The sequence below is a fragment of the Streptomyces sp. NPDC017936 genome, assembly GCF_044328485.1.
GTDB lineage: Bacteria > Actinomycetota > Actinomycetes > Streptomycetales > Streptomycetaceae > Streptomyces.
This window is the reverse complement of sequence record NZ_JBIRHK010000007.1, coordinates 265,015-454,836: the sequence shown is the minus strand read 5'-3', so window position 1 is coordinate 454,836 and position 189,822 is coordinate 265,015. Positions and strand designations below refer to the sequence as shown.

Sequence of the window (189,822 nt, the reverse complement as noted above, 5' to 3'; positions counted from 1 at the left end):
TTGACGTGGGCCATCTCGGTGGCGTGATAGCCGGTGGGGAAGATGTCGGCGAGCATCACGTAGTCGGTCTGCCGCCCGGCGGCGTCCTCGCCCAGACGCAGCGCGTTGAAGTCGCCGTAGGGCACGCGCAGCAGTTCCGCCTGGCCGCCCTGGTAGGGGCCCATCTCGGCGAATCCGTAGGCGGCTCCGGCGAGGTCCGGTTCCGGCTGCATGGTCAGGCAGTAGTTGGTCAGGCCCTGCTCGCACTGCTTGCAGAAGCCGCAGGCGATGTTGAAGGGCAGGACCACGTACTCGCCGACCTGGACCTTGCGGACGGCTGAGCCGACCTCCACGACCTGGCCCAGGTTCTCGTGTCCCAGGGTGCGGCCGGACTCGAACGAGGTGCGGCCCTCATACATGTGCAGGTCCGAACCGCAGATGTTGGTGGAGGTGATCTTGACGATGATGTCGCAGGGGTGTTCGATCTTCGCGTCCGGTACGTCCTTCACCGTGACCGTTCGCGGTCCTTCATATACCGCTGCTTTCATGATGACTTCCCTCGGTGTCACGGCATGACCGCGGCACGGCGATGATGAGACGGCGCACAGAGCCCGGCTCTCGGAAGTGCTACGACGGAGTCCGTGGCTCCGGCACGCCTCTGCGGGCCGCTCACCCGGATCAGGTGGAACGGTGGTTTGGGCCGTCGGCCCGCCAGGCGGAGCTCGGCGCTCCGCCGGCATACGGTGCGGGTCCCCGTCGGCCTCCCACGCGAAACAACCCTTCACCGATCGATCAGCCGACTTTCCGTACCGGACGGCCACCGGTCAAGGACACATCTCCGGGTCTGGTCACCAGCTAGTCACCGTCGTCCTCGATCATGCGGCGACGTTCCTGTTCGCGCTTGGAATAGGCGGCTGCCCGGATCGCCTCGTCGCTCTCCAAGCCCGATCCCAGCGCGCCGCCCACCGTGGCGATCGAGGCGACGAACCAGGACAGCGTCCAGTACTCCGCGGCATGCAGCGGGGTTCGTGTCATGGAGGCGAAGACTTTGTCGTTGAGGATGAAGAGTGCCCACACCAGGTTGATGACCAGCAAACCCGCGTAGCAGACGACCACCCCGATGCCCAGGGTCGCGACCGTGGACGCGTTGTAGAGAGCGGTCCTCTTCCTCTCCTCCGGCGAGTCATCCGCTGATCGACGCCACAGGTGCGCGTCCACGATCAGCCAGCCGATCATGAGCACGACGGACCCGACCATGGCGATCACAAGGCGCGGCGTGCTCAGCGCCTCGGACAGACTCCAGAGGGTGGAGTTCACGGTGGCGATGGCGCCCGTGGCGAGGGCGGCCGCCAGGGCCTTGGACAGACCCGGCACCAACCGCCACGGCTGGTTGGCGCGGACCATACCGCCGAGCACTCTCAGGTAACCGCCCGGCCCGCTGACGACGTACCGCAGATCGGCGGTCTCCTCCTCACCGATCGGGCCCGGGTGAATCGGCGCAAGACGACTGACGAAGCGTCCCATCGACTGACGCCGGCGAGGTTCCCCGGACCCAGTGGCGTGATGACTCGCCAAGCTGAGCACGGCCTCCTCCACCGCCCGCAGGGCCCTTCTGCGAAACCGCAGACCCCCCAGCGACGGAAGGGACAGCAGTGCCAAGCCGTGCTCATGACTCAGATCCACCACGAGCTTGCGCCCGTGCGCGTGCAGCGGAAGATCGGTGAGGGCGACGACGATGTCCCAATGCTCCGCACGCCTGCGGTCCATGATCCGGTGCGTCAACGTGGACAGGTCCTCGGTCCCCGCGGTGAACGGCTCACTGGCCACCTCGACGTCGAACCGTCGCCCCTCGCCCGACTTGTCGGCGAGACGAGCAGGAAGTACCCGTGCCATGTGCTGCGCGATCTCTGTGGGCGCGTCCGGATCCGCCAGGAGAGCCACGACCGTAACGCCCTGCGACGACTCCCGCATGACCGGACCCTCCTCGTCGGCTGCCCCGGCGCTCACCAGTGCTCCCAGGATGCCTCTGAGGCGACAACGGCGCCCCCTGACACGCTGCCCCCGTCGGCGGGCAAACCGGGACCGGCTCCGCCACGGCGGTTGATCACCGAACAACGGAAGGGCCGGCCGAGACGGGCCGTCTCAGTTCCCGTCTCGTTCAGCACCGTGCAGGGCCGTTCAGGCGGGACTGCTCACCGCCTCAGAGGTGGTGGCCAACCGCCCATGGACCCAGGTGAACACGCCTGCACGACACCCTGTGAGGCGCCGACAGACTTGGAAGGCGTGCACCCCGACACCTGATGGGCCCCGAGTGCGCGATGCTTGGGCATGGCCCTTGAACCCAGCCTTGCTCCGTCGGTGACGACCCATGTCAGTACGGTGGCCGATGGGATCACCAGAGCCTTCACGTGGGAGGAAGGCGCACGTATCGAGGTCCGCAACCTGGGCGGAGAGATCGTGATCGAGGCCAACGCTGCGGGGTTGAAGACTCTGGCCAGCCACCTGCTCACACTTGCCCAGGACGGCACACCGGACGGGACTCATCTCCACCTGGAGGAGAACAACGGACTCGAAGAGGGGTCCGTGAGCCTGGTCCTGGAGAGATGCGACGACGAATGACTCGTGCCGGACGCGTGCCGGATTCTGCGGAGACTTACGGGAAACAGCGGGGACTCGGCCACGGGTCCGGAGAGGCTGAAGTACCGTCCGGCCGCAGGTCAGTGGGGTGGTTGCCCCCCCCCAGAAGACCCAAGCTTCCCAAGCAGAGAGCGCGAGTTCGGTTCTCGTCACCTGCTCCACGAAGAAGGCCCAGGTCTCGGACCTGGGCCTTCTTCGTCGCCGAGGGCTCTCCCTGCCCACGCGGGTGCTTCCACGGCTTCTGGAACGCGTCGAAGAGCTGTCCGTGCCGGGCGGGCTGGAGCGGCGGCCGGCTCAGGCCACGGTGTACTCCGCGTCCCCGAGGTCCGCGACCACGCGCAGCCGGCCTCCGAGTGCTTCCCCATGGGCCCGGAGCGTGGCCACCTCGGCCCGGTCCAGCTCGCCGTGCTCGATCGCGGAGACACGAGGTGCCGAGACTCCCATGGATGCGGCGACCTGGCGCTGGGTCAACGCCTGTTCGCGTCGGACCTCCGCGAGTTTGTGGGCGCGCACCTCCGCGGTCAGCCTGTCCATGGCCGCCTGCTTCTCCTGAGCCGAACGCACCGGCAGCCCGGCGGCCTCGCGTCGCTCGCGCGCCTTGCGCTCGGTCTCCTCCCAGCCGACCGTGCTCATTCGTACTCCCCGGTCTCGAGATCGGTCACATGCGCCCGGTAGCGCTCCTCGGCGATCAGGATGGTGACGTCGTACCGACGCTGCCGGTTTCCGGCCTTGTCGCCGGCCACCGGCCGGCCGCGTCACCCACCTGTCCGGACAGCACATCCAGCCATGCTGCTCGGCTCCACCGCTGTTGTGGTGGAAGATCCGCTCTTGGTCGCTGCTCGGTGCATGCGGGCGCGCGCACCTCGCCCCCGTGCCGTCCTCACCGCCCGCGCTCCCCCGCGCTCCGCTCGACGCAGAACTCGTTGCCCTCCGGGTCCGTGAGGACCGCCCAGCCCGTTCCGTCGGGGTTGCGGCGGTCGTCGACCAGGGTCGCGCCGAGGGCGAGGAGGCGTTCGACCTCCTCGTCGCGGGTGCGGTCCTGCGGCTGGAGGTCGAAGTGGAGGCGGTTCTTGCTGGTCTTTCCCTCCGGGACGGTGACGAAGAGCAGGCCCGCGCCCTCGATCAGCGCCTCCTCGTCACCCGGCTCGTCGTCCTCGTGGAGGGGCTGTCCGAGGACCTCGGCCCAGAAGCCGGCGAGGGCGTAGGCGTCGGAACAGTCGATCGTCACGTGGCGGATCGTGGAAGTCATGCCGGGGATTCTCGTGGACGGCCGCACACCGGGCAACGAGGTTGTACCGGACGCGCAAGCCCGTTCCGGTCCCGCCCCCGTCCGGTCACCCGTCCGCCGCGACGGCGCCGCACTCGCCGGCCTCCGAGCTCCCGACGTCCACGGCGTCCCCCGGCAGGCGCACCCGGACCACGGTCCCGTCCGGCCAGCGGACGTGGACCGCGTCCGGCCCCTCCACCCGCACGGACACGCTCTCCTCGAGGGGGACGGGGTCCGGTTCGACGGTGAGCCGGGCGAGGGCGACGAACAGGCCGCCGCCGTCGCCGGTCGCCCCCGTGAGGGCGTCGTCCAGACCGAAGGCGGGCACCGCCTCGGCCCGTGCGCTCTCCGTCGCCGCCCACCCGGTCACCCGCACCGGCGTTCCCGGCCGTGTCCCCGTCACCCGGTGGATCCGCACCTCCGCCGCCCCGCGCGCCAGCACCACGCTGGTCACCCGCGCTCCCCCGCCCGCCGTGTGCCGGGACGCCGCCCAGCCGTCCCCTGCCCCCAGCGGTTCGATGCCGGTACGGCCCGGGTCGCCCCCGACGATCACGCTGTTGTCGTACGACGGCGAGGGCGCCGTCACCGTCGAGTACGCGAGCCGCGTGTAGTACGGGTCGTAGCGGACGTCCTCGCTGCCGTGGTTGTGGAGGCGGACCAGGCCGTCGGAGCGCGTGGACTGCAGCAGCCAGTTGGGGGCGGCGAGCGGGGTGACCGCGTCCGCGCGCTCCGCGGGGCCCGGCTCCTCCCGCGCCGTCCAGACCTCGTGCCCGGGCGGCAGCAGCAGGCCGAGGAAGCCCTTGCTCGCCCAGTACGGGGACGCCGGGCCCGAGTACCCCTGGAGGACGGCCGGGTCGGGGCCGTGCCAGCCCAGGGTCAGCAGGCCGCGCGCGTCGACCGCGCCCCGCTCCAGGAAGTACTTCAGGGCCCCGGAGGCCAGCCGGCGGGTCTCGCCGGGCGGCAGCGGGGTGTGGCCGGTCAGCGCGCCGAGCCACAGGGGGGCCGTCGTCGCGAACCGGTAGGTGAGGGAGCGGCCCTGGTGCAGGGGGGCTCCGTCGCCGCCGAACAGGCGGGCGTAGTCGGCGAGATGGGCGCGCAGCCGGCCGCCGTAGACGGTCAGCAGCCGGCTGTCGTCCGCGAGCCAGGCGTGCAGGACCGGATAGAGGTGCAGGGCCCAGCCGTTGTAGTAGTCGAAGGCGCGGCCCTCGCCGTCCGTGTACCAGCCGTCGCCGGCGTACCACTGCTCGACGCGTTCCAGGCCCCGGTCGACCGCCCTGCGGGAGGCCTCCGGCTCGTGGCCGACGGACCGGAGGAAGCCGCCGACGGTGACGGGGAACAACTCCCAGTTGCAGGGCCAGGGTTCGGCGGTCAGCGCGTCGCCGAGCCAGGCCGCCGCCCGCTGCCGCACCCCGTCGTCCAGCCGGTCCCACAGCAGCGGGCGGGTCAGGCGCAGCGCCAGGGCGATGGACGCGGCCTCGACCAGGGGCTGGCCGCGGTCCTCGATGCGGGGCCAGACCCCGGACACGCCGGCCGCCAGGCCGTCCGCGTAGCGTCCGAGGGCCGTCTCGTCGCGGCGGAAGGCGGCGAGGAGGAGGGTGCGGGCGTAGCCCTCGAGTCCGTCGGAGAGGCGCCCCGACCAGCTCTCGCGGTCGCCGGGGAGGTGGTAGAGGGCGCGGTCCTCGGTGGCGTACGGCTCCACGGCGGCGAGCAGGGCGTCGGCGGCGGCCTCCCAGTGGGCGCGGGTGTAGCCGGTGCGCGGGCTGAGGTCGGGGTCGGGCGGGGGCAGGTGCATCGGCGTTCCCTCCGTCGGGGCCGGGGCCCGGGCGCGTCCCGTCCCGGGACCGGGGGCGGGCGCGCGGCCGGGCGTCGGGACCGGCGCCCGGGGGCGCCGGTCCCGGTCGGGCGGGGACCTGGGGGCGTCCCGGTTCCGGTCGGGGCGCCCCCAGGGGCTCATCCCACCCGCACCGCGCCCCTGGGCACCAGACGCAGGGCGACGAGTTCGTCACGGACCAGGCCCGCGTACACCGTGGCGCCGTACACCGAGGTGTGGGTGTTGTCCCGCTTCTCGTTGTAGAGGTACAGCGCCTTGGAGCCCTCCACGCCCAGCGACTCCACCAGCGCCTTCGTCTTCGCGGTGAGGTCGATCAGCGGGACGTCCTGCGCCGCGGCGACCGCGCGGACGACCGCCGGGTGGTCGACGCCGAGACCGTTGACCAGCAGGGCCGTGCCGTTGTTCAGCGTGCCGTCGGCGTTGAACCAGCGGCGCACGATCGGGGTGACGAGCACCGGCGTGCCGCCCTTCTCGCGCACGCCCGCCACCAGCGTCTCCAGGTTCGCCCGGTAGGTCGCCTCGTCGGTGGTCTTGTCGTTGTGGGCGAGCTGGATCAGCACCGGGTCGCCGCGGCGGATCCGCGGCTGGACGGTGGCCCACAGCTGCGGGTTCCCCAGGTAGGTGACCGTGCTCTCCCCGGAGTCCGCGTGGTTGGCGACCGAGACGCCCTTGCGCAGGTACTGCGGCAGCTGCTGGCCCCAGCCGGAGTAGGGGTCGCCCGGCTGGTCGCAGACGGTGGAGTCGCCGACCAGGAAGATCTGGCGGGCGTGCCCCGCCGGGGTGACGCGGATGCCGGCGAGGGCGGGGGCCGTACCGCCGAGGACGAGGTCCAGGCCGGGGGTTCCGGCGGCGCCGGTCGGCTCGCCCTCGGGGGTGCGGACGTCCACCGTGAAGCCGCGGGCGACGCGTTCACCGGCCGGGACGGCGGTCTCGGGCAGCAGGGCGCGGCGGGTCTCGCCGCTGATCGCGGTGCTCGACGCCGCCTCGCCGCCGAGGACGACCTGCACGTCGTAGGTGCCGGGCGGGACGTCGAAGTGGCAGACGCCGGCGGTGCAGTGGTCGAGGCCGGGGGCCGGACGGCCGGTGCGGGCCTCGGCGGCGGGTACGGCCGTCAGGGCGGCGGTCAGGGTCAGCGCCGCCAGCACGGCTGGGGTGAAACGTCTCACTGCGGCTCCTCCGTCAGGGCGACCAGTCCTTGCGGCGGGACCGTACCGCCTCCGGCAAGCGCTTTCTAGGTGTCGGACCCATTCCGCGAGATTGCCAACTCCCCACGAGTGAAAGCCCTTTCGCGAAATCGATTCAACTGTCACCCTCTCCCTCACCCGCACACCTCCCAAAGGAGGCACCCCCCATGTCCGGATCCGACAGCCACCGGCCGGTCCGACGCCGCGCCTTCGTGCTCGGCGCCGCCGGCATCACGGCCGCCGCCGGCTCGGCCGCCCTCGCCGGCCCCCTCGCCACCCCCGCGTCCGCCGCGGCCTTCGGCTGGACCGACGACGGCTCGCACTACGTCGTCGACACCGGCGCCCACCTCGTCTTCAAGGTCAGCAAGACCAACGGCGACCTGACCTCACTGGTCTACCGGGGCGTCGAGTACCAGGGCTACGGCGGCATGAACTCGCACATCGAGTCCGGCCTCGGCGCCTCCACCGTCACCCTCCGGCAGTCCGGCTCGACGATCCTGATCTCGGTCGCCTACGGCACGCTCAAGCACTACTACGCGGCCCGCAGCGGCGAGAACAACATCTACCTGTGGACGAACAAGGCCGACGCGTCCGTCTCCGCGACGCGCTACATCGTCCGCGTGAAGAAGGGCCTGTTCCTCAACGACGAGCCCGACTCCTACACGTACACGACCTCCACGATCGAGGCCTCGGACGTCTTCGCGAAGTCCGACGGCCAGACCCGCTCGAAGCACTACGCGAAGCTGCGGGTGACGGACTACACCCACATCGGCTGGACGACCGGGAGCGTCGGCCTGTGGATCGTGCGCAGCAACCACGAGAAGGCCTCCGGCGGACCCTTCTACCGCTCCCTGCTGCGCCACCAGAGCGCGGACGGCGGCGGCCTGTACGAGATCCTGTACTACGGCCAGAACCAGACCGAGGACCAGCGCTTCGGTCTCCAGGGCCCGTACGTCATCGCCTTCACGGACGGCGGCGCGCCCTCCTCGTCGCTGTTCCCGGGCACGCTGACCACGCCCTGGGCGGACTCGCTCGGCATCTCCGGCTACGTAGGCGCGGGCGGGCGGGGCCGGGTCGCCGGTGTCGGCATCAGCGGGCGGAACACCGCGTACCCGTACACGGTGGGGCTCGCCAACTCGGCCGCGCAGTACTGGGGCGCGGCCCGGGCCTCCGACGGCTACTACTCGATCGGCGGGGTGCTGCCGGGGACGTACACGCTGACCGTCTACAAGAGCGAGTTGGCTGTATACAGTACGCAGGTCACCGTCTCCGCGGGATCGACGACCACCCTCAACTCGATCGCCGTCCCGTCCTCCAACGACCCGGACAACGCGAGCGCGATCTGGCGGATCAACGACTGGACCGGCACCCCGAGCGGCTTCAAGAACGCGGACCTGATGACGTACGCGCACCCGTCGGACGTGCGGGCCGCCGCCTGGACCGGCAACGTCGTCATCGGCAGCGGCAGCGAGACCTCCGCCTTCCCCTGCTACCTCTGGAAGGACGTCAACAGCGGTCTGCTCGTCCACTTCCGGCTGACCGCGGCCCAGGCGGCCGCCGCGCACACCCTGCGCATCGGCGTGACGACGGCGTACGCCAACGGCCGGCCCCAGGTCGTCGTCAACGACACCTGGACCTCCGCCGCCCCCTCCCCGCCCGCGCAGCCGGGCACGCGGTCGCTGACCAACGGCTCCTACCGGGGCAACAACCACACGTTCACCTACAGCGTCCCGGCGAGCGCGTGGCTCACGGACACCAGCAAGTACAACGTGCTGAAGATCAACGTGGTGAGCGGTTCCGGGTCGACCGGCTTCCTCAGCGCGGGGACCGCGATCGACGCGATCGACCTGCTGGTCTGACCCCTCGCCCCGGCCGTGCGGTCCGGCCGGGGCGCCGGCCCGTTGCCCGACGGAGCGTCAGCTGCCGCACGTCCACTGCTGGTTCGTCCCGCCGTTGCACGGGTACGTGATGACGGCGGCGGAGTTGGCGGTGGACGCGCCGCTGACGTCGAGGCACTCGCCGGTGGCGCGGGACCTGACGTCGACGTAGCCGCCGGTCGTGGTGAGCGACCACTGCTGGCCGGTGGCCGCGGAGTCGCAGTCCTCCTGGGTGACCGTGCTCGCGTTCTCCTGCACGCACAGCGAGCTGTTGCGGACCACCAGTTGGTGGTGACCGCCGCCGACGGACTTGAACCAGTACTTCTGGTGGGCGCCGCCGTTGCAGTCGTACTGCTTGACCTGCGCGCCCTGCCAGAGGGACTGGCCGGTGACGTCGGCGCACCTGCCGGAGTGCCGGGCGACCAGGGTGGTGTACGCGGCGCTCGTGCCGGTGACGGTGCCGGCGGCGGTGTCGACGGTGATCTCCGGCGACCAGGACAGGGACATCGAGGTCGCGCTCGGGAAGGCCAGCGGCAGCCACACGTACCGCGAGTCGTTGACGGTGCCGCCGAAGGAGTTGCCCCAGCGGTCGCCCAGGTACAGGTACGAGGTGCCCGAGGATCCCTGCACCGGCAGAACGTACGCGGTCTGCGATCCGTACGCCGTCGCGTCACCGACGTTCGTCATCGCGGTCCACGGGCCGGCGAGGCTGGTGGCGGTGGCGTACTGCTGCTGGTTGGGGCTCCAGCCGGTGGCGCCCGAGGTCAGCATGAAGTAGACGCCGCCCCGCTTGAACAGCGCCGGGGCCTCGCGGTGGCCGCCGTGCCAGGGGTCGGCGACCAGGCTCGCGACGCCGGTGTGGTCGGCGGTGAGCCGGTAGATGTGCAGGTCGTAGTTCTCGCGGGCGGCGGAGACCAGGTAGCCGGCGCCGTCGGTGTCGACGAAGACGGTGAGGTCACGGGACATGTGCCGGCCGAGCGGCCGGAAACTGCCCTGCCAGGTGTAGGCGCCGTCGACGGTGTCGGACACGGCGACGGCGGCGCGCGCCTCGCTGTAGTCGGTGCCGTTCTCCTTGTGCATCCACATGACGAACTTGCCGGTGGAGGCGTTGTACATGACCTTCGGGCGCTCGATGTTGGCGGTGGCCAGCTCGGGGGCGCTCGCCTGGGTCAGGACGTGGTTGCGGAACTCCCAGTTCTTCAGGTCGGTGGAGCGGTAGGCGTCCACGTACCGGAAGGTGTTGTCGGCGTTGCGGTGCTCACCGAACCAGTAGTAGGAGGTGCCGACCTTGAGGACTCCGCCGCCGTGGGCGTGCACGGGGTTGCCCGAGGTGTCGGTGAACTGGGTGCCGCCGGCGATCGTCCGGGGCACGGCCCGGGCCGGTCCCGCGGTGGCGAGGGCGCCCGTCAGCGCCAGACAGAGGGCGAGCAGGATCGCGTACGGACGTCTCATGTCACGCGCTTCCCTTCACGGTGTCGGCGACGGGGACGCCGAGGTCGGGGTGTCGTCCGGGGACCGGCCGGAGGTCCGGAGCCGGGTGGGGCGGTGGGGGTCGTCCAGGGGGTCGCCGTCGCGCTCCTCGGGGTGGCTCGGGGCGCGGACGGGGGCCGTCCTCGCCGGAGGTTGTTCGAGATCTCGGACGGCAGGGGGAATGGCGAACGCCGAAAAGGTAAGGGCGTGTCAGGGGCAGGTCAACGGAGGGGGCGGGACTTCGTGAAAGCCCTTTCTCCGGTTGGCCGGCCGAGGCCGGCCCGCTGTCGCCCCGCTCGGTGCGCGGGCGGATCCGGCCCCGGCCCCCGTGGTCGGCTAGCGTCGGGGGCATGACCAGCGACGCCCGTCCCCCGCAGGTCCCGGTTCTGGCCGAGGCGCTCGCCTCGCGGGCCGTCGTCCTCGACGGCGGCCTGTCCAACCAGCTCGAGTCCGCCGGGCACGACCTGAGCGACGCCCTGTGGTCGGCGCGGCTCCTCGCCGAACGGCCCGAGGCGGTCACCGAGGCGCACCTCGCCTACTTCGAGGCGGGCGCCGACGTGGCGATCACCTCCAGCTACCAGGCCACCTTCGAGGGCTTCGCCCGGCGCGGGATCGGCCGCGGGGAGGCGGAGCGGCTGCTCGCGCTGAGCGTGGAGCTGGCCCGGGACGCGGCCCGGCGGGCCCGGGCCGGGGGCGTCACCCGGCCGCTGTGGGTGGCGGCCTCGGCGGGACCGTACGGGGCGATGCTCGCGGACGGCTCCGAGTACCGCGGCCGCTACGGGCTCGGCGTGCGGGAGCTGGAACGCTTCCACCGGCCCCGCCTGGAAGTGCTGGCGGCCGCCGCTCCCGACGTGCTCGCGCTGGAGACCGTCCCCGACGCCGACGAGGCCGAGGCGCTGCTGCGGGCGGTGCGCGGGCTCGGGGTGCCGGCCTGGCTGTCGTACAGCGTCGCCGGCGACCGGACGCGGGCGGGTCAGCCGCTGGAGGAGGCGTTCGCCCTGGCCGCCGACGCGGACGAGGTGATCGCGGTCGGCGTGAACTGCTGCGCCCCCGAGGACGTGGCGGGCGCGGTGGCGAGCGCGGCGCGGGTGACCGGCAAGCCGGTCGTGGCCTACCCCAACAGCGGCGAGGCCTGGGACGCGCGGGCGCGCGCCTGGGACGGCCGCCCCACGTTCGCCCCCGGACAGGTCCTCGGCTGGCGGGACTCGGGCGCCCGGCTGATCGGCGGCTGCTGCCGGGTGGGTCCGGACACGGTGGCGTCGATCGCCCGGACGCTGGCGGCGGCGTGAGGTGACGCCCGGCCGGGACACGTCGGGCGCCGCGGGCGCGTCGAGTCTCCGGTGGCGGCCCTCAGCGGCGGTGGGCTCCGCCGACGCGGCGCAGGCGGCGGACCGCCGCCCGCAGTTCGGTGCCCCGCGGAGGGCGGGCCATGAGCGGGTCCGGGGAGACGGGGACCGCGGGGGCCGTCGGGGCCGGGCCGGCCGGGTCGGCGGTCCTCCACAGCGCCAGCTCGGCATCCCGCGGACCGTATGCCGTGTACGACATCCCGTCGACGTCAGCGTCAGTGTCGCCGAAGACGCGCACCGGATGCGACGCGTTCCACGCCTCCCACCCCGGATCACCGGTCTCCGCGAACCGCACCCACGCCCCGTGCATCGCGTCCGCCAGTTCCTGCGGGGCGCCCTCGCCGGCGAGCTTCGCGGACTCCGGCACGTCCCCGTTGTCGAAGACGAAGCCCAGCTCCAGGGCGTGACACGAGCCGAGGCCGGGCCGCAGCGAAGGCCAGGCGAACTCGTACGCGTACGACGGGCCGGGACGGGTGTCGGCCAGGCGGTGCAGGGGCAGCCGCAGCAGGTGGTCGGTGATCATCTGGCCGACGGTCTCGGCGGTGCCGGCCTCCGGGTGCAGGGCCCGGTAGCCGCGCGGCACCTCGTGGCCGCAGCGGCAGCGGGCCATCGCGCCGGCCAGGGCGACCGCGCCGAGGCGGTCGACGCGTTCCAGCAGGCCGCCCGGCACCAGCCACAGCCGGTGCTCCTCGCGGGTCCAGCCCAGCAGCAGGTCGGCGTCGCGGGCCGCGTCGCCGTCGGCGAGCGCCTCCAGCGGGTCGCGCGGGACGAGGTCCCCGTCGATGACGATGCCGAAGGCGGGCCCGCCCAGCACCGGGCTGCTCAGCCGGCCGATCTCGGCCTGGGTGCGCAGCAGCAGGTCGCGGTCGACGGCCGCGAACGCCTCCGCGGTGGCCGGGATCTTCAGCCGGTTCGCCATCCGGCGGACCATGCGCCGCACCTTGTCCCGTTCGAAGGCCTCCGGTGCTCCGCTCTGCAGGACCGCGCGCCGGAACAGTCCCTGCGCCTGCGGGGCGGCGATGAGGGTGCCGACGCTGATGGCGCCCGCGGACTGCCCGGCCAGGGTGATCCGCGCGGGATCACCGCCGAAGGCGGCGATCGACTCGTGCACCCACCGCAGCGCGGCGAGCTGGTCGCGCAGCCCGGGGTTGGCGGGGGCGTCGGGGAACAGACCGTACCCTTCCACGCCCAGCCGGTGGTTGATCGAGACGAACACGATCCCGTCGCGCGCGAAGTGCCGCCCGTCGTACACGGGCACCGCGGAGGATCCCCTGGTCAGAGCCCCGCCGTGGAACCACACCACGACGGGCAGCCGACCGTCCGGACCGGGCTCGGGCGTCCAGACGTTGAGGTTGAGGCAGTCGTCCCCCGGCACCACCGGGTCGGACAGGTACTGCGCGAAGGCCTCGGAGTACGGCGGTTTCGGCGCCGTCGGCCCGAAGGCGCCCGCGTCACGCACCCCCTCCCAGGGTTCGGGCGGCGCCGGCGGCCGGAACCGGCGCGGTCCGAAGGGGGGCGCCGCGTAGGGGATCCCCCGGAAGACGGCGACGCCGTGCTCGAACCGGCCGCGCACGGCCCCGTACGGCGTGGTGACCACCGGGTCGGCCGCGGGCCGCGTCACGGGGTTCGTCCGGTCCGCCGTCATCTGCCCACCAGCCCTTCACCGCGCTCGTGCACCGGTAACACCAGAGCACCACGGCTACGCCCCGTATTCCGGTGCACGGGCTTCGTACAGGGCCGTTCGGCGTACCTGACGGTGCCGGAACCGGGCCGGCAGCGGAGGCGGAGCCGCGAGCCCCGCCGCCCTCGCCGGCGGCGCAGGGGCCGCCCGGGCGAGCCGCCCCGGTCGTCGAGGCGCGCGTTGCCCCCGCCTCCGCGCCGCGCCTACGGTGAGGAGCGGTCACAGAAAGCGTTTCCGTCGCGCCTCAGGAGGGTCATGCCCAGCGCCCAGCGGCCCAGGGCCGTGTTCGCCATGGATCCGGTGCACCTGCCCCTGCTGTTCCCCGAGCCGCTCCTCCACCGGTTGCGCCGGACGGCCGAGATCGACCCGGCGCTCGTCGTGCGGGACTTCGCCGACCCCGCCGCCGCCACCGCGCTGGCCGGGGCGGACGTCCTGGTCACCGGCTGGGGCTGTCCCCGTCTGGAGGCGGACGTGCTGGCCGCGGCGCCCCGGCTGCGCACGGTGCTGCACGCCGCCGGTTCCGTGCGCTCCCTGATCGGCGAGGCGCTGTGGGACCACGGGGTGACCGTCTCCAGCGCGGCCGCCGCCAACGCCGTCCCCGTCGCGGAGTACACCCTGGCGATGATCCTGCTCGCCGGGAAGGACGTCTTCACCCACCGGGAACGCTTCCGCCGCACCCACACCGGTCCGGCCCACGCCGAGACCGCGTCCACCGGCAATCTCGGCCGCCGCGTCGGCGTCATCGGCGCCTCGCGCGTCGGCCGCCGGCTGCTCGGACTGCTGCGGCCGCACGACTTCGAGGTCCTGCTGCACGATCCGTACGTCGACGCCGCCGAGGCCGCCGGGCTGGGCGCCCGTCCGCTGTCCCTGGAGGACCTGCTGCGGCGCAGCGACATCGTCACCCTGCACGCGCCCGACGTCCCCGGAACCCGCCACATGCTCGACCGCGCCCGGCTCGCCCTGATCCGCGACGGCGGTGTCCTGATCAACACCGCGCGCGGCGCCCTGGTCGACCACGCCGCCCTCACCGACGAGCTGGTATCCGGCCGGCTGCACGCCGTGCTCGACGTCACCGAGCCCGAGCCGCTGCCCGCCGGCTCCCCGCTCCACCGGCTCCCGAACGTCTTCCTCACGCCGCACGTCGCCGGCTCCCTCGGCAACGAGCTGGAGCGGCTCGGCCGCGTGGTCGTCGAGGAACTGGAACGGCTGGCCGCCGGCCTGCCGCCGGCCCACGAGGTGCGCCACGCCGACCTGACCCGGGTGGCCTGACGCGGGTCCCCGGAGCGGCCCCGGCCGCTGTCCGCAGGCCGTCCGGGGTGCCGTCCGCGGTCGGCGCGCGGCCGTGCGCCGCAAGATCCCGCCACTGCCGGTGTCTTCCCGTCACGCTGAGGCACACCTAGGATAGCAAGCGCTTTCTGCGAGCCGTCGGTCAGGGTCGGCTCCGGTGGGGCGGTGGTCGAACTTTCGCTGGCCCTCGGGCGGGCCGGAGAGGTGGTTCCCGATGGTCCGCACGGGGAGTGCGAGCGTGACGGCCGGACCGACGCTGGCGGTCGTGGCCCGTGAGGCGGGGGTGTCCGTGCCGACCGCCTCCAAGGTGGTCAACGGACGCGAGGACGTGGCTCCGGAGACCCGGCGCCGGGTCACGGAGGCACTGGACCGGCTCGGTTACGTGCGCAGACCGCGCTTCGACGCGGCGAGGCCGCCCCGGCTGGTGGACCTCGTCGTGCACTCGCTGGACAGTTCCTGGTCGGGCGCGGTGCTGCGCGGTGTGGAGGAGGCGGCGCACGACGCGGGCCTGGACGTGGTCGTCTCCGCGTCGCTGCCCCGCCACCGGGCGGGCCGTCCGCAGCGCGGCTGGCTGGACAAGCTGACGGCGCGCGGCTCGGCCGGGGTGCTGTTCGACCTGGCGGAGCTGACGGATTCCCAGTACTTGTGGCTGGAGCAGCACCGCATCCCGTTCGTGATGATCGATCCGGCGGTCGAGCCGCCGTCGGGCGTGGTGTCGGTGGGTGCGGCGAACTGGCAGGGCGGGGTGACGGCGACCGAGCACCTGCTGGCCCTGGGGCACGAGCGGATCGCGGTGATCGCCGGCCCGCGGCGCAGGATGTGCAGCACCGCGCGGGTGGCCGGCTACCGTTCGGCGCTGGCCTCGGCGGGCCTCGGTCACCTCCCCGAGTACGTCCGGCACGGCGGCTTCGACGAGTCCGTCGCCCGCCACCGGATGCGTGAGCTCCTGGACCTGCCCGAGCCGCCGACGGCCGTCTTCGTCTGCTCCGACCGCATGGCCCTCGGCGTCTACCAGGCCTTGGCGGAACGGGGGTTGCGGGTGCCGGACGACGTCAGCGTGGTCGGCTTCGACGACCTCCCGGAGTCCCGCTGGACCAGCCCCGCGCTGACCACCGTCCGCCAGCCGCTGGCGGAGATGGCGGCGACGGCCCTGCGGCTGCTGGTGCGGATGATGGACGGGGAGCGCCCGGAGGGAACGCGGACGGAACTGTCGACGCGGCTGGTGGAACGGGCCAGCACGGCGGCCCCCAAGACGTGACCGGCCTTCCCCCGTCCCCTTCCTCCCCCGTCCCCTCCCCCCTTCACCGCTCCCGGTCGCCCGTCCCGGTCGCCCAGTCGATCCCGCCGCGCAGGTGGGCCAGGAAGCCGGGGTCGCGCCAGGCCTCGGCCGTGTGGCCGAGGGCCGTGTAGAAGACGCGGCCCGCTCCCTGCGCGCGGCACCAGGCGAGGGGGTGGTCGGGGCCCATGCCGCCGCCGTCGTACGAGGACTCGTCGGCGGTGACGAGGACGTGGACCCGGTCGCGCGGGTTGGTGCGGAAGTCGTACCACTCGTCGGTGACGTCCCAGACGGCGGGCAGAGGGCGGGTGGCGGGGTGGTCGCGGTCCTCGACGACCGCCTTGCCGGGCTGGATCGCGGGGTGGCGGGCGAAGCGGGCGCCGAGGAGTTCGCCGTAGTACGGCCAGTTCTCCTCGGTGCAGGCCGCCGCGTGCACGCCGACGAAGCCGCCGCCCGACTCGACGTACCCGGCGAGCCGGTCCCGTCCGGCCGGGGTGAGCACGTCGCCGCTGGTGGAGAGGAAGACCACGGCCGCGTACCCGTCGAGCGGGGCTTCCAGGGCGGCCGGGTCCTCGGTGTGCTCGACGGCGTACTCCCCCGTTCCCCGCAGGGCGGCGACGGCGTCCGGGATGGAGTCGTGGCGGTAGTCGGCGGTGCGGGTGTACACGAGCAGGCGAACGGTCATACGGCCCGACCCTACGGGGGCGGGAGTCGCGGGCCCAGGGACCGGATCGGGGCGAAACTTTCGGGTGGCGCCCGGCGGGACCGCCGGAAGGAGGTGCCTCGTACGGGTCACGCGGCCGTCCCCCCGCACGGGTGTTCCCCGGACGCGCCCGTTCCGGCGGCGGGACGCGTAGTCTCGGGCGGGATGAGCACCATCCCCCCGCGGCTCGACCACTTCGTCCTCGCCACCCCCGATCTGGCGGCGACGGTCGCCGAGTTCACCCGGCGCACGGGGGTGACCCCGGCCCCCGGAGGGGTGCACGTGGGGCTCGGCACCCGCAACCACCTGGTGGGACTGGGCGACCGCGCCTACCTGGAGATCATCGGTCCGGACCCGCGGCAGCCGGAGCCGGCCGGTCCGCGCCCCTTCGGCGTCGACGGGCTCGCCGGCCCGCGGACCCTCACCTGGGCGATCAGCCCGCCCGACCTGGACCGTGCGGTCGCGACGGCCCGGGCGCACGGCTACGACCCCGGCGACGTGCGGGGGATGAGCCGGCGCCGCCCCGACGGCACGCTGCTCGAGTGGCGGCTGACCGACGGCGGCGATCCGCACCCGTCCGGTCTGGTCCCCTTCCTCATCGACTGGGGCGACACGGCCCATCCCACCGCCTCGGGCCTGCCCGTCACCGCGCTGCTGGAGGTGTCGGCCACCGCGCCCGACCCCGACGAGATCCGTCCCCTGCTGACCGCGCTCGGCACCGAGCTGCCCCTGTCGCGGGGGCCGGTGGGCCTCTCGTTCACGGTGGACACGCCGAACGGGCCGGTGACCTTCACCTGACGGGCCCTGCGGTGGGCGGCGGGCCCCCGCGGGACGTCGTCCGGCTCCCTCGCCGCACGCCCGGCGCGCGGAAGCCGAACGGTGCCCGGCGAGCGGGGGCGGAACCCTTGCCGGCGCGGGGGTGCGGCCCGGTGTCCGATTCCTGCAAGACCCGTCCCCCGCTCCCTCCCTACGGTGATCCCATGACTCCACGATTCGATGCCGTCGGCCTGGTCGTCTCCGACATGGCCGCCTCCGTCGGCTTCTACCGCCGCCTCGGGTTCGCGTTCCCCGAGGGCGCCGAGCGGGAACCGCACGCGGAGGCCGCGCTGCCCGGCGGGCTGCGGCTGTTGCTGGACACCGAGGACACCGTCCGGTCCTTCCACCCCGCCTGGCGGGCGCCGTCACGGGGCGGCCGTTCCTCGCTGGCGCTGCGCTGTGCGGGGCCGGCCGAGGTGGACGCCGTGTACGGGGAACTGGTGGGCGCCGGGTGCCACGGCGAGCTCGAGCCGTGGGACGCGTTCTGGGGTCAGCGGTACGCCGTCGTGCACGACCCCGACGGCAACGGCGTCGACCTGTTCGCGCCGCTGGCGGAACCCGCGCAGTAGCTCCGTCAGCGTGGTCCCGGCCAGCTCCCGCACGTCGCGGGCGAGATGGGCCTGGTCGGCGTACCCGGTGCGGGCGGCCGTGTCCGCGTACGGCACGCCCGCCCGGGCCAGCGCGAGGGCGCGCTGGAGGCGCAGGATCCGGGCCAGGGTCTTGGGGCCGTAGCCGAAGGCGTGCAGCGAGCGGCGGTGCAGCTGACGGGCGCCGACGCCGAGTGCGTCGGCGGTGGCGGCGACCGGGCGGCCCGCGGCGAGGGCGGTGACCAGCCGGCGCAGCTCGGCGTCGGGCGGGGCGACGCGTTCGAGCGCCAGTTCCTCCAGTGCCGTCGCCGGGCGGGCGGCGGCTTCGACGCGGGACCGCAGCCGCCGCACCTCGCCGGCCGGCCACAGCTCGGTCAGCTCGACGCGCCGGTCGCGCAGTTCGTGGGCGGGCACGCCGAGGAGGGCGGGCGCGGTGCCGGGATAGAGGCGCAGGCCCGCCCAGGGCGTGGGCGGCCCGCCGGGGACGTGGGCGTGGGTGTCGGGACCGGCGACCAGCAGCCTGCCCTCGTTCCACAGCAGGTCCATGCAGCCGTCGGGCAGGACGGGACGTGCGCCGGCGCCCGCCGGGGTGTTCGTCCAGACCACCGCGCCGGCCAAGCGGGAGGGCCGTTCCTGGTACACGTGCGCCAGGCTACGCGGCGCGGGCGCGGTGTCGCCGCGGGCCGGTGCCGCGGCCCCGTTCGAAGGCGCCGGAGAGGGCCTGCCCGACGGGCGGTGCCTTGCTCGCAGGCGACGACCCGCGCACCCGTCGGAGACCCGCTCACCCGGCGGGAGGCCCGCGCGTCGGGTGCGGGCTTTCTCAGTGGCCGGGGTGTGCCTTGTCGGCGGGCGGGGGCAGCTCCCCGTTCGCGTTCCCCTTCGGGGAGGTCTTGGCGTGGGTCCGCAGCCGTCCCGTCACGTCCTCCGGCGGCAGGAAGCGGGACCACCGCTCGGGGAACTCGGACGGCATGTCGGGGTCGTCGGGGTCCTCGTGGGTGTGGGCGGCGGCCATGCGGGCGACGTACTCCGCGACCTCCTCCTGCCGCAGGCGTTCGTTGGCCTCGCGCGCCGCGGCCGTCGCGGCGGCCGGCCAGACGCGGTCGATCGCGGCGTTCACGGCGGCGCCGACGAGCACGGCGAAGGCGGACACGCCGATCCACAGCAGGACGGCGACCGCGGCGGCGAGCGAGCCGTAGATGGTGGCGCCCTCGATGGTGCTCTGCAGGTAGATGCGCAGGAGGAAGCTGCCGAGCACCCACATCGCGAGGGCCACGAGGGCGCCGGGCACGTCCTCGATCCACGGGGAGCGCACCGGCACGGACACGTGGTAGAGGGTCGTCAGGAAGACGATGGACAGGACGGTCACGACGGGCCAGTACAGGACCTGGACCACCGTCGTCGACCAGGGCACGACCCGTACGACCGCGTCGGGCCCGGCGACCATCAGCGGCAGGGCGACCGAGCCGATCAGCAGGGCCGCGACGAACAGCAGGAACGCCACGAGGCGGGTCTTGACGATGCCGCGGACGCCGTCGAGGCCGTACATGACGGTGATGGTGTCGATGAAGACGTTGACGGCGCGGGAGCCGGACCACAGGGCGAACAGGAAACCTATGGAGATGACGTCGGGGCGGCCGCCCTTCATGACGTCGTCGAGGATGGGCTGGGCGATCTGTGTGACGCCCTTGTCGGACAGGACCGTGCGGGAGGCGTCGAGGAGGTTGGTCTCCAGGCTGCTGATGGTGTCGGTGCCGGTCCAGTCGTCGACGTAGCCGAGCAGGCCGATGAGGCTGAGCAGCAGCGGCGGCACGGACAGGAGGGTGAAGAAGGCGGCCTCGGCGGCGAGGCCGAGGATGCGGTACTCGATGCAGGAGTCGACGGTGTCCTTGAGCAGCAGCCAGGCCGTCCTGCGCTTGGAGACGTTGCGGTAGAGGGCACGGGCGCGGTGGAGACGCCCGGTGGGTGCCTCGAGTCCCTCGGATGACTGACTTGCTGGCTGCACGCCCTAAAGGTATCCGCCGGACGGGACTGCACTCATCCCCGGTGGGCGCCGTCGACGTCGCCCGCCGGGCCCCGGGGGAGCGCGGCGGGGCCGTCCCGTGTCCGGCGGCCATGACCGGCGCGCCCGGGGGTACGTTCGCGGTATGGCAGGCAGTACGCACACCGTGACGAACCAGCCCCCGCCCCTGCTCGGGTACGACGTGTACGGCGCCGACCGGGCCCTGGTGGCCGCCGTGGAGCGGCACCTGGATCCGGAGCTGCTCGACGAGGCGCGCGGCGAGCTGTCCGCGCTGGGACGGGCGGCCGGGTCGGCACAGCTGCAGGAGTGGGCGATCCAGGCCGACGAGAACCCGCCGACGCTGCGCACGCACGACCGCTACGGGCACCGTGTCGACGAGGTGGAGTTCCATCCGGCGTGGCACCGGCTGCTGGGCAAGGGGGTGGGGGCGCACCTGACGGCGGCGTGGGCGCGGCCGGGCGGGCACGTGCGGCGGGCGGCGGGGTTCGTGGTGTGGACGCAGGTGGAGGCCGGCAACTGCTGCCCGCTGTCGATGACCCACGCGGCCGTGCCGGCGCTGCGGACCGATCCGGAGCTGGCGGCCGAGTGGGAGCCGCGGCTGACGTCGACGGTCTACGACCGTGAGACGCGGCCCGCCCGCCTGAAGGCGGGGGCGCTGTTCGGGATGGCGATGACGGAGAAGCAGGGCGGCAGCGACGTCCGGGCGAACACGTCGTCGGCACGGCCGCTCGCGCAGGACGGGACGTACGAGCTGACCGGGCACAAGTGGTTCTGTTCGGCGCCGATGTCGGACGCCTTCCTGGTGCTGGCGCGGGCGCCGGAGGGGCTGACGTGTTTCCTGGTGCCGCGGGTCCTGGACGACGGCACCCGCAATCCGTTCCTGTTGCAGCGGCTCAAGGACAAGCTGGGCAACCGGTCGAACGCGTCGGCCGAGGTGGAGTTCGACGGGACGTGGGCGCGCCGGGTGGGCGAGGAGGGCCGGGGGGTCCAGACGATCATGGGGATGGTCGCGGCGACCCGGCTGGACTGTGTGCTGGGGTCGGCGGGGCTGATGCGGGCGGCCGTCGCGCAGGCGGTCCACCATTGCGCGTACCGGGAGGCGTTCGGCGGGAAGCTGCTGGACAAGCCGCTGATGCGCAACGTCCTGGCGGATCTCGCGCTGGAGACGGAGGCGGCGACGACGCTGGGGCTGCGGCTGGCGGCGGCGTACGACGACGGGGGCGAGCAGGAGCGGGCGCTGCTGCGGATCGCGGTGCCGGCGGCGAAGTACTGGGTGACGAAGCGGTGTACGCCGGTGACGGTGGAGGCGGCGGAGTGCCTGGGGGGCAACGGCTACGTGGAGGAGTCGGGGATGCCCCGGCTGGTGCGCGAGTCGCCGTTGAACTCGGTGTGGGAGGGCGCGGGCAACGTGCAGGCGCTGGACGTGCTGCGGGTGCTGCGGCGGGAGCCGCAGGCGCTGAACGCGTACCTGCACGAGGTGGGGCAGGCGCGTGGCGCCGATCACCGGCTGGACGCGGCGATCAAGGACCTGCTGACCGACCTGGCCGATCTGGAGGGCGCCGAGGCGCGGGCGCGGCGGCTGGCGGAGCGGTTCGCACTGGTGCTCCAGGGCGCGTTGCTCGTTCGGTTCGCGCCGCCGGAGGTCGCCGACGCGTTCTGCGCGGGACGGCTGGGCGGCGACGCGGGGTCGGCCTTCGGGACGCTGCCGCACGGCGCGGATCTCGGGGCGCTGGTGGAGCGGGCCCGTCCGCTGTCCTGACCTGCGGGACGCGGGTGCGGGGGTGGTGCTGCGCCGACACGGCACCACCCCCGCCGCGATGGCCTTGCGAGGCCGGCGACGCCGCTCGGGACGGCGTGCCACAAGTTTCAAGCATCGGGTGGGTGTTGGCCAGGGTTGCAGGGGGTTGCAACGGGAGGGGACGCGGTGTCCGGACTGTGCCCCTCCGTCGCGGGGGGACGGCAAGATGGGTCCTCGAGTGAGACCGGAAACAGTCGGCGCGGGCGCCTGACGCCCGGTCCTGTGCCTGTGTGCTCCCCGGGAGGCCCTCTGTGGCGAAGTCGCCGATGAACGTGGAGCGGCTCGCGGCCGTCGACGCCGCGCGGGCGGCGCGGGTGCTCAGCGAGGTGCGGGAGGCCAGGCTGGCCGGGCGGCGGGCGCGGATCGCGCCGCGTCCGGTGATCGAGCAGTCGTGGGAGCGGATGCTGCGCAGCGGTGTGGACCCGGAGCACGACTTCCGAGCGGGTCTGCTGAGCGCCGAGGAGGTGCGCCGGCGGCGGGAGGAGTCGCCGCTGCGGGAGGTGCTGCCGGTGCTGCGCGAGGGACTGCTGTCGGTGGCGGACGCGGCCCGGCACATCATGGTGGTCGCCGACGAGGAGGGCCGGGTGCTGTGGCGGGAGGGGTGCCCCCCGGTGCTGCGCAAGGCCGACGGCCTGGGTTTCGAGCTGGGTGCGGACTGGCGGGAGGAGGTCGTCGGCACCAACGGTGTGGGCACGCCGACGGTGGTGCGCCGGCCGGTGCAGGTGTTCGCGGCCGAGCACTTCGTGCGCTCGCACACGGCGTGGACCTGCGCCGGGGCCCCGATCACGGACCCGCGCAACGGGCGGTTGCTGGGCGTGGTGGACGTCAGCGGGCCGCTGGAGACGATGCACCCGGCCACGCTGGCCTGGGTCGACTCGGTGGCCAAGCTCGCCGAGGCCCGGTTGCGCGAGGCGCACGTGGGGTCGCTGGAGCGGCTGCGCGCGGTGGCGGCGCCGGTGCTGGCGCGGCTGGCCGGCCGGGCGGCGGTGGTGGACGGGGACGGCTGGACGGCGGCCGTGACGGGGATGCCGTACACGGACCGGATCGCGTTGCCCAGGGCGTTGTCGGCGGGCCGGCGGTGGCTGCCGGTGCTGGGGCCGTGCGCGGTGGAGCCGCTGGCGGAGGGCTGGCTGGTGCGGGCGCTGGACCGGACCGCGGAGCCGCTGCCGCCCGGTGCGACCCGGATCGTGCTGGACGTGACGCGGTCGCGCCGCTGGTCGGTGACGGTCACGGGTGGGGCCGGCGCCTGGTCGCACGAACTCAGTCCGCGGCACGCCGAGTTGCTGTACCTGCTGGCGGCGCACCGGGGCGGGCGCAGTGCGGCGGGGCTGGCCGCGGACGTGTTCGGCGATCCGGGGCGGACGGTGACGGTGCGGGCCGAGATGTCGCGGGTGCGCAGGTACCTCGGGGAACTGCTGGAGCACCGCCCGTACCGCTTCCGCGAGGACGTGGAGGTGGAGGTGCTCCTGCCGGACGACCCGAAGGACCTCCTTCCGCACTCCGCCGCTCCCGCGGTGGCCGGGGCACGGATGACGGAATCCGTTCGGTGACGACGGATTTCGTACCGTAAGGCCGCCCGTCCGCCTCCTTCGCACCGTACATCGCCTTACGTCACGGCATCTTCCGCACATGTACGCGCTCTTCGTCCCGGACGGACGCCGACTGCCGTAGCATCCCCTACGGGTCACCCCACCTGCTCCTCGGTCAACGTAAGGATCATCAGGCGCAGTTGGCCCGCCTCGGGAGGACGAATGAGACATCGCGGCCGACACCGCCGACGCAGACGAGGCAGGGCCCTGCGCGCGTTCCTGACCGGAACCGCGCTCGCGCTCACCGCCGCCGCCACCATGATCAGCGCTTCCCAGGCCACGGTCACGGACGGTCCCGGGGCCCTGAAGCCGCTCACCGCGTCCGCCGACACGGACGCGCTGCGGCTGACGGAGCACCCGGTGCCCCAGTCCTCGCTGGACCGGCTCGCCGCGGAGATGGGCCCGCCGGTCGGGGTCGGCGCGGTGCTCGGCGACGCCGACCGCACCCTGCGCGACGCGGTGGACTGCACGGGCGCGGAGCGGCGGGCGCTGCCCGTCACCCCCGCCGCCACGCGCGCGTACTGCTGGAACACCGACGACACGCGGGGCTGGCGGCCCGGCGCGGTCACCACCTCCGGCGACGCGGACGACGACGGGCTGTGGGGCGCCCGCCGGGTGATCCTGTCGGGCTGGTCGCGCAGCGCCGGCCCGGCGGCCGACCGGGGTCTGGCCCGGGTCGCCTTCGTCGACGCGGGCCGCCCGAACCGCCTCGCCTACACCTGGGCGCTGCTCGCCGTCCCGGTCGACGGCGGGCGCGACTACCGGGGGCTGGTCTCCCACGTCTCGGGCATGGTCTGGTCCCAGGACAAGCTGCTGGTGACCGCCGACGACGGGGACCGCGCCGCGCTGTACGTCTACGACGTGAACCGCATCCAGCGCGCCACCGTCACCGGTGAGGCCGTCGGCCGGGTGCCCGGCGGCTGGTCCGCGCACGGCCACCGGTACGTCCTGCCGGCCGTCGCCTCCTACCGGCTCGGCGGCGGCGCCGACGCCCCGCACCCGGCGACCGTGTCCCTCGACCGCAGCACCACCCCCGACTCCCTGGTCGCCGGGGAGTGGACCCTGGACGACGGCGACCGGGGCGCCCGGCTGTGGCGGTACGCCCTCGACACGGCCCCCGGCCGCGCGGGGCTCCTCGCCGCCGACGGCACCGGGAGCGTGCGGGCCACCGAGGCGTACCGGACGGAGCTGAACGGGGTGCGGGGGGTGCTCGCGCACGGGTCCTCCTGGTACGTGACCCGCGCGGCCGCCGGCGACGAGCGGCGGGGCACGCTGTGGCGGCAGGACGCGGACGGCGCCGGTGTCGCGACGTGCGGGAGCGGCGACCGCCACGACTGCTGGAGCACCGGCACCGAGTCCCTCTCCTACTGGGCGGCGACCGGCGAGGTCTGGACCCAGTCGGGCCGGGTGCTGTTCTCCCTGCCCCTGGCGTCGATCGACAGGACGGCCCCGAGGCGGGCGGAACAGTAGCGGCGCCGGCGTGCGGAGGCATGCCGGCGGGGCTGGGAGCGCACGGCGGCCGACGGCGCGCGTGAGCGCGCCTCCGCACGCCGTGGCAGCCGGCACGGCGGGTGACCGGCTCGCGGGCACGAGCGGCGCGCGGGCGTGCCCGGCGCGGTGGCGGACGGCACGGTGGCCGTCGGCGGGGCAGGGGGCGATCGACAGACCGGCGGAACGGATGATTCCCTGACCGGCATGACGAACATCCCCGTGACCACCTGGTCCCTGGAGCAGACCGCGCCGAGCGACCTGCTGCCGGCCGCCGCGCCCGAGGGCGACGTCCGCATCGTCCGCGCCGAGGTGCCCTCGCCGGAGTTCAGCCGCTTCCTGTACGCCTCCGTCGGCGGGGACATCCGCTGGATCGACCGGCTGGGCTGGACGTACGCCCGCTGGGAGGAGCACCTGGGGCGCCCGGGCGTCGAGACGTGGGTGGCGTACGACCGGGGCACGCCCGCCGGGTACGTGGAACTGGAGCCGCAGGACGACGGGGTCGTGGAGATCGTCTACTTCGGATTGATCCCGGCCTTCCGCGGCCGGCGCATCGGCGGACACCTGCTGTCGTACGGCGCCGCCCGGGCGTGGGACCTCGCGGACCGCTGGCCGGGGCTGTCGCCGACCAAGCGGGTGTGGCTGCACACCTGCAGCAAGGACGGCGAGCACGCCATGGACAACTACCGGCGCCGCGGCTTCACGCTGTTCGACACCAAGGTCGAAGAGGAGACCGAGGTGGCGACGCCGGGCCCCTGGCCGGGCGCATACCGGGTCTGACCTGCACGGACAAGACCGCGCGCGCAGCATGTGACCGACGACACCCTGGTCTCGCATATCGAGACCAGGGTGTCCGCATGACGGACGAAGCTGGACTGTGTCCAGATCGCCGTGCCACGCTTCCGTCATGTTCGGAACTGGAATTGCCTTGGTGAGTCGGCGGCACGTCGACCTCGGCCGCATGTCCAGCGCCATCTGTCCGGCGAGCTGACGCCCCACCCGCCCGTGGCCCCGGCCACGCAACGGCACGCCGACAGTCCCCTCGAGCATCCCGCCCGCGCAATGACGCGCACGCATGCCCATGCGCCCGCACGCGCAGGTCAGAGCCTCCCCCGTCGCTGTCCCGAAGGACGTATCCACCATGGCCGCCACCCCCCAGAACCCTGCCGCCTCCGCGCCCCGCCGCAAGGTGAGCCGTCACCGCGGCGAGGGTCAGTGGGCCGCGGGTCACTTCACCCCGCTCAACGGCAACGAGCAGTTCAAGAAGGACGACGACGGTCTCAATGTGCGGACACGCATTGAGACGATCTACTCACAGCGCGGCTTCGACTCGATCGACCCCAACGACCTGCGCGGCCGGATGCGCTGGTGGGGCCTGTACACGCAGCGCAAGCCCGGGATCGACGGCGGCAAGACCGCGGTCCTGGAGCCGGAGGAGCTGGACGACGAGTACTTCATGCTGCGCGTCCGCATCGACGGCGGGGCGCTGACGACGCAGCAGCTGCGGGTCATCGGCGAGATCTCGCAGGAGTTCGCGCGCGGCACCGCCGACATCACCGACCGGCAGAACGTCCAGTACCACTGGATCCGGATCGAGGACGTGCCCGAGATCTGGCAGCGGCTGGAGGGCGTCGGCCTGTCGACGGTCACGGCCTGCGGCGACACCCCGCGCGTGATGATCGGCTCGCCCGTCGCCGGCATCGCCGAGGACGAGATCATCGACGCCACCCCCGCGCTGGAGGAGATGAAGCGCCGGGTCCTGAACAACAAGGCGTACTCGAACCTCCCCCGGAAGTTCAAGACGGCCATCTCGGGCTCGCCGCTGCTCGACGTGGTGCACGAGATCAACGACGTCGCGTTCGTCGGCGTGCGCCACCCCGAGCACGGCCCGGGCTTCGACGTGTGGGTGGGCGGCGGTCTGTCCACCAACCCCAAGCTGGGCGTGCGGCTCGGCGCCTGGGTGCCGGTCGACGAGGTGCCCGACGTCTACGAGGGCGTCATCTCGATCTTCCGCGACTACGGCTACCGCCGGCTGCGCAACCGCGCCCGGCTGAAGTTCCTCGTCGCCGACTGGGGCCCGGAGAAGTTCCGGCAGGTGCTGGAGGACGAGTACCTGGGCGGACGCAGGCTGATCGACGGGCCCGCCCCCGAGCAGCCGGTCCAGCAGTGGCGCGACCACATCGGTGTGCACCGGCAGAAGGACGGCCGCTTCTACGTCGGCTTCGCCCCGCGCGTGGGACGCGTCGACGGCGCCACCCTCACCAAGATCGCCGACCTGGCGGAGGCCCACGGCTCGGGCCGGGTGCGCACCACCGTCGAGCAGAAGATGATCGTCCTCGACGTCGAGGAGGGCCAGGTCGACTCGCTCGTCGAGGGCCTGGAGTCGCTGGACCTCACCGCCCGGCCGTCCTCCTTCCGGCGCGGCACCATGGCCTGCACCGGCATCGAGTTCTGCAAGCTCGCCATCGTCGAGACCAAGCAGCGCGGCGCACAGCTGATCGACGAACTGGAGCGCCGTCTCCCGGACTTCGACGAGCCGCTCACCATCAACCTCAACGGCTGCCCGAACGCCTGCGCCCGCATCCAGGTCGCGGACATCGGCCTCAAGGGCCAGCTCGTCCTCGACGACCAGGGCGAGCAGGTCGAGGGCTACCAGGTGCACCTGGGCGGCGCGCTCGGCCTGGAGGCCGGTTTCGGCCGCAAGGTCCGTGGCCTGAAGGTGACCTCCGCGGAGCTGCCGGACTACATCGAGCGCGTCCTGAAGCGGTTCCAGGCGGAGCGCGAGGAAGGCGAGCGGTTCGCCACCTGGGCGGCCCGGGCGAGCGAGGAGGCCCTCTCATGAGCGAGCGGGCCGCGCCCTTCTACTGCCCGTACTGCGGCGACGAGGACCTCCGGCCGAACGAAGAGGGTCACGGCGCCTGGGAATGCGCGGCGTGCAACCGCGCATTCCAGCTGAAGTTCCTCGGGCTGCTCGCCCGGGGCGTTCAGCGCACCGACACGGGAGGGGACCGGACATGACGACGACTCAGGAAGACCGCGGCACCGAAGAACTGAAGGCCCTCGCCGAGCAGGCGGGACGCGACCTGGAGGACGCCACCGCGCTGGAGATCCTCCAGTGGGCGGTGGACACCTTCGGCAAGGAGTTCTGCGTCACCTCGTCCATGGAGGACGCGGTGGTCGCGCACCTGGCGTCGCGCGTGCTGAAGGGCGTGGACGTGGTGTTCCTCGACACCGGCTACCACTTCCCCGAGACCATCGGCACCCGGGACGCGGTCGAGGCCGTGATGGACGTCGACGTCATCACGCTCACCCCGCGGCAGACGGTCGCCGAACAGGACGCCGAGTACGGGCCGAGGCTGCACGACCGCGACCCCGACCTGTGCTGCAGGCTGCGCAAGGTGCAGCCGCTGGAGGAGGGCCTGAAGGGCTACCGGGCGTGGGCCACCGGGCTGCGCCGCGACGAGTCCCCGACCCGGGCGAACACCCCGGTCGTCGGCTGGGACGAGAAGCGGCGCAAGGTCAAGATCTCCCCGATCGCCCGCTGGACCCAGGACGACGTGGACGCGTACGTCGCCGAGCACGGCGTGCTGACCAACCCCCTGCTGATGGACGGCTACGCCTCCGTCGGCTGCGCCCCCTGCACCCGGCGGGTGCTGGAGGGCGAGGACGCGCGCGCCGGCCGCTGGGCGGGCCGGGCGAAGACCGAGTGCGGGCTGCACGGATGACGGGGACCGCCGGCGCCCACACGACGTCCACAGCTTCGGCTGTTACTGCTTTTACCGATGCGAACACTGCGACCCAGGAGAACCACGTGACGACCGGAGCCACTGTCTGGCTCACGGGTCTGCCGAGTGCCGGCAAGACCACCATCGCGTACGAGCTGGCCGGCCGGCTGCGCGAGGAGGGCCACCTCGTCGAGGTGCTCGACGGCGACGAGATCCGCGAGTTCATCTCCGCGGGCCTCGGCTTCAGCCGCGAGGACCGGCACACCAACGTGCAGCGCATCGGCTTCCTCGCCGACCTTCTCGCCCGCAACGGCGTCAAGGCGCTGGTCCCGGTGATCGCGCCGTACGCCGACAGCCGCGACGCGGTGCGGGGGCGCCACGAGGCGAGCGGGACGGCGTACCTGGAGGTGCACGTGGCGACCCCGGTCGACGTCTGCAGCGAGCGGGACGTCAAGGGCCTGTACGCCAAGCAGGCGGCGGGCGAGCTGACCGGCCTCACCGGCGTCGACGACCCGTACGAGGCGCCCGAGTCACCGGATCTGCGGATCGAGTCGCAGAACCAGACCGTGCAGGAGTCCGCGGCGTCGGTGTACGCCCTGCTCAGCGAGAGGGGACTGGTGTGACGACCGTCGCACGGACCGAGGAGGGCACGGCCAGCCCGTACGCCCTCAGCCACCTCGACTCCCTGGAGTCGGAGGCGGTGCACATCTTCCGCGAGGTGGCGGGCGAGTTCGAGAACCCGGTGATCCTGTTCTCCGGCGGCAAGGACTCGATCGTCATGCTGCACCTGGCGCTGAAGGCGTTCGCGCCGGCGCCGGTGCCGTTCTCGCTGCTGCACGTCGACACCGGGCACAACTTCCCGGAGGTCATCGAGTACCGCGACCGCACGGTGGACCGGCACAAGCTGCGGCTGCACGTCGCCTCGGTGCAGGACTACATCGACCGGGGTGTGCTGAAGGAGCGTCCGGACGGCACCCGCAACCCGCTGCAGACGCTGCCGCTCACCGAGAAGATCCAGTCGGAGAAGTTCGACGCGGTCTTCGGCGGCGGCCGCCGGGACGAGGAGAAGGCGCGGGCGAAGGAGCGGGTGTTCTCGCTGCGGGACGAGTTCTCCCAGTGGGACCCGCGCCGCCAGCGCCCCGAGCTGTGGAACCTGTACAACGGGCGGCACGCGCCCGGCGAGCACGTCCGGGTGTTCCCGCTGTCCAACTGGACCGAGCTGGACGTGTGGCAGTACATCGCCCGCGAGGACATCGAGCTGCCGCAGATCTACTTCGCGCACGAGCGTGACGTGTTCCAGCGGTCCGGGATGTGGCTGACGGCCGGCGAGTGGGGCGGCCCGAAGGACGGCGAGACCGTCGAGAAGCGGCTCGTGCGCTACCGGACCGTCGGCGACATGTCCTGCACCGGCGCCGTCGACTCCGACGCGACCACGCTGGAGGCCGTCATCGCCGAGATCGCCGCGTCCCGGCTGACCGAGCGCGGGGCCACCCGCGCCGACGACAAGCTCTCCGAGGCCGCGATGGAAGACCGCAAGCGCGAGGGGTACTTCTAGACATGAGCACGACCACGACCGAGGAACTCTCGGCCACGACCCTGCTGCGGTTCGCCACCGCCGGCTCCGTCGACGACGGCAAGTCCACCCTCGTCGGACGGCTGCTGCACGACTCCAAGTCGATCCTCAGCGACCAGCTGGAGGCCGTCGAGCGCGCCTCGGCGAGCCGGGGCGCCGAGGGACCGGACCTCGCGCTGCTCACCGACGGCCTGCGGGCCGAGCGCGAGCAGGGCATCACCATCGACGTGGCCTACCGCTACTTCGCCACGCCCCGGCGCCGGTTCATCCTCGCCGACACGCCCGGCCACGTGCAGTACACCCGCAACATGGTCACGGGCGCCTCGACGGCCGAGCTGACGGTGATCCTCGTCGACGCGCGCAACGGCGTCGTCGAGCAGACCCGCCGGCACGCGGCCATCGCGGCCCTGCTGCGCGTCCCGCACGTCGTGCTCGCCGTCAACAAGATGGACCTGGTCGACTACAAGGAGTCCGTGTTCGCCGCGATCGCCGAGGAGTTCACGGCGTACGCGACCGACCTGGGCGTCCCGGAGGTCACCGCCATCCCGATCTCGGCGCTCGCCGGGGACAACGTGGTGGAGCCGTCCGCCACCATGGACTGGTACGGCGGCCCGACCGTCCTGGAGCACCTGGAGACCGTCCCGGTCAGCCACGACCTGGCGCACTGCCACGCCCGGCTGCCCGTGCAGTACGTGATCCGGCCGCAGACCGCCGAGCACCCCGACTACCGCGGCTACGCGGGCCAGATAGCCGCCGGCTCCTTCCGCGTCGGCGAGGCGGTCACCGTCCTGCCCTCGGGCAGGACGACGACCATCGCCGGGATCGACCTGCTGGGCGAGCCGGTGGACGTGGCGTGGACGACGCAGTCGGTGACCGTGCTGCTCGCGGACGACATCGACGTCTCGCGCGGCGACCTGATCGTGCCGAGCGAGGACGCGCCGGCCACCACGCAGGACGTCGAGGCCACCGTGTGCCACGTCGCCGACCAGCCGCTGACCGTCGGGCACCGCGTGCTGCTCAAGCACGGCACCCGCACCGTCAAGGCGATCGTCAAGGACATCCCGTCCCGGCTGACGCTCGACGACCTGTCCCTGCACCCGCACCCGGGGCAGCTCGTCGCCAACGACATCGGCCGGGTGAAGATCCGCACCGCGGAGCCCCTGCCGGTCGACTCCTACGCCGACTCGCGCCGCACGGGCTCGTTCATCCTGATCGACCCGAGCGACGGCACCACGCTCACCGCGGGCATGGTCGGCGAGTCGTTCGCCGCCCCGGACCCGGTCAAGGACCGCTCCGAGGACGACGGGTGGGACTTCTGAGGTGAGCTCCACCGACTACTACTCGACGTTCGCCAAGGAGGGCGGCCGCGTCGGCAGCGGCGCCCTCGGCAGCGGACAGGGCGGAGTGGCGCGATGTGCGGCATGACGTACGCGCACTGCCTGCGCGCCCCGTCCCCCCACCCGACGTCCCGGAAGCGACGAAGACCCTTTGCCGATTTCCCGGCCACGACCTGAGAGACCGTGACCGCCGGGCCAACGAGAGGAACCCCTCCCGTGCCTGCCTTCCGCTCCACCCTTCTTCGCCGCGGCATCACCGCCGTAGCCGCTCTTCCCCTGCTCACCCTCGCCGCCTGCGGCTACGGCTCCGAGGCCAAGGACGACTCCTCGGCCCAGAAGGTCGCCGCCGGCGCGGAGAAGATCGACGGGCTCGACTCCGTCAAGATCGGCTACTTCGGCAACCTGACCCACGGGACCGCCCTCGTCGGCGTGAACAAGGGCTACTTCCAGAAGGCCCTCGGCGCCACCAAGGCGTCGTACCAGATCTTCAACGCCGGGCCCTCCGAGATCGAGGCCCTCAACTCCGGTTCCATCGACATCGGTTGGATCGGCCCCTCCCCCGCGATCAACGGCTACACCAAGTCCGCGGGCAAGAACCTGCGCATCATCGGCGGTTCGGCGTCCGGCGGGGTGAAGCTCGTGGTCAACCCGGACAAGATCAAGAGCCTGAAGGACGTCAAGGGCAAGAAGATCGCCACGCCGCAGCTCGGCAACACGCAGGACGTGGCGCTCCTCAACTGGATCGCCGAGCAGGGCTGGAAGGTCGACGCGCAGAGCGGCAAGGGTGACGTGTCCGTCGTCCGCACCGACAACAAGGTCACCCCGGACGCCTACAAGGCCGGTTCCGTCGACGGCGCGTGGGTGCCGGAGCCGACCGCGTCCAAGCTGGTCGCCGAGGGCGCGAAGGTGCTGCTGGACGAGGCCGACCTGTGGCCGGACAAGAAGTTCGTGATCACGAACATCATCGTGTCGCAGAAGTTCCTCGAGGAGCACCCCGAGGCCGTCGAGGCGGTGCTGAAGGCGTCGGTCGAGACGAACGAGTACATCAACGCCAACCCCGACGAGGCGAAGGCCGCTGCCAACGCGCAGCTGAAGGCGGACTCCGGCAAGGAGCTGCCCGCCGAGGTCCTCGACCCGGCGTGGAAGTCGATCCAGTTCACCAACGACCCGCTGGCCTCCACCCTCAACGCGGAGGCGCAGCACGCGGTCCAGGCCGGACTGCTCGAGGACCCGCTGCTGAAGGGCATCTACGACCTGGCGCCCCTGAACAAGGTCCTCCAGGCCGCGGGTGAGAGCACCGTCGCCGACGCCGGTCTCGGCGTCCAGTAAGCACCACGTCGGTTGAGTCCCAGGAGGTGACGACCATGGCCACGACCCTCGCCAAGGCGGAAAGCGCCGAGTCGGTGGAGTACGCCGCCCGCATCGAGCACGTCTCGAAGTCCTTCGCCGGGCCCGCCGGGCAGCAGCTCGTCCTGGACGACATCACGCTCGATGTCGCTCCGGGCGAGTTCGTCACCCTCCTGGGAGCCTCCGGCTGCGGCAAGTCCACCCTGCTGAACCTGGTGGCGGGCCTCGACCGGCCCACCGCCGGCAGCATCAGCACCGACGGGCGTCCGGCGCTGATGTTCCAGGAGCACGCCCTGTTCCCGTGGCTGACCGCGGGCAAGAACATCGAACTCGCCCTGAAGCTGGGCGGGGTCGCGAAGAACGAGCGGCGCGGCCGCGCCGAGGAACTGCTCGAGCTGGTGCGGCTGAAGGGCTCGTACGGCAAGCGGGTGCACGAGCTGTCCGGCGGCATGCGGCAGCGGGTCGCGCTGGCGCGCGCGCTCGCCCAGGACGCCCGGCTGCTGCTGATGGACGAGCCGTTCGCGGCGCTCGACGCGATCACGCGCGACGTGCTGCACGACGAGCTGACCCGGATCTGGGAGGAGACCGGGCTGTCCGTCCTGTTCGTCACGCACAACGTGCGGGAGGCGGTGCGGCTCGCGCAGCGCGTCATCCTGCTCTCCTCCCGCCCGGGCCGGGTGGCCCGCGAGTGGACGGTCGGCATCCCGCAGCCGCGCCGCATCGAGGACGCCCCCGTCGCCGAACTGTCGCTCGAGATCACCGAAGTCCTGCGTGGGGAGATCCGCCGTCATGGCCAGCACTGAGACGAAGACGACGGACGCCCGCGCCGGGGGCGACCAGCAGACCGCCTCGGTGGAGGCGGGCCTGGACGCCCTGGAGACCGGCGTCGTCGGCCGGGTCTCGTTCCGGCAGACCTTCGTCAGCAAGATCCTGCCGCCGATCGTCGCGATCGTGCTGGTCCTGGTGGTCTGGCAGGCGCTGATCAGCTTCAAGGTCGTCGACGATCCGAGCAAGCTGCCCTCGCCCGCCGACGTGGGCGGCGAGTTCGAGGACGCCTGGCTGGAGGGCCGGCTCCTCGACTACATCTGGACCAGCGTCTCGCGCGGTCTGCTCGGCTTCCTGATGGCGCTCGCCATCGGCACCCCGCTGGGACTGCTGGTGGCCCGGGTGAAGTTCGTGCGCGCGGCGATCGGTCCGGTCCTGTCCGGGCTGCAGTCGCTGCCGTCGGTGGCGTGGGTGCCGCCGGCCGTGATCTGGCTGGGCCTGAACAACTCGATGATGTACGCGGTGATCCTGCTCGGCGCGGTCCCGTCCATCGCCAACGGCCTCGTGTCCGGCATCGACCAGGTGCCGCCGCTGTTCCTGCGGGCGGGCCGCACGATGGGCGCGACCGGTCTCAAGGGCGCCTGGCACATCGTCCTGCCCGCCTCGCTGCCCGGCTACCTGGGCGGCCTGAAGCAGGGCTGGGCGTTCTCCTGGCGCTCGCTGATGGCGGCGGAGATCATCGCCTCCTCGCCCGACCTGGGCATCGGCCTCGGCGCGCTGCTGGAGAACGGCCGCAACGCCAGCTCGATGTCCATGGTGTTCGAGGCGATCATCCTGATCCTGTTCGTCGGCATCGCCATCGACCTGCTGATCTTCAGCCCGCTGGAGCGGCGGGTGCTGCGCAGCCGGGGCCTGCTGGTGAAGGGCTGATCCCCGTGCGCACCAGGCCGGTCCTGCTCGTCATCGCCCACGGCAGCCGCGACCCGCGGCACGCGGCGACCGTCGACGCCCTCGTGCGCCGGGTGCGGTCGCTGCGGCCGGGGCTGCGGGTGGAGACCGGCTTCCTCGACTTCACCCTCCCGTCGGTGCACGGGGTGCTGGAGTCGCTGGCGGCGGAGGGCGTGCGTGACGTCGTGGCGCTCCCGCTGCTGCTGACGCGCGCCTTCCACGCGAAGGCGGACATCCCGGCGGTCCTGCGGGACGCGCCGCCGCGGCTGCGCATCCGTCAGGCGGAGGTGCTGGGCCCGTCCCCGCTGCTGCTGTCCGCCCTGGAGAGGCGGCTGTACGAGGCGGGGCTGACGCCCGCCGACAAGTCCTCGACCGGGGTCGTGCTGGCCTCGGCGGGGTCCACCGACCCGGAGGCGATCGCGGTGATCGCCGACATCGCGCGGGAGTGGTGGCACACCGGTTGGTGCGCCGTGCGACCCGCGTTCGCCTCCGCGTCCCTTCCGACCACCGAGGAGGCGGTGCGCGAGCTGCGCGCGCAGGGCTGTGCCACGGTGGCGGTCGCCCCGTACGTGCTGGCCCCCGGCTTCCTCCCGGACCGCATCGCGCGCGGCGCGGCCGGGGCGGACGTGCTGGCCGAGGTGCTCGGCCCGGCGCCGGAGGTGGCACGGCTGCTGCTGGAGCGCTACGACGGGGCGCGGGCGCCCCGGCTGACGGCGGTCGGCGCCTAGCCGCCCGTCCGGCGGGCCGGCCGCAGCCCCGGGGCCCGGGACGCCCCGTTCCCCTCCCGGCCCGGCCTCCGCTCCCGGCTTCGCCGGAGCGCGGCGCCCCCGTCGTCTTCCGCTCCCCCGCGCCGACAAGGCGCGGCTGCCCTCCTCTCCCGCGACGTGGTCCACCGGACAGGACCCGGCGACCGCCCCGCGGGGACGTCCCGGGCGGCCGCGGGGGCGTCGGGCGCTGCCGGCACGGCGCGTCCGTGGACGTCGGCCCCTAACGGCACAGTTCGTCGCCGAGCCGGGTCCGGGCGTACCGGACGGTGCGGCCGCCGCGGGTGCGGGTGAGCAGGCCCGCGTCGTAGAGGACGGCGAGGTGCTGGCTGACGGCTCCCGGCGTGACGTCCAGGCGGTGGGCCAGTTCGGTGGTGGTGGCCGGTTCGGCCAGCAGCAGGAGCAGCCGGGCGCGGGGACGGCCCAGGAGGCGGACCAGCGCGTCGCGGGTGACCGGGGGCGGCGTCTCGGAGAGGGTGGCGCGGCCGCGCGCCGGATAGATGAGCACCGGGGGCCGTGAGGGGTCGATCAGGGGCTGGGCGCCGCGGGCGAACAGCGTCGGCAGCAGCACCATGCCCCGTCCGGCGACACTGACGCCGGCCCACGGCACGGGCACCGTGAAGTGCCGGGCGGACACCCGCAGATGGCTGCCCGTCCAGGTGAGCCGGTCGTCGAGCCCCGGCAGCAGCGCGCCCGCGCCCCGCTCCGCCAGTACCCGTCCCCGGTACGCCAGGTCCGCCTCCAGGATGCTCTGCACGCGCGGCCACCAGTCGGTGGCGAGGCAGGTGTGCCAGTAGGCGTCGAGGGCGTCGGCGATCCGGGCGAGGAGGGCGGCGGGATCGGCGAGGCCCCGGGCGACGACGGGAGGCAGCGCGTCCTCGGTCCGGTAGGTGGCGCGCAGGTCGGCGGCGACGACGCCGGGCGGGGTGGCGCGGACCCGGTCGAGTTCGCCGGCGAAGGCGGGGCGGGCCCGGTCGGGGCGGGGGGTGAGGAAGTCGGGGACCCACAGCCAGGGGGCGACCAGGGCGGTGAGCAGCTCGCGGTCGAGGGAGTCCAGACGCGGGCGGATGCGGCGCAGCCACGGCCGGTGGTGCGGGTAGCGGGCCGGGTCGTGCAGGCAGCGCAGCGAGAACACGGCCTCCTGGAGCGGGGAGTACGCGAAGGAGGTGGTGGCGAGGTCGTCGACGGCGAAACGGATCTCGATCATTGAGCGCCACGCTAAATCAATGCCGGGCCCGGGGGGCCTCCGGGTTGGCTTTCCGCATGACCACGACACCAGCCTCCTCGGCTTCCGGCCAGGGCGGTCCCCCGCGCTCCACGGCGACGGGGCCCGCCACCCGACTCTCCGGTCTCCTCCCCGTCGACCCCGTGCTGCGCCGCGCCTCGCTGCTGACGCTCGTCAACTCCCTCGGCAACGGCCTCTACTTCCCGCTCGGCGTCCTGTACTTCACCCGGATCGTCGGCCTGGACACGACGGCCGTCGGGCTCGGGATGACGGGCGCGGGGCTGGTCGGCGTGGCGGCCGGGGTGCCCGCGGGGCGGGCGGCGGACCGGTGGGGAGCCCGGCGGGTGGCCGCGCTGCTGTGGGCCGGCACGGGGGTGGCGACGGCCGCGTACGTGCTGGTGCACTCGTACGCGGGCTTCCTGCTCGCCGTGGTCTGCGCGACCGGGCTGCAGATGGCCTCGCGCGGGGTGCAGGGCGCGCTGTACGCGGACGTGCTGCCGGCGGCGACGCGGGTGGAGGCGCGGGCGTACCTGCGGATGGTGACGAACGTCGGCATGGGCGTCGGCGGCGCGTTCGGCGCGATCGCGCTCCAGCTCGACACCCGTGGCGCGTACGTGACGGTGATCGCGCTGAACGCGCTGTCATTCGCGGGGCCCGCGCTGCTGATCCCCGGCCTGCCCCTGGCGCCGCACGCCGTGGAGCGCGCGCCGCTCGCCGCGGACGCGCCGGCCGCCGACCGCTGGCGCGCGGTGCGCGACCTGCCGTTCCTGGCGGTGACCGTGCTGAACGCCGTCCTCGTCGTGCAGTACACGCTGTCGGAGGTGGGCCTGCCGTTGTGGATCGTGGAGCGGACCGACGCGCCGCGCTGGACGGCGGCCCTGCTGATGATCGTGAACTGCGTGCTGGTGGCCCTGCTCCAGGTGCCGGTCGCCCGCCGCTTCTCCCGGGTCCCCGACGCGGTGCGGGCGATGGGCCGGTCGGGCCTGCTGCTGGCCGCCGCCTGCGCGGTCTACGCCGTCTCGGCGGGCCTGGACCCCGTGTGGGCCGTCCTCGCCCTCACCGCCGGCGCCGTCGTCCACGTCCTCGCCGAGGTGCTCTCCGCGGCCGGCGGCTGGACCCTCGGCTACGCGCTGGCCGACTCCCGCGCGCACGGCGTCTACCAGGGCGTCTTCGGCGCGGGCATGTCCGCCGGGATGATGGCGGGCCCGGCCCTGGTCACCGTCACCGCGATCCGGCACGGCTCGGCCGGCTGGGCGGCGCTGGGCGTGCTGTTCGCGGCGGCGGGACTGGCGATGGGGCCGGCGGTGCGGTGGGCGGCGCGGGACGGGTGGCGGGGGGAGACGGACTGACGGGGCGTGAGACGACCTGCGATCCTGTGGTCCGGGGGACCGCGCCGGACCGGAGGAGCGCGGCCTGCGCCACGGCGTCGCGCCCTGGTGGCCGCACGGCGTCCTGGACTACCTGCGCCACCCCTCCGTGTCCGGGACCGTCCTCGCCGTGTGACGGGTCCCGCGCCCGGCGTCTGTCAGCGGTGGTCCGGTGCGCCCTGTCGCGGGTCGCGTCCGCTCGCCGCCAGGGCCCGCTCGAAGGCCGGCGCGTCGTCCGGTACCGGTACCGGGGCGGCGAAGCCGTCGTACTGGCGGTACAGGTCCCCGTGGCGTTCGACGACGTCGAGGACCAGCCGGGCCGCGCCGTCGGAGACGTGGAACGCCTGGCCGGTGGACACGGCCACGTCCCAGCCGTGCACGGCGATCTCCTTGAGGATCATCGAGGCCAGCTCGGCGGCGGGCAGCGCGGCGAGCCCGAGGTCGACCTCGCCCTCCCACACGGCCGGGTCGGACCAGGCGGCCACCGCGCGGTCCAGCTGGGCGGCGTACGCCCCGGCCCAGTCCGGTTCGGCGGTGAAGTCGCGGGCGACGAGGTCCGCGGGGAGCTCCTTGCGCAGGGCGCGGTGCTCCAGGCCGTGGGAGGTGTAGAGGACCCAGTGGTTGACCAGGGCGCGCAGGTCCCAGTCGGTGCAGTGGGTGGGTTCGGTCAGCCGGGCCGCCGGGACGCCGCGCGCGACGCGCGCCGCCTCGGCGGCACATTCGGACAGGTACTGGTGCGTCTCGTCGTGCTTCATGCCCCTCACGCTAGGGAGCGCGCCGTCAGGACTCTTGAACAAACGCGACAGCCTCGTCGGCCAGCCGCAGCAGGTCCGGCAGCGGCAGCGAACCGGGGGCCCGGCGCTCGCGCGCGAAGCGGTTCGCGAGGCGCTGCAGCAGCTCGTTGAGCGGTGCCGGCACGCCGTGCAGGCGGCCGAGGAGGACGATCTCGCCGTTGAGGTGGTCGGCCTCGATGCTGCCGGTGCCCCGGCTGAGGGACTGCCACGAGGAGCCGCCGCCGCGCCGGACGCCGTCCAGCGGCACCAGGGTGACCTTGTCGCCCCGGGCGGCCGCCTGCTCCTCGGCGCCTGCGTACGCGATCCCGGCGGCCCGCAGGACGGCCTCCCCCTCGGCCCGCACCCTCCCGTACAGCGCGACGGCGTCGTCGCCGTCGACGGGGCCGCTCACCGCCTCCAGGGCGTTGCCCAGGTTGGACAGCAGCTTGGCGTACTGCCAGCGCGCCACGTCCGGCACGACCGGCGCCTCGAAGCGCGCCTTCTCCAGGCCGGCGGCGATCCGGCGGGCGGTGTCGTCGGTGCCGTGCGGGTACCGGCCGAGGTGGAGAACGCCGGTGAGGGGGCTGCCGGCGGCGGAGACGACGCCGGGTTCGACGTGGGTGGCGGGCAGCCAGACGCAGACGCCGTAGACGCGCCGGAAGCGGCGCAGGGCCAGCCGCTGGCTCTCCACGCCGTTCTGCGCGCAGACCAGCGGCAGCCGTTCGGCCGCCGTGCCGCCGCCCTCGACGGGTGCGGGAGCCCAGGCCTGGAGGGCGGCCTCGCTGTCCTGCGTCTTGACCGCGAGGACGAGGACGTCGTCGGCGCGCAGGGTGCCGAGCGCGCCGGGTCCGTCGACGACGGGCAGCCGGTACGTCAGGTCGCCGCCGGGCACCCTCAGCCGCAGCCCGCCCTCCCGCAGTGCCGCGCGGTGCGCACCGCGTGCGACCAGCACGACCTCCTGCCCGGACTCCGCGAGCCGCCCGCCGACGGTCCCGCCGACCGCCCCTGCCCCGATGATGACGTAGCGCATGGGCCGAGCCTCGCACAGCCGGGCGCCGACGTGCGCCCGGATCCGCGGACGCCGGGCCGCCGGCGACGTCCCCGTGGACGCCCCGGGCCGGCCTTGACCTTGCCCCTGGGGGAAGGCCGAGGGTCCGGGCATGGACGACTTCTTCCTGAGGCAGACGCCGTACAGCGATCCCGGCGGCCTCGACGTCTCCGGCCTGCCCCGTGATCCGGGCGGACTCACGTTTCTGGTGCGAGGTCTGATGCTGCATCGGCTGGAGGTCGAGCGCGTCGGGTGCGCCGTTCCCGGGCGGTGGGTGCGCGAGGACGCCGAGGCCCGGTACGTGACGGAGATGCTGCGGATCCTGCGCGAGCGCCAGGACGGACCGCTCACCGGACCCCGCCCCTACGAGCGGCGGTTCGTCGGCACGTGCCGGGACTTCGCGCTGCTGCTGTGCTCGCTGCTGCGGGCGACCGGCACGCCGGCCCGCGTCCGGGGCGGGTACGCGACGTACTTCGTCGACGGCTTCCACGACGACCACTGGGTCACCGAGTACCGGCTCCCGGACGGGACCTGGCGGTTGGCGGACGCCCAGGTGTCCGCCGGTCCCTACGACGTGCCCTTCGACCCGCTGGACGTGCCCCGGGACCGGTTCCTGGTGGCGGGGCGGGCGTGGCGGGCCTGCCGGGCCGGGGAGGCGGACCCGGGGACGTTCGGGGTGTGGGCCGACCCCCGGCTGCGCGGCGGGTGGCTCGTCCTCAACAGCGTCGTCCTGGACCTCGCCGCCCGCGGCGGAACGGAGCCGCTGCCCTGGGACGGCTGGGGGCTGTCCCCCGTCGGCCGCCACGCCGCTCTCCTCGAGGAGCCCGGCGGCCCGGCCGGCGTGCTGGGCGCGGACGACCTCGCCCTGGTCGACGCCGCCGCGGCGGCCCGCACGGACGAGGAGGTCCGCCGGCTCTCCTCGGACCCCCGGCTCGCCGTGCCGCGCGAGATCCTTTCCCTGGCCCCCTTCCACGGCCTGCGGAAGGTCACCCTCGCGCCGTCGCCCGCGTAGTCCCTCCGCGGTCGCTCACCCGGCCGCCTCCGTCGCGCCGCGCGTCATCTCGACCAGCTTGAGCACGGTGTTCCAGTTGCGGGTGGTGGCGATCAGCCCCTCGGTCACGCGGGGCCTGGACAGCTGGTCGGCGAGCCGGGAGCGGCCCAGGCCGTCGGGGGCGTACAGGTACAGGGCGCGGTCGCCGAGCCGGAACTCCTCGGGGAGGTGCGCGGCGCCGTCGATCCCCGCGAAGCGGTCGGGGGCGACGGGGGCGGAGAAGTAGGTGACGTGGAGCTGCCTGGCCTCCAGACCGGCGGCCGGGAACGGGCAGGCCCCGGCGACCGCCTCCAGATAGGCGTGGTCGCGGACGATCACGTCGACCCCGAAGCCGAAGTGCCGCTCGATCGCCCGCGCGACCTCCCCGGCGATGTCCTCCTCGTCGCCGTGGCCGCGGGAGAAGACGGCCTGGCCGCTCTGGAGGTGGGTGCGCACGTCGCCGTACCCGAGGCCCTCGAGGAGGGTGCGCAGGGCGGCCATCGGGACCTTCCTGGCGCCGCCCACGTTGATGCCGCGCAACAGCGCCGCGTACGTCGTCGTCATCCGCCCACGATAGAGCGGCCGTCGTGGCCCGTGGGGCGGGCACGACGGCCGCCGGGCGGGGGCGCGCGCCCCTCCGGCCGATCGCCGGAGCCCTGATCACCGCCCCGGAGTTCCTCCGAGTAGATGTAAGGGGCCACATCCTCCCCAGCGGTGAGAGGCCGGGGTCCGGGGGGAGGAGCCGGGGTGCGGGGACTTCACCGGACAGCACGACGAGATGGCTTTATCCGGCCCCTACCTTCGAAAGCGAAAGGTGGCGGCAGGGGGCTGCCACCGCACCTCAAGGGGGAAAGCCCGTCATGGGGAAGGAAGAATCGCGGGTGCGGGGCATCGCCGCGCGGGCCGGCGGATGGAGCGCCCGGCACCGCTGGGCGGCCGTGGGCATCTGGGTGCTGTTCGTCGTCCTGGCCATGGGGCTCGGGTCGGCGGCGGGCCGGGTCGACGTCAAGGACAGCGACCAGCTCAAGGGAGAGACGCACACCGCCGCCAAGATCATCGAGGATGCCGGGATCGAGGAGCCCGCGAGCGAGACGGTCCTCCTCCAGGCGAAGGACGGCGGCCTGAAGGCCACCGACGCCGAGTTCCGCCAGGCCGTCGAGGCCGTCGTCAAGGCCGTCCAGGGCACCGGCAAGGTCACCGGCGTCACCTCGCCGTACGACACGCGGACGATCTCCGAGGACGGCCACAGCGCGCTGGTGCAGTTCGACATCACCGGCGACTCCGACACCGCGGGCGAGCGGGTGGAGCCGGTCCTGAAGGCCGTCGAGGGCGTGCAGAAGGAGCACGGGTCGCTGCGGATCGAGGAGATCGGCGGCGCCAGCATGATGAAGACGTTCGACGACGCGTTCGGGGACGACTTCCAGAAGGCCGAGTACTCCGCGGTGCCGGTGGCCCTCGGCATTCTGCTCATCGCCTTCGGCGCGCTGGTCGCGGCGCTGCTGCCGGTGCTGCTGGCGATCACCGCGATCATGGCGACGATGGGCCTGATGGGCGTCGTCAGCCATGTCATGCCGATGAGCGACACCGCCAACTCCGTGATGCTGCTGGTGGGTCTGGCGGTCGGTGTCGACTACTGCCTGTTCTACCTGCGCCGGGAGCGGGAGGAGCGGGCCGCCGGGCGGGACGCGCAGACGGCCCTGCGGGTCGCCGCCGCGACCAGTGGCCGCGCGATCGTCGTCTCCGGTGTCACGGTGTGCGTGGCGATGGCGGGCATGCTGTTCACGGGGATCTCCGAGTTCGAGGCGATGGGCCTGGCCTCGCTGATCGTCGTCGCCGTGGCCATGGTCGGTTCGGTGACCGTCCTGCCCGCGCTCCTGTCCCTGCTGGGCGAGCGGGTCGAGAAGGGCCGCATCCCGTTCCTCAAGCGCCGCGGCACCGCCGGCAACGGCGGCAGCCGGTTCTGGTCGGCCGTCCTGAAGGGCGTGCTCGCCAAGCCCGTCGTCTCCGTGGTCGTCGCGGCCGGCGCGCTGCTCGCCATCGCGTCCCCCGCGCTCGGCATGAAGACGCAGCAGCTCACCCTGGACCAGGAGTTCGGCGACTCGCTGCCCATCGTCCAGACGTACAACCGGCTCAACGAGGCCTTCCCCGGCGGTTCGGATCCGGCCGAGGTCGTCGTCAGGGCCGAGGACATCAACGCGCCCGAGGTGAAGTCCGCGCTCGCCGACTTCCGTGAGCGGGCGATCAGTTCTGGTGCCTCGCGCGGCCCGGTCGAGATCAAGCTGCACGACGCGCAGAACATCGCCTTCGTCTACGTCCCGCTGGTCGGCGGCTCCGACCTGGACAAGGCGGGCGCGAGCCTGGACAAGCTGCGCGACGACGTGCGGCCCGCCACGCTCGGCAAGGTCGACGGCGTCGAGGCGCCGATCACCGGGCAGGTGGCCGGTTCGAAGGACTTCAACGACCAGCTGGCCGGAGCCGTCGTCCCGGTCTTCGCCTTCGTCGTGGTCTTCGCCTTCGGGCTGATGCTGCTGTCGTTCCGCTCGCTGACGATCGCGCTCACCTCGATCGTGCTGAACCTGCTGTCGGTGGGCGCGGCCTACGGCATCCTCGTGGCGGTCTTCCAGCACGGCTGGGGCGCGTCGGTGGTGGGCGCGGAGGGCGTCGGCGCCATCATCAGCTGGCTGCCGCTGTTCCTCTTCGTGATCCTGTTCGGCCTGTCGATGGACTACCACGTGTTCGTGGTCTCCCGGATCCGTGAGGCGCGGCTGCGGGGCCGGACCACGAAGGACGCGATCACCCACGGTGTCGTCACCACGGCGGGTGTCGTGACCAGCGCCGCCGTCATCATGGTCGCCGTGTTCGCGATCTTCGGCACGCTGTCCATGCAGTCCATGAAGCAGATGGGCGTGGGCCTCGCGGCGGCGGTCCTGATCGACGCGACGATCATCCGGGGCGTGCTGCTCCCGGCGGTGATGGCCCTGCTGGGCGAGCGCAACTGGTACCTGCCCCGGTGGCTGCACCGGCTGCCCGACCTCACCCACGACGAGTCCCCGGAGGCGGTCGCGCGGACGACGCGGGACGACGAGGGTGAGCCGGTGAGGGTCTGACACCTTCCGGCGAGCGGGGGCCCGTTGACCACCGGGGAGTCAACGGGCCCTCGTTCACGTGTGCTCGCTCTCGCCCGCTGCCGGGCCGGCGGCTACGGCAGCTCGGCCTCGATGAGGTCGGCCGCCCTGCGGGTGCCGCCCTCCTCGGCCATGCCGGCCCGGATCTCCTTCAGCCGGCGGGCGACCTCGGGGTCGTCGACCAGGGCCAGGGCGGTGGCCCGCAGCGTCTTCGCGGTCACCTCCTGAACCGGCACGTGCCGGGCGACCCCGAGCGACTGGAGCACGTCGGCGTTCCCGAACTGGTCCGCGGCCTGCGGTACGGCGATCATCGGGGTCGCCGTGGCCAGCCCCTCCTGGCTGCCGCCGGCGCCGGCGTGGGTGACGAACAGGTCGGCCTGCTTCAGGATCGCCAACTGCGGCACCCAGGAGCGCACTTCGACGTTCGCGGGTACGTCGCCCAGCTCGGCCGGGTCGACGTGCCTGCCGATCTGGAGCACGAGGTGCCAGCCGGGCAGGCCGGCGAACGCCTCCACGCACGTCCGGTAGAAGTCCGGCCGCTTGGTGAAGGCCGAGCCGAGCGAGACGAGGACGACCTTCTCGGCGCCGGCGGGCCGCGTCCAGCCGCCCTCGGCGGCACGGTCGCCCTGGCAGGCGCCGACGAACGTGTACACGCTCTCGTCGACCCGGTCGGCGTTCGGCTGGAGCGCCCTGGGGATGAGGACCAGGGAACGGGCGGGCCGGCCGGCGAAGTGGTCGGGGTGGAGGGTGATCCCGTTCTCCTCCAGCCAGGCCTGGAAGCGGGCGTAGTACGCCCGGCCCCGCTCGGTCCTCCTGGGCTCCGCCCACATCGGTTCGGCGACCTCCTCCTCGTAGCCCTCCCAGGCGACGAGGGCGGGCGAGAGGGAGATCGCGGGCACGCCCCAGCGGTGGGCGAGGACGCGGGCGGGGTAGGCGGCGATGTCGTGCAGGACGAGGTCGGGCTCGTCCCCGGCGTAGGCCTCGATCAGCTGGGGCAGGGCCTGGATCGCGTCGTTCAGGAAGGGCTCGACGTTGTCGAGGAGGGTGGTGCCCCAGGCCGACGGGTCGGCGTCGGGCGACGGCAGGGTGGAGTGCCACGGCTTCACCTCGGCGCCGGTCGCGGCGACCTTGTCGGCGAAGAAGGGCGGGACGGCGTAGGTGACCCGGTGGCCGCGCGCGACGAGTTCGCGGATCACCTCCAGGCTGGGGTTCACATGGCCGTGGGCGGCGATGGAGAACATGGCGATGTGCGCGGGAGCGGTCATGTCGTCGACCGTAGACGAGACGATACGTCTCGTGCAACCGCAATACGGTCCGGCCGGCCGCCGTCGAGCACCGGGGCGACGGTGCTCCGGCCGCCGGCGGCCGTCGGCGGCACCGGCCGTCGGCGGTCAGCGCTGGTAGCGCGCCAGGACGAGGTTCCCGTCCTTCTCCAGGCGCTTCCGCAGCTCCGCCAGGCCGATCGCGCCGCTGTAGTACTCCTGGAAGGCGGGTGTGGCGACCTTGTCCTTCCACTCCGGGTAGCCGCGGACGGACTGCGCGGGGGCCGGGCGCAGGTGGGCGGCCAGTGCGGTGCCGACGGCCCAGTCGTCCTTCGTGGTGCGCAGGGCCGGGTCGGCGAGCGCCCGGGTGCCCGTGGGCAGCATCCAGTCGCCCAGGGCCAGCCGGACCATGTTCGGCGGCCGCAACAGGAAGTCGATGAAGGCGGCGGCCTCCTCCTTGTGCGGGCTGTCCTCGGCGATGGACAGCGTCTGCGGGCTGACGCCCTGGGTGAGCCCCTCGGCTCCCGCCGGGGCGGGCAGCACCTGCCAGTCGAAGCCCTTCGGCGCCTGCTGGACGATCTGCTGGCGGTAGGAGAAGCCGAGCGGGACCATCGCGTACTTGCCGGCGAAGAAGCCGGGCAGGGTGTCCGAGCCGCCGCTGCCCAGCAGCGACCCCGGTGCGCTGCCGTCCTCGCCGACCTGGTCGTGGACGGTGCGCGGCACGACCTCGTCCCCCGCCTCGAAACGGACCGTGACCTTGCCGTCCGGGTCCCGGTGGAACAGCTGCCCGCCCGCCGACAGGGAGAGGTTGAGGGTGGCGGAGACGGGGTCCTTCAGCGGCCACGCCACGCCGTACCTGCCGTCGCCGGAGAGCCGCTCGGTGATCGCGCGGAACTCGGCCCAGCTCCACGGCCGTTCGGGGGTGGGGATCCGCACGCCCGACTCCTTCAGCCGGGTCGCGTTCGCGATGAGGACACGCGGCTCCTGGAGGAAGGGGACGCCGTAGACGCCGTCGCCGAAGGTCACCGTCTCCCAGCTGCGCCGCGGGATGTCCGACCTGAGCCGCTCGGGCAGCAGGCCGGACAGGTCGGCGAGGTGGCCGCCGTGGGCGAAGTCCGCGAGGTCGTCGGAGGCGTCGTGGATGACGTCCGGCGCCTCGCCGCCCTCGAAGGAGGTGAGGAGCTGGTCGTGGACGCTGTCCCAGCTGCCCTGGACGTACTCCACCCGGACGTCCGGATGGCTCGCGTTCCACTCCCGCACGAGTTCCTTGTTGACCTCGACGGACTCCTCCTGCCAGGCCAGTGACCGAAAGCGCAGGGTGACCGGGCCGTCGCCCGCGTCGCCCCGGTCCGTGCAGCCGGCGAGCAGCAGGAGCAGGGCGAGGAGGCCCGCGGCCGTCGTGCGCATCAGCTCTTCACCGCCCCGGCGAGCATGCCGCTGGTGATCCGCCGTTGGACGACCGCGAAGACGACCAGCGAGGGAAGGGTGGCGAGGAAGGCGGCGGCCGCCAGCGGGCCGAGGTCGGCGACGCCCTCCGCGCCGATGAAGTGGGTGAGGACGACCGGCAGGGTCTGCTTCTGCGGGGACTTCAGCAGCACGAGCGCGAAGAAGAACTCGTTCCACGCCGTGATGAACGCGAACAGTCCCGTCGCCACGATCCCCGGCGCGAGCAGCGGCGCGGTCACCGACACCAGCGTCCTGAGCCGCCCGGCCCCGTCCACGGCCGCCGCCTCCTCCAGTTCCACGGGCACCGCTCGGACGTGTCCGACCAGCATCCACAGGGCGAACGGCAGGGCCCACACCACGTACACCATGACCAGACCGGGCAGGGAATCGATCAGCCGCAGGTTCTTCAGCACCAGGAAGAGCGGGATGATCACCAGCACCAGCGGGAACGTCTGGCTGACCACCACCCAGCCGGTCGCGGCCCGTGCGAGCAGGGTGCGGCGCCGGGCGATGACGTAGGCGAGCGGTGTCGCGACCAGTACGGCGATCAGCGCGGCCCCGGTGGCGGCCAGCAGGGAGTTGCCCGCGGCGCGCAGCAGCGGCTGTTCGTCGAAGGCCTGCCGGAAGTTGGCGAGGGTGGGGTCGTCGGGGATCCAGGCGGGGTGCAGAGCGCCCAGTTCCCGCGGCGACTTGAAGGCGGTGGAGACCAGCCAGAGGAAGGGGAAGGCGAGGAAGACGAGATACCCGAGGAGGGCGAGGTACTGCCCGGCGCGGCCCGCGGCACTGGTCCTCATGCCTCGTCACCGCCCTTCAGCCGGCCCACCAGGAAGAGGGCGAGGAGCACCGAGATCACCGCGACCATCACGCATCCCATCGCCGCCGCGTAGCCGAACTGTCCGTAGCGGAAGGCCTCTTCGTAGGCGAAGAGCATGGGCAGCCGGGTGCGGCCGCCGGGGCCGCCGCTGGTCAGGACGTAGACCAGGGCGAAGGAGTTGACGTTCCAGATGAAGTTCAGGGCGGTGATCGCGAGGGCGATCGGGCGCAGGGCGGGCCAGGTGACCGTGCGGAAGCGGCGCCAGGCGCCCGCGCCGTCGACCGCGGCCGCCTCGTGGAGTTCGCGCGGGGTGTTCTGGAGTCCGGCGAGCAGGGCGACGGTCGTCTGCGGCATGCCCGCCCAGACGCCGACGACGATCACCGCGGGCAGGGCGGTCGCGAGGCCGCCCAGCCAGTCCCGTCCGTCGCCGAGGCCCAGGTCGCGCAGTGTCTCGTTGAGGACACCGGCGTCGGGGCTGTAGACGAGCCGCCACATGATGCCGACGACGACCTCGGGCATGGCCCAGGGCACGATCGCGAGGGCGCGGGCCAGCCAGCGCAGCCGTAACCGCTCGTCGAGCAGCAGCGCCAGACCGAGGGCGAGCAGGAACTGGGGGACGGTCACCCCGACCGCCCAGACCAGCCCGATGCGGAACGACTCCCGGAACAGGGTGTCGTGCCGCAGGTCCCGGAAGTTGAGTCCGCCGATCCACTCGGTGGGCTCGGTCCGGCCCGACTGGGCGTCGGTGAAGGCCAGCAGGATCCCGTAGAGCAGCGGGCCGACGCTCAGCACCAGGACGGGGATCAGCGCGGGCAGGACCAGGAACCAGGCGCCGCGGCCCCTGCCGGGCCGGGCCGGCGCGGCGGTGCCGGGCGCGCGGGGCAGCGTGCGGCTCTCCTCGGTCGTCGACGGCACGAGGCGGTCCCCCTTCCCGTGGTGGTGACGGGCCCCGCCATGGTCGTGAAGCCGGTGTGCGCCGTCAAGGCACCGCGCACACGGTCCGACCTGTGGGAATGCGAGACTGGCCGGGGGATGGCCGGAACCCGGCGCCGGCCCCGGGCCGGGGCTCGCCGGCACACGACGACACGGAGGCGGACGATGGACGAGGCACACGCGCGGGACGTCCTGGCCACGGCGGGGGTGCTGCCCGGCCCGGTCCGGGACGCGCGGCTCCTCGCTCTGGGCGAGAACGCGGTGTTCGCCGCCGGGGACCTGGTGGTGAAGGTGGGCCGCGACGCCGGACTCCTCGACCGGGCCCGGCGCGAGCTGGCCGTCGCGGCCTGGCTCGCCGAGGCGGACGTCCCGGCGGTGCGGGCGGCCGGGCCCGAGGCCCTGCTGGTCGAGGGGCACCCGGTGACGGTGTGGCACCGGCTGCCCGACCCGGTGCGGCCCGCCGAACCGCGGGATCTGGCCGAACTGCTGCGCATCGTGCACGCCCTGCCCTCCCCCTCCTTCGCCCTGCCGCCGCGCGACCTGCTGTCCGGCGTGGAGCGCTGGCTGCGGCTCGCGGGCGACGCGATCGACCCGGCGGACGCGGCGTATCTGCGCGAGCGCCGGGACGGCTTCGCGGCGGCCGCCGCCGCGCTCACCCCGCACCTGCCGCCCGGCCCCGTCCACGGCGACGCCCTGCCGCGCAACGTGCACGCCGGACCGGACGGTCCGGTCCTGGTCGACCTGGAGACCTTCTCCGCCGATCTGCGCGAGCACGACCTGGTCGTGATGGCCCTCTCCCACGACCGCTACGGCCTGCCCGCCGAGGCCTACGACTCCTTCACCGAGGCCTACGGCTGGGACGTGCGGGAGTGGGAGGGCTGTGCGGTGCTGCGGGGCGCCCGGGAGACGGCGAGCTGCGCCTGGGTCGCCCAGCACGCGCCGGCCAACCCGAAAGCGCTGGCCGAGTTCCGGCGCCGGGTGGCGTCGCTGCGGGACGGGGACGCGACGGTGCGCTGGTACCCGTTCTGACCGGCGCCGGGACCGGGGCCGGGACGGCTCAGGCGGAGCGGCTGTCCGCCGGCTCCCGCAACGGCCAGGTGCCCTCCACCACGGCCTGCGCGTCGCCCTTGCGGCGCAGGAAGTCCTGGAAGTCCGCCGCCCACTCGGCGTACCACTCGATCTGGCGGCGGTGCAGGTCCGCCGGGCCGAGGGCCGCGACCTTGGGGTGGCGCTCGGCTATCGCGCAGGCCAGCCGAGCCGCGGCGAGGGCGTCGGCGCAGGCGTCGTGCGCGGCGTCGAGCGGGACGCCGTACTCGGCGCAGACCGCTTCGAGGTTGCGCTTGCCGCGGCGGTAGCGGTCGGCCCAGCGGTCGATGGTGTACGGGTCGACGACCGGGGCCGGGTCGAGACCGCCGAGGCGGTCGCGCAGGGACGGCAGTCCGTGCCGCCGCAGCTCGGCGGTGAGCAGCGTCAGGTCGAAGGCGGCGTTGTACGCGACGACCGGGACGCCCGTCCTCCAGTGCGTCACGAGGGCGTCGGCGATGGCGTCCGCGACCTGGTCGGCGGGGTGGCCCTCGGCGGCCGCCCGCTCGTTGCTGATCCCGTGGACCGCCACCGCGTCCGCCGGGATCTCCACGCCCGGGTCCGCCAGCCACTCCCGGCGCTCCAGGACCTGCCCGCCCCTGACCTCGATCACGGCTCCCGTGACGATGCGCGCCTCGCGCGGATCCGTACCGGTCGTCTCCAGGTCGAAGCCGATGAGCAGCTCGTGGTGCCAGGCCATGGTGGCCCCCCTTCTTGGTGGTGCTTCCCCCAGTGGTCTCCACCTTCCCATGCGCCACTGACAATCGGAGGATCGCATTCCGCTCACCTCCCGGGGGAATCGGGAGATACCGGGCAGCTTAGGACACCGGACGCGAATCCGCCCAGGCCAGTTCGAACTCCTCGCGGTAGGCGGCGAAGAGTCCGCCCTCGTCGACCTCGCCCGACTTGACCACCCGGCTGCCGTTGCGCAGGACCAGCACCGGCGCCTCCATGCCGCGCATGCGCCGCAGGTAGGACTGGACGACCGCGACGCCGTCGGAGCCGTCGCCGTCGACGAGGTAGGCGGTGAAGCGGGGGGTCTCGTCGTACACCTGGATCTGGAAGGCGCCCGGGTCGCGCAGCCGGGAGCGCACCCTGCGCATGTGCAGGATGTTCATCTCCACCGACCGGCTCAGCTCTCCGCGCTTCATGCCGAGTTCGCGTTCGCGGCGCTTGACCGCGCTGGAGGCCGGGTTGAGGAAGAGCAGCCGGACCCGGGCGCCCGCCTCGGCGAGGCGGACCAGCCGGCGGCCGGAGAAGTTCTGCACCAGCAGGTTGAGGCCGATGCCGATGGCGTCGAGGCGGCGGGCGCCGTCGAAGATGTCCTCGGCGGGGAACCGGCGCAGCAGCCGCACCCGGTCGGTGTGGACGGCGACGACGTCCGCGTACCGGTCGCCCACCAGGTCCTCGACGGCGTCGACGGGCAGCCGGCGCGCGGACGGCACGTCGCCGCCGGTGCCGAGCATCTCCAGCAGCCGCGCGGAGGCCCGCTCGGCCTGGTTCAGCACGGCCTCGGACAGCGCCCGGTTGCGGGAGACGACGTTGCGGGTCACCTCCAGCTCGTCCAGGGCGAGTTCGACGTCCCGGCGGTCGTCGAAGTACGGCTCGAAGCAGGGCCAGTGCTGCACCATCAGCTCGCGCAGCTGGGGCAGCGTGAGGAAGGAGATCACGTTGTCGTCGGCCGGGTCGAGCAGGTAGCCCTTGCGGCGGCTGACCTCGCGGACGGCGACCGCGCGCTGCACCCATTCCTGTCCGGCGGGGCCGGCCGCGGCGACCACCCAGTCGTCGCCGTGGACGGGTTCGTAGATGGGCCGCAGGACGGCGGCCACCACGGAGCGCAGCCGTTGTTCGACGAGGTTCAGCCAGATGTAGGCCCGGCCGGCCCGCTGGGCGCGGGTGCGCACCTCGTGCCAGGCGTCGGCGTCCCAGTCCAGCTCCGGCCCGATGGCGCCCTCCATCGGCCGGGCCAGGGACACCGTGCCGGGCGGGACGTCCGTGGAGGATCCTCCCTCGTGACCCTCGTCACCAGGGGGCAGCTCCAGCCCTCCCGAGCCCACCCAAGCACCGCCTTCCGCTCCCCCGAGCACTCCCCGTCCCAACGATCAAGGAAGGGTACTCCGGGAGCGGCCGGCGGTGCAGCCGGATGGACAGGTCGTTTCTCAACTTCCGTCGTCGGGGCGCCCGTTCTCGCCCGCGAGGGCGGGCGGAGTGAGCGGGCTCATAGCGGTGACGTCCCGCGGCGCGATGGAGAAACCCTGCCAGTGGACCGGCATGGGCTGCTGGTCCTCGTCCCGGGCGACGTGGTGGAAACCGACGTTGACCCAGGTCACCGGATGGGTGAGCGTCTGGCCGTCCACCCACTTGTCGACGGAGTGGCCGTGCCGGGGACTGCCGCAGTTGAGCAGGTTGTTGCTGGCGTACTGCTCGCACTTGTTGTACTGCGTGAAGTAGACGTCGTGCCGGGTGAAGGCCCGTCCGGGGTACTTGGAGGTCGCGCCGGGGACGATCTCGTACGAGCGCGGGTGGCCGTCCTTGTTCTTGCCGGTCGCGCTGACGACCCGCCACCAGCGCATGTTCGCGGCGTCGCCCGCGAGTTCCTTGGTGACGGCGGTGCGGGTGGTCCTGGTGGTCGGGCCCTGGCCGCCGGCCGCGGGCGGGCTGACCACCGAGTCGTACTGCTCGACCTTGGTCTTGGAGGAGCCGTCGAGGCCGAAGTCGAGCCGCCAGAAGACGTTGTGGTTGTGACTGGTGGCGTAGGCCTTGGCGCCCTTGCCCAGGGGCCAGCCGCGGCCGTCGCCGGCGTCGTAGTCGAAGGGCGACAGGCTGCCGGTGGCGCCGACGTTCATGGTGACGGTGCCGTCGTCGGAGAAGCGCCACTCGGTGATGTACTCGTACCAGCTCACCTTGTTGACGGTGTAGACGAGCAGGTCCTTGCCCTGGGCCTGGTAGACCTTGCCCGAGTCGGTCTGCATGCGGTAGGCGTGGCCGCGCGCGCGGGTCGTCGTGCACAGGCCTTTGACGTTCGGGTTCTCGGAGTTGTACGCCTCGGGGACCTTCACCGTCTTGATGGTGCCGCCGGGGCACTCGCCGGGGGCCATGTTCACCAGGCCCGAGCCGAAGTTGTAGTCGGTGATGTCGTTGTACTCGTTCTTGCCGTCGTCGTACGGCACATGGATCTGGGCGAGCTTGGCGCTGTTGAGGACCTGGATCGGGCGGGTCTCGCCGGGCGGCTGGTAGGAGATCTTCTCCAGGACGAGGCCGGACTTGGCCTCGAAGCGCCAGCACATGCGCCAGGTCGTGCCGTTGGAGAGCTTCTGCTGGATACGGTAGGCGGCGCTGCAGTCGGCGGCCGCCGCCGGGGCCGCCTTCGGCCGGGCGGCGGCGGGGCCGGTGCCGGCGGTCGTCGCGCCGGCGGCCAGCGCGGCCACGGACAGGCCGAGGGCCGCTCCCTTGCGGGCACGGCTGTTTCTGATCACGCGCATGAGGACAGGACTCCCTCTGCATCCCTACGACGGGAGATGACGGTCGGAAAACTGGACGGAGTGGTCAGCCGGCGAGCCCGGCCACCTTGCGGGCGCTGAGGTCGATGACGAAGGACCGGGTGTCGATCCACGGTCCGTTCCTGACCTTCGTCAGCAGCCGGACGCAGCGGTGGACGCCGCACTGGTCGAGGACGGCGGGCTGGGCGCCCGGCGAGGCGCGGTACACCATGCCGGCGAGCACCAGTTGGTCCGGCGAGGTGAGCTCCTTGCCGGTGGCGTCCTTGTAGTCCGCCTTCAGGCCCGCGCCCAGCGGGTCGCCGATCAGCAGTCGGGCCGCCTCGTCCTGCTCGGCGGCGCTCAGCGGCGGCTGGACGCCCCGCTGCGTGCCGGTGCTCTCGACCTTGCCGGTGTCGAGGTTGACGGTCCTGGTGACGAGGGTGTCGTTCTTGTAGTCGTAGAGGGTCACCTCGGCGCGCCGGGGCGCGTCCGGGTCGTCGACCTCGTCCGCCGCGGGATCGGCGAGATCCACGCTCAGGCGCTGCGGGCCGCGGTCGCCGTCGACGTCCTCGCCGGCGTCGAGGAGCCGCCGGTCGACCGCGAGGCCCTGGACCCGCGCGATCTCGTCGTCGGTGAGGGGGTCGCGGCCCTGGCCCTTCTCGCCCTCGGCCGGCGCCTCCTCGACGACTCCGGGCTCGACCGCGGCCGAGCCGCCCTGCTGCCCCGCGCCCTGTCCGGCCCGCTGCTGTCCGGCCGACCGGCCCGCGGCCTGTCCGGTTCCCCCTCCGGTTCCCTCCGCCCCCGCCGTGCCCGGCAGGGTGACCGCGATCATCGCTGCCGTAGCGGCCACCGCGACGGCCGTTCCCGCCACCACCTTGCCCAGGTGGCGGCGCACTGTCGTGCGCACATCTTCCCCCTGCTCCCCCATTGCCCCGGGAGTACGTGATTGCCCCATCTGGTCGGCACACGCCCGGTCGCGGCGTATGCACTGGTCGACGGGTAAGAGGGGCGTAAGTCACAGGTGGTTCCCTCACTTTCCTGGAGACTCGATGCCAAGGCACCCCCAGCGGGTCGGCACACCTGAAAGAGTCGTATCCATGCAGGTCTGGCCTGGAGAGGCATATCCCCTCGGCGCCACGTACGACGGCGCCGGTACGAACTTCGCGGTCTTCACGGAGGCCGCGGACCGAGTAGAGCTGTGTCTGCTGCACGACGACGGCTCCGAGACGGCGGTGGAACTTCGGGAGAGCGACGCGTTCGTGCGGCACGCGTACGTGCCGGGCATCATGCCGGGGCAGCGCTACGGCTTCCGGGTGCACGGCCCCTACGCACCCGAGCGGGGGCTGCGCTGCAACTCGGCGAAGCTGCTGCTCGACCCGTACGCGAAGGCGATCAGCGGCGCGGTCCGCTGGGGCGAGGAGGTGTACGGCTACCATTTCGGCGCCCCCGACCGGCGCAACGACCTGGACTCGGCGCCGCACACGATGACGTCGGTGGTGGTCAACCCGTACTTCGACTGGGGCGACGACCGGCGCCCGCGCACCGAGTACCACCACACGGTGATCTACGAGGCCCATGTGAAGGGCCTCACGATGCGTCATCCGGGACTGCCGGAGGAGCTGCGCGGCACCTACGCGGCGCTCGCCCACCCGGCGATCATCGAACACCTCACCGAACTGGGCGTCACGGCACTGGAGCTGATGCCCGTACACCAGTTCGTCAACGACCACCGGCTGGTCGACATGGGCCTGAACAACTACTGGGGCTACAACACCATCGGCTTCTTCGCCCCGCACAACGCCTACGCCTCCTGGGGCGACCGCGGGCAGCAGGTCCTGGAGTTCAAGTCGGCGGTGCGGGCGCTGCACGAGGCCGGGATCGAGGTCATCCTCGACGTGGTCTACAACCACACCGCCGAGGGCAACCACCTGGGACCGACGCTGTCCTTCCGGGGCCTGGACAATCCGTCGTACTACCGCCTGACGGACGACCCGCGGTACTACATGGACACCACCGGGACCGGGAACTCCCTGCTCATGCGGTCCCCGCACGTGCTCCAGCTGATCATGGACTCGCTGCGGTACTGGGTCACCGAGATGCACGTCGACGGGTTCCGCTTCGACCTCGCGGCGACCCTGGCCCGCCAGTTCCACGAGGTCGACCGGCTGTCGTCGTTCTTCGACCTGGTGCAGCAGGACCCGGTCGTCTCCCAGGTGAAGCTGATCGCCGAGCCGTGGGACGTCGGCGAGGGCGGCTACCAGGTCGGCAACTTCCCGCCGCTGTGGACCGAGTGGAACGGCAAGTACCGCGACACCGTCCGGGACCTGTGGCGGGGCGAGCCGCGCACGCTCGCGGAGTTCGCCTCCCGGCTGACCGGCTCGTCCGACCTCTACCAGGACGACGGCCGGCGCCCGCTGGCCTCGATCAACTTCGTCACCTGCCACGACGGTTTCACCCTGCACGACCTGGTGTCCTACGACCACAAGCACAACGAGGCCAACGGCGAGGACAACCGGGACGGCGAGAGCCACAACCGGTCCTGGAACTGCGGGGCGGAGGGCGACACCGACGATCCGGCGGTGCTGGAGCTGCGCGCCCGGCAGATGCGCAACTTCCTCGCCACCCTGATGCTGTCCCAGGGCGTGCCGATGATCAGTCACGGCGACGAGGTGGCGCGCACCCAGCGCGGCAACAACAACGCCTACTGCCAGGACAGCGAGCTGTCGTGGGTGGAGTGGCCCGAACCCGGGCAGGACGGCAGCGACCTGCTCGCGTTCACCCGCGCGCTGGTGCGGCTGCGCAGGGAGCACCCGGTCTTCCGCCGGCGCCGCTTCTTCCACGGACGGCCCGTGGAGGGCACCCACGACGAGCTGTCGGACATCGCCTGGTTCACCCCCGAGGGCAAGGAGATGACCCAGCGGGACTGGAACTCGGCGCAGGTCTCGGCGCTGGCGGTGTTCCTCAACGGCAACGCGATCTCCGAGCCCGGCGCGCGCGGGGAGCGGATCACCGACGACTCCTTCCTGCTGATGTTCAACGCCTCGCCCCGGCCGCTGGAGTTCGTGGTGCCGGTCGACCACGGGCGGCAGTGGCAGGTGGTCGTGGACACGGCCGACCCGGAGACGGTGGCGCGGGGGGCGGGCCCCAAGGTCGCGGCCGGTGACCGGCTGACCCTGGTGGACCGGAGCATGACGGTGCTGCAGCGGCCGGCCTGACCCGGGGGGTCCGTCCACCTGGCGGGCCCGATGACACGAAAGGGGGCAGGGCGGGTACGTAGGTCTCCATGACCTCTGCGCGCCCCGCCCCCGTCGTGCCCACGGCCACCTACCGGCTCCAGCTGCAGCCCGCGTTCCCGTTCGCCGCCGCGGCGGCGGTCGTGCCGTACCTGGCCTCGCTCGGCGTGTCGCATCTGCACCTGTCCCCCGTCCTGGAGGCCGTGCCGGGCTCCCCGCACGGGTACGACGTGGTGGACCACGCGCGCGTGCGCGAGGAACTGGGCGGCGAGGAGGGGCTGCGGGCGCTGGCCCGCACCGCGCGGGAGCACGGGCTCGGGCTGGTCGTGGACATCGTGCCGAACCACATGGCGGCCGTCCCGCGGCACAACCGCGCCCTGTGGGAGGTGCTGCGGGAGGGCCCGGCGTCGGCGTACGCGCGCTGGTTCGACATCGACTGGGAGGCGCAAGGAGGCCAGGTGCTGCTGCCGGTGCTCGGCGGGCCGCTGGGCGAGGTGTCGGAGGACCTGCGCGTCGACGGGGACGTCCTGCGCTACCACGACCACGTCCTGCCGCTGCGCGAGGGCACCGGGGACCTGCCGCTGCCCCGGCTGCTGGACGCGCAGTGGTACCGGCCGGTGTGGTGGCGGCTGGCCCGTACCGAGCTGAACTACCGGCGGTTCTTCAGCATCTCGGAGCTGATCGGGGTGCGGGTGGAGGACCCCGAGGTGTTCGAGGCCACGCACGCGAAGATCCTCCAGCTGCTGCACGAGGGCGTGGTGGACGGCCTGCGCGTCGACCACCCCGACGGCCTCGCCGACCCCGGCGCCTACCTGGAACGGCTGCACGAGGCGAGCGGGGGCCGCTGGACGGTCGTCGAGAAGATCCTGGCGGACGGGGAGCGCCTGCCGGACGCCTGGCCGGTGGCCGGCACCACCGGCTACGACGCCCTGCGCCACGTCGACGGCCTCTTCCTCGACCCGGAGGGCGCGGGCCGGCTGCGGGAGCTGTACGGGCGTTTCGCGGCCCCGCAGGCGGACCGGGGCGGGGACTGGGCGGCGACCGCGCGGCGGGCGGCGTACGGAGTGCTCTCGCACGAGCTGGCCACCGAGCTCGACCGGCTGACCCGGGCGGCGGTCCGGGTGTGCGCCGCCTCGCCGGACCCGGCGCTGCGCGACCGGGCGCCCTGGGCGCTGCGCACGGCGCTGGAGGAGCTGCTGGTGCGGATGGAGGTGTACCGGCCGTACACCGCGGACGACGCGGCCGCCGTCGTCACCGCGGAGGCGGCCGGGGAGGCGCGGCAGGCCTTCGCCGTCCCGCAGGAGGCGGGGGCGGTCGACGTGGTGCGCGCTCTGGTGCTGGGGCGGGACCCGGGGCCGGCGGCCGTGGAGTTCCGCACGCGGTTCGCGCAGACGGCGTCCGCGCTGCGGGCCAAGGCGGTGGAGGACACGGCGTTCTACCGGTACGTGCCGCTGCTGTCGGCGAACGAGGTGGGCGGCGATCCGGGCCGGCCGGGGGTGTCCCCGGACGCGTTCCACGCCTACTGCGCGCGCGTGCAGCGGGACTGGCCGGTGAGCGGGACGGTCGTGTCGACGCACGACACCAAGCGCAGCGCCGACGTGCGGGCCGCGCTGGCCGTGCTGTCGGAGTGCCCGGGGCGCTGGGCGGAGGTGCTGGCGCAGGTGTCGCGGGCCGGGGAGGCCGTGCCGGACGGGCAGACGGCGTGGGCGGCCTGGCAGACCGTGTTCGGGCTCGGGCCGGCGGCCCCGGAGCGGGTGCGGGAGGCGCTGCTCAAGCATGTGCGCGAGGCGGGGCTGTTCACGAGCTGGACGGAGCAGGAGCCGCCGTACGAGGAGGCGGTGGCCGCGTTCCTCGCGGCGGGGCCGTGCGGGACGCCCGGCGAGCGGGTGGCCGCGCTGCGGGACGCGCTGGAGCCGCACGTCCGGGCCAACGTGCTGGGCACGGCGCTGGTCCACCTGACGATGCCGGGCGTGCCGGACGTCTACCAGGGCACGGAGGGCGAGTACCGGGCCCTGGTCGACCCGGACAACCGGCGGCCGGTGCGGTTCCCGCCGGTGGACCCCGGCGCGAAGGGCGAGGTGACGGCGGCGGCGCTGCGGCTGCGCCGGCGGCGGCCGGACGTCTTCGGGGCGGCGGCCGCGTACGAGCCGCTGGCCGCCGAGGGGCCGGCCGCCGGCCACTGTCTGGCGTTCGCGCGCTCCGGCGAGGTCGTCACGGCGGTGACACGGCTGTCGCTGCGGCTGGCGGAGGCGGGCGGCTGGCGGGAGACCCTGCTGGCGCTGCCGCCGGGGAGGTGGGCCGACGTCCTGGACGGGGAGCGGGAGTTCACCGGGCACGTGCGCGTGGCGGAACTGTTCGGACGGCTGCCGGTGGCGCTGCTGGAGCGGGTGGGTCCGGTGCGCTGACCGCGCCCCCGGCTCCGGGCGTGCCCCCGGGTGCCCCCGGAAGGCTCCCCGGTCGCGTTCTTGACAGGGCGTGGCGTCCGTGGGGTACTGCGGATTGCGAAGGCCGGGCGGACGTGACGGGGGTGAGTCTCCTGCCGGAGCAGCGCTACCCCTCGGTGACCGAACTGACGCTCTCCGCCCGGGCGCTGGTCGCGCTCCAGCCCGCCCTGTGCGCGCTGCGGCAGGTGGGGCTGTCCCGTGCGGGACGGCCCCTGCACCTGCTCTCGGTGGGCCGTGCCCGGCGGGCCGTGCTGGTGGTCGCCGGGGCCCACGCGAACGAGCCGACCGGCGGGCCGACGCTCCTCGCCCTGGCCGAACGGGTGCTGCACGAGCGGGAGCTGCGGGACGGGACGTCCTGGCACTTCCTGCTGTGCGCGGACCCCGACGGGGCGAGTCTGCACACGGCCCCGGCGCCGCGCAGCCTGCTCGAGTACCACCTCGGCTTCTTCCGGCCGGCCGGCCCGGAGCAGCCGGAGTGGTCGCCCGCCGTCCTGCCCCCGGACCGGCTGCCGCCCGAGACGCGTGCGCTGACCCGGGTCATCGACGAGCTGCGGCCCTACCTCCAGGTGACGCTGCACGGCACCGAGCTGGGCGGCAGCTGGGTGCAGCTGACGAGGGACGTCCCGGGTCTCGCCGAACCGTTCGCCAAGTCGGCCGCCCAGCTGCACATCCCGGTGGAGACGGGCGCCTCCGACGCGGCGGGCTGGCCGGCCTCGGGACCGGGCGTGCACGTGATGCCGGGGCCGGGGGTGAGGGCGGCGTACCCGAGCATGCCGGACGACGCGCGGCACAGCACCTGGTACCACGCCCACCGCTACGGCGGCCTGACCGCGGTCGTCGAGGTGCCGATGTGGGCGAGCGACATGGTGGACGATCCCGCCCCGCACCCCGCTCCGGCCGCGGCGATCCGGCGGCTGGCGCGCCGGCTGCTGCGGGACACGGGGGAGGTGGAGCGGGTGCTGGCGGAGGCGCTGCCGCGGCTGGAGGGGGCCGACGGGCCGCTGCTGAGAGCGGCCCGGTGGGGGCTGGAGCTGGTGCCGGGCCTGGCCGCGGACCTGACCCACATCCCGCCGGCCGACACCACGAGGGCGTACGTCGGCAGCGTGGACGCCTTCGCCCGGCGGCTGCCGCTGCGGGCGGCGTCGATGCTGCGGCGGGTCCTCCAGGACCACGACGACCGTGCGGCCCCCCGGCTGGAGCGGCTCGTCGAGACCTGGAGCGAGGCCTTCGCCGAACGCTTCCGCGCCCGCTGGGTGCCCGTGGAGCACCAGGTGGAGCACCAGTCCCGCACGGTCGTGGCGGCGGCGCTGCACGCACGCGAGGGGACGGCGTAGGCCCCGCGCCGCCGGTGTCAGCGCCCGGGCGGGACGGTCCGGACCGGCGGCTCCGGGCGCTCCGGCCCTCGCACGTCGTCCAGGGCGAAGACGGCGCCCGTCCGGGCGCGCATCACGCAGGCGTTGGCGAAGGTCTCGGTGTAGGCGACGGGGCGGCCGTTCCACCGGCCGGCGGCCTGTGCGGTCACCGGGGCGTACACGAGGGCGCAGATGCCGTCCTGCGGGGGGACGGCGCGGATGTCGCCGTCCGCCGCCGCGAGGTCCGCGCAGGCCTCCGCGGCGTGGGGGTGGCCGCCCTGCGGCGGGTCGCACAGCAGCAGGGTGGCGCGGGCGCCGCCGGCCGGGGAGTCGCCCGCGGTGAGCGAGAGCCGGAGCCAGTCGCCGGGGGCGGGGAGGTGCGGCGCGGCGGCCCGCGCGGGTACGACGGCGGCGAGGAGGAGCGCGGCCGCGGCCGGGAGGGCGACGAGGAGGCGGGGGGTGGGGAATCGCGTCATGCCCGGTGCATCGGCACGGCCGGCCGCGTTCCCCAGTCCGGCTCACCCGATCGTGCGCCGGGGCGGGGCGCCCGGCCGGTTCGGACGCGGCGGGCACGCCTCGCGCCGGGTGCTCCGCCCGGCGGACGGCCGGGGCGCCGGCGAGGCCGGGGCGGAGCAGGAGGCGGTCGGCGGCGGGGCGGACGGGCGGGCCGTGCCGGGGCCGCCGGGGAGCCGGCGCCGCACGCGCGCGAGGAGGCGTTCCAGGACGCGGGCGGTGCGCCATCGCGCAGGGGCACGTCGACACCGCCCCGGGACGGCGGACTCGACCGGCGATCAGTTGGCGGAGAGCCGGAAGGCCATCCTCCCGAAGGCGACCTGGTCGCCCTCGCGGACGACGGCCGCGCCGATGACCCGGCGCCCGTTGACGGTCGTGCCGTTGGTCGAGCCGAGGTCGCGCAGCACCCACGTGCCGCCCTGGCGGCGGAGTTCCGCGTGCACGCGCGAGACGCTCTCGTGGGTCAGCCTGAGGCCGTTGGCGGGGTCCCGGCCGATGCGCAGGGGGTGGTCGGTGCCGGGGTGCGGCAGCAGCAGCTTGGGCAGCCGTTCGGCCTGCCAGGCCCGACGCAGCCGGACGGTGAAGCCGGAGACCGCCTCGACGGTGCCGAAGACGGCACGGGAGAAGCGGTTCTCCTGGGGCAGGTCGGCGGTGAGCGCGGCGAGTTCGTCGGAGCGGCGGGCGGCGAGCGCCAGCTCCATGCGCCGGATGAACGTGTCGTGCGACAGGCGGCCCATGGCGACGCCGTCGTGGAGCACCTTCAGCGCCCGGTCGCGTTCCGCGTCGGACAACCGCGCGGGGTACGTGTGGAACTCGAAAGACGACGTCACGCTGGTGATTGTCGGTCAGTGAACCGTGAGTGTCCAGAAAACGGGAAATCCGTGCTCGTCACGCGCGTGCCCGGGTGTTCCCCGGCGGATCGGTCCCGTTTGGAGCACGATGGGACGGACTACCTCACGGTGAGCAGACGAAGGGGAACCGTCCGTGCAGTTCGAGGTGTGGGCACCGCAGGCCGAACGAGTGTCGCTCCGGTGCGACGGCGTCACGCGCGCGTTGGAACGTGATCCCGGGCGAGCGGGGTGGTGGACCGGGGAGGCGGAGGCCGCCGACGGGTCGCGGTACGGCTTCGCGGTGGACGACGGCCCGGTCCTGCCCGACCCGCGCTCGCGCCGCCAGCCGGACGGCCCCGACGGCCTGAGCGCGGTCGTCGACCAGGCCCGGTACGCGTGGCGTGCGCCGTGGCCCGGGCGGCCGCTGCAGGGCGCGGTCCTGTACGAGCTGCACGTGGGCACGTACACGCCCGGGGGCACGCTGGACGCGGCCGCCGAGCGGCTCGGTCACCTCGCCGAACTGGGGATCACCCACGTCGAGTTGATGCCGCTGTGCCCGTTTCCCGGCCGGCACGGCTGGGGGTACGAGGGCGTCTCGCTGTGGGCGGTGCACGAGCCGTACGGCGGTCCCGAGGCGCTGAAGCGGTTCGTCGACCGGGCCCACGAGCTGGGACTCGGCGTCGTCCTGGACGTCGTGCACAACCATCTCGGCCCGTCCGGCAACCATCTGCCCGCGTTCGGCCCGTACTTCACGGACACGCACCACACGCCGTGGGGGTCCGCCGTCAACCTGGACGCGCCCGGCTCGGACGAGGTGCGCGCGTACCTGCTGGGCAGCGCGCTGGCCTGGCTGCGCGACTACCGGCTGGACGGGCTGCGCCTGGACGCGGTGCACGCGCTGGCCGACACGCGCGCGTACCCGTTCCTGGAGGAGCTGTCCGCGGCCGTGGACGCGCTCGCCGCGGAGACGGGCCGGCCTCTGTTCCTGATCGCCGAGTCCGACCTGAACGACCCGCGGCTCGTCACGCCCCGCCGGGAGGGCGGCCTGGGGCTGCACGGGCAGTGGAACGACGACTTCCACCACGCCCTGCACACCGCCCTCACCGGTGAGTCCCAGGGCTACTACGCCGACTTCGCGCGCGACCCGTTCGCCGCCCTGGCCAAGACCCTGACCGGCGGCTTCTTCCACGACGGCACGTACTCCAGCTTCCGGGGCCGCCGCCACGGACGCCCGCTGGACCGCGCGCGGCTGCCCGCGCACCGGCTCCTCGGCTACAGCCAGACCCACGACCAGGTCGGCAACCGCGCGCAGGGCGACCGCCTGGCCGCCGCCCTCTCCCCCGGCCTGCTGGCCTGCGCGGCCACCCTGACGCTGACCTCCCCGTTCACGCCGATGCTGTTCATGGGCGAGGAGTGGGCCGCCGGCACCCCCTGGCAGTTCTTCACCGACCACACCGACCCCGAGCTCGCGGAGGCGGTACGGCGCGGCAGGCGGCGCGAGTTCGCCGCGCACGGCTGGGCGGAGGAGGACGTGCCCGATCCGCAGGACCCGGCGACGCGCGAACGCTCCTGCCTGGACTGGTCCGAGCCGCGGCGCGAGCCCCACGCGCGCGTGCTGGACTGGTACCGCCGGCTGATCGCGCTGCGGCACGACCGGGCCGACCTCACCGACCCCGACCTCGCCGACCTCAGGGTCGCCCACGACGCACAGGCCCGCTGGCTGGCCTTCCGGCGCGGCGACGTCCGGGTGGCCGTCAACCTCGGCAAGGCAGCGGCGGCGATCCCCCTCGGCCCGCGGCCGGCGCGCGTGCTGGCCGCCTGGGAGCCGGTTCAGGCCCCCGGGCCGGACGGACTCCTGCACCTGCCCGGGGAGGCGTGCGTCGTCCTGGAACAGGAGTGAGCGGGGCCGTCCCGCGCCGGCGCGGGACGGCACTCGGCGCGCCTACCCGTCCGCCCCGTCCTCCCGGAACTCCGTGACCCGTTCCAGCAGGATCGTCTCCCAGGCCCGTCGCAGCCGGGTGCGCAGGAGGGTCAGGGGGTCGGCGCCGCGGCCGTCCAGGCGGTCGGCGAGGCGGACGACGGTGTCGCAGCGGGCGAGCCAGAGGCCGCGCAGGCAGGGGCGGGCGCCGTAGCCGGCGAGGGTGGCGGCGCGGACGGCGGCGCCGGAGCCCACGGCGAGCGCGAGGCCGGCGATGTCCTCGGCGGGATCGCCGACGACCGCCCCGGTCCAGTCGAGGACACCGCGCACCCGGCCGTCGGCGCTGAGAACGAGGTGCTCGCCCCGCAGGGCGTGGTGGACGAGGACGGCGGGGACGGGCCGCGCGGCGAGCTGGGCCGCGCCGGGCGGGGTGAGCTGGTGCAGGCGGGCCGGGTCGAACTCGTCGGCGGCGGCGAGGCGTTCGGCGGCGGCCACGGCCATGCGGCGCAGCGCCTCCAGGGAGCGGGGCGCGGCGCGCGGCACGCCGAGGGTCTCGGCCCGGCGGACCGGCACCTCGCGCAGTCCGCCGAGCAGTCCGGCCAGGTCGGCCTCGCCGAGGGCGGACACGTCGTGCTCCTCGCCGGTACCGCCCGGCACCCGGGTGTCCAGGGTGTAGCCCAGGCCCGGCGACCACTCGCCGTGCGCGACGCTCGTCGGCACCGCGACCGGGACGTGCAGGCGGACGAGGTCGCGCAGCCGCAGTTCCCGGCGCTGCCGGAGGGTCGCCTCCCGGTCGGGGGCGAGCCGCAGCACGTGGCGGGCGCCGACCCACCACGTGCACCGCCCGGCGTCGTCCTCGCGGACGGGCCGTACGTCGGATCCGGCGCCGCCCCCGGTGCCGTCCTCGCCCTCCTCGAGGAGCGCACGGACCAGTCTGCGGACGGTGTCCGCGGTGGGGGTGGGTGCCTGGGTCATGGTCGCGCCGTTGCCGTTCGGGAGGGGTGCCGGGGACTCCACGGAATGCCTCAGTCCACTATGACCATCTCGCGGGTGGTGTCGTTGAGGCGTCGGCCGCCGTCCTGGGTCACCGTGACGATGTCCTCGATGCGCACGCCGAAACGACCGGGCAGGTAGACGCCGGGCTCCACGGAGAAGCACATGCCGGGCACGAGGGGCTGCTCCTCGCCCTCGATCATGTACGGCGGCTCGTGCGTGGTGACGCCGATGCCGTGGCCGGTGCGGTGCACGAAGTACTCGCCGTAGCCGGCGCCGGCGATGACCGCGCGGGCCGCCCGGTCGACCTCCTGGCAGGCGACGCCGGGCCGCACGGCCCGGAAGCCGGCCTCCTGGGCCTCGCGCACCAGGTCGTGGACCCGGCGCTCCTCGTCGGTGGGTTCGCCGACGTGGACGGTGCGGGAGGTGTCGGAGCCGTAGCCGTCCTTCAGGCCGCCGAAGTCGAGGACCACCATGTCGCCCCGCTCGATGACGCGGTCGCCGACCTCGTGGTGCGGGTCGGCGCCGTTGGGTCCGGAGGCGACGATGGTGAAGTCGACCTGCGAGTGGCCGAAGCGCCGCAGCAGACCGGCGAGGTCGGCGCCCACCTCGGACTCCCGGCGGCCGGCGAAGGGCACCTTCCGGATCTCCTCGAACGTCCGGTCCGCGGCCGCCCCCGCGGCGGCCATCAGCTCCAGCTCCGCCGCGTCCTTGACGGCCCGCAGCATCGGCAGGGCCTCGGTGAGGGAGGCGTAGGAGCTGCCGGGCACGGCCTTCTGCAGGCCCAGCAGGTGCATCGCCCAGGCGTTGTCGCTGACGCCGAACCGCCCGCCCGCCTCCAGGAGGCCCGCCGCGACGGCGTACGGGTCCTTGCCGTCGGTCCAGTCCCGCAGGGTCAGCACCGGGGCGCCGGCCGCCTTCGCGGCGTCGGGGGCCTCCAGGGTGGGGACGACCAGGACGGGTTCCCGGCCGGGGGCGAGGACGAGCAGGGTGAGCCGTTCGGTGACGGCGGGGGGCGCGTAGCCGGTGAGCCACACGAGGTCCGGGCCGGGTGCCACCAGGAGGCCGGCCAGTCCCGCGTCGCCGGCCTCCCGCGCGGCCCGTTCCATGCGGGCCCGGTAGTCCTCCGCGGTGAAGGGCGCGGGCGTGCTGCCGGTCATCCGGTCCTCCCTGACGGGCGTCTGCGGGACGTGATGGCTACGGGCAGCATCCTGCCCGGACTGCGGGGGCGGCGCGAGCCGATTGACGGGTGTTAATGGTCGGGGATCTTCGGACCGTTAGGTCTGACGTCCGTGTCCGGTGACGGCGTCAGCCACCTCGCCGGAAGGCACACCGCCGCGCTCGTCCTCGCCCGCATCGGCGATCCGCCCGTGGACGGCGGCGCCAGGGCCACCGAGCGCGCCGAACGGGTGCGCGACCGCCTCGGGAGCGGGGACGGACCACGTCCGGCGGGACGGGAGAAGCGGCCCCCGCGGTCTCCCGTCCCCTGGGCCCGGCACCCCGGCGGGGGCGGGCGGCCCGGCCCCGGTGAGGCGTCAGCCCGCCCGCAGGGCGGCGGTGCCCGGCGCCGCGGGAACGCCCGGCGGCACCGGCCCGCCGGGCGGCTTCGGGACGCCTGCCGGCGCCGGGCTCGCCGACAGCGTCGGGGCGGCCGGCGGGCGGTCCGGGAGGAAGCCGTGGGCGCGGCGGGCCAGGTGGGCGGGCTTGTAGCGGTCCACCCGGCGGTGCCAGTTCAGGATGCCCGCCAGCCAGTTCCGGAGGTCGGCGACGTATCCGCGCATGGCCTCGCGGCCCTCGGCCGACAGGTCGAAGTCGTCGTAGAGAACGGGCAGTTCGTGCGCGACGACATGCTCGAACTGCTGCATGCGCCGGGTCATCAGGTCGTGGACGACGCCCAGCGCGGTCGGGTAGTCGCAGCCGAAGAAGTGCTGCACGACGAGGATCGCGTTGTGCATCTCGCCCTCGTACTCGATCTCCTTCTGGTACGAGAAGACGTCGTTGACCAGGCACGCGTAGTCCATGGCCGCGTTCTCCAGGGAGCGGACCGGGCCGCTGCGGTGGATCTCCGGCGGGACGGCGGGGCCGTGGCCCATGCGGCACAGGCTCAGGGTGAGGTCGGAGCCGAAGGTGGCGCGCCGCATCTCCAGGTAGTCGACCGGGTCGGGGATGCGGTTCTGGAGCTGGTTGGACAGCTCCCACACCCAGCTCTCGGTCATCACGTCGACCGCGTCGCGCAGGGTGCGCCGCTGGCCGGGGGTCATGGGGGCGGTGGTCCGCCGCCACAGGTCGACGAGGCCGCGTTCCATGGCGTCGGCGGGGGCGGGCGGCTCCTCCCCGTCGACGGGCATGCAGGCCGACAGGCGGGCCGTGGTCAGGCGGGCGGCGGCGAGGTCGCGCCGGTGGCCGAAGACGAGGGGGTAGTAGTCGTCGCCGTAGGTGCCCCAGGCGAGCCACTGGGAGCTGAGGTCGAGTTGCTCCGGGGTGGCGTCCGGGTCGAGGCCGGCCGCGCACAACGGGAGGTCGGCCGCCGCGAGCCGGTCCTCGTCCCAGACGCCCTCCCGCAGGATGCCCATCCGGTGGGCCCAGTCGGTGAGGCGTCCCCGGGCGCCGTCCAGGTGCGGGCACAGCTCCACCTGGAAGGGCATGAGGAAGTCGGGCAGCAGGGAGGGGCCGACCTTCCGGTAGGGCACGTGCGTGTGGGCGCGCAGGCGTTCGGCGGCGGCCGCGGCGAGCAGCGCGCCCACGTCGGAGGCGGAGGTGCCGGGGCCGGCCGGTTTCCGCCAGGGCGCCACGGAGACGGCGCCCTGGTTCATGTACCGGCTGGAGCGCAGGTGCCATTCGTGGCCGCCGGACTGCCAGTCCTGGAGTCCCTTGGTGTAGGCGGCGACGGCGGCCACCTCGTCGGGCCGCAGTCCCTTCTCCAGGGCGAGCGCGGGCACTTCGGTGAGGGCCGTGTGCTCGAACTGGTGCAGGCGCGAGGTGAGGATGTCGTTGACGGTGTCGGCGGCCTCCTGGGTGGTGCAGCCGAAGAAGGTCTCCAGGACCAGCACGCCGTTGCTGTTCTCGCCCTCGTCCTCGACCTCGCGCTGGTAGGAGAAGAGGTCGTTGCGCAGGTGGACGGCGTCCGAGAAGGTCTCCGTCAGCACCCGCAGCGGCCTCGAACCGGCCACGGACGCGGGGACTTCGGCGGTGGCGTACTCCACGAGCCCGGCCGACCAGGGGGCGCCGCCCACCTTGCGGCGCATCTCGATGTACTCGACGGGGTTGGCGATCCGCCCGGAGTCGATGTTGGACAGCTCCCACATCGACTCGTTGAGCAGGTGCTCGGTGGCGACGGCGAAGCGGCGGCGCCAGTCGGCGGACATCGCCGGCACGGTGCGCGCCCACAGGTCGGCGAGGCCCGCCTCGACCGGGTTCCGCGGCTCGGGCACGGGAGTCGACGGGTCCAGCGGCATGAACAGCGGCAGCCGGTCCAGGTGCGCCTTGCCGGCGGAGCGGTCCGGGACGCGCTTGAACATGTCGAGGAAGTGGTCGTCGAAGAAGAACACCCACACGTACCAGTCGGTGATCAGCGAGAGGGCCGGGCCGTCGCAGTCGGGGTGGGTGTAGGCGCACAGCAGTCCGTAGTCGTGCGCCTCCAGGTCGGACCGGTCCCAGATCCCGGACCCCTCCAGCATGCCCATCTCGCGCGCCCACGCGGTCGAGTGGGCGCGGGCCTCCTCGACGTGCGGGTTCAGCCGCGCGGGATACGGCATGTAGAAGTGCGGGAGTTCGAACGGCTGCGTCATGGCCGGGCCCTACCCGGGGCCGCCGGCGGCCATCCACCGGGCGGCCCGTGATCACACCATCGCGTGAACCGGGCGGGAACCGTACGATGCGCGCGCCCTTGCCGGGTCGTCGGTCACCGGCCACCGTGGTCGCATGACCTCCTTCGTGCTCCCTCATGAGCTGCACGGCGACGGCGCCCACAAGGTGTTCGCGGTGCACGGCTGGTTCGCGGACCGGTCCGCGTTCGCACCGGTGCTGCCCGACCTCGACCGCACGGCGTTCCAGTACGCGCCGGTCGACCTGCGCGGCTACGGCGCCGCCCGGGACGCCGACGGCCCGTACGGCACGGCTCAGGCCGCCCGGGACCTCGTCGCGCTGGCCGACCGGCTCGGCTGGGAGCGGTTCTCCGTCGTCGGGCACTCGATGGGCGGCGCGGTGGGCCAGCGGCTGCTCGCGGACGCCCCGCACCGGTTGCGCCGGCTGGTCGGCGTCTCCCCCGTGCCCGCCTCGGGGCTGGCGCTGCCGCCGGAGCAGTGGGAGCTGTTCGCGGACGCGGCGCACCGGCCGGAGAACCGGCGCGTCATCCTCGACGTCACGACGGGCGGCCGCCGTCCGGCCGCCTGGCTGGACCGGATGGTCGCCCGCTCCCTGGAGGTCAGCGACCCCAAGGCGTTCCGTGCCTGGCTGGACTCCTGGGCCGGGGAGGACTTCCACGAGCGGGCGGAGGGGGCGACGGTGCCCGCCCTCGCCGTGACCGGGGCCCTCGACCCGGCGCTGCCGGCGGACCTCCTGCGCGGGACGTGGCTGCGCTGGTACCCGCGCGCCGAGCTCCACGAGTTGCCGGCCGCCGGGCACTACGCGATGGACGAGACGCCGCTCGAGCTGATCCGGGTGGTGGAGGACTTCCTCCGGGAGGACGGCGGACCGTCCTGACCGTGTCCGGGGCAGCGCCCGTCCGTGCCCTCGGCGGTACGCCGGCGTCGGTGCCGTGACCCGCCGGGCGCGGACGTCACCTCCTCACCTGGATCAGCGCGTGCGTGCCGCTCGTCCGCCAGCGCTGCCCCTCGGCGGCGGCCAGCGCGGCCTCGGTGTCCGCCGTCAAGCCGGTGACGACGTCCGACTTCAGGGTGCGCAGGGCGGCGACCGGGCCGGGGAAGTACGCGGTGACGTCGCTGAAGGGGGTCGTCGGCGGCCAGGGCCGGTCGCCCACGAGACGACGGTAGTTGAGGTCGCCCTTCACGATCGTGAGGGTGGCCGCGGCGAACTCGGCGCGCAGGTCGTCCGGCATGTCCGCGTACGGCAGCGGTGCGGCGGCGAAGGGGTGGGCGCGGACCGTGAGGGTGCCGTCGGCCATCGCCGCCCAGAGCCGCCGGCCGTACGCGGCGGCCTCGCCCGGCGCGGCCGTCAGCCGGCGCAGGGCGTCGACGACGTCGGCCGTCGTGGCGTCGGAGACGTAGTACGGGCAGGGCTTGACGTGCAGGACGACCCGGCCGGTCCGGCCGTGGGCGAGGAGGTGGGCGGCCAGCAGGAGGTCGGGGATCAGCTCGCGGCCCGCGTTGTCGGCGACCAGGCACAGGGTGCCGGTGGCGGACCGCGTGTCCGGCAGCAGCGACCAGAGGGCGTCGGTGTCGTCGGCGACCAGTCCCGGTACGGCGGCCCGGCCCTCCGCCGTGGCGTCGGACAGCCGGAAGCCGAGGTCCGCGCGGTTGCCCCACAGCGAGCCGTGCAGCAGGGCGTGGGCCCGTTCCCCGGCGGGGCGGGCGGCGAGGTCGTCGAGGGCGGCGAGTTCCTCGTCGGTCGCGGGGGCGTCGAGTTCGGCGAGCTTGAAGGGGCGGAAGGGGTCGATGCCCTGCCAGGGGCCGGGCGCGAAGTAGCCGACGGCGTGCAGGAGACGGCGGTAGAAGTAGCTCTCCGCCCACAGCCACGGCACCTCGGACCAGGGCCGGCCCGCGTGGTCGTCGAGGCCCCAGGCCCGCCACCGGTCCCGGTCGTGGGCGTCGGCCGGGAGCGCCTCGATCACCCCCCGGGTGCAGCTCGTCAGCAGCTCGTCCAGGGCGCGGTGGATGTCGGGTCCGTACGGGAAGGCGTCCCGCACCTGCCGGATGATCGCGGGGTGCCGCTCGGCCAGGACGGCGTGCGGGAAGGAGCCGGGCCGGTCGCCGACGAGCACGGGCGGGGCGGGGGTGTCGGGCATGCGGCTCACCGTATCGCGGGGGTGCGGGGCGGCTCCGGCAGGCGGCGCACGCCGGCTCCCCCGGTTTCCCGGCCGCGCTCCCCGTCTCACACCACCGCCATGACCTCCCGTTCCAGCCGGGCCGCGAGGCTCAGGTAGCGCGGCCGGCGGGGCACCGGGACCAGTCCGCGGATCAGGACGTGCCACATCTCGGCCATGCGGCGCGGCAGGCGCGCGTGCGGCTCGCGGGAGCGGCCCACCACGCGGGTGCCGACGAAGAAGCAGACCAGGGAGTGGGCGACCGCGTCGACGTCGACGTCCGGATGGATGTCGGACTCCTTGACCGCGGCCGTCAGCCGCCGGGACACCAGGTCCAGCCACTCGGTGAAGGGGTGCGGGACGGGTGTCCGCGGCGGGGCCGCGCCGGTGGCGAGCCGCAGCCCCGCGCGGGCGATGGGCCCCTCGACGGACAGCCGGGTGATGCCGAAGGTGAGGCGCATCAGGGCTTCGAGGGAGGGGTAGCCCCGGTCCTCGATCTCGCCGGCCACCCGCCGGGAGGCTTCGGACTGCAACTCCATGATCGCGTGGGCCAGGTCCTCCTTGGCCGCGAAGTGGAAGTAGAGGGCGCCCTTGGTGACATGGGCGTGCTCGACGATGTCGCTGAGACTGGTCGACTCGTAACCGTGCCGGTCGAACAGGTCGGCCGCAGCCGTGATGATCGTCGCGCGGGTCTGTTCGGCGCGTAACTGCCTCGCCATCGACTGGACTCTCCCGGGCCGCCGGTAAAGAACGGGTCGTGCCGTTTGTTTCTGACCCCTCGTACACCATAGCTCACCGTCGGGCGGTATCCACCAGGCACTCGAAGACTGCCGACTCCCCTTGAACTCCCCGCACCCGTACATCGGTTCCGTGGCCGTCCTGCGCCTCGAACCAGACGGGTTCGTCCAGTTCGGCGTACCGGTGGAAGTGCGCGCGGTACGCGACCGGCGCCCGTCCGCCGCCCGTCCGCAGCCGTGCCGCCTGGCGGGCGCCCTCCAGCAGGAGCATGCCGGGCACGTGGTCGAGCGGGTGGTCGAAGAAAACGGGGTGTGCGGTATCTACTCTCAGCTGCCAGCGGGCGGGGCGGTCGGTGGCGGCGAGGACGACGTCGGAGGCGAGGGCGCGGTCGACGGAGGCGGCGGGCAGGCCGGGCGGGACGGGCACGGCGGTCACCGTGTCCGGGGTGCGGCCGCCGCGCAGCCTGCGGTAGACGGGCCCGCTGACGCAGGTGAAGGCGACGTCCGCGGTCGCCACGCGGTCGCCCTCGCGCAGGACGTGCGCGGTGTAGCGGGCGGCGGCCGGACGGCGGCCGCGGTACTGGAGGTCGGTGAAGACCAGGTCGACCTCCGGCTCGGCCGGCAGCGGGCCGACGCCCAGCCGCCCCAAGGCCGTGCGGACGTGGAACTCCTGGAGCACGAACTGGTGGTCCAGGGGCACGTCGTACTCTGCGTGGGTGATCAGGGTGCCGCTCTGCCGGATCGTCTCGACGACGAGCAGCGGGTCGTACGAGGACCAGTCCTGCGACACGTGTAAACCGTGCGCCCGGGGCCACTGGGCGGAGACCGTGAAGCGGTCGGTCCCGGTGCGCCGCCAGCCGGTGAGGAGGGTTTCGGCGACGGCGGCGCGGTGGACGAGCTGGCGTGGCACGGTTGCCGTCAGGGTCGGAGCATCGGCAAGCTGCCGCGGTCGAGTCATCTCTCTCCCTACGGTCCCCCGAAGGCCACGGCAGACGGAGAACCGTCCGCTCCGGTGAGCGTTAGAGTACGAGGCGACCGGTTTGTTTTCAATGAGATCAGTCGACGGCATCCTATGATCGGGCCGCACCCGCTCACGATCGCGGGTACGGGCCGACTCGGTGCCGTGAAGGGGCTCTTATGGCGAAACAGGAGCGCGCGATCAGGACGCGCAGGGCGATCCTGGAGGCGGCCGGCGCGGTCTTCGACGAGCACGGCTACACGTCCACCACCATCGCCATGGTTCTGGAGCGCGCCGAGGTCACCAAAGGCGCCCTGTACTTCCACTTCCCGTCGAAGGAGTCCCTCGCGCAGGCGGTGCTCAACGAGCAGGTGCCCTTCGGGGCGGTCCCGCCGCAGCCGTGCAAGCTCCAGGAGATCGTCGACATGACGTTCGTGGTGGGCCAGCGGCTGCTGAGCAACGCGCTGCTGCGGGGCAGCGTGCGGCTGGCGGTGGACCAGGAGACGCCGTCCGGCGTCGATCACGGCGAGCCGTTCCGGCAGTGGGCGCAGCGGCTCACGGAGCTGCTGGAGGCGGCCCGCGAGCGGGGCGAGTTGCTGCCGACGGTGAAGCCGTCGGAGACGGTGGAGCTGCTGGTGGGCGCCTTCGCCGGGATCCAGTTGATGTCACGGGCGCTGACCGGCCGGGGGGACCTCGCCGACCGGCTGTCGGTCATGTGGGCGCACGTCCTGCCCAGCGTCGCCGTCCCGGGCCTGCTGCCCGGCCTCGACGCCCGGGCCGACCGCGGGGAGCGCGTCCTGGCGTCGCTGGAGCGCGCCGCCTCCTAGGACACCGGCGACGATGCGCGCCCTGACCGCGTCCTCGGCGGGGGCGACGGCCCACGCGCTTCGGCCCGCTCCTGCGGCGTCCCGCTCGCGAAGCCGTCTCCGCCGCACGCGCGGCGGGCCGGCCGGTGTCCATCCGCACCGGCCGGCCCGCCCGTTCGCACGGGAGTCCCGGCTCCCTCAGGCGTACGGCTCCGTCAGCCGTTCGCGCTCGCTCAGAAGGTCGGCTTCCAGCGGTTGAGCCGGCCCGTGTCCTGGACGGCCACGTCCTGGACGCGCAGCTTCCAGGTGCCGTTGGCGACCTCGCCGGAGGCGTTCACCGTGTAGGTGGTGTTGACGTCGTCCGCGGAGTCCGAGGTGCTGGAGGACTTCAGGCGGTACGTCGAACCGTCCGGCGCGACCAGGTCGATGACCAGGTCGCCGCGGTAGGTGTGGGTGATGTCCACGCCGGCCTGGAGGGCCGGGGGCGCGTTGCCGGTGCGGCCGGTCACCGCGAGGGAGGACTCGATCGCCGAGCCGTCGTCCGGGACGGACACGACGGTGGTGCTGGTGAAGGTGGCGCCCCCCGTGGAGCCGCCGGAGCCCGCGGTCACCGCCCGCACCGTCCTCGCCGCGTCCGCCGGACCCGCGCCGCAGCCGCCGGAGCAGGCGCCGGGCGGGGCGGAGCGGCGGTCGATTCGCTTCGTCGTCGAAGCGGCGGGGGGTGAATCGAGGAGCAACGCGAGGGCCGGCCAGGCGCGGTGCCGACCCCTGGGGTCACCTGTGGGTCAGCCGTGGTGGAACGACAGGCAGAGGAACAGCCGTGCGAATACAGGGGAAACCCTCGGTCCGGCCGGAAACCCACCCTTGACGGCGGGCGTTCGCCGGCGATCGTCCCGCTTTGCTCATGTGACGCCGGGTGCGGGAGACGACTGAACGCGCCGGGCCGGCGGTCCGTACTGGACGGAAGACCGTTCCCGCGCCGGCCGAGGAGACGTCCCCGATGCCCCGCACCACCGCACGCTCCGCCCCCGCACGCCGCACCACCGCCCTGGCGGCCACCGCGGCCGCGGCCCTCGCCCCGCTCCTGCTGGGCCTGTGGGCCGCGGGACCCGCCGAGGCGCACGGCGCGCCCACGGATCCGGTCAGCCGGGTGTACGCCTGCTCCCCCGACGGCGGCGCGCCGTCCCGGTCCGCGGCCTGCCGGGCCGCCGTGGCGGCCAACGGCGGCGCCTTCACCGCCTGGGACAATCTGCGCGTCGCGAACGTGAACGGCCGCGACCGGCAGGTCGTTCCCGACGGGCAGCTGTGCAGCGGCGGCCTGCCCGCCTACCGGGGCCTCGACCTCGCCCGCGCCGACTGGCCCTCGACCCGGCTGGCGCCGGGCGGGACGCTGCGGATGCGGTACGTCTCGACGATCCCGCACACCGGCACGTTCAAGCTGTACCTGACGAAGCAGGGCTACGACCCCTCGCGGCCGCTGACCTGGTCCGACCTGCCCGCGCGCCCCTTCGCCGAGATCAGGGACCCGGTGCTGACCGACGGCGCCTACCGCATCACGGCGAGACTGCCCGCGGACCGGACCGGGCGGCAGGTGCTGTACACGATCTGGCAGAACAGCAGTACGCCGGACACCTATTACTCGTGCTCGGACGTGGTGTTCCCGAAGGCGCCGGCGAAGGCGTCCGCGCCGTCGGCGGCCGCGGCGACCACGACGCCGCAACCGCCGACGGGCGGCGCCCCGGTCACGGCCACGTCCGCCGCGCCCGGTACGCCCACGACGGCCGGGGCGGCCGCGGCGGCCGCCTCACCCGCCCCGGCCGCCCCGGCCACGCCCGTGAGCAGCCCGGTGGCGTCCACGGCCGGAGCCGGCGCCGGGCCGTCCGCGCCCGTGGTGGCGGGCGGCGCCGCCGCGGTCCTGGTGCTGACCGGCGGCGCCGCCCTGGTGCTGCGCCTGCGACGGCGCTGATCGGTGTCGTCCTTTCGCTCAGTTGACCGTGACGGGCAGTCCGCCGCTGGTCACCGGGGCGTACTTGGCGCTGAAGTAGGCGTTGGCGAAGCAGAGCGACGAGCCGGACAGCTTGGTGAACGGCTGGTTGGCGAAGGCGATGCTGTTGTCGGCGTTGCTCGTCGTACCGGCCAGGGCGGGACCCTCGTAGATGCAGTTGACGCTGCCCAGCAGCGTGCGCAGGACGACCGTCGTGCGGATCTTGGAGCCGGCGGGCGGCGACACGGTGATGCCGGCGCCGGAGGTGACGGCCGCCGCGTACGGGAGGTTGTTGACCGTGATGCTGGTGACGCCGAGCACGCCGAGGACGTTGGAGGTGCAGTTGGCGAAGGTCTGCGCGGTGAGCGACTCGGTGGCGGTGCCGGGCGCGGCGGGGTTGGCGGTGACGGTGGCCGAGAAGCTGGACGACGCGCACGAGACGCCGCTGGTGCCGGTGGCGCTGGAGTAGAACGTGGCGGCGGTGCCGCCGGCCAGGGACGCGACGAGCTGGTCCCCGACGGCGACGTCGCCGTTCGCCGTGGTGAGGACCGCGGGGCCGGCCGCGGAGGCCGGGGTGACGGCCGCCAGCGAGAGGGCGGTGACGGTGCCGGCGGCGGCGAGGAGTGAACGGATGCGCATGCGGGTGCCTCTTTCCTGAAGTGGGGGGAACTGCTGGGGAGTCGTGCTTCATGTGGGGAGACCAGCGGGGTGCGTCCCGATGTCGCCGGCGCCGGCCCGTGACGCCTTCTCCGTACGTGACGGACCGGCAGCGGAAGCGGCGTCGTGCCGAACGGCAGGGGCATGCGGTCCTGGACGGCGCCGTGGAGAAACGCGAACTCGGGCGCAGGACGGCCCGTGCTGGATGCCCGGGCAGGTGTACCCGTACTGGCGGGGGTCCGGCCGCCGACTGGCGACGGCCGGACCGGGTCCGGGAGCGCGGACAACGGTCACCGCGCGGCGGATCCGGCGCCACGGATCCGGGCTGAACCACGAGATTTGTAGACCCGTGTATCAGTCAACGTCAAGGAGCTGTAAGGAAGTTGATGCGGCAACAGATAAATGCGACGGGCCGGTGAACCGGCCGGGGCGCAGGCCGCACACCATGGACACCGTTTTTCCACACCTCCCTTGACCCCCCGGTGTAACCATCGGTAACTTCCTCGTTGGCTACTGCCGCGTAACGTGAAAGCCCTTCCGGCTTCCGGGAGCCGTGAGGAGGCGTACGCGGCAGCCGCTGTCCGCGCCAGGACAACGCGCCGCTGAAGCCCAACCCGCATGACTATGCCCCTGGGAGCAGACATGGCCTCGTCCTCGGACGTCTCGTCGTCCGCCGAGAACACCCCCGAGAACCCGGAAAGCGGTTCCGTGGAAAGACGCGGCCGGGTCCGGCTGCGCCGGGCCGCCGTGATGGCGGTCCCCGCGACCCTCGCCGCCGCGGGACTCGCGGTCCTCACCGCCCAGGGAGCGCTGGGCGTGCAGTTCGCGATCTCCGGAATGCCGTTCGTGGTCACCGCCGACAAGCTCGAGGGCGACGGCTTCGCACAGTTCGGCTCCCTGGACCACATGATCGAGGACAGCCCCAACCAGGGCGACACCGGCGGTCAGGTGCTGGTCGTCACCTCGGTGGTGAAGTCCGGGAAGCTCACCAACCTCTGCCAGAGCGTCGACCTCGGCGGCATCCAGCTCGTCCTCACCGCCGGCAACAAGGGCACCAAGGTGGGCGTCGAGAACCTCGCCATCGACTCCGACGAGATCACCGGCAACGCCGACTTCAACAACATCGAGATCGGCCGTGACGCCAGCACCTTCGACAAGGTCGGCACGCGGGGCCTGCCGGGCGTCTACGGACAGCAGGCCGACAAGGTCGTCATCACCGACCTGTACCAGCACAACTACGCCGCCACCGCGGCCGTCTTCAAGCTGCCCGACCTGCGCATGAGCTTCGACAGCAAGGGCTGCTCGAAGTGAACGGCTTCCGCCGGTGGAGCGCGCGCCGCCCCTTCCCGGGCGGCCTGCTGCTCGTCCTCGGCGGGACGGAGATCCTGGTGACCATGAAGGCGCCGCTGCCGGTCATCCTGCACATCGGCATGCAGGGCCTGGCCGGTTACCTCCTGCCGACCCTGATGGTGCTGATCGGGCTGCTGATCCTGTTCAACCCGTCGCAGCGCCTGTTCTACTCGATCATCGGCGTCCTGCTCTCGCTGGGCACCTGGCTCACCTCGAACCTCGGGGGCTTCCTCATCGGGCTGCTCCTCGGGACCGTGGGCAGCTGCCTCGCCTTCGGCTGGCTCCCCGATCAGGATCCGCGGCGAAGCCGCCGCCGGCGGCGCAAGGAGGCACGGGCGGCCGCGGAGCCGCTGTCCCTGTCGAAGGCGGAGAAGCCCGCCTGAGCGCGACCGCGCGCCGGACCGAGTCCGGTGCCGGGGCCGGGACGACCACGGACGACGGGTCGTGCCCGGCCCCGACGCCGCGGGCACGCACCCCCTGACACGCGGTCCCGCGCGGGGCGGAAGCCGGTCAGGCGCGGAAGGACGGCCGACGCGGTGCGGCACGGGAGCCGGCCCAGGACCGGCGGAACCACGGAACAGCGGCGTCCGGATGACGTTCCCTCACCTCACCAGCACCGACGGCCTGCTCCGGTCCGCCGCTGAAGGCCAACATCACAATGCGGCAGCAGCACCTCACCCCAAGTGGTTGTTCACTTGACTACCAGCGGTCACACAAGGTTGGCTCCGAGCCAGCGACGCCGCAGCCGGTGCACACCCCTCGTGCCGACGGCGCTCGCCCCGTCCTCCTGCTCTGCCGCACATCGAGGTGCCGCCCTCCGTGAACACTCCCCTCCCCGCTCACCCGTCCCCCGGTTCCCTGAGATCCGCCCGCCTGACCGCCCTGGCCGCCGTCTGCTGCCTCCTCGTCGCCGGCTGCTCGGGCGCCGAGGCGTCCGGCCCGGACACGGACGAGGCGGGCCGGGCGGACGGCCGGCTCAGGATCGCCCTGGTCACCCACGGCGGGGAGGGCGACGCGTTCTGGGAACTGGTGCGCAAGGGCGCCGAGGCCGCCGCCGCCAAGGACGGGGTCGACCTGACCTACGCGAGCGACGCCGACGCCGCCGGGCAGGCCGAGCTGGTGCGGGACGCGATCCGCGACCGGGTCGACGGGATCGCGGTGACCCTGGCCAAGCCGCAGGCCATGAAGGGTCCGGTGGCCGCGGCCAAGGCGGCCGGCATCCCCGTCGTCGGCCTCAACTCCGGCATCGACGCCTGGCGGTCGACGGGCCTCCTGGAGTACTTCGGCCAGGACGAGAGCGTCGCGGGCCGCGCCGTCGGCGACAAGCTCGACGGCCTCGGCGCGCGGCACGCCCTGTGCGTCATCCACGAGCGGGGCAACGTGGCCCTGGAGGCACGCTGCGCGGGCGTGAAGAAGACCTTCGCCGGCGAGACCGAGATGCTCTACGTCGACGGCACCGACATGGACGCGACGACCGACGCCGTGCGGGCGCGCCTCCAGCAGGAACCCGGCATCGACGAGGTCGTCACCAACGGCGCGCAGTTCGCGAAGGCCGCGGTGGAGGCGGTCGGAAAGGCGGGCAGCGACGCCGAGGTCGCCACCTTCGACCTCGACGGGGAACTGGTCGGCGCCGTCCGCGACGGCAGCGTGCAGTTCGCGGTGGACCAGCAGCCGTACCTCCAGGGCTACCTCGCCGTGGACGCGCTCTGGCTCTACGAGACCAACGGCAACCTCAGCGGCGGAGGCGTGGCCCCCGTCCTGACCGGCCCGGCCTTCGTCACGAAGACCAACGTCGCCGAGGTCGCCCGGTTCGCCGCCGACGGCACGCGCTGACCGCGCGGCTCCCCGCCGGCCGGCTCCCCCTCGCGCCCCGGCCCGCCGCTCGCCCCCGCCCCGCCTCCCCGCTGATCGCCCTAGGACGACGATGTCTTCACGGACAGGTGCCCGACACCGCTCCCTCGGCTCCCTCCGTCTCTCCCTGATCCTCCTGGCGCTGGTCCCCGGCGTCACCCTCACCGCCATGTGGGGCGTGACGACGATCCAGATGTTCTCGGAGGGGCTGCGCCTGCGCGCGCAGACCGAACTGAGCCGGTCGACCGGCGCCATGGGCACCGAGACGACCCTCGCGCTGCAACGGGAGCGCAGCCTGTCGGCCGTGTGGCTGGCGACGCCCGGCGGTTCCCGCGCCCCGCTGGAGGCACAGCGCGGGAAGACGGACGCGGCGGTCGCCCGGCTGGTCGCCCGGGCCGACGACATCCAGCAGGCGCCCGCCCGCGTCCGGGAGCGGCTGTACTCCGTCGTCGCCTCGGTGGGCAGTCTGGAGTACTACCGCGGCCAGGTGGACGACCCCACCGACATCACCGCCGCGCAGGCGCTGGACCAGTACACCTCGGTCATCGACGACCAGATCCACGCCTTCCGCGAGCTGTCCCAGGTCGACGACGGCGACCTCACCTCGCGGGCCGGCCCGCTGGTCGCGCTGGAGCACGCGGCAGAACTGGTCTCCGAGGAGGACCTGTACCTCACCCTGGCCTGGCCCGGGCGGCGGCTGGACGAGAAGGAGTGGGCCGCGTTCACGCAGAGGGTGAACACGCGCCGCTGGCTCGTGCAGGACCAGATCCTGCCCGCGCTCACCGGCTCGGCGAAGACGCGGACCGAAAGGATTCTGCAGAGCGAGGAGTGGCGGACCCTGGAGTCGGTCGAGGACAAGGTGCTCGCGGCCCGGGCGAAGCGGAGCGAGCACGGCGCCGTCCCGCTGCCCGACATGCGGGAGCAGTGGCGGACCGCGCTCGTGGAGGTCTCGGACGCGTACTCGGTGCTGATCCGGCAGCAGACCGCGGAGCTGCTGGAGGACAGCGCGGAGGAAGCACGCGGGTTGCTGGTCAAGGCCGCCCTGCTGAGCGCGGGGGGCCTCGTCGCCCTGCTGCTGTGCGTCGTCATGTCCTGGCGGATCACCCGCTCGCTGTCCCGGCGGCTGCGCGGACTGCGGATGGCCACGCTGAGTCTGGCGCACGAACGGCTCCCGGAGGTGGTCAGCCGGCTGGACCGGGGAGAGACTGTCGACGTGGACTCGGCGACTCCGCCGCTGGACTACGGCGACGACGAACTCGGCCAGGTGGCCGAGGCGTTCAACACGGCGCAGCGCACCGCCGTGCACACCGCGGTCGAACTCGCCGACACCCGGCGCGGTTTCCAGAAGGTCATCCTGGGCATCGCCCGGCAGAGCCAGAACCTGGTCAACCTCCAGCTGAGCAAGCTCGACGCGCTGGAGCGCGCGCACCAGGACCCGGACGTCCTCAAGGGCCTGTACGAACTGGACTCGACCGCCAGCCAGTTGCGCCGGTACGAGGAGAACCTCGTCATCATCAGCGGCGGCCGGCCCGGGCGCAGCTGGTCGCGGCCGGTGGCGCTGATCGACATCCTGCACGGCGCCGTGGGCGAGGTCGCCGAGTACCGGCGGGTGGAGGTGCACACCGAGGAGGAGGTGTCCATCGCGCCTCCCGCCGTGGCGGACGTGATCCACCTGCTGGCCGAACTCCTCGACAACGCGACCTCGTACTCGCCGGCGCCGAGCCCGGTCGCCGTGCGGGCGGCCATGGTGGTCAAGGGCCTGGCGATCGAGGTCGAGGACCGCGGCCTCGGCCTGTCCGAGGAGGACTACGCCTCGTTCAACGCGCAGTTGGCGGCGCCTCCGCAGTTCGACGTGGTGGCGCTCGCCGGCGACCTGCGGCTGGGCATGTTCGTGATCGCCCGGCTGGCCACCCGGCACGGCATCGCCGTGACCCTGCGGCCCTCGCCGTACGGCGGCACGACGGCGATCGTGCTGCTCCCGCACGACATCGTGGTCCGCGAGGCGCCCGACTCCCTCTCCCCGGAGGCCGGGACCTTCCGGGCGCAGCCGAGCGCCGGTTCCGCCGAGCCGCAGGCACGGCTCGCGCCGGCCGGGCGGGCCGGGTCCCGGACGCCGCCGGAGGCGTCCGGCGCCGGGCAGGTCGCGGCCCTCCCGAAGCGGAAGACGTCCCTCGCGGCGCGGGACACCGCCGATCCGGCGCACGACGCGTCCCCCGCCGAGGACGGCGCTCACGGTGCCCGCCCCGACGACTCCGCGGCCCCCGCCCGCCCCGGCGGCCTCGTTCCCCTGCCCCGCAGGATCCCGCAGACCAGCCTCGCCACCGAACTGCGCGAGGATCCGGCGTCCGTCGCGGAGGACGCCTTCCCCGGCGACTTCACCGCGGAGCGGGCGGCCTCCTCCCTCGCCGGCTTCCAGCGCGGCACGCTGCGCGCACGCCACGACGACGGAGCACCGCCGTCCGGCTCCGGGGACGACACGGACGCCGTGCCGGCCCCCGGTCCGCCGCCCGCCACCCCGACCACCACCCCGCCCGCCGACCGCTCGTGAAGGACACCGCCATGACGCACTCGATCCCCGCCACCGACACCCAGCTCGACCAGTTGCTCTCCGGCCTCGTGGACCGGGTCGCCGACGTGAACCAGGCCGTCGTGCTCTCCGAGGACGGGCTGGTGGTCAGCAAGTCGATCGGGTTCCTGCGGGAGGACGCCGAGCGGCTGGCGGCGACCGCGGCCGGCCTGATGAGCCTCAGCAAGGGCGTCAGCATGGACTTCCGCGGCGGGCCGGTGCGCCAGGCGCTCATCGAGATGGCCCACAGCTACCTGATCCTCAGCTCGGCCGGCCCGGGCGCCCACCTCGTCGTGCTGACCGGTCCGAACGCGGACGTCGGCGTGGTGGCGTACCAGATGAACATGCTGGTGAAGAAGATCGGCGAGCACCTCAGCGCGGCGCCGAGGACCGGGGTCGGTCCCGCCGCGCGCACCCACGGGGGGTGAGGTGAGCGGAGGCGACGAAGCGGGCCGGCTCGTGCGGCCGTTCACCCTCACCGGTGGGCGGACCCGGCCCGGCCGCGCCGACTTCACGCTCATCACGACGGTGACCGCGGTGGAGCCGCCGCCCGGGCGGGCCGTGCGGCCGCAGCCGGAACACACCCGGATCCTGCGGCTGTGCGCCCGGCCGCTCGCCGTGGCGGAGCTCGCGGCCCGGCTCGACCTGCCGGTGAGCGTGGTCGTCATCATGCTCTGCGACCTGCTGGACGCGGGCCTGATCACGGCCCGGCCGCCGCGTTCCGTCGCCGGCGCCCCGGACCTGGAGCTGCTGCAGAAAGTGAGGGACGGCCTTGGCCGGATCTGATCCCACCGCCACGCCGGCCGCGGGGCCCGACACGGTGAAGATCCTCGTCGCCGGCGGCTTCGGCGTCGGCAAGACCACCATGGTCGGCTCGGTCAGCGAGATCGCGCCGCTGCGCACGGAGGAGCCGCTGACCGTCGCCGGGCTGGGCGTCGACGACCTGCGGGGCATCGAGGAGAAACGGGCCACCACCGTGGCCCTCGACTTCGGGCGGATCACCGTCAGCGACGATCTGGTGCTGTACCTCTTCGGCACCCCCGGCCAGCAGCGGTTCTGGTTCATGTGGAACGACCTGGCCCTCGGGGCGCTGGGGGCGGTGGTGCTGCTCGACGTGCGCCGGCCGGAGACCAGTTTCGCCGCGATCGACTTCTTCGAGCGCCGGGGCATCCCGTTCGTGGTCGCGGTCAACGGCTTCCACGGACATCACCCCTATCCACCGGAGGAGATCAGGGAGTCGCTGGCGCTGCCGGAGGACGTACCGGTGCTGCTGTGCGACGCGCGGGAGCGGGAGTCGTGCCGGGACGTCCTGATCGCGTTGATCGACCGGCTGATCGCCCGGGTCGCCGGCTGACGGGCTGACGGGCTGACGGCCGGATCAGCGGGCTCCCGCGGCCCGCAGCACGGCGGCCGTCCGCGGGTGCGGTCCCGCCGCCGCCCACTGGAGCGGTGTCCACCCGGTGCCGTGGTCCTCCCGGAGAGCGGGGTCGGCGCCGTGGGCGAGGAGCACGCGGACCGTCTCGACGTGGCCCCAGCAGGCGGCCGCGCACAGGGGTGTCCCCTCGGCGCCGGGGCCGGCGCTCTCGGCGTCGGGCGGGGCGCCGGCCGCGAGCAGCTTGCGGGCGATGCCGTCGGCGCCCTGGACGCAGGCCGCGTACAAGGGAGTCGTGCCGTCGGCGTCGGGGGCCGCCGGGTCGGCTCCGGCCCGCAGCAGCCGGTCGACCAGGCGGTCCTCTTCGCACATCGCCGCCGCGACGAGGCTCTTCGCCAGCTTCTTGCGCCGTCTTCTGTTCACGGTCGCCGAGCCTAGGGCCTGTCCGGCGTGTGATCGCCGTGTTTTCCCGTGGCCGGCGCACGGCTGGACGGCGGGAAACCGCCAAGCGTGTCCCAGTGATTGACCTGTTCCCGTCACACCCCTACGGTCTGACCGATTCATCGAACCTCGTTCGGGATATCGAATCCCGGATGTCCGTCCGCACCCCGCCGTGCGCCCAACGGCCCCCGCACCCCGTGGAGAGCACATGACCCCCACCCCGTCCCGCCGCCTCTTCCTCGGCGCGGCAGCATCCGTCCCCCTGGCGCTGACCCTCGGCGCCCCGGCCGCCCGCGCGGCCGACTCGGCGTACGTGATGGCGTACTTCACCGAGTCGACCAGCCTGGGGCTCGGCACCGACTACGGCCTCCATCTCGCCGTCAGCACGGACGGGCTGGAGTGGATGCCGCTGAACCAGAACAACCCGGTGGTCACGCCCACCCAGGGGGCCGGCGGTCTGCGCGACCCGTTCGTCCTGCGCAAGCAGGACGGCACCTTCGTGGTGCTGGCCACCGACCTCAAGGGCACCGACTGGAGCTACAACAGCCAGTACATCCACGTCTGGAACTCGGCCGACCTGCGCACCTTCACCGGCTACCACCGCCTGAAGCTGCACGACATGGTCACCCACAGCTGGGCCCCGGAGGCGTTCTGGGACGCGGGGCGCGGCCAGTACGGGATCCTCTACTCGTCGGTGAACTCCAGCGGCCACAACGTGATCATGGTGAACTACACCACCGACTTCGTCACCGTCTCCGCGCCCCAGGTCTTCTTCGACCCCGGCTACGACGTCATCGACGGCAATCTGACGGTCGGGGTCAACGGGGTCAACTACCTGTACTTCAAGAGGGACCAGGGTCTGGTCGGCGCCCGTTCCACCTCCCTCGCCCCGGGCAGCTTCACCCCCTTCAGCACGCCGGCCGCGCACGGCGGCACCGAGGCGCCGACCGTGGTGAAGTCCCTGACGTCCACCACCTGGTACCTGTGGGGGGACACCTACACCCCCAACGGCGTCTTCTACGCCTGGCAGAGCACCGACCTGGCGTCCGGCACCTGGACGGCGCTCGACCAGCGCCGGTACACCCAGCCGGTCAACTCCAAGCACTGCGGCATCCAGCCGATCACCTCGACGGTGTACGACAACCTGGTCGCGAAGTGGGGCGCGCCGGCCTGGAACCGGCTCAAGTCGTACAACTACCCGGCGCGGTACGTCCGCCACGCGAACTACGTGGGCCGCATCGACGCCTACCCCTTCGACCTGTACACCGACGCGCAGTGGAAGCTGGTGCCGGGCCTGGCGGACGCCTCCGGCGTCTCCTTCCAGTCGGTGAACTTCCCGACCCGCTACCTGCGCCACTACGACTACGAGCTGCGGCTGGACGCCAACGACGGCACGTCGGCGTTCGCCGCGGACGCCACCTTCCACCGCACGGCGGGACTGGCGGACGCGAGCTGGTCGTCGTTCCGGTCGTACAACAACCCGACCCGCTACCTCCGGCACGCGAACTACGTGCTGCGCATCGACCCCGTCTCGACGGCGACCGAGCGGCAGGACGCCACGTTCCACGTCGGCTACTGAGCCGGGGTCCGCCCGGTCACAGCTCGGCGAGCACCGGCAACAGGCCGGCGGCGGCCGCCACGTCCCCCGTCAGCGGGCGGTCGTCGACACCGCCCGGCAGGGCGGCGTCCGCCACGGTGAAGGCGGCCACCCGCGGCGCCGCGGGGTGCAGGCGCAGCGCCCGTACGGCGGTGACGAGTTCGCAGGCCAGGACGGTCGTGTAGGCGTCCGTGGCGCGCAGGGTCTGGCGGGCCGCCTGGCCGGCGAAGCTGGCGGCCTCCTCCAGGCCGTGCGAGAGGACGGCGTGCCCGCAGGAGGCGGGGGCCGCGCCGGCGCGCAGTTCCGCGAGCGCGGAGTGGGCGGTGTACTCCAGGATCATCGTGCCGGAGCTGCTCGCGGGGCCCGCGGCGAGGAAGGCGGGCAGGCCGGTCAGCCCGGGGTCGCCGAGCGCGGCCAGCCGGGCGGTGGAGAGCTGGGCGGTCTGGAGCAGGGCGAGGTTCGCGGCTTCCAGGGCGTGGCCGAGGGGCGCGGCGAAGAAGCCGCCGTGGTGGTAGGCCTCGGTGCCGCCGGGCAGCACGACGGGGTTCTCCGAGGGGCAGTTGATCTCCACCTCGACGACCTCGCGCAGCCGCTCGGCGGCGTCGAGGGCACAGCCGTGGACCTGGGGGAAGGCCCGGAAGCCGTAGGGGTCCTGGATGCGGCGGCCGGGGGCGGACGGCCGGTCGGGCAGTCCGAGCAGCCGCCGCACCTCACCGGCCGCGCGGGCCGCGCCGGGGTAGGGCCGCAGGGCGTGCACCGGCGCGGCGTACGCCTCCGGCGAGCCGGAGACCGCGGCGAGGGACAGCGCGGCCACCGCGTGCGTGGCCCGCAGCAGCACGTCGAGCGCGGACCGGCCCAGCGCGGCCTGCGCGAGCGCGAGGGCGTTGCTGCTGAGCAGGGCGAGGGCGTCACCGGGCCGCAGGACGACGGGCGCGGGGAGGCGGCCGGACCGGACGCGGACGGCCGGGCCGGCGTCCCCGCGGCCGCCGTCCGCCCGGTTGTCCAGCCAGTCGTACAGCCCGGCGGTCCCCCGGCCGTCCACGAGACCGTCCCCGCCGGGACGCACGGCCGGCGGGGCTCCGGACCGGGGCGCCGCCCCGCCGGCCGGACCGGCGTCGGCGCCCGGTCCGTCCGCGGTGCGGCCGCCCTCGCCCCCGGCGGGCCCGGGGTGCGGGCCCGGGTCGCGCCCGCCGGGGCGTGCCGCGGCCGGGCGGTCGTCGAGCCAGGGGCGTTCGCCGATCAGGGTCAGGCCGGTCTGGGCGAGGGCGGTCAGGTCGCCGGTGCCGAGGCCTCCGTACTCGTTGACGGCGGGGTGGACGCCCAGGCGGAGGGCCTCGGTGAGGGCGTCGACGAAGTCGGGATGGATGCCGGAGCCGCCGGCCAGGAGCTGGTTGGCGCGGATCGCGAGCATCGCGCGGACCTGGCGGGCGGGCAGGAGGGCGCCCGCGCCGCCGGCGTGGCTGCGCAGCAGCCGCAGGCCGTGGGCGGTCTCGTCGTCGCGGTCGACGGTCACCGCGCGGTGGGCGCCGACGCCGGTGCCGCGGCCGTACAGCCGGCCGCCCGCGGCCAGGCGCCGGGCGGTTCGCCAGGAGCGTACGGCCCGTTCGCGGGCCTCGGGGTCCACGGCGGGCACGGCGACGCCGTCGGCGAGCGCGATCAGCTCGCCGACGGTGAGGGTGGTGCCGTTCAGGACGATCCGGGTGGCCTCCGGGGCGGGAGGCACCTGGGCCGGTCCGGGTGCTGTCGTGTCCAACCCGGGAACGTCAGCCGAGGCCGACCGACTTCAGCCACGCCTTGGCGACGTCCAGCGGGTCCTTGCTCTCCAGCTGCACCTGGTAGTCCAGGTCCAGGAGCGTCTTCGTGTCGAGCTTGGCGGAGACCGCGTTGAGCGCGTCGACGCCCTCCTGGGGGAGCCCGCTCTTGTAGACCAGCGGGGTCACGTTGGCGAAGCCGAAGAGGTTCTGCGGGTCGTTCAGGACGACGAACTTCTCCTTGGTGATGGTCGGGTCGGTGGTGAAGATGTCCGCCGCCTGCACGGTGTTCTTCTTCAGCGCCGCCTGGGTCAGCGGGCCGCCGGCGTCGAGGGCCTTGAAGGACTTGAACTTCACGCCGTAGACCTTCTCCAGGCCGACCATGCCCTGCTGGCGGGTCTGGAACTCGGGCGAACCGCCGAGGACCAGCTCCGGGGCGACGTCCTTGAGGTCGGCGAGGGTCGACTCGGCCGTGAGGCCGTACTTCTTCGCGGTCTCCTGGTTGACGGCGACGGAGTCCTTGTCCTCGGCGGGCGAGGACTCCAGCAGCGTCAGCTTGGCGTCGAGCTTGGCCTTCGCGGCCGCGTTGACCGCCTCGGCGGACTTCTGCTCGGCCTTGGGGTCGAGGTAGGCGAGCAACGAGCCGTTGTACTCCGGCAGGACGGTGAGGGAACCGTTCTTGAGCAGGCCGTACGTGGTCTCGCGGCTGCCGATGTTCGGCTTGTAGGACACCTTGATGCCCTTGGCCTTGAGGGCCTCGCCGTAGATGTCGGCGAGCAGGATGCTCTCGGCGAAGTTGTTGGAGCCGACGACGACCGTGCCGCCGTCCGCCTTGTCCCCGGCGAGCGGGTCGGACGCGTCGTCGGAGGAGGAACATCCCGCCAGCAGGGCCGTCGTGGCGGCGAGCACGACGGCCGCCGCACCGGGGTGGTTCCTGAGGGACCTGCTGCTGTGGGCGTTGGAAGTCACGGTTCCCGTTCCGGGCTCTGGAGGTCGATGAGGGAGGAGCAGAGGGAGGGGGCGGCAACCGGAGCCGAGAACCCCCGACCTGATCCAATCCACCCTCTTCTCGATGCGTCAAGTGCCACCGGGTCACCGATTGGCTTCTATTCGTGACCGGTTGTGTTCTGATGGGGCTGCGCTTCGTAATGGATTCTTGACGTGGGGCCACGCCCATCACCGCACAAAGAAGCGATATCGTCACGGCAGTTGACGTCGGTCACACAGCGCGCACGCTGCAACACCCCGATGAAGGAGGCCCGGTGTCCACGAACCCGGTGGACGCGCCCGCCCGCCCGGCAGCCGCGTCCGCCCGCCGGGGACTGCGGGGCTTCGCCGACCGGTGGCCTTTCCAGCGCAAGCTCAACGTTCTCGTCGGCGTCCCGCTGACGGTGATCGCCCTGCTCCTGACGTACCTCATCGTCGACCTGGTGCAGGAGTCGAACCGCGCGGAGTCGGCCGCCCGGCTGGTGCGGGACAGCGCCCACGTCGCCGAACTGGTCGCGGCGGTGCAGGCCGAACACCAGCAGGCCATCCTGCTGTCGGTGCGGCACGAGGCGTCCTTCGACGGCGGCACGCCCTCCTCCTCCACGTACCGGGTGGCCCAGCTCGACGTCGACAGCCGGGTCCAGAAGGTGCGCGACGCCTTCGGCGACCGGCTGCCGGCCGGTGAGGCGCAGGCCCTGCGCGAGGTCGAGGGTCTCGCCGGCCTGCGCAGCACCATCGAGCAGGGCTACCTCCCCGCCGACAACATCGACCCGGCGTACGCCGGCGTCGCCGAGGGCCTGATCGACGGACTCGGGCTGGACCACAACTCCGCGCTCGCCACCACCTTCACCGGCAACCTGCTCGACTCGCTGCTGCGCGCCGACGCCGCCCACGGTGCCTTCGAGACCGGGGTGTTCTCCGCCCGGACCGGCGACAGCAACGCGCTCATCGAGTTCATGGGCGCGATCGGCTCCCGGAAGGTGTACACCTACCAGTCGGAGCGCTTCACCCGGTTCGCGACCGAGGCGCAGGGCGAGGAGCTCGGCGGCGTCGAGCACAACTCCGCGATGGCGACGATCGGCCAGCACTACGCCGAACTCGCCGTCGACTCCAGCATCCTCCAGTCCGGGTCCCCGGCGCAGATCCGCACGACGTTCCGCGCGGCGCTCGACTCGTACCACCTCTACAACGAGCAGGCGGAGACCCGGCTGGAGATCACCGGGTCGCTCATCGGCCAGATCGCCGACCGGGCCGACGAGGCCGCGTCCAGCGCCGAGTGGCGGGCGAGCCTGCTGCTGAACGTGGCACTGCTCGGCTTCGCCTTCTGGATCGCCTTCGCCGTGCTGGTGCGCCGCTCCGTCGTCCGCCCGGTGCTGGCCCTGACCGGCGCCGCGCAGGAGGTCGCCGACGTCGCCGGGCGCGAGCTGGCCCGCGTGGCCGACGACGACGCCGAGGAGAGCGGGCCGCCGCGGCTGCGCGAGCTGCCGGTCACCGCCGACGACGAGATCGGTGAGCTCGCCGAGGCCTTCAACAACGTCCAGACCACGGCGGTCGCGCTGCTGAAGCGCCAGGTGCTGAGCCGGCGCAACGTCGCCGAGATGTTCGGCAACGTCGGGCGCCGCGTGAGCAACCTGACGAGCCGCCAGCTCTCGCTGATCGACGCCGTGGAGCGCGGCGAGACCGACCCGGCGCTGCTCGAACGCCTCTACTCCATCGACCACATCGCGGTCCGGCTGCGCCGCAACGCCGACAGCCTGATGCTGCTGGCCGGCATCCGCGAGACCGTCCTGGACTCCGGACCGACCGCGCTGACCAACGTGGTGCGCGCCGCGCTCGGCCAGATCGAGGGCTTCCAGCGGGTACGGCTGCACGCCGGGACCGAGGTCATGGTGGAGCCCGACATCATCGGCGACCTCACGCTGATGTTCGCCGAACTCCTGGAGAACGCGGTGTCGTTCTCGCCCGAGGACAGCCCCGTCGAGGTCGGGGTCGACGCCGGCGACGACGGAGCGACGGTCACCGTCGCCGACCACGGCCTGGGCATGAGCGCCGAGCGCCTCGCCGAGGAGAACGCCCGCCTGGTCCGCCGTGAACGCCTCGACCTCGTTCCGACGAAGGTGCTCGGCCTGTTCGTGGTCGGCGCGCTGGCCCGCCGCTGGGACGTCGACGTCACCCTGTCCCGTACGCCGGGCGGCGGTGTGACGGCGGAGGTGTCGATCCCGTCGGCGCTGCTGCTGACGCCGAGCGGGATGGGCGTGCCCGGCGCCGGTGCGGGGTCGGGGACCTCGCCGGCCCGCGACGCGCTGCCGTCCCCGGCGGCGCCGGACGCGCGGTCCGCCGCCGGCACCGCCTCCGCCGGCCCGTCGCCGTCGGTCTCCGTACCGTCCTGGGCGGTGGACGCCCGGGAACCGGGACCGCTCCCCCGCCGGGTCCCCCGGCGCGAGCCGGCCCCGGCCGAGGAGACGGGTGCGCCGCGCATCCCGGGACAGCGCACGGAGGAGCCGCCGGCCCACGCCCGGAGCGAGACGGACGCCGGGCAGCCCGGTTCCCCGGCCCGTACCCGGACGGAACCGTCGCTCGGCACCGGCGCCGACGCGGGAGCCCCCGCGACCGACCACGCCGGGACCACCGCGTCCGGAGAGGCCGTCGAGCCCGCCGGGACGCACACCGAACGACCGGCCGACCGAGACGGGACGGACGCGGGAGCGCCCGCGCCGCACGACCGCACCGCCGCGGGCGACCCGGGCACCGGAGCGCCCGGCGGCCGGGGCGAGGCGGACGCCGGAGAGCCCGCACCGGACGACCGCCCCGCCGCGGGCACCCCGGGCAGCCCCGGCATCCGGCCGGCCGCCGCCGTCCACGCCGAGACGGGCCCCGAAGCGCCCGCGCCGCACCACCGCACCGCCGCGGGCGACCCGGGTGCCGGAGCGCCCGGCACCCGGCCGGCCGCCGGCGGCCGGGGCGAGGCGGACGCCGGGGAAGCCGCGCCGCGCTCCCGCCCCACCGCGGGCGCCCCCGACGCCCGGCCGACCGCCGAGCGCCCCGTGGCCGGCGCCGGAGAGCCCGTGCGCGACGCCCACGGCACGGCCGTGCCCGGCGCCGCCGCCCCGGCCGACGGGGGGTCCCGGCCGCTGCGGCGCCGCGTCCGGGGAGCCACCCTGCGGACGACGGCCGACGCGGCCGCGCAGCAGGCCGCGCGCCGCGCCGTGCGCCCCGCCGACGCGGACGCCGTGCGCAGCGCGCTGGAGGAGTTCGAGGCGGCCGTGGAACGCGCCCACCGCGACACCGGCGGCGGCACGGGGGAGCATCCCCGTCCCTCCGCCCCCCGCACCACCGAGCAGGACGACCGGAACGACCACCGGCCCACGCAGTGCCAGAACCATCTCCCGGAAGGAGCCGAGCAGTGAGCACGTCGACAGGTGAGACTTCCCCGGGAGACACCACGCCGACCGACCTGCGGGCCGCCGCAGCCGACTTCACCTGGCTGCTCAACCGCTTCGCCACCGAGACCGCGGGGGTCGTGGACGCCATCGCGGTGTCCTCCGACGGCCTGCTGATCGCCGTGTCGGAGCTGCGCGAGCACGCCGACTCCGAGCGGCTGGCCGCGATCGTCTCCGGCATCACCAGCCTGGCGGCCGGCGCCTCCGGCAACTACGGCCTGGGCGGCCTGAACAAGGTCATCATCGATCTGGAGGGCGGTCACGTCCTGGTCTCCGCGATCGGCAGCGGCGCCGTGCTCGGCGTGGTCACCGACAAGGAGGCCAAGCTGGGCAACATCGCCTACGAGATGACCGTGTTCGCCAACCGCGCGGGCGCCGCGCTCAGCCCGCAGCTGGTACTGGAGCTGAAGAACAGCGTCGGCGCCACCAGATCGCGCTGACCCCCGGCGCCGTGGAGACCGACGGTCCAGAGAGGAAGCGAGCCACCGATGGCGGACGGCCGCACCCCGCACGGCCCCGGCGAGGACGGCGCCGTACCGGCCGGCCCGGCGTCCGCCGTCCGGCCCTTCCTGGTCACCGCCGGCCGGGTGGCGGGCGCGGGTGAGACCGCGTCCGGCCGGACGATGCCCGTCGAGACCCAGCTGGTGGCCACCGCCGCCGGGCTCGACGCGCTCGACCGGCTCTCCTTCGAGCAGCACGACATCGTCGCCGCCTGCCGGCAGCCGCAGTCCATCGCGGAGATCGCGGCCCGGCTGCGGCTGCACCTGAACGTGGTGCGGGTCCTCGCCGAGGACCTGCGCACCGCGGGGCACCTGTCGGTGCACGTGCCCGACACCGGCGCCACCCACGACGCGTCCGTGCTGCGCAGGCTCATCGATGGCCTCCGCGCCATCCCCGACTCCCGGGGGGTACTCCGTGACTCCGACTGAACCGCTCGTCCGGCCCGCCGGCGGGCAGCCCTCCGTACCGCCGCCGCTGCCGGTGAAGCTGGTGATCGCGGGCGGCTTCGGCGTGGGCAAGACCACCGCCGTCGGCGCGATATCCGAGATCGAGCCGCTGACCACCGAGGCCGCCATCACCGAGGTCGCGGCGGGGGTGGACGACCTGAGCCACACCCCGCGCAAGACGACCACCACGGTCGCGATGGACTTCGGCTGCATCACCATCGACCCGACCCTGAAGCTGTACCTGTTCGGCACGCCCGGCCAGGAGCGGTTCGGGTTCATGTGGGACGACATCGTGGAGGGCGCGGTCGGCGGGCTCGTCATCGTCGACACCCGCCGCCTCGACGACTGCTACGCCGCCGTCGACTACTTCGAGCACAGGCGGATCCCGTTCGCGGTCGCCGTGAACGCCTTCGACGGCCGTGTCGAGCACACGCTGGAGGAGGTCCGCTGGGCCCTCGACGTCTCCGAGGGCGTCCCGGTCCTGGTGTTCGACGCCCGGGAACGCGGCTCGGTCCGCGACGCCCTGCTGGTCGTGCTGGAGCAGGCGCTGGCCCGTACCGAGGGGTGAGGGGCTCCGTGCGCGGACCGGTGGACGCGGGGAACAGCCTCGGTCCGCGGGCCGGTGGGCACTGACACGCGTCGCGACGAGCGCACGATCACCGACCCGTCCGCCCCGCACGACCCCACGCCCTCCGGCTGCAGCCACACCCTCCCCGCACCCGGCGAACTCGTCCTCATCTCCGGGGTGGGACTCGGCCTCGAACACGTCGTCCGGCTGGGCTCGTTCGTCGTCGACCACGACCCCGGCAGGCCGGCGGCCCCCGGCAAGGCCGTGCACGCCCGGTCGGGCGAGCGTCTGCCGGCGCGGACGCTGAGCGGGGTGGACGCCGTGGCGGTCCGGCCGGCCTGATCCGAACGACAGACCCTAGTTGCTCCTGCGCACCCCCGCCGACACCGCGACCCGTCCGGCCGCCCAGAACAGCGCGAGCGTCACGAGGGCCAGCGCGGCGACCAGGGTGGCGCCGCCCACGACCTTCTCGTAGTCGCGCTGGTAGAGGCCGTCGACGATGTAGCGGCCGAGGCCGCCGAGGCTGACGTAGGCGGCGATGGTCGCCGTGGAGACGATCTGGATGGCGCCGGAGCGCAGGCCGCTGAGGACCAGCGGGAGCGCGGCGGGGAGTTCGACCCGGAAGAGGATGCCGGCCTCGCTCATGCCCATGCCCCGCGCGGCGTCCACCGGCGCCGGGTCGACGGAGCGCATCGCCTCGTAGGTGGTGACCAGGATCGGCGGGACGGCGAGGACGACCAGCGGGGTCATCACGTTCACCAGGCCGAACCCCAGCAGCAGGGTCATCAGCACCAGCAGGCCGAAGGTGGGCAGCGCCCGCCCGGCGACGGCGATCAGGGCGAGGGCGTTGCCGCCGCGCCCGTAGTGACCGGTGACGAGGCCGACCGGCAGGGCGATCGCGGCGGCGACGGCGAGCGCCTCCAGGGTGTACCGGACGTGCTCCCCCACGCGCGTGGGGATGCCGTCGTAGCCGTGCCAGTGGGCGCCGTCGCCGAAGAAGGCGCTGATGAAGTGGAGCAGGTTCACCGGGCTGCGTCCTTAAGGGCTGCGGCGGCCGGCTCGGGCCGGCCGGCCTTCGGTGTCTTGCCCGCCCGGCGCGGCATCCACGGCGTCAGGAGCACGCGGACGACGACCAGCAGGCCGTCGGCGAGGATCGCCAGGGCGGCCATGCTGAGCACGGCGTTCACCGCGAGTTCGGGCCGGTTGTAGATGTTCGCGTCGTTGATCAGGTTGCCGAGGGCGCCCTGGTTGCCGATGAGGGCGCCGATGCTGACCAGGCTGATGCTGGAGACGGTCGCCACCCGCAGCCCCGCGATGATGGCGGGCACCGAGATCGGCAACTGGACCTGGACGTACCGGCGTACGGGTCCGAAGCCCATGGCCGTCGCGGCGGCGAGGGTCTCCTGCGGGACCGAGCGGACGGCGTCGACGATCGCGGGGACCAGGACGACGAGGCTGTAGACGGTGAGCGGGATCATCACCGTGAGCTCGGTCTGGCCGGTGTAGTCGATGAGGAGGACGAAGAACGCCAGCGAGGGGACGGCGTACAGCACGGTCGTCACCCACAGCACCGGCGGGTACAGCCAGCGGAAGCGCACGCACAGCTGGGCGAGGGGCAGCGAGATCACCAGCCCGGCCAGCACCGGCAGCAGGGCCTCGCGCAGATGCAGCCCGACCAGGCCGAGCCAGCTGTGCTGGAGGTCGCTGGGGATGTCGAAGAAGCCGTCGAGGAAGCCGCTCATCCGAGGGCCTTCGTGGGCTCGCCGGGCCGGCTTCCCGCGGCGTGGGCGCCGCGGATCGCCTCGCCGATGGTCTGCTGGGAGACCACGCCGGTCACCCGCCCGCCGTCGTCGACGGCGACGGCCCAGCCGGTCGGCGACAGCACGGCGCAGTCGAGCGCGGACCGCAGCGAGTCGGCGCCGGCCACGAACGGCCGTCCGTACGGCAGCAGCCGGCCGGCGTCGATGCGGCCGGCGGTCAGGTCTGCCGGCTCGCCCCAGCCGAGGGGCTTGCCGTCGACGTCGGTGATGAGGAGGCAGGGGGCGTTCGCGGCGGCCCCGCGGGCGGCGATCTGCTCGGCGCTCGCGTCGATCGCGACGATCGGCGCGGTGAGCAGGTCCAGGCCGGCGGAGGAGAAGAAGGACAGTCTCCGGATGCCGCGGTCGGCGCCGAGGAAGTCCTCGACGAACGCGTCGGCGGGGTCGGACAGCAGCTCGGCGGGCGGCGCGAACTGGGCGAGCCGGCCGCCGGTGCGCAGGACGGCGACCATCGTGCCGAGCTTGACGGCCTCGTCGATGTCATGGGTGACGAAGACGATGGTCTTGCCCAGTTCGCCCTGGATGCGCAGGAGTTCGTCCTGCAGTCCCTTGCGGACGACGGGGTCGACCGCGGAGAACGGCTCGTCCATCAGCAGCACGGGCGGGTCGGCGGCGAGCGCCCGCGCGACGCCGACGCGCTGCTGCTGCCCGCCGGAGAGCTGGTAGGGGTAGCGCTGGGCGAGGGAGTCGTCGAGACCGACCCGCTTCATCAGCTCACGGGCCCGCGCGCGGGAGCGGTCCTTGCCCCAGCCGAGCAGGCGCGGCACGGTGGCGATGTTGTCGAGGATCGTGCGGTGCTGGAAGAGACCGGCGTTCTGGATGACGTATCCCATGGACCGGCGCAGGGTGTTGACCGGCTGCCGCTGGATGTCCGCGCCGTCGAGGAGGATCCGGCCCTCGCTGGGCTCGACCATCCGGTTGATCATGCGCAGGGTCGTCGTCTTGCCGCATCCCGAGGGGCCGACGAGGACGGTGATCGAACGGTCCGGGATCTCGAGGGAGAGCCGGTCGACCGCCACCGTGCCGTCCGGGTACCGCTTGGTGACTGAATCTATCCGTATCAAAACGCCGAATACCCTTCGGGTCTGGCAAGTTCTGCCCGCTCTGGGCCATGCACGTTCGGGCCGTTGCGGTTCGGGTCGTTGCGGGGAGAGTCTAGACCGCTTGTGTTGCGGGGGTCTTGACGGCCGAGGGCGGCGCGGACGTCCTCCGCCCGGCGTTCACCACGCGGTGCTCACCACCCGGTGTTCACCAGATCAGCAGCCCCCCGCCGAGCCGTCGGGCGTGACGCGCGCTCGCCTCGATGCGGTCCAGGCGTCCCGCGATGTGGTCGGCGTGCTGCTCGACCGTCCGGTCGGGGCGGCGGGTCTCCCGGGCGAGCTCCGTCAGGTGGGCCCGCACCAGGGCGACTTCGGCCAGGAAGGCGGGGATCTCGTCGGGGGCGACCACATCGCCGTGGTGGACGCTGACCAGGGCCGGGAGGAACCGGGCGCCGATCCGGCGGATCGACCGCGAACCCCACACCGCGGTCCGCCACGACTCGGGCCCGGCCAGGTCCATCCCGTCGGGCCGGCCGTCCCTCTCCCCGGTCAGGACGTCGATCTCGCCGTCCTCCCGCAGGAGGAAGACTTCACTGCTCAGGCTCATCGACGCAGTCGACCACACCCGCCCGCTCCCGGTCGACGCGCATGCGCCGGTGGACGTCCTGCGGGTCCGGCGGGTCGGGGGACCCGTGGGATCAGTCGCCCCCGCCGCCGCCCCCGCAGGACGAGCCGCCTCCGCAGGAGGAGCCCCCTCCGCAGCCGTACCCGCCGCCGTCCCCCCAGCCGCCCCGGCGCCGGCGCCGTGACCGCCTCCTGCTTCCGCACAGCGGCCCGACCACGAAGATCACGACGAGCGCGAACCCCACGATCATCAGGAATTCCATCTCTCCTGCCCCCGTTCCTCACGATGCGGATCCATGTGGCGGGGGAATGCCCCGCGGGGACGACGCGCCAATCACGACTTGAGGAACTCGAGAGCTTGGGCGCGGATCACGCCGCCGCGCCCTCCCCGGCGGCCGGGAAGCCCGGCGTGCGCAGCACGCCGCCGCCGGCGACCACCGCGAACACCTCGCAGCCCTCCCGGGACGCCGCCCACTCCGCGCCCTGGGCGCCCAGGGCGAAGGCGGCCGTGGCGACGGTGTCGGCCAGGGTGAGGGTCGGGGCGACGACGGTGAGGCTGTCGAGGCCGGTGGCGGGCAGCCCGGTGCGGCCGTCGAGGATGTGGTCGCCGCGCTCGTAGCGCGCGGAGGTGGCGACCGCCGCGTCGGTGAGCGAGAGGACGGCGCACAGCTTGTCGGCGGCGTGGGGGTGCCGTACGCCGACCCGCCAGGGCCCGCCCGCGACGACCACGTCACCGCCGGCGTTGAGGCAGAACCGGGTCAGGCCGGCCCCGGTCAGCAGTTCCGCCGCCCGCTGCACCGACCAGCCCTTGACCACCGCGCAGGGGTCGAGGCCGCGGCCGGGCAGCCGTACGTCGAAGGCGCCGCCGGTGGCGACGCGGTACTCCTCGCACAGGCCGAGCACCTCGGCGAGGTCGGCGCTCACCTCGTCGGCGGCCAGCTCGCCCCGGTCCAGCCGGGACACCTCGCTGCCCTCCTTGAAGGGGCTGAACCGCTCGTCGGTCTCGCGCAGCCAGGCGAAGACGGCGTCCGCGACGCCCTCCGGCACCCGCTCGTCGTCGACGCGCAGCGAGACCGGGAAGCCCATGACGTGCTCGACCCGGTGCACGTCAGGCGCCCTTCGCGTCGATCGCGGCCTGGAGCGACTCCCGGTAGCCGTCGCTCGTGACGGTCGCCCCGGACACCGTGTCGACGTCCGCGCTCTGCTCCTGGAGCGTCTGCGCGATCAGTTTCGGCACCGCCGCCGCCGTCTGCGGGTGGTCCGGCTGCTTCAGCATCTCGACGGCCGTGATCCTGTCGCCGTCGTAGGTGATCCGGACCTGGACGTCGCCCTTCTCGGTGGTCACGGTCGTCCCGGTGGACGTGGACGTCCCCGGGGAGGAGGCGGACGCGGACGGCGCCGGGGCGGCGACGGAGGTGGTGGTCGAGGCGCCGGTGGACGGCTCGTAGCGCCAGACGGGGATCAGCCCCGCCACGCTCAGCACCAGGACGGGTACGGCTCGCTTCACGATGTCTTCCTCATCCCGCCAGGCTGAAGCGTTCGAAGTGGATCTGGTGCTTGGGCACGTCCAGCTCGCGCAGGGTGTCCAGCACCGCCTTCATCATCGCCGGCGGACCGCACAGGAAGACGTCCCGGTCGGCGATGTCCGGGACGAGCGCGGCGAGTTCGCGCGGCGCCAGCCGGTCCGGCACCGGCGGCCCGGTGACCAGGTGCAGTTCGGCGCCCTTGGCGACGGCCAGGTCGCGCAGCTCGTCGTGGAGGACGGCGTCGCGCTCGCCGCCCACCCGGTGGATGACGACCGCGTGCCCGTCGATCTCCTCCAGCAGCGCCCGGATCGGCGTGACGCCGACGCCGCCGGCGATGAGGAGGGAGTCGGGGCGGGTGCGGTGCATCGCGGTGAAGGCGCCGTAGGGGCCCTCGGCGAAGACGCGGGTGCCGGGCTCGAGGTGCCTCAGGCCGGCGGAGCCGTCGCCGGCCGCCTTGGCGGTCAGGCGCAGCCGGGTGCCGTCGGGCGCGGCCGACAGGGAGAAGGGGTTCGCCTGCCACCAGCGGTCCCTGGTCAGGAACCGCCACAGGAAGAACTGGCCGGCCCGGGCGGGCAGCCGGTCCAGGTCGCGGCCGGTGATGTAGACGGACACGACGTCGTCCGACTCGGGGACGACCTTCTCGACGCGCAGCCGGTGGCGCCGGTTGCGCCACAGCGGCAGGACCGCCCGGCCCAGGACCAGCGAGCCGAGGGCGACGCCCCACAGGCCGTACCAGTACGCCGTGGCGGCCGGGGACGCGGTGAACGTCGTGCCGACGGCGACCTGGTGGGTGAAGGCCAGGACCACGGCGACGTAGGTGTAGAGGTGGAGGAAGTGCCAGGTCTCGTAGGCGAGCCGGCGGCGGGCCCAGCGGGCGGAGACACCGCCGACGACCAGCACGAGGCCGAACGCGACCACCGCGCGCAGCACGCCCTCGACGGTCCCCGCGAGGTCGACGAGCTGATCGACCGGGCCCGTCGAGGAGGACTCGGCGTAGCCGAAGGTGAGGAAAACCACGTGGCCGACCAGCGTCCACAGCAGGCCGAAGCCGGTCCAGCGGTGCCAGTTCGTCAGCCGGTCCATGCCGATCCGGCGGTCCAGCCAGGGCAGCCGGGCGACCAGCAGCAGCTGGAAGGCCATCAGCAGGGCGGCGTAGAGGCCGGCGAACCGGCCCAGCACGACCAGGGCGTTGGAGGCGAAGCCCGCCTGGACGGCGAGGAGGGTCACGACGGCCGCGTTCGCGGCCAGCACGGCGTACAGCCCGGTGCGGGCCACTGTTCGGGGACGTGTCGCCGTGGGGGGCGTGGGGGGCGGTTGGACGGTCGTCACGGACGGAAACTCCTCGATCGGGTCCTCAGGACACCGAGCTTCGCTGTCCGGAGCTGTCGAAATCCTGTCGTACAACTTTCAAGAGCGTATCGATCCGTCCGCGTGCGGGACCGGGGCCTTCCGCCGGGGGCCGGGTGCCGCAGTATGAGCGGGTGGAAAAAGTACGACTCCTCGTGGTGGACGACGACCCGCCGATCGCCGATCTCGTGGCGACGGTCGCCCGCTACGAGGGCTGGGAGGCGGTCACCGCGAACTCGGGTGAGGAGGCGCTGCGCCGCGCCGCCGAGTTCCGGCCGGACATCGTGGTGCTCGACCTGATGCTGCCCGACGTCGACGGCTTCGGCGTCCTGGACCGGCTGCGCCGCTCCGGGACGATGGTGCCGGTGGTGTTCCTCACGGCCCGCGACGGGGTCGCCGACCGGGTCGCGGGACTGACCCGGGGCGGCGACGACTACCTGGTGAAGCCGTTCGCCGTGGAGGAGCTGATGGCCCGGCTGCGGACCGTGCTGCGGCGCAGCACGGGCCCCGCCTTCCAGCGGTCGGTGCTGCGGACCGGGGACCTGACGATGGACGAGGACACCCGCGAGGTGCGGCGCGGCGAGAAGCTGCTCACCCTCACCCCCACCGAGTACGAGGTGCTGCGCTACCTGATGCGCAAGTCGCCGACCGTGCTGACCAAGGCGCAGATCCTCGACCACGTCTGGGAGTACGGCTTCGGCGGGCGTTCCAACGTCGTCGAGCTCGTCGTCAGCCGGCTGCGCCGCAAGCTGGACGCGGCGGGCGAGCCGCTGATCCACACCGTGCGCGGGTTCGGGTACGTGATACGGCAGGCGCCGGAGTGATCCGGCGGGCCGGACGGGCGTACCGCGGCATGCGGCTCGGCACCCGGCTGGCGCTGGGCCTCGGGGCGCTGGCGCTGGTCGTGTTCGCCGTCGTCGGCACCGCGCTGACGACGTCCATGCGCGACTACCTGTCGGCGCAGCTCGACACGCAGCTGGCGCAGGGCCAGATCGCCCAGTCCAAGAGCATCGCGGACCACGGCACGCTGTCGGGCAAGAAGTACTACAGCTGGTTCTACGCCGTGTACGACGTGTCGGACGGCACGCCCGTGCTGCGCGAGCCCGAGGACCCGGCCGACCTGCCGGAGGACGTCGACGACTTCACCGCCGTGGCCAGGGCCCGGACCGTCGCGGACACGGAGGTCGTGCGGACCGGGCACCTGACGGGAAAGGGCGCGTACCGGCTGCGCGCCTGTGAGGTGGAGCCGGGCGTCGTGCTGGTCAGCGCCGCGCCCATGGACGACATCGAGGACACCCTGGGCCGGCTGATCACGGTCCAGGTGGTCACCTTCGTCCTCGCGCTGCTGGCCCTGGTGGTGTTCGGCCGGGCCCTGCTGCGCCGCGGACTGAAGCCCCTGAGCGACATGGCGCACACCGCGCACGGCATCGCCTCGCACGACCTGACGGAGACGGCGGCGCGGCTGCCGCTGCGCGCCCCCCGGTCCGGCGGCGCCCCGGAGGTGGAGGAGCTGCGCACCGCGTTCAACACGATGCTGGAGCACATCGACGACTCCCTCGCCGTCCGCGCGGAGGCCGAGCAGCGGCTGCGCCGCTTCGTCGCGGACGCCTCGCACGAGCTGCGCACCCCGCTGATGTCGGTGCGCGGCTACGCGGACCTGTTCCAGTACGCGGCCGCCAACGCACCCGAGGAGCGCGACAGGCACCTGGCCCGGCTGCGGGCCGAGGCCGCGCGCATGGGCGTCCTCCTCGACGACCTCCTGCTGCTCGCCCGCCTGGACGCGGCGGAGGTCGAGACACCGCTGCGCAGGGAGGACACCGACCTGGTGGAGCTGGTCGAGCAGGCCGCCGACGCCTTCCGGGCGAGCCACCCCGGCCATCCGCTGGCGGTGGCGCCGGGGCCGTCGTCGGTCCGGCTGCGGCTCGACCCGCAGCGCGTCCGGCAGGTCCTGGACAACCTGCTCACCAACGCGGCCGTGCACACCCCGGCCGGCACGCCGGTGTCCGTCGCGGTGTCGGTCACCGCGGACACGGCGTGCGTCCGTGTCGCCGACCGGGGCCCCGGCATCCCGCCCGGCGACCGGGAGCGGGTCTTCGACCGTTTCTACCGCGTCGACAAGGCCCGCAGCCGCGACCGCGGGGGCAGCGGTCTGGGCCTGGCGGTGGCCCGCTCCCTCGTCGAGGCGCACGGCGGGACCCTCGCCCTGGACACCGCCGCCCCGGACGCCGCCCCGGCCCCGACGGTCTTCGTCCTGACCCTCCCACGGGAACCGGCCGTACGCGGATGACCGGCCGTACGCGGATGACCGGCCGTACGCGGATGACCGGCCGTACGCGGATGACCGGCCGTACGCGGATGACCGGCCGGGCCCCTCGGGCCGGCCGGGCTCACCACGGCGTCGCCCCGGCGGGATGAGCGGCGGGGGGCCGGGGCAGACATGTCACAGCGCCACCGCACCGCAGTCGCCCCTCCGCCCCCACACCGTCGGCCGCCGGACACCGCACCGTCACACCGGAGGGGAAGCTCTCCCCCTGTTCCTCCCCTGCCCAGGGCCGATCCGTCACCCCGCCGCCCGGCGGAGGCGACGCGAAAGGACGACGTGCGCCGTGCCCCCGCTGCCGCTCGACGGTCCCGCCGCCCCGCTCCCCCGCGCGGACGACCACCACCGGACCTCTCCCGCCCCCGCCGCCCCTGCCACGCCGGGCGCCCGCGCCGCTCCGGGCACCTCCCGCACCCCCCTGGCCTCCCCCACGGCCCGCCGTGCGCTGGTCCTGCTCCCGTTCCTGCTGCTCGGGATCTGGGCGGCGTTCGACTGGCGCGCCGTGCGCGACGGCACCGCCCGCCTCGCCACCGCGGACCCCTGGTGGCTGCTGGCCGGGCTGGTCTTCACCTGCCTCGGCTGGGTCGCCGCCGCCTGCGTCCGCCAGGGCGCGCTCCCCGACCGGCTGCCCAAGGGCCTGCTGCTGGCCTCGCAGATCGCCGCGGGCGCCGCGAACCACCTGCTGCCCGCGAGCATCGGCGCCCACGCGGTCACCGTCCGCTTCCTTCGCCGCCAGGGCGTCCCGCTTCCCCGGGCCACGGCCTCGATCGCCCTGTACTCCCTGGTCAGAGCACTGGCGAAGACACCTCTGCTGCTCGTCTTCCTGCTGGCCACCCCGACCGCCGTACCGCCCGTCGGCCTGCTGCCGCAGGGGCGGACACTGGCCCTGGCCGTCGCCGGCCTCCTGCTCGTCCCCGCGGCGGCCGCGGCCCTCCTCACCCTGGTCCGCCCGCTCCGGCGCCCCGCCCTGGACTTCGTCCGCACGGCCCTCACCGACGCACGGGACCTGCACACCCGCCCCAGCCGCTTCCTGCCCCTGTGGGGCGGCGCGGCCGCTGCCCCGCTGCTCCAGGCCTGTGTCGTCGCCTCGGTCGGCACGGCGCTCGGCGTCCCGCTCTCCTGGCCGCAACTCGTCTTCGCGTTCCTCGCCGCGAGCACCGCGGCGGGCGCCGTCCCCGCGCCCGGCGGCATCGGTCCGATCGACGCGGCCCTGGTGCTCACCCTGGCCGGCTACGGCACCCCCCTCGCCCTGGCCACGGCCACGGTCATCGGCTACCGCGCCCTGACGGTCTGGCTGCCGCTGCTGCCGGGGATGCTGGTGCTGTCGGCGCTGGTGCACCGCGAAGCCCTCTGAGCACACGGCCCCGGACGGGGAACGCACCCGGCGGGACCACCGCGTCCCGGGACGGCCGGCCGCCGGCGTACGGGCCGGTCGCGCGCGGGCCGGCCCTCCGCGGGCCGCCGGGTCCCCGCCACAGCGGCCTCGGGCCGCCGCGCCCGTCCGTCCGGCACCGGGCGCGGGCGCGGGCGGGACCACCGGCGCAGGCCGGTCCGGCTCCCGGCCGGAAGCCGGGAGCCGGACCGGCGCGCCTGATGCGGCGTCAGCCCTCGGCGGGCGTCAGCCGCAGCGAGATGCTGTTGATGCAGTACCGCTGGTCGGTGGGGGTCGGATACCCCTCACCCTCGAACACGTGCCCGAGGTGCGAGCCGCAGCGCGCACACCGCACCTCCGTGCGCACCATCCCGTGCGAGCGGTCCTCGATCAGCTCCACCGCGTCGCTGTCCTTCGGGTCGAAGAAGGACGGCCAGCCGCAGTGCGACTCGAACTTGGTGTCGGAGGTGAACAGTTCGGCGCCGCAGGCCCGGCAGGAGTACACGCCCTTCGCCTTGGTGTCGGTGTACTCACCGGTGAAGGCGGGCTCCGTCGCGGCCTGCCGCAGCACGGCGTACTCGGCCGGGGACAGCTCCGCCCGCCACTGCTCGTCGGGCTTTTCGACGTCGTACGACATGAAGGCCAACCCCTTACTCGGATCACGGCCGTGCGAGACGGCTACTGCTGGGCGAGACGGTCCAGGATGCGCGGACCGAGGTCGGTGACATCGCCCGCGCCCATGGTGAGAACGAGATCACCGGGCCGGGCCATTCCCGCGATCACGGACGGCACCTCGTCCTTGTCGTGCACGGGCGTCACCTGCGCGCCCGCCGCCCGGGCCGCGTCGATGACCAGCTCGCTGGTGACGCCCGGGACCGGGTCCTCGCGGGCCGGGTAGATGTCGAGGACGACGGAGGCGTCGGCGAGGGCCAGCGACTGCCCCATCTCCGTGCCCAGCTCCTGCGTCCGGGAGAACAGGTGGGGCTGGAAGACGACCAGGATGCGGGCGTCACCGGCCGCCGCGCGCATCGCCTCCAGGTCCGCCGTCATCTCCGTCGGGTGGTGCGCGTAGGAGTCGATGACCTGGACGCCGGCCTGCTCGCCCTTCAGCTGGAGACGCCGCTTGACGCCGGTGTAGGCGGCCAGGGCGGGCGCCAGCTCGTCGGCCGGGATGCCGAGGGCCACACCCGCCGCCAGCGCGGCGACCGCGTTGTGCGCGTAGTGCCGGCCGGGCACGGAGACCGTGAAGGTGAGCTCCCGGCCCTCCAGCAGCACGGTCACCCGGCTCTTCAGCCCCTGCGCCTCCACGGCCAGCACCCGCACGCCGGCGTCCTCGGCCTCGCCGTACGTCACCACCCGCACGCCCTCGACGCGCCGCGTCAGCTCCCGCGCGCCCTCGTGGTCGGCGGAGATCACCAGCGTGCCGCCGGGCACGATCTTCCCGGCGAACGTCTCGAAGGACTCGTAGATCTCGTCCATGGACGCGTAGTTGGCGTGGTGGTCCAGCTCCACGTTGAGGACGATGGCGACCTCGGGCGCGTACTTGTGGAAGCTGCGGTCCGACTCGTCCGCCTCGGCGACGAAGATCTCGCCCGTGCCGTGCAGCGCGTTGGAGCCGGGCGCGTCCAGGTCGCCGCCGATCGCGTACGAGGGGTTCAGCCCCAGCTCGCCCAGCGACACCGCGAGCATGGACGTCGTGGTGGTCTTGCCGTGCGTGCCGGCGACCGCGATCGGCCGCAGTCCGTCCATCAGCCGGGCGAGGGCGTCCGACCGGTGGACGACGGGGATCCCGAGCTCGGCCGCGCGGGCCAGCTCCGGGTTGTCCGCCCGGATCGCCGAGGACACCACGACGCAGCTCGCGTCGTCGGCCAGGTGCTCGGCGGCGTGGCCGATGTGCACGGTCGCCCCGAGGGCCCGCAGCGCCTGGGCGGTCTCGGACTCCTTGGCGTCGCTGCCCGCCACCTTGGCCCCGCGCTGGGCGAGGATCTTCGCGATCCCCGACATCCCGGCGCCGCCGATGCCGATGAAGTGCGGTCGGTCCATGGCGGTAGGGAGGCCGGGTGCCATGCGTGTTCTCCAGGGTGCGTACGACAGGGGATGAGCGCCCCCACCTTATTGCGCGGGGCCCGCCGGACCCAGCCAGGGGCACCGGACCGTACCGGTGTGCGGCTCCGCCGCGCGGGCGCGGCCTGCGCCGGCGCGCCCGCGCCGGGGGACGCGCCGCCCCCTCACGCCTTGCTGTGCGAGAACAGCTTCAGCACCGGCACCCCCACCTTGTGCCGCGCCCGGGACGCCCAGTCGCGGTGGAAGAACTCCTCCACGTAGTGCGGGTCGGTCAGCACGATCACCTCGTCCGCGCCCACCTCCTCGACGACGCCTCTGAGCGCGTCCAGCGGATGGTCCTCCACCAGCCGCCCCTGAGCCGCGCTCCCCGCGGAGCGCAGCGCGGTGAGGGACACCTCGAGCGCTCTCTCCCCCACGCTCTTGGCCTCCTCGCCCTCGGGCGTCTCCCCCTCGCGGACGGCCTCGTCGAGCTCGCCGAGGGCGATGTCGTCGATGGCCCGCAGCAACCGGTCCGCCTGGTCGCCGCGCGGCTGGAGCAGCACGTGGAAGGCGACCGGCTCGTCCCCGTGCAACGTGGTGACGAACTCCACGTCGGCGGACGTCAGGGCTTTCTCGATCATCAAAACACTGGTGAACACCGGCGCCCCATTCTCCTTCGAGGGCCCCCTGGCCCCCGGTCCTCCGTGGGCCGTGCCCGGCCCCGCGGTAACCGTCATCTTCCGCCGCACGGGGTGCGGCGGTCCTGATCTGCGCACCCCGAGCTAACCGGAACTACAGATTCCACCGTCGTCGGGACACGGGGTGTCGAGCCCGGATGCCCCCGATCCGGCGGATCACACGCGCCGTTCTTCCCCTCGGTCCCCGCCGTGCCTGCTGTACCTGCCATAGAGGAACCCGTCCTCCTCCAGCAAGGACACCAGGGTGAACCGGTGCGGAACGGTGACCGACGGGCCGCCCGCGATGCGCTGCGCGTCCCCCGCGGTGAGCAGCGGCGAGACGGTCAGGCACAGCTCGTCGAGCACCTCGGCGGCCACCAGCTGCCCGAGCAGCCGCGGGCCGCCCTCGGTCAGCAGCCGGGTGTGCCCGAGCCCGGCGAGGGCCCGTACGGCCCGCGCGGGCTCCACCCCCGCGCCGTCACCGGCGACCACCACCCGGGCGCCGGCCTTCTCCGCGGCCGCGATCCGGTCGGGGGCGGCCGAGGCGCCGGTCAGCAGCAGGGTCGGGACCAGCGGCGAGGTGAACAGCGGGAGCGAGAGGTCCAGGTCCAGGCTCGCCGTGACGATCGCGATCGCCGGGGCGGGCGCCTGTCCGGCCGCCCGTCGCCGCTCGGCGAACTCCGCACGCGCGCGTGCGGGCCGGTACCCCTCCTGCCGTACCGTTTCCGCACCGACGAGCACCACATCGGCGAGTCCGCGCAGGGTGCCGAAGATCCGCATGTCGGCGGCGTTGGAGATGGGCTGGGAGCGTCCGTCGTGCTGGGCGGCCCCGTCGAGCGTGGAGACCATGTTGGCCCGCAGCCAGGGGCGGACCCCGCCGGGCCCCGGGGCCGGATAGGCGTAGGCGTCGGCGATCTCGTCGAGGCTCCACTCACGAGCCTCCCGCTCCGCACGGATCCTCGGGGCCCCGTCGTCCCCGTCCGGGGTCCGGGCCGCTGTCTGGTCGGTCACAGGGAACAGGCGTCGCATGTCAGGCAGTCTGGCACGGCGCTTAGCATGGGGAACCGTGTCGTCCTCCTCCCCCGCCCCCGGCCTCGGCCCGACAGCCGACGCGGCCCCGCTGTCCCTGTGCGCCCGTGAGCCGTACGTCCCCGCGGACCGGCTGGTCGCCGAGATGGTGCCGCCGCCGCGCTTCGACTCGGTCCGCTTCAGCACGTACCTCCCGGATCCGAACCAGCCCAGCCAGACCGAGGCGGTCGGCGTCCTGGAGGGCTTCGCGACGGGGCTGGGCGGGGCGCACTCCGCCGGCGCCGCCAAGCGGGGGTTCCTCGGCTTCGGCAGGGCGAGGGCGCCCAAGGCCCCGGCCGGCCCGCGCGGCGTGTACCTCGACGGCGGTTACGGCGTCGGCAAGACCCACCTGCTGGCCTCCCTGTGGCACGCCACCCCGGCGGAACCCGCGCTCAAGGCGTTCGGCACCTTCGTGGAACTGACCAACCTGGTCGGCGCCCTCGGCTTCCAGCAGACGGTCCGGACCCTGTCCGGTCACCGTCTGCTGTGCATCGACGAGTTCGAGCTGGACGACCCCGGCGACACCGTCCTCGTCTCCACGCTGCTCGGCAAGCTGGTCGAGGCGGGCGTGGCGCTCGCCGCCACCTCCAACACGCTGCCGGGCAAGCTCGGCGAGGGCCGGTTCGCGGCGGCCGACTTCCTGCGCGAGATCCAGGGCCTGTCCGCGCACTTCCGCACCCTGCGCATCGACGGCGAGGACTACCGCCACCGCGGCCTGCCCGAGGCGCCGGCGCCGTACTCCGACGAACAGGTCACGAAGGCCGCGCACGCCACCGGGGGCGCCTCGCTCGACGACTTCCCGCACCTGCTGGAGCACCTCGCCAAGGTGCACCCCAGCCGCTACGGCGCCCTGACCGACGGCGTGCGGGCGGTCTGCCTCACCGACGTGCGGCCGGTCCCCGACCAGTCGACGGCGCTGCGGCTGGTCGTCCTCGCCGACCGGCTCTACGACCGCGAGGTCCCGGTGCTGGCCTCCGGACTCCCCTTCGACCGGCTGTTCAGCGAGGAGATGCTGAACGGCGGCTACCGCAAGAAGTACTTCCGGGCGATATCCCGCCTCACCGCGCTGGCCCGCGACGGCCGGCGCCTCGCCGAGCCCCGGTAGACGGCCCCTCCGGCCCGGGCCGGAGGACCGGATCGCGCCACGCACCCCTCGCTTTTGAGGCGCGCTTCGACTCGCCACGCCGAGTTGACCCTGCGGACGACTTCGCAGGGTTAACGTGTTTCTTGACCAGCCGTTGACCAACCGTTGGTCAGAACCAGAGGTACGTGTGGCGCGGAGGGGGGCGCATGTTCCGAGGCACGACAGTCCGGAGCCTGGTGTCGCTCCTCGCCGCCGTCCTGCTGGCCCTCCCGTTCCTCGCGTCCTCGCCCTCCTTCGCCCACGTGCCCACGGTCCGCCACACGGAGGCCGATACCCGGCCCGGGATCACGTCTTCCGGCAAGCCCCCGCAGGGCGAGACGGTCACCTCCCGCTCGTGCGGCCGGTCCGGGGCGCCCGGCGATCCCCTGCGCACCCGCGACCGCCACCGCGCCACCACGGCGGCCGGTTCCACGCCCCAGGAGCGCGTCCCGGCGGCACAGGATCCCGCGCCGGCCCACCGGCCGGGCGGCCCCGCCGCGCCGTACCACCACTCGTCGAGACACGTGGCGAGCCACTCTCCGGCGGCACTCCAGGTCTTCCGCTGCTGAGGGAGCGGAGCAGAACAGCGGTTCCCCCACCTGTCCTGTTTTCCTGCACGCCCGACGCGCCCCCCACGGCGCGCCAGGAGGAGTCACCACTCATGCAGCCCCTCATCGACAACGCCCGTGCCTTCGGACAGCGCCCTGAGGAGTTCGCCGGGCTCGCCGACGGCCAGTCCCCACAGGTCCTCTTCGTCACCTGCTCCGACTCGCGGGTCGTTCCCGCCCTGATCACGGGCGCCCGTCCCGGCGAGCTCTTCGAGCTGCGCACCGCGGGCAACATCGTGCCCCCCTACGGCTCCGAGCGCCCCACCGGCGAGGCCGCGACCATCGAGTACGCCGTCGAGGTGCTCGGCGTCCAGGACGTCGTCGTCTGCGGCCACTCGCACTGCGGCGCCGTCGGCGCGCTGGTGCGCGGCGACGACCTCGACGCCGTGCCCGCCGTCCGGGACTGGCTCGCGCACGCCGCGGACGAGCCCGCGGCCGCCGACCCCGACGACCCGACCGTGATGCGGGCGGTGCAGAACCACGTCCTCGCCCAGCTGCTGCGCCTGCGCTCCTACCCGTGCGTGGAGAAGCGGCTGGCGGACGGCCGGCTGCGGGTGCGCGGCTGGTACTACGAGGTGCACACCGGCGCCGTACGCGAACACCGGGTGGACACCGACACGTTCGAGGCGCTGTGAGCGCCGCGACGACCCGGGACCCGCAGCGGATATCCCGGTTCCCCCACCTCCGGCAGGACTTCGCCGCCTCGCTCGTCGTCTTCCTGGTCGCGCTCCCGCTGTGCGTGGGCGTGGCCGTGGCCTCCGGCGTGCCGGCCGAGCTCGGGCTCGTCACCGGCATCGTCGGCGGTGTCGTCACCGGCCTGATGCGGGGCAGCAGCCTTCAGGTGTCCGGCCCCGCGGCCGGGCTGACGGTGCTGGTCTTCGAGGCGGTGCGGGAGTTCGGGCTGCCCGTGCTCGGCGTGATCGTGCTCGTCACCGGCGTGCTCCAGATCACGATGGGCGTCCTGCGGCTGGGGCGTTGGTTCCGGGCCATCTCGATCTCCGTCGTCGAGGGCATGCTGGCCGGGATCGGTCTGGTGCTGATCGCCGGACAGCTGTACTCGGTCGTCGGCGCGAAGGCGCCGGACTCGGGCCCCGCGAAGCTGGCCGGGCTGCCGGGGGCGCTCGTGGACGCGCTCGGCGACACCGGAGCGCTGGCCTCCCTCGGGCTCGGGGCCGGCACCGTCGCGGTGCTGGTGCTGTGGAAGCGGATGCCGGCGAAGGTGCGCGCGGTGCCCGGCCCGCTGGCGGCGGTCGGGCTGGCGACGGCGGCCGCCTTCGTCCTCTCGCTGCCCGTGGCCACCGTCGAGGTGCGGGGGCTGCTCGGCTCGATCCAGCCGCCCTCCCTGGACGCCTTCGGTGAACTGGCGGGGTTCGGCCTGCTGGGCACGGTCGCCGCCTTCACGCTGATCGCGTCCGCCGAGTCGCTGTTCAGCGCGGCGGCGGTGGACCGGATGCACGACGGGCCGCGCACCGAGTACGACAGGGAACTGGTCGCGCAGGGCGCGGGCAACGCCGTCTGCGGCGCGCTCGGCGCGCTGCCGATGACCGCGGTCATCGTGCGCAGCTCGGCCAACGTCCAGGCGGGCGCCCGCACCAAGGCGTCCCGGGTGCTGCACGGCGTCTGGCTGCTGCTGTTCGCGGCCCTGCTGCCGAACGTGCTGGCGTACGTGCCCCTGCCGGCCCTCGCGGGCGTCCTCGTGCACGCCGGCGCCAAGCTCGTGCCGCTCCGCGCGCTCGCGGCGCTGTGGCGCGAGCACCGCGGCGAGGCGCTGATCCTGGTGGTCACGGCCGTGTCGATCGTCGCGGTGAGCATGTTCGAGGGCGTCCTCATCGGTCTGGCCCTCGCCGTCGTCAAGACGGCCTGGGAGGCCTCGCACGTCAGGCTGGAGGTCGTCGACAAGGGCGCCGGCCCCGTCCGGGCGTACCTGTCGGGCAACGCGACCTTCCTCAGGCTGCCGAAGATCCTCGACAGCCTGGAGGCCCTGCCGCAGGACCGCCCGGTCGAACTGGACCTGCGCGGCCTGCACCACCTCGACCACGCCTGCCGCACGGCGCTGGAGACGTGGGCCGAGCGGCACAGCGCGGCCGGCACCGAGCCGGTGAGGATGACGACGGCCGCCTGAACGGGGCGAGGCGCACTCCCGCCTCCGCGGTTCCGGTCCGTTGCCGGGTCCGGGCATGGCCCCGGACCCGGCAACGGACATATCGTTACAGCAGCAGACATTCCTGGCTCCTCATGCCTCGTGGAGGAGGTCGTCATGCTCGAGGAACTGCTGACGGCGGCCGTGGCGGTCGGCGTCGCGGGATTCGCGTACTTCGTGGCGGGCGCACGGGTGGTCAAGCAGTACGAGCGCGGGGTCGTCTTCCGGCTGGGCCGGGTGATCGGCGACGTCCGTCCGCCCGGCTTCACCATGGTGGTGCCTGCCGTCGACCGGATGCGCAAGGTCAACATGCAGATCGTGACGATGCCGGTGCCCGCCCAGGAGGGGATCACCCACGACAACGTGACCGTGCGCGTGGACGCGGTCGTCTACTTCCGGGTGGTGGACCCGACGGCGGCCGTCGTCAACGTCGAGGACTACCGGTTCGCGGTCTCGCAGATGGCGCAGACCTCGCTGCGGTCCATCATCGGCAAGAGCGAACTGGACGACCTGCTGTCGAACCGGGAGAAGCTCAACGAGGGCCTGGAGCTGATGATCGACAGCCCGGCGGTCGGCTGGGGCGTGCAGATCGACCGGGTCGAGATCAAGGACGTGTCGCTGCCCGACACGATGAAGCGCTCGATGGCCCGCCAGGCCGAGGCCGACCGTGAGCGGCGGGCCCGGATCATCAACGCGGACGCCGAGTTCCAGGCGTCGAAGAAGCTGGCCGAGGCGGCGCAGCAGATGGCCGACACCCCCTCCGCGCTGCAGTTGCGGCTGCTCCAGACGGTGATGGCGGTGGCGGCGGAGAAGAACTCCACGCTGGTGCTGCCGATCCCGGTGGAGCTGCTGCGCTTCCTGGAGAGGGCCCAGCAGCCCCAGCCCGTCCCGGGCCCGGCCCAGCAGACCGGACGGCACCCGTCACAGCCGCGGCCGCTCGACCAGCAACCGCCCCCGTCACCGCCGCGACCGCTCGACCAGAAGCCGTCCCCGTCGCAGTCGCCGCCGCGGGCCGTCACCCGGTGACGCGCGCTACGCGCGTTGTTCCCGAGGCGCGCGGCAAGTGGTAGACACAGCGGGACCACAGTTCCTGTCCGCCAGCAGGAAGGTTTCGCCATGTCGGAAATCCGTCAAGCGGCAACCCGCCGTCAGATCCTCGCCCGCACCGGCGCCGTCGGTGCGGGCATCGTGTTCTCCGGGGCCCTGTCCGAGCTCTTCACGGAGTCGGCCGCCGCCCGCGCCCTCGGCCACACCGGCTACGGCCCCCTCGTCCCCGATCCGCACGGCCTGCTCGACCTTCCGGAGGGCTTCCGCTACCGGGTCCTCTCCCGCGAGGGCGAGCGGCTGCGGTCCGGCGAGGGCCCGGTCCCCTCGAACCACGACGGCATGACGGCCCTCCCCGGCCGCCGGGGCCGCGTCCACCTGGTCCGCAACCACGAGAACCGCCACACCGCCGCGCACGGCGTGCCGACCGTCGAGGGCCTGACGTACGACCCGGCCGGCAAGGGCGGCTGTACGGCCCTGACGCTCGCCCCGGACAACGGGGTGCTCGACGAACGGGTGGCGATCGCCGGTACGGCCGTCAACTGCGCGGGCGGCCCCACCCCCTGGCACACCTGGCTGACCTGCGAGGAGACCGAGGACCGGGCCGGCACCAACGGGTACACCAAGGACCACGGCTTCATCTTCGAGGTCGACCCGTCCGACCCGCACCGCACCGGCGCCGTCCCGCTCACCGCGATGGGGCGCTTCCAGCACGAGGCGATCGCCGTCGACCCGCGGCGCGGGGTCGTCTACGAGACGGAGGACGCGTTCGAGAAGCCCTTCGGCCTGTTCTACCGCTTCCTGCCCGAGAAGCCGCTGGGCGGGGTGGGCTCGCTGCGGGCGGGCGGCCGGCTGCAGGCGATGCGCGTGCCGGGCGTCGCGGACCTGTCGTCGATCCGGGAGACGGGCGCGGCCTTCGACGGCGTCGAGTGGGTGGACGTGCCCGACCCGCTGGCCGCGCGGACCGCGATCCGCTTCCAGGACTTCGGCCCGAAGGGCATCACGCACGCGCAGAAGCTGGAGGGCTGCTACTGGGGCGGGCGGTGCGTCTACTTCGTGTCCTCGTTCGCGCGCGGCTCGGACGGCTCCGCCGCCGACCACTACGGCCAGATCTGGCGCTACGACCCGGAGCGCCGCCGGCTGACCCTGGTGATCGTCTTCGGCCCGGACACGGACGTGCGACTGCCCGGCGAGTCCCCGGACAACATCTGCCTCGCTCCCGGCGGCGGCCTGATGGTCTGCGAGGACGGCAACGGCGCCCAGCACGTCTTCGGCGTGACCCGGGGCGGCGAGGTGTACGCGATGGCCCGCGGCCGCCAGAACATCGGCACGCCCGAGGAACCGGAGTGGGGCGAGTTCGCCGGCGTGACCTTCTCCCCCGACGGCCGGACCATGTACGTCAACTGCTACACCCCCGGCACGACGTTCGCGGTGACGGGCCCCTGGCGCCGCTGATCCCCCCGCGACCGCCGGTCCGTCCGGCGGCGACGAGCCGCGGCCCGCCCGTCCCCCCGGCCGGGGGCCGGGCGGGTGACAGCGGATCGGACGCGCCTCCATATCCACAGACAAGCTGTTTTACGCCTCCTACCTTCATACGGTGATCGCTTCCGTACGCCGCCTCGCCGCCGTCTGCCTCCTCGGTGCCGCGCTCGCCGCCTGCGGCACGGACCAGCCACCCCGGCCCGCCCGCCCGGCGCCCGCGCCGCCCTCGCCCGCGGCGCCCCGGCCGCACACGCCGGCCCCCGGCCCGGACGGTCCGGCGCCCGTCTTCTCGCACGCCCTCCGCACCCGCGACCGGACCGTCGCCCTCACCTTCGACGCCGACATGACCGCCGACCAGGGACCGCGCGCGGCGGCGGGCGAGCGGTTCGACAACCCCGAGCTGATCGCGACGCTGCGGGCGCTGAAGGTCCCGGCCACCGTGTTCATGACGGGCCGGTGGGCCGAGGAGTACCCGCTCCAGGCCCGCGCCATCGGCCGTGACCCGCTGTTCGAGATCGCCAACCACTCCTACAGCCACTACGCCTTCACGGACGACTGCTACGGCCTGCCGACCCTGCCCGAGGACCGGATGCGGGCGGACGTGGAACGCGCGTACACGGCCTTCCGCGAGGCCGGCGTGCCGGACGCCAGGCCGTACTTCCGCTTCCCCGGCGGCTGTCACGACCGGCGCGCGCTGCGGGCGGTGAGCGGCGCCGGAGTGACCGTCGTGCAGTGGGACGTGGTGAGCGGGGACGCCTTCGCGACGGACGCGGACGCCGTGGCCCGGGACGTGCTGGAGGGCGTGCGGCCGGGCTCGGTGGTGGTCATGCACTGCACGCGCAGCGCCGCCCCGGCCACCGAGCGGGCGGTGCGCGCGATCGTGCCCGAGCTGCGCCGACGGGGCTACCGCTTGGTGAAGGTGTCCGAGCTGATCGCCGGCCGCGCGCGGCCGGCGGTGAGCGCGGCGCCCTCTCGTACGCTGGAACCATGAGCGACGACGCGGGCGACACCGACTCCTGCCTGACCGACGCGACCCGGCCGCCGAGGGCCGACGGGCCGCCGTACGCGGACTGCGTGCTGTGCCGGGAGCCCACGGAGTACCCGGAGTCGTACAAGGGGATCACGCTGTGCCCGGTGTGCGAGTGGCAGGAGGCGCAGCGCACCGCCTGCTCGGGGTGACGGGAGGGGGAGGTCCTCGCCCGTCCGGCGGTCGCGGGAGGTCCTCGCCGTTCGCGGGTCGAGTACCCTGCGCCACGTGAGTGAGAGTCCCTTCCAGACCGAGCCGAACCCCCGTGACCGGGCTCCGCAGTTCGTCCTGCCCCTCGTCGTCCGGATCGAGAAAGCCGACCCCCCGGCCCGTACCGACGCGCTGGAGACCGCCGCCCGGGCCGTGCTCGTGCTGCTGAGCGACGAGCGGTCCGCCGGGGACGGGGAGTGGGCGCGGGCCGTGCGGGACTGGCAGGACGCCCGGATCCGGAAGGTCGTGCGGCGGGCCCGGGGCGCCGAGTGGCGGCGGGCCGGGGCGCTGCCCGGGATCACGGTGACCGGGAAGGCCGCCGAGGTGCGGGTGTTCCCGCCGGTGCCGCTGGACGGCTGGCCGAAGGACCTGGCGAAGCTCCAGGTGTCGGGGACCGATCTCGACGATCCGCAGGGGCCGGCGGAGCCGGACCCGGGGCTGCCGGTGCTGTGGATGAGCCCGCAGGTCGAGATGTCGGCGGGCAAGGCGATGGCCCAGGCCGGGCACGGCGCGCAGCTCGCCTGGTGGGAGCTGTCGGACCAGGAGCGGGCGGCCTGGCGTGCCACGGGGTTCGCGCTCGCCGTGCGGACGGCGGAGCCGGACCGGTGGCGTGAGCTGACCGCGAGCGGGCTGCCGCTGGTGCGGGACGCGGGGTTCACCGAGATCGCGCCGGGGAGCTGCACGGTCGTCGCCGACCACCCGGCCCTGCGCCGGGCGTAGCCCGTCGGCCCGGAACCTCAAATGTTGCTCTGAAGGAGGGCGGCGGACGGTTCGCGCCGGAGCGGCGGGGTCATATCCCCGTCACCACGGAGGGGGCACGGAGGAGGGGGCCATGACACGACTCGGGACGGGAATCGGCTGGCGGCCGGAGATCGCGGACGCCGTGGAACGGATGCCGGGCATCGACTGGGTCGAGGTCGTGGCCGAGAACGTCTGCCCCGGCCACCTCCCCGACTCCCTGCTGCGGCTGCGCGAGCGCGGGGTCACGGTCGTCCCGCACGGCGTCTCGCTCGGGCTCGGCGGCGCGGACCGGCCCGACGAGGGACGGCTGACGGCGCTCGCCGAGCGGGCGCAGGCCCTGGGCTCCCCGCTGGTCACCGAGCACATCGCGTTCGTCCGGGCGGGCGGACCGCTGACCGCCTCCCCGCACCTGGAGGCCGGGCACCTGCTGCCGGTGCCGCGCACCCGCGACGCCCTCGACGTGCTGTGCGAGAACGTGCGCATCGCGCAGGCGGCGCTGCCCGTGCCGCTCGCCGTGGAGAACATCGCCGCGCTGTTCGCCTGGCCCGGCGAGGAGATGACCGAGGGCCAGTTCCTGTACGAACTGGCCGACCGCACCGGCGTGCGCCTGCTCATCGACGTCGCCAACCTGCACACCAACCACGTCAACCGGGGCGAGGACCCGGCCGAGGCGCTCGCCGAACTGCCGCTGGAGGCCCTCGCGTACGTCCATGTCGCGGGCGGCTTCGAACGGGACGGCGTCTGGCACGACAGCCACGCCCACCCGGTCCCGCGCCCGGTCCTCGACGTCCTGACCGACCTCGCGTCCCGGGTGTCGCCGCCCGGCGTGCTGCTGGAGCGCGACGAGAACTTCCCCGAACCGGCCGAGCTGGAGCGGGAGTTGACCTCGATCCGGCAGGCCGTGGCGGAGGGCGCGCGGACCCGGACCGCCCCGGTGGCCGCCGTGGCCGAGCCCGCGCGGCCGCAGAGCCCGGTCGCCGTGCCGGACGCGGCCCGTCAGCGCCTCGGCCTCGCCCAGGCCGCGCTGCTGTCCGCCCTGGTCGCCGGGACGCCCGCCCCCGAGGGCTTCGACCGGGTACGGCTCGGCGTCCAGGCGCGGGCCCTCGCGGCCAAGCGGGCGGACGTGGTGGCGAAGGTCGCCCCGGAACTGCCGCTGATCCTCGGCGGCGGGTACCGGTCCGCGTTCCTCGCGTACGCCCAGGGGCATCCGATGCGCGGCGGCTACCGGCAGGACGCCCTGGACTTCGCCGAGCAGGTGCTGCTCGGCGGGCGGCTGGCGGAGGAGCGGGCGGGGCGGGAGCTGCGCACGTGGTGGCTGGACCGGTCCGGGCCGGCGCCGCGGCCGCGGTCGCGGTGGGCCCGGATGGGGCGGTCGCTGATCGGCCGGTGAGGCCCGGGGGCGGGCGCAGGCCTTGCGGTCCCTCGCCTCGGCCGGGCCGGCGCGGCGCGATGCCCCTCTCCCCTGTGCTTCCCGCCCTGCGCCCTCCACCCGGACCTTCCCGTTCACCCGGAATACCCCTTACGCAACCCTTCGGTCCCGTAAGGCAGTCGGCGTGGCGGCCGCAGTAACATGCCAGTCCCGCACCCGATCCACACCGGCGTGCGGTGCCGTGAGCAGGAGGCACCATGCGACCGCGACCCCCGGTCAAGGGCAGAGGCATCTTCAGTGGCACCGGGCTCATCATCACGGGCCTGGCGGCGACCTTCGTGGCGCTGGCGTACCCGATCTGGTCGTACGAGGAGGAGCAGCCGCCGGCGAGCGCGGACGTCCTGAACGCGCAGACCGTGGCGACGCAGTACGGCCCGCTGTCCGGCCTCGACCGGGACTTCGTCACCAAGGTGCGGCTGGCCGGCCTGTGGGAGCTGCCGGCCGGCCGGTTGGCGCAGCGCAAGGGCACCACCGAGGCCGTGCGGACGGCGGGGCGGCACCTCGTCGAGGGGCACACCTTCCTGGACGAGCGGACACGGTCGGTCGCCGCACAGCTCGGGCTCGCGCTGCCGAACGAACCCGACGACCAGCAGAAGGGCTGGCTGGAGGAGCTGGACGCGGCACAGGGCGTGGAGTTCGACCGGAAGTTCGCCAACATCCTGCGGCTGGCGCACGGCCGGGTGTTCCCCGTCGTCGCCCAGGTGCGGGCGAGCACCGGCAACGCGCTGGTGCGCAACCTCGCCGACGACGCCAACACCACCGTGCTGGACCACATCACGGTCCTGGAGGCGACCGGGTACGTCGACTTCGACGCGATCGCCCGGGAGCTGGCGTCCACGGGCACCCCGTCGCCGGCCGGCTCCCCCGTCCCGGTGCGGCCGGCGGCCGGCCCCGGCGAGGTCGTGCCGGTCACCCCGTCGCCGCCCCCGGCCCCCTCCCTCCCGCCCGCCGTGTCGGGACCGCCGCCGCAGGACGGCACCTGACGGCGCCGCGCCGGAACGAAGACCACCGGAACGTCACATATCCACAACGCTCCGTCCGGATAGTGAACGAGGTATGGCGTTTCCCTGTGCGCCCGCATAGAAAAACGGCATGTTCTGGGTCCTCCTCCTGCTGCCGGCCTGGGCCGTCGCCGGCGTGGCGTGCACACGGCTGTGCCTGGCGGCCGTCCGTGCCGCGGCCGTGGACGCGGACGCGGGCCGGGGACACGACCTCACGCTCTACGAGGCGGCGTTCCTCTCCGGCGGCCCGCGCCGGGTCGCCGATCTGACCCTGGTGTCCATGGCGCGGCAGCGGCGGCTGCTGCTCGCCCACACCGGCTGGGCCACCGTCGTGGACCCGCGCGGGCGGGACGAGATCGAGCGGTCGGTCATCGGCGCCATCGGACCGGAGGGACAGTCCCGCATCGCACCGGTACGGGCCGCCGCGGCCGCGGCGGACGCGGTGCGCGGCCTCGCCGACCGGCTGGTCGGCGCCGGCCTCGCGGTGCCCGACGGGGCCCGCACCACGGTCGCGGCGGGGGTGCGGCAGGTGCGGGGCGCCGCCGTCGCCGTGCTCGTGCTGGGCGCCGTCGCGCTGCTGATGCCCACCCCCTCGGACATGCCGCGCACCCTGATGGCCCTCTGGTTCGCGCTGCCCCTCGCGCTCACCCTGAGCTGCCTGGCCATCGCCCGCGTCGAGGTGCACCCGTACGCGCGCTGGGCCTCCCCGGCCGGGCAGCGGCTGCTCGGCGCACTGATCCGGCACGCCGGCGGCGACGGCGACCGGGACGACCGCGCCTACCTGACGTCCGTCGCCGTGCACGGGATCCGGGCCGTCGGCGAGCCGGAGCTGCGGGCGGCCTTCGCGCACCGCGAGCCGTACGTCCGCGGCTGAGGAACCGCCGCGGACGCTTCCCGGTTCGGGGCGAGCCGCCTCCCGCGCGCGTCGCGGCCGGAGAACGCGTCCCGGTTCCCGGGGCGCGTCCAGGTTCCGAGGGGCGCACACGGGGCATTGGCGCCGACACCCTCGGGCGGTGCTTGCCTTCCTCGACGGCCACACCAAACATCCCTTTTGTCGCCGCCGCGCACCGAAGGGACACCCGATGAGAGCCGCCGCCCTCTACCCGGCCGCCGGAGCCCTGCTCCTGACCACCCTCTCCGCCCCCGCGGACGCCGCCCCGGGCTCCGGCGTCGCGCTCGCCGCCGCGCGCGCCGCGGAGCAGGGCATCGTCTTCGGCAAGTGCGCCGGCGCGCGGGGCCTGCCGGACGGGGTGCAGTGCGGCACGGTCTCCGTCCCACTCGACTACGCGCGGCCCAGGGGCAAGCAGATCCGGCTGACCGTCAGCCGGGTCCGCGCCACCCAGCGCGACCCGCGCAACAGCAAGCGCCGGGTGCCCCGGCAGGGCGCGCTGGTCTTCAACCCGGGCGGACCGGGCGCCTCCGGCCTGTACTTCCCGCAGGTCGGGCAGCTGCCCGAGTGGAAGCGCCTCGGGGCCGCGTACGACCTGGTCGGCTACGACCCGCGGGGCGTCGGCCGTTCGGCGCCGCTGTCCTGCCAGGACGCCGGGCACGTCAACACGGCGCCCTCGGCGGCGCCGACGCACCCCTCGGAGGCGTACAAGCGGGAGCGGATCACGCAGGCGAAGGCGTACGCGCGCGGCTGCGGCCGGCGGGCGGGCAGCGCCCTGCGGCACTACAACTCCCTCAACAACGCCCGCGACCTGGACGTCCTGCGGGCCGCGCTCGGGGAGGACCGGCTGACGTTCGTGGGCGCGTCGTACGGCACCTACATCGGGGCGGTGTACGCGACGCTGTTCCCCTCGCACGTGCGGCGGATGGTGTTCGACTCGGCCGTGAACCCGGACCCCGCGCAGATCTGGTACCGCAACAACCTGGCCCAGTCGGCGGCGTTCGAGGGCCGCTGGGCGGACTTCCGGGAATGGGTCGCCCGGCACGACCACGTGTACGAACTGGGCGACACCGCGGAGCGGGTGCTGCGCAGCTACGAGCGGGCGCGGACACGGCTGGCCACCGAGCCGGCCGGCGGGACCGTGGGACCCGGACAGCTGCAGGCCGCGTTCCTCCAGGCCGGGTACTACGACGACTACTGGCCGTCCCGGGCGCGGGCCCTGTCGGCCTACCTCCAGGGCGACCCGAAACCGCTCGTCGCGCTCGCCGCCCCGGACCGCGCGGCGGCGGCGGACGCGGAGAACGCGAGCGCCGTCTACACGGCCGTCGAGTGCAACGACGCGCCCTGGCCGACGGACTTCACGGTCTGGGACCGGGACAACACGCGGCTCGCGCGCGTCGCGCCGTTCGAGACGTGGGACAACGTGTGGACGAACCTGCCGTGCGCGTACTGGCCGGCGCCGCGGCAGAAGCCGCTGGACGTGCGGACCGGGCCGGGCGAACTGCCGCCGACGCTGGTCCTGGCCGCCGAGCGGGACGCGGCCGCACCGTACGCCGGGGCCCTGGAGATGCACCGGCGGCTGACGGGTTCGGTCCTGGTGACGGAGCGGGACGCCGGCACCCACGGCATCGCGGGCGGGCCGAACCGCTGCGTCAACGGCCACCTGGAGGCGTACCTGCTGGAAGGGCGGCTGCCGGCGCGGCGCGCCGCCTGCGCGCCGCGCCCGGAGCCGAGGCCGGCGGACCGCCCCGAGAAGGCGGCGGTCCGGGCGAAGGGCTGATCAGGCGAGGCCGGCGACCAGGTCGGCCACCGACTTGCGGCGCCCCGTGAAGAACGGGACCTCCTCGCGGACGTGCCGGCGGGCCTCGGAGCCGCGCAGGTGGCGCATGAGGTCGACGATGCGGTACAGCTCGTCGGCCTCGAACGCCAGGATCCACTCGTAGTCGCCCAGCGAGAACGAGGCGACCGTGTTGGCGCGGACGTCCGGGAAGCCGCGGGCCATCTTGCCGTGGTCGGCGAGCATGCGGCGGCGGTCCTCGTCGTCCAGCAGGTACCAGTCGTAGGACCGCACGAACGGGTACACGCTGACGTAGTCGCGGGGGGTCTCGTCGGCGAGGAACGCCGGGATGTGCGAGCGGTTGAACTCGGCGGGGCGGTGCAGCGCCATGTTCGACCAGACCGGCTCCAGCGCGCGGCCCAGCCTCGTGCGGCGGAAGAGGTTGTACGCCTCCTGGAGCTGGTCGCTGGTCTCGGCGTGCCACCAGATCATGACGTCGGCGTCGGCGCGCAGCCCGGACACGTCGTAGGTGCCGCGGACCGTCACGTCCTTCGCGGCGAGCTGGTCGAACAGCTCCTGGACCTCGTCGGCGTATCCGCCGCGCTCCTCGGGCAGCACGTCCTTCAGCTTGAAGACGGACCACAGCGTGTAGCGGATGACCTCGTTGAGGTCCTTGGCCAGCTTGCCCTTGTTCGGGATCCTGCCGGGCTCGGTGGTGGGGGCGTCGTCACTCATGGCTCTCATTCTCCCGCTCCGCCGTGCAGGCTCTGCACCGGGTGGGCGGTGAGCTCCTGCACAGCCCGCAGGTCGCCGCCGATCTGGTCGGCCGCCGCGTACGCGCTCGCGATGCAGGCGGGGATGCCGACCCCGTCGTACGCGGCGCCGCACACGGCGAGCCCGGGGAGCCCGGCGACGTGCTCGCGGATGCGGGCCACGCGCGCGTGGTGGCCGACCGGGTACTGGGGCAGGCCGTCCGTCCACCGGGTGACGAGGGTGTCCAGCGGCGTGGCGTCGAGGCCGGTGGCCGCCTTCAGGTCCCGCCGGGAGACGTCGACGAGGTGGGCGTCGTCACGCTGGAAGATCTCCGTCTCGCCGTACCGTCCGACGGAGGTGCGCACCACGAGCACGTCGGGGTTCTCCTCGGCGCTCCAGCGCCACTTCCGGGAGGAGAACGTGGACGCCTTGATGGTGCGGCCGTCGACGGGCGGGACGAGGAAGCCGCTGCCCTCGGGGAGGGAGGCGTCGGCGCGGCGGTAGGCGAGGGTGACCAGGGCCATCGAGGCGTACTCGACGGTGCGCAGTTCGGCGGCGGCCGCGGGGGACTCGGCGGCCAGCAGGTCGGCGGCCGCGGGCGCGGGAACGGCGACGACCACGGCGTCGGCGCGCAGGGCGAGGTCGCCGGCCGTCACGCGCCAGCCGCCGTGGGCGTCCCGGCGCAGCTCCGTCGCCGCACGGCCGTACAGGATCTCGCCGCCGTGCGCGGTGACGGAGTCGGCGACCGCCCGGGGCAGGGTGCCGACGCCGCCCTCGATGCCCGTGAACACGGGCCCGGTCCGCGGGTTCGCGGCGGCCTCGGCCTGGATGCCGCGGACGGCCTCGGTCAGCGAGTCGTGCCTGCGGGCGGCCTCGAAGAGCTGCGGGACCGCCGAACGCATCGAGATGCGGTAGGCGTCGCCGGCGTAGACGCCGCCGAGCAGGGGCTCGACGAGCCGGTCGACGACCTCGCGGCCGAGGCGCGCCGCCACGTACTCCCCGACCGCCACGTCCTCGCCGGTCTCCGTGCGGGGCAGGCCGGCGTCGCGTTCGATGCGGGCGAGGCCCTCGTCGGAGAGGACTCCGGCGACGGCGGCGGCGGTGCCGGGCACGCCCATCACGTGCCCCTTCGGCATGGGACGCAGGGCGCCGCGGGTCCAGATCGAGGCGGTGGCGGTGGCGGGCGGCTGGAGCCGGTCGGCGAGTCCCACCTCGCGCGCGAGGGCGACCGCCTCGGGACGGCGGGCCAGCATCGACTCGGCGCCCAGGTCGATCCGGACGCCCTCGACGCTGCCGACCCGCAGTTTGCCGCCGGCCCTGTCGGCCGCCTCCAGCACGGTGACGCGCGCCCCGCGCCGCACCAGCCGGTGGGCCGCGGCCAGTCCCGCGATGCCGGCCCCGACGACGACTACGTGGCCGGCGCGGTCCGGGCCCTCGTGTGATCCGCTCATGGCTCCACCCTCTCAGACACCGCAGGCAGCCGTGCCAGGGCCGTGTGGCCCTGCCGAGTCCCGACCGTGACCGCTTCGGAACCGGATCCGTCCAACGCCGCGGCCGGTCCCGGCGTCGAAGGAGCGACAGCCGTTCCACGACCCTCGGGGGGTACGCCCACATGCGCACACGACGTCCCGTACGGCCGCTGCACGCCCTGGCCGGGATCCTGCTCGCCGCCACCGTCGCGCTCACCGGATGCAGCGGCGCGGACGACGCGGCGGGCAGCGGTTCCGCCGCGAACGACAAGGCCGCCGCCGCGGACGCCGGCGCGGCCGGGCCCGCCCGGGAGGGCGCGGCCGCGAGCGGCGCGCAGCCGAGCGCGGCGCCGACGCCGCCCGTGAACCGCATCATCCGCACCGCGACCCTGACCGTGCAGGTCGAGGACGTGCCGAAGGCCCTCGACGAGGCCCGTGCCACCACCGAGAACGCGGGCGGCTACGTCGGCGACGAGACCACCACCCGCGACGAGGACGGCGCCGAGCACACCCGGGTCGTCCTGCGCGTGCCGGTGGAGAAGTACGACGACGTCCTCACCGGCCTCCAGGGCGCGGGCCGGCTGCTGGAGCGCACGGCGAAGGCGCAGGACGTCACCGACCAGGTCGTCGACGTCGAGAGCCGTATCGCGTCGCAGCGCGCCAGCGTCGCCCGGATCCGCGCGCTGATGGAGCAGGCCACCGAGCTGGACGACGTCGTCACCCTGGAGGGCGAGCTGAGCCGGCGGCAGGCCGACCTGGAGGCGCTGCTCGCCCGGCAGGCGTCCCTGAAGGACCGCACCAGCATGGCCACCGTCACGCTGACCCTGGCCGAGGAGCCGGTCGGGAAGAAGGCGGAGGAGGACGACGGGCCCGGGTTCCTGGACGCGCTCGCGGGCGGCTGGGACGCGTTCGTGGCGATGCTGCGCTGGATCGCCGTCGTGTTCGGCGCGGTGCTGCCGTTCGCCGCGGTGGCCCTCGTGCTCGTGCTGGTGTGGCTGCGGCTGCGGCGCGGCCGGCGCCGGACGGCGCCCGACGGGGCCGGGCAGGACCGAAGTGCCGCCCGCCCGTAGCGTGTTCGCATGAGCATGAGCGAGAGCGCGCGCCGGGGGAACGCCGGGCGGGAACGGCTGGTCGTGATCGGCGGGGACGCCGCGGGCATGTCCGCGGCATCCCAGGCCCGCAGGCTGAGGGGGACCGGGGAGCTGGAGATCGTGGCCTTCGAACGCGGCCACTTCACGTCCTACTCGGCCTGCGGCATCCCGTACTGGGTGGGCGGTGACGTCACCGACCGGGACGCGCTGGTCGCCCGCACCCCCGAGGAGCACCGCGCGCGCGGGATCGACCTGCGCCTGCGCACCGAGGTCACCGAGATCGACGTGGCGCGGCAGAGGGTGCGCACGCGTGACGTCGACTCGGGAGCGGAGTCCTGGACGCCGTACGACAAGCTCGTCGTCGCGACCGGGGCCCGTCCGATCCGGCCGGACATGCCGGGGGCCGACGCCGAGGGCGTGCACGGGGTGCAGACGCTGGACGACGGGCAGGAGCTCCTCGACACGCTCACGCGCGCGCGTGGACGGCGCGCCGTGGTGGTCGGCGCGGGCTACATCGGTGTGGAGATGGCCGAGGCGCTCATCAACCGGGGCTTCTCGGTGACGGTCGTCAACCGGGGCAGCGAGCCGATGTCGACCCTCGACCCGGACATGGGGCGCCTGGTGCACGGGGCCATGGAGGGCCTGGGCATCACCATGGTGAACGACGCCGAGGTCACCGAGCTGCTCACCCACGACGACGGCCGGGTCCGGGCGGTCCGCACCCGGGACGCCGACCACCCGGCGGACGTGGTGGTCCTCGGCATCGGCGTCCGCCCGGAGACCGCGCTCGCCGGGGCCGCCGGACTGCCCCTCGGCGCGCACGGCGGCCTGCTCACCGACCTGGCGATGCGGGTGCGCGGCCACGAGAACGTCTGGGCGGGCGGCGACTGCGTCGAGGTGCTCGACCTGGTCTCCGGCCAGCAGCGCCACATCCCCCTCGGCACCCACGCCAACAAGCACGGCCAGGTCATCGGCACCAACGTCGGCGGCGGCTACGCCACGTTCCCCGGTGTCGTCGGCACGGCCGTCAGCAAGGTCTGCGATCTCGAGATCGCCCGCACGGGCCTGCGCGAGAAGGACGCGCGCAGGGCGGGCCTGCAGTACGAGACGGTCACCGTCGAGTCCACCAGCCGCGCCGGCTACTACCCCGGCGCCTCCCCGATGACGGTCAAGATGCTCGCCGAGCGCCGGACGGGCCGGCTGCTGGGCGTGCAGATCGTGGGCAGGGAGGGCGCGGGCAAGCGGGTCGACATCGCGGCGGTCGCCCTGACCGCCGGCATGACGGTGGAACAGATGACGGCCCTGGACCTGGGGTACGCGCCGCCGTTCAGCCCGGTGTGGGATCCGGTGCTGGTGGCGGCCCGCAAGGCCGCGGCGAGGATACGGAACGCGTAGGGCGGCCGGCCCGGACCCGAAGGGGCGCGGGTCCGTGGCGACGGGCGGCTCCGCCGCGCGGGGCGCGACCCGTGCCCCGCGCCCCGTGGCGCCGCGGCCGGTCTACGCCGTCCCGCTGAGCCTCGGCAGCGTCGACACCGGAGCCGCGGCCGGTGTCTCCGTGGGCTTGGCGTGCGCGGCGGCCGCGGGCCGCGACCGCAGCCGGTGGCTGACGGCCTCGTCCAGCGTCACCGGCCGCTTCATCTGCGAGGCGAGCCGCCCGGCCTCCTGGCCGAGCCGTGCCACGTCCTCCCAGGGCAGCCGGACGACGAGGGAGAGTTCCGCCTCGCCGTCGGGCGTGGCGTGCATCGCAGCAGTGACCCGCTCGTTCATCGTCCGTCCCTCACGTCGTCCCCGCGGCCCGCCTTCCCCGGACCGCGGGTGGTTGCCGGTTCATACGCACCGGCGGCGGGGCGCGTTCACCGGTTCGCCCGGCGGATCGGGGGCAGTACTCCCTTGTGGTCATCCCCGTGCATGACGTGAACCCCGCGCGCCGTACCCCGGTGGTGACGTACGCGCTGATCGCCGCGAACGTCTTCGTGTTCCTCTTCATGCCCGGCCTGTCCGGTTCCGTGGCCGGCGACAGCGGCCTGGCGCAGACGTGCCACCTGCACGCGTTCCTGGAGCACTACGCGGCCGTGCCGCGGGAACTGATCCACGATCAGCTGCCCCGGCTGGTGCCCACGGGCGAGGTGCGGGACGGCGGCTGTCTGCTGGGCCCGCCCGGCTACGACAAGTCCCCGGCGCTGAGCGTGTTCACCGCGATGTTCCTGCACGGCGGCTGGCTGCACCTGCTGGGCAACATGCTGTTCCTGCTGATCTTCGGCAACAACATCGAGGACCGCATGGGCCACGTCCGCTTCGCGCTGTTCTACGTCGCCTGCGGCTACGCGGCGTCCTACGGCTTCGCGCTGGTGAACGCCGAGTCGACGGACCCCCTGATCGGCGCCTCGGGGGCGATAGCGGGGGTGCTCGGCGCCTACCTGGTGCTGTATCCGAAGGCCCGGGTGTGGGTCCTCGTGCCGTTCCTGGTCTTCCTGCCGCTGCGGCTGCCGGCCTGGCTGGTGCTGGGCTTCTGGTTCGTGCTCCAGGCGGTGTACTCCTCCGGCGAGGGCGTCTCCGCCGCGGGCACCGTCGCGTACGCGGCGCACGTCGTGGGCTTCCTCGCCGGCATGCTGCTCGCCTGGCCGCTCAAGCCGGGCACTCCCCCGCCGCCGGAGCCGGGCGGCCTGCTCTTCGGCAGGCGGGCCCGGCCCCGGCACACGTGGTGAGCGTCGCGGAGGGCTTCTAGCGGGCCGTCCGCGTGTGGACGTACTCCACGAGGCGGGTGAGCGCGTCCGGGTCGGTGGCGGGCATGACGCCGTGGCCGAGGTTGAAGACGTGGCCCTCCAGACCGGCGGCCGCGTCGAGCACCTCGCGGGTCCTGGCCTCGACGGCCTCGCGGGTGGAGAACAGCACGGTCGGGTCGAGGTTGCCCTGGAGCGCCCTGCCGGGGCCGACGCGGCGGGCGGCCTCGTCGAGCGGGACGCGCCAGTCGACGCCGACGACGTCCGCGCCGGCCTCGCCCATGAGCCCCAGCAGCTCGCCGGTGCCGACGCCGAAGTGGATGCGCGGGACGCCGTACCCGGCGACCGCGTCGAAGACCTTCGCGGAGGCGGGCATCACCGAGCGGCGGTAGTCGGCCGGGGCGAGGGCGCCGGCCCAGGAGTCGAAGAGCTGGACGGCGCTCGCGCCCGCCTCGATCTGCACCTTCAGGAAGGCGGCCGTGATGTCCGCGAGCCGGTCCAGCAGGTCGGCCCAGAGCTCGGGGTCGCCGTACATCATCGCCTTGGCGTTCTCGTACGTGCGCGACGGTCCGCCCTCGACGAGGTAGCTCGCGAGGGTGAACGGCGCACCCGCGAAGCCGATCAGGGGGGTGGAGCCGAGCTCGCCGGTCAGCAGGCCGATCGCCTCGGTGACGTAGGAGACGTCCTCGGGGGTGAGGTCGCGCAGCCGGGCGAGGTCGGCGCGGGTGCGGATCGGCTGTTCGACGACCGGGCCGACGCCCGGCTTGATGTCGAGGTCGAGGCCGATCGCCTTGAGCGGGACGACGATGTCGCTGAAGTAGATCGCCGCGTCCACGCCGTGCCGGCGCACCGGCTGGAGCGTGATCTCGGTGACCAGCTCGGGCCGCATGCAGGACTCGAGCATCGGGACGCCCTCGCGGACCTTGCGGTACTCCGGCAGGGAGCGTCCGGCCTGCCGCATGAACCAGACCGGCGTGTGGGGCACGGGCTCACGCCTGCACGCCTTCAGGAAGGGGCTGTCGTACGTCGCTGTCGGCGGCCGGCCCGCCGGGCTCTCGTTCACGCTCACGACGGCAAGTCTCGCACGCCGCCGCGGACGGTCGAGCCGCCCCCTGCCGGGCCCCGGCCCGTGCGCGTGTTCGCCCAGCGCGCACCCGCCGGGGCCCCGGCCACGGGTGTCTTGCCCTGCGCGAGGCCGCCGTTCCCTTTAATCTTCCCCGCATGGCTGCGGCTCAGGGACGACTGTCGGACGGCACGGGCGGAATGGACGACGAGGACGGGGAGGACCGGGGTGGGAACAGGTCGGCTCCGCTGCCCTTCCGGGCCGCCGTCGACGCGCTGAGGACCGCCCGGCTGCGACCACAGATCGAGGTGGAGCCGACACCGGCCCCGCAGCGGCTCGCCCCGTTCGCGTACGCCCTGGAGGCGGCGGTGGTGGACGGCGACGAGGACCTGGCGGACGGCCGGCTGGTGCTGCTGCACGACCCGGACGGGCACGAGGCCTGGCGGGGCGCCTTCCGGCTGGTGACCCTCATCCGGGCCGAGCTGGAGTCCGAGATGGCCGTCGACCCGCTGCTGCCGGAGGTGTGCTGGTCCTGGCTGACGGGCGCGCTCCAGGCGCGCGGGCTGACGTACGGCGAGCCGAGCGGGACCGTCACGCGCGCGAGTTCGCACTACTTCGGCGGGCTGTCGGAACGGCCCGCCGCCTCGCAGATCGAGATCCGGGCCTCCTGGACGCCCCGCGAGGGCCTGGGCGGGGTGCCGGACACGGCCGCGCACCTGGCGGCCTGGAGCGATCTGCTGGCCCAGGTCGCGGGACTGCCGCCGGCCGGGCCCGGCGACGCCTCGGTGGTGACGCTGCCGCAGCGGCGGGGGCCGCAGACCCGCTGATCTCCGTCCTCGGGGCGCCCGTGACCGTCACCGGTCACGGGCGCCTCCCTCGTTCGGCCCCCTCCATGACCGTCTCTTTGTCGATACGGCCACTTCCGGTCTCATACATCCCCCACTCAAACCGACTTGATCTTCGGGCGATCGCTCGCGTGTCCGAATTGCGCAGATTTTTACTCACTAGATCGTGATCATTTTCTAAAGGACCCCGGGTTCGCTGCCGAAGACGGATGTGACCTTGAAAGCACGGTTCGTCCCGGCTTCATCCCCACAAGCCGGCCCCGTCCCCCGACCCAGGAGGCCTGGTGTCCGTTCTCCTCGAGCAGCCCGCAAGCCTGGTCGCCTACCGCCCGAACAAGCCCACCGCCATGGTGGTCGTGGCCGATCCGCGCGTCCGTTCCACCGTCACCCGCCACCTGTGGGCGCTCGGTGTGCGCGACGTCATCGAGGCCTCGTCCATCGCGGAGGCTCGTCCCCGCATCGGCAACCCCCGCGACATCTGCGTCGCCGACGTCCATCTGCCCGACGGCTCGGGTCTCACCCTGCTGTCGGAAACCCGTGCCGCGGGCTGGCCCAACGGGCTCGCCCTGTCCGCCGCCGACGACATCGGCGCCGTGCGCAACGCCCTCGCGGGCGGCGTCAAGGGCTATGTCGTCACCGGCACCCGCACCAACGTCGGGCTCCCCACCCGGCCCGGTGCCGCCCCCATCGGCGCGGCCGCCGCCCGTCTCCACCGCCGCCCCCCGGGTGCCCCGAGCCACCCGGGCGGCTACCGCGAGCTGTCCGGTCGCGAGGTGGAGGTGCTGCGGCTGGTCGCCGAGGGCCAGTCGAACAAGGCGATCGGCGTCTCGATGGGCCTGTCCGCACTGACCGTCAAGAGCCACCTGGCCCGCATCGCCCGCAAGCTGGGCACGGGCGACCGGGCCGGCATGGTCGCGGTCGCCCTGCGGACCGGCATCATCCACTGACCCCCACCCGCACACCCGCCACGGGCCCGCCCGTCTCCCCGGACGCGGACCCGCACCCATCCCCGCACACGGACCCACGCCCACCCGTACCCCCGACCCGCCCGCACACCCCCTCACCCCACCCCGCCCGTACCTCTCCCACCGAACCGCCCGAACCGTGGCACCGGCCCACGGAGGGCGCGCCGGGACCGCACGCCCCGGCCCTCCCCCCGCCTGACTGGTTCACGACCCCGCGCTACCCGCCGACGGAACGTTCCGTCGGCGGGCGCCGTCCGCACACGGATACCCTTGACCGGTGACCGACGCCCAAGAAACCGCAGCAGCCAGTTCACTGCGAACCACCGGAGGCGCCCCTCCGGACGATGGCGGATCCACTGCTTCCGGGGCGCCGACACCTCTGCTCGAACCGCGCGAGGGCATTCCCCCCGTGATCGCCGACGAGGACTCGCTCGCCCGGGTGATCGCGGCGTTCGCCGCCGGCTCCGGCCCCGTCGCCGTCGACGCCGAGCGGGCCTCCGGCTACCGCTACGGCCAGCGCGCCTACCTGGTGCAGCTGCGCCGCCAGGGCGCGGGCAGCGCGCTGATCGACCCCGTGGCCTGCCCCGACCTCTCCGCCCTGGGCGACGCCCTGTCCGGCGTGGAGTGGGTGCTGCACGCCGCCACCCAGGACCTGCCCTGCCTGCGCGAGATAGGCATGGTGCCGACGCGGTTGTTCGACACCGAGCTGGCCGGACGGCTGGCCGGGTTCCCGCGGGTCGGTCTGGGCGCGATGGTCGAGGGCGTCCTCGGCTTCGTCCTGGAGAAGGGACACTCCGCCGTCGACTGGTCCACCCGGCCGCTGCCCGAGCCGTGGCTGCGCTACGCCGCCCTGGACGTCGAGCTGCTGGTCGATCTGCGCGACGCGCTGGAGAAGGAGCTGGACCGGCAGGGCAAGCTGGAGTGGGCCCGCCAGGAGTTCGACGCGATCGCCTCGGCCCCGCCGCCGGAGCCCCGCAAGGACCCCTGGCGCCGCACGTCCGGGATGCACAAGGTGCGCCGGCGGCGGCAGCTCGGCGTGGTGCGGGAACTGTGGCAGACGCGGGACCGGATCGCGCAGCGACGGGACGTGTCGCCGGGCAAGGTCCTGTCCGACGCGGCCATCGTGGAGGCCGCGCTCGCCCTCCCGGCCAACGTGCACGCGCTGGCCGCGCTGAACGGCTTCGGCCACCGGATGGGGCGGCGGCAGCTGGAGCAGTGGCAGGCGGCGGTCGACCGGGTGAAGGCGCTGAGCGAGTCCCAGCTGCCGCAGCCCGGGCAGCCGGTCGCCGGGCCCCCGCCGCCGCGGGCATGGGCCGACAAGGACCCGGTGGCGGCCGCACGGCTCAGTGCGGCGAGGGCCGCCGTCTCGGCGCTGGCCGAGGAGCTGGCCATGCCGCAGGAGAACCTCATCGCGCCGGACACGGTGCGGCGCGTGTGCTGGGAGCCGCCCGGCACCGTCGACGAGGAGTCCGTCGCGGCCCTGCTCGCGGGGTACGGGGCACGGCCCTGGCAGGTGGAACAGGTGACACCGGTCCTGGTGGCGGCGCTCTCGGCGAAGGGCGCCCCGTAGGGCTTCGCCGGGTTCCGGCTCCGTGGACCCGCGGGCTCGCCGGCACACGGCCGGGGCCCGCGAAACTCGCCGGCTCGCCGGCACGTGGCCGGGTCCCTCGAAAAGGGACCCGGCCGGCCGCCGGAACGGTCGCCCGGTCCGCGCGGGCAGACCCCACGTGTCCTGCCGGCGCGAGGGGAGCGCAGTGGGCGCACCGGACGCCCTTGCGCACGTCCCTTTCGTGCTCGACGGCACCCGGCTCCGCGGAAGTGTCACGGAGCCCTCCCGGCTCCCGCCCGCGAGCGGCCCGGATACAACCCTCGCGGCCCGTCGCGAGTCGGAGACGCCGTAATGAGGTGGGGGTCTTCGCACAACCGGGCCGCAGGAACGGCATGCGACGCGCGCGGCCCTCCTGAAGATCACGCAACAGGATGTGCACGTCATGCCAATCCGTGTCCCCTATCGTTCCCTTCGCGGCATGTCCGCCGTCGCCGCCCTGCTCGCGATCGGCGCGGTGGGATGCTCGGACGTCTCCGACGCCGTCGACAGCGCCAAGGAGGGCGCGAAGGAGGTGGCTCGCCAGCGCCCGGTGTCCTCGCTGGACATCGGCGATTGCTACAACCCGAACGGCAAGGCCGAGGGGACGGCGTACGCCGTCGAGATCGTGCCCTGCGACGAGGCGCACCAGGGCCAGGTCGTCGGCGAGTTCGCGATCGACGAGGGCGAGGAGTACCCCGGCGAGGACGGGATCTCGTCGATCGCCGACACCCGCTGCCCGGTCGAGGCACAGAAGTACACCCCGGACACCTGGGCGCTCCCCAAGGGCGTCGCCCTCTTCTACTACACCCCGACCAAGGAGAGCTGGGCGACGGGTGACCGCGCGGTGAGCTGCACCTACACCGCGGAGAAGGGCACGTTCAGCGGCTCGCTGAACACGGCGAAGTCCCTCAAGCCCGAGCAGACCACGTACCTCGAGGGTTCGAACGCGGTCTACGAGGCCCTGTGGGCGAACCAGCCCGAGAAGGACGCCGTCGAGGACGACCTGGCCGGCTACAAGGCGCAGGCCAAGGCCGTCGCGACCGCCCTCGACGCACACGTCGAGGGCCTGGACGGCATCGAGGGCACCGAGGTCGGCAAGCTCCGCGCGGCGCTGGCGGAGGCGGCCGGGAACTGGAGGAAGGCCGCGAACGCCGCCGACGCCGACGCGTTCTACATCGCCTACGACCCGGCGTTCACCGGCATCGACCCGAACAAGTCGGTCGCCGCCCGCAAGGAACTGGGTCTGGCCACCGCCGTCCCGGCCGACGAGGCCGAGGCCTGGGCGGCCTGACGCTCCGTCGGGTGCGCGGGGCCGTGTCCGTCGAGGGCCCGGCCCCGCTTCCCGGGATCCGTCCGGCCCCGACGCGCCGCCCGGGACACGGCCCCGCGACAGCCCGGGGCCGGTCGAGGTGCGAGGCGGTCCGGGCGGTGCGGATGACCACGCCGGCGTCGGTCCGGTCCCGCAGCCGCGCGATCTCCCCGGCCGGGCGGCGCAGCATGCCGTCGGTGACGGAGCCGGGGTCGTGGTGGACGCGCCCCGGCGCCGCCCCGGGCGAAGCGCCGCCCGGGGCCGGTCCCGCCCGCCCGGCCGCCGGCACGGCGCCCGCGGACGCCGCCGTCCCGCCGTGGCCGCGGGCCGGACGTCGGCCCACGGCGGCCGCGAACCGGGCGTCCGTCAGGGGCTCACCTGGACGCCCCCCGCATGAAGCCGTTGTAGACGTACTTCTGCAGGGCCAGGAAGACGATCAGGGTCGGCAGGATCACCAGGACCGCCCCCGCCGAGATCGTCTCCCAGTGGGCCGCGTAGGGGCCCTTGAAGCGGAACAGGGACGTCGAGATCACGCCGAGGTCCTGCGAGGGCATGTAGAGGAAGGGGATGTAGAAGTCGTTGTAGACGGCGACCCCCTTCACGATCACGACCGTCGCGATCGCCGGTTTCAGCAGCGGAAAGATGATCTTGCGGTAGACGGTGAAGGCGTTGGCCCCGTCGAGGCGGGCGGCCTCGTCCAGGGAGACCGGGATCGACCGGACGAACTGCAGGAAGATGTAGATCGACACGATGTCCGTGCCCATGTAGAGGGCGATCGGGGCCCAGCGGGTGTCGAACATGCCGAGGCTGTGGACGATCTGGAAGGTGGCCACCTGGGTGGTCACGCCGGGGACGAGGGCCGCGACCAGGAAGAGCGCAAGCACCAGTTTCCGGAAGCGGAACGTGAAGCGGTCGATGGCGTACGCCGTCATCGAGCCGATGAGGACCGTGCCGCCGATGGAGACCACCAGGATGAAGGCGGTGTTGCCGAACGCCGCCAGCATCTGCCCGTCCTGGAACGCGGTCACGTAGTTGTGCAGGTTGAACGGGTCGTGCGGGAGCGTGAGCGCCCCGCCGCCCCGCGCCGTCTCCTCCGGGGTCTTGAGCGAGGTCAGGAAGACGACGCCGAGCGGGAGCAGGACGACCACCGACGCGAGGACCAGCGACAGGTACACGAGGGTGCGGGCAACGGCTCGGCGTGTCATACCAGGTCCACCCTGTCGTCGGGGACGAGGCGTCGCTGCACCCAGGTCACCGCCAGGATGATCAGCAACAGCACCACCGCTGCCGCCGACGCGAGGCCCGTCTTGTTGAACTGGAAGGCCAGCTTCACGGTCTGGATCACGAAGGTCTCGGTGCCGGTCGCCCCGCCGGTCATGATGTACGGGATCTCGAAGGCGGAGAGCGAGCCGGAGACGGAGAGGATCACCGTCAGCGTCAGCACCGGTTTGATGCCGGGCGCGATGATGTGGCGGAACTGGTGCCAGCGGTTGGCCCCGTCCAGTTCGGCCGCCTCGTAGACCTCGCCGGGGACGGACTGGATCGCGCCGAGGAACAGGACGAAGTTCATGCCCAGGTGGCGCCAGACGGAGACGCTCGCGAGGGAGACGTTCGCGGAGACCGGGGTGCCCAGCCAGGCGTGGTCCGTGGGGTGGCCGAACAGGCCGAGCACCGTGTCGAGGGTGCCGCCGTCCTGGAAGAAGTAGAGGAAGACGAAGGCGATCGCGACGCTGTTGATCAGGGACGGGAAGAAGAGCACGCCCTTGAAGAAGTTCCGGAAGCGGACGCTGAAGCTGAGGACCGTCGCGAAGTAGAGCGCGACGGCGATCTGGACGGCGGAGGCGGCCAGGTAGTAGCCGCTGACGAAGAACACCTGGAAGAGGTCTTCCCTGGTGAAGATCTCGGCGTAGTTCTCGCCGCCCGTGTAGTGCAGTCCGGGGCTCACGCCGTCCCAGTCGGTGAAGCTGTACGCGACCATGTTGGCGATCGGCGCGTAGGTGAAGGTGACCAGCAGGGCGAGCGGGGCGAGCAGGAACAGCCAGGGGGTGAGCAGGCGCCACGCGCGCGCACGGCGCGGGGCCGGGGCGGGAACGGCCGCCCCCGTGGCCGGCACGGCCTCGGGGGTCGCCTTCTCGGTGGTGTCCGTCATCGGTCGCCCACGGTCTTCTGCGTCTCGGTCCACTTCTTGCCGAGGCCGGCGAGGAAGTCGTCCAGGCTGCCCTTCCTGGCGCCGCGCGCGAGGTCGACGAGGTCCTGGCGGTACTCGGGCTTGTTGATGCCGACCTCGGACTCGTCGTCGATCAGCTTGACCTCGGCGCCCGCCGAGTCGTCCAGTTCGATCAGCTTCACGCCCGCCTCCTCGTACGGCTTGAGGACGTCGGGCATGGGGGCGTCCTTGAGCGGGGAGATGGCGAGGTTGTCCTTGTCGTAGCCGGACTTGTCGGTGAACCAGTCGATCCAGGCGCGGGCCGCCTCCTTGTGTTTCGAGTGGACGTTGACGGCCTGGTGGTAGTCGGGGCCGATGGTCGAGCAGTACTTCCCGTCCGTCTGGGCCGGGAAGGGCATGAAGCCGATGTCGTCCGGGTTCACGCCGGCCTTCCTCGCCGCGTCCTGGAACTGGACGATGGCCCAGGTGCCGAGCCACTGCGTGGCGATCTCGCCCTTGGCCGTGCGGGGCTTGGACTCCTCCCAGTTGCTGGTCGTGGGGTCCTTCTCGGCAAGGCCCTGCTTGACGATGTCGTGCAGCAGCGTGTCGCCGACCCGCAGGTCGGAGCCCTCGGCCCACGGGTCGCCCTCGGCGAGCTTGGTGGTGGCCTGCGGGTCGCAGTGGACCGAGCCGTTGACGAAGGTCCAGGAGGTCAGCGGCCACTGGGCGGCGAAGTTGGTGTAGTAGGGGATCGCGTCGGTCTTCGCCTTGATCGCCTTGAGGTCGGCGAGGAACTCGGCCGGGGAGGTCGGCCACTCGGTGACCCCGGCCTCCTTCCAGATCCTCTTGTTGTAGACGAAGCCGGGCATCACGCCGACCGGGCTCTGCCCGTAGACCTTGCCGTCGACGGCTGTGAAGTCGGTGAAGCGGTACTTCTTGCCGCGTTCGGCCTCGGTGCCGAGGGAGGCGAAGAACTTCGGGTAGTCGCTCTTCTTGATGACCCCGGGGATCAGCAGGACGTCTCCGTAGTCCTCCGTGTTCATCCGGATCTTGATCTCGGCCTCGTAGTTGGTGAGGGCCTGGAACTCGACCTTCACCTCGGGGTACGTCTTGTTGAACTCGGCGGCGTACTTTTTCATCGTGCCGTCCTGCACCAGGTCGGTCCGCACGGTGAGGACCGTGATGTCGCCGCTCACCTTCGTCGGGTCGTCGGGCGCCTCGGCGTCCGCTCCCTCGGAGGTGCCTGCTGTACCGGTGCAGCCGGGGAGCAGCAGGGCGGCTCCCGCGATCAGGGCGAGGACTGTACGGCGGTTCATGTGCATCAGCTCCGTTCACGGGACGGACGAGCACTTGCGGGGTGGTCGAGCACGTACGGGTCGGTCGAGCCGTTCGGGTTGGCTGGTTCGGCACTCTGACAGCGCTTTCTCAACCGGTAAAGTCCCATTCCCGCCAAGGATGACGTGATGGCGCTCGACACTCGGGTGTACCGGTTTAGGGAGTGCGCATGCTGGAGGCGACACCGCTCACCGACGGATGGATCCTGCGGCACGAACAGGAGGCGCTGCCGGCGGCGGTGCCGGGCTGCGTGCACACCGACCTGCTCGCGGCGGGGGTGATCGCGGACCCGTTCCTCGGCCGGAACGAGACCGGGGCCGCGTGGGTGGGGCGGCGGGAGTGGACGTACGAGACCCGGCTGCCCGAGGGAGCCCTCGGGCACGAGCAGACCGACCTGGTCTTCGACGGGCTGGACACGGCCGCCGAGATCCTCGTGGGGGACCAACTCCTCGGCCGAGTGCGGAACATGCACCGTACGCACCGCTTCGACGTGACCGGGATGAACGGACCCCTGACCGTCCGGTTCCGGTCCGCCTACGCCGAGGCGGAGGCCGTGCGCGGACGGCTCGGCGAGCGGCCGGCCGCCTACGCCGAGCCGTACCAGTACATCCGCAAGATGGCCTGCTCCTTCGGCTGGGACTGGGGACCGACCCTGGTGACGGCCGGGATCTGGCGGCCGGTGCGGCTGGAGCGCTGGTCGACGGCGCGGATCGCCCGGGTGCGCCCGGTCGTCACCGTCGAGGAGGGCGCCGGCGTCGTGGAGCTGCACGTCGACGTGGAGCGGACCCGGGTGGAGGCCGCGCTCGCCCTGGAGGCCCGGGTGGGCGGCCGGCGGGTGCGGGCCGAGGTGTCGGGGACGTCCGGGGCCGTACGGGTGGAGGTGCCGGGGGCCGCGCTGTGGTGGCCGCGCGGGTACGGCGAACAGCCGCTGTACGAGGTCGAACTGACGCTGCGTCACGCGGACGTCCCGCTGGACGTCTGGCGGCGGCGGATCGGCTTCCGGACGGTGGAACTGGACACCTCGCCCGACGCGCACGGCACCGGCTTCACCCTCGTCGTCAACGGGGAGCGGCTGTTCGCGCGGGGCGTGAACTGGATCCCGGACGACGTGTTCCCGTCGCGGGTGACCCGCGAGCGCTACCGGACGCGGCTGCGGCAGGCGGCCGGCGCCGGGGTGGACCTGGTGCGGGTGTGGGGCGGCGGGATCTACGAGAGCGAGGACTTCTACGACGCCTGCGACGAGCTGGGCCTGCTGGTGTGGCAGGACTTCCCCTTCGCGTGCGCGGCCTACCCCGAGGAGCAGCCGCTGCGGGGCGAGGTGGAGGCGGAGGCCCGGGAGAACGTCGTACGGCTGATGCCGCATCCCTCGCTGGTGCTGTGGAACGGGAACAACGAGAACCTGTGGGGGTTCCGGGACTGGGGCTGGGAGGAGCGGCTCGCCGGGGACTCCTGGGGGGAGGGGTACTACCTGGGTCTGCTGCCGCGGGTGGTGGCCGAGCTGGACCCGACGCGGCCGTACACGGCGGGCAGTCCCTGGTCCGGGTCGTGGCGGCGGCATCCGAACGATCCGGCGCACGGGACGCACCACTCGTGGGAGGTGTGGAACCGGCAGGACTACGCCGACTACCGGCTCCACGTGCCGCGGTTCGTGGCCGAGTTCGGCTGGCAGGCGCCGCCCGCCCACGCCACGCTGCGGCGGGCGCTGCCCGGGGAGGAGCTCGCGGCCGACTCCCCCGGCATGCTGCACCACCAGAAGGCCGAGGACGGCAACGGCAAGCTCCGGCGGGGCCTGGAGCGGCACTTCGCCTTCCCCGAGGGGGACTTCGACCGCTGGCACTACCTCACCCAGGTCAACCAGGCGCGCGCGGTGGCCGCGGGGATCGAGCACTGGCGCTCGCACTGGCCGGTGTGCGCGGGCACGGTCGTCTGGCAGCTCAACGACTGCTGGCCGGTGACCTCCTGGGCGGCGATCGACGGCGACGGCCGGGAGAAGCCGCTGTACCACGAGCTGCGGCGGCTGTACGCCGACCGGTTGCTCACGCTGCGACGGCGCGACGGCCGCCTGGTGCTGGCGGCCGTCAACCAGTCCGCCGAGCGGTGGGCCGGGACCCTGTCGCTGCGGCGGATGTCCGTCGAGGGGGAGGTGCTCGCGGCGGCGGAGGCCGAACTCGCCGCCGGGGCCCGGGCGGTGGCCGAGGTGCGGGTGCCGGCGGAGCTGGAACCGGACGGGGCGAAGGAGTTCCTGGTGGCCGACGCGGCGGGGTCCGCGGAGGCGTCCCCCGGTCCGGGCGGGGCCGGGAGCGGGGAAGGGCTGCGGGCCGTGCACTTCCCGGTGCCCGACCGGGAGATCCCCTACCCCCGGCCGGAGTTCGACGTGACCGTCGTACCGGGGGGCGTCGAGGTGCGGGCCCGGACCCTCGTACGGGATCTGCTCCTGCAGGCCGACCGGCTGGATCCGCGGGCGCGGGCCGACCGCGGGCTCGTCACCCTGCTTCCCGGGGAACGGGTGACCATCGGCGTCGAGGGCTGGCAGACTCCGGATGCCGACGCCGCCCGTGCCGCGCTGTACTGCCAGGAGCCCGCTCGATGACAGCCTCCCCGTCGCCGTCCCCCCTCCCGCCCCCCTCGCCCCGCGTCACCATCAAGGACGTCGCCGCACGCGCCGGCGTCTCCAAGGGGGCGGTGTCGCTGGCGTTCAACCACAAGCCGGGGCTGGCGGAGGCGACCCGGGACCGCATCTTCGCGGCGGCCCGGGAGCTGGGCTGGGAACCGAACCTGACCGCGCGCTCGCTGTCGAGCTCGCGCGTGGACGTGGTGGGGCTCGCGATCTGCCGGCCGGCGCGGATGCTGGGCCTGGAGCCGTTCTACATGGAGTTCGTCTCCGGGGTGGAGAGCGTGCTGACCGAGCACTCCTGCTCGCTGCTGCTGCGGCTGGTGCGGAACCTGGACGAGGAGGTCGGGCTGCAGGAGTCGTGGTGGCGGGGGCGGCAGATCGGCGGTTCGATCCTGGTGGACTTCCGGGCCGACGATCCCCGGGTGGCGGCGGCCGAGCGGCTGGGCATGCCGGTGGTGGCCGTGGGGCACCCGTCGCTGACCGGGAGCCTGACGTCGGTGTGGACCGACGACGCCACCGCCGTGACGGAGGCCGTGCGGTACCTCGCCGCGCTGGGGCACCGCCGGATCGCCCGGGTCGGAGGCGCGGCGGCCCTCGGACACACCACGATGCGCACCGCCGCCTTCGACCAGGCGGCGCGGTCCCTGGGGCTCACCGGAGCGTGGCAGGTGGCGACGGACTACTCGGGCGAGGCGGGGGCGCGGGCGACCCGCACGATGCTGGCCGCCGCCCCGCCGGACCGGCCGACGGCCATCGTCTACGACAACGACATCATGGCCGTGGCGGGGCTGTCGGTGGCGGCCGAGATGGGCCTGTCGGTCCCCCGCGACGTGTCCCTGCTGGCCTGGGACGACTCCCAGCTGTGCCGGCTGACCCATCCCACCCTCTCCGCGATGAGCCACGACGTGTACGGCTTCGGCGCGGAGGCGGCCCGTACCCTGTTCGGAGTGATCACGGGGACGAACCCGGGCTCCCACCCGGTCCCCACCCCGGTCCTGACCCCGCGCGGCTCGACGGCGCCGCCGGGAGGGTGAGGACGGGGCCGTCGGGATGGGCCGTTCGGGGTGTGACATTCGCCGCTCCCCCCGGCAGGGGTGTGCAGCTACGTTACCCATAAGTAGCATGGGCCTGAGCGCGCGCTCAGCGCATCGCAGCAGTGCCATCCCGCACCCTGGAGGAGAGCCATCGTGCCTCGTACCGTCAGGGACGTCGTCTTCGTCGACGGCGTCCGCACCCCGTTCGGCAAGGCGGGCCCGAAGGGCATCTACCACGAGACTCGCGCCGACGACCTCGTCGTGAAGGCGATCCGGGAGCTGCTGCGCCGCAACCCCGGCCTCGACCCGAAGAAGATCGACGAGGTCGCCATCGCCGCGACCACGCAGATCGGCGACCAGGGCCTGACCATCGGCCGCACCGCCGGCATCCTGGCCGGTCTGCCGACCTCCGTGCCCGGTTACTCCATCGACCGCATGTGCGCCGGCGCGCTGACCGCCGTCACCACGGTCGCCGGTTCCGTGGCCTTCGGCGCCTACGACATCGCCGTCGCCGGCGGTGTCGAGCACATGGGCCGCCACCCCATGGGCGAGGGCGTGGACCCGAACCCGCGCTTCGTCTCCGAGAAGCTGGTCGACGAGTCCGCCCTGTTCATGGGCATGACCGCGGAGAACCTGCACGACCGCTACCCGCAGATCACCAAGCTGCGCGCGGACGAGTACGCGGTGCGCTCCCAGGAGAAGGCCGCCAAGGCGTACGCCAACGGCAAGATCCAGGCCGACCTGGTGCCGATCTCGGTGCGCCGGACGAACGCCGAGGCCGGTGAGACGGGCTGGGGCCTGGTCACCGCCGACGAGCCGATGCGCCCGGGCACGACCCTGGAGAACCTCTCCGGGCTGAAGACGCCGTTCCGCGTCCACGGCCGGGTCACCGCGGGCAACGCGGCCGGCCTGAACGACGGCGCCACCGCCTCCCTCATCGCCTCCGAGGACTTCGCCCGCGCGAACGGCCTCCCGGTGAAGATGCGCCTCGTCTCCTACGCCTTCGCCGGCGTGGAGCCCGAGGTCATGGGCTACGGCCCGATCCCGGCCACGGAGAAGGCCCTCGCGCAGGCGGGCCTGTCCATCTCCGACATCGGCCTGTTCGAGATCAACGAGGCGTTCGCCGTCCAGGTCCTGGCCTTCCTGGACCACTACGGCATCGCCGACGACGACGAGCGCGTCAACCAGTACGGCGGCGCGATCGCCTTCGGTCACCCGCTCGCCTCCTCCGGCGTCCGTCTGATGACGCAGCTGGCCCGCCAGTTCGAGGAGCAGCCGCACGTCCGCTACGGCCTGACCACCATGTGCGTCGGCTTCGGCATGGGCGCGACGGTCATCTGGGAGAACCCGCACTTCGAGGGGGACAAGTGAGCACCACCGCTGAACTGCTGAAGGGTGCGGCCGAGCTGTTCCCGGACGAGGTCGTCACGTCGGCGCACGTCCGCCACTTCGACCTTCCCCTGGGTGCGGGCCGCTTCGCCCTGATCACCCTGGACAACGGCCTGGACCACACCAAGCCGACCACCTTCGGCCCGCAGTCCCTCGCGAACCTCAACACCGCGATCGACCAGGTCGAGAAGGAGGCGGCGGCCGGCGAGATCGTCGCCGCGGGCGTCACCGGCAAGCCGTTCATCTTCGCGGTCGGCGCCGACCTCAAGGGCGTCGAGCTGCTGAAGGAGCACGAGCACGCGCTCGCCATCGGCAAGGGCGGCCACGAGGTCTTCAAGCGCCTCTCCGGCCTGGCCGTGCCGACCTTCGCGTACTACAACGGCGCGGCCATGGGCGGCGGCGTCGAGGTCGGCCTGCACTGCACCTACCGCACGGTGTCCGCGGCCCTGCCCGCCTTCTCGCTCCCCGAGGTCTTCCTCGGCCTGGTCCCCGGCTGGGGCGGCTGCACCCTGCTGCCGAACCTGATCGGCGCCGACAAGGCCGTCTCGGTGATCATCGAGAACAGCCTCAACCAGAACAAGCAACTCAAGGGCGCCCAGGTCTACGAACTGGGCATCGCCGACGCCCTGTTCGAGGGTGCGGACTTCCTGGAGCAGTCGCTGATCTGGACGGCGTCCGTCCTCAAGGGCGAGATCGTCGTCGACCGTCCGGTGATCGACCGCGGCGAGGCCTGGGACCAGGCCGTCGCCCGCGGCCGCTTCATCGCGGACAGCAAGGTGCACGGCGCGGCCCCGGCCGCCTACCGCGCCCTCGACATCATCGCCGCCGCCAAGAACGGCGACCTCCAGCAGGGCTACGACGCCGAGGACCAGGCGCTCGCCGACCTGATCATGGGTGGCGAACTGCGCGCCGGCATCTACGCCTTCAACCTGGTGCAGAAGCGCGGCAAGCGCCCGGCCGGCGCGCCGGACAAGAGCCTGGCCCGTCCGGTCACCAAGGTCGGTGTCGTGGGCGCCGGCCTGATGGCCAGCCAGCTCGCCCTGCTGTTCCTGCGCCGCCTGGAGGTGCCGGTCGTGCTGACCGACATCGACCAGGAGCGCGTCGACAAGGGCGTGGGCTACGTCCACGCCGAGATCGACAAGCTGCTCGGCAAGGGCCGGATCAACCAGGACAAGGCCAACCGCCTCAAGGCGCTGGTCTCCGGCGTCCTGGACAAGGCCGAGGGCTTCGCGGACGCGGACTTCGTCATCGAGGCCGTGTTCGAGGAGATCGGGGTCAAGCAGCAGGTGTTCGCGGAGGTCGAGGCGGTCGCCCCGGCGCACGCGATCCTGGCCACCAACACCTCGTCCCTCTCGGTCAGCGAGATGGCGTCGAAGCTCAAGCACCCCGAGCGGGTCGTGGGCTTCCACTTCTTCAACCCGGTCGCGGTCCTGCCGCTGCTGGAGATCGTCCGCGGTGAGAAGACCGACGACGCCTCCCTGGCCACGGCGTTCGCCGTCGCCAAGAAGCTGAAGAAGACGGCGGTGCTGACGAAGGACGCCCCGGCGTTCGTCGTGAACCGCATCCTGACCCGCTTCATGGGCGAGGTCCAGAACGTCATCGACGAGGGCACCCCGGTCGAGGTCGCCGAGAAGGCGGTCGAGCCGCTGGGCCTGCCGATGTCCCCGCTGGTCCTGCTGGAGCTGGTCGGCCCGGCCATCGGCCTGCACGTCTCCGAGACGCTCAACCGGGCGTTCCCGGACCGCTTCACGGTCTCCCCGAACCTCAAGGCGGTCGTCGAGGCGGGCAAGCGCGGCTTCTACGTCTACGACAGCGGCAAGCCCGAGCTGGACCCGGAGGTCGCCGCGCTGCTGAAGCAGGGCGACTCCGTCCTCACCGAGGAGCAGGTGCGGGCGCGCGTCCTGGACGCGGTGGCGCAGGAGATCGGGCTCATGCTCGACGAGGGCGTCGTCGCCGAGGCGCAGGACATCGACCTCTGCCTGATCACCGGTGCCGGCTGGCCCTTCCACCTGGGCGGCATCACGCCGTACCTGGACCGCGAGGGTGTGTCGGAGCGGGTGAACGGCAAGCGGTTCCTGGCTCCGGGCGTGGCGTCGGTACCGGCGTAACCCCCGTGAAGCAGTGAAGAGGGCCTCCGCGGCACGCGGGGGCCCTCTTTTCCGTCCGGCCCGCCGTGTCCCCGTGCCCGGGTCGGACACCGGGCGCCGGGCGGTCGGCAGGGGTGGCGTGGGCGCACGGCGGCCGCGCCGCCGCCTCACACCTCCTGCCACGCCCTCAGCGCCAGCCCCGGCTCGTCCTTGCGGCGGGTGACGAGGAGCCGGCCGGTCGACGGCGACAGGCTGGCCGCGACCACACGGTCCTCGTGGTCCTTGGTGAGCGCCACCACGGCGTCGTCCGGCAGCGGGGGCCCGGACTCGGTCCACCAGGCGCCCGCCGCCTCCTCCTCGGTGGGGTAGGCGGCGAAGGCGACGCGTCCGTTCGAGGAGCGCTGGGCGAGCAGGGTGCAGTCGTGGCCGTCGAGTTCGCAGCGCACGGCGGCCACCGGGCCGGGGCCGGCGGCGGCGAGCAGCGCGACGGGCTTGGCGCCGGGGCGCCACGCGCACACGTCGCCGGAGTCGTCGTCGGTGAAGAAGAGGGTGGTGTGCTCGGGGGAGGTGGCCAGGGCCCGCAGGGTGCCGGGGCGGACCGCCGCCTCCAGCGGCTCCTGGCGCACCGGAACGGTGCCCGGCTCCGTCTGCCGCCAGTACAGGACCGCGCCCTGGACGGCGGCGTACGCCTCGACGCAGCCGGACTCCCCCGTCACCGCGACCGGCGGGCCCTGCACGCCCTGCCCCTTCAGGTCGCGCCAGGGGTCCCAGCCGCCCTTCTCCTTCTGGGCGACCATGCTGATCCCGGTGCCGACGTTGCGCACGAAGACGTGCGCCCGCCCCCGGGAGTCCACGGCCACGGCGGGCGTGCCCGTGCGGTCGCCCTTCTTGTTGGGGTGGCCGATGGGCGTCCAGTCCAGGGCGGCGAGCAGGGGCCGGAAGTGCGCGGAGTGCATCAGGACCGCCTCCCCCGCCGCGGTCGGCCGCCAGGAGGCGAGGTGGGCGTACTCGTCGGCGCCCTGTCCCACGGCACTGTCCGGCCGCACCTTCTGGTCGCCGCCCACCGCCCGGGGCGGGCCCCAGGGACCGCCCCGGGTGCGCTCCGCCCGGCACAGGACGGTGTCGACCGACGTCAGGTAGACACTGAGCCGCCCGTCGCGGCCTCGTATGAGCCATTCGCCGTTCACCCGCTCACTGTATGTCGGCCGTCACGCGGCCATGTCGCTCGGGGCACGCACGGACCGGGGCCGTGCGACGCTGGCCCCATGGACCACGACTCCCCCCTGCTGGTGATCGTCGACGCGGCGAACGTCGTCGGATCGGTGCCGGACGGCTGGTGGCGCGACCGGCGCGGCGCGGCGGAACGGCTGCGCGACCGGCTGGCCGCGGAGGGGCTTCCGGGACGTTCCGGCGCCGAGGAGATCGTGCTCGTCGTGGAGGGCGCCGCACGCGGTGTCGCGTCGGTGCCCGGCGTCCGCGTGGAGTCGGCCCCCGGCAGCGGCGACGACCACATCGTCGGCCTGGTCGCCGCCGCCGGCGGCCGCTCCCGCCTGGTCGTGACGGCCGACCGCGAACTCCGCGCCCGGGTGACGGAACTGGGCGCGGAGGTCACCGGACCGCGGGCGGTGCGCGGGTGAGCCGCGTGCGCGGATGAGCGCGGCACCCGGGTGAGGGCGGCGGGGCCGGGCGGGCGGGGCGGTCAGTCGGTGCCCGGTTCCCCCCTGGCCACCTGGTCGGCCGTGGTCTCGTGGTGGCGGCCCAGCCGGCTGTGGGTGCGGCCGTAGAAGAAGTACACGACGATGCCGATCAGCATCCAGACGGCGAAACGGATCCACGTCTCGGTGGGCAGGTTGAGCATGAGCCAGAGGGAGGCGAGCACCGACAGGACCGGCAGGAACGGCACCCACGGGGTGCGGAAGGCGCGGTGCAGGTCGGGGCGGGTGCGGCGGAGGATGATCACGCCGATGGCGACGACCACGAAGGCGAAGAGCGTGCCGATGTTCACCAGCTCGGCGAGCTCGCTCAGGGGGGTGAAGCCGGCGACGACCGCGATGACCACACCGAGCAGGATGGTCGGCCGGTGCGGCGTCCTGAACCGCGGATGGACGTGCGAGAAGAAGCGCGGCAGCAGTCCGTCGCGGCTCATCGCGAAGAACACCCGGGTCTGGCCGAGCAGCAGGATCATGCAGACCGTGGTGAGGCCGACGGCGGCGCCGAAGCTGATGAAGCCCGCGAACCAGGGGTGTCCGGTGGCCTTGAAGGCGTCGGCGAGCGGGGCTTTGACGGACAGCTTGCTGTAGTGCTCCATGCCGGTCACGACGATCGACACCAGTACGTACAGCAGGGTGCAGATGAAGAGCGAGCCGAGGATGCCGCGGGGCATGTCCCGCTGCGGGTTCCTGGTCTCCTCCGCCGCCGTCGCGACGACGTCGAAACCGATGAAGGCGAAGAAGACGACCGAGGCGGCCGTGAAGATGCCCATCACGCCGAAGTTGGACGGCGCCCAGCCGAACATCAGCTGGACGAGCGGGGACTGGAGGCTGTCGCCCGCCGGCACCGGCTGCGACTTCGGGACGAACGGTTCGTAGTTCTTCCCGTCGATGAGGAAGGCGCCCGCGACGATCACCGTGAGGACGACGGTCACCTTGATGGCGACGACGATCGACGTGACGCGCGCCGAGAGCTTCGTGCCGAGCACCAGGATGCCGGTGAGCACCAGGACCAGCGCCGCGGCGAGGACGTCGAAGCCGAAGCCCTCGGCCCCGTCCCGGGTGCCGAGCACGGCCGGCAGGTGGACGCCCACGTTGTCCAGCAGCGAGTGGATGTACCCGGACCAGCCGACGGCGACCACCGCCGTGCCGAGCGCGAACTCCAGGACCAGGTCCCAGCCGATGATCCAGGCGGGCAGTTCCCCGAGGGAGGCGTACGAGAAGGTGTACGCGGAGCCCGCCACCGGAACGGTGGAGGCGAACTCGGCGTAGCAGAGCGCCGCGAGCGCGCAGACGACACCGGACACCACGAAGGCCAGGGCCACGGCCGGGCCCGCGTTGTTCTTGGCCACGGTGCCGGTCAGGACGAAGATCCCGGTGCCGATGATGACGCCGACGCCGAAGACCGTCAGGTCCAGCGCGGACAGGGATTTCTTGAGCGCGTGCTCTGGCTCCTCGGTGTCGAGGATGGACTGCTCGACCTTCTTCGTCCGGAAGAGGGTGCTGCTCACGGCCTTACCTCCACGCTTGTCGTCCTCGACATCCCGGCATGATCGAGAGGGCGCGTAGTGCGTATGCCCTGCGTGGGGCTGCCACGCGAAGGGGCCGGTCGCACCACTCCTCACAGTGGCACAACCGGCCCGTTCGGGCGCGTCAGCGTCGGCTAGTCGCGGGCGGGCTCCGCGGAGTCCACCGCCGTGCTGTCGTACCGTCCGTCCAGACGGGAGACCAGACCGGTGACCTGGCGGGCGATGTCGGGGGCGGTCAGGCCGATCTCGGCCAGGACCTCGGCGCGCGAGGCGTGGTCGAGGAACCGCGGCGGGATGCCGAAGTCGCGCAGCGGGACGTCGACGCCGGCGTCCCGCAGGGCCTGCGCGATCGCGGAGCCGACACCGCCGACGCGGGAGTTGTCCTCGACGGTGACGACCACGCGGTGCCGCTCGGCGAGCGGGGCCATGGCCTCGTCGACGGGCTTGACCCAGCGCGGGTCGACGACGGTGGTGGAGATGCCCTGCCGGTCGAGGAGCGCGGCGATCTCCAGGCACATCGGCGCCAGGGCGCCCACGGAGACGAGGAGGACGTCCGGCCGGTCCGTCCCGGGCTCCCGCAGCACGTCCATGCCGCCCACCCGGCCCACGGCCGGCACGGCGGGGCCGACGGCGCCCTTGGAGAAGCGGACGACGGTCGGCGCGTCGTCGACCTCGACGGCCTCCCGCAGCTGCGCGCGCACCTGGTCGGCGTCGCGCGGCGCGGCCAGCCTGAGGCCGGGGACGACCTGGAGGATCGACATGTCCCACATGCCGTTGTGGGAGGCGCCGTCGGTGCCGGTGACGCCGGCCCGGTCCAGGACGAAGGTCACCCCGCACTTGTGCAGGGCCACGTCCATCAGGACCTGGTCGAAGGCCCGGTTGAGGAAGGTGGCGTAGACGGCGAAGACGGGGTGCACGCCCGCGTGCGCCAGGCCCGCCGCGGAGACCGCGCCGTGCTGCTCGGCGATGCCGACGTCGTAGACCCGCTCGGGGAAGGCCTTGGCGAACCTGTCCAGGCCCACCGGCTGGAGCATGGCGGCCGTGATGGCGACGATGTCCTCGCGCTCCTCGCCGAGCCGGACCATCTCGTCGCCGAAGACGGAGGTCCAGTCGGCGCCGGAGGTGGAGATCGGCAGACCGGTGTCGGGGTGGATCTTTCCGACGGCGTGGAAGCGGTCCGCCTCGTCCTGGAGGGCGGGCTGGTAGCCGCGGCCCTTCTCGGTGAGGCAGTGCACGATCACCGGGCCGCCGAACCGCTTGGCGCGGGCCAGCGCCGACTCCAGGGCCTCGATGTCGTGTCCGTCGATCGGCCCGACGTACTTCAGCCCGAGGTCCTCGAACATGCCCTGCGGGGCGACCAAGTCCTTCAGGCCCTTCTTGGCGCCGTGCAGCGTCTCGTAGAGGGGCCGTCCGACGACCGGCGTGCGGTCGAGGATCTCCTTGGTCCGGGTGAGGAAGCGCTCGTAGCCGTCGGTCGTGCGCAGCGTCGCCAGGTGGTTGGCGAGACCGCCGATGGTCGGCGCGTACGACCGCTCGTTGTCGTTGACGACGATGACGAGCGGGCGGTCCTTGGCCTCGGCGATGTTGTTCAGCGCCTCCCAGGCCATACCGCCGGTCAGGGCGCCGTCACCGATGACGGCCACGACGTGGCTGTCGCGTTTCAGCAGCTGGTTGGCCTTGGCGATGCCGTCGGCCCAGCCCAGCACCGTGGAGGCGTGACTGTTCTCGATGACGTCGTGCTCGGACTCGGCCTGCGAGGGGTAGCCGGACAGGCCGCCCTTCATCTTCAGCTTCGAGAAGTCCTGCCGGCCGGTGAGCAGCTTGTGCACGTAGGACTGGTGGCCCGTGTCCCACAGCACCTTGTCCTTCGGCGACTCGAAGACCCGGTGCAGGGCGATCGTGAGCTCGACCACGCCGAGGTTGGGGCCGAGGTGGCCGCCGGTCTTGGAGACGGCGTCGACGAGGAAGGTCCGGATCTCCTCCGCCAGCCGGCCCAGCTCCTCCGGGCTGAGCCGGTCCAGATCGCGCGGTCCCCTGATGCGGGTCAGCAGCGGCACCCGTGCCTCCTTGCAGTAAAAGCTGTTCGAGCTGTTGCCGGGCTCGACGAGTCTAATGTTCCGCCGGGGCGGCCCCACTCCGCCCCTTGCGCAATGGTCATGCGTCGGCCGTACCCAGGACGGCGGTCACCTATGACACGGCTGTGCCCGGCACCGAGGAGGGTGCCGGGCACGAGGGGGCACTGCGGCGGGCCCGAAGGGGCGCGGGCGGTGTCGATGTGCGGCTCCGCCGCGTGGCCGCGACCGGCCACGACGGCGAGTCGGCCGCACGTCCCACCGCGCCCCGGACGGCGCTCCCGCGAACCGTCAGCCGCGACCCGCGGCCTTCTGGCTCTTGCGCGAGACGGAGTCGATGACGACCGCGCCGAGCAGAACACCACCGGTGATCATGTACTGGATCGAGGTGTTCATGTTCAGCAGGTCCAGGCCGGTCTGGATGGACTGGATGACCAGCATGCCCAGGAGGGCCGACCACACGGTGCCACGGCCGCCGAAGAGGCTCGTACCACCGATGACGGCCGCCGCGATGGCGAGCATCAGCGTGTTGCCGCCGCCCGCGGAGAGCGTGGCGCTGGCGGTCTGACCGGCGAAGAACATACCGCCGACCGCCGCGAAGCCGCCGGAGATGGCGAACACGGTGATACGGATCAGCGGCACGTTGATGCCGGCACGGCGGGCCGCCTCGATGCCGCCGCCGACCGCGAACACCTTGCGGCCGTAGGTGGTGCGGCGGAGCACGAAGTCCACGATCACCAGCGCGGCCAGGAAGATCACCAGCGCGTTGGAGACACCGGCCGCGTCGTTGAGGACGGCCGCGGCGACGAAGGACGCGACGGCGAGCGCGCCCACGCGCAGCAGGATCTCGCTGGTCTGCCGGAACGGCACACCCGCGGCCTTGCGGCGGCGCTGCTCGTTGAAGTTGCCGACGAGGGTCAGCACGACGCCGAGGCCGGCCAGCAGGTACGCGCCGATGATGGCCTGGTCCATGAAGAAGGAGCTCTGGCCGAGCAGGTGGACCGGACCCGATTCGGACGGGATGTTGATCGTGCCGCTGTCGCCCAGCAGCCACAGCATCAGGCCGTTCCAGCCGAGGAAGCCGGCCAGGGTGACGACGAACGCCGGTACGCCGATCTTGGCGAAGAACCATCCGTGCAGCGCGCCGATGGCGATGCCGGTGAGGATCGCCAGCACCAGCGCCAGCCACGAGTTCATGCCCTTGTTCACCGCCAGCACGGCGAACAGGGTGGAGGCCAGACCGCTGACCGAACCGACCGACAGGTCGATCTCGCCGAGCAGCAGCACGAACACCAGGCCGATGGCGAGCATGCCGGTGGCCGACAGGTAGTAGCTGATGTTCGAGAGGTTGTCGGCGCTCAGGAAGCGGTCGTTCTGCAGCTGGAAGATCGTCCAGATGACGATCAGTCCGATGACCACCGGCAGCGAGCCCAGCTCGCCGCCCTTCACCTTGCGCTTGAACTCGGTGAGGTAGCCCTTGAAGCCCTCTTCGCGGACCAGCAGGCGCGGGTCGACGACGGCGACGGGGGCGGCCGTGGGGTCGTCGGCGGGGGCGACGGTGGACTGCTCCTCGACCACGCCCTCGGTCTTCTCGACCTTGGTGGCCGTGGCGGCCGGCTCGGTCTTCTCGGTCTTCTCGGTCTTCTCGGTGTCGCTCACTTGGCCGCCTCCGCGGTGCGCCGCTCCGCGCGACGGGTCACGGCGTTGTCCGTGGCGCCCGTGATCGCGGCGATGATCTCTTCGTGGCTGGTGTCCTTCACGGAGAAGGAGCCGTTGTTCTTGCCCAGGCGCAGCACGGCGACGGTGTCCGCGACCGCCTTGACGTCGGCCATGTTGTGGCTGATGAGGATGACGCCGAGGTCACGCTCGCGCAGCCGCTCGACCAGGTCGAGGACCTGCGCGGTCTGCTCGACGCCCAGGGCGGCCGTGGGCTCGTCGAGGATGACGATCTTCGGGTCGCCGATCAGGGCGCGGGCGATGGCGACGACCTGGCGCTGACCGCCGGAGAGGCTCGCGATCGGGATGCGCACGCTCGGGATCCGGATGGAGAGCGTGGACAGCAGCTCGCGGGCGTTCTTCTCCATCGTCACCTCGTCGATGACGCCCCGGTGCAGCAGCTCGCGGCCGAGGTAGAGGTTGCCCACCACGTCGAGGTTGTCGCAGAGCGCGAGGTCCTGATAGACCGTCGCGACGCCGAGTCCCTGGGCGTCGTGCGGCTTGCTGATGCTGACCGGCTTGCCCTCCCACTCGATGACGCCCTCATCGATGGGGTGGACACCCGCGATCGTCTTGACCAGGGTCGACTTACCTGCGCCGTTGTCGCCCACCAGGGCGACCACTTCTCCGGCGTGGACCTCCAGATCGACATCGGTGAGTGCCTGGACCGCACCGAATCGCTTGGAGACTCCGCGCAACGCCAGCACGGGCGTAGCGGACACGTGAACCATCTCCTTCGCCGCCTGACCGGCGGGGATGCCGCGCTCGAAGGTGCGCGGAGGGACGTGCGGACGCGGCGGAAGGCCGCGCGGCGCACGAGGTTTACAGGATGAACATGCGCGAACCCGGTGCGCTTGGCAACGGTTCCGTCCGACGCCCGCCCCGGCAGCGGGGTGTGAAGGTGGGGCAGGCGTCGGCGGGGCTTCGCGGGACCGCTCGGCGGTCCGGTGCCCGAGCCCCGGTGCGGGGCTCGAGCCGGATCACACGGTGTGCGTGCGACTACTGGAGACCGGCGGCCTTGCAGGCGGCGGCGTACTCGGCGGTGCAGATGTCCTGGACCGACCACAGGCCGTCCTTGACGACCGTGTCCTTGATGTTGGCCTTGGTGACCGACACCGGGGTCAGCAGGCTCGCGGGCACCTTGTCACCGGAACCGCTGGTGACCTCGGCGGTGGCGAGGGACTTGATGTCCTTGCCCTGCAGCAGGTTGACCGCGAGCTCGGCGGCCGTGTCGGCCTCCGGCTTGTAGGCCTTGTAGACCGTGGCGGCCTGGGTGCCGGCGACGATCCGCTGGATGGCGGCGAGTTCGGCGTCCTGACCGGTCAGCGGGATGTTGCTGATCTTCGCGCCCTTGAGGGTGTTGGCGATGCCGCCGGCCATGCCGTCGTTGGCGGCGTAGACGCCGGCGATGTTCTTGGCGCCGAGCTGCGTGATCGCCGCGGACATCTTCTGGGCGGCGACGGTGTCCTTCCACAGGCCGGACTGCTCGTAGGCGATGTCGACCTTGCCGTCGAGGACCTTGTGGGCGCCTTCCTTGAACTGGCCGGCGTTCGGGTCGGCGTCGTCACCGTTGATCATGACGACCTTGGACTTGGCGGTCGCCTTGGCGCCGAGGGCGTCGAGCAGGGCCTGGCCCTGGAGCTCGCCGACCTTCACGTTGTCGAAGGAGACGTAGGCCGAGACCGGGCCCTGGGCGAGGCGGTCGTACGCGACGACCTTGACGCCCTTGTCGACCGCGGACTTGATCGAGGACTTGATCGCGGCGGAGTCCTGGGCGGAGACCACGATGACCTTGACACCCTTGGTCACCATGCTGCTCATCTGCTGGGCCTGCTTGGCCGGGTCCGCCGCCGCGTTCGCGTACTGGACGTCGCAGTCGGAGCAGAGCTCCTTGACCTTGGCCTCGAAGTACGGCTTGTCGAACTTCTCGTAGCGCGCGGTGACGGTGTCGGGGAGCAGCAGGCCGATGGACTTGCTGTCCGAGCCGCTGCCGGAGTCGCTGTCCTTGTCGTCGCCGGCCTTGCCGCACGCGGCAATCGACAGCGCCATGGACACGGCGGTGGCGCCGATCACGACTCTACGCATCGTTGCGTTCATTTGGGGTGTGCCTCCCTGACAGGGCCGCAACGCTGCGGCCGAGGTGGCAGGAAGTCAACTCGGCCACGCGTGCGACGTCAAGAAGTAAATACTTAACGAGATGGCAACGGGGTCATTCGTTCTCTAAGTGAAGGCGGGCGCGGCGGACGCGAGGGTGCCGTCCAAAAGGGTCGAATCCCCCATCTCGCTGAGCGCGAGGGCGAGCGCCCCGAGCACCTCCGCGCGGCCTCCAAGTGCCCCGGGAAGGACGGAGAGTTGGCGCGCCGCACTGGGGATGGCGTAGCGGCCGACGGACTCCCTGATGGGCCCCAGCACGAGTTCTCCGGCCTCGGCGAGGTCACCGCCGAGGACCACCCGGCTCGGGTTCAGCAGGTTGCAGAGATTGGCGACCCCGCTGCCGATGTGACGGCCGACGTCGGCGATCACCCGCCGGCAGCCCGGGTCTCCGTCCCGGGCCAGCCGCACCACGCCCTCCATCGTCAGGTCGGTGCCGTGACTGGGCTGCAGGAGCGGCAGCACGTAGCGCGCGGCCGTGAACGTCTCCAGGCAGCCGCGGTTTCCGCAGCGGCAGACCGGACCGGATTCGTCGAGCGTGATGTGCCCGATCTCCCCCGCCGTCCCGCCGGGACCGCGGTAGATCTTCCCCTCGATCACGAGGCCGGCTCCGACACCGCTCGCGACCTTGATGTAAGCAAGATCACGCACGCCTCTGCCGCTGCCCCAGACCATCTCGCCGAGGGCGCCGAGGTTGGCGTCGTTGTCCACGTGGACGGCCACTCCCAGGCGGCCGCGCAGCTCCTCGGCGGGGCGGGTGCCGATCCAGCCGGGCAGGATCGCGGAGGAGCCGAGCGTGCCGGACTCCAGGTCGATGGGGCCGGGCACGCCGAGCCCCACTCCGGCGATCTTCGACCGGTCCACCCCGGTGGCCTCGATCAGCCGGTTGACCAGTTGTTCCGCCCGGTCGAAGCCCTGGGAGGAGGAGGCGTCCACGTCCAGTGGCTCGGACTCCTCCGCGAGGACCTGGTGGGCGAGGTTGCCGACGGCGACGCGCAGGTGGGTGTGGCCGAAGTCGACCCCGATGACGATGCCGGCGTCGCCGCTGAGACTGACGCTCCGGGCCCTTCGCCCGCCCGCCGACGTGGGCGTGACCTCGACCGTTCCCCCGTCCTTCAGCTCACGCACGATGTTGGATACGGTCGCCGCGGACAGGCCTGTCGTCCGGGCGATCTCCGCCTGCGTGAGGGACCCGGCCAGACGCACGGCCCGAACGACTCGCTCCAGGTTGGCTCGGTGCAGCGACGACTGCGACCCCGGAGTCTCCACGACGACCTCCTGCGCGCGGGACCGCATCGATGAGGCCCCGTCCATGTCCAACTAGTGAACTCTAAGCTGAGCTGTTCGGGTCGCCTCCCGTCAAGAGGTTGAACGCCATCCGCAGGGTCGAACAAGGGATCGCCCTTCCCGGCGCTCCGGCGTCGCGGCGCGTGCCGGGGCGGTTGCGGAGGGTCGAGCCGGGGCTTCACGGGTTGTGGCGACGCCCCGCCGGAAGGGACGCCTCCGCGCGGGCCGACGGCCGGTGAGCGGGGGATTCGCGCGACGCCGACGACGGAGGCAGTCGGCTGACGGCCCGTCAACTCACCTGTCGTCGGGCCGGATGCGGAATACCGGGGGGTCCGGGGCCGCTGTGGCTGCCGGTGACGCCGGGGCACGGGGTACGGCCGCCGGCGGCGTACGGGACGCCGCCGCAAGCGTCATGAGCGGAAGGAGCGGCCCGGGGCCCCACGATCCGGACCCCCGCCGAGGACCGGCCGCCCGGACCGGCGCGCTCGCCGGCGGTCTGTGAGCAAGGTCGCGGCGGCGGCCCGCGGCGCACGGGAGGGGGCGCGGCTCACACCGCGGCGTGCGCCCGCACTTCCCGCAGATATTCGGCGATGGCGTCCCGGTTGCGGGTGAGGCAGGCGACGCGCTGGTTCATGCGGTCGAGCTCGGCCTCCAGCGTGGCGATCATCTCCGGCGTGGCCTCGGAGAAGACGATGTTCCGGGGTTTGTCGAGGCAGGGCAGGATCTGCTTGATGACGCGGGTCGGCAACCCGGCGTCGAGCAGTCCGCGGATCTGCAGGACGCGGTCCACGAACCGTTCGTCGTACGCGCGGTAGCCGTTCGCACAGCGCTCCGAGACGATGAGGCCCTGCTCCTCGTAGTAGCGCAGGAGCCGTCGGGAGACGCCGGTCCGCTCGGAGAGCTCCCCGATGCGCATGTGTTCCACCTCACGCAGTGCCAGGTTGACCTTCACACCGATGTGAAGGTCTGAGCATACCTGCCATGTCGACCGAGAGCACCGATCGATCCGTTGCCGCGCACCCGGCGAAGGGCAGCGAGAAGCTGCCGAGGGCGGCGCTGCCGGCACTGGCCACGGCCGTGTTCGTCACCAGCCTGACCGAGACCCTTCCCGCCGGAGTCCTCCCCGCCATGAGCGGGAGCCTCGGTGTCGGCGAGTCCGCCGCGGGTCAGACGGTGACGGTCTACGCCGTCGGCACCGCCCTGACGGCCGTCCCGCTGACCGCCGCCACCGCCAGATGGCGGCGCAAGCAGCTCCTGCTGACGGCCATGGCCGCGTTCGCCGTGGCCAACACCGTCACGGCCGTTTCCTCCGCCTACCCGCTGACCCTGGCCTCCCGGTTCGTCGCCGGCGTGGCCGCGGGACTGGCCTGGGCCCTGCTGGCCGGCTACGCCCGCCGCCTGGCGCCGGCCCGTCTCCAGGGCAAAGCGGTCGCCGTCGCCATGGTCGGCGTCCCCCTCGCCCTCTGCCTGGGAGTCCCCGCGGGCACCTACGTCGGCCGGGTGCTCGGCTGGCGGGTGGCCTTCCTGCTCGTGACGGGCCTCACCCTCGTCCTGCTCGGCTGGATCACCGCGGCCGTCCCGGACCGTGCGGGACAGCGCTCGCGGGAGCGCCTCCCGATGCCGCGGGCGCTCACCACTCCGGGCGTGGTCCCGGTCCTCTTCGTCACCTTCACCGTCGTCCTGGCCCACACCGTCGTCTACGCCTACGTCGCCGCCTTCCTCACCCACATCGGCATGGGCCGGTCGACCGACCTGTTCCTCCTGGTCTTCGGCACCGCCTCCCTGGTGAGCATCTGGTTCACCGGCGCCCACGTCGACCGGCGGCTGCGCGCTCTCACCCTCGGCAGCCTCCTCCTCGTCGGCATCGCGGCCGCCGTCCTCGCCGCGCCGGCCCGCACCGGCGCTCTCGTCCACCTGGCGGCCCTGCTGTGGGGGCTCGGCTGGGGAGGTGTCCCCACCCTGCTGCAGACGGCCGCCGCGGACGCCGCAGGAGCCGCCGCGGACACCGTTCAGGCGATGCTGGTCACCCTGTGGAACGCCGCCATGGCCGCCGGCGGCGTCATCGGCGGCATCCTGCTCGGCACACTCGGCGCGCCGTCCGTCCCCGCAAGCGTTCTCCTGTTCCTGCTGCCCGGCCTGATCACCGTCGTGGGCGCCCGGGTGCACGGCTTCCCGGCCGAGCGCCCGGGGACGGCCGGACGAAGCGGTCCGTGAGGCACGAACGAACCGGGGAGCCCCCGCCCGCAGCGGCCCGGCTCAGCCGGATCCCGGCACCGGCACCGGCACCGGCACCGGCACCACCCGCTCCTGGAAAGGACGTTGCCTCGCAGAGGGTGCGGGCGGTCGGCGGGGAGGAGGGAGGATCCATGAAGCAGCGCTCCGCCTCACCCGTTCCGCCGTCACGGGCCGGGCCGGGCGGAGGCTTTCCCGGTGAGGCCCCCTATTTCACCGCCCCCGCCGTCAGCCCCTGCACCACCTGCCGCTGGAAGACGACGTACGCCGCCAGGACCGGCAGCATCGCCATCACCAGGCCCGCGAAGAGCCCGGACCAGTCCCCCTTGTAGCCCTGGCTGACGGCGAGCTGGACCAGGCCCTGGGTGAGGACGCGCTTGTCGGGGTCCGTGTTGAGGACCGTGGGCAGCATGTACTGGTTCCACTGGCCCAGGAAGTTGAAGATGCCGACGCTGATCAGGCCGGGCCTGGCCATCGGCAGCATGATCTGGAAGAACGTACGGCTGTGGGAGGCGCCGTCGACGAAGGCCGCCTCCGCCACCGAGGTGGGCAGCGTGCGGAAGAACGCCGTCAGGAAGAACACCGTGAACGGCAGCGAGTACGCGATGTAGACCAGGATCAGGCCGTGGAGGGTGTTCAGCAGCCCCATGTTGTTCACGACGTAGAACAGCGGGACCAGCGCCAGCATGATCGGGAAGCTCATGCCGCCGATGAAGAGGTAGTAGACGAACCGGTTGCCCGGGAAGTCGAACCGGGCGAGGACGTACGCCGCCATCGAACCGAGGACCAGCGTGCCGACGAGCGAACCGCCCACCACCAGGACCGTGTTCAGGAAGTAGTCGCTCATGTGGGCCTCGGTCCACGCCCGCGACCAGTTGTCGAAGTGCAGCCTGTCCGGAAACGACCAGGGGGAGCCGAAGATGGAGCCGTCGTCCTTGAAGGAGGTCATCACCGCCCACAGCAGCGGCAGCACGACCATGACCGCCCAGACGACGAGGATGCCGTGCGAGAAGGCGTCGAGGACCTGTCCCTCCGGCTTGCGCGCGGGCCGCTTCCCGGCCGGCGGCGGTGACGTCTTCGTGACGGGCACGCCGGACTCGGCCGGGGGCACGGGGGCGGGGGATTCCGTGGTCTTCACGATCAGTACTCCAGCCGCTCGCGCCGCCCCAGCCGCATCACGACCGCGGCGAAGGCCAGCGTCACGATGAGCAGGGCGACGCCGATGGTGGTGGCGTAGGCGGCCTGCCCGTCACGGAACGCCTTCTGGTACACGTACAGGACCATGACGGTGGTCGAGTAGTCGGGGCCGCCGGGCCCGGTCGTCATGATCTGCACGACCGCGAACGACTCCGCGCCCAGCGCCAGGATGCCCAGGTAGACCCAGCCGGACTGCACGGTGTCCCACAGCAGCGGCAGGGTGACGCGGAAGAAGGTGGTGGCGCGGCCCGCGCCGTCGAGCAGGGCCGCCTCGTACAGGTCCGCGGGGATGGAGGCCATGCCCGCGGAGAACAGGACCACGAAGAAGCCGACCGTGGACCAGACGAGCACGGCCATCACGCACCACAGCGCCAGGTCCGGGTCGCCCAGCCACAGCGGCTGGACGCCGTCGAGGCCGATCCCCCGCAGCAGGGAGTTGATCGCGCCGCTGTCCGGGTTGTAGGCGAAGGCGAACAGCAGCGCGACGATCGCGATCGACAGCACCTGCGGGAAGAAATACACGATCTTGTAGAAGGAGGAGCCCCGGACTCCGGAGATCACCGGGCCGCCCCTCCTTCTGCGTCCGCCGACATTGATCATGAAGGCGAAGAACAGCGCCAGCCCGATCGTCACCAGCGGCAGCACGAGCGCGAACATCAAGCTGTGCCGCAAGGACTTCCAGAAGACGTCGTCGTCCAGCATCCTCCGGTAATTGTCCAGGCCGACCATCCTGAATTCGGGGCTGAGACCGGTCCAGTCCGTGAACGAGTAGTAGATGGACTGGAGGAACGGCCAGACCACGAAGAGCGCGTACAGTCCGAGGGGCAGCGCCAGGAACCCCACGATGAACCGGTACTTGCCGTGCCGCATCGCCACTCCGGTGCCGTGAGAATTCCGGTTACTGGTGCTTGTAGTGCTTGACCGAGGAGTCCTTCGCGGTCGCGTCGGCGAAGTTCTGGATCTTTTTCACGGCCTCGGCCGGGGTGAGCCGTCCGGCCATCATCTCGCCGAGACCGGACACCCCGATCTTCTCCTTCTGCAACTGCACGTACCAGTCCTGCAGTCGCGGGTTCACCACGTTCTCGCCGGCTTTCTCCAGCGCGGCGACGCCCGACTTCAGGCCGGGGGTGAGGGTGATGCCGTCGGTGCCGCCGTCGTAGGCGGTCAGCGACTTCACCTTGGAGGTGAAGTTCCTCGACGAGGCCTCGCCGAGCATGATGCGCAGCTGCTCCATGCCGCCCGCCGTGTTCCTCGCCCCGGCCGGCACGACGAACGGCTCGCCGCCGGACGCCCAGATCGTGCCGAACGGCATCTTGTCGGAGGCGTCGATGCCGGTGGGCGCGGAGACCGCGAGGTCGAAGTCGGCCGGGATGACGTTCGCCGACTCGTTCTCCACCCAGGAGCCGTTCGGGAGGAACAGGGCCTTGCCCTTGGCCCACGCGGTCTGCGACTGGATGTGGTCCAGGCCCGGGGTGCCCTTCAGGACGTAGCCCTTCCGGTAGAGCTCGTAGTACGCCTCGAAGCAGACCTTGACCGCGGGGTGCTCCCAGGCCTTGGGCTCCAGGTTGTCGATGGCGTCGAGGACGTCGCGGCCGCCGACCTTGCCGATCATCGGGTACAGCGAGAACGGGATGTAGTACGGGTACTTGCCCGCGTACGTCCAGCCCGCGATGCCCCTCTTCTTGGCCTTCTCGCAGACCGCGAGCATCTCGTCCCAGGTCTCCGGGTACGTGGCGTCGAGCGAGTCGAGGAGCTTCTGCGAGTACCAGACGCCGTAGACGGTGTAGGCGTAGTAGAGGATCCAGACGGGGTCGCCGTCGAACTGGCCCATCTCGACGATGCCGGGGCGCAGGGTGTCGCGGACCTTCTTGGCCGGGTCGTCGTAGGAGGGCGCGTCGAGCAGCGGGGTGAGGTCGGCGAGCTGCTTCTTGCCGACCAGGACGCCCATGTCCATCTGTTCGGCGCCGGAGTTGTCGATGAGGTCGGGCGGGGTGCCCTGGTTGAAGCGCGGCTGGAGCGTGGACTGGATCTTCTGGGTGGCGGAGAACTTCACCTCGGCTTCGGGAAAGTTCTTCTCGTAGATCTTCACCGCGTCCTCGGCGTACTCCTTGCCGAAACCGCCGTCGAAGAGGACGAATTCCATCCGCTCGGTGTCGTTGACGCCGAGCGGGTTCTTCCCGGTCTTCTTGCCGGCCTTCGCCTTGTCCTCGCCGCCGCCCCCGCTGCTGGCACAGGCGGACAGGAAACTCGCCGCGGGAATCGAGATCAGGCCGAGGGCCGCGGACCGTTTGATCAGATCACGGCGGCCGATACCCGCGGAGCCGTCGTTCCCGTACGCCGATGCGGAAGTGGATCCCATGCTCAAGTCCTCGCCTTCTCCAGGACGCAGGCGGTGAACGGGATCCTTCCCGGCACCGCGGTCAGGTCAAGCAGGGTCGTGCGCGGATCGGTGAATCGCCGACAGGTATAGTCCACTTCCGGCCGACGGAGCAAGATCGAATGCAAGGTTGACCGTGGGTCTTTTCCGAGTTGAGACCTCCCGGGAATGTCCGCCGCCGCGGGCCCCTCGCCGGAAAAACCCCCGTCGTGCGCTTCCGCGGCGCAATGGACGTCGCCGGCATCGCTCATCGGACGGCCGGCTGCGGACTCCCACCGTGTCATGATCCTGTAACCAAGGGCGATCGCGTGCCGGCTCTCCCGTCACGGCCGTTCCACAATGACCGGGCGCCCGGGGGACGTCGGGCGGTCCGGCACACGAGGGGGAACAACGGGATGGGCGTCATCGGCAGGGTCACGGGTCCGCTCGCGGGTGCGGCACTGGGGGCGGTGGCCCTGTTCGCCACCGCGGCTCCGGCGCAGGCGTACAGTCCGAACCCGGCGTTGCAGGCGTACTACTACGACACCGACGCCTGCCCGTGCAGCGGCGGCAACCTCACCGACCCGTTCGACGGCACGTCCTTCGCGAACGACGCGGGCGGCTACGCCGTGAAGATGGAGCTCGTCGACGCCGGAGCGTTCGTGGGCAAGGTGGAGTTCCACCCGAACGACGAGAAGCTGTGGGTGTACGACACCGCCAACGACGGCGACACGTACTACGTCAAGGTCGGTTACTCGTCCGGCGGGACGTACCACGACCTGGGCACCGTCAGCGCGCCCGGCACCTCGGCGGTCGTCGACAAGTCGGTCAAGGACTTCGACCTGCCCGAGGGCGCGACCGTGGACATCTCCGTCTACGACGACGCGGCCCTCACCGACCTCATCGGCGCCGCACGCGGAACCGGCGCGGCCGTCGCCTAGCAGGGCCGGGGTACGGGGGAGGAGACGTCGGGCCGGATCCGGCGGGCGTACGGCGCGTACGGCGCCGCGCCCGCCGGATCCGGCCCGGTGGCCGTGGCGCCTAACCCACCCGGCAGGGGAGGCTCGTGGCGGTGTCACCGCCGGAGCCCGTGACCACGTACCCGAACGTGGTGCTCTGACCCGGACTCAGCGAGCCGTTCCAGCCGGCGTTGTGGACCATCACGGCCTGTCCGCTGTAGGTGGCGGTGCCGCTCCACAGGCTGTCGACCTTCTGGCCCGCGGGCAGGGTCCAGTCGACCATCCAGCCGAGCATGGGGACCTCACCGGAGTTGGTGACGGTCACCTCGGACTGGTAGCCGCCGCTCCAGCTGCCGGTCGTCCTGCGGGTGGCCGTGCAGGTGCCGGGGACGGGCTCGCTGGGGTTGCCCGGCTCACGGATGCCCGTCACCTCGCCGTTGCCGCCGTCGAAGACGACGTCGGAGCAGGAGTAGAAGGTCTCCTGGCTGTCGGAGCGCTGCCAGACCATGTAGATGATGTGCCGGCCCGACTTGCCCGCCGGAAGCTTCCCGGTCCAGGAGTAGTTGGCCTCGACCGTGCCCGGGGAGCCGTTGAGCGGCGGGTGGTCGACGCTGAGGAAGGGCTGGTCCTCCATGTCGTTCCAGGTGAGGGTCTTGGTCGGGTCGAAGCCGTCCTTGGTGACGTAGACGTAGAACCAGCCCGGGTGCGCGGCCCAGGCGTTGTAGGAGAAGTCGACGGTCGCGCCGGAGGTGAGGTGGGTGAGCGGCCAGTCGTTGCGGGGCGCGTTGAAGCCGGTGAAGTTGGCGTTGCCGCCGCTGCACAGCTGTCCGTCGGGCACGAAGCCGCGGGTGCGGCCGGCGCCGTCGGAGCGCAGCACCGAGAACCAGTTGTAGAACGGCGTGGTTCCGCTGACCTGCTGTGCGTTCTTGCACGCCGGGTTGACCGGCTTGATCTCACCGGTGTCGGTCAGCCCGTCCTGCCAGCACAGGAAGGTGCGGCTGCCGGGCTTCATGGGGGTGCCGTGGGCCTCGGCCCGGCCGCCGGTGGTGACGATCAGGCCGAGGGCGGGGACGGTGGCCAGCAGGGCCAGGAGGACGAGGAGGAGGGCTCGGGCGCGTAACCCCGCCCTCCATTTTGTCATGATCATGACAGACGACATGGCGGAGTCCGTCCTTCCGTATACGGGCCGTGCGGGTGCGGGGGTTGGCCGTACGGGTGCGCGTGCGGGGTGAGCACGTGAGGTGGGAGCGGTCCGGTCATCCGGCCTCCGGCGGGTTCCGGTCCGCCGGCGATCTCGGATGGGAGCGCTCCCACCTCACCCTGTGGCGGAAGGTAGCGCCGTACGGCCCGTTTGTAAACGGGAACGCACGACGCTCTTGCGGCGACGTCAGGGCGTCAGCGGTGGGCGGGGGTGTCTTGGGGTGCCGACGCGGCACGGACGGGGAGATCGGGCGAGCGGGAGACGCATGCCGACCGGCGGCCATGGTCCTTTATCGGGATCGCCGCCAGCTGTCAAGCCCCGAATGTCAGCGGCATGACGTAATCCTTCCGCCAGGGCTTGCTGGATACATGGGCCCACGCCGAGCGGCCGGCCCACCCGCGTCGTCCGGAACGACCTTGGCGATGCGACGTACGGGACACGTGTCCCGCCGGAGGAGGGCCCGTCGACCGACAGGGCCGTCCAGCGAACCCCCGACCTTTCTCACCGGAGGAGAATTCCCATGCCCCACACCTCTCGGACGCAGCGCCTTCTGGTGGCCACCGCCTCGACCGCCCTGGCCGCAGGAGGCGCACTGATACCCACCAGTGCGTTCGCCGCCCCGGCGACGCCGCACGCCGGCACCACGACCACGGCCGCGGTCGACCACGGTGGCCACCGTGGTCACGGCGGCCACGGCAAGTACAAGAAAGACAACAAGCACGGCGATCAAAACCGCCGGGGCGGCAGCGACAAGGGCGGCAAGAACGGCCCCGTCATCGTCATCGTCGTCGGGAACAACAACACCGTCAACGGCAACGGGAACAACAACGGGAACGGCAACACTCTGAGCTGACGTCCACAGACGGCATCGAGTTCACACGGCCTGGCCGGGCGGCAATGCCCGGCCAGGCCGCCGCATGTCCGCAGGAAAGCTGCGGGTACGGGAGTTCGCGCACCCCTCCACGCCGTTTCACGCGCCTCCGCACGCCGTTTCACGCACCCCTGCACCGCGAGCGGCCTTGCACCGACAAGCGAGGTCGCCCGTCCCGGAACCACACGTACGTCCCCCTCGGGAATGTCGAGGTTTTCGATCATTCTCGAGAGCACGCAAAAAGGGAACGGAAATCCTCATGCACAGCAATGTCCGGACGCGTCGTCCGGTTTTCGCCGTCCGCGCCGTCGCCCATGCCGCGGTCACCGCCGTCACCAAGGGCCTCGGCGGTGACCGCGACAGCACCGGCACCCCTCCCGTCCTCACGGACAACGGACTTGACGGGTCCTCAGGGCCACTGGCTCCCTGCCGCACCCACCGGGACCCCGAACGGCCGTGGGTGCCCGGCGGTATTCCTCCCGGCTTCTACCCGACCGTCCACGACTCCGTCAAGTCCCGAGTCCTCGGAACATGACGACGCTTTACCGGTCAGGCCTAATTGAAGTGCGGGCCTCACCGAAAAGGAAATGAGACCGCACGGTGCGGAGAAAATCCTCGACGAGAATTCTCCTCTCATCGAATCGCTGGTCATCCCGGCGCGGCGGTCCCGGCCGGAACCGGTCCGCCGACCACCGCCCCGAATTCCCGGGGCAGGGCAGAAAACCCTCTCAGAAGGAGAAAACCCATGACCCACAGCATCCACACCCCCAACGCCCGCTCCCGCAGCGGCGCCAAGCCCAAGCGGCGGGGCTTCCGCTTCGCGATGGTCTTCACCTCGGCTGCTCTGATCACCGGAGGCATCGCCCTTCCGGCATCCGCCGCGACGGCGGCCCCGAGTCACTCCGCGATCGTCGGCGTCGTCACCGGCGGCGGCTCCGGCGGATCCGGCGGCGGCAGCGTCTTCGGCAACGGCGGAGCCGGTGGAGCCGGCGGCGACAGCGTCTTCGGCGGCGGTGGCGGCGGTGGCGGCGGTGGCGGCAGCGTCTTCGGCGACGGCGGCTCCGGCGGACCCGGCGGCGGCAGCGTCTTCGGCAACGGCGGCGACGGCGGCGGCGGCGGCGGCAGCGTCTTCGGCGACGGCGGCGACGGCGGACCCGGCGGCGGCAGCGTCTTCGGCAACGGCGGCGACGGCGGACCCGGCGGCTTCAGCTTCTTCTGATCACCACAGGCCATGACGGCCCCACCTCGGCGGGGTGGAGGTCTTCAAGACCTCCGCCCCGCCCCCCATCGATCACCGCGATCGGCCCCCGGCCGACCGGACACGGCGCCCGGGGGCCGGCGCCTGTGGTTGACACCCTCGTCCTGGAAACGGAGAACCCCGATGCCCAGAAGTCTCCGACAGCGTCCACTCATCCTGGCGATGGCCGCGTTGGCTCTCGCCACCGGCACCGCGTGCGCCGCCCAGGCGGCGCCGCATGCCCCGACAGGCACCAGCCACTCCGCCGATACCGGCAATCCCCCCGGCCGTCATTCGGACTGCGGCAAGGGCGGCAAGGGCGGCGAGCCCGGTCAGCCGGGTGAGCCCGGCAAGCCTGGTTGCTTCCGGTTCGACGACCTGCTGCCGGACGAGCCCGACGGGTCGAAACTCCGGGGGGCGGACAAGGTACGGATCGTGATGTCCGTGATGTCCGGACAGACGACGAGCGCCAGGGCCGCCGAGAAGTACGAGGTCTCGGTGGACGACATCGACACCTGGAAGCAGCAGTTCCTCGACGGCGACTGGTTCGCGTTGTTCGGCGGGAACGGGCAGGACGCGTTCCCCTTCTGCTCGTGACACACCACCGCCAGGAAGGCCGAGAGGCTGCGGACCGAGCTCGAGGAGGCGGGCTTCCCGCTGTGGATGCCGGTGATCGCATGGTGGCCGATCGGCCGCCTGGGCCCTGCCGCCCAGGCGGCCGATCCCTGCCCGCGGCGTCCCGGCCCGGGGCAGGAGCCGCTCGCCTCCACCAGGGCACGGGGGCAGTCGCCGGCAGTGCCCGCAACGTCGTCGGTGGCAGGGGCGAGCTCGTCACGGGGCCCTGCGGCTGGGGCGACACGGCTGGGAGCGTGTCTCGGGCGGGCGGGTCTCACGACATCCGACTTGCGCTTTCGCGTGATCCGGCCACCGCCGCACGGAACGTGCGCGGGCTACCCTGGAGAGGGGCTCTTCAACGCTCGCCAGGGGACTCCTACCGGGCCGTCCTGGAAGAGGAAGCGCCATGACGGGAGCGTACGAGGCCGCCGAGCGCGTGGTCGCCGGGCGCTACCAGCTCCTGCGTCGGCTCGGTACCGGCGGCAGGGGACGGGTGTGGCAGGCGTACGACCAGCGACTGGCGTGCGAGGTCGCGCTCAAGGAGATCGTCCTGCGGCCGGACATCCCGGAACAGGAGGTGAGCGCCCGGATCACGAGGGCCCGCGGCGAAGCGCAGCACGCTGCCCGGCTGCGCAACCACCCCCATGTGGTCACGGTGTACGACATCGTGGAGGCCGACGGCCTGCCGTGGATCGTCATGGAATTCGTCCCCGGCGCCATGGACCTGAACGCGGTGGTGCGCGAGCGGGGGCCGCTGCCGCCCGCCGACGTCGCCCGGATCGGGCTGGCGGTCCTCGACGCCCTGCAGGAGGGGCACCGGCTCGGCATCCTGCACCGGGACGTCAAACCGGCCAACGTCCTGCTGACCTGTCCAGGCCCTCGGCCCTCCCACCCCACGGAGGGCGGCCAGGTGCTGCTGATCGACTACGGCATCTCGCTGGAGCCGAGTTCCGGAGAGGCCCGCCTGACCGCCACCGCGGATCTCATCGGAACCCCGGGCTTCATGGCCCCGGAACGGGCCCACGGCGAACCCACCCCGGCCGGCGACCTGTTCTCACTCGGTGCCACCCTGTATTTCGCGCTCGAGGGAACCGGCCCCTTCGACCGCGACTCCGCCATCACCACGCTGAGCGCCGTGCTGTCCGAGTTTCCCGCCCCGCCGCGCCGGGCGGTGGAGCTGACTCCGGTCCTCCTCGGGCTGCTGGCCAAGGACCCCGCGCAGCGGATGAGCGGTGAGGAAGCCGCCGAGTTGCTCATCCCCATCGCCGCCCGGCCCCGCCCCTCCCCTTCGCAGCCACCGGGTCTTCCCCCGGTCATGCCGTCGGCCGAGCCGGAGCGACCGACCGGCCGGAAGCCGCCGTGCTCCCCGGAGCCGTCCCCGCCGACCGACCTCCTGCCACCGGCCGAGCCGGGGGAACCCACCGGCCCGCCCCTGGAACCGCCGCCGCCGCCCGAAGCCGACAAGGCCCGGCCACGGCTCGGAAGCCGACGAGCCAGGATCATCGCGGGGGTGGTGGCGGGGGTGCTGGCCGCGGGGGGCGTCGGCGTCTACCTGACACAGTCCGGCTCCTCGGGTCCTGAACCCGTGACCTCGATCCGGGTCGGCAACTCCCCGCAGGGGGTGGCGATGTCCCTGGACGGGCGCCGGGGCTACGTGGCCAACTTGAACTCGGGATCGGTGTCGGTGATCGACACCCTCACGAACCGCACCGAGGACCACCCCATCCCCGTGGGCAAGAACCCTCGGGACGTGGCGGTGTCCCCGGACAAGCGGCAGGTCTACGTGGCCAACTTGGGCTCGGACTCGGTGTCGGTGATCGACACCCTCACGGACCGCGTGGACCGCACCATCCCCGTCGGCTCCACCCCGGCGGGGGTGACGGTGTCCCGGGACGGACGCTGGGTCTACGTGGCCTTGAGCCGCCCGGGCTCGGTGGGATCGGTGTCGGTGATCGACACCGCGACGAACCGCGTGGCCCACACCATCCCCGTCGGCAAGGACCCGCAGGGGGTGACGGTGTCCCCGGACAAGCGCCGGGTCTACGTGACCAACTACGGCTCGGACTCGGTGTCGGTGATCGACACCGCGACGAACCGCGTGGACCGCACCATCCCCGTCGGCAAGGTTCCGACGGGGGTGACGGTGTCCCCGGACGAGCGCCGGGTCTACGTGACCAACTTCTACTCGGACTCGGTGTCGGTGATCGACACCGCGACGAACCGCGTGGCCCGCACCGTCCGCGTCGGTCACGGCCCACGGGGGGTGGCGGTGTCGCCGGACGGGCGCTGGGTCTACGTGGCCAACAACTACGAACGCTCGGTGTCGGTGATCGACACCGCGACGAACCGCGTGGCCCGCACCGTCCGCGTCGGCCAGGGCCCGCTGGGGGTGGCGGTGTCCCCGGACAGTGATCGGCTCCAGGTCTACGTGTCCAACCTCGCCTCGAACTCCGTGTCGGTGATCCCGTTCGAGAAGACGTCCGACACCTCGGGACTGCGCCCGGTCGATTCGGCGGGACCTGCGGTACGGCCGTCCGCCCGGAACGAGAACGTCTCCCTCAGGAGCGCGACCGACCCGCGCAGGCACGGGCGCGGTCGTTGTCCGGCGGCCTGCTCGGAGGCGGTCCCCGCACGGCGTTCCGCCGGGCGCGGGCCAGGGCCGTGACGGCCTGGGCCGGTTCGCTGTCCGCGGGCAGGGGCCCGTGTTCGGCGATGTCGGCGTGCAAGGGGTGCGCGAGGACCTCGGCGTCCGGGTGGCCGGGCGTTCTCGCGGCTCAGGGCGCAGCGGACGCGGTAGCGGGCAGCGGGTCGATCGCATGGACGGGGCGGCCGGTGGCGTGCAAGCGGGCCCCTCGTCCAGCGGCTGGCCGTCGGCACGGTGGTGCCGGCGGGAAACAGCTGACCGCACCAGGCCTGGGGAAAACGCGGGGTTCACGTCATGGCGGGGTGCAGCCCGGCGGATCCCAGACGAGGTTGCCGCCCTCGATGTGGTTGCCCGTACAGGGCTTGTAGGGTGCCGCCTTCGACGATTCCGCCGCGGCCTTCGTCGTCCGGGGTACTGCCTCGGCGCTTGCCAGGCCCACCGTTCCGGCGAGCAGCGCAGCCGCGCAGGACGCGCCGACGAGGTGTCGGGGGCGCCACCAGGCGCTTGTCTTCATGATGGTCTCCCTGGGGGGGCGGACGGGCGCTTACCCACCAGCGTGGGAGGTCGGCGACGACGGCGTCAACGACGGTGGAGGTCTTGTCACAGCATCGGGACATTCCGGGACATTGGAGACTTAGGACACACGTCCTGGCCCTGGAGGCCCCCGGGCCCCTCGACCTCGGCGTTTCGATCGGGGCCGGTGAGGCGCGGTTCACGGTCGACTTGCCGGCGGGTCCGGTCGAAGCCCACGGAACTGCCGCCGGACAGCCCCGGACCGTTCGGGAGCGCGACCGCCGAGCGGCGCAGGGCCGAGCGGGCCGGCCCGGCGGCCGGGCGTCGCCGTCACAGCCCGAGAGCGATGGCGAGCCGCATGAGGTCCGCCGTGCTGTTGATGTCGGACTTGGCCCGGATACGGCGCAGATAGGCGTCGACCGTGTGCCGGGAAAGCCCCATGCGGCGGGCCGTTTGAGCGTAGGTGCACCCTGCGGCGACGTGCCGCAGAACCTCCTGCTCACGCGGGGCCAGCGGGGCCGGGGCGGGTGCGGGGGCTTCGTTGTGCGGCGTGGATGTGGAGCTCATGGGATTACCGGGGCTTTCCTCCGACGGACCGGCTCGGTCATCACTGATCACCCACGCGAGAGCGGTTGATGTGTACCGAGATGTCGCTCTTGCCATAGTTCACGCGGAGAGCTCGGGATGCGGTTCCACGCCGTGTGCACTTTCTGAAGATTCTTCCGGGCCGCCCGGCGGGCGGGCGGGGCGGGGCAGCGCGCCGACCGGCTTCCTGCCACCTGGTTCGCCCGCAGGAGGCCCGGACCTCCCGTGACGGCGTTGCGTTGGTGCTGCGCGCCTCGCAGAACCATGCTTGTCAGTAGGGCCTTGTCCGCGCGGGTTCCCGTGGGGACCGCGGGGAAAGGATCTGGCGAGGGCGAGATGAGCGGCGATGGAGCGACTCCCCACACCTCCCGGTGAAGGGACCGACAGGGCGGACGGCGTCGGCGAGTCGGCGTACACGGCCGCGGCCACCGTCGATGCGCAGGGCATCGTCACGGGGTGGAGCGAGGGGGCGCGGCGGCTGCTCGGGTACGAGCCCCAGCAGGTCGTGGGGCGCCCCGCCGCCCACCTGCTCGCCGCCGCCCTCGGCGAGAGCGCGCGGCTGGACGCGCCAGGACGGGACAGGTGGAGCGGCAGCGTGGCGGTGCGGCACCGGAACGGCCGCCTGCTCCGGCTGCGGCTGCTCGCCAACCGGCGCACGCACGGCGGACGGGCCGACGAGTGGCTCGTGGTGTCCGCCGTGGCGGGCCGGCCCGACGGGCTCGGGGACGAGTCGCTGGGGGAATGGACGTTCACCCAGTCCCCCTGCGGCCTGGCGGTCTTCGACGCGGATCTGCGGCTGGTGCGGGCGAACGCCGCCATGGAACGCGCTCTCGGCTTCACGGAGACCGAGATGCGCGGGCTGCGGCTGCCGGACATCGCGCCGCGTCCCGTGAGCGAGGAGGCCGACAGGAGCATGCGCCTGGTCTTCGAGACCGGCGAGCCGCAGTACCTGCAGGCCGACATCCGCCCCGCGACGGCGCCGGGCCCGCAGCACGGCCGGCCGACCTTGCTGGCCCCGGTGAAGGACCCGGACGGCCAGGTGCGCGCCGTGTGCCTGGCGGCGCACCACAGGGCGCAGGAGCCGCCCGCCCGACAGCACGCGCTCCTGCAGGCGGACGTCGGCGCCCGCATCGGCACCACCCCGGACATCGCACGCACCGCGCAAGAGCTGGCCGACGCCGCCGTCCCCCGTCTCGCCGACTTCACCGTCGTCGACCTGCTCGACGACGAGGTGCCCTACGCCCCGCCGGCGGGGGTCGTCGCCCTGCGCCGCACCGCGGTGCGGTCGGTCCTCGACGAGCACCCCGAATCCATGGCCGCGGCGGGCGGGACGACCGTCTACCCCGCGCTGTCACCCGTGGCCGAATGTCTGGCCCAGGGCCGTGGCGCCCTGTACGCGACGGCTGACCTCGCCGTCGCCCGGTGGGTGGGCGAGGACCCCCAGGCCGCCCGGCTCCGCGAGGTGGGGACACACTCGCTGATGGTGGTGCCCCTGCGCTCGTCGGACACCACGGTCGGCGTGGCCCTCTTCGGCCGTCATCGGAGCCCGGAGCCCTTCACACCGGAGGACCTGTGGCTCGCCGAGCAGCTCACGACCCGGGCGGCCGTCGGCATCCACAGCGCCCGGCGACACATCCGCGAGCGCACCAGCACCATGACCCTGCAGCGCAGCCTGCTCCCGCAGACACTGCCCGACCAGGCCGCCCTCGAGATCGCCTCCCGCTACCTGCCCGCCGGCAACCGGGCCGGCGTGGGCGGCGACTGGTTCGACGTGATCCCCCTGTCCGGCGCGCGGGTGGCCCTCGTGGTGGGCGACGTGGTCGGCCACGGCATCCGCGCCTCGGCCACCATGGGCCGGCTGCGCACCGCGGTGCGCACCCTGGCCGACGTCGACCTGCCGCCCGATGAGCTGCTCACCCACCTCGACGACCTCGTCCTGCGCCTGTCCACCGACGAGGCCGTCCCCGGCGGCGCCGCCGAGACCGCCGGGGGCATCGGCACCACCTGCCTGTACGCCGTCTACGACCCGATCTCCCGCCGCTGCACCCTCGCCCGGGCCGGCCACCCCCCGCCCGCCGTGGTCACCCCAGGAGGCGCCGTGTACCTCCTCGACGTCCCCGCCGGCCCGCCGCTGGGCCTGGGCGGCCTGCCGTTCGAGACCAGCGAGACCGAACTGCCCGAAGGCAGCCTCCTCGCCCTCTACACCGACGGTCTGCTCGAAGCCCGTGACCGCGACATCGACGAGGCCCTGGACAAGATGTTCGCCGCCATCGCCCGACCCGCCCAGACACCGGAGTCGGCCTGCGACCAGGTCCTCACGGCCCTGCTGACCCACCTCCCGGACGACGACATCGCCCTGCTCATCGCCCGCACGCGGGCCCTCGCCCCCGACCGGGTCGCCGTCTGGGACCTGGCCTGCGACCCCGCCGACGTCGCCCGGGCCCGCCAGCTGGCCACCGGCCGGCTGGCGGCCTGGGGACTCACCGACGCCGTCTTCGTCACCGAACTGATGGTCAGCGAACTGGTCACCAACGCCATCCGCTACGGCCGGCCGCCCATCCAGCTCCGGCTGGTTCACGAGAAGAACACCCTGATCTGCGAAGTCTCCGACTCCGGCAGCACCACCCCGCACATGCGGCGTGCCCGGATCTTCGACGAGGGAGGGCGCGGCCTGCTGCTGGTCGCCCAGCTCGCCCGCCGCTGGGGCACCCGGCACTCCCCCACCGGCAAGACCGTCTGGGCCGAGCAGTCCCTGACCGGAAGCGAGTGAGGATGCACGTCTGCTGTGCACCGTTGCACCACTCGGATCAAGGGTGGAGAACCCGGCAGGAGTCGTCCGGCACCACGACGTCCTCCACCGTCGGCAACTCGATCGTGAACTCCGTGCGGCCCGGTTCGCTGTGTACGTCGATGCGACCGCCGTGGGCCGCGGTGATCGCGGCGGCGATGGCGAGCCCCAGGCCGGAGCCGGTGCCCTCGGTGGCGCGGGCGCGGGAGGCGTCGGCGCGGGTGAAGCGTTCGAAGACCGTGGGGAGAAGGTCGGGCGGGATGCCGGGGCCGTCGTCACGGACGCGGATCGTGCCCAGGCCGTCCCCGGCCTCCACCAGGGCCACGACCCGGGTGCCCGCCGGCGTGTGCACCCGCGCGTTGGCCAGCAGGTTGGCGACCACCTGGTGGAGGCGGGCCTCGTCACCGAGCACCAGGGACGGCGCGTCCAGGCGCAGCTCCAGCTGCCAGTCGTGGTCGCCGCCCGCCGCCCGCGCGTCCCACACCGCCTCGGCGACCAGCGCCGCCAGGTCCACCTCCGCGGAGTGCAGGGGCCGGCCCTCGTCGAGGCGGGCGAGCAGCAGCAGGTCCTCCACCAGGCCCGTCATCCGGGTGGACTCGGCGGAGACCCGGCGCCAGGCCAGCGCCGGCTCGATCCGGTCCGTGCCGCGGTTCATCAGTTCCGCGTACCCGGCGATGGAGGCGAGGGGGGTGCGCAGTTCGTGGCTGGCGTCGGCGAGGAAGCGGCGCATGCGGTCCTCACTGCGGCGGACCCGCTCCTCGCTGCGCTGGCGGGCGGCGAGCGAGGACTCGACGTGGTCGATCATGCGGTTGAGGGCGGCGCCGACCTGACCGGCCTCGCTGCCGGGGTCGGTGTCGCGCTCCGCCACCCGGGTCAGGCCGGTCACCTCGCCGTGGCACAGGGGTGCGCGGGAGACCTCGACGGCGGTGGCGGCGACCCGGCCCAGGGGGCGCAGCTGCCGTCGTATCACCACGGCGCACGCGCAGCCCGCGACCGTCAGGCCGGCCGCCGCGACCGCCGTCTCGACGGCCACCAGGCCGCTGATCATGTCCTGGACGTCGTCCATCGGCAGGCCGGCCAGGACGCGGACGCCGTCGGTGCCGCGTGCGGTGAGGCGGTAGGTGCCCAGGCCGGGGACCGTGCGGGTGTGCAGGGAGCCGTCTGGCTCGATGCCCGCGAGGGCGCTCGTCTGCGGGGCCGTCAGGTGCCGCGGCGGGGTGTTCTGGCCCACCGTCGCCGCCGCGAGGACCGTGCCGTCCGCGGCGAGGCGGGCGGCGAGCAGGCCGGCGGGGTGGCCGCTCTCGTGGAGGAAGGTCAGGTCGCCGGGCAGGTCCGGGTGGAGCGAGGCGCCGCCCAGGCTGCGCTCGGCGGCGTCGGCGACGCGGTCGTCGAGGTTGCCGAGCAGGTAGGCGCGCTGGGCGCAGACGGTGGTGAGGGCCATCGCCGCGCAGACGGCGACGAGGGTGGCGCCGATGAACAGCAGGAGGCGGGTGCGCAGGGAACCGCCTCCGCGCCCCGTCCGGGGGCTCATCTCCCGTCCCCCGCGGGCCTGATGGCGTAGCCCAGCCCGCGCACGGTGTGGATCATCGGTGCCCGGCCCCGGTCGATCTTGCGGCGCAGACCGGAGATGTACACCTCGACGAGGTTGCCGCCGCCGTCGAACGAGCCGGACCAGACGTGGTCGAGGATCTGCGCCTTGCTCAGCACCTGCCGCGGGTGCTCCATCAGCAGGCCGAGCAGGTCGAACTCCTTGGCGGTGAGGGGGATCCGGTCGCCGTCGCGGTGGACCTCGCGCGACGCGACGGCCAGGACCAGGTCGCCGAGGACGCGGACGGAGTCGTCGGTGCGGGACCGTCCGGCGCCGGACCGGCGCAGCAGCCCGCGCAGCCGCAGGACGACCTCCTCCAGCGAGAAGGGCTTGGTGACGTAGTCGTCGGCGCCGTTCTCCAGGCCGTCGAGGCGGCACTCCAGGGCGTCGCGGGCCGTGAGCATGAGGACGGGCAGCCCGGGGTCCTCGTGGCGCAGGCGGCGCAGGACCTGGATGCCGTCCAGATCGGGCAGCATCCCGTCGAGGACGACGGCGTGCGGGGGGCAGCCGCGGGCGATCCGCAGCGCGCTCCGTCCGTCGGGGGCCGGGTAGGGGCGCCAGCCGGCCTCGGTCACGGCCACGGAGAGGACTTCGGTGAGTGCGGGTTCGTCGTCGACGATCAGGACGCGGACGCGGCCGGTCGGGGACCTGGGGGCGGCAGTCATGTCCCGATCCTGTCCCGGCCGGCTGAGGGAACCCTGTGCTCCGTCTGAGGGTGGGTGATGACCCGGGAGGTACCGCCCGGTTCGGCGCACCCGCGCCGCGCACGGCGAAGGGCCGCACCCCCGTCACCGGGGATGCGGCCCTCGACCGCCTGGGCGGCGGCCCGCCCGGGTGCTTACTTCCGGATCAGGCTGCGCAGCACGTACTGCATGATGCCGCCGTTGCGGTAGTAGTCGGCCTCACCGGGGGTGTCGATGCGGACGACCGCGTCGAACTCGACGCCCGTGTCGGTGGTGACCTTGACCGTGCGCGGCGTGGTGCCGTTGTTCAGCTCCTCGACGCCGGTGAAGGAGAAGGTCTCCTCGCCGGTCAGGCCGAGGGAGGCGGCGGACTGGCCCTCCGGGAACTGGAGCGGCAGGACGCCCATGCCGATGAGGTTCGAGCGGTGGATGCGCTCGTACGACTCGGCGATGACGGCCTTGACGCCGAGGAGCGCGGTGCCCTTGGCGGCCCAGTCGCGGGACGAGCCGGAGCCGTACTCCTTGCCGGCCAGGACGACCAGCGGGATGCCCTGCTCGATGTAGTTGCGGGAGGCGTCGTAGATGAACGACACCGGACCGCCGTCCTGCGTGAAGTCGCGGGTGTAGCCGCCCTCGGTGCCCGGCGCGATCTGGTTGCGCAGGCGGATGTTGGCGAACGTACCGCGGATCATGACCTCGTGGTTGCCGCGGCGGGAGCCGTAGCTGTTGAAGTCGCGGCGCTCGACGCCGTGCTCCGTGAGGTACTGGCCGGCCGGGGTGTCGGCCTTGATCGCGCCGGCCGGGGAGATGTGGTCGGTGGTGACCGAGTCGCCCAGCTTGGCGAGCACGCGGGCGCCGGAGATGTCCTGGACCGGGGCCGGCTCCATCTGCATGCCCTCGAAGTACGGGGGCTTGCGCACGTAGGTGGACTCGGCGTCCCACTCGAAGGTGTCGCCGGTCGGGACCGGGAGGGACTGCCACTGGGCGTCGCCGGCGAAGACGTCGGAGTAGGACTTGCTGAACATGTCCTCGCCGATGGCGTTCGCCACGACGTCGTTGACCTCGGCCTCGGAGGGCCAGATGTCCTTCAGGAAGACCGGGTTGCCGTCCTGGTCGGTGCCCAGCGCGTCCTTGGTGATGTCCACCTTCATGGAGCCCGCGAGGGCGTACGCGACGACCAGCGGCGGGGAGGCCAGGTAGTTCATCTTGACGTCGGGGTTGATCCGGCCCTCGAAGTTCCGGTTGCCGGAGAGGACCGAGGTGACCGCGAGGTCGTGGTCGTTGACGGCCTTGGAGACCTCCTCCGGCAGCGGGCCGGAGTTGCCGATGCAGGTGGTGCAGCCGTAGCCGACGAGGTTGAAGCCGACCTTGTCGAGGTACGGGGTCAGGCCCGCCTTGTCGAAGTAGTCGGTGACGACCTTCGAACCCGGGGCGAGGGTGGTCTTGACCCACGGCTTGCGGGTCAGGCCCTTCTCCACGGCCTTCTTCGCGACGAGCGCGGCGGCGACCATGACGTACGGGTTGGAGGTGTTGGTGCAGGAGGTGATGGCCGCGACCGTCACCGCGCCGTGGTCCAGCTCGTAGGTGGTGCCGTCGGGGGCGGTCACCCGGACCGGGTTCGACGGGACGGAACCGGTGCCCTGGCCGTGCTGCGGGGCGCCGGCGCCGTTCTCCTCGTGGCCGTAGGCCGGGGCGTCGGAGGCCGGGAAGGACTCGGCGCTCGCCTCGTCGACCGGCGAGGCGGCGGCCTCCGGCGTCTGGCCGACGGGCGCCTCGACGTAGTTGAGGACGTCCTTGGCGAACTGCTGGGCGGCCTCGGCGAGGACGATGCGGTCCTGCGGGCGCTTCGGGCCGGCGATCGACGGGACGACCGTGGACAGGTCCAGCTCGAGCTTCTCGGAGAAGTCCGGCTCGGCCTGCGGGTCCAGCCACAGGCCCTGCTCCTTGGCGTACGCCTCGACGAGCGCGAGCTGCTGCTCGGAGCGGCCGGTGAGCTTGAGGTAGTTGATCGTCTCGGCGTCGATCGGGAAGATCGCGGCGGTCGAGCCGAACTCCGGCGACATGTTGCCGATGGTGGCGCGGTTGGCGAGCGAGGTGGCGGCCACGCCCTCGCCGTAGAACTCGACGAACTTGCCGACGACGCCGTGCTTGCGGAGCATCTCGGTGATGGTGAGCACCAGGTCGGTGGCGGTGGTGCCGGTGGGCAGCTCACCGGTCAGCTTGAAGCCGACGACGCGCGGGATGAGCATGGAGACCGGCTGGCCGAGCATCGCGGCCTCGGCCTCGATGCCGCCGACGCCCCAGCCCAGCACGCCGAGGCCGTTGACCATGGTGGTGTGCGAGTCGGTGCCGACCAGGGTGTCGGGGTAGGCCTGGCCGCCTCGGACCATGACCGTGCGCGCCAGGTGCTCGATGTTCACCTGGTGGACGATGCCGGTGCCCGGCGGGACGACCTTGAAGTCGTCGAAGGCGGTCTGGCCCCAGCGCAGGAACTGGTAGCGCTCCTTGTTGCGGCCGTACTCGAGGTCGACGTTCTGCTTGAAGGCGTCGTGGGTGCCGAACTTGTCGGCGATCACGGAGTGGTCGATGACCATCTCGGCCGGCGAGAGCGGGTTGACCTTCGCCGGGTCGCCGCCGAGGGCCTTGACGGCCTCGCGCATGGTGGCGAGGTCGACGACACAGGGAACGCCGGTGAAGTCCTGCATGATCACGCGGGCCGGCGTGAACTGGATCTCCTGGGACGGCTGGGCCTGCGAGTCCCAGGTGCCGAGGGCGCGGATGTGGTCGGCGGTGATGTTCGCGCCGTCCTCCGTGCGGAGCAGGTTCTCCAGCAGGACCTTGAGGCTGTACGGCAGGCGAGCGGAGCCCTCCACCTTGTCCAGCCGGAAGATCTCGTACGACTCGTCGCCCACCTGCAGCGTGCTGCGGGCGTCGAAGCTGTTCGCCGACACGACAGTCTCCTTCATTGATGTGCGCGTACCACCGCATCCTGCCGCCACGCAGGCCTCGCCGATCCGCTAAGGTAAGGCTAAGTTAGGTAACCCTTACTGCCAGACCGGTGATGCGTACGGCTGCGGTGCGCCTCGGCAGATATCTCGATGTCGAGATAACTCTAGTACATGGGGGCTGGTTGGTCATGCCCGGGTTCCCCGGCCGGGGCGCCCCACCGGGGGCCGCCCGCGCCCGTCGCCCGCGTCCGTCACCCGCCCTCCTCACCCGCGCCCGGGGACGGCCCGCCGGCAAGGGGCCGCTGAGCGGCGTCGAGGCCGGCGCCCCGCCGGGTCAAGTCCCCCGCGCGGCGGAGGCGTTGACGGCAGCAGTCGGCCATGCGGGCGGCGAGTCGGGGTAGACGGGAGCGGACGGGACATTCCCGGAGCGCCAGCCGACCACAGAAGGAGGCACGATGCCCCTCACCTTCCGCAAGAGCTTCCGCATCCTGCCCGGGGTGCGCCTGAACATCAACCGGCACTCCTGGTCCATCACCACCGGGGGCGACGGACACGGCCCGCGGCACACGCACAGCAGCACCGGACGCCGCACGACGTCGGTCGATCTGCCCGGACCCTTCGGGTGGCGTCGCACGCGGACGGCCAAGCGGCGTTGACGGGCCATCACCCGAATGGACCCCCCTGAGAGGTGCCATCTCATATCTGAGATAGCCTCAGCCCCATGGCAGACGATTACCTCGTACGCATCGGCAGGCTCATCCGTGACGCCCGGCAGCACCGGGGCTGGACACAGGCACAGCTGGCCGACGCACTCGGAACCAGCCAGAGCGCCGTCAACCGCATCGAGCGTGGCAACCAGAACATCAGCCTTGAGATGATCGCTCGGATCGGTGAGGCCCTGGACAGCGAGATCGTCTCGCTGGGCTACGCGGGACCCATGCACCTGCGGGTCGTGGGCCGCCGGCGGCTGTCCGGTTCCATCGACGTGAAGACGAGCAAGAACGCGTGCGTGGCCCTGCTGTGCGCCTCACTGCTCAACCAGGGGCGCACGGTGCTGCGCCGGGTCGCCCGCATCGAGGAGGTCTACCGCCTGCTGGAGGTGCTGAACTCGATCGGCGTGCGGACGCGGTGGATCAACGACGGCGTCGACCTCGAGATCGTGCCGCCGGCCCAGCTGGACATGGCGGCGATCGACGCCGAGGCCGCCGTCCGCACCCGCTCGATCATCATGTTCTTCGGTCCGCTGCTGCACCGCATGGACCACTTCAAGCTGCCGTACGCCGGCGGCTGCGACCTCGGCACGCGCACCATCGAACCGCACATGATCGCGCTGCGCCGGTTCGGGCTGGACATCGCGGCGACGGAGGGCCAGTACCACGCGCAGGTCGACCGCTCCGTCCGCCCGGACCGCCCGATCGTCCTGACCGAGCGCGGCGACACGGTCACCGAGAACGCGCTGCTGGCGGCCGCCCGGCACGACGGCGTCACGGTCATCCGCAACGCCTCCTCGAACTACATGGTCCAGGACCTGTGCTTCTTCCTGGAGGCGCTCGGCGTCAAGGTCGAGGGCGTCGGCACCACCACGCTCACCGTGCACGGCGTGCCGCACATCGCCGTCGACGTCGACTACTCCCCCTCCGAGGACCCGGTCGAGGCGATGAGCCTGCTGGCCGCCGCCGTCGTCACGGAGTCGGAGCTGACGGTGCGCCGGGTGCCGATCGAGTTCCTGGAGATCGAGCTGGCCGTGCTCGAGGAGATGGGCCTCGACCACGACCGCACGCCGGAGTACTTCGCCGACAACGGCCGCACGCGCCTGGTGGACCTGACCGTGCGCCCCTCCAAGCTGGAGGCGCCGATCGACAAGATCCACCCGATGCCGTTCCCCGGCCTGAACATCGACAACGTCCCCTTCTTCGCGGCCATCGCGGCGGTCGCCCAGGGCAAGACCCTGATCCACGACTGGGTCTACGACAACCGCGCCATCTACCTCACCGACCTCAACCGCCTCGGCGGCCGCCTCCAGCTCCTCGACCCGCACCGCGTCCTGGTCGAGGGCCCGACCCGCTGGCGCGCCGCCGAGATGATGTGCCCGCCGGCCCTGCGCCCCGCGGTCGTCGTCCTGCTGGCGATGATGGCGGCGGAGGGCACGTCCGTCCTGCGCAACGTGTACGTCATCAACCGGGGTTACGAGGACCTGGCCGAGCGGCTGAACTCGGTGGGGGCGCAGATCGAGACGTTCCGGGACATCTGACCGGCGGATGCCGCCGCGCCCCCTTCGGTCCGTGCTGATGCGGGTGGGGACGGGGCGCGGCGGCGTCTCCGGGACTTCTCGGTCCCCTGGCCGGCCCGCTCCGCTACGACGGTCAGGGGGGCGGCTTCGTCCTCGAGCGCGCCGTGTGTGCCGTGGCACCGGCGTCGTCAGCCGTTCGCCGCGTCCAGGGCGGACTGGAGTGACCGGCGGTATCCGTCGCTCGTGTACGTGGCGCCGGAGACCGTGTCGATGTCGGCGCTCTGCGCCTCCAGGGCTTCGGCCCTCAGCCGCGGGACGGCGTAGCTGTTGATCTCCTGGTCCCGTGGGTTCTCCGTGGGGTAGACGACCGCGGCCACCTCGGTGAGCTTGCCGCTCTCCAGGGTGACGCGGACCTGGACCGGGCCCCAACGGGTGTCCATCGAGTCGCCGGTGACGGTCCTGGCGCCCGTCCCCGTGTCCGCGCCGGCACCGCCGGACGGGGCGGTCACCGGGGCCTGCACGGCGGTGGCCTGCGGCGTCGTGTGCGGCTTCAGCGACAGCAGCAGCACCATCCCGGAGACGGTGGCGGCGCTCGCCGGCACGATGCGGCGCAGGGGGTGACTCTTCTTCAGTACGTGCACGTCCACGACCTCACAGCTCTCGGCATTCCCGCGGCTCCCGCGGCTCCCGCGGTCCTCGCGGCTCTCACAGTTCGAACGACTCGTGGTGGATGCGGCGGTCCGGCACCCCGGCGGTGCGCAGCGCCTCGTACACCTCCCGGGCGAAGCCGTGCGGGCCGCAGAGGTACACGTCGTGTCCGGCGAGGTCGGGTACGGCGTCCCGCAGGGAGGAGGCCGTCAGGCTCGGGCGTCGTCCGTCCGGCCCGTTGAGCGCGTACAGCACCCTCGCCCCGCGCCACCGGGCGATGGCCTCCAGCTCACCGCCCAGCGCCAGGTCCTCGGCCGTGCGTGCCCGGTAGAGGAGGGTGACCTCGCCGGGCAGCGTCTCGAACAGCGCCCGCAGCGGGGTGACGCCGACCCCGCCGGCGATCAGCAGGGACCTGTGCGCGGTGCGCCGGTCCGCGGTCAGCGAGCCGTACGGTCCCTCCGCCCACACCCGGGTGCCGGGCCGCAGCAGCGCCACGGCCGCGCTGTGGTCGCCGAGCGCCTTGACGGTGATGCGCATCCGGTCGGGGCGGGGCGGCGCCGACAGCGAGTACGGCGTCGAGGTCCGCGCCAGCCCCGCCCCGAGGAACCGCCAGCGGAAGAACTGCCCCGGCAGCGCGCCCAGCCGGTCCAGCCCGTGCCCGCGCACGACCACGGAGTACACGCCCGGCGCCTCCTCGTGCACGGACTCCACCCTCAGCTCGTGCCGGAGGTTGAGCCGTACGGGGGCGAGGATCCGGAACCACACCACCAGGGCGGCGACACCCACGTACAGCGCGTACCAGGCGGCCGTGGCCACCGGGTCGCCCGCGAGGTCGTTGCCGAGGGCCAGCTGGTGGCCGAAGGCGAGGAAGACGGCGGCGTAGGTGAGGAGGTGGACGTGGTACCAGAACTCGTGACTGGTCCGGCGGCGCACGGCACGCGCCGAGGTGACGCCGGCCGCGAGCAGGATCACCGTGCCGGCGGTGGCCTTCAGCATCTCCGGGTAGTCCAGGACGACGGTGGCCGTCTCGTGCCGGAGGGAGGCGTCGTCCTGGGCGGCGTACCCGGCGAGGACCAGCACGACGTGCGCGCTCAGCAGACAGACCGTGCAGCGGCCGGCCATCGCGTGCCAGCGCGCCACCCGGTCGGAGCCGATCCGCCGCTCCAGCAGCGGAACGCGGGCCATCAGGCCGACGAGCACGGCGCAGGCGTACCCGCTGAGCAGGCCGGCGATCCGCCCCGCTCCGGTCAGCCACCCCGCGGCGCCCACGCTGGACGCCGGCCGCCCCCTCCGGGCGCTGCCCGTCGACCTCACACGCCTCGTCCTCGACGCGGTGACGGACGCGCGGGCCGCGGGCCCCGCCCACCGCTGGGAGCTGGACCTCCCGGAAGTCCCCGTGACCGTCACCGGCGACGAACACCGCCTGCACCAGGTCGTGGCCAACCTGCTGGCCAACGCCCGTCTGCACACCCCCGCCGGCACCAAGGTGACGGTGACCCTGGAGGCGGACGGCACGGCGGCCGCGCTGAAGGTCCACGACGACGGCCCCGGCGTCCCCGAGGACGTCCGGCCCGGCGTCTTCGAACGCTTCACCCGCGCCGACCGCCACACCAAGGACGCGAGCGGCGGCGCGGGCCTCGGCCTGTCGATCGTCGCCGCGGTGGCCCAGGCACACGGCGGGAGCGTGAGCCTGGAGAGCGCGCCGGGGTCGACGACGTTCACGGTGCGGCTCCCGTGAACCGCCACCGCCGAGCAGGCCGACCGGGACCGGACGGCGACCGGCCCCGGTCCCCCTGCGGACGCTTCTGCGCACCGGCTCGGCAGAACCTCGATCGGTTTGTATAAGTCCAGTTATAATAGCTCGACCTATCAGAATCCCTCGAGGTGCGCCGTGGACAAGCCCGCTGAAATGTTCGACCGGCACTTCGAATGGGCCGAGCTGACCAGGTACGCCCACTACACGGGTTCCGAAGCCACCCTCGGTGTCGTGTCCGGGCGGAGGCGGCAGGGCAAGACCTTCCTCCTGGACGCGCTCACCAGGGCTTGTGGCGGCTTCATGTTCACCGCCACCGAGACCACCGAGGCCGACGCGTTGCGCCAGTTCGGTCACGCGCTGGCGGCCCACTGCGGCGAGAGCGTCCCGTTCCGCTTCGAGCACTGGGACGAGGCGGTCACGCGCCTGATGCGCATCGCCACGGACGGGCCGAAGGTCGTGGTCATCGACGAGTTCCCCTTTCTCGCCAAGGCCTCGCCCTCCCTGCCGTCCATCGTCCAGCGCGCCCTGGACCCGGGTGCGCGCCACGGGAACACTCCGGTACGGCTCCTGCTGTGCGGCTCGGCCCTGTCGTTCATGGGCAGGCTCCTCGCCGGTGACGCGCCGCTGCGCGGACGTGCCGGACTGGAACTGGTCGTGCCCACCCTGGAGTACCGGCTCGCCGCACGGTTCTGGGACATCACCGACCCGCGCACCGCCGCCCTCACGCACGCCGTCGTCGGGGGCACCCCGGCCTACCGCCGGGAATTCACCCAGGGCGACACGCCCTCCGGCCCCGAGGACTTCGACGACTGGGTGGTACGCGCCGTCCTCAACCCCGGGCGCCCCCTGTTCCGCGAGGCCCGGTACCTCCTCGCCGAGGAACCCGAACTCCACGACACCGCCCTCTACCACTCCGTACTGGCCGCCATCACCGCCGGCAACGCGTCCCGTGGCGGGATCGCCGACTACCTGGGCCGCAAGTCGACGGATCTCGCCCACCCCCTGCACGTACTCGAGGACGTCGGCCTGATCCGCCACGAGCCCGACGCCTTCCGCCGCAACCGCTCCTCCTACCGGATCGCCGAACCGCTCATCGCCTTCTACCACGCCGTCATGCGACCGCACTGGGGCGACCTCGAACGCCCCGGCCGTGCCACCGCCGTCTGGCGGCGTGCCCAGTCCACCTTCCGCAGCAAAGTCCTCGGGCCCCATTTCGAGACCCTGTGCCGCGAGTGGGCCCGCTGGCACGCCGCACCCGAGACGTACGGCGGCCATCCCTCGCGTGTCGCCTCCGGAACCGTCAACGACCCGTCGGCCAGGACCAGTCACGAGGTCGATGTCGCCGTCTTCGGCCGGACCGAGCACGAGACGACCGACCGCGAGATGCTCCTCGCCATCGGCGAGGCCAAGTGGAACGACACGATGGGTCTCGCCCACCTGGAACGCCTCCGACGCATCCGGCACCTGCTGGCCTCGCGTGCCACCGGCACCGGTGCCTCCGACCGGACCCGCCTGCTCTGCTTCAGCGGCGCCGGCTTCACCGACGACCTGCGCGGCATCGCGGACCGCGACCCGACCGTCCAACTGGTCGACCTGAACCGCCTCTACAGCGGCGAGTGACGGCACACCGCCCGGCCGGCCGGGCCCCCGACACCCGCCACCGCCGAGCAGGCCGACCGGGACCGGACGGCGACCGGCCCCGGTCCCCCTGCGGACACTTCTGCGCACCGGCTCGCGGCACGGTTCCGGCCCGGGCGGGTCTTCACAAGAACCACGCGCGCCTCGGCGCACGTCCTGCTCTACGGTGCCATCACGTCACCTACGACCAGGGAGGAACCGTGCAGCAGCGGAAGGCGGCGCTCGCCGAGCGCATCGCTGAGCGGAGGGAGGGAGGCGACGACCCTCGCGCGCTGGTCGGCGAGATGCGGCGCTCGGTCCTGCTGGTGCCGGTGGCCGACGGGGGTCTGTGGTCGGTGCGTTCGGGCGGGGTGCGGTGGATCTGCGGGTTCACCGACGAGGCCGCGCTGGCCCGGTTCGCCCTGCGTCACGGGCCCGGTGACCGGCCGTTGGACTACGCGGCCCTGCTGGGTGCGCGCATCGTGGACGAGATCGTGCCGGCCCTGGGCGAGCCCGCCGGCCTCGCCGTGGACATCGCCACCGAGGACGGGTCGATGTTCTTCCCGCCGGTCGTCGGCATCGTCCCGGACGCGGTCGCGGTCGACGCCGGCCGGACGCGGGAGGAGGGGGGCGGTCATGGGCGGTGACGGTCAGGACCTGCGGCTGGGCGAGGCGGCCGTCGCGAAGTTCACGCAGGGCGTGGGCGCGACCATCGACGAGCTCGGTGAACTGGGCGGCGCCACCGGCTCGGTGATGGGCAAGGGCTTCTCGGAGCTGGCGATGACGGGGATGGAGGCCGGACACCACGGCCTGTCGGTCGACTTCGAGGACTTCTGCGAGCGCTGGGAGTGGGGCGTGCGCGCCCTGGTGAGCGACGCCGGCGCGATCGCGAACCTCCTCGGCCTGGCGGCGGGCACCCAGTGGGAGCACGACCAGTACGTGGCGGGCTCGCTGAAGGTGGGCGTGAACGCCCTGATGGGCGGCAATCCGCACGCGTCGGAGGAGGAGATCGCCCAGCAGGACTGGGGTGATGTGTTCACGCCGGACTCCCTGGACCCGGACTGGAGCGCCGAGTCGTTCGACCAGGCCGGTCAGGACATCGAGCAGACCTGGAAGGACACCGGCCGCACGGTGCTCACCGAGGGCCAGGGCGGCCGGCGGTCACAGCTGCTCAACGACGCCTTCGGCATCTCCGACGACGAGTGGGACCAGGCGCTGGACGACACCTTCGGCCCGTCACCGGAGGAACGCGCCCAGCAGCAACAGCAGGGCGAGTCCGGGGGTAACTGACGGTGGGAATCGGCGACTTCATCAGTGACATCACGCCCGACTCGGTCGAGGACGCGGTCGAGGACGGTGTCGAGTGGGTCGGCAACCGGGTCGAGGACGTGGGCGGCTGGACCGCCGACCGGCTGGACGACGTCGGCTGGGAGTCCGGCGCGGACTGGGTGCGCGAGCAGTCCCGTTCGGTCGCCGACCGGATGGGCGCCGAGGTCGACGAGCTGGACCTCGGGCAGACCGAGGACAAGACCAAGCTGGTCTACGGCAGCCCGGACAAGATCCGCTCCACCGCCGGGAAGCTCCGCGCCTTCCAGAAGGCCTTCGACAGCGCCGGCGAGGGCCTCAAGGGCCTCGACTCCTCCCAGCTGAAGGGTGAGACGGCGGAGGCCGTGCGGAAGGCGGTGGGCACCCAGCCGCCCAAGTGGTTCACCGGCTCCGACGCCTGTGAGAAGGCGGCGGCCTCACTGGAGGCGTTCGCCGGCACGGTCACCTGGGCGCAGGAGCAGGCGCAGACGGCGATCGACAAGTGGAAGGACGGCGTCAAGGCCTCGGAGAAGGCTGCCGACGCCCACCGCAAGAGGGTCGACGACTACAACAGCGCCGTCGACCGCTACAACGCCCGGCCCGCCGACAAGCGCGACCCGTCCACGCTGCCCCCCTGCCCCGCGCCCACGTTCGACGACCCCGGCAAGAAGCTGATGCAGGAGGCGCAGGACATCCTCACCGAGGCCCGCAAGCAGCGGAACTCGGCGGCTCAGACCGCGCGTTCCGCGGTCCGGGCCGCCCGCGACCTGGCCCCGAAGAAGCCGTCCTACGCCGATCAGCTGGGCGACGGCGTCCAGGAACTGCAGATCATGGGCGACCACGTCGGCGGCGGCCTCGTCAAGGGCACGGCCGGCATCCTGAACTTCGTCCGGTCGGTCAACCCGATGGACCCGTACAACATCACGCACCCGGCCGAGTACGCCACCTCGCTCAACAGCCTGGCCGCCGGCCTGGTCGTCGCCGCCAACGACCCGGTCGGCACCGGCAAGCAGATGATCAGCGACTTCATGAAGGACCCGGCCGAAGGCTTCGGCCGACTGCTGCCCGACGTCGCACTGACCGTGGCCACCGGGGGCGGCGGCGCCGCGGTCAAGGGCGTGCGCATCGCCGAGGACGCCGCCGACGCCGCGCGGGTGCGCAGGCTGGTCGACGACGCCCCGGACGGCACCCACAACCGGCCCGACGGCGAACGCGTCACGGACGGCACCGACCCCGTCGACCTCGCCTCGGGCCGGATGTTCCTGCCGCAGACCGACGTGACGGTCCCCGGCGTCCTGCCGCTGGTCTTCACCCGCCGCACCGAGTCCGGCTGCACGGCCGGCCGCTTCCTGGGCCCCTCCTGGACGTCCACCGTCGACGAGCGCCTCCAGGTCGACGCCATCGGTGTCCTGCACGTCACCGCCGACGGACTCCTCGTGCCGTACCCGCACCCGGTCCCCGGCGTGCCCACCTCGCCCGAGTCGGGCAGGGCCCGCACCCTGCTGGCCCGCGAGACCGACGGCGACTACACGCTCACCGACCCCGACAGCGGCCTGGTCTTCCGCTTCACCGCCCCGCCCGGCACCGAACCGGGGGGCGACGGCACGGCCTGGCTGTCGACCGTCACCGAACGCAACGGCCACACGGTCACCGTCGACCGCGGCGAGGACGGCCTGCCGCTGGCCCTGGTCCACTCGGCGGGCCACCGGGTGGAACTGACCACCGCCGACGGCCTGGTCACCGCCCTGTCCCTGGCCGGCGCCGGCGAGGACGGCGCGGACCTTCCCCTGATGAGCTACGGCTACCAGGACGGCGACCTCACCACGGTCACCAGACCCTCGGGCGCCACCACCACCTTCCTCTACGACGACCGCCGCCGCGTCACCGCCTGGATCGACTCCAACGGCAGCCGCTACGACTACCTCTACGACGACCACGACCGCGTGGTCGCCGAAGGCGGCGAGGCCGGCCACGTCCAGATCACCCTGGCCTACACCGGACCCGACCCCGAGACGGGCCACCGCACCACCACCCTCACCACGGCCGAAGGCCACGCGACCCGCCACGTCGTCGACCGCCACTCCCGGGTGATCGCCACCACGGACCCGTTGGGCCGCACCACCCGGTTCACCCACGACGCGCGCGGCAACCTGCGGACCCGCACCGATCCGCTGGGCCTCACCACCGTCTTCCACTACGACGAGCACGACCGGGTCGTCTCCGCCACCCGCCCCGACGGAAGCGAACTGCACACCGTGCGCGGCCCGTTCGGCCTGCCGGTGGAGGTCGTCGGCCCGGACGGCACCCGCATGGTCCACGCGTACGACGGACGCGGGAACCGCACGTCGGTCACCGACCAGGCCGGCTCCACCACCCGCTACACCTACGACGACGCCGGCCGGCTCACCTCCGTCACCGACGCCCTCGGCGCGACGACCCGCGTGGTGTGCGACGCGGCCGGGCTGCCCGTGGAGGTGACCGCTCCCGGCGGCGCCGTCACCCGCACGGAGCGGGACGGCCTCGGCAGACCGGTCCGCACGACCGACCCGGCCGGCGGCGTGACCCTGCTGGAGTGGCACCCCGACGGCCGGCTCGCCCGGCGCACCGGTCCCGACGGCGCCACGGAGGCGTGGACCTACGACGGTGAGGGCAACTGCCTCACCCACACCGACGCGTCCGGCGGCGTCTCCCGCTACGAGTACACCCACTTCGACCTGCCGGTCGCCCGCACGCGGCCCGACGGCGCCCGCTACACGTTCGAGCACGACGCAGGGCTGCGCCTCACCCGCGTCACCGACCCGCGGGGGCTGACCTGGACCTACGAGTACGACGCCGCGGGCGACATCGTCTCCGAGACCGACTTCGACGGCCGCACCCTGACCTACCGCACGGACGCCGCGGGCCGGCTCGCCGCACGCGTCGACGCACTCGGCGGGACCGTCGCGTTCGAGCGCGACGAACTGGGCCAGGTGGTCCGCAAGGACGTCGACGGCCGCGTGACGCACTACGCGTACGACCGGGCGGGCCGCCTCGTGGAGGCGACGGGACCGGACGGTGAGCTGCGCTACCAGTACGATCGTCGCGGACTCACCAAGGCGGAACTCGTCGACGGCCGCCCGGTCCTGTACGCGTACGACGCCCTGGGCCGCCGTACGCGCCGCACCACGCCCACCGGCCACGTCACCACCTACTCCTACGGCACCGACGGGCTGCCGCAGCGCCTGACCAGCGGCGGTCACCGGATCGACTTCGCGCACGACGCCGCCGGCCGGGAGCTCACCCGGGTCTTCGGCGACGCGATCACCATGACCTCCGCCTGGGACGAGGCCGGGCGGCTCGCCTCGCAGCACGTCACCGCCGGCGGACGCGACGTCAACAGCCGCGCCTACGCCTACCGCTCCGACGGCCGGCTGACCTCCGTCGTGGACCGGCTGTCGGGCTCGCGCACCTTCGACCTCGACCGGGTGGGCCGCGTCACCGCCGTACACGCCCGGGGATGGACGGAGCGGTACGTCTACGACGACGCCGGCAACCAGACCTCCGCGTCCTGGCCGTCCGGCCACCCCGGCCGCGAGGCCACCGGACCGCGCGCCTACACCGGCACCACCCTCACCCGCGCCGGGGACGTCCGCTTCGAGCACGACGCCCTCGGCCGGGTCGTCCTGCGGCAGAAGACCCGTCTCTCCCGCAAGCCGGACACCTGGCGCTGCACGTGGGACACGGAGAACCGCCTCACCTCCGTGACCACCCCCGACGGGACCCGGTGGAGGTACCGCTACGACCCGCTCGGCCGCCGCACCGCGAAACAGCGCCTGGCGGCCGACGGCGAGAGCGTGGTCGAGGAGGTCCGGTTCACCTGGGACGGCCTGACCCTGTGCGAGCAGACCAGCCACCGGCCGGACGTCCCGCACGCGGTCGCCCTCACCTGGGACCACCGCGACGTCGTCCCCCTGGCCCAGACCGAGCGGATCCTCACGGCCGACGACCGGCAGGAGGAGATCGACCGGCGGTTCTTCGCCATCGCCACCGACCTGGTGGGCACGCCGACCGAGCTCGTCGACGAGAGCGGCGACATCGCCTGGCGCACCCGCAGCACGCTCTGGGGCACCACGGCCTGGTCCCGCGACAGCAGCGCGTACACCCCCCTGCGCTTCCCCGGCCAGTACTACGACCCCGAGACCGGCCTGCACTACAACCTGTTCCGCCACTACGACCCCGAGACCGGCCGCTACACCTCCCCCGACCCCCTCGGCCTCGCTCCCGCCCCGAACCCCGTCGCGTACGTGGACAACCCGCACAGCGGGTGCGACCCGCTGGGCCTCATGCCCAAGTACACGAAGGAGGAGCGGGCGCAGAAGCGGATCAACAAGGTCGTGGACGACATCGTCGAGAGAGCACAGGACGGCGGGTTCAGGAAGCGCCACGACTACCACGGGGACACCCGGCACGCCTTCAGCGACGAACGGGTCGTCGATATCCTCAAGAACCCGGACGCCGTGTACCACTCGACGGGCACGGCCGGGACGTTCACCTTCCGGCAGGGTGACGACATCGTGGTGATCGACGGCCTCGGCAACACCCAGGGCCAGGCCATCACGGCGTACGGTCCCTCGGGCATCAAGGGCGATTCCGGGGCCACGGCGCTCGGTGGGAAACCCACGGACCCCGGTGCCCCGGTGACACACGAGGACATCGTGAACGGCAGGATTCCCGCCAAGGACGGCCGCTTCCAGCCTCCGGCGGTGCAGATCAGATGAGGCAGTGATGACGACGAAACTGAAGTTCGACGGCGGCTGGTCCGCGACGGTGACGGACGAGCCGCTCGACCTGGTTCCCCGTCTCCTCGGCACTTCTCTGATCGTTTCCCCCTATGCGGACCGGGTGGAACGCGAGAAGTTCCTCGCGGAGACGTTCGGCAGCCAGGACCTGCTGTGGGACCTCCCCGACGTTTTCCGCTTCGCCCCGAGCGACCGACAGCTGGTCGGGGCTGAATTCCGAATTCCGGAAGAGTCCGCCTCAGCCGAGGACTCGGCCCGCCTTCCCGTCCAGTCCGAAGTACGTCCGGGCGGGCTCCGCGCGGACGAGGCAAAGGACTTCCGGCACGAGGCGTGCACGGTGCTGTGCCGCGCTCCCGGCGATGCCCTGCTGACCTGCCTGCGTGACCTCGACGTCCTCGACGAACCGCTGGACACCCGCATCGGCATCGCCCCCGACGTGGCACTCCTCGTCCAGCACGGCACCGTCGTCGGCTGGAGCCTCACCGACCCCGCCCGCTACCTGACCACCGGCTTCGCCACCCCCGACCCTGCTCCCCCCGTCCCGGCCACCCTCCGCCTGCTCACCGAATGCCTGGACCTGGTCACCACGCCGCTGGTCGACGACCTGGTCGACGGTGAACCGGCCGTCCTGGCCCGCCTCCAGGCCGCCGACAGGGCCCTGCGCGAGCAACGCGAGGACCGGCACCGGGCCGACGCCCTGCTCGAACTGATCGCCACCTACGTGGAGGACTACGGGAACGGGTGACGGCCGGCCGGGGAAACCCGGGCGCACCCGCCGCTCCCGGGAAGCACGCGCTCCACGTCCCCTCGGTGCGCGGCCGCGCCCGGTGCCGCGAGGTCGTCGCGTCGATGACGCGGGCCCGCTCTTCCGCGTCCTTGGTGCGCAGGACCTCGAACAGCGTGGCCGGCGGCGTCCGCCCGTCCATCCACGGCGTGGATGAGCCGGATACGGGATTCGGATCGCGCGGAGGATGGCGGTGGGCACTTCCGCCGCCCATAGTCGTGCCTACCCGCACGCCGCTGTCCGGCCGGCCTCCGGCGTGGGGCCGTCCGCGGCATGCCGTGTGCTCACGTCGCCACCGGTGACCGGCATGCCCGCTCCCTCGCACCGTTCTTGGAGTAGCCATGCCCGGTTCCGCCCCGCCGCCGTCCCCCACCGCGGCCGACGAGGCCGCCGCGTCCCCCGTCGCCGTCTCGGGCCCGGCCCATCTGCTGCGGGTGGGCCTGCTGATGGCGGGCAGCTGCCTGCCGATCCTCGGGGCGGTGCTGATCGCCCCGGTGCTGCCGAAGATGCAGGACCACTTCGACGCGGTGCCGGGGGCCGAGGCCCTGGTCCCCCTCGCGCTGACCGTCCCCGCGCTGGCGCTGGCCCTGCTGGCGCCGTTCGCGGGCGTGATCGTGGACCGGCTGGGCCGCAAGCGCCTGCTGGTCTTCGGCACGGTGCTGTACGCCCTGTTCGGGACGGCCCCGCTCTGGCTGGACTCCCTGGGCGGCATCATCGCCAGTCGCGCCCTGGTCGGGGTCGCCGAGGCCGCGATCATGACCTGCTGCACCACCCTGATCGGCGACTACTACACCGGCCGGCGGCGGGTGAGGTACCTCGCGCTGCAGACGATGTGCGCCTCCGCGTCGGCCACCGTCTTCTTCGTGCTCGGCGGCGCCGCCGGATCCGCCGGCTGGCGCGTGCCGTTCTGGGTGTACGCCGTGAGCCTGGTGCTCGCCCCGCTGATGGCCGCCGCCCTGCCCGGCCCGGCGCCCCGCGCGGCGGCCGAGGAGACCCCGGCCGGGGGCGGGACCCGGCGTCCGTTCCCGGTCCGGCGGCTGGCGGGCATCTGCGCCCTCACCTTCTTCGGGGCGATGGTCTTCTACACCGTCCCCGTGGAGATGTCGTACCTGCTCGACGACCTCGGGGTGGAGAACTCCGGGACGATCGGTCTGGCCACGGCGGTCGCCAGCGCGGCGACCATGGGCGGGGCGATCGCCTTCGCCCGGCTCGGGCGGGCTCCCGGCCCGATGCTGCCCGCCGTGCTCGCCGTCTGCGCGGCCGGGTTCGGGGTGATGTTCCTCGCGGGGAACGCTCCGCTGCTGGTCGCCGGGGCGGTGGTCAACTGCGTGGGCACGGGCATGCTGCTGCCCGCGCTGCTCACCAGCGCGATGTCCCGGCTGGAGTTCGAGGACCGCGGCCGCGGCACCGGTCTGTGGACGGCGGCCTTCTTCGGCGGCGAGTTCGTCTGCCCGCTCGTCCTGCTCGCCCTGAAGCCGGCGGCCGGCGGCCTCGCCGGCGCGGTGGGGGTGCTGGGCCTGGGCACGGCACTGGTCGCGGCGGGGCTGTGGACGGCCGCCCGGCGCCGGACGACGGCCGCCGGTCCGCGGCCGCTGCCGGAGCCGTCGGCCTGACGGCCGGACCGGAGCGCGCCCTGCCGCTCACCGGCGAACGGTGCGTGCACCGGATCGTCACCGGCCTCGGCGCCCCGGACGTCGCCCCCGAGGGCCTGGTGCCGGGGGACGCGCGCCGGACGTGACGGTCGAGGACGTCGTCGCCCGTACCGGCGCGCCGCTGGTCCCGGGGTCCTGAAGTCCGCCCGCGCCGTCTCGTCCACGGGCCCGTCCGCGACGAGGGGTGCGCCGGCGGGCCGCGGGGGGCGGGGGGGGGGCCCCCCCCCGGGGGGGGGGCCCCCCCGGGGGCGCGCGGGGGGGGGGGCCGGCCCCCCCCCCCCCGCGCCCGCACCACAAAGGGCA

At 73.2% G+C, this 189,822-nt stretch carries 160 protein-coding genes and 4 pseudogenes; 91 read left to right on the top strand and 73 right to left on the bottom strand.

Translation table 11 applies throughout. The features are described from left to right. On the bottom strand, nt 1–527 hold a 527-nt coding region (locus ACH4F6_RS17840), incomplete at its 3' end, for an alcohol dehydrogenase catalytic domain-containing protein (protein ID WP_397961117.1). A 307-nt stretch (nt 528–834) separates the two neighbouring features. Beyond that, nucleotides 835–1,950: a hypothetical protein gene (locus ACH4F6_RS17835; protein ID WP_397961115.1), complete on the bottom strand. Its 1,116-nt coding sequence runs from the start codon at nt 1,948–1,950 to the stop codon at nt 835–837. Between the two features lie 357 nt (nt 1,951–2,307). On the opposite strand from ACH4F6_RS17835, the gene ACH4F6_RS17830 reads away from it, so the two are divergent. Beyond that, a complete protein-coding gene (locus tag ACH4F6_RS17830) occupies nt 2,308–2,598 on the top strand; it encodes a hypothetical protein (protein WP_397961113.1) in 291 nt (96 codons plus the stop codon). A gap of 312 nt (nt 2,599–2,910) precedes the next feature. Here ACH4F6_RS17830 and ACH4F6_RS17825 read toward each other — a convergent pair whose 3' ends face one another. The 4 genes from ACH4F6_RS17825 to ACH4F6_RS17810 form a co-directional block, all read right to left on the bottom strand. After that, nucleotides 2,911–3,249 (bottom strand): XRE family transcriptional regulator, encoded by a 339-nt coding sequence (locus ACH4F6_RS17825; RefSeq protein WP_397961111.1) that lies wholly within the window; start codon nt 3,247–3,249, stop codon nt 2,911–2,913. Nucleotides 3,250–3,496: 247 nt separating this feature from the next. Further along, nucleotides 3,497–3,865, bottom strand: a complete 369-nt coding sequence (locus tag ACH4F6_RS17820) for a VOC family protein (RefSeq protein ID WP_397961109.1) — start codon at nt 3,863–3,865, stop codon at nt 3,497–3,499. 85 nt (nt 3,866–3,950) lie between these two features. Continuing rightward, complete coding sequence (locus ACH4F6_RS17815; RefSeq protein ID WP_397961107.1) at nt 3,951–5,675, bottom strand: DUF2264 domain-containing protein; 1,725 nt, start codon at nt 5,673–5,675, stop codon at nt 3,951–3,953. Between the two features lie 158 nt (nt 5,676–5,833). Next, nucleotides 5,834–6,880 (bottom strand): rhamnogalacturonan acetylesterase, encoded by a 1,047-nt coding sequence (locus ACH4F6_RS17810; protein ID WP_397961105.1) that lies wholly within the window; start codon nt 6,878–6,880, stop codon nt 5,834–5,836. A 185-nt stretch (nt 6,881–7,065) separates the two neighbouring features. On the opposite strand from ACH4F6_RS17810, the gene ACH4F6_RS17805 reads away from it, so the two are divergent. Beyond that, the gene (locus ACH4F6_RS17805) at nt 7,066–8,757 is read left to right on the top strand and encodes a rhamnogalacturonan lyase B N-terminal domain-containing protein (RefSeq protein WP_397961102.1); all 1,692 of its coding nucleotides are present in this window, start codon (nt 7,066–7,068) and stop codon (nt 8,755–8,757) included. Nucleotides 8,758–8,814: 57 nt separating this feature from the next. Here ACH4F6_RS17805 and ACH4F6_RS17800 read toward each other — a convergent pair whose 3' ends face one another. Continuing rightward, a complete protein-coding gene (locus tag ACH4F6_RS17800; protein ID WP_397961100.1) occupies nt 8,815–10,227 on the bottom strand; it encodes an RICIN domain-containing protein in 1,413 nt (470 codons plus the stop codon). A gap of 368 nt (nt 10,228–10,595) precedes the next feature. Here ACH4F6_RS17800 and mmuM point away from each other — a divergent pair, with 368 nt between their 5' ends. Continuing rightward, a complete protein-coding gene (mmuM, locus tag ACH4F6_RS17795; RefSeq protein WP_397961098.1) occupies nt 10,596–11,534 on the top strand; it encodes a homocysteine S-methyltransferase in 939 nt (312 codons plus the stop codon). Between the two features lie 61 nt (nt 11,535–11,595). On the opposite strand, the gene ACH4F6_RS17790 is transcribed toward mmuM, so the two are convergent. Next, nucleotides 11,596–13,236 carry a carboxylesterase/lipase family protein gene (locus ACH4F6_RS17790; RefSeq protein ID WP_397961096.1) on the bottom strand — a complete coding sequence of 547 codons (1,641 nt, stop codon included), beginning with the start codon at nt 13,234–13,236 and terminating at the stop codon, nt 11,596–11,598. 291 nt (nt 13,237–13,527) lie between these two features. Between ACH4F6_RS17790 and ACH4F6_RS17785 the strand changes: the two genes are divergently transcribed. Together ACH4F6_RS17785 and ACH4F6_RS17780 are read left to right on the top strand one after the other, a co-directional pair. Next, the gene (locus ACH4F6_RS17785; protein WP_397961095.1) at nt 13,528–14,541 is read left to right on the top strand and encodes a hydroxyacid dehydrogenase; all 1,014 of its coding nucleotides are present in this window, start codon (nt 13,528–13,530) and stop codon (nt 14,539–14,541) included. Between the two features lie 232 nt (nt 14,542–14,773). After that, nucleotides 14,774–15,817 carry a LacI family DNA-binding transcriptional regulator gene (locus ACH4F6_RS17780; RefSeq protein ID WP_397961094.1) on the top strand — a complete coding sequence of 348 codons (1,044 nt, stop codon included), beginning with the start codon at nt 14,774–14,776 and terminating at the stop codon, nt 15,815–15,817. 43 nt (nt 15,818–15,860) lie between these two features. Here ACH4F6_RS17780 and ACH4F6_RS17775 read toward each other — a convergent pair whose 3' ends face one another. Next, entirely contained in the window at nt 15,861–16,520 is a 660-nt protein-coding gene (locus ACH4F6_RS17775; protein ID WP_397961093.1) for a ThuA domain-containing protein, read from the bottom strand. 183 nt (nt 16,521–16,703) lie between these two features. On the opposite strand from ACH4F6_RS17775, the gene ACH4F6_RS17770 reads away from it, so the two are divergent. Together ACH4F6_RS17770 and ACH4F6_RS17765 are read left to right on the top strand one after the other, a co-directional pair. After that, nucleotides 16,704–17,336 carry a VOC family protein gene (locus ACH4F6_RS17770; RefSeq protein WP_397961092.1) on the top strand — a complete coding sequence of 211 codons (633 nt, stop codon included), beginning with the start codon at nt 16,704–16,706 and terminating at the stop codon, nt 17,334–17,336. Between the two features lie 182 nt (nt 17,337–17,518). Continuing rightward, entirely contained in the window at nt 17,519–17,923 is a 405-nt protein-coding gene (locus ACH4F6_RS17765; protein WP_397961091.1) for a VOC family protein, read from the top strand. Here the strand turns inward: ACH4F6_RS17765 and ACH4F6_RS17760 are convergent. Together ACH4F6_RS17760 and ACH4F6_RS17755 are read right to left on the bottom strand one after the other, a co-directional pair. Beyond that, nucleotides 17,915–18,583 (bottom strand): annotated as a pseudogene (locus tag ACH4F6_RS17760) (helix-turn-helix domain-containing protein); the annotation flags it as partial. The gene ACH4F6_RS17765 and the pseudogene ACH4F6_RS17760 overlap by 9 nt on opposite strands. A 178-nt stretch (nt 18,584–18,761) precedes the next feature. Continuing rightward, nucleotides 18,762–19,943 (bottom strand): YihY/virulence factor BrkB family protein, encoded by a 1,182-nt coding sequence (locus ACH4F6_RS17755; protein ID WP_397961090.1) that lies wholly within the window; start codon nt 19,941–19,943, stop codon nt 18,762–18,764. A 142-nt stretch (nt 19,944–20,085) separates the two neighbouring features. Between ACH4F6_RS17755 and ACH4F6_RS17750 the strand changes: the two genes are divergently transcribed. From ACH4F6_RS17750 to ACH4F6_RS17680, 15 genes are all read left to right on the top strand, one after another. After that, complete coding sequence (locus tag ACH4F6_RS17750) at nt 20,086–21,720, top strand: acyl-CoA dehydrogenase family protein (RefSeq protein WP_397961089.1); 1,635 nt, start codon at nt 20,086–20,088, stop codon at nt 21,718–21,720. Nucleotides 21,721–22,025: 305 nt separating this feature from the next. Then, the gene (locus ACH4F6_RS17745; protein ID WP_397961138.1) at nt 22,026–23,309 is read left to right on the top strand and encodes a GAF domain-containing protein; all 1,284 of its coding nucleotides are present in this window, start codon (nt 22,026–22,028) and stop codon (nt 23,307–23,309) included. 201 nt (nt 23,310–23,510) lie between these two features. Then, nucleotides 23,511–24,818 (top strand): hypothetical protein, encoded by a 1,308-nt coding sequence (locus tag ACH4F6_RS17740; protein WP_397961088.1) that lies wholly within the window; start codon nt 23,511–23,513, stop codon nt 24,816–24,818. Nucleotides 24,819–25,043: 225 nt separating this feature from the next. Then, a complete protein-coding gene (locus ACH4F6_RS17735) occupies nt 25,044–25,616 on the top strand; it encodes a GNAT family N-acetyltransferase (protein WP_397961087.1) in 573 nt (190 codons plus the stop codon). A gap of 127 nt (nt 25,617–25,743) precedes the next feature. Continuing rightward, nucleotides 25,744–25,827: a putative leader peptide gene (locus tag ACH4F6_RS17730; protein WP_397961137.1), complete on the top strand. Its 84-nt coding sequence runs from the start codon at nt 25,744–25,746 to the stop codon at nt 25,825–25,827. Nucleotides 25,828–25,977: 150 nt separating this feature from the next. Further along, the gene (locus ACH4F6_RS17725; RefSeq protein ID WP_397961086.1) at nt 25,978–27,678 is read left to right on the top strand and encodes a nitrite/sulfite reductase; all 1,701 of its coding nucleotides are present in this window, start codon (nt 25,978–25,980) and stop codon (nt 27,676–27,678) included. Then, on the top strand, nt 27,675–27,854 hold the full coding sequence (locus ACH4F6_RS17720) for a hypothetical protein (protein ID WP_397961085.1): 180 nt from the start codon (nt 27,675–27,677) through the stop codon (nt 27,852–27,854). The genes ACH4F6_RS17725 and ACH4F6_RS17720 overlap by 4 nt, the downstream gene beginning before the upstream one ends. Then, the gene (locus tag ACH4F6_RS17715) at nt 27,851–28,561 is read left to right on the top strand and encodes a phosphoadenylyl-sulfate reductase (RefSeq protein WP_397961084.1); all 711 of its coding nucleotides are present in this window, start codon (nt 27,851–27,853) and stop codon (nt 28,559–28,561) included. The genes ACH4F6_RS17720 and ACH4F6_RS17715 overlap by 4 nt, the downstream gene beginning before the upstream one ends. Then, on the top strand, nt 28,558–29,184 hold the full coding sequence (gene cysC / locus ACH4F6_RS17710; protein WP_397961083.1) for an adenylyl-sulfate kinase: 627 nt from the start codon (nt 28,558–28,560) through the stop codon (nt 29,182–29,184). The genes ACH4F6_RS17715 and cysC overlap by 4 nt, the downstream gene beginning before the upstream one ends. Then, on the top strand, nt 29,181–30,116 hold the full coding sequence (cysD, locus tag ACH4F6_RS17705) for a sulfate adenylyltransferase subunit CysD (protein ID WP_397961082.1): 936 nt from the start codon (nt 29,181–29,183) through the stop codon (nt 30,114–30,116). The genes cysC and cysD overlap by 4 nt, the downstream gene beginning before the upstream one ends. A 2-nt stretch (nt 30,117–30,118) precedes the next feature. Further along, a complete protein-coding gene (locus ACH4F6_RS17700; protein WP_397961081.1) occupies nt 30,119–31,453 on the top strand; it encodes a sulfate adenylyltransferase subunit 1 in 1,335 nt (444 codons plus the stop codon). Nucleotides 31,454–31,687: 234 nt separating this feature from the next. Beyond that, nucleotides 31,688–32,800: an aliphatic sulfonate ABC transporter substrate-binding protein gene (locus ACH4F6_RS17695; RefSeq protein WP_397961080.1), complete on the top strand. Its 1,113-nt coding sequence runs from the start codon at nt 31,688–31,690 to the stop codon at nt 32,798–32,800. Between the two features lie 35 nt (nt 32,801–32,835). After that, nucleotides 32,836–33,621: an ABC transporter ATP-binding protein gene (locus ACH4F6_RS17690; RefSeq protein WP_397961079.1), complete on the top strand. Its 786-nt coding sequence runs from the start codon at nt 32,836–32,838 to the stop codon at nt 33,619–33,621. Then, nucleotides 33,608–34,513 (top strand): ABC transporter permease, encoded by a 906-nt coding sequence (locus tag ACH4F6_RS17685; RefSeq protein WP_397961078.1) that lies wholly within the window; start codon nt 33,608–33,610, stop codon nt 34,511–34,513. The genes ACH4F6_RS17690 and ACH4F6_RS17685 overlap by 14 nt, the downstream gene beginning before the upstream one ends. A gap of 5 nt (nt 34,514–34,518) precedes the next feature. Beyond that, nucleotides 34,519–35,259, top strand: coding sequence for a sirohydrochlorin chelatase (locus ACH4F6_RS17680; RefSeq protein WP_397961077.1), 741 nt, complete (start codon nt 34,519–34,521; stop codon nt 35,257–35,259). Between the two features lie 259 nt (nt 35,260–35,518). Here ACH4F6_RS17680 and ACH4F6_RS17675 read toward each other — a convergent pair whose 3' ends face one another. Continuing rightward, nucleotides 35,519–36,502 (bottom strand): helix-turn-helix domain-containing protein, encoded by a 984-nt coding sequence (locus tag ACH4F6_RS17675; protein ID WP_397961076.1) that lies wholly within the window; start codon nt 36,500–36,502, stop codon nt 35,519–35,521. Nucleotides 36,503–36,558: 56 nt separating this feature from the next. Between ACH4F6_RS17675 and ACH4F6_RS17670 the strand changes: the two genes are divergently transcribed. Further along, nucleotides 36,559–37,869, top strand: coding sequence for an MFS transporter (locus ACH4F6_RS17670; protein ID WP_397961075.1), 1,311 nt, complete (start codon nt 36,559–36,561; stop codon nt 37,867–37,869). A 176-nt stretch (nt 37,870–38,045) separates the two neighbouring features. On the opposite strand, the gene ACH4F6_RS17665 is transcribed toward ACH4F6_RS17670, so the two are convergent. Together ACH4F6_RS17665 and ACH4F6_RS17660 are read right to left on the bottom strand one after the other, a co-directional pair. Beyond that, the gene (locus ACH4F6_RS17665; protein ID WP_397961074.1) at nt 38,046–38,642 is read right to left on the bottom strand and encodes a TIGR03086 family metal-binding protein; all 597 of its coding nucleotides are present in this window, start codon (nt 38,640–38,642) and stop codon (nt 38,046–38,048) included. A gap of 25 nt (nt 38,643–38,667) precedes the next feature. Then, nucleotides 38,668–39,690: a ketopantoate reductase family protein gene (locus ACH4F6_RS17660; protein ID WP_397961073.1), complete on the bottom strand. Its 1,023-nt coding sequence runs from the start codon at nt 39,688–39,690 to the stop codon at nt 38,668–38,670. A 130-nt stretch (nt 39,691–39,820) separates the two neighbouring features. Here ACH4F6_RS17660 and ACH4F6_RS17655 point away from each other — a divergent pair, with 130 nt between their 5' ends. Continuing rightward, complete coding sequence (locus tag ACH4F6_RS17655) at nt 39,821–40,720, top strand: transglutaminase-like domain-containing protein (protein WP_397961072.1); 900 nt, start codon at nt 39,821–39,823, stop codon at nt 40,718–40,720. A gap of 15 nt (nt 40,721–40,735) precedes the next feature. Here the strand turns inward: ACH4F6_RS17655 and ACH4F6_RS17650 are convergent, their stop codons facing one another. After that, a complete protein-coding gene (locus ACH4F6_RS17650) occupies nt 40,736–41,302 on the bottom strand; it encodes a DUF1697 domain-containing protein (protein ID WP_397961071.1) in 567 nt (188 codons plus the stop codon). 296 nt (nt 41,303–41,598) lie between these two features. Between ACH4F6_RS17650 and ACH4F6_RS17645 the strand changes: the two genes are divergently transcribed. Beyond that, nucleotides 41,599–43,845, top strand: a complete 2,247-nt coding sequence (locus ACH4F6_RS17645; protein WP_397961070.1) for an MMPL family transporter — start codon at nt 41,599–41,601, stop codon at nt 43,843–43,845. A gap of 92 nt (nt 43,846–43,937) precedes the next feature. Here ACH4F6_RS17645 and mgt read toward each other — a convergent pair. The 4 genes and pseudogenes from mgt to ACH4F6_RS17625 all read right to left on the bottom strand — a co-directional run bounded on the left by mgt (nt 43,938) and on the right by ACH4F6_RS17625 (nt 48,300). Next, a pseudogene (gene mgt / locus ACH4F6_RS17640) lies at nt 43,938–45,171 on the bottom strand (macrolide-inactivating glycosyltransferase). Nucleotides 45,172–45,254: 83 nt separating this feature from the next. Continuing rightward, a complete protein-coding gene (locus ACH4F6_RS17635; protein WP_397961069.1) occupies nt 45,255–46,532 on the bottom strand; it encodes an ABC transporter substrate-binding protein in 1,278 nt (425 codons plus the stop codon). Then, entirely contained in the window at nt 46,532–47,365 is an 834-nt protein-coding gene (locus ACH4F6_RS17630; RefSeq protein WP_397961068.1) for a carbohydrate ABC transporter permease, read from the bottom strand. Before ACH4F6_RS17630 ends, ACH4F6_RS17635 begins: the two co-directional genes overlap by 1 nt. Next, complete coding sequence (locus ACH4F6_RS17625) at nt 47,362–48,300, bottom strand: carbohydrate ABC transporter permease (RefSeq protein WP_397961067.1); 939 nt, start codon at nt 48,298–48,300, stop codon at nt 47,362–47,364. The genes ACH4F6_RS17630 and ACH4F6_RS17625 overlap by 4 nt, the downstream gene beginning before the upstream one ends. Before the next feature lie 183 nt (nt 48,301–48,483). Here ACH4F6_RS17625 and ACH4F6_RS17620 point away from each other — a divergent pair, with 183 nt between their 5' ends. Further along, complete coding sequence (locus tag ACH4F6_RS17620) at nt 48,484–49,347, top strand: phosphotransferase enzyme family protein (RefSeq protein ID WP_397961066.1); 864 nt, start codon at nt 48,484–48,486, stop codon at nt 49,345–49,347. A 28-nt stretch (nt 49,348–49,375) separates the two neighbouring features. Here the strand turns inward: ACH4F6_RS17620 and ACH4F6_RS17615 are convergent, their stop codons facing one another. From ACH4F6_RS17615 to ACH4F6_RS17600, 4 genes are all read right to left on the bottom strand, one after another. Further along, on the bottom strand, nt 49,376–50,101 hold the full coding sequence (locus ACH4F6_RS17615) for a 3'-5' exonuclease (protein ID WP_397961065.1): 726 nt from the start codon (nt 50,099–50,101) through the stop codon (nt 49,376–49,378). A 118-nt stretch (nt 50,102–50,219) separates the two neighbouring features. Further along, nucleotides 50,220–51,458 (bottom strand): SAV2148 family HEPN domain-containing protein, encoded by a 1,239-nt coding sequence (locus tag ACH4F6_RS17610; protein WP_397961064.1) that lies wholly within the window; start codon nt 51,456–51,458, stop codon nt 50,220–50,222. 102 nt (nt 51,459–51,560) lie between these two features. Then, entirely contained in the window at nt 51,561–52,883 is a 1,323-nt protein-coding gene (locus tag ACH4F6_RS17605) for a copper amine oxidase (RefSeq protein ID WP_397961062.1), read from the bottom strand. Nucleotides 52,884–52,947: 64 nt separating this feature from the next. Continuing rightward, on the bottom strand, nt 52,948–53,787 hold the full coding sequence (locus ACH4F6_RS17600) for a Tat pathway signal sequence domain protein (RefSeq protein WP_397961060.1): 840 nt from the start codon (nt 53,785–53,787) through the stop codon (nt 52,948–52,950). A gap of 190 nt (nt 53,788–53,977) precedes the next feature. Here ACH4F6_RS17600 and glgX point away from each other — a divergent pair, with 190 nt between their 5' ends. The 3 genes from glgX to ACH4F6_RS17585 all read left to right on the top strand — a co-directional run bounded on the left by glgX (nt 53,978) and on the right by ACH4F6_RS17585 (nt 59,891). After that, nucleotides 53,978–56,095, top strand: coding sequence for a glycogen debranching protein GlgX (glgX, locus tag ACH4F6_RS17595; protein WP_397961059.1), 2,118 nt, complete (start codon nt 53,978–53,980; stop codon nt 56,093–56,095). Nucleotides 56,096–56,163: 68 nt separating this feature from the next. Continuing rightward, nucleotides 56,164–58,518 (top strand): malto-oligosyltrehalose synthase, encoded by a 2,355-nt coding sequence (gene treY / locus ACH4F6_RS17590; protein WP_397961058.1) that lies wholly within the window; start codon nt 56,164–56,166, stop codon nt 58,516–58,518. A 122-nt stretch (nt 58,519–58,640) separates the two neighbouring features. After that, nucleotides 58,641–59,891 carry a M14 family zinc carboxypeptidase gene (locus ACH4F6_RS17585; RefSeq protein ID WP_397961057.1) on the top strand — a complete coding sequence of 417 codons (1,251 nt, stop codon included), beginning with the start codon at nt 58,641–58,643 and terminating at the stop codon, nt 59,889–59,891. A 17-nt stretch (nt 59,892–59,908) separates the two neighbouring features. On the opposite strand, the gene ACH4F6_RS17580 is transcribed toward ACH4F6_RS17585, so the two are convergent. Together ACH4F6_RS17580 and ACH4F6_RS17575 are read right to left on the bottom strand one after the other, a co-directional pair. Further along, on the bottom strand, nt 59,909–60,385 hold the full coding sequence (locus tag ACH4F6_RS17580) for an SSI family serine proteinase inhibitor (RefSeq protein WP_397961056.1): 477 nt from the start codon (nt 60,383–60,385) through the stop codon (nt 59,909–59,911). 315 nt (nt 60,386–60,700) lie between these two features. Next, a complete protein-coding gene (locus tag ACH4F6_RS17575) occupies nt 60,701–61,252 on the bottom strand; it encodes an FHA domain-containing protein (RefSeq protein ID WP_397961055.1) in 552 nt (183 codons plus the stop codon). 154 nt (nt 61,253–61,406) lie between these two features. On the opposite strand from ACH4F6_RS17575, the gene treZ reads away from it, so the two are divergent. Further along, nucleotides 61,407–63,152 carry a malto-oligosyltrehalose trehalohydrolase gene (treZ, locus tag ACH4F6_RS17570; protein WP_397961054.1) on the top strand — a complete coding sequence of 582 codons (1,746 nt, stop codon included), beginning with the start codon at nt 61,407–61,409 and terminating at the stop codon, nt 63,150–63,152. Nucleotides 63,153–63,194: 42 nt separating this feature from the next. Here treZ and ACH4F6_RS17565 read toward each other — a convergent pair whose 3' ends face one another. The 3 genes from ACH4F6_RS17565 to cyc2 all read right to left on the bottom strand — a co-directional run bounded on the left by ACH4F6_RS17565 (nt 63,195) and on the right by cyc2 (nt 67,951). Then, nucleotides 63,195–64,145 carry an aminoglycoside phosphotransferase family protein gene (locus ACH4F6_RS17565; RefSeq protein WP_397961053.1) on the bottom strand — a complete coding sequence of 317 codons (951 nt, stop codon included), beginning with the start codon at nt 64,143–64,145 and terminating at the stop codon, nt 63,195–63,197. A gap of 50 nt (nt 64,146–64,195) precedes the next feature. After that, nucleotides 64,196–65,323, bottom strand: a complete 1,128-nt coding sequence (locus ACH4F6_RS17560; protein WP_397961052.1) for an aminopeptidase P family protein — start codon at nt 65,321–65,323, stop codon at nt 64,196–64,198. 375 nt (nt 65,324–65,698) lie between these two features. Beyond that, on the bottom strand, nt 65,699–67,951 hold the full coding sequence (gene cyc2, locus ACH4F6_RS17555; RefSeq protein WP_397961051.1) for a germacradienol/geosmin synthase Cyc2: 2,253 nt from the start codon (nt 67,949–67,951) through the stop codon (nt 65,699–65,701). A 133-nt stretch (nt 67,952–68,084) separates the two neighbouring features. On the opposite strand from cyc2, the gene ACH4F6_RS17550 reads away from it, so the two are divergent. After that, nucleotides 68,085–68,864 carry an alpha/beta fold hydrolase gene (locus ACH4F6_RS17550; protein ID WP_397961050.1) on the top strand — a complete coding sequence of 260 codons (780 nt, stop codon included), beginning with the start codon at nt 68,085–68,087 and terminating at the stop codon, nt 68,862–68,864. A gap of 76 nt (nt 68,865–68,940) precedes the next feature. On the opposite strand, the gene ACH4F6_RS17545 is transcribed toward ACH4F6_RS17550, so the two are convergent. From ACH4F6_RS17545 to ACH4F6_RS17535, 3 genes are all read right to left on the bottom strand, one after another. Continuing rightward, the gene (locus ACH4F6_RS17545; protein WP_397961049.1) at nt 68,941–70,125 is read right to left on the bottom strand and encodes a damage-control phosphatase ARMT1 family protein; all 1,185 of its coding nucleotides are present in this window, start codon (nt 70,123–70,125) and stop codon (nt 68,941–68,943) included. A gap of 86 nt (nt 70,126–70,211) precedes the next feature. Beyond that, the gene (locus ACH4F6_RS17540; RefSeq protein ID WP_397961048.1) at nt 70,212–70,862 is read right to left on the bottom strand and encodes a ScbR family autoregulator-binding transcription factor; all 651 of its coding nucleotides are present in this window, start codon (nt 70,860–70,862) and stop codon (nt 70,212–70,214) included. Nucleotides 70,863–70,935: 73 nt separating this feature from the next. After that, nucleotides 70,936–71,790: a ScbA/BarX family gamma-butyrolactone biosynthesis protein gene (locus ACH4F6_RS17535; RefSeq protein WP_397961047.1), complete on the bottom strand. Its 855-nt coding sequence runs from the start codon at nt 71,788–71,790 to the stop codon at nt 70,936–70,938. Nucleotides 71,791–72,017: 227 nt separating this feature from the next. On the opposite strand from ACH4F6_RS17535, the gene ACH4F6_RS17530 reads away from it, so the two are divergent. Further along, nucleotides 72,018–72,665: a ScbR family autoregulator-binding transcription factor gene (locus ACH4F6_RS17530; RefSeq protein ID WP_397961046.1), complete on the top strand. Its 648-nt coding sequence runs from the start codon at nt 72,018–72,020 to the stop codon at nt 72,663–72,665. A gap of 212 nt (nt 72,666–72,877) precedes the next feature. Here ACH4F6_RS17530 and ACH4F6_RS17525 read toward each other — a convergent pair. Then, nucleotides 72,878–73,321 (bottom strand): annotated as a pseudogene (locus tag ACH4F6_RS17525) (proprotein convertase P-domain-containing protein); the annotation flags it as partial. A gap of 323 nt (nt 73,322–73,644) precedes the next feature. On the opposite strand from ACH4F6_RS17525, the gene ACH4F6_RS17520 reads away from it, so the two are divergent. Continuing rightward, the gene (locus ACH4F6_RS17520) at nt 73,645–74,610 is read left to right on the top strand and encodes a lytic polysaccharide monooxygenase (protein WP_397961045.1); all 966 of its coding nucleotides are present in this window, start codon (nt 73,645–73,647) and stop codon (nt 74,608–74,610) included. An 18-nt stretch (nt 74,611–74,628) separates the two neighbouring features. On the opposite strand, the gene ACH4F6_RS17515 is transcribed toward ACH4F6_RS17520, so the two are convergent. Next, nucleotides 74,629–75,267, bottom strand: coding sequence for a Tat pathway signal sequence domain protein (locus ACH4F6_RS17515; protein ID WP_397961044.1), 639 nt, complete (start codon nt 75,265–75,267; stop codon nt 74,629–74,631). Nucleotides 75,268–75,927: 660 nt separating this feature from the next. Here ACH4F6_RS17515 and ACH4F6_RS17510 point away from each other — a divergent pair. The 7 genes from ACH4F6_RS17510 (at nt 75,928) to ACH4F6_RS17480 (ending at nt 82,406) form a co-directional block, all read left to right on the top strand. After that, complete coding sequence (locus ACH4F6_RS17510; RefSeq protein WP_397961043.1) at nt 75,928–76,596, top strand: DUF6230 family protein; 669 nt, start codon at nt 75,928–75,930, stop codon at nt 76,594–76,596. Then, nucleotides 76,593–77,018, top strand: coding sequence for a DUF6114 domain-containing protein (locus ACH4F6_RS17505; RefSeq protein ID WP_397961042.1), 426 nt, complete (start codon nt 76,593–76,595; stop codon nt 77,016–77,018). Before ACH4F6_RS17510 ends, ACH4F6_RS17505 begins: the two co-directional genes overlap by 4 nt. Nucleotides 77,019–77,454: 436 nt before the next feature. Further along, nucleotides 77,455–78,468 carry a substrate-binding domain-containing protein gene (locus ACH4F6_RS17500; RefSeq protein ID WP_397961041.1) on the top strand — a complete coding sequence of 338 codons (1,014 nt, stop codon included), beginning with the start codon at nt 77,455–77,457 and terminating at the stop codon, nt 78,466–78,468. Nucleotides 78,469–78,559: 91 nt separating this feature from the next. Then, complete coding sequence (locus tag ACH4F6_RS17495; RefSeq protein ID WP_397961040.1) at nt 78,560–81,034, top strand: nitrate- and nitrite sensing domain-containing protein; 2,475 nt, start codon at nt 78,560–78,562, stop codon at nt 81,032–81,034. Between the two features lie 11 nt (nt 81,035–81,045). After that, the gene (locus tag ACH4F6_RS17490) at nt 81,046–81,480 is read left to right on the top strand and encodes a roadblock/LC7 domain-containing protein (RefSeq protein ID WP_397961039.1); all 435 of its coding nucleotides are present in this window, start codon (nt 81,046–81,048) and stop codon (nt 81,478–81,480) included. A 1-nt stretch (nt 81,481) separates the two neighbouring features. Further along, nucleotides 81,482–81,838 carry a DUF742 domain-containing protein gene (locus ACH4F6_RS17485; RefSeq protein WP_397961038.1) on the top strand — a complete coding sequence of 119 codons (357 nt, stop codon included), beginning with the start codon at nt 81,482–81,484 and terminating at the stop codon, nt 81,836–81,838. Next, the gene (locus ACH4F6_RS17480; RefSeq protein WP_397961037.1) at nt 81,825–82,406 is read left to right on the top strand and encodes a GTP-binding protein; all 582 of its coding nucleotides are present in this window, start codon (nt 81,825–81,827) and stop codon (nt 82,404–82,406) included. Before ACH4F6_RS17485 ends, ACH4F6_RS17480 begins: the two co-directional genes overlap by 14 nt. A 24-nt stretch (nt 82,407–82,430) precedes the next feature. On the opposite strand, the gene ACH4F6_RS17475 is transcribed toward ACH4F6_RS17480, so the two are convergent. Then, nucleotides 82,431–82,847, bottom strand: coding sequence for an ankyrin repeat domain-containing protein (locus ACH4F6_RS17475; RefSeq protein ID WP_397961035.1), 417 nt, complete (start codon nt 82,845–82,847; stop codon nt 82,431–82,433). 226 nt (nt 82,848–83,073) lie between these two features. Here ACH4F6_RS17475 and ACH4F6_RS17470 point away from each other — a divergent pair, with 226 nt between their 5' ends. Next, on the top strand, nt 83,074–84,444 hold the full coding sequence (locus tag ACH4F6_RS17470) for a glycoside hydrolase family 43 protein (protein ID WP_397961034.1): 1,371 nt from the start codon (nt 83,074–83,076) through the stop codon (nt 84,442–84,444). A 16-nt stretch (nt 84,445–84,460) separates the two neighbouring features. On the opposite strand, the gene ACH4F6_RS17465 is transcribed toward ACH4F6_RS17470, so the two are convergent. Together ACH4F6_RS17465 and ACH4F6_RS17460 are read right to left on the bottom strand one after the other, a co-directional pair. Continuing rightward, the gene (locus ACH4F6_RS17465; protein ID WP_397961032.1) at nt 84,461–86,215 is read right to left on the bottom strand and encodes an aromatic amino acid ammonia-lyase; all 1,755 of its coding nucleotides are present in this window, start codon (nt 86,213–86,215) and stop codon (nt 84,461–84,463) included. A gap of 10 nt (nt 86,216–86,225) precedes the next feature. Beyond that, a complete protein-coding gene (locus tag ACH4F6_RS17460; protein WP_397961030.1) occupies nt 86,226–87,182 on the bottom strand; it encodes an ABC transporter substrate-binding protein in 957 nt (318 codons plus the stop codon). A gap of 293 nt (nt 87,183–87,475) precedes the next feature. Here ACH4F6_RS17460 and ACH4F6_RS17455 point away from each other — a divergent pair, with 293 nt between their 5' ends. The 5 genes from ACH4F6_RS17455 to ACH4F6_RS17435 are packed head-to-tail and all read left to right on the top strand — an operon-like array spanning nt 87,476 to nt 92,497. Next, complete coding sequence (locus ACH4F6_RS17455) at nt 87,476–90,607, top strand: ATP-binding protein (protein WP_397961029.1); 3,132 nt, start codon at nt 87,476–87,478, stop codon at nt 90,605–90,607. After that, nucleotides 90,604–91,080 (top strand): roadblock/LC7 domain-containing protein, encoded by a 477-nt coding sequence (locus ACH4F6_RS17450; RefSeq protein ID WP_397961028.1) that lies wholly within the window; start codon nt 90,604–90,606, stop codon nt 91,078–91,080. The genes ACH4F6_RS17455 and ACH4F6_RS17450 overlap by 4 nt, the downstream gene beginning before the upstream one ends. A gap of 48 nt (nt 91,081–91,128) precedes the next feature. Continuing rightward, nucleotides 91,129–91,569, top strand: a complete 441-nt coding sequence (locus ACH4F6_RS17445; RefSeq protein WP_397961027.1) for a DUF742 domain-containing protein — start codon at nt 91,129–91,131, stop codon at nt 91,567–91,569. Next, nucleotides 91,556–92,155, top strand: coding sequence for a GTP-binding protein (locus ACH4F6_RS17440; protein WP_397961026.1), 600 nt, complete (start codon nt 91,556–91,558; stop codon nt 92,153–92,155). Before ACH4F6_RS17445 ends, ACH4F6_RS17440 begins: the two co-directional genes overlap by 14 nt. Before the next feature lie 54 nt (nt 92,156–92,209). Then, nucleotides 92,210–92,497: a hypothetical protein gene (locus ACH4F6_RS17435; protein ID WP_397961025.1), complete on the top strand. Its 288-nt coding sequence runs from the start codon at nt 92,210–92,212 to the stop codon at nt 92,495–92,497. A 15-nt stretch (nt 92,498–92,512) separates the two neighbouring features. Here ACH4F6_RS17435 and ACH4F6_RS17430 read toward each other — a convergent pair whose 3' ends face one another. The 7 genes from ACH4F6_RS17430 to ACH4F6_RS17400 form a co-directional block, all read right to left on the bottom strand. Then, the gene (locus ACH4F6_RS17430; protein ID WP_397961024.1) at nt 92,513–93,181 is read right to left on the bottom strand and encodes an ABC transporter permease; all 669 of its coding nucleotides are present in this window, start codon (nt 93,179–93,181) and stop codon (nt 92,513–92,515) included. Beyond that, nucleotides 93,178–93,897, bottom strand: a complete 720-nt coding sequence (locus tag ACH4F6_RS17425) for an ABC transporter permease (protein WP_397961023.1) — start codon at nt 93,895–93,897, stop codon at nt 93,178–93,180. Before ACH4F6_RS17425 ends, ACH4F6_RS17430 begins: the two co-directional genes overlap by 4 nt. After that, nucleotides 93,894–95,036 (bottom strand): ABC transporter ATP-binding protein, encoded by a 1,143-nt coding sequence (locus ACH4F6_RS17420; protein ID WP_397961022.1) that lies wholly within the window; start codon nt 95,034–95,036, stop codon nt 93,894–93,896. Before ACH4F6_RS17420 ends, ACH4F6_RS17425 begins: the two co-directional genes overlap by 4 nt. Before the next feature lie 184 nt (nt 95,037–95,220). Further along, nucleotides 95,221–95,619, bottom strand: coding sequence for a hypothetical protein (locus tag ACH4F6_RS17415; RefSeq protein ID WP_397961021.1), 399 nt, complete (start codon nt 95,617–95,619; stop codon nt 95,221–95,223). A gap of 386 nt (nt 95,620–96,005) precedes the next feature. Beyond that, nucleotides 96,006–96,743, bottom strand: coding sequence for an FAD:protein FMN transferase (locus tag ACH4F6_RS17410; protein ID WP_397961020.1), 738 nt, complete (start codon nt 96,741–96,743; stop codon nt 96,006–96,008). 1 nt (nt 96,744) lies between these two features. Further along, entirely contained in the window at nt 96,745–97,143 is a 399-nt protein-coding gene (locus ACH4F6_RS17405) for an FMN-binding protein (RefSeq protein ID WP_397961019.1), read from the bottom strand. Nucleotides 97,144–97,153: 10 nt separating this feature from the next. Next, the gene (locus ACH4F6_RS17400) at nt 97,154–98,491 is read right to left on the bottom strand and encodes a ferric reductase-like transmembrane domain-containing protein (protein WP_397961018.1); all 1,338 of its coding nucleotides are present in this window, start codon (nt 98,489–98,491) and stop codon (nt 97,154–97,156) included. 152 nt (nt 98,492–98,643) lie between these two features. On the opposite strand from ACH4F6_RS17400, the gene ACH4F6_RS17395 reads away from it, so the two are divergent. From ACH4F6_RS17395 to ACH4F6_RS17385, 3 genes are all read left to right on the top strand, one after another. Beyond that, the gene (locus ACH4F6_RS17395) at nt 98,644–99,333 is read left to right on the top strand and encodes a response regulator transcription factor (RefSeq protein ID WP_397961017.1); all 690 of its coding nucleotides are present in this window, start codon (nt 98,644–98,646) and stop codon (nt 99,331–99,333) included. Beyond that, nucleotides 99,330–100,796, top strand: coding sequence for a sensor histidine kinase (locus ACH4F6_RS17390; RefSeq protein WP_397961016.1), 1,467 nt, complete (start codon nt 99,330–99,332; stop codon nt 100,794–100,796). Before ACH4F6_RS17395 ends, ACH4F6_RS17390 begins: the two co-directional genes overlap by 4 nt. A 319-nt stretch (nt 100,797–101,115) precedes the next feature. Continuing rightward, the gene (locus ACH4F6_RS17385) at nt 101,116–102,183 is read left to right on the top strand and encodes a YbhN family protein (RefSeq protein WP_397961015.1); all 1,068 of its coding nucleotides are present in this window, start codon (nt 101,116–101,118) and stop codon (nt 102,181–102,183) included. 247 nt (nt 102,184–102,430) lie between these two features. Here the strand turns inward: ACH4F6_RS17385 and msrB are convergent, their stop codons facing one another. From msrB to ACH4F6_RS17365, 4 genes are all read right to left on the bottom strand, one after another. Continuing rightward, complete coding sequence (gene msrB / locus ACH4F6_RS17380; RefSeq protein WP_397961014.1) at nt 102,431–102,838, bottom strand: peptide-methionine (R)-S-oxide reductase MsrB; 408 nt, start codon at nt 102,836–102,838, stop codon at nt 102,431–102,433. A gap of 41 nt (nt 102,839–102,879) precedes the next feature. Continuing rightward, the gene (gene murC, locus ACH4F6_RS17375; RefSeq protein WP_397961013.1) at nt 102,880–104,268 is read right to left on the bottom strand and encodes a UDP-N-acetylmuramate--L-alanine ligase; all 1,389 of its coding nucleotides are present in this window, start codon (nt 104,266–104,268) and stop codon (nt 102,880–102,882) included. Between the two features lie 161 nt (nt 104,269–104,429). Further along, nucleotides 104,430–104,903, bottom strand: a complete 474-nt coding sequence (locus ACH4F6_RS17370; protein ID WP_397961012.1) for an indole-3-glycerol phosphate synthase — start codon at nt 104,901–104,903, stop codon at nt 104,430–104,432. Between the two features lie 195 nt (nt 104,904–105,098). Then, complete coding sequence (locus ACH4F6_RS17365) at nt 105,099–105,950, bottom strand: pyrimidine reductase family protein (protein ID WP_397961011.1); 852 nt, start codon at nt 105,948–105,950, stop codon at nt 105,099–105,101. Between ACH4F6_RS17365 and zapE the strand changes: the two genes are divergently transcribed. From zapE to ACH4F6_RS17300, 13 genes are all read left to right on the top strand, one after another. After that, the gene (zapE, locus tag ACH4F6_RS17360) at nt 105,949–107,094 is read left to right on the top strand and encodes a cell division protein ZapE (RefSeq protein WP_397961010.1); all 1,146 of its coding nucleotides are present in this window, start codon (nt 105,949–105,951) and stop codon (nt 107,092–107,094) included. The two genes, ACH4F6_RS17365 and zapE, sit on opposite strands and share 2 nt — an antisense overlap. Before the next feature lie 185 nt (nt 107,095–107,279). Then, a complete protein-coding gene (locus ACH4F6_RS17355) occupies nt 107,280–107,681 on the top strand; it encodes a hypothetical protein (RefSeq protein WP_397961009.1) in 402 nt (133 codons plus the stop codon). A 92-nt stretch (nt 107,682–107,773) separates the two neighbouring features. After that, the gene (locus ACH4F6_RS17350; protein WP_397961008.1) at nt 107,774–108,355 is read left to right on the top strand and encodes a carbonic anhydrase; all 582 of its coding nucleotides are present in this window, start codon (nt 107,774–107,776) and stop codon (nt 108,353–108,355) included. Next, nucleotides 108,352–109,842: a SulP family inorganic anion transporter gene (locus tag ACH4F6_RS17345; protein ID WP_397961007.1), complete on the top strand. Its 1,491-nt coding sequence runs from the start codon at nt 108,352–108,354 to the stop codon at nt 109,840–109,842. Before ACH4F6_RS17350 ends, ACH4F6_RS17345 begins: the two co-directional genes overlap by 4 nt. Nucleotides 109,843–109,977: 135 nt before the next feature. Then, nucleotides 109,978–110,886, top strand: a complete 909-nt coding sequence (locus ACH4F6_RS17340) for a slipin family protein (protein ID WP_397961006.1) — start codon at nt 109,978–109,980, stop codon at nt 110,884–110,886. Nucleotides 110,887–110,976: 90 nt separating this feature from the next. After that, complete coding sequence (locus ACH4F6_RS17335; protein ID WP_397961005.1) at nt 110,977–112,359, top strand: PhoX family protein; 1,383 nt, start codon at nt 110,977–110,979, stop codon at nt 112,357–112,359. A 142-nt stretch (nt 112,360–112,501) separates the two neighbouring features. After that, on the top strand, nt 112,502–113,377 hold the full coding sequence (locus tag ACH4F6_RS17330) for a polysaccharide deacetylase family protein (RefSeq protein WP_397961004.1): 876 nt from the start codon (nt 112,502–112,504) through the stop codon (nt 113,375–113,377). Beyond that, nucleotides 113,374–113,565 (top strand): hypothetical protein, encoded by a 192-nt coding sequence (locus ACH4F6_RS17325; RefSeq protein ID WP_397961003.1) that lies wholly within the window; start codon nt 113,374–113,376, stop codon nt 113,563–113,565. The genes ACH4F6_RS17330 and ACH4F6_RS17325 overlap by 4 nt, the downstream gene beginning before the upstream one ends. A 76-nt stretch (nt 113,566–113,641) precedes the next feature. Beyond that, complete coding sequence (locus ACH4F6_RS17320; protein WP_397961002.1) at nt 113,642–114,343, top strand: aminoacyl-tRNA hydrolase; 702 nt, start codon at nt 113,642–113,644, stop codon at nt 114,341–114,343. A gap of 112 nt (nt 114,344–114,455) precedes the next feature. Continuing rightward, complete coding sequence (locus tag ACH4F6_RS17315) at nt 114,456–115,754, top strand: DUF692 domain-containing protein (protein WP_397961001.1); 1,299 nt, start codon at nt 114,456–114,458, stop codon at nt 115,752–115,754. A gap of 236 nt (nt 115,755–115,990) precedes the next feature. Then, complete coding sequence (locus tag ACH4F6_RS17310; protein ID WP_397961000.1) at nt 115,991–116,776, top strand: DUF4142 domain-containing protein; 786 nt, start codon at nt 115,991–115,993, stop codon at nt 116,774–116,776. Nucleotides 116,777–116,885: 109 nt separating this feature from the next. Further along, entirely contained in the window at nt 116,886–117,668 is a 783-nt protein-coding gene (locus tag ACH4F6_RS17305) for a TIGR04222 domain-containing membrane protein (protein WP_397960999.1), read from the top strand. Between the two features lie 208 nt (nt 117,669–117,876). Beyond that, the gene (locus ACH4F6_RS17300; protein ID WP_397960998.1) at nt 117,877–119,463 is read left to right on the top strand and encodes an alpha/beta hydrolase; all 1,587 of its coding nucleotides are present in this window, start codon (nt 117,877–117,879) and stop codon (nt 119,461–119,463) included. Here the strand turns inward: ACH4F6_RS17300 and hemQ are convergent, their stop codons facing one another. Together hemQ and hemG are read right to left on the bottom strand one after the other, a co-directional pair. Next, the gene (gene hemQ / locus ACH4F6_RS17295; protein ID WP_397960997.1) at nt 119,464–120,195 is read right to left on the bottom strand and encodes a hydrogen peroxide-dependent heme synthase; all 732 of its coding nucleotides are present in this window, start codon (nt 120,193–120,195) and stop codon (nt 119,464–119,466) included. It lies immediately after the preceding gene. Nucleotides 120,196–120,200: 5 nt separating this feature from the next. Beyond that, complete coding sequence (hemG, locus tag ACH4F6_RS17290) at nt 120,201–121,664, bottom strand: protoporphyrinogen oxidase (protein ID WP_397960996.1); 1,464 nt, start codon at nt 121,662–121,664, stop codon at nt 120,201–120,203. Between the two features lie 161 nt (nt 121,665–121,825). Here hemG and ACH4F6_RS17285 point away from each other — a divergent pair, with 161 nt between their 5' ends. Further along, entirely contained in the window at nt 121,826–122,752 is a 927-nt protein-coding gene (locus ACH4F6_RS17285) for a DUF4349 domain-containing protein (RefSeq protein WP_397960995.1), read from the top strand. Between the two features lie 15 nt (nt 122,753–122,767). Further along, nucleotides 122,768–124,168: an FAD-dependent oxidoreductase gene (locus ACH4F6_RS17280; protein WP_397961136.1), complete on the top strand. Its 1,401-nt coding sequence runs from the start codon at nt 122,768–122,770 to the stop codon at nt 124,166–124,168. A gap of 102 nt (nt 124,169–124,270) precedes the next feature. On the opposite strand, the gene ACH4F6_RS17275 is transcribed toward ACH4F6_RS17280, so the two are convergent. After that, nucleotides 124,271–124,540, bottom strand: a complete 270-nt coding sequence (locus ACH4F6_RS17275; protein WP_397960994.1) for a hypothetical protein — start codon at nt 124,538–124,540, stop codon at nt 124,271–124,273. Between the two features lie 125 nt (nt 124,541–124,665). Here ACH4F6_RS17275 and ACH4F6_RS17270 point away from each other — a divergent pair, with 125 nt between their 5' ends. Continuing rightward, nucleotides 124,666–125,478: a rhomboid family intramembrane serine protease gene (locus ACH4F6_RS17270; protein ID WP_397960993.1), complete on the top strand. Its 813-nt coding sequence runs from the start codon at nt 124,666–124,668 to the stop codon at nt 125,476–125,478. 16 nt (nt 125,479–125,494) lie between these two features. Here the strand turns inward: ACH4F6_RS17270 and hemE are convergent, their stop codons facing one another. Beyond that, complete coding sequence (gene hemE, locus ACH4F6_RS17265; RefSeq protein ID WP_397960992.1) at nt 125,495–126,562, bottom strand: uroporphyrinogen decarboxylase; 1,068 nt, start codon at nt 126,560–126,562, stop codon at nt 125,495–125,497. A 152-nt stretch (nt 126,563–126,714) separates the two neighbouring features. Between hemE and ACH4F6_RS17260 the strand changes: the two genes are divergently transcribed. From ACH4F6_RS17260 to ACH4F6_RS17245, 4 genes are all read left to right on the top strand, one after another. Then, nucleotides 126,715–127,383 (top strand): DUF3000 domain-containing protein, encoded by a 669-nt coding sequence (locus tag ACH4F6_RS17260; protein ID WP_397960991.1) that lies wholly within the window; start codon nt 126,715–126,717, stop codon nt 127,381–127,383. Between the two features lie 302 nt (nt 127,384–127,685). Beyond that, on the top strand, nt 127,686–128,348 hold the full coding sequence (locus ACH4F6_RS17255; RefSeq protein WP_003993737.1) for a response regulator transcription factor: 663 nt from the start codon (nt 127,686–127,688) through the stop codon (nt 128,346–128,348). A 295-nt stretch (nt 128,349–128,643) separates the two neighbouring features. Next, nucleotides 128,644–129,936, top strand: a complete 1,293-nt coding sequence (locus ACH4F6_RS17250) for an HRDC domain-containing protein (RefSeq protein ID WP_397960989.1) — start codon at nt 128,644–128,646, stop codon at nt 129,934–129,936. Between the two features lie 421 nt (nt 129,937–130,357). Further along, nucleotides 130,358–131,245: a septum formation family protein gene (locus ACH4F6_RS17245; RefSeq protein ID WP_397960988.1), complete on the top strand. Its 888-nt coding sequence runs from the start codon at nt 130,358–130,360 to the stop codon at nt 131,243–131,245. Nucleotides 131,246–131,637: 392 nt separating this feature from the next. Here ACH4F6_RS17245 and ACH4F6_RS17240 read toward each other — a convergent pair whose 3' ends face one another. The 3 genes from ACH4F6_RS17240 to ACH4F6_RS17230 are packed head-to-tail and all read right to left on the bottom strand — an operon-like array spanning nt 131,638 to nt 134,725. Continuing rightward, on the bottom strand, nt 131,638–132,468 hold the full coding sequence (locus tag ACH4F6_RS17240; protein WP_397960987.1) for a carbohydrate ABC transporter permease: 831 nt from the start codon (nt 132,466–132,468) through the stop codon (nt 131,638–131,640). Beyond that, on the bottom strand, nt 132,465–133,412 hold the full coding sequence (locus tag ACH4F6_RS17235) for a carbohydrate ABC transporter permease (RefSeq protein ID WP_397960986.1): 948 nt from the start codon (nt 133,410–133,412) through the stop codon (nt 132,465–132,467). Before ACH4F6_RS17235 ends, ACH4F6_RS17240 begins: the two co-directional genes overlap by 4 nt. Then, nucleotides 133,409–134,725: an extracellular solute-binding protein gene (locus tag ACH4F6_RS17230; protein WP_397960985.1), complete on the bottom strand. Its 1,317-nt coding sequence runs from the start codon at nt 134,723–134,725 to the stop codon at nt 133,409–133,411. Before ACH4F6_RS17230 ends, ACH4F6_RS17235 begins: the two co-directional genes overlap by 4 nt. Nucleotides 134,726–134,913: 188 nt before the next feature. Here ACH4F6_RS17230 and ACH4F6_RS17225 point away from each other — a divergent pair, with 188 nt between their 5' ends. The 4 genes from ACH4F6_RS17225 (at nt 134,914) to ACH4F6_RS17210 (ending at nt 141,889) form a co-directional block, all read left to right on the top strand. Continuing rightward, the gene (locus ACH4F6_RS17225; protein WP_397960984.1) at nt 134,914–137,334 is read left to right on the top strand and encodes a glycoside hydrolase family 2 protein; all 2,421 of its coding nucleotides are present in this window, start codon (nt 134,914–134,916) and stop codon (nt 137,332–137,334) included. After that, the gene (locus tag ACH4F6_RS17220; protein ID WP_397960983.1) at nt 137,331–138,392 is read left to right on the top strand and encodes a LacI family DNA-binding transcriptional regulator; all 1,062 of its coding nucleotides are present in this window, start codon (nt 137,331–137,333) and stop codon (nt 138,390–138,392) included. The genes ACH4F6_RS17225 and ACH4F6_RS17220 overlap by 4 nt, the downstream gene beginning before the upstream one ends. A 153-nt stretch (nt 138,393–138,545) precedes the next feature. After that, entirely contained in the window at nt 138,546–139,763 is a 1,218-nt protein-coding gene (locus ACH4F6_RS17215; RefSeq protein ID WP_397960982.1) for a thiolase family protein, read from the top strand. Continuing rightward, nucleotides 139,760–141,889 (top strand): 3-hydroxyacyl-CoA dehydrogenase NAD-binding domain-containing protein, encoded by a 2,130-nt coding sequence (locus tag ACH4F6_RS17210; RefSeq protein WP_397960981.1) that lies wholly within the window; start codon nt 139,760–139,762, stop codon nt 141,887–141,889. The genes ACH4F6_RS17215 and ACH4F6_RS17210 overlap by 4 nt, the downstream gene beginning before the upstream one ends. 146 nt (nt 141,890–142,035) lie before the next feature. On the opposite strand, the gene ACH4F6_RS17205 is transcribed toward ACH4F6_RS17210, so the two are convergent. Further along, nucleotides 142,036–143,055: a hypothetical protein gene (locus ACH4F6_RS17205; protein WP_397960980.1), complete on the bottom strand. Its 1,020-nt coding sequence runs from the start codon at nt 143,053–143,055 to the stop codon at nt 142,036–142,038. A 78-nt stretch (nt 143,056–143,133) separates the two neighbouring features. Here ACH4F6_RS17205 and ACH4F6_RS17200 point away from each other — a divergent pair, with 78 nt between their 5' ends. After that, entirely contained in the window at nt 143,134–143,505 is a 372-nt protein-coding gene (locus ACH4F6_RS17200) for an NTP pyrophosphohydrolase (protein WP_397960979.1), read from the top strand. Between the two features lie 62 nt (nt 143,506–143,567). Here ACH4F6_RS17200 and ACH4F6_RS17195 read toward each other — a convergent pair whose 3' ends face one another. From ACH4F6_RS17195 to ACH4F6_RS17165, 7 genes are all read right to left on the bottom strand, one after another. Beyond that, nucleotides 143,568–145,088 carry an amino acid permease gene (locus tag ACH4F6_RS17195; protein ID WP_397960978.1) on the bottom strand — a complete coding sequence of 507 codons (1,521 nt, stop codon included), beginning with the start codon at nt 145,086–145,088 and terminating at the stop codon, nt 143,568–143,570. Nucleotides 145,089–145,240: 152 nt separating this feature from the next. After that, entirely contained in the window at nt 145,241–147,163 is a 1,923-nt protein-coding gene (gene dxs / locus ACH4F6_RS17190; protein ID WP_397961135.1) for a 1-deoxy-D-xylulose-5-phosphate synthase, read from the bottom strand. 306 nt (nt 147,164–147,469) lie between these two features. Continuing rightward, entirely contained in the window at nt 147,470–148,837 is a 1,368-nt protein-coding gene (locus ACH4F6_RS17185) for a sugar ABC transporter permease (RefSeq protein ID WP_397960977.1), read from the bottom strand. Beyond that, the gene (locus ACH4F6_RS17180; protein WP_397960976.1) at nt 148,834–149,625 is read right to left on the bottom strand and encodes an ATP-binding cassette domain-containing protein; all 792 of its coding nucleotides are present in this window, start codon (nt 149,623–149,625) and stop codon (nt 148,834–148,836) included. The genes ACH4F6_RS17185 and ACH4F6_RS17180 overlap by 4 nt, the downstream gene beginning before the upstream one ends. 268 nt (nt 149,626–149,893) lie before the next feature. Continuing rightward, a complete protein-coding gene (locus ACH4F6_RS17175; RefSeq protein ID WP_397960975.1) occupies nt 149,894–150,991 on the bottom strand; it encodes a sugar ABC transporter substrate-binding protein in 1,098 nt (365 codons plus the stop codon). A 123-nt stretch (nt 150,992–151,114) separates the two neighbouring features. Further along, nucleotides 151,115–152,314 carry an ROK family transcriptional regulator gene (locus ACH4F6_RS17170; protein ID WP_397961134.1) on the bottom strand — a complete coding sequence of 400 codons (1,200 nt, stop codon included), beginning with the start codon at nt 152,312–152,314 and terminating at the stop codon, nt 151,115–151,117. A 565-nt stretch (nt 152,315–152,879) separates the two neighbouring features. Beyond that, entirely contained in the window at nt 152,880–153,248 is a 369-nt protein-coding gene (locus tag ACH4F6_RS17165; protein WP_397960974.1) for a MerR family transcriptional regulator, read from the bottom strand. A gap of 65 nt (nt 153,249–153,313) precedes the next feature. On the opposite strand from ACH4F6_RS17165, the gene ACH4F6_RS17160 reads away from it, so the two are divergent. Further along, entirely contained in the window at nt 153,314–154,546 is a 1,233-nt protein-coding gene (locus ACH4F6_RS17160) for an MFS transporter (protein ID WP_397960973.1), read from the top strand. A 226-nt stretch (nt 154,547–154,772) separates the two neighbouring features. On the opposite strand, the gene ACH4F6_RS17155 is transcribed toward ACH4F6_RS17160, so the two are convergent. From ACH4F6_RS17155 to ngcE, 3 genes are read right to left on the bottom strand one after another with little or no spacing between them, the layout of a single operon-like run. Next, nucleotides 154,773–155,702, bottom strand: coding sequence for a carbohydrate ABC transporter permease (locus ACH4F6_RS17155; RefSeq protein ID WP_397960972.1), 930 nt, complete (start codon nt 155,700–155,702; stop codon nt 154,773–154,775). A 2-nt stretch (nt 155,703–155,704) separates the two neighbouring features. Then, nucleotides 155,705–156,631, bottom strand: coding sequence for a carbohydrate ABC transporter permease (locus tag ACH4F6_RS17150; RefSeq protein WP_397960971.1), 927 nt, complete (start codon nt 156,629–156,631; stop codon nt 155,705–155,707). 28 nt (nt 156,632–156,659) lie between these two features. After that, entirely contained in the window at nt 156,660–158,120 is a 1,461-nt protein-coding gene (ngcE, locus tag ACH4F6_RS17145) for an N-acetylglucosamine/diacetylchitobiose ABC transporter substrate-binding protein (protein ID WP_397960970.1), read from the bottom strand. Nucleotides 158,121–158,533: 413 nt separating this feature from the next. Between ngcE and ACH4F6_RS17140 the strand changes: the two genes are divergently transcribed. Further along, nucleotides 158,534–159,058 carry a hypothetical protein gene (locus tag ACH4F6_RS17140; protein WP_397960969.1) on the top strand — a complete coding sequence of 175 codons (525 nt, stop codon included), beginning with the start codon at nt 158,534–158,536 and terminating at the stop codon, nt 159,056–159,058. Between the two features lie 100 nt (nt 159,059–159,158). Here ACH4F6_RS17140 and ACH4F6_RS17135 read toward each other — a convergent pair whose 3' ends face one another. Continuing rightward, on the bottom strand, nt 159,159–160,235 hold the full coding sequence (locus ACH4F6_RS17135) for a lytic polysaccharide monooxygenase (RefSeq protein ID WP_397960968.1): 1,077 nt from the start codon (nt 160,233–160,235) through the stop codon (nt 159,159–159,161). A gap of 562 nt (nt 160,236–160,797) precedes the next feature. Here ACH4F6_RS17135 and ACH4F6_RS17130 point away from each other — a divergent pair. The 5 genes from ACH4F6_RS17130 to ACH4F6_RS17110 all read left to right on the top strand — a co-directional run bounded on the left by ACH4F6_RS17130 (nt 160,798) and on the right by ACH4F6_RS17110 (nt 165,665). Beyond that, nucleotides 160,798–161,130 (top strand): hypothetical protein, encoded by a 333-nt coding sequence (locus ACH4F6_RS17130; RefSeq protein ID WP_397960967.1) that lies wholly within the window; start codon nt 160,798–160,800, stop codon nt 161,128–161,130. A 277-nt stretch (nt 161,131–161,407) separates the two neighbouring features. Then, nucleotides 161,408–161,683 carry a hypothetical protein gene (locus ACH4F6_RS17125; protein ID WP_397960966.1) on the top strand — a complete coding sequence of 92 codons (276 nt, stop codon included), beginning with the start codon at nt 161,408–161,410 and terminating at the stop codon, nt 161,681–161,683. Between the two features lie 210 nt (nt 161,684–161,893). Continuing rightward, entirely contained in the window at nt 161,894–162,367 is a 474-nt protein-coding gene (locus ACH4F6_RS17120; protein WP_397960965.1) for a hypothetical protein, read from the top strand. A gap of 162 nt (nt 162,368–162,529) precedes the next feature. Continuing rightward, complete coding sequence (locus tag ACH4F6_RS17115) at nt 162,530–162,982, top strand: hypothetical protein (protein ID WP_397960964.1); 453 nt, start codon at nt 162,530–162,532, stop codon at nt 162,980–162,982. A 424-nt stretch (nt 162,983–163,406) separates the two neighbouring features. Beyond that, nucleotides 163,407–165,665 (top strand): cytochrome D1 domain-containing protein, encoded by a 2,259-nt coding sequence (locus tag ACH4F6_RS17110; protein ID WP_397960963.1) that lies wholly within the window; start codon nt 163,407–163,409, stop codon nt 165,663–165,665. A gap of 271 nt (nt 165,666–165,936) precedes the next feature. On the opposite strand, the gene ACH4F6_RS17105 is transcribed toward ACH4F6_RS17110, so the two are convergent. Further along, nucleotides 165,937–166,158, bottom strand: a complete 222-nt coding sequence (locus ACH4F6_RS17105; protein WP_397960962.1) for a hypothetical protein — start codon at nt 166,156–166,158, stop codon at nt 165,937–165,939. A gap of 329 nt (nt 166,159–166,487) precedes the next feature. Continuing rightward, nucleotides 166,488–166,724 (bottom strand): response regulator transcription factor, encoded by a 237-nt coding sequence (locus ACH4F6_RS17100; protein WP_397960961.1) that lies wholly within the window; start codon nt 166,722–166,724, stop codon nt 166,488–166,490. A 364-nt stretch (nt 166,725–167,088) separates the two neighbouring features. On the opposite strand from ACH4F6_RS17100, the gene ACH4F6_RS17095 reads away from it, so the two are divergent. After that, nucleotides 167,089–169,512 carry a SpoIIE family protein phosphatase gene (locus tag ACH4F6_RS17095; RefSeq protein ID WP_397960960.1) on the top strand — a complete coding sequence of 808 codons (2,424 nt, stop codon included), beginning with the start codon at nt 167,089–167,091 and terminating at the stop codon, nt 169,510–169,512. Between the two features lie 37 nt (nt 169,513–169,549). Here ACH4F6_RS17095 and ACH4F6_RS17090 read toward each other — a convergent pair whose 3' ends face one another. The 3 genes from ACH4F6_RS17090 to ACH4F6_RS17080 form a co-directional block, all read right to left on the bottom strand. Further along, the gene (locus tag ACH4F6_RS17090; protein ID WP_397960959.1) at nt 169,550–171,061 is read right to left on the bottom strand and encodes a sensor histidine kinase; all 1,512 of its coding nucleotides are present in this window, start codon (nt 171,059–171,061) and stop codon (nt 169,550–169,552) included. Further along, nucleotides 171,058–171,783 carry a response regulator transcription factor gene (locus tag ACH4F6_RS17085; protein ID WP_397960958.1) on the bottom strand — a complete coding sequence of 242 codons (726 nt, stop codon included), beginning with the start codon at nt 171,781–171,783 and terminating at the stop codon, nt 171,058–171,060. Before ACH4F6_RS17085 ends, ACH4F6_RS17090 begins: the two co-directional genes overlap by 4 nt. A gap of 173 nt (nt 171,784–171,956) precedes the next feature. Then, entirely contained in the window at nt 171,957–174,752 is a 2,796-nt protein-coding gene (locus ACH4F6_RS17080; protein ID WP_397960957.1) for an aconitate hydratase, read from the bottom strand. Between the two features lie 452 nt (nt 174,753–175,204). Between ACH4F6_RS17080 and ACH4F6_RS17075 the strand changes: the two genes are divergently transcribed. Next, complete coding sequence (locus ACH4F6_RS17075) at nt 175,205–175,405, top strand: DUF4236 domain-containing protein (RefSeq protein ID WP_397960956.1); 201 nt, start codon at nt 175,205–175,207, stop codon at nt 175,403–175,405. Between the two features lie 65 nt (nt 175,406–175,470). After that, nucleotides 175,471–177,000 (top strand): helix-turn-helix domain-containing protein, encoded by a 1,530-nt coding sequence (locus ACH4F6_RS17070; RefSeq protein ID WP_397960955.1) that lies wholly within the window; start codon nt 175,471–175,473, stop codon nt 176,998–177,000. Between the two features lie 167 nt (nt 177,001–177,167). On the opposite strand, the gene ACH4F6_RS17065 is transcribed toward ACH4F6_RS17070, so the two are convergent. Both ACH4F6_RS17065 and ACH4F6_RS17060 read right to left on the bottom strand, forming a co-directional pair. Beyond that, nucleotides 177,168–177,620: an FMN-binding protein gene (locus ACH4F6_RS17065; protein WP_397960954.1), complete on the bottom strand. Its 453-nt coding sequence runs from the start codon at nt 177,618–177,620 to the stop codon at nt 177,168–177,170. A 64-nt stretch (nt 177,621–177,684) separates the two neighbouring features. Further along, entirely contained in the window at nt 177,685–178,941 is a 1,257-nt protein-coding gene (locus ACH4F6_RS17060) for a ferric reductase-like transmembrane domain-containing protein (RefSeq protein ID WP_397960953.1), read from the bottom strand. Here ACH4F6_RS17060 and ACH4F6_RS17055 point away from each other — a divergent pair. The 7 genes and pseudogenes from ACH4F6_RS17055 to ACH4F6_RS17025 form a co-directional block, all read left to right on the top strand. Continuing rightward, nucleotides 178,898–179,365: pseudogene (locus tag ACH4F6_RS17055) on the top strand (sensor histidine kinase); the annotation flags it as partial. The gene ACH4F6_RS17060 and the pseudogene ACH4F6_RS17055 sit on opposite strands and share 44 nt — an antisense overlap. Before the next feature lie 153 nt (nt 179,366–179,518). Next, nucleotides 179,519–181,003: an ATP-binding protein gene (locus ACH4F6_RS17050; protein ID WP_397960951.1), complete on the top strand. Its 1,485-nt coding sequence runs from the start codon at nt 179,519–179,521 to the stop codon at nt 181,001–181,003. Nucleotides 181,004–181,305: 302 nt separating this feature from the next. Continuing rightward, nucleotides 181,306–181,647, top strand: a complete 342-nt coding sequence (locus ACH4F6_RS17045; RefSeq protein ID WP_397961133.1) for an SseB family protein — start codon at nt 181,306–181,308, stop codon at nt 181,645–181,647. Then, nucleotides 181,637–182,290 (top strand): hypothetical protein, encoded by a 654-nt coding sequence (locus ACH4F6_RS17040; protein ID WP_397960949.1) that lies wholly within the window; start codon nt 181,637–181,639, stop codon nt 182,288–182,290. The genes ACH4F6_RS17045 and ACH4F6_RS17040 overlap by 11 nt, the downstream gene beginning before the upstream one ends. A 2-nt stretch (nt 182,291–182,292) precedes the next feature. Continuing rightward, nucleotides 182,293–187,062, top strand: coding sequence for a putative T7SS-secreted protein (locus ACH4F6_RS17035; protein WP_397960948.1), 4,770 nt, complete (start codon nt 182,293–182,295; stop codon nt 187,060–187,062). A 7-nt stretch (nt 187,063–187,069) separates the two neighbouring features. Beyond that, nucleotides 187,070–187,828, top strand: a complete 759-nt coding sequence (locus ACH4F6_RS17030; protein ID WP_397961139.1) for a hypothetical protein — start codon at nt 187,070–187,072, stop codon at nt 187,826–187,828. A 380-nt stretch (nt 187,829–188,208) separates the two neighbouring features. Next, complete coding sequence (locus ACH4F6_RS17025; RefSeq protein ID WP_397960947.1) at nt 188,209–189,480, top strand: MFS transporter; 1,272 nt, start codon at nt 188,209–188,211, stop codon at nt 189,478–189,480. Nucleotides 189,481–189,822: the final 342 nt, after the last annotated feature.

What these genes read in the sequence shown, in the direction of transcription:
- ACH4F6_RS17415 (WP_397961021.1), bottom strand. Translation starts at nt 95,619, where the DNA reads ATGAGCCTGAGCAGTGAAGTCTTCCTCCTGCGGGAGGACGGCGAGATC.
- ACH4F6_RS17040 (WP_397960949.1), top strand. Translation starts at nt 181,637, where the DNA reads ATGGGCGGTGACGGTCAGGACCTGCGGCTGGGCGAGGCGGCCGTCGCG.
- ACH4F6_RS17110 (WP_397960963.1), top strand. Translation starts at nt 163,407, where the DNA reads ATGACGGGAGCGTACGAGGCCGCCGAGCGCGTGGTCGCCGGGCGCTAC.
- ACH4F6_RS17635 (WP_397961069.1), bottom strand. Translation starts at nt 46,532, where the DNA reads ATGCGCACGACGGCCGCGGGCCTCCTCGCCCTGCTCCTGCTGCTCGCC.
- ACH4F6_RS17520 (WP_397961045.1), top strand. Translation starts at nt 73,645, where the DNA reads ATGCCCCGCACCACCGCACGCTCCGCCCCCGCACGCCGCACCACCGCC.
- ACH4F6_RS17025 (WP_397960947.1), top strand. Translation starts at nt 188,209, where the DNA reads ATGCCCGGTTCCGCCCCGCCGCCGTCCCCCACCGCGGCCGACGAGGCC.
- ACH4F6_RS17630 (WP_397961068.1), bottom strand. Translation starts at nt 47,365, where the DNA reads ATGAGGACCAGTGCCGCGGGCCGCGCCGGGCAGTACCTCGCCCTCCTC.
- ACH4F6_RS17800 (WP_397961100.1), bottom strand. Translation starts at nt 10,227, where the DNA reads ATGAGACGTCCGTACGCGATCCTGCTCGCCCTCTGTCTGGCGCTGACG.
- ACH4F6_RS17425 (WP_397961023.1), bottom strand. Translation starts at nt 93,897, where the DNA reads ATGAGCGGCTTCCTCGACGGCTTCTTCGACATCCCCAGCGACCTCCAG.
- ACH4F6_RS17135 (WP_397960968.1), bottom strand. Translation starts at nt 160,235, where the DNA reads ATGTCGTCTGTCATGATCATGACAAAATGGAGGGCGGGGTTACGCGCC.
- ACH4F6_RS17365 (WP_397961011.1), bottom strand. Translation starts at nt 105,950, where the DNA reads ATGCGACGCCTGTTCCCTGTGACCGACCAGACAGCGGCCCGGACCCCG.
- hemQ (WP_397960997.1), bottom strand. Translation starts at nt 120,195, where the DNA reads ATGAGTGACGACGCCCCCACCACCGAGCCCGGCAGGATCCCGAACAAG.
- ACH4F6_RS17280 (WP_397961136.1), top strand. Translation starts at nt 122,768, where the DNA reads ATGAGCGAGAGCGCGCGCCGGGGGAACGCCGGGCGGGAACGGCTGGTC.
- ACH4F6_RS17200 (WP_397960979.1), top strand. Translation starts at nt 143,134, where the DNA reads ATGGACCACGACTCCCCCCTGCTGGTGATCGTCGACGCGGCGAACGTC.
- ACH4F6_RS17510 (WP_397961043.1), top strand. Translation starts at nt 75,928, where the DNA reads ATGGCCTCGTCCTCGGACGTCTCGTCGTCCGCCGAGAACACCCCCGAG.
- ACH4F6_RS17740 (WP_397961088.1), top strand. Translation starts at nt 23,511, where the DNA reads ATGAGACATCGCGGCCGACACCGCCGACGCAGACGAGGCAGGGCCCTG.
- ACH4F6_RS17765 (WP_397961091.1), top strand. Translation starts at nt 17,519, where the DNA reads ATGACTCCACGATTCGATGCCGTCGGCCTGGTCGTCTCCGACATGGCC.
- ACH4F6_RS17730 (WP_397961137.1), top strand. Translation starts at nt 25,744, where the DNA reads ATGTTCGGAACTGGAATTGCCTTGGTGAGTCGGCGGCACGTCGACCTC.
- msrB (WP_397961014.1), bottom strand. Translation starts at nt 102,838, where the DNA reads ATGTCGTACGACGTCGAAAAGCCCGACGAGCAGTGGCGGGCGGAGCTG.
- ACH4F6_RS17490 (WP_397961039.1), top strand. Translation starts at nt 81,046, where the DNA reads ATGACGCACTCGATCCCCGCCACCGACACCCAGCTCGACCAGTTGCTC.
- ACH4F6_RS17245 (WP_397960988.1), top strand. Translation starts at nt 130,358, where the DNA reads ATGCCAATCCGTGTCCCCTATCGTTCCCTTCGCGGCATGTCCGCCGTC.
- ACH4F6_RS17515 (WP_397961044.1), bottom strand. Translation starts at nt 75,267, where the DNA reads ATGCGCATCCGTTCACTCCTCGCCGCCGCCGGCACCGTCACCGCCCTC.
- zapE (WP_397961010.1), top strand. Translation starts at nt 105,949, where the DNA reads ATGTCAGGCAGTCTGGCACGGCGCTTAGCATGGGGAACCGTGTCGTCC.
- ACH4F6_RS17325 (WP_397961003.1), top strand. Translation starts at nt 113,374, where the DNA reads ATGAGCGACGACGCGGGCGACACCGACTCCTGCCTGACCGACGCGACC.
- ACH4F6_RS17775 (WP_397961093.1), bottom strand. Translation starts at nt 16,520, where the DNA reads ATGACCGTTCGCCTGCTCGTGTACACCCGCACCGCCGACTACCGCCAC.
- ACH4F6_RS17690 (WP_397961079.1), top strand. Translation starts at nt 32,836, where the DNA reads ATGGCCACGACCCTCGCCAAGGCGGAAAGCGCCGAGTCGGTGGAGTAC.
- hemG (WP_397960996.1), bottom strand. Translation starts at nt 121,664, where the DNA reads ATGAGCGGATCACACGAGGGCCCGGACCGCGCCGGCCACGTAGTCGTC.
- ACH4F6_RS17675 (WP_397961076.1), bottom strand. Translation starts at nt 36,502, where the DNA reads ATGATCGAGATCCGTTTCGCCGTCGACGACCTCGCCACCACCTCCTTC.
- ACH4F6_RS17560 (WP_397961052.1), bottom strand. Translation starts at nt 65,323, where the DNA reads ATGACCGGCAGCACGCCCGCGCCCTTCACCGCGGAGGACTACCGGGCC.
- ACH4F6_RS17085 (WP_397960958.1), bottom strand. Translation starts at nt 171,783, where the DNA reads ATGACTGCCGCCCCCAGGTCCCCGACCGGCCGCGTCCGCGTCCTGATC.
- ACH4F6_RS17275 (WP_397960994.1), bottom strand. Translation starts at nt 124,540, where the DNA reads ATGAACGAGCGGGTCACTGCTGCGATGCACGCCACGCCCGACGGCGAG.
- ACH4F6_RS17355 (WP_397961009.1), top strand. Translation starts at nt 107,280, where the DNA reads ATGTTCCGAGGCACGACAGTCCGGAGCCTGGTGTCGCTCCTCGCCGCC.
- ACH4F6_RS17150 (WP_397960971.1), bottom strand. Translation starts at nt 156,631, where the DNA reads ATGCGGCACGGCAAGTACCGGTTCATCGTGGGGTTCCTGGCGCTGCCC.
- treY (WP_397961058.1), top strand. Translation starts at nt 56,164, where the DNA reads ATGACCTCTGCGCGCCCCGCCCCCGTCGTGCCCACGGCCACCTACCGG.
- ACH4F6_RS17725 (WP_397961086.1), top strand. Translation starts at nt 25,978, where the DNA reads ATGGCCGCCACCCCCCAGAACCCTGCCGCCTCCGCGCCCCGCCGCAAG.
- ACH4F6_RS17780 (WP_397961094.1), top strand. Translation starts at nt 14,774, where the DNA reads ATGGTCCGCACGGGGAGTGCGAGCGTGACGGCCGGACCGACGCTGGCG.
- ACH4F6_RS17130 (WP_397960967.1), top strand. Translation starts at nt 160,798, where the DNA reads ATGCCCCACACCTCTCGGACGCAGCGCCTTCTGGTGGCCACCGCCTCG.
- ACH4F6_RS17285 (WP_397960995.1), top strand. Translation starts at nt 121,826, where the DNA reads ATGCGCACACGACGTCCCGTACGGCCGCTGCACGCCCTGGCCGGGATC.
- ACH4F6_RS17750 (WP_397961089.1), top strand. Translation starts at nt 20,086, where the DNA reads ATGGCAGGCAGTACGCACACCGTGACGAACCAGCCCCCGCCCCTGCTC.
- ACH4F6_RS17310 (WP_397961000.1), top strand. Translation starts at nt 115,991, where the DNA reads ATGCGACCGCGACCCCCGGTCAAGGGCAGAGGCATCTTCAGTGGCACC.
- ACH4F6_RS17340 (WP_397961006.1), top strand. Translation starts at nt 109,978, where the DNA reads ATGCTCGAGGAACTGCTGACGGCGGCCGTGGCGGTCGGCGTCGCGGGA.
- ACH4F6_RS17350 (WP_397961008.1), top strand. Translation starts at nt 107,774, where the DNA reads ATGCAGCCCCTCATCGACAACGCCCGTGCCTTCGGACAGCGCCCTGAG.
- ACH4F6_RS17660 (WP_397961073.1), bottom strand. Translation starts at nt 39,690, where the DNA reads ATGCGCTACGTCATCATCGGGGCAGGGGCGGTCGGCGGGACCGTCGGC.
- ACH4F6_RS17715 (WP_397961084.1), top strand. Translation starts at nt 27,851, where the DNA reads ATGACGACGACTCAGGAAGACCGCGGCACCGAAGAACTGAAGGCCCTC.
- ACH4F6_RS17100 (WP_397960961.1), bottom strand. Translation starts at nt 166,724, where the DNA reads ATGAGCTCCACATCCACGCCGCACAACGAAGCCCCCGCACCCGCCCCG.
- ACH4F6_RS17665 (WP_397961074.1), bottom strand. Translation starts at nt 38,642, where the DNA reads ATGAAGCACGACGAGACGCACCAGTACCTGTCCGAATGTGCCGCCGAG.
- ACH4F6_RS17720 (WP_397961085.1), top strand. Translation starts at nt 27,675, where the DNA reads ATGAGCGAGCGGGCCGCGCCCTTCTACTGCCCGTACTGCGGCGACGAG.
- ACH4F6_RS17180 (WP_397960976.1), bottom strand. Translation starts at nt 149,625, where the DNA reads ATGGTTCACGTGTCCGCTACGCCCGTGCTGGCGTTGCGCGGAGTCTCC.
- ACH4F6_RS17700 (WP_397961081.1), top strand. Translation starts at nt 30,119, where the DNA reads ATGAGCACGACCACGACCGAGGAACTCTCGGCCACGACCCTGCTGCGG.
- cysC (WP_397961083.1), top strand. Translation starts at nt 28,558, where the DNA reads ATGACGGGGACCGCCGGCGCCCACACGACGTCCACAGCTTCGGCTGTT.
- ACH4F6_RS17815 (WP_397961107.1), bottom strand. Translation starts at nt 5,675, where the DNA reads ATGCACCTGCCCCCGCCCGACCCCGACCTCAGCCCGCGCACCGGCTAC.
- ACH4F6_RS17090 (WP_397960959.1), bottom strand. Translation starts at nt 171,061, where the DNA reads ATGAGCCCCCGGACGGGGCGCGGAGGCGGTTCCCTGCGCACCCGCCTC.
- ACH4F6_RS17605 (WP_397961062.1), bottom strand. Translation starts at nt 52,883, where the DNA reads ATGCGCGTGATCAGAAACAGCCGTGCCCGCAAGGGAGCGGCCCTCGGC.
- ACH4F6_RS17645 (WP_397961070.1), top strand. Translation starts at nt 41,599, where the DNA reads ATGGGGAAGGAAGAATCGCGGGTGCGGGGCATCGCCGCGCGGGCCGGC.
- ACH4F6_RS17820 (WP_397961109.1), bottom strand. Translation starts at nt 3,865, where the DNA reads ATGACTTCCACGATCCGCCACGTGACGATCGACTGTTCCGACGCCTAC.
- ACH4F6_RS17140 (WP_397960969.1), top strand. Translation starts at nt 158,534, where the DNA reads ATGGGCGTCATCGGCAGGGTCACGGGTCCGCTCGCGGGTGCGGCACTG.
- ACH4F6_RS17220 (WP_397960983.1), top strand. Translation starts at nt 137,331, where the DNA reads ATGACAGCCTCCCCGTCGCCGTCCCCCCTCCCGCCCCCCTCGCCCCGC.
- ACH4F6_RS17445 (WP_397961027.1), top strand. Translation starts at nt 91,129, where the DNA reads ATGGCGGACGGCCGCACCCCGCACGGCCCCGGCGAGGACGGCGCCGTA.
- ACH4F6_RS17160 (WP_397960973.1), top strand. Translation starts at nt 153,314, where the DNA reads ATGTCGACCGAGAGCACCGATCGATCCGTTGCCGCGCACCCGGCGAAG.
- ACH4F6_RS17685 (WP_397961078.1), top strand. Translation starts at nt 33,608, where the DNA reads ATGGCCAGCACTGAGACGAAGACGACGGACGCCCGCGCCGGGGGCGAC.
- ACH4F6_RS17235 (WP_397960986.1), bottom strand. Translation starts at nt 133,412, where the DNA reads ATGACGGACACCACCGAGAAGGCGACCCCCGAGGCCGTGCCGGCCACG.
- ACH4F6_RS17825 (WP_397961111.1), bottom strand. Translation starts at nt 3,249, where the DNA reads ATGAGCACGGTCGGCTGGGAGGAGACCGAGCGCAAGGCGCGCGAGCGA.
- ACH4F6_RS17770 (WP_397961092.1), top strand. Translation starts at nt 16,704, where the DNA reads ATGAGCACCATCCCCCCGCGGCTCGACCACTTCGTCCTCGCCACCCCC.
- ACH4F6_RS17335 (WP_397961005.1), top strand. Translation starts at nt 110,977, where the DNA reads ATGTCGGAAATCCGTCAAGCGGCAACCCGCCGTCAGATCCTCGCCCGC.
- ACH4F6_RS17125 (WP_397960966.1), top strand. Translation starts at nt 161,408, where the DNA reads ATGCACAGCAATGTCCGGACGCGTCGTCCGGTTTTCGCCGTCCGCGCC.
- murC (WP_397961013.1), bottom strand. Translation starts at nt 104,268, where the DNA reads ATGGCACCCGGCCTCCCTACCGCCATGGACCGACCGCACTTCATCGGC.
- ACH4F6_RS17045 (WP_397961133.1), top strand. Translation starts at nt 181,306, where the DNA reads ATGCGGCGCTCGGTCCTGCTGGTGCCGGTGGCCGACGGGGGTCTGTGG.
- ACH4F6_RS17315 (WP_397961001.1), top strand. Translation starts at nt 114,456, where the DNA reads ATGACACGACTCGGGACGGGAATCGGCTGGCGGCCGGAGATCGCGGAC.
- ACH4F6_RS17230 (WP_397960985.1), bottom strand. Translation starts at nt 134,725, where the DNA reads ATGAACCGCCGTACAGTCCTCGCCCTGATCGCGGGAGCCGCCCTGCTG.
- ACH4F6_RS17225 (WP_397960984.1), top strand. Translation starts at nt 134,914, where the DNA reads ATGCTGGAGGCGACACCGCTCACCGACGGATGGATCCTGCGGCACGAA.
- ACH4F6_RS17615 (WP_397961065.1), bottom strand. Translation starts at nt 50,101, where the DNA reads ATGGCCTGGCACCACGAGCTGCTCATCGGCTTCGACCTGGAGACGACC.
- ACH4F6_RS17790 (WP_397961096.1), bottom strand. Translation starts at nt 13,236, where the DNA reads ATGACGGCGGACCGGACGAACCCCGTGACGCGGCCCGCGGCCGACCCG.
- ACH4F6_RS17105 (WP_397960962.1), bottom strand. Translation starts at nt 166,158, where the DNA reads ATGAAGACAAGCGCCTGGTGGCGCCCCCGACACCTCGTCGGCGCGTCC.
- ACH4F6_RS17650 (WP_397961071.1), bottom strand. Translation starts at nt 41,302, where the DNA reads ATGACGACGACGTACGCGGCGCTGTTGCGCGGCATCAACGTGGGCGGC.
- ACH4F6_RS17240 (WP_397960987.1), bottom strand. Translation starts at nt 132,468, where the DNA reads ATGACACGCCGAGCCGTTGCCCGCACCCTCGTGTACCTGTCGCTGGTC.
- ACH4F6_RS17300 (WP_397960998.1), top strand. Translation starts at nt 117,877, where the DNA reads ATGAGAGCCGCCGCCCTCTACCCGGCCGCCGGAGCCCTGCTCCTGACC.
- ACH4F6_RS17530 (WP_397961046.1), top strand. Translation starts at nt 72,018, where the DNA reads ATGGCGAAACAGGAGCGCGCGATCAGGACGCGCAGGGCGATCCTGGAG.
- mmuM (WP_397961098.1), top strand. Translation starts at nt 10,596, where the DNA reads ATGACCAGCGACGCCCGTCCCCCGCAGGTCCCGGTTCTGGCCGAGGCG.
- glgX (WP_397961059.1), top strand. Translation starts at nt 53,978, where the DNA reads ATGCAGGTCTGGCCTGGAGAGGCATATCCCCTCGGCGCCACGTACGAC.
- ACH4F6_RS17115 (WP_397960964.1), top strand. Translation starts at nt 162,530, where the DNA reads ATGCCCAGAAGTCTCCGACAGCGTCCACTCATCCTGGCGATGGCCGCG.
- ACH4F6_RS17095 (WP_397960960.1), top strand. Translation starts at nt 167,089, where the DNA reads ATGGAGCGACTCCCCACACCTCCCGGTGAAGGGACCGACAGGGCGGAC.
- ACH4F6_RS17030 (WP_397961139.1), top strand. Translation starts at nt 187,070, where the DNA reads ATGACGACGAAACTGAAGTTCGACGGCGGCTGGTCCGCGACGGTGACG.
- ACH4F6_RS17545 (WP_397961049.1), bottom strand. Translation starts at nt 70,125, where the DNA reads ATGCCCGACACCCCCGCCCCGCCCGTGCTCGTCGGCGACCGGCCCGGC.
- ACH4F6_RS17495 (WP_397961040.1), top strand. Translation starts at nt 78,560, where the DNA reads ATGTCTTCACGGACAGGTGCCCGACACCGCTCCCTCGGCTCCCTCCGT.
- ACH4F6_RS17550 (WP_397961050.1), top strand. Translation starts at nt 68,085, where the DNA reads ATGACCTCCTTCGTGCTCCCTCATGAGCTGCACGGCGACGGCGCCCAC.
- ACH4F6_RS17260 (WP_397960991.1), top strand. Translation starts at nt 126,715, where the DNA reads ATGGCTGCGGCTCAGGGACGACTGTCGGACGGCACGGGCGGAATGGAC.
- ACH4F6_RS17785 (WP_397961095.1), top strand. Translation starts at nt 13,528, where the DNA reads ATGCCCAGCGCCCAGCGGCCCAGGGCCGTGTTCGCCATGGATCCGGTG.
- ACH4F6_RS17305 (WP_397960999.1), top strand. Translation starts at nt 116,886, where the DNA reads ATGTTCTGGGTCCTCCTCCTGCTGCCGGCCTGGGCCGTCGCCGGCGTG.
- ACH4F6_RS17655 (WP_397961072.1), top strand. Translation starts at nt 39,821, where the DNA reads ATGGACGACTTCTTCCTGAGGCAGACGCCGTACAGCGATCCCGGCGGC.
- ACH4F6_RS17830 (WP_397961113.1), top strand. Translation starts at nt 2,308, where the DNA reads ATGGCCCTTGAACCCAGCCTTGCTCCGTCGGTGACGACCCATGTCAGT.
- ACH4F6_RS17540 (WP_397961048.1), bottom strand. Translation starts at nt 70,862, where the DNA reads ATGGCGAGGCAGTTACGCGCCGAACAGACCCGCGCGACGATCATCACG.
- ACH4F6_RS17075 (WP_397960956.1), top strand. Translation starts at nt 175,205, where the DNA reads ATGCCCCTCACCTTCCGCAAGAGCTTCCGCATCCTGCCCGGGGTGCGC.
- ACH4F6_RS17735 (WP_397961087.1), top strand. Translation starts at nt 25,044, where the DNA reads ATGACGAACATCCCCGTGACCACCTGGTCCCTGGAGCAGACCGCGCCG.
- ACH4F6_RS17835 (WP_397961115.1), bottom strand. Translation starts at nt 1,950, where the DNA reads ATGCGGGAGTCGTCGCAGGGCGTTACGGTCGTGGCTCTCCTGGCGGAT.
- cyc2 (WP_397961051.1), bottom strand. Translation starts at nt 67,951, where the DNA reads ATGACGCAGCCGTTCGAACTCCCGCACTTCTACATGCCGTATCCCGCG.
- ACH4F6_RS17745 (WP_397961138.1), top strand. Translation starts at nt 22,026, where the DNA reads ATGAACGTGGAGCGGCTCGCGGCCGTCGACGCCGCGCGGGCGGCGCGG.
- ACH4F6_RS17120 (WP_397960965.1), top strand. Translation starts at nt 161,894, where the DNA reads ATGACCCACAGCATCCACACCCCCAACGCCCGCTCCCGCAGCGGCGCC.
- ACH4F6_RS17565 (WP_397961053.1), bottom strand. Translation starts at nt 64,145, where the DNA reads ATGACCCAGGCACCCACCCCCACCGCGGACACCGTCCGCAGACTGGTC.
- ACH4F6_RS17580 (WP_397961056.1), bottom strand. Translation starts at nt 60,385, where the DNA reads ATGACGCGATTCCCCACCCCCCGCCTCCTCGTCGCCCTCCCGGCCGCG.
- ACH4F6_RS17175 (WP_397960975.1), bottom strand. Translation starts at nt 150,991, where the DNA reads ATGAACGCAACGATGCGTAGAGTCGTGATCGGCGCCACCGCCGTGTCC.
- ACH4F6_RS17470 (WP_397961034.1), top strand. Translation starts at nt 83,074, where the DNA reads ATGACCCCCACCCCGTCCCGCCGCCTCTTCCTCGGCGCGGCAGCATCC.
- ACH4F6_RS17670 (WP_397961075.1), top strand. Translation starts at nt 36,559, where the DNA reads ATGACCACGACACCAGCCTCCTCGGCTTCCGGCCAGGGCGGTCCCCCG.
- ACH4F6_RS17070 (WP_397960955.1), top strand. Translation starts at nt 175,471, where the DNA reads ATGGCAGACGATTACCTCGTACGCATCGGCAGGCTCATCCGTGACGCC.
- ACH4F6_RS17165 (WP_397960974.1), bottom strand. Translation starts at nt 153,248, where the DNA reads ATGCGCATCGGGGAGCTCTCCGAGCGGACCGGCGTCTCCCGACGGCTC.
- ngcE (WP_397960970.1), bottom strand. Translation starts at nt 158,120, where the DNA reads ATGGGATCCACTTCCGCATCGGCGTACGGGAACGACGGCTCCGCGGGT.
- ACH4F6_RS17805 (WP_397961102.1), top strand. Translation starts at nt 7,066, where the DNA reads ATGTCCGGATCCGACAGCCACCGGCCGGTCCGACGCCGCGCCTTCGTG.
- ACH4F6_RS17620 (WP_397961066.1), top strand. Translation starts at nt 48,484, where the DNA reads ATGGACGAGGCACACGCGCGGGACGTCCTGGCCACGGCGGGGGTGCTG.